Below are 230,686 nucleotides of genomic sequence, written 5' to 3' on the forward strand. Positions count from 1 at the left end.
CACGTCGTCGGGATAAGCTCTCTCCTCTGTAGGGAATTCACCCGGCGCGGCTGCTCAGTGTTGTATCTGCCACCTCAGGTGGACCTCGACCAGTTCCCCACCGATCGCGCCGCACCCGCATCAGGCAGAATCGAGCTCTTCTATGGCGGGACGGCATCCAGGAAGGATCACATCGGAACAGCATTGGAGGGCCTCCGGGCACTGTCGGCCGATGAGCGCCGCCGGGTACGGCTGACACTCGCGGGACCGAGCATGGCTGAGCTCGCATCCTCGGTCAGCGGGGGTGCGCGGGCGTTGGACGAGATGGCTGATTCGCTGAGGGTCGTCGGCCGGATCAGCCGCGACGAGGTCCTGGGTCACCTCTCCCGGTCGCACTTCAGCATCCTGCTGCGGCCCCCGACCCGGTATGCAATGGCGGGATTTCCATCCAAGATCCCCGAAAGCCTCGCCGCGGGAACGCCGCCAATACTCAACCTCACCAGCGATCTTGGATCGTTTCTCCGCGACGGGGACAACTGCATCGTCGTGGAGGACTGCTCGCCGGAGGCGTTCGCACGCGGGCTTCGCCGAGCCATCGCGCTGTCCGCCGACGATCTCGTTCGTCTCAGTCGAAACGCGCGTGCCTGCGCGCAGTCATCCTTCGACTACCGCGCCGACCTTCCGGAGATCGGCGCGTTCATCGCGAAGACGATCGAGCTTGCGAACCAAGGAGAAGGAGTGTTGCAGCGGTGAGTCAAGAGGTCGTCACCCCCCGGAGGTCGCGGGAGAATTGCTTTGACGTCCTCCGGTTGTTTGCCGCGACGTGCGTCGTCGTTCAGCATGCCACAATCCACCTTGACGGCAAGTTCTTCTGGTACGAGGAACGGAACCATCTGTGGTTCACGGACGGCGTGCTGATGTTCTTCATCCTCAGCGGAGGCATGGTCTATCAGTCTGCCGAGCGGTGCCTGGCCGAGCAGCGGCCGTTACGGGACTACCTGCGAAACAGGGCCCTGCGCATCGCACCGGCGGTATATGCCTACCTCGCCGTGATGACTGTGCTGCTGCTCGTTTTGGGCGTGATTGGCCTGCGTGACCTCGCGGGAGCTTCGTTCCTGACGTGGTTCGCAAGTACCTTGGCGCTGGCTCCCGTCTACCACCCGGCGATCTTCCACGACTTCGGTGTAGGCGTGGTCAACGGAAGCCTGTGGACGATTCCTGTGGAGGTCGGGTTCTACCTGCTGGTTCCGATCCTGGTTGTGTCCAGTCGACGGTGGGGATTCCGCCGGATGATCACTGTCGTCATTCTGGCCGCGCTGTCAGGGGCGATCGCCTACGCCATCCTCGGCGGTGCGTCTGCCACGAACTTCGGCGTGAAGATGTTCGGCGTGACGTTCGTTCCGTGGTTGATCTATTTCACCATTGGGCTCGTCATGAACCGGGTCTGGCGCCGCCTGCCCCAGCACGCGTTGCTCGCCGTGAGCTGCGGCTTGGTCTACGCGGTATGCACCTCTGTACGAGGATCGCTGGACGCACCCTGGTCGGAGCTTCTCACGCTCGTCTCGGCCATCCCCCTCGCGTACACGACCTTCTGGATCGGCCATCACGGGCCCCGTGCACTGGCGGCAACTACCCGCCGCGTCGGCGACCTCAGCTTCGGCGTCTACATCTGGCACATGCCGGTCATCAACGCGATGATCTGGTTCGGGCTGTCTCGTGCCGATCTTGGAGGCACCGGCGCTGTCCTGACGGCGCTGGCTGTGACCCTGCTCCTCGCGGCGATTTCCTGGCACGCCATTGAGAAGACGGCACTCAGGTTCAAACGCTATGACTCGCGACGTGTTCTGCCGGAATCCTCGATGCCTTCAACGAGTCCGGCCCTCGCAACCCCTACTCATCAAAGGTAGGAGGCTGGGGCGACATCGAACCCGCCCGGTGGCGCCGGGGCAGACGGCCAGAGGTCAGTCGCTTCTGCGGCGGGTCGAGCAAACCCGCCGCGGACGTGTCCGATGCCTGCTCGTGAAGACTGGTGATGCGTCTACGGCTGCCGGACTGCCCAGGTTCCGGTAACAGTCCGGTGGAACGAGTCAGATGGTGACGTCTCGCAGGAGTTGTGCGAATCGCGCCGAGACCGCGGCACGGTGGTGATGTTGGCGAGCATAGCGATAGCCGTTGGCGCCCAAGACCTCCCGAAGGGCCGAGTCGTGGCAGAGGCGCCGAACCTGCGAGGACAGTGTTTCCGGATCGCGTCTGCCGACCAGGACCCCGGCACCGGCGGATTGAATGTGCAGCATCGAGGCGAGGTGGGGAGGACCGTAGCCCAGGATGGGCCGGCCAGCTGCCATGTACTGCGGAATCTTCGTGGACAGGGACAGCCGGGCGTACCGTGCGAACGCCTCGTCGAAGGACTCGACGTGCACGAGAATGTCGGCGGCCTGTAGGGCGTCCGCCACCTCCGCTTGCCCGAGTGATCGCCCCAGCCGGACGGCGGGATGAGCTGACAACGCCCGGCCGTGCTTAGCCAAATCACCTGCCGGAGCGTGCACGGTCAAGGTGGCCCTCACGTCGGTCAGGTCGGCCGAGGCGAGCACGTCGGCGATGTGAAGCAGCGACTCCCACCTACCCAGATGCAAGCCGCCGACGTAGACGGCCCGCAGTTCGCCGCAAGGCAGGCCGCTATCCCGCGTCGCCGGATCCCTGAAGCCATCCTCATCAACGCAGTTCGCGAAATCGGTAAAAGGGATGCCGTACCGCCGCTGGTATTCATCCGCCATCGGTGCGCTGATGCACATTCCGCGATCTGCTCGGTCGATCACCTGGGCGAGACTGGAGGACACGGTACGACGTGCCTGTCCAAACATTTCGCCGCTCGTGTACAGGGTGGACGGCCAGTCATCCATGAAATGGGGCACCAATGACCGGCCACACATCTGCGCCACACGCGCGGCCAGCCGCATGAGCCGGACATTCCCGAGCAGCGAGTACACAACCTGGGGGCTAAAGTCCCGGAGCCATGGTGCCGTGCCTGCCGGAAGACGCACCAGGCTCAGGTCCGCTACTGCCCGCATTTCCCGGTGCACACGCGCCCGAGCGGCGCGCCGGCCACCGAGCGCGCCGGTCGACGGAACAGCGGCGGTGGTCGGCGCCGCTGAGGCGAGAGCCTTGGTCGAGCCGCCCAGCATGCGTCTGACGAAATGATCAATCGGTGCACTGCTGTCTGGCAGCCTGAGATGGGTGGCGCAGACACCCGCCTCAGGTTCCGGTCCCGTCGTGTACAGCTGGGCGAGATGGGCGGTCGGCCAGCCGTTGAACAGGTTCGACAGCGTGACGCCGGTGCCGGCGCCGGTGCCGATCGGCTCCGCGCTGACGATCAATACTCTAGGAAACGCGTGCGGCGGCACCGTATCCGTCATCCGCCATCTCCTTCCGCGTCGGCTCCACATCCGCGGAGGCGGCGCCTGCCAGCGCCCGCCGGTACCCGCGCAAGGCTGCTGGAAGCACCGTGATGAGGTAAATGAGTGCCCCGGCGTACGGGACGGCTGGCAGGCCGAAGTGTCGGGCCGCATACCACTTCACTGGGATGGAAGCTGCCAGATAGAGCGACCAGCCCAGCAGCTGCGGTCGGACTACTCCGGCCGCATTCTGCACCATGAAACAGGGGGAGATGGCCGCGAGCAGTACCCACCACACGGCCAAGCCACTGAGCAACCACTGGTCCGTGCCCAGCGAGGTGCCGAGCCACATCGACAGCAACCTGTCACCCACGCACACCAAGACCAGCGATGTCGCTGTGGCCATCAGCACCGACACGACGATCATCCGGTGGGCGGCGCGACGTACCCACGCCGTCTCCCCGCGGGCGAGGGCGTCCGCGTTCGCTGTCCAGAACGGCAGGTTGACCACGGACACCAGCAGACCGAGCTGCGCGAACAGCCGGGCCGGCACGGCGAACGCCGTGACGCTGGCCAGACCCAACGCGTGGGTGATGACCAGGGTATCCATGCTGTTGGCCACCGACATCACGATCGTCAGCGCCAGAAACAGCCCGCTGAGCTGGAGTAGGTTCCGGGCGGTCGCACGGTCGACGCATGTGATGGCCGGGCGAAGTTCCCGCATCTGGCGTTGGAAGAACCACAGCGTGTTCGCGGCATTCATCAACACCGGGGCGAACACACTCGCCGCGACCACGGCGTATGGAGCCAGGTGCAGGTGGACGGCACCGAAGGTGAGCGGGAGCGCCAGCAGGCTACCCGCCGCCTGCCAGGCGTTGCTCTGCGCGATCTGCTGATATGCGTACTGGACCCGGTTGATCAGGGACAGAGGCACGTTGATGACGAACGCAGAGACGCAGGCGAGTGCCATGGAACGTGCTTCGGTGGCCGCAGCGCTGCCGTCCGCGTTGAAGATGGAAGACCAGGGCACGATCCCGGCGCTCGACCAGAGCACGGCACACGCCACCCCGGCCAGGACTCCCAGACTCAGGTAGGCGTTGGAGACGTATCGGCGCGCGCCCCGAGTATCACCGGTCGCGTAACACGGCGCCAGCTTGGTCATCAGGCTGTTGCCGAGGCCGAGGTCCGCGAACGCCGCCATTCCGGTGAGGGCCGCGACCGCCATCCACAGGCCGTAGAGGTTCGGTCCGAGATAGTCGAGCGTGACGGGTACCAGCATCAGCGGTACCAGGATGCCGATACCCCGGGTAAGCACGGTCGTGGCTACCCCGGCGACGAGACGTCGCGCTCTGCTCGACAGGTATCCCCGTAGCTGCCAGCGACGGGGGTTGTCGGACGTAGACGTCGAGGACTCGACCGGTTCCGCCGGATGCGACGAGCGCATGAAGTCTCCAATGGCCGAGTGTGGGGGTCGGGGGCTGTTACTAAGGTCGGCGACGGTTGCCGGCTGCCCGCGCCCACAAGTCGCGATAGCGCTCGAAGCACCTTTCCAGGGAGTATTCGGCTGCGGCCTTGGCACGCGCTCGTTCACCGAGCGTCTGGCGCATCCCGGGGTCTGTGAGCAGGATGGCGAGCGCATCGCGGAGGGCGTTGGTATCGCGGGGAGGAACCAACACACCACATCCCTCGCCGAGCATCTCGCCGATCGCGCCGACGTCCGTCGCGAGCACGCATCGCCCCAGCGTCATGGCCTCCAGCACGGCGTTGGGAAATCCTTCGGTGTGGCTGGGAAGGACGAGCAACTCCGCTCCGGCCATCAGCTCGAGGATCCGGCTGTGGGGCACCTCGCCCAGAAGATCCACGGAGTCGTCCGCACCCGGCCGGGTATCGACGGAGTCGAGGTACGCCTCGTCGTACGGACCGGCAACCACGAGTCGCCACCCGGCCGACTCGACCTGGTGCCAGGCTGAGAACAGTTCCTCGACGCCCTTGGCGGGAACCACCCACCCGACGAACAGGACGTAGGGAGCTGTCGCGGACTGTCCCGCTGGCGCCGATTGGGTGGTGGCTTTGATGTCTATACAGTTCGGAATCCGGGTCACTCGATCGGGCGGCAACATGCCGCGGACGACCTGCTCCGTCCGCTGATCGATGGCAATCACGTGCTCGGACAGGCGCATCACCATTCGCAGCCCGCGCCACTCGGCGCCGCGTCGCTCGGCGACCTCCGGCATCCGCCCGAACCGTAGGTGATAGACGACCGGGATCCGAAGGAACCGAGCGAGGACGGCCAGCACCAGGTCGCGCACGATGCTGAACTGTGCCGACGTGTTGATGTGCAGAACGTCGACGTCCCTGCGCAGCGCCGCCCGGAGCAGCGCGGTCGCGCAGCTGAGGATCTGTGGCGCACCGGCCGCAAGGCGGGCCAGAGTCGAGTTCTGCTGAACCGTTCGCCAGCGCAGCGCGGTGTTGATGACGGCGAGGTCGGTGGTGTCACACGTCTCGGCGTACTGAGTGACCACGCGCGTCCAGCGGGCGATCCCGCCCGGCGGTGGCGGCAACGGGGACACCAGGGACACCTTGAGTGGTCGCTGCGCCCCATGGGCGTCGCCGCGCCGAACCCGCCGACCCGCTGAGTCTGTCAGCCGTGAATGCATGTGATTCTGTGACCTACCGCTGAGCAGAGGTCGGTATGCGGATGCCCGCCCAGTCGTGGTGCCGGCGGGCCGTGGACAGGATGAAGTTGACGACGCGCACGGACGTGTCCGCGACGACATAGTCGGCGGGACAGGCCGTGCCCACGCCGGAGCTGATCGCGACATTGACCGCCTCGATCACGTTCTGCACATCCAGGCCGGTCATCACGATCGACCCGGTGTCCAGCGCTTCGGGCCGCTCGATGGAGTCCCGCAACGTCACCGCCGGGAACCGCAGGATCGCCGACTCCTCGCTGATCGTCCCGCTGTCCGACAGCGTGCACCGCGCCTTCATCTGCAGGTGCACGTAGTCGAGGAAACCGAACGGCTCGTGGAAGACGATCCCCTCCAACGTCGACGGGTCGTCCACCCGCTGCTCCAGCCGCTTGCGCGTCCGCGGGTGCGTCGACACCAGCACCGGCAGGCCCCACTCGTCGCGCACCGCGCGCAGGCATTCCAGCAGCTGGTTGAGCCGCCCGGGATCGTCGACGTTCTCCTCCCGGTGTGCGCTGACCAGGAAGTACCCGCCGGGATCCAGCTCCAGCCGGTGCAGCACCGTGCTGGCGTCGATCTTCGGCCGGTAGTGCTCGAGGACCTCACGCATCGGCGAGCCGGTGTGCAGGATCCGGCGCGGGTGCAGGCCCTCGGCCAGCAGGTTGCGGCGGGCGTGCTCGGTGTAGACCAGGTTGAAGTCGCTGACGTGGTCGACCATGCGCCGGTTGGTCTCCTCCGGCACGTTCAGGTCGAAGCAGCGGTTGCCCGCCTCCATGTGGTAGACCGGGATCTTCATCCGCCGGGACATCAGCGCCGCGATGCAGCTGTTGGTGTCACCGAGCACGAGCAGGGCATCCGGGCGTTCCTGCGCGATGGCCTCCTCGACTCCGGCGAGGACACCCCCGAGCACCGTGCCGAGGGTGGACGTGTCCACGCCGAGGAAGCGGTCCGGCTTGCGCAGCTCCAGCTCGTCGAAGAAGACGTCGCTGAGCATGGGATCCCAGTTCTGGCCGGTGTGCACCACCACGTGCTCGACGGTGCGGTCGAGGCGGCTGATGACGCGGGACAACCGGATGATCTCCGGCCGGGTGCCCACCACCGTCATGACCTTGGTCATTGGTCTCCTTCTCGGATGGCGGCCGCGATGAGCAGGTCCTCGAGCTGGTCAACGCCCGCGGTCCGCGACATCCGGGCCTGGTAGAGGTGCTGGGCGCGGCGGGCCATCTCCCGGCGTTCGTCGGCGGGCACCTTCGCGGCCTGCCGGAACCGGTCGGCCAGCAGCCGCCAGTCGTCGGGCGGGCTGGCCATGCCGACGCCGTTCTCCTCGACGAGGGCGGCGCAGTCGCCGGGGACGGACACCAGCACGGGCGAGCCGCAGGCCAGCGCGGCCTGGAGCTTGGAGGGGATGGTGCCGCGGAAGATGGGCAGGTCGCGCAGGGTCACGAGCTGGTAGTCGGCGGCGCCGGTGAGGGCGGCCATGTCGGTGGGCGGGCGGCGTCCGAGAAAACGTATGTTGGTCGCGCCCAGCTCCTCGGCCAGCCGGCGGGCGGGTTCCTCCGCGATGCCGGAGCCGACCAGGACGAGGTCGACATCGTCGGCGGTCGCCGCGGCGGCGCGTACGGATGCCTCGATGTTCTGGAAGGGGCCCATCGTGCCGGCGTACATGATGGTGCATTTGCCGCGGTGGCCGATCTCGCGGCGGGCCGCCGCGGAGTCGGGCACGGGGTGGAACAGCGATTCGTCGGCCCAGTTGAGGATCGTGCGGACCCGGTCGGGTCTGGCGCCCCGCTCGATCATCAGGTCGCGCATGGAGGGTGCGATGACCGCGATGCCCGCGGACATCCGGTAGACGCGGCGCATCACCGCGTGCAGCGAGCGTTCCATCAGCCGCCCGGCGAAGCCCTGGGGGGCCATGCTGGACGACGTCACGGACTCCGGCCAGACGTCCTGGACGTGGATGACCGCGGGGACCAGGCACAGCAGGCGCAGCAGCGCGGGGGCGGCGAAGACCGTGGCCGGGGTGAGATAGACGTAGACCACGTCCATGCCACCGAGGAAGCGGGGGGCGGCCAGCGCGCTGGTGGCGGCGAACGACAGGTAGTTGGCGGCCCGGCGCAGCCCGGACCCGTCGTGGCTGGGATACAGCGGGACGCGCCGGGTGGTGATGCCCGCGGTCCGGGTGACGTGCCCCCACCGTTGGCGGAAGCCGGGATACAGCCTGCCGTCGGGATAGTTGGGATACCCGGTGAGGACCCGGACCTCGTGCCCGCGGGCGGCGAGGTCCTCGGCGAGATTGCTGGGGATGGGCGCGGGCTCCGGATGGAACCACTGCGAGACGATCCCGATCCGCATCAGACCGCCTCGGGGTATGTGTCCGGGTGCGCGGGGTCGAAGAGGTCGTTGGCCCAGAACAGCGTGGTGAGTTCCCCGGCGCCGACGTTGGTGATGTTGTGCGCCCACATCGCGGGCATGTCGACCAGGGCGGGCTCGCCCCCGGTGACCCGGAACGTGACCACGTCGTCGTGCAGCACCCGCCGCATCCGGATCTCGGCCTCGCCGCTGACCACCACGAAGCGTTCCACCTTGGCCAGGTGGAAATGCTGCCCGCGGGTGACCCCGGGGACCGTGGAGGAACAGAACGTCTGCCCGCCCCCGCCGTGCACCTTGACCGCCTCGACCAGTGCGCCGCGCTGGTCGGCGTGGCGGGGCAGCGGCACGGCGGCGGGGACCAGATGCGATCGGTACGTGTTGAACAGCCGCACGTCGAAGCGGTCCGGCAGCGCCGGGATCTCGCCGCGGCGGTAGGTGTCGGCGAAGTCGGCGAGTTGCTCCGCGAGCTGCCGCACCGACCGCCGGGTGGTGCCGGGTGCGTCCTCGCCCAGCAGCAGGGCGGCGGCGTCGGTGGCGTGCAGCAGGTCCAGCTCGCGATCGGCGTCCACCCGGGGGCGGCCGCCGTCCGCGAGGACCCGGCAGAACGTGGCGATCACGGAGTTGTAGTTCGGGCGCCCGTGCTCGCCGAACAGGTTCGGCAGCAGCACGTCGTCGAACTGCGAGCCGAACCACCGGGTCGTCTCGGCCAGCAGCACCGCGGCGGCGGCCTTGCCGTCGCCGTACGGGGTGCCGTTGCCGGCCTGCACCGAGTTGGCGAAGGCGACCCGCTTCGGCGGCGTGGTGCAGGCGCGCAGCCCGGCGCAGAGTTGCCGGGCGAGCGTCACGTTGCCGTCGGCGACGTCCGCGGGTTCGCCCCGGTTGATCCCGGCCACGTGCACGACCCGGTCGACGCCGTTCATCAGCCCGGCCAGCCGTTCCGGGCTGGCCATGTCGTCGCGGCCGATGAGGACGGGCGCGGGCCGCCCCAGGGCCCGGGCCAGCACGCGGACGTGCCAGCCCAGGAAACCGCCGGCCCCGGTGAGGGCGAGCGTGCCGGGCATCAGGCGCCCACCAGGTCCGGCGAACGCCCGGCGGCGGCCAGCTGGACGCGCACCTCGGGCAGGCTCAGCAGCACCTTCTCGACCTCGGGTACGGACAGCCGCGGCGCGTTGGCCGAGTTGAAGTCGAAGATGGTCTCGCGTTCGGTCTCGCCCTGCTCGACGTAGAGGGCGTAGTTGAGGTCGCGGCTGTCGATCGGGACCCGGAAGAAGTCGCCGAAGTCCTGTGCGTGTTCGAGTTCCTCGCGGCTGGCCAGGGTCTCGGCCATCTTCTCGCCGTGCCGGATGCCGAGGATGTTCATCTTGGCGGGCACCCCGAACAGGTTGCACAGGGCGGCCCCGAGGTCGGCGACCGTGCAGGCGGATGCCTTGCGGATGAACACGTCGCCCGGCTGGGCGTGGGTGAAGGCGTGCTCGACCAGCTCGACGGATTCCTCGAGCGACATGAGGAAGCGGGTCATCGCGGGCTCGGTCACCGTGATCGGCTGTCCGGCGCGGATCTGCTCGATGAACAGCGGAATCACCGATCCGCGGGAGTACATCACGTTGCCGTAGCGCACGCAGGAGACGTTGGTCGCGGCGTCGGGGTTGTTGCGGGCGTGCGCCTGCGCGACCTTCTCCATCAGCGCCTTGCTCATGCCCATGGCGTTGATCGGCTGCACGGCCTTGTCCGTGCTGAGCAGCACGGCGGAGCGGACCCCGGCCCGCTCGCACGCCTCGATGACGTTGGCGCTGCCGAGCACGTTCGTGCGGATCGCCTCGAGCGGGAAGAACTCGCACGACGGCACCTGCTTGAGCGCCGCGGCGTGGAAGACGAAGTCCACCCCGATGGCCGCCTTGGTCACCGAGTCGAGGTCGCGGACGTCGCCGACGTAGAACCGGACCCGCTCGTCGCGCAGCCGGCGCCGCATGTCGTCCTGCTTGGCCTCGTCACGGCTGAGGACCCGCACCTCCGCCGCCCCGGCGCTGAGCAGTCGGGCGACCATGGTCTGGCCGAACGATCCGGTGCCGCCGGTGATGAGGAAACGTTGGTCCTGGAGGGTGGGCAACAAGAAGGTTCCTCCCGTTCACCCGCTGTTCAGCAGGCATCGCTGGGAAACGATCGATTCACCGACGACCAACGACGCCCCGCCCGCGGGGTATCGGACCGTCCTCGAAGGAGTTGGAACGCCACGCCCCGGACGGGAGATTCATCACGTCGGGGTAGTCCGAACATCCCTGGGGTGGCTACGCCCGTTGGGCAATAAAGGTCGGTGTTTCGGTTAGCCGGTTAAGTACCGCATTGCGCGGATCATCCAAATGTCATAGTCAACACATGACGCGTCATGGCGCGCGCCGTCGTCCGTAGGGATTCATTTGCCGTGGAGCACGAAGGTCAGCAAGGCCACGAGCCGCAAACGCCGCCGGCCGGCACCGCCCGATACGCCTTCACCCCACCGGAGGCACCGCCCCGGATCGAGTTCAAACGGGTACGGCGAGCACCCGGCAAACCACCCGAGAGGTCAGGACGAGGCGGCAGGTTCAAGCTCCGGCGCTGGCACCTGCTGACCGCCACCGGCCTGATCCTGGCACTGATCATGTCGCTGGGCTGGGTGGGTGTGGACGGCTGGCGCGCCAAGGGCCACCTGCAGATCGCCGCCGGTCTCTTCGTCCAGCTGCAACAGCAGATCCAGCGCGGCGACGTGGCGGCCGCCCGGGGCACCCTGGCCGCGCTGCAGAGCGAGACGAAGGCCGCCCGCGAATCCACCGGCGGCTTCGGCTGGACCCTCACCGGTCACCTCCCCGGCATCGGCGACGACCTGCAAGCGGTGCGCACCGTCGCGTACGTGCTGGACGACCTGGCGGGCAACGGCCTGCCCGCGCTGCTGGACGTGGCCGCCGGGCTCGACCCGCAGCGCCTCGCCCCGCGCAACGGCCGCATCGACCTCACCGCCCTCAACGCCGCCGCCCCGCGCATCGCCCGCGGTCTCGCGGTCATCCGGCGCGCCCAGACCGGGGTCGCCGGAATCGACACCGGCAGCCTGGTCGACAAGCTCGCCGCGGCGGTCACCGAGCTGCGCACCGGCCTGGCCGACGCGGAACGCATCGTCGCCACCGCCGACCGCGCCGCCCGGCTGCTCTCGCCCATGCTGGGCGCCAACGGCCCCCGTACGTATCTCGTGCTGTTCCAGAACAACGCCGAGGTCCGGGCGACCGGCGGCATGCCGGGTGCCTACCTGGTCATCCACGCCGACTCGGGCGCCGTCACGATCACCGACCAGGGCACCGCCGCGAAACTGCGCACGTTCCCGACCCCGGTCCGCCCGCTCGGCGTCGACGAGGAAGCGCTGTACACCGAGCGGCCCGCGGTCTTCCCCGCCGACGTCAACCTCAGCCCGGACTTCCCCACCGCGGCGGAACTCGCCCGCGCCATGTACGCGAAACGCTCCGGCATCGCGGTCGACGGAGTGGTGGCCACCGACCCGGTCGCCCTGGCGTATCTGCTGCGCATCACCGGCCCGGTGCGGATGCCCACCGGTGAGTCGCTCAACGCCGACAACGCGGTCCGGCTGCTGCTGTCCGAGGTGTACGCGAAGTACCCCGACCCGGACGCCCAGGACGCCTACTTCGCCGGGGCGGCCCGCGACATCTTCAACGCGCTGATCCGCGGCCAGGGCAACCCGAAAGGCATCATCACCGAACTGGCCCGCGCGGCGGGCGAACGCCGCCTGCTGATGTGGAGCGCCAACCGTGAGGAGGAAGCCGCCCTCGCCGGAACGGTGCTCGAAGGGCGACTGCCGGACAACGACGACGTCGCGCCGACCGTGGGGGTGTTCCTCAACGACGGCAGCGGCAGCAAGCTCAGCTACTACCTCACCCAGACGGCCGCGCTCAGCGGCGGCGACTGCACCGAGGACGGCGTGCGCCAGCTGCACCTCAAGCTGACGCTGGGTTCCACGGCACCCGGTGCGGGCCTGCCCGCCTACGTCACCGGCCTCGCGCTCTCCGGCGACCCGTACACCGTGCGGACCAATGCCATGGTCTTCAGCCCCATCGGTGGCGGCATCGTCGGCGTGACCCTCAACGGCAAGGAGGTGGAATTCGGCTCGGGCGTCGAGCGGAACCGCGGGGTCGCCGTGTTCACGGTGGACCTGAGGCCCGGATCCAGTCAGACGTACGACGTGACCCTTCAGACAGCCGATCAGCCACGCGCGACGGAGGGCACCATGCCCCGGCTGTGGACGACCCCCGGAGTGCGGCCGTGGCAGACGTCCGTCACCGCGGGCCCCACATGCGCCCGGACGTGAAACCGCAACGTCGACGTGAAGCGATCGTTCAGCGTTTGACCCCCTTCATAGGGAAACCGAAAGGAGGAAACATGAGACGTTTCCGAGCGTCAGCACGGCTGGCGGCGCTCGTCGCGTCGCTGGCGATGGCCCTGGGCATCACGCTGTTCGCCGGCGAGGCGGCATGGGCGGCACCGAGCACACCGCCGCCCGGAGGGTACTACCCGCCGCCCCCGCCGGTGCTCACGGTGAACAAGGGCGTGGTGAAGATCCGCGTTAACGTGCGGGTCACCGGCAAGAAGTTCGTCAAGAGGGAAAAGGTGGTCATCACCATCCGATTCCTTCCCAAGGGCTCGCGCCACTGGAAGGTCGTGAAGACGACGATCTTCCGGGCCAACAACGCCGGCAGGATCGCGTTCAACATCCGGACCTCCAAGGCCGGCAAGATCGTGATCCAGGCCGTGGGCAAGACGTCCAGGAAGAAGGCGTCGGCGTCCATCTCGGTCATCGACAAGCGCAAAGGCTCGGGCAGCATCGTCATCACACCCGCTGCCTTCTCCTCCGGCGTCACGAACGGCGGCACTCCCGCCCTGACGCCGACGCACGAGTCGTCCGACACCGTGGGCCTGGCCATCGCCGGACTCGGCGCCATGGCGCTGGCCGGCAGCGCGGTCATCACCCGCAGGACGATCCGGCGCCGCAGGGCTTCCTCGGCCGCCTGATCCGTTCGGAGACCGCCCTACCACCGAGCCGGTGGTAGGGCGGTTCTTCGTGTGCCGGCCGGGGCTCGTACCCCTTTGGGATTAATCCGGAACGGCAGCCATCACCGATCGCATCGGGAGCCACCCGAACACGTACGCCCGATCTCCATACCGCCGCGAGCTGCGTTTTCCTAGCAAGGCGCCGTGTCCGTCGCCTCGGCGGGCCGGCGCTTGCGACCAGCTCGGCAACGACGCGCAGGAGAGGGGTGACCACGATGGTGTGTCCGACGGGACCGGCCCGGAACACCACGCCGGCCACCGGATACGCAGACGGCCCACGGCCGTCGCGTCCCTCGTGCGGGTTAACCCGGACAGGCCTCGCAAAGGGCATCATGCGCAGGCAACGGCGCACCTACGCCCGATCGCAGGTCTGCCCCCAGTCGGGGAATGTGGTGTGGCACCGAATCCGCCTCCACCGGATGGCGCCTCATCAGTTTCCCGCGCCCCGGGTCGTGGTCCCGACGACCCCGGGGCGCACCTAAGTTTCGCAGGAGGACCGCGCGCATGCGCCAGCTCAGCAGACGGACCACCGCCATCACCGTCACCACGCTCGTCGGTCTGTGTGCCGCCGGTGCGGCCTGGGCGGCGTGGAGCCTGACCGGTTCCGGCAACGCCGAAGCGAAGGCCGGCTCGGTGGTGGAGCTGAAGGTGACCAGCGCGGGCCTGCCCACCACCGGCCTCACCCCGGGCAACGCGACGGCCGTCCTGCTCACGGTGCAGAACAGGAACCAGTTCCCGGTACGGATCACGCGCATCCGGCTCAGCGACATCGACTCGCCGGTCCCGGGCTGCGACGCGGCGGACAACGTGGACATCGTCAACTCGGCGCCGCTGCCCCCCGACCCGGCGAGCGTCACCGTGCCCGCGGGCTCCGACGGCGCGCCCGCCACCGCGAAGATCACCTGGGACGGCCCGCTGCGCATGGTCGCCGATCCGGCGGACGCCTGCCAGGGCGCGCCGTTCACGTTCACGGTCAACCTCGACGCGGTCAGCGCGGCTTCCTGATGAGGGTGGCAGGCCGCAGCGGTCCCCCGGGCGGCACCGCCGCGCCCGGCATGCCGGGGGCCGGTCAACCGGAGGCGAAAAGGATGGCGAGAGGCAAGCTCGATCTCCGCGGCAAGGTGATCCTCGGCGTCGCCGCGGCGGCCGCGGTCCTGGTGAACGCGGGCGCCGCCTGGGCGTACTGGAATCTGAGTGGCAGCGGCGACGCGGTGGCCGTCGCGGGCAGCGTGATCGAGCTGAAGCTCGAAGGCAGGTCCGACGATGCCCGGCCGCTCTTCCCGGGCGGCACGTCGAACCTCACCGTCACCGTGACCAACCAGAACAACTTCCCGGTACGGATCACCACACTGTCCCCCGCCGCCGCCGAGGTGACCGCCGACCGTGAGCACCGCAACGGTGGCTGCCACACCACGGGCGTCGTCGTCGCGCAGGACGTGTTGCGGGTGTCCTGGGAGGTCCCGAAGAACACCATCGGCGTGTTCACCGTCCCCGACGGCGTCAAGATGACCAACGCCTCCGACAGCGCGTGCCAGGGCGCCACGTTCACCATCCCGGTGCGGGCGACCGGCGTCAGCAACGCCTCCTGAACAACGGAGTTCCTCGTGCACCGGTGGCAGCGCATCACGGCCGCGGCGGCGGCCGTCGTGGGCGCGGCGGCCCTGGGAGTCGCGCTGCGCGACGACGACCCGGGCGCGCAGCCGATGACCCTCACGGCCGAGCAGACCACCGGCGAGGAGCACTTCTCCTTCACCGTACGAGCGGCGCCGGTCGACGGCCTGGTCCCCGGCACGGAACGGCGGCTCGTGCTGACCCTGGACAACCCGTACGACGTCGACCTGCTCGTCACGGACCTGCGCGCCGACCTGGTGGCCACGTCCCACGCCGGCTGCGCGCCCGTGCCCGCCAACCTGGAGGTGGGCCGCTACACCGGCCCGCTGCCCGTGCGGGTGGATGCCGGGGACAGCCGGACCGCGGGCACCGTGCCGCTGCACATGCCCAACACCGTGGTCGACGCCTGCCAGCGGGCCACGTTCACGATCGCACTGGACGCGTCCGCCACCCGGGCCACCCCGTGAGCCACCGGCGCGGCCGCGACGGCCGCGGGTCCGGTCGTGCGCGGCGCCGCCTGGTGCGCCAGCCGCTGATCGTCGTCGGCGCCGCGCTGGGCGTGGCCGCAACCGGCGGGGTCGCCGCATTCGCCGGCTGGAGTGTCACCGTGCAACCCGCCAGCTTCACCGTGTACGCGGCCCGGCTCCCGCAACCCGCCCCGCCGCGGGCCCGGGTGCACGCCCTGCCCTGGGTCACGTGGCAGCCGGTCGCGCGCGGCGCGCCGGCCGACCGGTACGTGGTCACCCGGCACCTCGGCCCGGCGACCCAGGTGGCGTGTGAGGTGCCCGCCGCCGCCCGGCCGCGGTGCGTGGACCGGCAGGCACCCGCCGGCTACCGGGCCACGTACACGGTCGCCGCCGCGTCCGGGTCGCACTGGGTCAGTGTGGACAGTGCACCGAGCGCGCCGGTGACGGTGCCCGGCGTGGCCGAACCCGTCATCGTGAACGGAATCCAGCTGTGGCCGGGCCCCGACGGCACGCCCGTGGTGGTGGACGGCGCCGCCCCCAGCGCGTATCCCAGCCTGGTCGCCCGCACCACGATGAACCCGGCCGCGCCCCCGGCCCACCGTCCGCCGTCCCCGTCCGGCGCGGTCGTCACCGCCGTGACGCCGAAGGCGTCCACGTCCGCCGCCCCGGCCGTCAGATCCACCGGCGACGCTCCTTCCGGCGGCGGACCGGACCCGAACCCCGGCGGCGGGCCGGGCCCGGATCCGGGTGTGGCCACCGCGCCGACCGCCTCCGGCCCGCCGGGCGCCACCTCCCCGTCCGCCGGAGCGCCGCCTCCTGCCAGCGACTGAGCACCGGGTGCTGCCAGCGACTGAGCACCGGGTGGGAGCCCGGTGCTCAGCGCGATCTTCAACGGTCGGGTCAGGCGGCCGAGTGGCGTCCCCGGTGGTCGGCCGGGCGGTGCGGCCCGGGCGAGGGAAGGCGCCGGCGACCGGAGCCGACGGTGCGCGTGCGGCCCGTTTCCACGAGCTTCACGACGGCTTTTCCGGACGCTTTCGACACCGGCTCGGCCGACCGTTCCCTGGCGGCTCGGTTCCGCATCGCCATGTCGAACATGGAATGCGATGCGTGGTCGTACCCCTCGCGATATGCCTGGTCCCTTTCGAGACCATTCTTGTACCACTGGTGAATGCGCCCCGAGGCGTATCCACTGGTGATGACGAACGCGAGCGCGAGCACGATGAGAATGGCATTGTTGCCGGGTGCGGTCATGCTGGTCGTTCTTTCCTGGGTCGGGACGGTGGAGCGACCGTCCAGCTCCCCCGGCGGGCCCGGCCGCGGCCGGGAGCGGCGCGGCAGGAAACCCGCAGTTCAGAGCGTGCTGATGGGTCGTAGCCGGTAGGTGGTGGCCTCTCGGTCGTAGCCGCGCGGCGGCCGGGCCGCGTCGAGCGAAACGACGTCGGCCGGCCGGGACCGGTTCTGCGCGGCGCCACCGGATGAGCCGGTGCGGGTGGCGAGGCGGAATAGGGAATGCGACGCCTCGTCGTACCCGTCGCGATATGCGGCTTCCCGCTCGCGACTGTGCCGGTACCACTCGTGGACCCGTCCCGCGGTGTACGCGGTCAAAATGACGAGGACCACAGAGAGCGCTACCTGGAGCACGATCGGTGTCATGTTCACGATCGTAGTGATTGCAGAAATGACGACCCATCGGCTTAACCAGCCGTAGTTCAAGCCCCTAGGTCGGCGGATCAATAGCTGATCATCCGAGGATCGGGCGGAACGGTCTGATTCGCTCTCAGGAGGCTCGCGCCCAGCCGTACCCGGCGACGGCGCCGCCGTCCGGTTCGACTGTGGACGGCTCGGCCGGGGCCGTCGGCAGGGCGCGGGTGGCCAGGTGGAACAGCGTGTGCGAGGCCTGGTCGTACCCCTCCCGGTAGGCCGTCTCGCGCTCGAAGCCCTGCCGGTACCACTGGTGCACGCGCCCCGCCGCGTATGCGGAGAAGATGACGAACGCGACCGCGAGCGCCACCTGAAGCGCGGAGCTGCCTGCTGGGGTCATGATCTCCACCCTAGAAGTTGCCGGAGGGCGGATGCATCGGCCACGCCGACACTCGCACCCTCCACCAGTTGATCCTTTTTACCCATTTGTCCACTTTGGCTGACCGACCGCACGCGACGTTCACAGCGCGGTGCGGCGGCGGCGCCGGTCCGGCACGGTGGGACGGTGCGCCACGATCCGGCGGCGCCCCAGGCCGACCGGCCGGGCAGCATGCCGGACCGACGGCAGTGCGGCCGCACGCGCCGGGGCGGCGGGCGCCACCGGCCGGGCGCGGACCGCCATGTCGAACATGGACCGTGAGGCGTGGTCGTACCCCGCGCGGTAGGCCCCGTCCCGCTGCAGCCCGGTGCGGTACCACTGGTGCACACGGCCCACGACGTATCCGCTCAGGATGATCAACCCGAACGCGAGCCCGATCTGGGCGAGGTCATTGCCGGACGCGGTCATACCGTGCCATTTCCCTCCGGTCGAAGCTGACTGGTCAACGGACACCCGTCCGGTCGTCGTGGCGCGTCGCCGAGCCCGCGCGATCGTTGGTGGCGTGGGACGACCTGACCCGCAGGGTCCGGATCGCCAACGCGAACAGGGTCGACGACGCCTGGTCGTAACCCCGGCGATAGGCCACCTCACGCTGCAGGCCGTGCCGGTACCACTGGTGCACGCGGCCCGCGACGTACGCCGCCGCAGCCACCGCGACGACCGCCAGCACGGCCTGAAGCGCGAGATCGCCGGACGCCTGCATCAGCAAAGCGTAGTTATTCCGGCAAAAGTGTCATAGTGACCGAATTGGTGCATACTCCGCCTGGTCGTCCGGAGTGTCGGTGATGACAATCGGGTCCGGAATGTGCGATGCGCCCGCCCCGCCCCGCGCTGGACCGCACCGCCCCGCACCGCCACGCACCGCCCGCACCGCCCCGGATACGCGAAAACGGGTCTCTCGTGGAGAGACCCGTCGCGCTGGCGGCGCACCGTCAGCGGCCGAAGCCGCCGGTAACAGAGCGTGGGCGAGCGGTGCGCCGGAATGAATGATAGCCCGATGACCGCGCCGCCGGGACAGCTCGACCGAGCTCAGCCCAGCTTGGTGGGCTCCGTGACGGCCACCCGGACGACCACGCTGGCCTGAACGGTCTGCGGCTGCGGATCCAGCTCCAGCTCCATCGCCTCCGCGCCGCCCGCCATCCCGAACGCCATCGCGCGCATCCGGGGCGCGGCGCCACCGGTGCCCTCGTCGGCGATCTCGACCAGGCGGTCCACCTGCGCGCCGACCGCGTCCGCGTACTCCGCGGCCCGGGACAGGGCGTCGGCGATGGCCGCGCGGCGCACCTCGGCGCCCGCGGTGCTGCCGGGGCGCAGCTGCCACCAGGGACCAGCCACGGTGGTCTGGTCCCGGTTGGCCAGCCGCAGCAGCATCTCTCCCAGCACGGCGAAGTCCGTGACCGTCACCGTCGTGGTCACGCTGCCCGCGTACGCGGACACCCGCTCGCCCCGTTTCAGCTCCGGACGGACGAAGACGCCGCCGGTCTCCCGGCGTTCGATCGCATCCGGATACCCGTCCAGGGTCTGGCGCAGCCCGGCGGACCGCTCGGTGAGCCGGGCCAGCGTGGTCTCGCGGTCCTTGTCCCGGGCGGACACCGTCACGGTGAAGACCGCCTGCTCGGGCGGCACCTCCCGGACCGCCTCGCCGCGGACCACCACCATGGGTTGCTCGGCCATGGCACCGACGCTACCGGCGTCCGGCGACACGCGCGCTCGCCCGGGCCTCGCGTCGCTACCCGGCCAGGCGGCGCACCGCCGCGTCGATCCGTTCGTCGGTGGCCGTCAGGGCGACCCGGACGTGCTGACCGGCCGCCGGGCCGTAGAACTCGCCGGGGGCGGCGAGGATGCCCTGGGCGGCCAGCCAGTCGACCGTCTTCCAGCAGTCCTCGCCGCGGGAGGCCCACAGGTACAGCCCCGCCTCGGAGTGGGTGATCTCGAATCCGGCGCCGGTCAGCGCGGCGCGCAGCCGTTCCCGGCGGGCGCCGTAGCGGGCGCGCTGATCGGCCACGTGCGACTCGTCGGAGAGGGCGGCCACCATGGCGGCCTGCACCGGCCCGGGCACGATCATGCCGGCGTGTTTGCGCACCGCCAGCAGCTCGTTCACCAACGCCGGGTCCCCGGCGACGAACCCGGCCCGGTATCCCGCCAGGTTGGAGCGCTTGGACAGCGAGTGCACCGCCAGCACACCGGTGTAGTCGCCGCCGCAGACCTCGTCGGACAGCACCGAGACCGGGGTGGTGTCCCAGCCCAGCGACAGGTAGCACTCGTCGCTGGCCACGACCGCGCCGCGCTCACGGGCCCAGGCGACCACCTTGCGCAGGTGAGCGGCGGGCAGCACCCGGCCGGTCGGGTTGGACGGCGAGTTGATCCACACCAGTCGCACCCGGGGATCCGGGCCCACCGCGGTCAGCGAGTCGGAACGCACCACGGTCGCCCCCGCCAGCCGCACCCCCACCTCGTACGTGGGATAGCAGACCGACGGGATCACCACGGTGTCGCCGGGGCGGACGCCGAGCAGGGTGGGCAGCCACGCCACCAGCTCCTTCGAGCCGATGGTCGGCAGCACCCCGACCTCGCCGGACGCGCCGCAGGCCGTCGATGTCCACGCGGCGATGGCAGCCCGGACCTCCCGGGTACCCGCGGTCAGCGGGTAGCCGGGCAGGTCGGCGTTGGCCGCCAGCGCAGCGGTGACCACCGGCGGCACCGGGTCGACCGGAGTGCCGACCGACAGGTCGACGATGCCGCCCGGGTGGGCCGCCGCGACCGCCTTGGCGGGCTCCAGCAGATCCCAGGGGAAGTCAGGCAGCGCCGACGAGAGCGTGGTCACTCCCCGCGTGGGGGCTGGGCGGCCACGAACGTGGCGTCCTTGTCGACCTTGCCGATCTTCGAGGCGCCGCCGGGCGAGCCCAGCTCCTCGAAGAACTCGTAGTTGGCGTTCGTGTAGTCCTTCCACTGCTCGGGGACGTCGTCCTCGTAGAAGATCGCCTCCACCGGGCAGACCGGTTCACAGGCCCCGCAGTCCACACACTCATCGGGGTGGATGTAGAGCATCCGGTTGCCCTCGTAGATGCAGTCGACGGGGCACTCTTCGATGCATGCCTTGTCGAGCACATCGACGCAGGGCTCGGCGATGATGTAGGTCACGGGTCTTTCCCTCCAAAGACTCGCCGCACCAGACCACGGCGGTTCAGAGCCTAGTATCTCCGCCGGAGGTGGTCGCACGTGCTCCGGCGGCAGGATGTAGGACACCGCGTGGTGGTACGCCGAATTGTGGGCATATCTGAGGATCGCCCACTTTTCACGGACGCGCTCGGCGAACTCGTCGACCTCACCGAGACGGAACTCACCCTGGCGACCGCCCACGGGACCCTGCGGGTACCGCTACAGGAGGTCCACCGCGCCAAACGGGTCCCCGCCACCCGCCGCCCCCGTGCCGCCGACGTCATCGCCCTCGAGCTCGCCTCCCACGAGGGCTGGCCCGCCCCCGTCCAGGCCCGGCTCGGCGACTGGGTGCTGCGCGCCGCGCAGAACTGGACCGGCCGGGCCAACTCCGCCCTCACCGTGGGCGACCCCGACCGCCCCCTGGAAGCCGCGATCGACGCGGTCCTCGACTGGTACGCCCGCCACGGCCAGCAGGCCCTGATCAACGCACCGATGCCGCTGGCCGCCCCGGTCAACGCCGCCCTCGACGCCCGCGGCTGGACCTCCCGCGCGCTCACCCTCGTGCAGACCGCCCCGCTGGCCCGCGTCCTCACCACCGCCGCTGAACGGCCCGACCTCCCGGGCGTCGAACTCGCGGACACGCCGAACGACGACTGGTTCGCCATGGTGGCCGAGCACAAGGGCACCCTGCCGGAGGCCGCCGTGCGGGTGCTCACCGGCGTACCCGAAACGGTGTTCGCGCAGGTCCGCGACGCGGACGGTGAGCTGCTGGCGGTGGCCCGGGGCACGATCACCGGGCCCGAACGGTGGCACGGCATCGCCCTGCTGCAGGTCGCGCCACAGGCCCGGCGGCAGGGAATGGCGCAGCACGTCGTGCGGGCCATGGCCGGGTGGGCGGCGCAGCGCGGCGCCAGCCGGGCCTACCTGCAGGTGGAGGAGCGCAACACCGGCGCGGTCGCGTTGTACCAGCGGCTCGGCTTCGACACCCACCACACGTATCTGACCCGGGAGGCTCCGGTCTGATCAGCGGCCGACGACGCGGCGGGGCCGGGTGGTGCGCTTCTCCGCGTACGCGCGCAGCGACTTCGAGCGGTAGTCGCGCCCGAGCGCCGTGGCGATCCAGTAGCCGAGCAGCGTGCCGACGATCGCGAACCCGCCGTAGAGCCAGATCTGGGAGAAGAAGTTCCCCGCGCCACCCGAGAACGGGCTGTCCCCGCTGACGAACGGTCCCACCAGGATCGTCAGCAGCATGCCCGCGACCACCGCCGCGGCCAGGTCAGGCAGCCAGCGGCTCAGCGGCAGCCGCTGACACTGCACGAACGTGACCGTCGCCAGCACCAGCCCGATGACGGCGAACATGACGACCGAGGCCCGGCTCTCCGCGGTGTCGTTGCCGTTGAACCCGATCCGCACCACCAGCCGGGCCACAAGGTTGATCGCGAACAGGCTCAGCGCCAGCACCGCGATCGGAAACCACCGCTGCTGCCTCATCGTTGCCCTCCCCTGCGGACCCGGCACGGCACCGGCACGCACACCGGCCGTGGCTGCGCATCGTAGCGCCCCGGAGACGTCGCGGTCACCGCCCTCATCGCGGCGGGACGGGCGGCCACCGCAGGATCATCCGGTACGCGTACACCGCGAACGCCAGGCTGCCCGCCAGTACCGTCACCAGCGCCACCCAGTTGTCGGCGTCCACCAGGTGATCGCCCTCGGTCCTCCGGTAGCCCGTGGCCAGCAGCATCAGCACCGTCCAGGCCACCCACGGCGGGGCCAGCGCCCAGCGCCGCCCCACTGTCGTCACCGCGAACCAGGCCAGCGCCAGATTGGCGGCCACCGCGGCGGGGATCGCCACCCCGACCGGAATCCCGCCCACTCGCAGCGAGGTCCAGAACAGCTCCAGCAAACCGCTGAACAGCGCCGCCAGCACCGAGATCAACACCCCGGCGGTACGCAGAACGGTCTCCAGCACCCGCCGCGGCGGCCGGCCCGGCGGCGGGACCGGCTCGGCCACCACGGCCTCCTGCACCGTCATCGGGCTTCGGCCCCGGGAACGTTGCTGAACAGATCGCTCTCCCACTTGTGCGGGCCGCTGACCTCGCCGCGCTCCCCGCGGGCCAGGGTGTAGTACTCGACGCCCATGAACTCGCCGCCGAAGTCGCCGGCGATGCCGTACAGCCACGAGTTGTCCGGGATCTGGGTGGCGTGGGCGCGCATCGCCGCCATCTTCTGCTCGTACCGGTCGGTGCCGTCCACCCGGGCCGCGATCTCGTCGTCCGGCGTGCCGAACGGCAGATCCTCCACGTTCTCGATCTCCGCGAAGGGGTTGTTCGCCGCCTCCCGGAACGCCGCCATCCCCGCGGCCAGCACGCTGACCGGCATCGCCGTCCAGTAGATCTTCTGTGGCCCGAAGCCCTCCGCGTCCGCCAGCTCGGCGGCGCGCATCGCCACCCGGTGCGCCTGGATGTGGTCCGGGTGCCCGTAGAAGCCGTTCGGGTCGTACGTGATGAGCACCTGCGGGCGGACCTCCCGCATGATCTCCACCAGGTGTCCCGCGGCCTCGTCGAGGTCCGCCTGCCAGAACGCCCGGGGATGCTCGTTGGTGGCCAGCCCCATCATCCCGGAGTCCCGGTAGCGGCCTGCCGCGCCGAGGAACCGGTGGTCGGTGACCCCCAGCGCGGCGCAGGCCCGCCGCAGCTCGGTGACGCGGTACCCGCCGAGCTGGTCGGCCTGGCCCGCCGCCAGCTCCGCCAGCTCGGGCACGTGGATCTCGCCCTCCTCGCCCAGCGTGCAGGTCACCAGCGTGACCAGGGCACCCTGGGCGGCGTAGTGGGCCATCGTGGCGCCGGTCCCGATGACCTCGTCGTCGGGATGGGCGTGCACCAGCAGCAGGCGGCGGGACGGTAATGCGTCGGTCACGGCGGCAACTTTACGCGCGGGGCCCGGCCCGGGCAGGTGTCCCAGTTGCGCGCGGCTTCGCTCGCGGCGCACCGTTCGGATCCCGTCATGCCGGTTTGGGGCGCACGAGGGGGGCTGGATCAGCGATGCTGGTGGTCGTGGAGGTTCCCACGCTCACGGACCCGGCCGACGGGGCGGCCGACGCGCCGTACAACGTCACGGTCGGCGCGGACGGCGCCCGCGTGGTGTTCCTGCGCGCAGGCGCGCTCTGGGTGCACACCGTCGCCACCGGCGCGCAGCGGTGCGTCACCGCAGGACCGGTCCGCGCGTACGGGGTGGACGCCGCGGCCCGGACGGCCGCGTTCGCGGTCGACGGCCGGCTGCACCGCGCCGACCTGGTCACCGGCGAGGTGACCCGCATCGACACCACCGCCACCGACGCCGACGACCCCCACCCCGATCCCACCGGCACCCACATCGGCTACCTCGACGGCGACACCCTGCGGGTCACCGGGCCGGACGGCACGGACGAGCTGCTGGCCGGGGAGCCCGGCGTGCGCTGGGGCCGGGTGGACGAGGCCAGCGCCCAGTTCGGCCGTACCCGCGGCTGGTGGTGGGCGCCGGGCGGCGGCCAGATCCTCGCCGTACGCGCCGCCGGGTCGGTCAGCCTGCACCTGCTCGACCTGTACGGCGGCTGGGTGGACGTGCACTGGGACCGGGAGACGTACCCGTACCTGGTCGACGTGCACTGGGGCGACGGCGGCGGACCGCTCATCACGGTGCTGCGCCGCACCCAGCAGCACGGGCTCGTGCTGTCCATCGACCCGCGTACCGGGGAGACCCAGGTGCACGCCGAGCTGGCCGACGCCCGCTGGGTCGAGCCGGTCGCGGGCACCCCGAGGCACCTGCCCGACGGGCGCGTCCTGGTCGGCGGGGAGCTGGCCCACGACGGCTTCGACGCGCGCTGCCTGTTCGCCGACGGCAGCCTGCTCACCCCGCCCGGCCTCTACGTGCGCCGGGTGGTCGGGGTGCTGCCCCGCCCGGGCGCCCCCGCGGCCGGACCCGACCTGATCGTCGAGGGCACCGACGGCGAGCCGGCCGAGCAGCACGTGTTCGCGATCCGTACCGCGATGGTCGGCGGCGGGGCGGACGCCCGGCGGCTGACCACCGAGCCCGGCTGGCACCGCGCCGAGGTCGGCGGCGACGTGGTCGTGCTGGCGTCCTCGTCGCTGGCCGGGCCGCCGACGTGGACGATCCGGCGCGGCGACGCCGCCGTCGGCACCCTGGCCGCCCCGGCCCCCGCACCCGCACGGCAGGTGCCGCAGCCGTCGCTGTCCCGGATCACCGACCGCCGGCTGCCCAGCGCGGTGCTGTACCCGCCCGGCCACCTCAGCGGCAACCGCCTCCCGGTGCTGGTCGAGCTCGGGCTCGGCCCCGGCCACCAGCAGGTCGTCCTCGACGACGCCGCCTGGCGGGACCGGCGGTGGTGGGCCGCCGCCGGGTTCGCCGTGGTCAGCATCGATTCCCGGGGTACGCCCGGAGTGGCGCCCAGCTTCGAGAAGGTGGTGCACCGGCGGCTGGCCGACGTGGCGCTCGCCGATCAGGCGGACGCGCTGCTGGCGCTGACCGGCAAGCACCCCGACCTGGAACTGACCCGGGTCGCCGTCCGCGGCACCGGGCTCGGTGGCTGGCTGGCCGCGCTCGCGGTGACCCGCCGCCACGATCTGTTCCGCTGCGCCGTGGCCCGCGACCCGGTCACGGACTTCACGCTCCTGCCCACCGCCCTCGCCGAGCGTTACCTGGGCCGCGAGGCCGACTCCCCCGAGGTCTACGCCCACCACCGCCTGGCCGGGGAACCGGTCACGGATGCGCTGCTCGTGCTCGAGCGTGCCGCCGACCCGACGACGCGGGAACTCGACTTCATCCGCCATCACACCGACCGCCTGGAGCGCTGATGACGATCCTGCTTTCGGACAGCGTCCTGCCCACCACCGGGCTGCCCCTGACTGAGAACGACTACTTCGCGCTGGGCCCGACCGGCGCCCGGGTCGAACTGTGGGACGGCAGCCTGCACTCCTGCCCCCGGGAGACGCCCCGGCATCAGCTCATCGTGGGTGCCCTGGCGGTCGCGCTGCGCGCCGGACGCGCCGACATGAACATCCTGTCCAGTGTCGCCGTACGTCTGGATCCGGGCCGGATCGCGGTGCCGGACCTGGTGGTCACCGGCCCGATCAACCTGGACGCACCGTTCATCGAGGCGGCCGCGGTGCGGCTGGTCTGCGAGGTGGTGTCGCCGGGCAGCGCGGCCGTGGACCGGGCGATGAAGATGTACTGCTACGCCGCCGCGGGCATCCCCTGGTATCTGCTGGCCGAGCAGGAGTTCAACGGCCTGTACAGCTACGTGCTCAAGGAGGGCGTGTACGTCCAGGACAACGTGATGCACCTGGGTGGCGTCACAGGCGTCGAGTTCGGCCGCTGACCCGCTCCCTCCCCCCGTCACCAGCACGTCCGCAGCCTGCTCGGACGAGCCCTGGACGCGGGCACGCTGCATGTCCTGGGGACGGTCAACGTCCGCCTGCGTCCGAACCGGATCGCCAATCCGGACCTGGTGCTGACGGGCCCGATCGACTTCGATGCACTGGTGATCGGCGCTGACGCGATCCGCCTCATCTGTGAGGTGACGTCGCCGAACACCGCCGCGACGGACAAGGTGCTCAAGATGCACTACTACGCCGCCGCGGTGACCACGCCGGGCGAGGTGCTGGTCCTCACCGATCCCGTCGAGGCCACGATCAAGCCGGAGGAGCTGCTGCCGCCCGGGTGACCGCTCGGTTCGGGCGCGGAGTGTCGGAGTGGTCGCCTAGGGTCGCGTCATGAGCCACTTTGACGAGGCGTCGGCGGCGGTGCAGGCCGCTCTCGACGCCGGGGCCCGCTATGCCGACGCGCGCGTCATGCTGCGCCGCACCGAGTCAGTGACCGCCCGCGACGGTGACATCGAGGAGCTGAGTTCCGACGAGAGCGCGGGTCTGGGGGTGCGCGCGCTGACCAGCTCCGGCTGGGGCTTCTACGCCGTACCCGAGCTGTCCGCGGCGGCGGCCCGGGCCGCCGGGCGGCAGGCGGCGCAGCTCGCGAAGGCCGCGGCCTCGGTGCCCGGCGCCGCCGGTGAGCTGGTCGCGACCGGCGCCACGCAGGCGAGCTGGGCCAGTCCGTGCGAGGTGGACCCGCTGGGTGTGCCGCTGTCGGTCAAGGGTGACCTGCTGGTGCGCGCCACGGCCGCGGCCCGCGACGCGGGCGCCGACGTGGCCGAGGGGATCTCCCAGGTGTGGGACACCCGCAAGTGGTTCGTCTCCAGCGAGGGGCACCGCATCGACCAGCACATCCGCGAGTGCGGCGCGGGGGTGAGCGCGAGCGCGTTCGGCGACGGCGAGATCCAGCGCCGGTCCTGGCCGTCCCACCGCGGCCAGTACGGCACCCGGGGCTGGGAGCTGGTCGACGAACTGTCGCTGGTGGAGCACGCACCCCGGATGGCCGAGGAGGCGCGGGCCCTGCTCAGCGCCCCGCTGTGCCCCGCGGGGGAGACCACCCTCATCCTGGGCGGCGAGCAGCTGGCCCTGCAGATCCACGAGTCCGTCGGGCACGCCATCGAGCTGGACCGCATCCTCGGCTGGGAGGCCGCGTTCGCCGGGACGTCCTGGCTGGATCTGGAGCGCCTCGGCGCGCTGCAATACGGCTCCGAGCTGATGACCATCACCATCGACCCGACGATCCCGGGTGCCCTGGGCAGCTTCGGCTACGACGACGAGGGCACCGCGGCAACGCCGCGCGACGCCGTCCGCGAGGGGCGGTGGGTGGGGGTGCTGGCAGGGCGGGATTCGGCCGCTGCCGCGGGGCTCGACTACGCGGGCAGCGTGCGCGCGGACGGCTGGGCGCGCCTGCCGATGGTCCGGATGACCAACGTCGGGCTGGAGCCGGGCCCGCACACGCTCGACGAGATCATCGCGGCCACCGACGACGGAGTGTTCATGGACGTCAACCGCTCCTGGTCCATCGACGACCGCCGGCTGAACTTCCAGTTCGGCTGCGAGATCGGCTACGAGATCAAGAACGGCAAGCGCGGGCGGATGCTGCGCAACCCCACGTACACCGGGATCGGGCCGAGGTTCTGGCAGTCGATGGACATGCTGTCCTCGGAGATCGTGCCCTGGGGCACCCCGAACTGCGGCAAGGGCCAGCCGGGGCAGATCGGCCACACCGGCCATCCGGCGGCACCGGCCCGCTTCACCAACGTCCGGGTGGGGGTGCGCGGATGACCACCGAGACGGTACGCGGAGGCACGGAGCTGGAGCTGGCGGGCCGGGTGGTGGAGCTGGCCGCACGGATCGCCGGGCCCGGCGCCCAGGCCGAGGTGGTGGCGGCGCACACCGCGGACGCGCTGACCCGCTTCGCCAATTCCGCGATCCATCAGAACGTCGCGGAGGCCACCACCTCGGTGCGGCTTCGACTGCATGTGGACGGGCGCACCGCGGTCGGCTCGACCACGGTCACGGACCCGGCGGGGCTGGCGACGCTGGTCGAGCGGACGGTCGCCGCCGCCCGCCTGAGCCCGCCGGACGAGGGCTGGCCGGGCCTCGCCCCGCCCGTACCGCTGGGGGCGGCGGGCCTGGTCGACGAGGCGACCGCCCTGGCCACCCCGGATGAGCGGGCCGCCCGGATCCGGGACTTCGTGGCCGCCGCGGGCGGCCTGGAGACCGCCGGGTTCTGCCGGACCAGCCACACCACCGCCGCGTTCGCCAACAGCGCCGGTCAGTCGGTCGAGGGCCGGGCGGCGGACGCCGGGATGGACGGCATCGCCCGCGTGGACGGGGCGGACGGGGTGGCCCGCCGGGCCAGCGGGCGGCTGGCCGAGCTGGACGGTGCGGTGCTGGGCGCCCGTGCGGCGGCCAAGGCGCGCGCCGCAGCCGATCCGGTCGAGCTGCCGCCGGGCCACTACGAGGTGGTGCTGGAGCCGGAGGCGGTGGCGGATCTGCTGACGAATCTGGCCGCGTTCGGGTTCAACGGCAAGGCGTGGGCGCAGGGTGAGTCCTTCGCGGAGCTGGGTGCGGCCCAGTTCGACCCGGCGATCACGCTGGTGGACGAGCCACTGGGGATCGCGGGCGAGCCGGTGCCGGGCCTGCCGTTCGACGTCGAGGGCACGCCCCGGGCCGCGCTGGTGCTGGTCCGCGACGGCACGACGACGGCGGTAGCGCACGATCGCCGCTCCGGCGCGGACGCCGGTGCGGCGTCGACCGGCCACGGTTCGCCGGTGTCCCGGTCGTGGGGCCCGGTCGCGCACCACCTGCGTCTGGTGGCCGGGCCCGGCGACCCTGCGCGGGCGGGCGGCGGGTCAGGCCCGGCGGCGGGCCCGGGCGGCGGGTCGAGCCCGGCGGCGGGCTGGGGCGACGGCCCGGTGGCCGATTCGGGCGGTGGGGTGAGTCCGGTGGCGCCGTCGGCGGGTCCGCTGGTCGCGGCGGTGGAGCGCGGGCTGCTGGTCACGGACCTCTGGTACACCCGCGTGCTGGATCAGAAGAGCCTGGTCGTCACCGGCCTGACCCGCAACGGGGTCTGGCTCATCGAGGACGGCCGGATCACCCGGGCGGTGGGCAACATGCGGTTCACCCAGTCGTATCCGCAGGCGCTGGCGGCCGGTGCGGTGCGCGGGATCGGCGCCGAGTCCGTGCCGCTGCCGGATCGTTGGTCCGGCGTGCGGCACCGCGCGCCCGCCTTGCACCTGGCCTCGTGGCACCTGACCGGTAATGCCTCGGGCTAACCGTTTTATCCTTTTTTGAGCTGTTAGTACGAAATGGGAGTGATGAGGCGGGCGGGGCCGGAGGGATCGAAAGTGATGTTGTACACACCGAGGCTGTGTTCGAGGTCACGGTCTGGCTTTACGCCGCGCTCACACGCGAGACTCCCTTGCGCACGAAGCGCCGGAGTCGCGGCGTAACGTGTGCCACACACAGGATCCGCACACGCCCGCAAATCGGGCGCGGGCCGCGCGATACAGGGCACTCTCAGGGAGACCTTGAATGACGACGACGGCAACGAGGCCGGATGCGGGGCGGGCACGCGCTGCGATCGCGGCGAAGACGTTGCGTACGGATCGGTGGTGGTTCCCGCCGCTGATCACCTTCGTGGGCCTGACCGCATGGGTCACCTACGCGACCGTCCGCGTGTTCATGCACAAATGGTTCTTCGTCGAGCAATACCACTATCTGACGCCGTTCTACTCGCCGTGCGTCACGGACCGGTGCGGGGACGCCGCGGAATTCGGCACGCCGCTGCCGAGCTTCTGGCTGATCCCGGATGCGGCGTTCACCCTGCCGTTCCTGCTGTTGTTCCGGCTCACCTGCTACTACTACCGCAAGGCGTACTACCGCGCCTTCTGGCTGTCGCCGCCGGCCTGCGCGGTGCCCGACGGGCACCAGACGTACACGGGTGAGACCCGCTTCCCGCTGATCTTCCAGAACGTCCACCGGTACGCCTTCTACGCCGCCGGGATCATCTCGATCATCAACACCTGGGACGCGATCCGGGCGTTCCACAGCCCTTCCGGCTTCGGGTTCGGACTGGGCAACGTGGTCCTGATCGTCAACGTCGTGATGCTGTGGGCGTACACGTTGTCCTGCCACTCCTGCCGGCACATCGTGGGTGGGCGCCTCAAGCATTTCTCCAGGCATCCGGTGCGGTACGCCTTCTGGGGCTTCGTGTCCAAGCTGAACACCCGCCACATGGGGCTGGCCTGGATCACCCTGGGCACGCTCGCGCTGACCGACTTCTACGTCATGGCGGTCGCCGCGAATTGGATCTCCGACCTGCGGTTCATCAACTAGAGGGCGCCCCCATACATGACAACCCGAATCGAACGACACCACTACGACGTCGTCGTGATCGGCGCCGGGGGCGCAGGTCTGCGGGCGGCGATCGAGGCCCGGCTGGCCGGCAAGAAGACCGCGATCATCTCGAAGTCGCTGTTCGGCAAAGCGCACACGGTCATGGCCGAGGGCGGCGCGGCCGCCGCCATGGGCAACGTGAACAGCAACGACAACTGGATGGTGCACTTCCGCGACACCATGCGCGGCGGCAAGTTCCTGAACAACTTCCGCATGGCCGAGCTGCACGCCAAGGAGGCTCCCGAGCGGATCTGGGAGCTGGAGACGTACGGCGCGCTGTTCGACCGGACGAAGGACGGCAAGATCTCGCAGCGCAACTTCGGCGGCCACGAGTACCCGCGGCTGGCGCACGTCGGCGACCGGACCGGCCTGGAGTTGATCCGTACCCTTCAGCAGAAGATCGTCTCGCTGCAGCAGGAGGATCACCGGGAGACGGGCAGCTACGAGTCGCGCATCCGGGTGTTCGCCGAGACCACGATCACCGACCTGATGCTGGACGGCAACAAGGTCGCGGGCGCGTTCGGCTACTACCGCGAGTCCGGCGAGTTCATCCTGCTGGAGGCACCCGCAGTGGTGCTGGCCACGGGCGGGGTTGGCCGCAGCTACAAGGTCACCTCGAACTCCTGGGAGTACACCGGGGACGGCCACGCGCTGGCGCTGCGCGCCGGGGCCACGCTGATCAACATGGAGTTCCTGCAGTTCCACCCGACCGGCATGGTCTGGCCGCCCTCGGTCAAGGGCATCCTGGTCACCGAGTCGGTCCGCGGCGACGGCGGGGTGCTGCGCAACTCCGACGGCAAGCGGTTCATGTTCGACTACGTCCCGGACGTCTTCCGCAAGCAGTACGCGGACACCGAGGAGGAGGCGGACCGCTGGTACACCGACCCGGACAACAACCGGCGTCCGCCGGAACTGCTGCCCCGTGACGAGGTGGCCCGGGCCATCAACAGCGAGGTGAAGGCGGGCCGCGGCACCAAGGCGGGCGGCGTCTACCTGGACGTGTCGACCCGCATGCCGGCCGAGACCATCATCAAGCGCCTGCCCTCGATGCACCACCAGTTCAAGGAACTGGCCGACGTCGACATCACCAAGGAGCCGATGGAGGTCGGCCCGACCTGCCACTACGTGATGGGCGGCGTGGAGGTCGACCCGGATTCGGCGGCGGCACACGGCCACGTCGAGGGGCTGTTCGCGGCCGGTGAGGTGTCCGGCGGCATGCACGGCTCCAACCGGCTGGGCGGCAACTCGCTGTCCGACCTGCTGGTCTTCGGCAAGCGGGCGGGCGAGCACGCCGCCACGTACGCGGACTCGCTGGCGAAGCGGCCCAAGGTGGCCACGGCCGACGTGGAGAAGGCGGTGGACGCGGCGCTGGCGCCGTTGCAGCGCGAGGGCGGGGAGAACCCGTACACATTGCAGCAGGACCTGCAGGCGGTGATGGGTGACCTGGTCGGCATCATCCGCCGCGAGGGCGAGTTGAGCGACGCGCTCAAGCGGCTCCAGGAGCTGAAGCTGCGGGTCGCCAACGTCGGCGCGGGCGGCGGCCGGCGCTACAACCCGGGCTGGCATCTGGCCCTGGACCTGCGCAACATGCTGGTGGTCAGCGAGTGCACCGCCAAGGCGGCGCTGGAGCGCGAGGAGTCCCGCGGCGGCCACACCCGTGAGGACTTCCCCAAGATGGAACCGCAGTGGCGCCGAGTGAACCTGGTCTGCTCCCTCGACGGGACCGACGTGACGCTGGAGCGCAAGCCGCTGCCGACGATGCGGGCCGAGCTGATGCAGCTGTTCGACCGCGCCGAGCTGGGCAAGTACCTGACCGACGAGGAACTCGCGGACTTCGATGCGCTGACCAAGGAGGCGAAGTAAATGGGGAAGCGCCACTTCCGCGTCTGGCGCGGTGACGCATCGGGCGGCGAGATCCAGGACTACGACGTCGAGGTCAACGAGGGCGAGGTCGTCCTCGACATCATCCACCGCATCCAGGCCACGCAGAGCCCGGATCTGGCCTGCCGGTGGAACTGCAAGGCGGGCAAGTGCGGCTCCTGCTCGATGGAGATCAACGGCATGCCGAAGCTCGGCTGCATGACCCGGATGAGCACATTCGAGGAGACCGAGACCGTCACCATCACGCCACTGCGGACGTTCCCGGTGATCCGGGACCTGGTCACGGACGTCTCGTTCAACTACGAGAAGGCGCGCGAGACCCCGGCGTTCGCGCCGCCGGCCGGGGTGAAGCCCGGCCAGTACCGGATGCAGCAGGTCGATGTGGAGCGCTCGCAGGAGTTCCGCAAGTGCATCGAGTGCTTCCTCTGCCAGAACACCTGCCACGTGGTGCGCGACCACGAGGAGAACAAGCCCGAGTTCTCCGGCCCGCGGTTCTTCATCCGCGCCGCCGAGCTGGACATGCACCCGCTGGACGCCAAGACCGACCGCAAGGAGTACGCGCAGGCCAGCATGGGCATGGGCTACTGCAACATCACCAAGTGCTGCACCGAGGTCTGCCCCGAGCACATCAAGATCACGGACAACGGGATCATTCCGATGAAGGAACGGGTCGTCGACCGCCGGTACGACCCGCTGGTCTGGCTCGGCCGGAAGATCTTCCGCCGCGACGAGCTGGAGTCCGGGCACGCCGGTGATCCCATGGCACCCAGCGTCAGCGCGGGCGTCACGGGGGTTGCGGCGGGTCTGGGTCCCTCGGGCGCCCGGCCGCCGCAGGGCCCGCCGCTGCGGGCCGACGGGCGCCTCGACGTCTCCGAGCTCATCGCGTCGAACGCGGGCGGCCCGTCGCCCTTCGGCGACGACCAGGACTTCCCGCTGCTCGGCTCGGAGCTGACGTACCGGCATCCCGCCCCGGGCAAGGACGCGGCCCCGCCAGGTTCGCATTGAGCAATGCGTATCCGAAGGCCCGCCGGCCCGCCGGCGGGCCTTCGCCGTGTTCCGGGGCCGAGCGTTGGGCCTTCGCCGTGTTCCCGGGGTGTCGTCGATCGCTCGACTTCGATACGTTAGCGAGACGTCACGCTACGGAGGTGAGCCCGTTGGCCGGACCGTCCGCTACGCCCGAGGCGCCGATCCCGTTCCCCTTCCCGCCGTCACCCTCGATCTTCCATCCGCAGCCGGAACTGGCGGAGTTGAGACAGAACCGCCCGGTCGCGCAGGTCCAGCTCCCCGACGGCAAGACCGCCTGGCTGGTCACCCGCTACGAGGACGTCCGGCAGGTCCTCATCGACCCGCGGTTCAGCCGCGCCGCGGCGACCGGCCCGGCCGTCCCCGACGTCGGGCTCGGCCAGGCCGCCGCCGACTCCATCCTGAGCCTGGACCCGCCCGACCACACGCGGCTGCGCCGCCTGGTCGCGGGCGCGTTCACGGCCCGCCGGGCGGAGGCGCTGCGGCCCCGGGTGACGAAGCTGGTCGACGAGCTGATCGACCGGCTGCTCACCCTGCCGCAGCCCGCCGATCTGGTGGAGAACTTCTCCCTGCCCCTGCCGATCCAGGTGATCTGCGAGTTGCTCGGCGTGCCGACCGCCGACCGCCACCTGTTCCGCGAGTGGTCCGACACGGTCATGAGCGACACGACCCGCGACCCCCGGGAGATCGACGCGGCGCTGGAGCAGCTCGGCGAATACTTCGGCCGGCTGATCGCCAGCAAGCGCGCCAAGCCCGACGACGGCCTGATCACCGCGCTGATCGCCGCCCGCGACGAGCAGGACCGGCTCACGGAGAAGGAGCTGGTACGGCTCTGCTTCACGCTGCTGGTGGCGGGCCACGAGACCACCGCCAACCAGATCAACATGTTCCTGCTGACGCTGCACGAGTACCCCGAACAGCTGGAGCGGCTGCGGGCCCGGCCCGAGAGCATCCCGCAGGCGGTCGAGGAGCTGATGCGTTTCGTCCAGCTCGGCTCGGGCGGCGCGGGCCTGCCCCGGGTCACCACCGAGGACGTCGAGCTGAGCGGCGTACGGATCCCGGCCGGATCGGCCGTGTTCCCGGTGATGAGCGCGGCCAACCGCGATCCGGCGGCGATGGCGGACCCGGACCGGCTCGACGTGACCCGTTCCCTGACCGCCCACCTGGGCTTCGGCGCGGGTCCCCACCACTGCCTCGGCGCACAGCTGGCCCGCCTGGAGTTGCAGGAGGCACTGCGCGGGCTGCTCACCCGGATGCCCGGGATGCGGATCGCCGTGCCAGTCGAGGAGTTGCCGTTCAAGGAGGGGATGCTGCTCAACAGCCTGCGCACCCTGCCGGTGCGGTGGTGATTGGCACACTCGTACTAATCGGGCCTAGAGTGGGCGGGTGAGCAGCACCTATCAGCCCTCGATGCTCGATCTCGTGGTCGGCGAGCCGGCCGGGGTCACGCTGGAGCCGCTGCCCGGCCGGCTCACCCGCCAGCCGCTGACGGCGGGCGCCTGGGTGGATGTGCTGCCAGGTTGGGTGCACCGCTCCGACGCGGTCTTCGAGACCCTGCTGACCGACGTGGACTGGCGGGCCGAGCGGCGGCAGATGTATGACGGCGTGGTCGACGTGCCCCGGCTGCTGCGCTGGTACGGACCCGGCGACCCACTGCCGCATCCGGCGCTCACCGAGGCCCGGCAGCGACTGTCCGAGCACTACGCGGGCGAGCTGGGTGAGGAGTTCGTGACCGCCGGCATGTGCCTGTACCGGGACGGGCGCGACAGCGTCGCCTGGCACGGCGACACGCGAGGCCGCTCCGCCCACGCCGACACGATGGTGGCGATCGTGTCCTTCGGGTCGCCGCGCACCCTCATGCTGCGACCCCGGGCGGGCGGCCCGAGCCTGCGCTTCCCGTCCGGTCACGGCGATCTCGTCGTCATGGGCGGCTCCTGCCAGCGCACCTGGGAGCACGCGATCCCGAAGACGGCCCGGCCCGTGGGGCCACGGGTGAGCGTTCAGTTCCGGCCCCGCAATGTCGCCTGAGCGGCCACGAAGTCGTCGCCTGATCCCCATTTCCGGCGTGCCGCCGATCACATAGATTCACGGTGATCAATCACACCGGACGCGGGAGCACACATGCTCAACAGGATTCGGGTCATCGCCGCGGCGGCCGCCGCCCTACTGGTCATCGCCGGCACTCCGGCGCCGGCACACGCAGCGCCGCCCAGCCACGCCGATCTGGCGCTGCGCTGGGCGCCGATCCACTACCAGGACGTGGACGCCACCGGCAGTCACGCGCTGGGCGGCAGGTCGGACTACCTCACCCGGGTCGACTTCGACGGCGACCTCGTCGGGCGCAACAACTGGGACCACGCGGCGCAGTCCGGTGCCGACTTCACCGCGGCCGTGTACTACTCCGTGGTGGAGACCAGCACGCACTGGTTCATCACGTACTTCTTCTACCACCCGCGGGACTGGGTGGATCACCCGGTCTTCGAGACCGAACACGAGAACGACGGCGAGGGGACCACGCTGGCCGTCGAGAAGGACGGCTCGACGTACGGGGTGCTGCGCGCCGTGGTGACCGTGGCCCACACGAACTTCTACTCCTACACGCCGTCCGGCAGCACGTGGACCGGGGGACGGGAGACTGTGGACGGCACCCTGCAGATGCAGTCGTCCCCGCACGACGCGTTCCTGCATCCGGTGACCGCGCAGCAGGTGCAGGGGCACGGCCTCAAGGCATACCCGCAATACAAGATCAACGGCGACGGCATCGTCTACTACCCGGCGACCGCGGGCGAGGTGCCCGGCAGCGGCAACGACCGGGACGTCAGGTACGAACTGATCGACATCTTCGCGCCCGGCGGATTGTGGGCGCAGCGCACCACCGCCAGCCTGTTCGTCCACCTCGGCACGTTCGCCGGTGACGACTCCGGCGACTGCGGGCAGGGCACCTGGGACTGCACCACCGACTCGGCGAACGCGCCGTGGGGCTGGGACGACGGCGACGACGCGGTGGCCCGCGGCGAGATCGCCACCGACCCGGCGAAACTGTCGGCCGAGTACTTCACGATCCCGGGCGGCGTGTCGCGGGCCTACACCGACAACCCGTACGCGGGCGCGGCCGAGGCGCTGCGCAAGGCGGCCCGCACGCTGCCGCGCACCATCGACTGACCTTGGTGCCGGGCGGCGCGCACTGCGCCGCCCGGCACCGCATGACCGACCGCACCGAGCGCAGCGAGGGCCAGGAGGGCAGGCCCGGCCAGCACCGCATGACCGACCGCACCGAGCGCAGTGAGGGCCGGGAGGGCAGGCCCGGCCAGCACCGCATGACCGACCGCACCGAGCGCAGCGAGGGCCAGGAGGGCAGGCCCGCGGCGGCACCGGGTGTCATGTGCGGCACGTTTGCCACCTGTTGCGGTCGCACCGCTGCTCGGGAGAGGGTAGGCGACGAGCGTACTGGCCGGTAATGTTCGCACTCCCAGTGCAGATATGTCCGAAGGAGTTCGCATGACTCAGTTGGCAGGCGCAGTGGCGATCGTGACCGGAGCCAGCCGGGGCATCGGCTTCGCCATCGCCCAGCGCTTCGTCGCCGAAGGCGCCCGGGTGTGCATCACCGGCCGCGACGCGACCGCCCTGGAGGCCGCCGCGAAGGACCTCGGCGGCCCCGAACACGCCATCGCGGTCGCCGGGCGCGGCGACGACCCCGAGCACCGCGCCGAGGTCATCGACACCACGGTCGGCGCGTTCGGTCCCATCAGCCAGCTGGTCAACAACATCGGCATCAACCCGGCGTACGGCCCGCTGGGCACGCTGGACCTGGGCGCCGCCCGCAAGATGTTCGACGTCAACGTGCTCGGCACCCTCGGCTGGGTGCAGGAGGCCCTGCGCGGCGGACTCGCCGACAGCGGCGGCTCGATCGTCAACATCTCCTCGATCTCCGGGGTGCGTCCCGCCCCCGGCATCGCCTTCTACGGCGTCACCAAGGCAGCCCTCATCCACCTCACCGAGGAACTCGCCGTCGAGCTGGCCCCGAAGGTACGCGTCAACGCGGTCGCCCCCGCGGTCGTGAAGACCAGGTTCGCCACCGCCCTCTATGAGGGCCGGGAGGAGAAGGTCGCGGCGACGTACCCGCTGCGCCGCCTCGGCGTACCCGAGGACATCGCCGGGGCGGTGGCCTTCCTCAGCTCCCCTGACGCGGGCTGGATCACCGGCCAGACCCTGGTCATCGACGGCGGCATCACGCTGACCGGGGCGGGCGAGTGAGCGCCCCGCGGGTCGTCGTCACCGGCGCGGGTGGCGGCATCGGCGCGGCGCTGGCCCGCCGGTTCGCGGCCGACGGCGCCCGGGTCATCGTCAACGACCTCGACGCGGCCGCCGCCCAGGCGATCGCCGACGAGATCGGCGGCCTGGCCGTGCCCGGCAACGCGGCCGACGAGGCGTTCGTGCGGCAGCTCGTCGACACCGCCTGGGCCGAGCTGGGCGGCTGCGACCTGTTCTGCGCGAACGCCGGGGTGCTGCCCGCGGGCGCCGAGGACGCCCCCGACGCCGCCTGGGAGACGGCGTGGCAGGTCAACGTCATGTCCCATGTGTACGCGTCCCGCGCCCTGCTCCCCCGCTGGCTCGACTCGGGTGGCGGGCGGTTGCTCCTCACGGTCTCCGCGGCCGGGCTGCTGACGCTGCTGGGCAGCGCGCCGTACTCGGTGACCAAGCACGCGGCGCTCGGCTTCGCGGAGTGGCTGCGGGCCACGTACGCGCACCGCGGCATCGTCGTGCAGGCGCTGTGCCCGCAGGGCGTACGCACCGCGATGCTCACCGACGGCGGCGACAGCGCCAGCAAGGCGCAGCTCGCCGCGACCGCGCTGGACCCCGAGGAGGTGGCCGCGGTGGTCGCCGACGCGATCCAGGGCGACCGCTTCCTGGTGCTGCCCCACCCCGAGGTGGCCGAGTACTACCGGCACCGGGCCGACGATCCGGACCGCTGGCTGGCCGGCATGAACAAGATCCAGCGCAGTTTCGACGGTCCCGCCGCGTGAGCGGGCCGGGCCCGGGCGCGTGCGAAAGGTAGGCAGATCCATGAGTGAGCCGTTGGGAACCGACACGTGAGCGGGCCGCCGGGACTCGACCTGGACCGGTTGCGGGCGTACCTCGGGGACGGTCCGCCGTTGCGGGCCACCATGTTCGCCGGGGGCCGGTCGAACCTCACGTACGCGGTCACCGACGGCACCAGCCGCTGGGTCCTGCGCCGCCCGCCGCTGGGCCACGTCCTGCCCACCGCGCACGACATGGCACGCGAGCACCGGGTGCTGGCCGCGCTGTCGCGGGCCGGGTTTCCCGCGCCCACCCCGGTGGCGCTGTGCACCGATCCGGAGCCGATCGGCGCCCCGTTCTACCTGATGGAGCACGTCGACGGCACGATCCACCGGGACGCCGCGGCGCTGAGCGCGCTCGGACCCGAGGCGGTGCACCGGCTCATCCTCAGCCTGGTCGACACGCTGGCCGACCTGCACGCGCTGGAGCCGGCCGCGATCGGGCTGGCCGACTTCGGCCGTCCCGAGGGCTTCAACGACCGCCAGGTGCACCGCTGGAAGAAGCAGCTTGACGCGTCCCGCAGCCGCGACGTCGCCGGCATCGACGAGCTGCACGCCCGGCTGGCGGTCGACGTGCCGCACGGGCCGCCCGGCGGCGCGGTGGTACACGGCGACTACCGCCTCGACAACGTGCTGATCGGCCCTGACCTCCGGGTCAACGCGGTGCTCGACTGGGAGATGTCCACCCTGGGCGACCCGCTGAGCGACCTGGCCCTGCTGCTGGTCTACGCGGGCCGCCCGCTGCTCACCGGCCCGGGCGGGGAGGTTGCCCCGATCTCCGTACCCGGGCATCCCGGCCTGTCCGAGCTGGCCGGGCACTACGCCAAGCGCTCCGGCCGCGACGTCAGCGACCTGCACTGGTACGTGGCGTTCGCCGCGTTCAAGCTGGCCGTGATCCTCGAGGGCGTGCACTACCGGTACGTGCAGGGGCAGACCGTCGGCGAGGGCTTCGACACGGTCGGAGAGCTCGTCGCGCCGCTGGTGCGCCAGGGACACGAGGCGCTGGAGGGAGACTGATGGACTTCGCGTACGACGAGACCACCGAGGACTACCGCAAGCGGCTGCTGGCCTTCATGGACGAGCACGTCTACCCGGCCGAGGAGCACTTCGAGTCCAGTTACCGCGGCGACTGGGCGCCGCCCGGTGTACTGGGACCGCTCAAGACCGAGGCCAGGCGGCTCGGCCTGTGGAACCTGTTCCTGCCGGGCAGGCACGGCGCCGGTCTGACGAACCTGCAGTACGCGCCGCTGGCCGAGATCACCGGGCGCAGCCCCGCCCTGGCCCCGGCCGCGCTGAACTGTGCCGCGCCGGACACCGGCAACATGGAGGTGCTGGCCGAGTTCGGCAGCCCCGAACAGCAGGAACGCTGGCTGACACCGCTGCTGGACGGCACGATCCGTTCGGCGTTCGCGATGACCGAGCCGCAGGTCGCCTCGTCGGACGCCACCAACATCGGCACCCGCATCGTCCGCGACGGCGACGAGTACGTGATCACCGGCCGCAAGTTCTACATCTCCGGCGCGATGAACCCGAACTGCGCGATCTTCATCGTGATGGGCAAGACCGACCCGGACGCGGCCCGGCACCTGCAGCAGAGCATGGTGCTGGTCCCCCGGGACACCCCCGGGCTGACCGTGCGCCGCGGCATGACCGTGTTCGGCTACGACGACGGCGACCACGGCGGCCACGCCGAAGTGGACTTCGACGACGTGCGCGTGCCGGTGGCCAACCTGATCGGTGCGGAGGGCTCCGGCTTCGCGATCTCCCAGGCTCGGCTGGGCCCGGGCCGCATCCACCACTGCATGCGGCTGATCGGCATGGCCGAGCGCGCGCTGGAGCTGATGTGCCTTCGGTCGCTGGACCGTACGGCGTTCGGCAAGCCGCTGGCGGACCAGGGCGTGGTGCGGGAGTGGATCGCCGAGTCCCGGGTCCGGATCGAGCAGGCCCGGCTGCTGGTGCTGAAGGCCGCCTGGCTGATGGACACGGTCGGCAACAAGGGCGCGCACACCGAGATCCAGGCCATCAAGATCATGGCTCCGGTCACCGCCGAGTGGATCATCGACAAGGCCATCCAGACGTACGGTGCGGCCGGTGTCGGGCAGGACACCCCGCTGGCCCGGCTGTGGAGCCAGGCCCGCACGCTGCGGCTGGCCGACGGCCCGGACGAGGTGCACAAGCGCTCCCTGGCGCGCCGGGAGCTCGACCGCTACCGGAGGGCGCGATGACCCCACCGGAACCTCACCCCAGCCGGAGGGCGCGATGACGCAGCGAATCGACGGGCGCACGGCCCGGGCCGAGCGCACCCGCAACGCGATCGTCGACGCGCACGTCGAGCTGATCCTCGGCGGCGAGCTTCGTCCCACCGCGGACCGCATCGCCAAGCTGGCCGGGGTCTCACTGCGGGCACTGTGGAGCCACTTCACCGACATGGAGGCGCTGTTCGCGGCCAGCGGCCAGCGGATCCTGGAGCAGCGCGACGCCGCCTTCGAGCCGATCCCGCCCGACCTGCCGCTGGCCCGGCGGATCGAGGCGTTCGGCCGCCAGCGGGCCCGGCTGCTGGAGCAGGTCGCCCCCGCCGCCAAGGCGGCGTCGCTCAAGGAGCCGTTCTCCCCGGCCCTGCAGAGCAACCGCCGCGCGCACGTGGACCGGGTCCGCGACGAGCTGCGTACGCTGTTCGCCCCGGAGCTGGCGGCCGCGGGCGACACCGGTCCCGACATGCTGACCGCCCTGGTCGGCGTCAGCATGTGGCCCACCTGGGGCACCTGGCGCGACGCCATGGGGCTGGACCCCGAGCAGGCCCGCGCGGCCCTGACCCGTACGATCGCCGCCCTGCTCACCGCCTGAGCTGCTCGTCGCCGCGGATCTTGGTGAGTTTCGGTGCGCTGTTGACCGAAAGTCTTCATCGATGCGGGCTTGCACACGCCGGGGGGCCGGCGACCCGTAGGTCGCCGGCCGCGCGGTGCGACCGTGTCAGATCACAGCAGCCAGTGGTGCCTGCGGACGTAGGAGATGTGCCCCCAGATCTTCCCGAGCCCCCACGTGTGCCCGGCGTACGTCGCCGCGGCAACGATCATGGCGAGCGCGTAGATGACGTGGTAGTCGACGATCGGGTTGGTCGAGCCGCTGGGGTCACCGGTCGCGGTGTGCTGCGCGAGCGGCCATTCGGCCAGCCACATCATCGCCATCATGATGGTGCCGCCCACCGCGGCGATCCGCAGGCCGACGCCGAGCACCAGGGCCAGCCCCAGGCCCAGCAGACCGCCCATGAACAGGAGGTCGCACCACCACGTCCCCGCCATCGAGTGGAACATCGACTGGAACGGCCCGACCTCGACGTTGGAGAGGAAGCCGTTGGTCGGCGAGCCACCGTTGATGACGGCACGCTCGGACGGGGTGGAGTAGTTGAGGCCGAACATCTTGTCGAGGAAGGCCCAGAGGAAGACGAACCCGGTGGCCATCCGCATGACGGCGATCGCCTTCGCGGCGAACTTCGTCATCATCGAGCCGGGGATCTCGGCTTGCTCCAGAGGACGTTCCAGAGTGCGCTTGGTGGATGCGTGGACGGTCATCGCTGCCTCCGACTCTGTGACCGTTTGACAGATCAACCCTCCGCCCGCGTGAAGCGCAACACCCGGGCCTAAGTCACTGACTCATCGGGACCTTGGTCCCGCCGTCACACGCCTCCACCGCTTTCCCGTGAATCCCGGGTGAACGCCGAGGTCACAGCACCACAACCGAGCGGGCCCCCTCGCCCCGAGCCATCCGCTCGAACGCCGCGGGGACGTCGGCGAGCCCGATCCGGTCGGTGACGAGGTGGTCCACGGCCAGCCTGCCCTCCAGCACCTCCCGGGCCAGCTCCGGCAGCGCCACGTCCGGGTCGGCCGCGCCGTACACGCTGGCGCGCAGGGTCCGCGCGGAGGTGAAGATGTCCAGCGCGCTCAGCTGCAACTGGTCGTCCGCGCGGCCCATGCCCACGACCGTGACGTGGCCGCCGCGGCGGGTGGCCCGCCAGGCCGCCCGGATCGTCGCCGCCTTGCCGACGCATTCGAACGCATGGTCGACGCCGCGCCCCTGCGTCCGGACCCGGATGTCCTTGGACAGCGTGTCCGCCGCGACCAGGAACTCGGTCGCACCCGCCGCCTCGGCGAGGGCCTTCTTGGACTCGGCCACGTCGACCGCGATGACCTGGGCGGCCCCGGCGGCGCGGGCCGCCGCCACCACGGTCAGGCCCACCCCGCCCAGGCCCAGCACGAGCACCGCGTCCCCGGGGGCCACCCGGGCGGTGTTGCGCACCGCTCCCGCGCCGGTCAGCACCGCGCAGCCGAGCAGGGCCGCGCTTTCCCACGGCAGTTCCTCCGGTACGCCGATCGCCGCGTTCTCCGGCACCACGACCTGCTCGGCGAACGCGCCCAGCCCCAGCGTCACGTGTACCGGCGCGCCGTCCAGGGTCATGCCGTTCTCCAGCGCGGCCACGTTCGCGGTGGCGCACAGCCAGGGCTCGCCATGGGTGCAGAACCAGCACGTACGGCAGACCGGCGACCAGTTGAGCGCGACATGATCACCCACCGCGACCCGGGTGACGTGGGCGCCCACCTCGACCACCTCGCCCGCCGCCTCGTGACCCAGCACGAGCGGATGCGGCGGGGTCAGGGTCCCGTCGAGCATCGCCAGGTCCGAGTGGCACACCCCGGCCGCCCGGATCCGGACCCGGACCTGGCCGGGGCCGACCTCCGGCAGGTGCAGCTGGACCAGCTCGGGTGGCACGCCGGGACTCCGTACGACCAGGCCCTCGATGTACGCGGTCACCGCTGGATCGCCTTGATCTGCTGGAACTCCGCCACCCCGTGCGCGCCGAGTTCGCGCCCGATGCCGGACTGCTTGTACCCGCCGAACGGGGCGGCCGGGTTGAACGCGGCGCCGTTGATGTCGACCGCGCCGGTGCGCATCCGGCGGGCCACGGCGAGGGCCCGTTCCGGTGACGCCGACCAGACGCCGCCGGCCAGGCCGTAGCGGGAGTTGTTCGCGATGGTCACCGCCTCATCGTCGTCGGTGAACGGAATGATCGACAACACGGGTCCGAAGATCTCCTCCTGGGCCAGGACGCTGTCCGGGTCGACGTCGGCGAAGACCGTGGCGGCGGCGAAGTGGCCCCGGTCGGGCACCGGTGCGTGCAGGCCGCCCGCCACGAGCCGTGCCCCGTCGGCCAGCCCGCGCTCGATGTACCCGCGGACCCGGTCCAGCTGGGCGGCCGAGACGAGCGGGCCGAGGCGGGTGGACTCGTCGAACGGGTCTCCGGCGTGGTATTTCGCGGCGGCCGCCGCGGCGATCGACACCGCCTCGTCGTACCGGCTGCGGTGCACCAGCATGCGGGTCCACGCCGTACACGTCTGTCCGGAGTTGAGGAAGGCGTTGCCGACGCCCACCTTGACCGCCCGGGTCAGGTCCGCGTCGTCGAGGATCACGTTGGCGCTCTTACCGCCGAGTTCGAGGGAGACCCGGGCGATGCGGTCCGCGGCCGCGTGGGCGATGGCGCGGCCGGTGGCGGTGGAGCCGGTGAACGACACCATGTCGACGTCCGGGTGGGCGGCCAGCGCCGCGCCCACCGCGGGCCCGGTCCCGGGCACCAGGTTGAGCAGCCCGGCGGGCAGCCCGGCCTCCTGCGCCGCGTCCGCCAGCAGGTACGCCACCAGCGGGGTCAGCTCGCTGGGTTTGAGCACCACCGGACAGCCCGCGGCCAGCGCCGCGCCGACCTTGGCGATGATCTGGTGCAGGGGGTAGTTCCACGGGGTGATGGCGGCGACCACGCCGACCGGCTCGGACACGAGCAGCGAGTGCCCGACCGTCTCGGCGGGCGCGGGCCGGGCGGCCAGCTCCGCGTACTCCTGCAGGACGGTCAGCGGCAGCCGGGTGTGGGTGGCGGTGGCGATCTTCAGCGGCGCGCCCAGCTCCAGCCCGACCGTACGGGCGATCTCGGCGGAGCGGGCGGACAGCGCCGCGTGCAGCCGGGTGAGCGCCGCGCCGCGCTCGGCGGCGCCGGTGCCGGCCCAGCCGTCGAAGGCGGCGCGGGCGGCCGCCACGGCGGCGTCGACGTCCGCGGCCGACCCGGCGGGCACGTGACCGAGGATGTCGCCGGTCGCCGGGTTCTCGACCGCGATGCGCGCGTCGGAGGCGGGCGGGACCCAGGCCCCGCCGAGGTAGATCCGGTCGCGGCTGAGCTGCACGTCGGAGCTGAGCGTCACGTTGGCGCGCCTTTCGTGAGGGGCAGGGATCGGTGGAGGCGGTCGAGACCCGCGATGACGGTGTCGAGGCCGAGCGCGAACGCGCCCTCGTCGACGCTGTGCTGATGCTCGGCCAGCAGATGGGCGTGGCGCAGGTGGGGATAGCGCTCGGCGTAGACGCCGGGGTCCTCGTCGAAGCCGAGCGCGAACGATCCGAGCGCGGAACCGTGCACCAGGTAGCGCATCAGGGCCCCGATGTGGGTGGCCCGGGCGGGTGGCCAGCCCGCCTCGATCAGCGCGCCGTAGACCGTGTCCGCCATGGCCAGCGTCGCCGGGCGGCGGCCGGGCCCGTGCGCGAGGACGGGCACGACGTTGGGGTGGGCGCAGAGCACGGCATGGTACGAGCACGCCCACAGTCGCAGCGCCTCGCGCCAGTCGTGGGTGGCGAACGACGAGACGTCCACGCGCGCCACCACCGCGTCGGCCACCGCGTCCAGGATCTCGTTCTTGGTCGGGAAGTGGTGGTAGAGCGACGGCCCGCGCACGCCCAGCTCGGTGGCGAGCCGCCGGGTGGAGACCGCGGCCAGCCCTTCGGCGTCGACGAGGACCGCGGCGACCTCGACGATCCGCTGCCGGGTGAGCAGCGACTGCCGGGGCCGGGCCATGGGTGGCTCCTGAATTCGTCGGGATCTCGGTCTGGACGTGCGAAAACTTGCACCGCTAGTTTAATCGCATGGACTTCTCGCTCAGCGACGAGGAACGCGCCATCCGCGACACCGCTCGTCAGTTCATCACCCGCGAGGTCATGCCCCTGGAGCAGGAAGCGCTGCGCCGCGAGCGGGCACACCGGCCCGGCCTGGAGCGCAGCGAGCTGCGCGAACTGCAACTCAAGGCGCGCAAGTTCGGCTTCTGGGGCCTCAGCACCCCGGTCGAGTACGGCGGGATGGACCTGTCCGCGGTCATGCAGGCGCTGATCGTGACCGAGACGGGCCGGACGTTCGTGCAGTTCGGCTTCGGCGGCGAGGCGGACAACATCCTGTACTACGGCAACGACGAGCAGAAGCGCGAGTACCTGCTCCCCACGATCGAGGGCGACCGCGTCTCCTGCTTCGCGATCACCGAGCCGGGCGCCGGTTCCGATGCCGCGAACATCAAGCTCAGCGCGCGCCGCGACGGCGACGACTGGGTCCTCAACGGCGAGAAGACCTTCATCACGAACGGCAACGACGCCGACTTCGCGATCGTCGTCGCGGTCACCGACCCCGAGAAGGGCGCCCGCAACGGCGGGGCGACCGCGTTCCTGGTGGACCGCGCGATGGGCTGGCGCTCGGAGTTCATCCAGACGATGGGCGAGGGTGGCCCCGCCTCGCTGATCTTCGAGGATGTGCGGGTGCCGCAGCGCAACATCCTGGGCGAGCTGGGCCAGGGCTTCGCGCTCGGCATGACCTGGATCGGCAAGGGCCGCTACCTGATCCCGTCGCACGCGCTCGGCATCGCCGAACGCGCCCTGTCCATGGCCCTGGAGTACGCCAACACCCGGGAGACCTTCGGCCGCCGCATCGGGGAGAACCAGGCGATCCAGTGGATGCTGGCCGATTCCGAGGTGGAGCTGGAGGCCGCCCGCTGGCTGGTGCTGCGGGCCGCGTGGGCGGTGGACCAGGGCGAGGACCCGCGCCACTCCTCCTCGATGGCCAAACTGTACGGCGCCGGCATGGTGAACCGGGTCGTCGACCGGGTGCTGCAGATCCACGGCGGCATGGGCTACACCCGGGAGCTGCCCATCGAACGCTGGTACCGGCAGGTCCGGCTGATGCGCATCTACGAGGGCACGGACGAGATGCAGCGGCTCATCATCGCCCGCGACCTGCTCCGGGGCTACACCAAGATCGGCGGCACGCTGGCCTGACCGGCTGCACCGAGCGCAGTGAGGGCCGGGAGGGCAGGCTGGACCCAGCAGCGCCTGACCGACTGCACCAAGAATTCGTTTGTGTCGCGGGGGACCAGATCCGTCTGACTCGAGGAGGACCCGCGTGACGACACTTTCCCTGGCGACCGTGTTGGCCGAGGCGGCCCGGCGCTATCCCGACAAGGTCGCGGTCGTGGACGACAGCGCCCGGGTGACGTACCGCGAGCTGTGGGCTCAGGCCCGGGCGTACGCCGCGGGGCTGCGGGAACTCGGAGTCCGCCCCGGTGACACGGTCGCCGTCCAGATCCCCAACCTGCTGGACTTCCCCCGCGTCTACTACGGCGCCCTGGCGGCCGGCGCCACCCTGGTGCCGGTGCACCTGCTGCTCACCCCCGAAGAGATCGCGTACGTGCTGCGCGACAGCGGCACCGACCTGCTCGTGGCGCACTCCAGCCAGCTGGCGAACGCGGCCGCGGCCGCACAGGCCGCGGGCATCCGGCTGGTCACCGTCGGCCCGGTGCCCGCCGGGTTGCCGGACGCTGCGCCGCGCCTGGAGGACGCTGCCGCCGCGGTGCCGCCGCTGCCCACGTACGTGACCCGCGCGGCCGAGGACGTCGCGGTCGTCTTCTACACCAGCGGCACCACCGGGCAGTCCAAGGGCGCCCTGCTCACCCATCTGAACCTGGTGCTGAACGCGACCGTCAGCGTCTTCGACACCAGCGACGCCCGCCCGGACGACGTGGTGCTGGGCTGCCTGCCGCTGTTCCACAGCTTCGGCCAGGTGTGCATGAACGGCACGTTCCGGCTGGGCGCGACGATGGTGCTGCTGGCCCGCTTCACCGGGGAGGCGGCCATCGACCTGATGGTGCGCGAGAACGTGACCAGCTTCTACGGCGTGCCGACCATGTTCGTCGCGCTGCTGGAGGCCGCCGCGAAGGCGGAGACGCTGCCGCGGCTGCGGTTGGGCGGCTCCGGTGGGGCGTCGCTGCCGGTGGCGGTGCTGGAACGCTTCGCGGAGACGTTCGACGCGCCCATCTACGAGGGGTACGGGCTGTCCGAGACCTCGCCGACGGCCACCACGAACCAGGCCGCCTTCGGCACCCGGGCGGGCTCGGTCGGGCACCCGATCTGGGGGGTGGAGGCGGAGATCGCCCGGCCGGAGGTAGAGGAGCGCATCGAGCTGCTCCCCGCGGGGGAGCTGGGCGAGATCGTGATCCGCGGGCACAACGTCTTCGCGGGATATCTGAACCGCCCGGAGGAGACCGGGGCATCCCTGGTGGACGGCTGGTTCCGTACGGGCGACCTGGGCACGAAGGACGCCGACGGGTTCCTCACCATCGTGGACCGCAAGAAAGACATGATCATCCGGGGTGGCTTCAACGTGTACCCACGGGAGGTCGAGGAGGTGCTGGCCCGGCATCCGGCGGTCGTGCAGGTCGCGGTCATCGGCGTTCCCGACGACGTGCTCGGCGAGGAGGTCTGCGCTGTGGTGGTCGCCGACCCGGGCGGCGTGACGGACGAGGACCTGACGGACTGGGCGCGTGAACGCCTCGGCAAGCACAAGTACCCGCGTCAGGTGCGCTTCGTCGAGTCCCTGCCGCTGGGCCCGAGCCACAAGGTGCTCAAGCGGGAGCTACGCCGAACGTTCGCCGATCCCGCCCAGCAGGGCGGGTAGCTCCGCCACGATCGGCTCGTCGGCCGGCAGCCACGGCACGCTGTCCAGCTCGCCGGCCGCGAGCCACCGCATCGCGCTGTGTTCCAGGGCGCGCGGCACCGCACCGTCCAGTACCTCGGCGACGAAGACCCGCAGCACGGCCCGGCCGCGTGCCAGCGGCACGTCCGGGCCGACCCGGGCGCCGACCCGCACCCGGACGCCCAGTTCCTCGCGGCACTCGCGGGCCAGCGCCTGCTCGTCCGTCTCCCCCGGCTCGACCTTGCCGCCGGGGAACTCCCAGCGCCCGGCCGCCTCGGGCGGCGCCGAGCGTTGACATGCCAGCACCCGGCCATCGATGACAATGACGGCTGCGACGATCACCCTGGGTGATGAACCGCTGCTGGCATGGCGTTCGTGGGGCATGGGCAAACAGCGTGCCACAAATCTTGACCGTTCAGGTTGCCCGAGTCCGCCCCGATCGTCGGGAGAACACAGATATGTGGGCGTGGACACGCTTGACGCGGGAGGCAAGACTGTGGGCACCGACCATGACGACATGGCGACGATTTGGCCACAAGCCGGCAACGACGCCAAGGGGGTGTGGCTGATGCGGGCCAGGAAACCACGGGGAACGCGCGCGGATTATCTGAGCGACGCCCTGGCCCTGTTAGGCGGCTGGACCCAGGACGGGGTGCAGCTCAAGCGCGTCCTGGCCTGCGACGAAAGCCAGCACGCCGCCCTGACCGAACGGATCAAGGTCGCCGCCGACACCCTACGCATCCGCCCGCACATCCGTCGCCTCGACGGTCACACCCAGATCTGCCTCGCCGCCCAGGACGGCACCGACATCACCGCCGGTGAGGTCACGCTCGCAGCTCGTATCGAGGACGCGTACCGCACCGTCATCGGCCGCCAGTAGCCATCCGGCGCTGGCCCGGCCGCACTACGCTCGGGCCCATGGGTGACGTCGTCTTCGACAACAAGGGCCAGTTGGAGCAGATCCAGAGTGGGTTGCTGGAGGGCGAGCAGATCATCGCCGTCTATGACGCGATCGGCGCGGGCACCGGCTTCATCGGCCTGACCAACCGGCGCGTGATCATCCAGGACAAGTCATTCGTGGGTAAGCGCGTGGCGATCACGAGCATCCCGTACTCGAAGGTCAGCAGCGTCAGCGTCGTCAGCAACAAGAGCTGGGCCGGGCAGTTCTTCTCGACCGGCACCATCGCCATCACCGTCGGCACGCACGTCTACGAGGTGGAGTTCCGCGGCACGGACAAGACCCACCACGTGCACAACATCATCCTGCACTACGCCGCAGGCTGAGAACCCACTACGCCGCAGGGTAGGACAGCACCCTCGTCGGCAGCGGGGTCTCGGTCACCGTGCCGTCCTCGGCGCGCTTCAGCTCGTACCCGCGCGGGCCCTCCCGGTCGGCCACCACCTCGGCCAGCCGGGTGCCCCGGTAGACGAGACCGGCACCGTCGTCGGTCGCGTACCCGTCCGGCAGGGTGCCGTCGCCGATCAGCCTGTGCATCATCGGCCGCCGCTGCTCCTCGGCGTCGTAGTGCACGCCGTTGCTGTACGGCAGCCAGCCCAGCCCCTCGGTGAACGGGCGCAGCTGGAGCCCGAAGCTGTCCGTGCTCCCGCCGATGTGCCAGCAGATCGAGCCCGCCGACACCCCGCCCAGCACCACACCGGACTGCCACGCCTCGCGCAGGATCTCCGGCAGTCCGTGCACCCGCCACACCGCGACGAGGTTCGCCACGCTGCCCCCGCCCACCCAGATCACGTCCTGGCTGAGCAGGTGCGCGCGGATGTCGTCGACGTTCGGCATCGGGAACAGCGTCAGGTGTGACAGCCGGAACCGGCTCCTGGCGAACGCCGCGTACGCCGCACCGATCCGCGCCTCCTGATCCCCGGTCGCCTGGCCGAGCAGGCAGATCCGGGGGGCCGGGCCCGCGTGTGCCAGCTCGGCGGCGTACTCGAAGATCGGGCCCACCCGCATGTCCAACGCGCCGAACCGGCCCGGGAGCATTCCGGCGCTGGTGGCGAGGATGGTGGGTTCGTCGGCGCTCATCGCGCCATCATGGCGCACGCGTCGGCCGTGGCCAGCACGAGGTCCTGGGCCGCGTCCACCGCGGTGGCCAGGTGGATCGGGTCGCCGCCGACCGCGGCGAACACCGCGTCCACCTCCTCGCGGAAGCGCGGCGGGGCGCCCGGCAGGCCCGCCGCCGACGCGACCGCACCCTTCTCGTTGATCAACCAGCGGCGCGCCGCCCCGTGCAGGGCGTGCGCACACACGCCCACGAGCCGGAACAGGCAGCCCGCGACATAGGCGGCGTCGCCGCGCGACACCGCCTTGCGGGCCACCCCGACGAGGAAATCCGCCTCCCAGAGCCCCGCGACGAGCGCGCCGGCCAGCGCGGGCGGATAGACCAGGGCGCGGGCCCGCAGCTCGGCCAGCTGTCCGGCCCGGTCGGCCAGGACCACGGCCAGGGCCAGTTCACCCGGGTACGCGAAGTCCGGCACGCCCAGCGGGTGCCCGGCCTGGGCGTGGAACGCGTACCGGCCCTGCTCGGCATCGCGCCACGCCTGCTCGACCCGGTCCACGTCCCGGTAGATCCAGTCCACGGCGGCACCGTCCACGGTGAGCCACGCCCCGCCGTCCACCCAGGGGCCCCATTCACCCGGCGCGGTGACCCGCGCCCCGGGCCCGGCCACGTCCCGGGCCAGCTCGGCCAGCCCGTCGACGTCCAGCGGGGGCCGGTAGTACAGCCCGAGGTCGGTGTCCGAGTCGGCGGTGTGGGTGCCGCGCGCGCGACTGCCACCGAGCACCACACCGACCACGCCGTCCACCCGTACGAGCCGTCCGGCCAGCTCGGCCAGCCGTGCTTCGCTCACCGCCGCCATCCGGGCATCCTCCCTCGCGGTCCCGTACCGGGATCCGGCGGCCCTGGATCGCGGCGTTCCCGGCCTCCAGCCGGCCGACCGCTACGACGCCCACCTCGCCTCCCTCGAGGCCCACCCCCGCAGATCGTGCTCGCGGGCCGCGACGGGTTCCGGGCGGGTCAGTCGCATGTGGTGGGCGGTGCGGGCTGGCGGGGCGCCGGGACGATGAGGACCGGCACCGGGCCCAAGCCCGCAGCCGGGTCCGTTCCGGGGCCGACGGGCTGCGTGACCGTGGGGAGGCCACCCGCGGGAATCCCGTTGACGGGACCCGGAAGGGTCCCGCCCGCCGGCGGGGCCGGCGTGGGTGAGACGCCGCCCGGAACCGGCGTACCGCCGGGCTGGGCCGGATCTGGGGATGCGCTGGGCTGGGCCGGGTCTGGGGATCCGCCGGGCTGGGGCGGGTTCTGGGTTGCGCCGGGCGGGGGCTCGCTGGTCGCCGGGGTGGTCGGTGGCTGGCTGTTCACCGGGTCGCCCGGCTGGTTCCCCGCGTTCGCACAGGACGGGGGCGTAGCCGGGGGCTTCGGTGTGCAGCGGTCCGCCTTGGCGCGGCAGTCGTGGTGCCCCTTGCCCCCGCCACGGCGCTTGCGACTGCCGACGGCGATGACGCGGTCCTGTGGCGTCCGGGTCACGGCCGCTCCGAGCAGCACCCGGAAGGTCTCCCGACCGGCGACGTAGGTGACCCGGTACCGGATGCTGCGCAGTCCCGGGATGCCGGGGCGGCGCTCGCGGACGCGCCCGCGGGGCAGGGACCGGTCCCGCACGACGCGCGTCCGGAACGGGATGATCCGGCTCTCCGTGACCGTGCGGACGGTGAACAGCTGCGGGATGACCGGCGCCGCCTGCCCGGCGGGGGTACCGACCCCGGCGGCGGGTGCGCTGTCCCGTGGGGGTCGGCTGGGGGTGCGGTCCGCTTCCAACAGCCGGGTCTCGGCGGCCGTGCCCCGCGCGAGGTCATCGCCGATCCGCATGCCCCCGCCGACGTCGCCACCGGACGCCCCGCTGTTCGGGTCCTCACCGCTCGGCGGCGCCGAGGACCCGGGGAGTGCCGGCCGGCTGGCGCCGGAAGCGGTCCCGGGAGGTGCCGCAGGCTCGGCACGTACTGTCCCGGACTCCTCGCCGGCCAGTGACGCGATGCCGTAGACGGTGCCGCCGACGGTCGTCAGCAGGGCGCAGGTGCCGGCGAACATGCGGACGCCGAAGGGGAGCCGAGCCCACCACGACTTTGGAGGCATTTCGAAGTAATGCTGCCAGTCGTCACTAGATGTCTGGTTAAGCACCAAAACATTGTGCTTGTAGAAAAAGTGAACGGCACCATGATTTCGGCACTCGAAAGGCTGACTTGGGAAGTCACGGACGCACTTCCGACATCTTCAGCGGTGCAGAGCCACAGCAGGCCAAAGGAGCGGCCAATGAATTTTGCCCGGTTAATACCTTATTGCGAGTTTTGACCGATATTGAGCATCGCCGCGAGGGTCGCGGTCGTTGACACATTCCCTTATGGGTATATGATTGCCGGCATGGCACGTGCGGCAACCACGACAGACGCGTTCAACGCGGTGGCGGAGCCGCGCCGCCGGGAGATCCTGGACCTCCTCGCCCAGGGGGAGCGTCCGGTCAACGACCTGGTGGCGCAGCTCGGCCTCGCCCAACCGCAGGTTTCCAAGCACCTGCGTGTGCTGCGCGAGGTGGATCTCGTCCGTGTCCGCGACCACGGCCGGCAGCGGCTGTACCGGCTGAACGCCGCCCCACTCAAGCCGCTCCACGATTGGCTGCGCCGATACGAGCGGGCGTGGTCCGATCGGTTCGACCTCATGGACGCCGTCCTTGAGGACCTCAAGGAACGCGACGATCCGCGCGCCGCCGATCGCCTCCCGCCCGCGGCCGGGCCGCAGGGTGGAGACGGTACCGACGACATGGACGACCTCACCGAAGGGGAGCACGCACATGGCACCGACGACTAGCGGCACCGCCCGGGTGGCACTCCCGGCCGACAACCAGATCCTCATCACGCGCGAGTTCCAGGCCCCCCGGCATCTGGTCTGGCGGGCGTACACCACCCCGGAGCTGGTCAAGCGGTGGTGGGGCGGGCAGCGCGGCACCGTCACGAGTGCCGAGATCGACCTTCAGGTCGGCGGCCGGTGGCGGTTCGTGATGACCGCACACGGCGGTTTCGAGGTGGCCTTCCACGGCGAGTACCGGGAGGTCAGCGAGCCCGGGCGCCTGGTCAGCACGGAGGCGTACGAGGGCATCCCCGACCCGGACGGCCACGCCAGCCTCAACACGCTGACGTTCACCGAGACCGACGGGCGCACGTGGATGGAGATGCTCTGCGAATACCGCAGCCGCACCGACCGCGACGCCGTCATCGACTCGGGCATGGAAGGCGGCATGCAGGAGTCGATGGACGCCCTGGAGCAGCTCGCGGCGTCGCTCAGCTGACCGACTACTGGTGTTCCGGGTATCGGGCGCCGCCGTTCGACTCGCTGGTGAGCGGCTTCGCGCCGCCCTCCGGCGGGCCGGCCGCCGACGGCCCGCCCGCAGCCAGTTCCGGATACCTGGCGTCGAACGCGGGGCGTTCCGAGCGGATCCGCGGCATGCGGTCGAAGTTGCGCAGCGGCGGCGGGCAGGAGGTCGCCCACTCCAGCGAATTGCCATGGCCCCACGGGTCGGCAACGGTCACGACCTGGCCGAACCGGTAGGACTTCCACACGTTGTACAGGAACGGCAGGGTGGCGGCGCCCAGCACGAACGAGCCGATCGTCGAGACAGTGTTGAGCACGGTGAAGCCGTCGCCGGGCAGATAGTCCGCGTACCGGCGGGGCATGCCGTCGGCTCCCAGCCAGTGCTGTACCAGGAACGTGGTGTGGAACCCGAGGAATGTCAGCCAGAAATGCACTTTGCCGAGCCGGTCGTCGAGCATCCGCCCGAACATCTTCGGGAACCAGAAGTAGACCCCGGCGAACACCGCGAACACGATCGTGCCGAACAGTACGTAGTGGAAGTGCGCCACAACGAAGTACGAGTCGGTGACCTGGAAGTCGAGAGGCGGTGACGCCAGCAGCACTCCGGTGAGCCCGCCCAACAGGAACGTCACCATGAACCCGAGCGCGAACATCATCGGTGTCTCGAAGCTGATCTGGCCGCGCCACATCGTGCCGATCCAGACGAAGAACTTCATGCCGGTCGGCACCGCGATGAGGAAGCTCAGGAAGCTGAAGAACGGCAGCAGCACCTGCCCCGTGGCGAACATGTGGTGCGCCCACACGCTCATCGACAATGCGGCGATCAGCAGGGTCGCCGACACCAGGCCCTTGTAGCCGAACAGCGGCTTGCGGCTGAACACCGGGATGACCTCGGTGATGATGCCGAAGAACGGCAGCGCCACGATGTACACCTCGGGGTGGCCGAAGAACCAGAACAGGTGCTGCCACAGCAGCGGGCCGCCGGTCGCCGGGTCGTACACGTGAGCGCCGAGGATGCGGTCCGCGGCCAGCGCGAACAACGTGGCGGCGAGGAACGGGAACACCAGAACCACCAGCAGGCTGGTGACCATGATGTTCCACGTGAAGATCGGCATCCGGAACATCGTCATGCCCGGCGCGCGCAGGGTCAGGATCGTGGTCAACATGTTGACCGCGCCCAGGATGGTGCCCAGACCGGACAGGGCCACGCCCATCACCCACATGTTGCCGCCCACCCCGGGCGAGTTCATCCCGTCGCTCAACGGCGTGTACGCGGTCCAGCCGAAATCCGCCGCACCGCCCGGCGTCACGAACCCACCGAGCGTTATGAGCCCACCGAACAGGTACAGCCAGTACGCGAACGCGTTGAGCCGGGGAAAGGCCACGTCCGGTGCGCCGATCTGCAGCGGCACGACGAAGTTCGCGAACGCGAACAGGATCGGGGTGGCGAAGAACAGCAGCATGATCGTGCCGTGCATGGTGACCAGCTGGTTGTACTGCTCCGGGGAGAGGAACTGCATCCCCGGGCGGGCCAGCTCAGCGCGCATGAGCATCGCCATGAAGCCGCCCACCACGAAGAACACGAACGACGTGACCAAGTACAGGATGCCGATCTGTTTGGCGTCGGTCGTCCGCAGCGTGGCGGCGAGAGCGGAACCCCGTGGCGTGCGCCGCACGGAGTACGGCCGCGGTCGGAGGGGCTGCGGCTGGACCGGGCGAGGCACGACGGCGGCCATGGCGTCCTCCACAGGAGTCGGTGCCGTGCACTGAGCCGTACGGAGGACGACGCTACGCCGTCACGCTCATCGATGCAGCCGACGAGAATGCACATCGTGCCGAAAAGCGGGCTTGCGAAGCTGCGCCCCGTCCGCCACCGACGACCAGGCGCTGACCCCCGCCCACGTGGGGTCAGTTGACCCGATCCGCTTCCGCCTCGGAGGGCCGAACTCAGGAACGACGAGCTCAGCCCGTGCCTGCCCGAGTGAACAGCCGCAGCTAACCTTCACCCATGATCACCTTGACCCGAGCGACGCTGACCGGTGACGAGCTGGACAGCCTCGTCGAGATCTGCCTCTCCCAGCCGGAGTACTGGCGGTCCAGCGGTGACCAGGACCCCGCGTCGATGTCCCGGGCCACGCTCGAGCCGACGCTCCGCGAGGACGCGGAGGCCGACGGGTGCGAGACCCTCGTCGGCCGGGACGGCACGGGACGGGTGCTGGGCTTCGTCCAGATGCTGCTGCGCCACCCCACCGACGGTCACCCGTGGATCGGGCTCCTGCTGGTCGACGGGCGCCAGGGACGCCAGGGGTACGGGAAGGCGATCGTCACCGGCGTCGAGGACCGCTTCCGCGCCGAAGGTGCCACGGCGATCCGCCTCGGCGTCCTGGTCGCGAACGCCGAGGCGACGCCGTTCTGGGAGGCGCTGGGGTACCGCCAGATCGACCTGCGCCCGGACCGCGCCAAGGGCCGCCCCACCCGCGTGATGGAGAAGCTGCTGTAGGACGGGACCGGTCAGACGGCGACCGGCCACCTGGCAGGCGTCGGACCGTACGGTCGCCCTCCCTACTCTCCTTCTGGCTCTTCGGCCAGGTCGGCTCGATGCTGCCGGATCCAACCCTCGACGTCCTCAACCAGCCATACCGAGCCGCTCGGCAGGTCGTCGAAGCTGTCCGGGAAGCCCTTCATCTTCGAGAGAATGTACGCCCGCTGCCTGGTCACGCCGAGCCGGTCGGCAATGTCCCCAGTGGTGTAGAGCCTTCCCTTCGCGCCCACGCCGATCACGCTAGAAAGGCGTGGGGTTTACCGATGGAGTTTTCCCATAGAGTTTACGTATGACAACTCCATCTGCAAGCTGGCGGGATGAAAAGGCGGCGGGCCCGGAACGACCCGGTCCACCCGCCGCCTTCGCCACCGGCGGAGGCCGCGGTGAGCAATATCGAGCATTTGCGGGCCGAGGTGGCCGAGCACATCGAGAGCGTCCGAGCTGGGATTGCCGCGCCTGCGGCAAACCCTGGCCGTGCGACCCGGCCCGGGAGCACCTGGCCGCAGAGCTGTCCCCCGCTGCGCTGAGGATCAACATGTGGACGCGGCTGGAGGCGGCCGTCCGAGACCTCCCACCCGGCCCGCCTGCGGAACTGTTCGACCGCTTCCTCCGCTGGACCAACTGAACCCGGCGCCACCTAATGCGGGTGAAATGCCGAGTGGCTCCCTTGATGTCGCCACTCGTCTGCTCGAATGGCGAACTGCACATAGCGCGTCGGCGCTCCGAGGAACTCGCCGATGTCGCCGAAACCAGTCTCGCGTAATCCCAGCCGCCGGAGGATGCGCGTCGAGCGCCGGTTGGCCTCATAGGCTTCGGCCCAAATTTCCTGGAGCCCCAGTTCGACGAAGCCGTGGTGCAGCCCGGCGGCGGCGGCGCCCAGCCCGAGTCCGTGACCCCAGAGGTTGCGTAGGCCGATGACGAAGCCCAGCTCGCGACGGTCGGGGTCGGCACCGTGAAGGTCGACGTAGCCGACGAGGTGGCCCTCTGACACAACGCCAAGACGGATCAGGTCCTTCGGTGGGGTCTCGATGAGTCGGCGCTGGAAACGCTCGTACTCGTACGCTGCTTGGCCAGGAGTCCATTCCGCCTCCCGGCAGAACTGCGGATCCGAGGCCCATCCAGCGATGACGGCGGCATCCTGTGGGGTGAGAACCCGCAGCGTGACAGCAGGTTCAGCAGGTCCGTGCACGTCCCGATCCTAGGCGCGCTACGCGGAGTTTCTCGTGCGCCTAGGGATGACCGGCTGCGCTCCGCTCAGGATCTCTACCCGAATCGAGAACTCGTCGGCTCACCCTTTCGCAGAGCGTGCGGATGACGACCGGAGGACTCATCGCAGCAAGCCAGGGCAGCCGTTACCCGATGCTACGGTGGCGGGCATGACTGCGGTGCCCGAGTGGATGCGGCCACCCCGCCCTGAGGGGTGGTATGCCGACGACCTCGACCACCTTCCTGAAGCGCCGCGTCACACTGAGCTGATCGATGGAGCACTCGTCTTCATGATGTCGCCCCAGCGGGCTTGGCACGGCCGGGCCGTCTCCGCGTTCCTGTTCGCCCTGACAGAACAGGCGCCGGCGGGCGTCGAAGTCGAGCGGGAGATGACGATCCGGCTCGACGAACGGAACCGTCCCGAACCCGACCTCCTCGCCACGAAGGCGCCCTCCTACGACCCGGACCGCACCTACTACACGCCTGACGAGGTGTTGTTGGTGGTCGAGGTGGTCTCGCCCGAATCAGCGCACCGCGACCGGAACGTCAAGCTGCGCAAGTACGCGGAAGCCGGTATCGCGAACTACTGGCGCGTCGAGGACGAGGCCGGCTCACCAGTCGTCCACGCCTACGAACTCGACGGACCCACTCGGTCGTACGTGGCGACCGGGATCCACCGTCATGAGCTGCGGACCACGACGCCGTTCGCGATCAAGCTGGATTTGGATGGCCTGGTGCCCGGCCGCAAGAGCTGAGCCGGGCATCGATCTCCCCAGTGGTCGAACCGGAGTGTCACTACACGTTGAAGCGGAACTCGACCACGTCGCCGTCGCGCATGACGTAGTCCTTGCCTTCCATCCGCACCTTGCCCGCGGCCTTCGCCGCCGCCATCGAACCGGCCGCCATCAGATCGTCGAAGCTGACGATCTCGGCCTTGATGAAGCCGCGCTGGAAGTCGCTGTGGATGACGCCGGCGGCCTCGGGCGCGGTGGCACCCACCGGGATCACCCACGCCCGCGCCTCCTTCGGCCCGGCCGTCAGGTACGTCTGCAGGCCCAGCGTCCCGAACCCCACCCGGATGAGCTGGTGCAGGCCCGGCTCGGCCTGGCCGGTGGACTGGAGCAGCTCCAGTGCCTCGTCCTCGGGCAGGTCGATCAGCTCCGACTCGATCTTCGCGTCCATGAAGACCGCTTCGGCCGGTGCCACGAGCGCCCGCAGCTCGTCGAGGAACGCGGCGTTGCCGAGCTCCGCCTCGTCGACGTTGAAGACGTACAGGAAGGGCTTGGTGGTGAGCAGGTGCAGCTCGGCCAGCAGGCTGACGTCGATGCCCGCTCCCGCGGCGCCCTGGTAGAGCGTCACGCCCTCGTCGAGGAGCTTCGCCGCGGCCTCGGCAGCCGCCACCACGGCAGCGCGCTCCTTCTTGAGCTTGGCCTCCTTCTGCAGCCGCGGCAGCGCCTTCTCCACGGTCTGCAGGTCGGCGAGGATCAACTCGGTGTTGATCGTCTCGATGTCGTCGGCCGGGGACACCTTGCCGTCGACGTGCAGCACGTTCGGGTCGGAGAACGCGCGTACCACCTGGCAGATCGCGGACGCGTCGCGGATGTTGGCGAGGAACGCGTTGCCGCGGCCCTGGCCCTTGGACGCGCCGCGGACCAGGCCCGCGATGTCGACGAAGCTCACCGGCGCGGGGAGGATCTTCTCGCTGCCGAACAGGCCGGCAAGCTGCTGGAGCCTGTCGTCGGGCAGCCCGACCACGCCGACGTTGGGCTCGATCGTCGCGAACGGGTAGTTCGCGGCGAGCACGTCGTTCTTGGTCAGGGCGTTGAACAGGGTGCTCTTGCCGACGTTGGGCAGGCCGACGATTCCGATGGTGAGGCTCACGACCGGCCAGTCTACTGACCCCTGCGCTGCGGAATGCGTGGAGTTGCCAGCCACCCCGCGCGGCTCGGCATTCGGCCCTGGTTGTCAATGCAGGTTGACACAATCCACAGGTTCGGCATCGGGCACCGAAATTGTCGGGCCAACCGGGCATCATCGGCGGCATGGCCGAGATCCTGCTGTTCCACCACGCCCAGGGCCTGACGCCGGGCGTGCGCGACTTCGCCGACAGCCTGCGCCGCGCAGGCCACACCGTCCACCTCCCGGATCTGTATGCGGGACGCGTCTTCGACTCGCTCGACGACGGCGTCGCCCACGCGGGCGACATCGGCTTCGGTGAGATCATCGAGCGCGGCCGCCGGGCCGCCGAGCCACTACCCACCACCTTGGTGTACGTGGGCTTCTCACTGGGCGTGCTGCCCGCCCAGGCGCTGGCCCAGACCCGTCCGGGCGCCCGCGGCGCGGTGCTGTGCCATGCCTGCATTCCTCCGGCCGAGTTCGGTGGCGAGTGGCCCGCCGGGGTTCCGGTGCAGATCCACGGCATGGACGCGGACGACTACTTCGCCGGTGAGGGCGACCTCGACGCGGCCCGGGCTCTGGTGGCGTCCACGTCGGACGCCGAGCTGTTCCTTTACGCCGGCGACCGGCACCTGTTCGCCGACTCCAGCCTGCCGGACTTCGACCCGGACGCCGCGGCCCTGCTGACCGAGCGGGTGCTGCACTTCCTCGATCACGCGGGTTGACCCGCCCGCGGTGACCGGGGCGAGTGGTCCACGGGCGCCATGTCCGAAAGCCGCCAGCCGGGCGGTCGTGGTGAGGGGCAGACTCGACAGCATGGAGCTGGACTTCGAGCGGTGTTACCGGGCCGTCGACAGCCGCGATCAGCGGTTCGACGGCTGGTTCTACACCGCGGTCAAGACGACCGGCATCTACTGCCGGCCGTCCTGCCCCGCCCTCACCCCGAAACGCGCAAACGTCGCGTTCTACCCCAGCGCCGCCGCCGCTCAGCGCCACGGCTTCCGCGCCTGCCGGCGCTGCCGTCCCGACGCCGCACCCGGCTCACCCGAGTGGGACGTCCGCGCCGACGTGGTGGGCCGGGCGATGCGGCTCATCTCCGACGGTGTCGTCGACCGCGAGGGGGTGCCCGGGTTGGCCGGTCGCCTCGGATACACCGAGCGCCACCTGCACCGGATGCTCTCCGCCGAGCTGGGCGCAGGCCCCCTTGCCTTGGCCCGCGCGCAGCGCGCGCAGACCACCCGCATCCTCATCGAGACCACCGAGCTGGGCCTGGCGGACATCGCGTTCGCGGCGGGCTTCGGCAGCGTGCGCCAGTTCAACGACACGATCCTGGAGGTGTACGCCCAGCCGCCCAGCGCGCTGCGGTCGCGGCGCCCGGCCACGGTCGCCGGGGCGGGCACGATCACGGTACGGCTGGCGTACCGGGCCCCGTTGCATGCGGAGGCGCTGCTCGGCTTCCTCGCCACCCGTGCCCTGCCCGGGGTGGAGGAGTGCGACGGCCGGACGTACCGGCGCGGGCTGGGCCTGCCGCACGGGGTCGCCACGGTCGCGCTGACCCCGGCCGAGCGGTGGATCTCGGCCACGCTCACGCTGGCCGACGTCCGCGACCTCGCACCAGCTGTGGCCCGCTGCCGCCGCCTGCTCGACCTCGATGCCGACCCGGTCGCCGTGGACACCACCCTGGCCGCCGATCCGGCACTGCGACCGGCGGTGGAGGCGGAGCCGGGGGTCCGGGTGCCGCGCGCGGTGGACGGCTTCGAGATGGCCGTCCGCGCCATCGTGGGACAGCAGGTCAGCGTCCGATCCGCCCGCACCACCCTCGCCCATCTCCTGTCCCACGCCACCGCTCCCACCGGCCCTGGCGCCGTGACCCGCTCCGCCGCCGACACCGACTCTGCGACCCCGGCCGACCCCCATGCCGATCACGGGAGACGGCTGGGAGCCTTTCCGGACGCCGCGCTGGTGGCGCGGCTGCCCGATGACGCGTTCCGGATGCCGGGGGCGCGGCGCGAGAGCATCCGGGCGCTCGCCCGGGCGGTGGCCGACGGCGAACTGGACCTCGACCCCGGCGCCGACCGGGACACCGCCGCCGCCCGGCTCGCCGCGCTGCCCGGCGTCGGCGCCTGGACCGCGGGCTACGTGACGATGCGGGCGATCGGCGACCCGGACGTCCTCCTTCCCACCGACCTGGCGGCCCGGCGCGGCGCCCGCGCGCTCGGCCTGCCCGACTCCCCCACCACTCTGGCCGCGCACGCACAGCGCTGGCGGCCCTGGCGCTCCTACGCCCTGATCCGACTCTGGAGGTCGGCATGATGCGACACAGCACGATGGACACTCCCACCGGTCCGTTCACGGCCGTCGTGAGCGACGACGGTGCGGTGCGGGCCGCCGGGTTCACCACGGATGTTCCTGCGCTGCTCCGCCTCGTGCACCCGGATCTGGCCGGGGAGACGCGGCCCGTCGCCGACCTCGGCGCGGTGAGCGCCGCCCTCCGGTGCTATCTCGACGGTGACCTGACCGCGCTGGACGACGTGCCGGTCGAGCAGCGGACCGGCGGCGTGTTCCTGGCCCACGCCTGGCAGATCATGCGGGAGATCAAGCCGGGCGCCCCGGTGACGTACACCCAGTTCGCGGAGCTGGCCGGGCGGCCCGCCGCGGTGCGGGCCGCCGCCGCGGCCTGCGCGCGCAACCCGGTCGCGCTTTTCGTGCCGTGCCACCGCGTGCTGCGCACCGACGGCACCCTCGGCGGCTATCGCTGGGGCCTCGACACGAAGACGTGGCTGCTGGCGCACGAACGGCATTAATGAAGGTCCTTCGGGCACGCGCAGCCGTAGCATCGGCCCATGACAGATACGGAACGGACCGCGCGCGCCGGTCTCCCCGAGCGACCGTCGCTGGACGGCCTCGAGGAGAAGTGGTCGCGCCGCTGGCAGGAGGAGGGCACGTACGCGTTCGACCGCTCGAAGGAGCGCTCGGACGTATACGCGATCGACACTCCGCCGCCGACCGTATCGGGCGAGCTGCACATGGGGCACGTCTTCTCGTACACGCACACGGACACCGTCGCGCGGTTCCAGCGGATGCACGGCAAGACCGTCTTCTACCCGATGGGCTGGGACGACAACGGGCTGCCCACGGAACGCCGGGTGCAGAACGTGTACGGCGTGCGCTGCGACCCGGCGCTGCCGTACGAGCCGGGGTGGCAGCCGCCGGCCACCGCGCCGAAACCGCCGGTGCCGATCTCGCGGCGCAACTTCGTGGAGCTGTGCGAGCGGCTGACCGCCGAGGACGAGCAGGCGTTCGAGGCGCTGTGGCGGCGGCTCGGGCTGTCGGTCGACTGGTCGATGACGTACACGACGATCGGCGACACCGCGCGGGCGGTCTCGCAACGCGCCTTTCTGCAGAATCTGGCGCGCGACGAGGCGTACACGGCGGAGGCGCCGACGCTGTGGGACGTGGGCTTTCAGACCGCGGTCGCGCAGGCCGAGTTGGAGGACCGGGAGCGGCCCGGCGCGTTCCACCGGCTGCGCTTCCACGGCCCGGACGGGCCGGTCACGGTCGACACGACCCGGCCGGAGCTGCTGGCGGCCTGCGTCGCACTGGTCTGCCACCCGACCGACAGCCGGTACGCCGCGCTGGTCGGCCGCACGGTGCGCACCCCGTTCTTCGACGTCGAGGTGCCGGTGCACGCGCACACCATGGCCGCGCCGGACAAGGGCACGGGCATCGCGATGGTCTGCACGTTCGGCGACCTGACCGACGTCATCTGGTGGCGTGACCTGCAACTGGACACGCGCGTGGTGATCGGCCGGGACGGGCGGTTCGTGCCGGAGCGCCCGCCCGGGGTCCCGCAGGTGGCGTACGAGGAGTTCGCGGGGCTGACGGTGCCCGCGGCCCGCCGGGAGATCGTCAGACTGCTGCAGGAGTCCGGCGATCTCGTCGGCGAGCCGCGACCGGTCACCCATCCCGTGAAGTTCTACGAGAACGGGGACGCGCCTCTGGAGATCGTCACGAGCCGCCAGTGGTTCATCCGCAACGGCGGGCGTGATCAGCACCTGCGCGAGCAGTTGCTGGCGCAGGGCCGCGCACTGCGCTGGATTCCGCAGCACATGGCGCACCGCTACGAGCACTGGGTGAACGGGCTGACCGGCGACTGGCTGATCAGCCGGCAGCGGTTCTTCGGCGTGCCGATCCCCGTCTGGTACCGGCTCGACGACGCTGGCGAGCCGGACTACCAGCAGCTTCTCATACCGGACGATTCGGCGCTGCCGGTTGACCCGTCCTCGGAGTGTCCACCCGGGTTCGAGCCCGGCCAGCGCGACGTGCCGGGCGGCTTCACCGCCGACCCGGACGTCATGGACACGTGGGCCACCTCGTCGCTGACGCCGCAGATCGTCACCGGCTGGAGCGTCGACGAGGATCTGCACCGGCGCACGTACCCGATGGACCTGCGCCCGCAGGGCCAGGAGATCATCCGCACCTGGCTGTTCTCCTCGGTGGTGCGGGCCCACCTGTCCACGGGCACCCTGCCCTGGCACACCGCGGTGCTCTCCGGCTGGATCCTGGACCCGGACCGCAAGAAGATGTCGAAGTCCAAGGGCAACGTGGTCACCCCGATGGCGCTGCTGGAGCAGAACGGCTCCGACGCGGTCCGGTACTGGGCGGCCAACGGGCGCCCCGGCACGGACCTCGCGTTCGACGCCGCCCAGATCAAGGTGGGGCGGCGGCTGGCCACCAAGCTGCTCAACGCGTCGAAGTTCGCGCTCGGTCTGGGCGCGGCGGACGCGTTGCGCAGCCCGGTCACCACGGACCTGGACCGGGCCGTGCTGGCCCGGCTGGCCGCGGTGACCGGCGAGGTGACCGCGGCGCTCGACGCGTACCAGCACACCGATGCGTTGCAGGCGACCGAGGGGTTCTTCTGGACGTTCTGCGACGACTACATCGAGCTGGTCAAGGACCGCGCGTACGGGCAGGGCCCGGCGGCCGACTCGGCCCGGGCGGCGCTGGCGGCGGGGCTGTCGGTGCAGCTGCGGCTGTTCGCGCCGTTCCTGCCGTACGTCACCGAGGAGGTGTGGTCGTGGTGGCGGTACGGCTCGGTGCACACCTCGACCTGGCCCACCACGCACGAGCTGACCCGGGTCGCGCCCGAGGGCGACGCGGAGCTGCTGGATCTCGCCGGGGAGGCGCTACGGCAGGTCCGGCGCGCCAAGAGCGACCGCAAGCTGTCCATGAAGGCGGAGGTGCCGCTGGCCGAGGCGCTCGGTCCCGCGGCGATGCTGGAGCAGCTCGCCCGCATCGAGGGCGACCTGAAGGCGGCCGGGAAGATCGGCAAGCTGGACCGGTTGCCCGACCGTACGCCGGAGCTCGTCATCGCGTGCGCGTTCTGATCTGAGGGCGGGACGCGGTCGGGCTCGGCCGACCGCGTCCGCAGCCCGGTCCGCCACGGCAGTATGGAAGGCATGTCGACCGTGCCCGAGCAGGTCGAGGCACCGGCGGGGGACGCGGTGCTGTTCCGTTCGTCGCCCGCGCGGACCTTCCTGACGCTGTTCGCCGTCCTGACGGTCACGTACGTCGCGGCCTCGCTCGTGGTCGACGCGATCGCCGACGGCCCGAGCGACCCGTGGTGGTCGACGCTGCTCCAGGGCGCGGTGATCGCACTGCTGGTCGCGGGCGGCTACACGGCGTGCGCCCGGGCGGCGCTGACCACCTGGGTCCGGATCTCCGCGGGCGGGCTGGAGCTGGCCGCCCAGGGCAGCGATCCGGTGCTGCTGGCCTGGGACGACATCGCCGCCGTGTCGGTACGCCGCAGCGGGTTACGGACCGTGCTCGACGTGACCCCGGTGGACCTGGACCGGGTGCATCCGGTCGCGGACGAGGGGCCGGGCTGGCCCACGATGCGCGACACCCCGGCGGGTACCGCGTTCACCGCCGATCTGACCCAGGTGTGGCCCGGTCCGCGCGCGCTGCGCCGCGAACTCGACCGCCGCCTGCCCATCCACGCGTAGCCCGGCGGTCCCGATCTCGGCCCGGTGTCAGGCGGGGCGGGAGCGCTGGACCCGCCCGCGCAGAACGCCACGCACGCCTCCCGTTCGCGTCGGGTGCCGTCCTAGAAGTCGCCGCCGAAGTCCCCGCCGCCGAAGTCGCCGCCGCCGAAGTCCCCGGCGTCGCTGACGCCGGCGTCGTTGTCCCCGGCCGCGAAACCGTCCGCGAAGCCATCCTGGTAACCCATGTCCCCGAACCCGGGCGAGAACAGCGCGTCGAAGATCAGCATCCCGCCGAGCACCCCGGCGCCCGCGCCGAGCGCGGTCTTCCACACCGGCGTCGAGTACCAGCCGGACGGCACGGGACGACCCTCCACCCGCCCACCGGGGTAGTAGTACGGGGTCTCCGGCCCGGGGCGCGGCCCGGCCTTGTAGTGCTGCCCCTCCACGGTGACCTCGCGCTCCGAGGTCAGCTGCCCGGCGCCCGCCGCCCCCGCCAGCGGCGGCAGCTCAGGCCCCGGATCCAGACCCATGGCGATCCGGGCGGCCCGCACGTACGCCAGGCCCTCCAGGGCGCTCTCCCGGGCCAGTTCGAACTGCCGCACCGACGTGGCCTGCTGGAGCTGGCCGCCCGCGGCGTTGTACCGCTCCCCCGCGTCGGCCAGGGCCTGCCGGGCCGCCGGGTCGTCGCCGTGCAGGTTCATCACCTGGCCGCCGAGGCGCTCGTACCAGCGCTGGGCTTCCGCCCGGGCGTCGGAGAGGCGCTGCTGCTCGCGGGCCACGGAGCCGTGCCGCCAGGCGACCACGACGGCGATGAGCAGCAGAACCACTATCACCAGCAGAAACACCTTCATGTGTCCAAGCTACCCTCGCCTGTCGCGTCGTACCCCTCTGGCAAGCTCCAGGCGTGACCGTCTCGACCGTGGCCGTAGTGATCGTCTGCCTGGGTGTGGGTGCCGCGCTGGGCTGGCTGGCCGCCCGGGTGCGCGCCGCCGCCGACATCGCCCGCCTGGAGGCCACCGTGCAGGCGAGCCGCGACGGCGAGCAGCGCCTCGAGCAGTCGATGCGGGCGCTGTCCTACGAGGCCACCGCCCAGTCGCAGGAGGCGGTGGCCCGCGCCGTGGCACCGCTGCACGACGCGCTGCGCCACTACGAGCAGCGGATCGGTGAGCTGGAACGCGACCGGGTCGACGCCTACGCGGAGCTGCGCGAACAGGTCCGGTCGATGGGTGCGGTCTCCAGCGAGCTGCGCACCGAGACGAAGCAACTGGTCGCCGCACTGCGGGCGCCGCAGGTCCGCGGGCGCTGGGGCGAGCATCAGCTGCGCCGCATCGTGGAGGCCGCGGGGCTGCTGGAGCACTGCGACTTCGCCGAGCAGGTCACCGCCGCCACGGATGACCAGGGGGTGCGCCCCGACCTCGTGGTGCGGCTGCACGGCGGGCGCAGCGTGGTGGTGGACGCGAAGGCGCCGTTCGACGCGTACCTGTCCGCAATGGAGGCCCGCGACGAGCGGACCCGCGACGGACACCTCGACCGGCACGCCCGGCACCTGCGCGGGCATGTGGACGCGCTGGCGGCCAAGGCGTATTGGACGGCGTTCGCGCAGACACCCGAGTTCGTGGTGCTGTTCGTGCCCGCCGACCCGTTCCTGGACGCCGCGCTGCAACGCGACCCGGCGCTGCTGGAGCACGCGTTCGCCCGCAACGTCGTGCTGGCCACCCCGGCGACGCTGGTCGCGCTGTTGCGCACGGTCGCGTACTCGTGGCGGCAGGAGGCCCTGGCCCGCAACGCCGTCGTGGTGCACGAGCTGGCCCGCGAGCTGTACGGGCGGCTGGCCACGCTGGGCGAGCACGTGGGACGGCTCGGCGGTGCGCTGGGCGGTGCGGTGACCGCGTACAACCGGGCGGTCGGGTCGTTGGAGGCGCGGGTGCTGGTCAGCGCGCGCAAGCTGGCAGAGCTGGGGGTCAGCGACGAGGAGCTGACCACCCCCGCGCAGGTGGAGGTCACTCCGCGCCAGCCGCAGGCGCCTGAGCTGGTCGACGGGTTCTAACCCCGTGCGGCGGCGGCCTTCATGTCGCGGCGCAGCTCCTGCGGCAGCGAGAAGGTGAGCCGCTCCTCGGCGGTGGTGTACTCGGTGACCTCGCCGAAGCCGCGCTCGGCCAGGTGCGCGAGCACCTCCATGACCAGGTCCTCCGGCACGCTGGCGCCGGACGAGACCCCCACCGTGGTGGCGCCGTCCAGCCACTCGTCGCGGATCTCGGAGGCGTAGTCGACCAGGTGACCGGCGCGGGCCCCGGCATCCAGGGCCACCTCGACCAGGCGGACGGAGTTCGACGAGTTCGTCGAGCCGACCACGATCACCACGTCGCAGGACGGGGCGATCTCCTTGACCACGTGCTGGCGGTTCTGCGTGGCGTAGCAGATGTCGTCGCTGGGCGGGGACTGCAGCAGCGGCAGCCGGGTCTTGAGCCGGGCCACGGTCTCCATCGTCTCGTCCACCGACAGCGTGGTCTGCGACAGCCAGACCACCTTCTCCGGGTCCCGCACGGTGACCTTGTCGACCCCGTCCGGGCCGTCCACGAGCTGGATGTGCGCGGGGGCCTCACCGGCGGTGCCGACGACCTCCTCGTGACCCTCGTGGCCGATCAGCAGGATGTCGTAGTCCTCCGCCGCGTACCGCTTGGCCTCGTGGTGCACCTTGGTGACCAGCGGGCAGGTCGCGTCGATCGCCTTGAGGTTGCGGGCCCGGGCCTGCTCGTGCACCTCGGGGGCGACCCCGTGCGCGGAGAAGACCACGATCGAGCCCTCGGGGACCTCCTCGTTCTCCTCCACGAAGATCGCGCCGCGGGCCTCCAGCGTGCTGACCACGTGCTTGTTGTGCACGATCTGCTTGCGCACGTAGACCGGCGCACCGTACAGCTTCAGCGCCTCCTCGACGGTCTGCACCGCGCGGTCGACGCCCGCGCAGTACCCCCTCGGCCTGGCCAGGAGCACGCGCTTACGGGTCTCGGTCACCCGGCCATGGTACGTGGCCGGACCAGCCGCCGCCCCCGCTGCGACCCCCACCACACCCGTCTGGCACCCGCATGCTGACCGTCCGCACCCGTTCTGCCGCCGCGGGCGCGGCGGTGGCAGAATTACCGGGCCGGCAGCGCGCACCGCCACCGGCCCCGCAGCGAAACAGGGGGCGACAACCATGGTGGTGCAGAAGACGCCGCAGGAGATCGAGCTGATGGCCCGGGCCGGGGCGATCCTGGCCGCGGTGCACGAGGTGCTGCGCGACGCGGTCCGGCCGGGGATGACCACGGCGGATCTCGACGCGGTGGCCACGGCCGAGATCGCCGCGCGCGGTGGCGAGCCCGGCTTCCTGGGTACGTACGACTACCCGGCCGCGACCTGCATCTCGGTGAACGACGAGATCGTGCACGGAATCCCGTCCGCCACCCGGCGGCTGCGCGCGGGCGACGTGGTCAGCGTCGACTGCGGGGTGCGCTGGGCCGGATACCACTCCGACGCCGCCTGCACCTGGGTCGTGGGCGGCCGGGATCATGCGGACGAGCGCACGCTGACGCTGATCGACGCGGCGTACGAGGCACTGCGGCGGGGCATCGTCGCGCTGCGCCCGGGCAACCGGCTCGGCGATGTCTCGTACGCGATCGGCGCCGTCGCCGAGCAGCACGGCCTGGGTGTGGTCGCCGAACACGACGGCCACACGATCGGCGGCCACGGCATCGGCCGGGAGCTGCACGAGGACCCGCAGGTCCTGGGGCGGGGACGGCCGGGCCGGGGCATGCGGTTGCGCCCGGGTCTGGTCTTCGCGATCGAGCCGATGTTCGTGCTCGGCGCACCGGCCTGGCGGACCGACCCGGACGGCTGGACGATGCGCTCCCGGGACGGCTCGCTGGCAGCGCACTGGGAGCACACGGTCGCGATCACCCCGGCCGGCCCCCGGGTGCTCACCGCCCGCCCGGGCGAGCGCGGGTCCCTCGGCGAACCCGCCCTCGCCGCACGTTGATGATCGTCCGGGGCATACTCGTGCGATGCAACAGCGCCTGTGGGTCCGGATCGTCGCCGCCCTCTCCGTGCTGGTCGGGGCATGCACCCTGGTCGGCGGCCTGACCTGGCTGCTGCTCAACCTGCACAGCCCGCAGCCGGTGCTCGACGTCGCGGTCGGCGTGGTGCTGGCCGCAGGAGGTCTGATGCTGCTGATGCCGCACCGGACCAGGCTCCCCGTGGCGGCCACCGCCATCGCCGCGGCGGCCACCGGCCTGGTCGGTACCGCCGCCGGGCTGGCCGCCTCGACCTCTCAGACGTGCTGCATGTGGGCCTACGTGACGACCCGCGGCTGGCCCTTCCGGTGGCTGGGCCGGGCCGCCGCCGCGGACGACCCGGCGACCGCCGAACGACTGGCCGGCTCCCAGAGCTGGGAGGTGGACGCCCTGTCGCTGGCGGCGAACCTGCTGGTCTGGTCGTACGTGGGACTGCTGGCCGCCGGTGTGGTGGTGGCCGTGCGACGGACGATGGCCGCCCGCCGCGCCGCCGTGGCCGACCCCGGCCGCGCCACCGCCGAGGATGTCGGACCTCTTCCGTAGGCTGGCCGCGTGACCCAGCCGGACCAGAAGACCCCGGACTCCCGGAATCCGGACCCCCGAAATCCGGACCCCCGGAGTTCGGAGCCGAAGAGCACGGCCGACGAGCCGTGGCCGGTCCGGGTCGTCAGTCAGAAGATCGGCGCCTGGGTCGCCAAGCTGGGCTGGGTGTGGGTCGACGGGCAGGTGGCCCAGATCAGCCGCCGCCCGGGCGCCAGCGTGGTGTTCCTGACCCTGCGCGACCCCGCGGCCGACCTCAGCCTCACCGTCACCACTCACCGTGACGTGCTGGACGCGGGCGCGCCCGAGCTTGCCGAGGGTGCCCGCGTGACGCTGCACGCCAAGCCCGAGTTCTACCCGGCCCGGGGCTCGTTGAGCCTGCGGGCCGACGAGATCCGCCAGGTCGGCCTCGGCGAGTTGCTGGCCCGGCTGGAGCGCCTCAAGCGGCTGCTGGCCGCCGAGGGCCTGTTCGCCCGGGAGCGCAAGCGACGCCTGCCGTTCCTGCCCCGGCGGGTCGGCCTGATCACCGGCCGGGCCTCGGCCGCCGAGCGCGACGTGCTGATGAACGCGCGGCGCCGCTGGCCCTCGGTGGACTTCCGGGTGGTCAACGTGGCGGTGCAGGGTCCGACCGCGGTCACCCAGATCATCGACGCGCTGGCGGTGCTGGACGACGACCCGACGATCGACGTGATCGTGCTGGCCCGGGGCGGCGGCGGCGTGGAGGACCTGCTCCCGTTCTCCGACGAGGCGCTGTGCCGGGCGGTGTTCGCCGCGCGTACCCCGGTCGTCAGCGCGATCGGTCACGAGACGGACGCGCCGCTGGTCGACTACGTCGCCGACGTGCGCGCCTCCACCCCGACGGACGCCGCGAAACGCGTCGTGCCGGACCTGGCGGAGGAGACCCGGCTCCTCGAGCACGCCCGACACCGCCTCGACCGGGCGATCGGCACGATGCTCGACCGGGAGGCGCAGCGGCTGCAGGCGTGGCGCTCGCGGCCGGCGCTGGCCCGCCCGGAGGCGCTGGTCGACCAGCGGGCGGGCGACGTCGCCGCGCTGCGCGACCGGGCCGCCCGCTGCGTCGACCACCGGCTGCGCCGGGCCGACGACGAGCTGCGGCACACCCTCGCGCGGCTGCGCGCGCTGTCGCCCGCGGCCACGATGCAGCGCGGCTACGCGATCGTGCAGCGCACCGACGGCCACGTCGTCCGCGCCGCCGCCGAGGTGCACCCGGACGACCTTCTTCGAGTACGGCTCGCCGAGGGCGAGCTGCAGGCGAGCGTACGGGAGACGCGGTGACCGACGAGACGTTGAGTTACGAGCAGGCGCGCACTGAGCTGGCCTCGGTGGTGGAACGCCTCGAGCAGGGCGGCAGTTCGCTGGAGGAAGCGTTGGCGCTGTGGGAGCGCGGCGAGCAGCTGGCCGACGTGTGCCAGCGCTGGCTCGACGGGGCCCGGCAACGCATCGATGCCGCCCGGGCCGCCCGCGCGCCGGAATGAGTCAGTCCGGAACGAGTCGGGCCGGAATGAGTCAGTCCGGAACGAGTCGGGCCGGAATGAGTCAGGACAGGGACGCGGCGAGTGCCTCGAGGTGCCGGGTGTCCGCCTGGCCCAGCACGATGACGGAGCGGTTCTTCTCCAGCAGCACCAGGGCCTGGGTGTCGTCCCCCGCCGCGTACCGCTGCCAGGCGCGCCCGGCGCTCTGATACGAGCCGTGCGGGGCGAGGGTGCGCCCCAGCTCGCGCGGCAGCAGCGTCTCCGCGGGCACGCTGCTCTCGACCAGCTGGACGGGGGCATCGCCGGGAGCGACGTACCCGAGCCGCAGGGTCGACCCGGTGGGCTCGCGCCGCCACGTCGCGCTGGCCACGTGCCAGTCGTCGCCGAGCCCGCGCGGCTCGGCCACGGGGAAGACGCTGGCCGCCTGCGCCTGCTGGATGGCGGGCGCGGGGTCGATGGTCGTCGGATTGTCCCCGTTGAGCACGACCCGGTAGAAGATCAGCATCAGCGCGATCGGCACCAGCAGGACGGCCAGGGACACGATCATGTCCCGGGGCGGCCGCTCGGCACGGCCGCCCGGCGCACGACCGGCCGCGACGCTGCCGACGGGAACGCCGGCCGGAGCGGCGTCGGTGGGGGGCGGGGCGGCGGTGGCCGGGTCGGGGTCGGCAGGGCGGGCTGGGTCCACGTACCCATCCTGACTGATCGCCGGTGGCCGCCCCCACCCGGTGTTAATCAAGTCGCTGCGGCGGGACTTTGCGTAGCCGCCCATGACAGGATCGGTGAACCCACACCCGCAGTGTCGCGAGGAGGCCCCGCCGTGACTGTTGCCCGCGTTCCGCAGGATCTTGACCGGAACATCGCCCTCGACCTGGTCCGCGTCACCGAGGCCGCCGCGATGGCGGCCGGGCGCTGGGTGGGCCGCGGCGACAAGGAAGGCGGCGACGGCGCGGCCGTCGACGCGATGCGCAAGCTCATCAACTCGATCCAGATGAGCGGCGTCGTGGTGATCGGCGAGGGCGAGAAGGACCACGCCCCGATGCTGTACAACGGCGAGCGGGTCGGCGACGGCACCGGGCCGGAGGTGGATGTCGCGGTCGACCCGATCGACGGGACGACGCTGATGAGCAAGGGCATGCCGGGCGCGGTCGCGGTGCTGGCGGTCGCGGAGCGCGGCGCGATGTTCGACCCCAGCGCGGTGTTCTACATGGAGAAGATCGCGGTCGGCCCGGACTGCGCGGACGTGATCGACATCAACGCGGGGACCGTGGAGAATCTGCGCCGGATCGCCAAGGCGAAGCGCTCCAGCATCTCGGACGTGACGGTGTGCATCCTCGACCGCCCCCGGCACCAGAAACTGGTCGAGGAGGTCCGCTCGGCAGGCGCCACCATCAAGTTCATCTCCGACGGCGACATCGCCGGGGCGATCTCGGCGGCGCGCCTCGAGTCGGACGTCGACGTGCTCATGGGCATCGGCGGCACCCCGGAGGGCATCACCGCGGCGTGCGCGCTGAAGTGCCTGGGCGGCATGATCCAGGCGAAGTTGTGGCCGCTGGACGACTCGGAGCGGGAGAAGGCGATCGCGGGCGGCCACGACCTGGACCGGGTGCTGACCACGGACGACCTCGTCACGGGCGACAACTGCTTCTTCGTGGCGACCGGGGTGACCTCCGGTGACCTGCTGCGCGGGGTGCGCTACCGGGCGGGCGGGGCGCACACCCAGTCGATCGTCATGCGCAGCAAGAGCGGCACGATCCGGGTGATCGACTCCTACCACCGGCTGGAGAAGCTGTCGTTGTACTCGGCTGTCGACTTCGACGGCCACCTGCCGACCGTGCCGACGGCACCGGGCGACACCGCGCTCATCTGAGGCGCCCGCCGCGGCGGCCCCTCAGAGATCGGTCAGCGTGGTGGTGGTCGGGTCGTAGGCCCCCGGAACCGGACGGGGCCGCTTGCGGCGGAACAGGATCGCGGCGATGACCCCGCCGATCAGGCCGAGCAGGTGCCCCTGCCAGGAGATCGGCTGGTCGGTGGGGAGCACGTTGTAGAGCTGGTACCAGTACAGCAGGCCGATGAAGAGGGCCACGCCCAGGTTCCACCAGCTGCGCTCCACGAAGCCGCGGGCGAACAGCAGCCCGAGGTAGCCGAAGATGACCCCGCTGGCGCCGACCACCACGCTGTCGGGGTCCCCGATGATCCACACCCCGAGACCGCTGACCAGCATGATCAGCAGGGTCGACCAGATGAAGCGCTTGGTCCCGGCGGCCAGCACGAACGTGCCGACGAGGATCAGCGGGACGGCGTTGCCGTACAGGTGGTCCCAGTTGGCGTGCAGGAACGGGCTGAACACGACGCCGTCGAGGCCGTCGACGCGGTGGGGGATGATGCCGCCCGCCATGTCGAGCCGGCCCCGGCCGATCGCGATGTCGAGGGCCTCGATGAGGAAGAGCACGGGGATCAGCGCGCACATGGCGACGAACGCCCGGCCCAGCGACGCGTAGAAGGCCTCAGTGCCGAATTTCGCGGCCGCGTCCGCGCGCTCCTCGAGGTAACTCACGGCTCCAAGTGTTCCAGGCGGCCGCCAGCCCGCCAACACGCTGCGCGACTGCGGGCTAACCCAGCCTGCGGGTGGCGGCGCGGATCGCCGCCTGGAACGCGGACACCTGTGTGTAGACGCCCGGGTATCCCTGGCGGGCACATCCCACTCCCCAGCTGACGATCCCGGTCTGCACCCACCCGTTGCGGCCGGTGCGCCGCACCATGGGCCCGCCGGAATCACCCTGGCAGGTGTCGACACCGGGCGCACCGGCGCAGAGGGACTCGTCGGCGACCAGGGCCACCCCCACTTTCCGGTACGCGGCCGCGCAGGTGGCGTCCGGCACGATCGACACGGTGGCGTAGCGGAGCCGACGCTGCTGTATCGGGTTGGACTCGCTGGTCTGTCCCCAGCCGAGGATGGTCTGCGGGCCACCGTCGCCGCCGCGGCTGAGCGGCAGGACGGGCAGGTTGAGCGCCCGATCGAGCTTGATGAGGGCCCAGTCGTCGCCGTTCACCTCGCCGTGGAATCCCGTGGCGCGGATCACCGTGACCGAGCGGGCGACGATGGCGTTGGGGGACTTGAGGTCGGCGACGCCGGCGACGACGCGGATGCTGCTGTCCGGTCCGGTGCCGGCGACGCAGTGGCCCGCGGTGAGCACGACGCGCGGCGCGGTCAGCGCACCGCCACAGCCCATGGAGAGGCGGACCATCCAGGGGAACCACCCGTCCGGCGCGAGTTTGCCGCCGACGACTGCGCGGCTGGGCTGCGCACCGCCGCCCGCGTGGGCCGGCACGTCACCGGTGGTCAGCGGCGCGATGAGAGCGCCGCACAGAATCACGGAAACGACATTCCGGACCATGGGGTCATTTGATCATTTCCGGAACACAATGCGGGGGTACGCGCCGAGCGCGTACCCCCGCATTGCGGAGAATTCTCAGTACCAGCCGGTGCTCTCCGAGTGGTTCCAGGCTCCACAGGGGGAGTCGTACCGGCCCTCGATGTAGCCGAGGCCCCACTTGATCTGGGTGGCCGGGTTGTCCTCCCAGTCCGAGCCCTCTGACTTCATCTTGCTGCCCGGCAGCGCCTGCGGGATGCCGTACGCACCGGAGCCGGAGTTCCTGGCGTGGTGGTTCCAGCCGCTCTCGCGCTTGAACAGCTTGTCGAGGCACGGCCACTGATCGATCTTGAAGCCCGCCTCGAGCATCAGCGCGCACCCGATGGCACGGTTGCCGCTGAACTCGTCGCAGGAGGCCGGGATGTCGCCGGGGTACGGCACGGTGTCGCCGGAGCCGGAGTCGGAGGACTTCTCCTCCGCCGCCTTCTTCTCCTCGGCCTTGGCGATCGCCTTCTTCTCCAGCGACCGGGCCTTGTCGGCGGCCGCCTTGGCCTCGGTGGCCGCCTTCGCGGCCGCGTCGTCCTCGGCCTGGCGCTGCCACGCCCGGGCCGCCGCGTGCTCGGCGTGTCGCTCCTTCAGCAGCTGCATCTCGTCCGCGTCGGCCTGAACGACGAGTTGCGCTTCGGCACTGCGCTGCTGGACCGCCCGGTCCTGTCCGAGGTAGACGCCGCCGATCACGCCCAGGACGAGCAGACCCACGGAGGCCACACGAACACCGACCCGGCTCCAGAGCCGATTCACGAAGTATCCCTTCGTCGGGGGCAATGACGCGGCGCGGGCCTCGCCGGAATGCCTCCGGCATCGGTCCGCGCCGTGAGCACCGCGACCCCTGCGGGCCGAGACCTCGACCCACTTCGATCGAAGGGATGTGAGCTGCGTCGATGTCCGACGAGCGCCCATCCAGTGGCACTCGCCGAACACCATCGCGCACGGTGAAGTCGATGTGAAACAGTGGCGCGCTGTTGTGAAATGGATCACACAGCTTATGGGTGCAAATCAGGCCGAAATCCCACCGCGCCTCGCCCTACTGCGGTATGTCCTCGAGCAGATCCGTGACGACCTCGGCGATCGGCGAGCGCTCCGAACGGGTCAGAGTGACGTGCGCGAAGATCGGATGGCCCTTGAGCGCCTCGATCACCGCGGTCACCCCGTCGTGCCGGCCGACCCGCAGGTTGTCACGCTGGGCCACGTCGTGGGTCAGCACCACTCTCGAACCCTGACCGATCCGCGACAGCACCGTCAGCAGCACATTGCGCTCCAGCGACTGGGCCTCGTCGACGATCACGAACGCGTCGTGCAGGCTGCGGCCGCGGATGTGGGTCAGCGGCAGCACCTCGAGCATGCCGCGCGCCATGACCTCCTCCATGACGTTGGCGTGCACCACCGCGCCGAGGGTGTCGAACACCGCCTGCGCCCAGGGCGACATCTTCTCCGACTCGCTGCCCGGCAGATAGCCCAGCTCCTGGCCGCCGACCGCGTACAGGGGCCGGAACACCACGACCTTCTTGTGCCGGTTGCGCTCCATCGTGGCTTCCAGGCCCGCACACAGGGCCAGGGCCGACTTGCCCGTACCGGCGCGACCGCCCAGCGAGACGATCCCGATCGACTCGTCCAGCAGCAGATCCAGCGCGATGCGCTGCTCGGCGGAGCGGCCGTGGATGCCGAACGCCTCCCGGTCGCCGCGTACCAGCCGGACCGCCTTGTCCGGGGTCACCCGGGCCAGGGCGGAACCGCGCGGGGAGTGCACCACCAGACCGGTGTGGCACGGCAGATGCGCGGCCTCCTCCAGCACCAGGGACTCACCCGCGTACAGGCGGCCCACCTCGTCCTCGGCGAGCGTGAGGTCGCTCATCCCGGTCCAGGTGGGGTCGCTGGCCTGGCCGTGCCGGTACTCGTCGGCCAGCAGGCCGACCGAGGCGGCCTTGACCCGCAGCGGCATGTCCTTGCTGACCAGGGTGACCTCGCGGCCCTCCGCGGCCAACCCCAGCGCCACCGACAGGATCCTGGTGTCGTTGGAGTCGTTGCGGAAGCCGGGCGGCAGCGCGCCCGGGTCGGCGTGGTTCAGCTCCACCCGCAGGGTGCCGCCCTCGTCGTTGCAGAGCACCGGCTGGTCGAGGCGGCCGAACTTGATGCGCAGCTCGTCCAGCATCCGCAACGCCTGGCGGGCGAACCACCCCAGCTCGGCATGGTGACGCTTGCCCTCCAGCTCGGAGATGACCACGAGGGGAATGACCACCTCGTGGTCGGTGAACCGGCGGAACGCCGCCGGATCGGACAGCAGAACCGAGGTGTCCAGGACGAACACCCGGCCCGCCGGAGCGGGTTCCGCGTCGGCATGGCGGTCGGGGGAACGACGGCCCGCCGTGGCGCGGCTGCTGGAGGGGTGGGCGGCCGGGTCATGCGATGCCCCGGCGTCATTACGGCGAGATGTCACAGGCCTGCTCCGGCGGGCGTGCACCCGAACCCCACCCGCGGTCCGCCACGTCCCGGCGCCCGGCTTGGACACGGGGTCGGGATGCGGGCCCCGTGGCGCAACATGTTCGCAGGTCCGGGCCTCCGGCTGGCCCGGGAGAACCCCGTGCCATAAGTAGACGCTAGCTGATCAACTGTCACGTGCGGTAGAGCGAAGCCGCAGGCCCCGCCGTCCGGTAGCCGACCTTGGACCATGAGTACGGAGAGTGACGGCCATCACGCCGTCGTGGTACACCGTTTCGGCGTCCTGCAACGACACGTTCGGCGAGTAGGCTGGCGCACGTGGCAGAGTCAGCACGTCCATCGCACCCGCTGAGTGCCGCCGAGGCGTGGGAGTTCACCGTCGCGCGAGCGAAGGACACCACGTTCTTCTTCGACTTCGACGGCGTGCTCGCCCCGGTCGCCGACGACCCGGACGCCGTGCAGCCGGTGCCGCAGGCACTCGACGTACTCGAAACCCTGGCCGGGCAGGTCGCCCGGGTGGCCATCGTCTCCGCCCGCCCGGTGAGCTTCCTGCAATCCCGCTTCGCCCGGCTGGCCCACGTCGACCTGTACGGCCTGTACGGCCTCGAGGTGCTGCACGAGGGCGAGGTGGTCACCGAGCCGGCCGCGCTGCCCTGGGTCCCGGCGATGGCCGACCTGGCCGAGCGGGCCCGGGCCGAGCTGCCCGACACGCTCCTGGTGGAGTACAAGCGGCTCTCGGTGGCGCTGCACTACCGCACCGCGCCGCAGCTCGCGGACGTGGTGGAGCGGTGGGGTCACGAGCAGGCCGAGCGGCTCGGGTTGCGGATCCAGCGTGGCCGCATGGTGGTCGAGCTGAAACCGCCGGTCGACCAGGACAAGGGCATGGTGATCAGCGAGGCGGTGCTGACCGCAGGCTGCGCCTGGTATTTCGGCGACGACATGTCGGACGTCAAGGCGTTCGACGCGCTGCGCGCCCGCGAGGCCCTCGACCCGGATTTCTTCGGCATGTGTGTCGCGGTGGCCAACCCGGAGACCGGTGCCGAGCTGTCCAGCGCCGCCGACTTGACGCTGGAGTCCCCCGAGGCCGTGGCCCGCTTCCTGGCCGACGCCCTCCCCGCCTTCCGCCGGTGAGCCCCGCCTTCCGCCAGTGAGCCCCGCCTTCCGCCAGTGAGCGCGGTGGGTCAGGCGCCGTAGCGGCGTTGGCGGCCGGCGTAGGAACGCAGGGCGCGGAGGAAGTCGATGCGGCGGAAGTCGGGCCAGTTGGCGTCGTGGAAGTAGAACTCCGAGTGCGCGGACTGCCATAGGAGGAAGCCGGAGAGGCGCTGCTCGCCGCTGGTCCGGATGACCAGATCGGGGTCGGGCTGGCCGCGGGTGTAGAGGTGCTCGGCGATGTGCTCGACGTCGAGGATCTCGGCCAGCTCCTCGATGGTGCGTCCGGCGGCGGCGTGCTCGTGCAGCAGCGAGCGGACCGCGTCGGCGATCTCGCGCCGGCCGCCGTACCCGACCGCCATGTTGACCTCGACGCCGTCGGTGCGGTCGCGGGTCTTCTCCTGGGCCGCTTTGAGCGCGGTCGCGGTGGCTGCGGGCAGCACATCGAGGGCGCCGACGATGCGCAGCCGCCACGGGTTGCCGTCCTCGGCCAGCTCGGTGGCCAGATCCTCGATGATCTTCAGCAGCGGGTCGAGTTCGGCGGCCGGGCGTTGCAGGTTGTCCGTGGCCAGCAGGTAGAGCGTGACGTGTTCGATCCCCGCCTGGTCGCACCAGGCCAGCAGCTCCTTGACGCGGGCGGCGCCGACCCGGTGGCCGTCGTTGGGGTCGACGTATCCCATCTCCCTGGCCCAGCGACGGTTGCCGTCGCACATGACCCCGACATGGCGCGGCACCGGCTTGCCGACCAACTTGCGGGCGAGCCGCCGCTCGTACACCGAGTAGACCAGGGACCGCAGACTCATCACGCCAAGCCTATCCGCAGTCTCGCTGCACTCAAGGCCGGACCGGCCCGGGGTGCAGCAGCTCCGCGGCGATGCGCCCGATGGTCCGGAGGTCGAAAACCCCGTCAGCGAGCCCCAGATCGACCATCCGGTCGAAGACGGCACCGTGCCGGTGGGCGGCCCGCACGGCGGCGTCCACCACCTGCGGGCGCTGGGTGAGGCGGGCGGCCACCCCGGAATGCCGCAGGTGGCGACCCAGGCGGCGGCGCAGCGCGGCGGTGTACCGGGCGGCGGCTTCGTGGGGTGCTCCGGCCGCCGCCGCGCCCGCCAGCGCTCCGGACAGCACGGCGTAGAAGATGCCTTCGCCCGTGAACGGGTTGATCAGTGACAGGGCGTCCCCGGCCAGCAGCACCCGGCCGCACGCCGGCGGCGGCCGCCGGGTGGACAGCGGCAGGTGGTGGGCGCGCAGGCCGGCCGGTTCGGCGCCGGGCAGCAGCCCGGCCAGGCGCTCCAGCAGGTACGCCCGGCTCACCGGCGCGCCCCGCAGCACCTCCCCGTATCCGACGTTGGCGCTGCCGTCGCCGAGGGGAAACGCCCATGCGTACGCGGGCCACCGCGCGCTGGTGGTGACGATGAGCTGTTCGCCGCCGCCGGCGGGGTATGCCGACCAGGCGCCCTCCCACGGGGAGTAACCGCGAAGCGCGAGAGCGAGATGTCCCGGTGGGTTGGGCGGGTGGCCGAGGGCGCGGCGCACCACCGAACCCGCCCCGTCGGCGCCGATCACCACCGCGGCGCGGTACTCATCGCTGCCGCGGAGGCTGCTGTCGGTGGCGCAGGCCACCCGGACTTCGTAGCCGTCGTCGTGGACCGTCCGTACCGTGTGACGCCGCAACTCGGCCCCGGCAGCGACCGCCGCGGTGACCAGCCGGGCGTCGAAGATGCGGCGGGGCACGGTGCGTGCCGGGCGGGGCAGCGGGCGGGCCACGACCGCGCCGCCCGGGGCCACCAGCCGCAGCCGGGCGACCGGCGGGTAGCCGTGCGCCGCGTCGGGCACCCCGAGATGCGCGAGGACGTCCAGCGCGTCCGCGGCGATACCGTCGCCGCACGGCTTGTCGCGGGGGAAGTCGGCCCGGTCGAGCAGCAGGACCCGGGCCCCGGCCCGCCGGGCGGCCAGCGCCGCGGCCGCCCCGGCGGGACCGGCCCCGACGACCACGACGTCGAACCGGGGTCCGGCCGACCTGGATCCAGGCGAGCGGCTCACCGGACGGCATCTCGCTGCGGAACCGGTCGAAGGCGGCGCACGCCCGCACGGTACACAGCAGCGCCCGCACCCCAGAAGGGGTGCGGGCGCTGGATCGGTGGATCAGCCTGCGTTCAGCCGGGCGCGCAGAGCGTCCAACTCGGACCACAGTACGGCGGGCAGCTTGTCGCCCATCTTCTCGAACCACTCCGTGACCAGCGGCAACTCCGCCAGCCACTCGTCGCGGTCGACGCGCAGCGCGGCTTCGAGGTCGGCCGGGGACACGTCGAGCCCGGTCAGGTCGAGCGCGTCCGGCGTCGGTACGTGACCGACCGGGGTCTCCACGGCGGCCCCGCGGCCGTCGAGGCGCTCGACGATCCACTTGAGAACCCGGGAGTTCTCGCCGAAGCCCGGCCACAGGAACCGGCCGTCGTCGCCGCGGCGGAACCAGTTGACGTAGAACACCTTGGGCAGCTTGTCGGCGTCGCCGCCGGCACCCTTGCCCATCTCGATCCAGTGCTGGAAGTAGTCACCGGCGTGGTAGCCGATGAACGGCAGCATCGCCATCGGGTCGCGGCGGACGACGCCGACCTGGCCGACCGCGGCGGCCGTGGTCTCCGACGACAGGGTGGCGCCGAGGTAGACCCCGTGCGACCAGTCGCGGGCCTCGGTGACCAGCGGGATGGTGGTCTTGCGGCGGCCACCGAACAGGATGGCGTCGATCGGCACCCCGCGCGGGTCGTCGTACTCGGGGGCGAGGATCGGGCACTGCGTGATCGGGGTGCAGAACCGGCTGTTCGGGTGGCTGGACGGGGCGTCGGAGTCCGGCGTCCAGTCGTTGCCGTGCCAGTCGGTCAGGTGCGCGGGCGGGTCGCCCATGCCCTCCCACCAGATGTCACCGTCGTCGGTGAGCGCCACGTTGGTGAACAGCGAGTTGCCCTTGGCCAGGGTGCGCATCGCGTTCGGGTTGGTCTTGTAGTCCGTGCCGGGCGCGACGCCGAACAGGCCGTACTCGGGGTTGGTGGCCCACAGGCGGCCGTCCTCGCCGAAGCGCATCCAGGCGATGTCGTCGCCGATCGTCTCGACCTTCCAGCCGGGGATCGTGGGCTCCAGCATGGCCAGGTTGGTCTTGCCGCAGGCCGACGGGAACGCGGCGGCGATGTAGCGGACCTTGCCCTCGGGCGAGGTCAGCTTCATGATCAGCATGTGCTCGGCCAGCCAGCCCTCGTCGCGGGCGGCGACGCTGGCGATGCGCAGCGCGAAGCACTTCTTGCCGAGCAGCGAGTTGCCGCCGTAGCCGGAGCCGAACGACCAGATCTCCCGGGTCTCCGGGAAGTGCGAGATGTATTTGGTCGTGTTGCACGGCCACGGCACGTCCTGCTGACCCGGCTCCAGCGGTGCGCCGACCGAGTGCAGGGCGGGCACGAACGGCGCGTCGTCGCCCATGGCCTCGAGCACCTTGCTGCCCATCCGGGTCATGATCTTCATCGACGCCACCACGTACGGGCTGTCGGTCAGCTCGACGCCGAACATCGGGGCGGGCGCGTCGAGCGGGCCCATGCAGAACGGTACGACGTACATCGTCCGGCCGCGCATGCAGCCGCGGTACAGCTCGGTCATGGTCGCCTTCATCTCGGAAGGCGCCATCCAGTTGTTGGTCGGTCCGGCGTCGGCCGGGTCGACGGAGCAGATGTAGGTGCGCTCCTCCACGCGGGCGACGTCACCGGGATCGGTACGGGCCCAGAAGGAGTTCGGCTTCTTCTCCGCGTTGAGGCGGACGAGTGAGCCGGCGTCGACCAGCTCGTCGGTGAGGCGCGTCCATTCCTGCTCGGAGCCGTCGCACCAGACGATGGCGTCCGGGGTGGTGAGTGCGGCGACCTCGTCGATCCAGTCGAGCAGGCGTTGGTGGCGGGTGGGGGCGGTGACAGCGGGCAAAGACATTCGTGGATCTCCTTCGGTCGGCACTGACCTGCGACGAGCCAGGCCGTCGGACGGCCTCGTATGTCACGGGAGTCACCTGAGCGTAAGCCGATCGACCGTTCAGTTCATCGGTTCACCCTGTGGACAACCGCACAATCCTCGGTGTTTGTGCGCGTTCACGATTGATCTTTCGGAAGTCAGCGCACGTGTGCGCACGATCGTGCTCGGAGCCGCTTCCTGCCTCCACTTTCACAAATCAGACCAAGCTGCCTAAACTTGCACGTAATCGGGCTTTCCTCCCCATCGTCGTCAGGAGGCAGGAATGGCGATCCCGGGCAGCGACACGGACACCGACCTACTCGCGGCCGTACGCGCCGGAGACGCGGCCGCGTACGGGACGCTCTACCAGCGGCATTCCGCGGCAACCAAGCAGCTCGCCCACGCTCTGGCGCCCAATCCCGCCGACGCGGACGACCTGGTCGCCGAGACGTTCACCAACGTCTTCGCCGCGCTGCGGGCCGGGCGGGGCCCGCTCGTCGCCTTCCGGGCGTACCTGCACACCACCCTGCGGCACGTCTGCTACCACCGGGCCCGCCGGGACCGGCGGCTCGAGTTCACCGACGACCTCACCCGCTACGACCCGGGAGAGCCGTTCCTCGACCCGGCGCTGGACCGGCTGGAACGCACGTTCGCGGCACGCGCGTTCAGCCAGTTGCCCGCCCGCTGGCGCGACGTCCTGTGGCACACCGAGGTGGAGGGCGCCACCCCCGCCGAGGTCGCCCCGCTGCTGGGGCTGACCCCGAACGCGGTCGCGGTGCTCGCCCACCGCGCCCGCGAGGGGCTGCGACAGCGTTACCTGCAGCAGCACGTGGCCACCGCCGAGCACCCCGAATGCCGCTGGACCGGCGACCGGCTCGGCGGACACGTACGTGGGCGGCTCGCCACCCGCGACACCGCCCGGCTCCGCGCCCACCTGCACTGGTGCGCCAGCTGCCGCGGACGGCTCGCCGAAATCGCCGAGCTGGACGTCACCCGTTACCGACCGTATCGGCAGCGTCACCATGCAGAGCCCGCGGGTTAAGAGTCGCTCACGGGTCGCTCAAGGGGGACGGCGACCGGTGACAGCCGCCGGTAGTCTCGATTCCGTGCCAGAGACCTCGCCGCCGCAGACCTCCAGCCTGCGCGCCAGGCTGAGTGCGCTGGTGCGCGAGGTCGGGAAGTTCGGCGCCGTCGGCGCCGTCGCGTTCGCGGTCGACCTGGCCATCTTCAACGTGCTGCTCCAGCTGGACGTGGAGACACTGCTGGCCAAGACCGGTTCCACGGTCATCGCCACCACGGTCGCCTTCGCCGGCAACCGCTTCTGGACGTGGCGGCATCGCGAGCACCACAACATGGCCCGGCAGTACGCCACCTTCTTCTTCCTCAACGCCGCTGGGCTGGGCATCGGCCTCGCTTGCCTGGCCATCAGCCACTACGGGCTCGGCCGGCTCTGGCCCGCGCTGCAGAGCCCGCTCGCGGACAACGTGTCCGGCCTGCTGGTGGGCGGCGTCCTGGGCACCCTGTTCCGCTTCTGGTCGTACCGCCGCTTCGTGTTCCGCGCCGTCGCCGCCGTGGAACCGGTATCACCCGCACCGGGGACCGCGGACCCCGGACTCGCCCCCATCCCCCGCATGTGACGCCGTCGTCACCGCCCCCGGCCATCCGCGGCCCCCGCCCGCCCTCCCGTAAGGTTGTCCAATGCCCCCAGCACGCTCGCTGACGGAACGGCTGCGCCGTCTCGTCCCCGAAGCGCTCGCCTTCGGCGTGATCGGCGCCGCGAACACCGTGCTCTATCTGGTCATCACCTACGTCGCCATGCCGATCGGGGCAGTCAAGGCCACGGTGGTCGCCACGGTCGTCACAACGACGCTGGCGTACGTGGCGAACCGGTACTGGACCTACCGCCACCACACCCGCAGCGCGCTGCGCCGCGAGTACACGCTGTTCTTCGGCTTCAACCTGGTCGGCATGGTCATCCAATCCGGCGCGGTCGCCATCGCCAAGTACGGCGTCGGCCTCAACGAGTCCGACCACAAGCTCGCGATCATGGGAATCACCCTGTTCGCGGCCGGGGTCGCCACGGTCTTCCGGTTCTGGGCGTACCGGACGTTCGTGTTCCTCAAGCCGCCGGTCGACGGCCACGAGGACGCCATCACCGAGCTGGACCCGGCCGCCGGGCTCGCCGAGCTCAGCGCCGAGCACCAGCCCGGCAGCGCCGCGCACCTCGCCGAGCTGGAACGCGAGATCGAGCTGGCCGAGCTGGACGCCGAACGCCCCGCCCGTTCCGGCAGCTGACCCGCAGGCCAGACCCGCGGCCCGCAGGCCAGACCCGCGGCCCGCAGGCCCGGCGCCGCCGGTCAACCCCGGATCACGCGCCGCGCCCCCGGCGGTCCCGTGCGTGCGGGACCGGCACCTCGTCCTCGTCCGGCTCATCGGGCTCGTCGGCGGGACGCAGCCGGTCGCGCTCGATCAGCTCGTACAAGGTGGTCTGCACGTCGTGCACGTGCGGCACGGACGCCAGCACCGCGACCCGGTCGCCGATGGAATCGACCGTCAGCGTGCCGCAGCCGAGCAGCCGGTCGAACAATGACTGGCTCATCGCGTGGTCGTTGATCCGGGCCAGCGGCAGATCCCGCCGCTCGCGCGCGATCACCCCGTCCTGCAACAGGATCCGCTCGTCCGTGACCACGTAGTGCGTGCAGCGCCAGACGAGCAGCGGCGCGACGCCCCGGCGCACCGCGACCACGAGGCAGATCACCGCGACCACCCAGACGCCGATCCGGCCGCCGGTGTCCGTCGGCAGCATCACCCAGGCGACGATCATCGCGCCGAGTGTGACCAGCAGGACCAGGCCCGGCAGGACCGCCGCGCGGGCGTGCGGGCGCAGGTGGAGGACGACCTCCTCCTCCTCGGTGAGCACATCGTCCGGGAAACGCACGCGGGTCAGCGTACGTGCACCACGTCACCCGCGGAGACACGCCGCTCGCCGTCAGCCGTCCGGACCACCAACTGGCCGTCCGGGTCCACCGTCGTCACCGTTCCGGCGATCTCGTCACCGGCCGGCAGCAGCACCCGCACCGGCCGACCGAGGGTCGCGCACCCCTGCCGGTACGCGGCCAGCAGCCCGCACATCTCCGCGTCGCCGCCGGTGTCGCGCCAGCCCGCGTACCACTGGGCCAGGCCGCGCAGCAGCGACCGCAACAGCGGGTCCCGGTCGGTCATCTCCGCGCCCGCGGCCTGCAACGACGTGGCCGGCAGGCCGGTCGGCGCGCGCGGCAGCTCCTCCGGGCGGGTAGTGACGTTGAGCCCGATGCCGAGCACCACCGCGTCGTCCACGATCTCGGCCAGGATGCCCGCGCACTTCGCCTCACCGGCGGCGGTGGCCACCAGCAGGTCGTTGGGCCACTTCACGGCCGCGTCCAGGCCGGTCAGCTTCTCGACGGTGGCGCGCAGGGCCGCACCGGCCAGCAACGGCAGCCAGCCGAACGCCCGGGCCGGGACGGCGGGCCAGTCGCGGGCGGGCACCGGCCGGCCTGGGCGCAACAGCACGCTGACGGTCAGGCCCGCCCGGGGCGGCGACACCCAGTCCCGGCCGCGCCGCCCCCGGCCCGCGAGCTGCTGCTCGGCCACCACGATCAGGCCCTCGGGCTCCCCCGCACGGGCGGCGGCGGCCACGTCGGCGTTGGTCGAGCCGGTTTCGGTACGCAGTTCGAGCCGCCGCCACAGGCCACCGGGAGTGAGCAGACCCCGTTCGAGGGAGCGGGCGACCAGCGGAGGACGCTCCAGATCCGCGTACGGCGAGGGCGACATCCGCCCACCCTAGCCGCGGGGGTGTGCCGTTCAGCCCGGATCGGCGGCGTGTCTGCTCACGTAGACCGTGCTCCGGGCCTCCGCGCCACCCGGGCGGGGCCTGGGCCGGGGACGTGGCCTGGCCCGGGGGTCCCGCTCGTCGACGGGCAGGGGCACCGCCTCCGGCCGGGTACCGATGCCCTGCGCCGGGGCGTACCCCGACGGGCGGCCGATGCCGGGGGAACGCCCGAACCCCCGGGCCGGGCCGAGGCCCTGCATCGGAGCCACACCCAGGCCCGGCGGTGGACCGAAGTCCCGCGACCGCCCGATCCCCGGGACCGTCCCTGAGCCCGGCATGGGCACCGAGCCCCGGGGTGGTCCGGGGTGGCGTGCGGAACCGCCGAAACTCGACGCACCCCTCGGGTCACGGCCGCGCCCGTCGGCCGGATCGGGTGCGGGCGCGCGGCGGCCCGTCCCCGCGGGGGGCCAGCCGTACGGCTCGGGAGAGTCGGAGTCACCCCACACCCTGTCGTCGCGCGCGGATCCCCAGAGGATCCCGGCGCCGCTGTCGCGGGCCGGACCGAACCGCGGTGGGTCCGTGACGTCCCCTCTGGGTGGCCAGCTCGGCACGACCGTGGTCAGATCGGACACCGGTGACAGATCGAACCCGGTCACCGGCTCGTAGGGCGGGGCCGCGGGCAGCTTCTCCACCGGCACCGGCCACCCGTACCCGTTGGCGGAAGGCTCGACGTACGGGCCGTCCGGGGCCGGGGTCCAGTACGCCCCGGCCGTGTCGGCCTCGGGCAGCTCGCGGTACTGCGGACGTACCCAACCCTCCACCCGGTCGCCGTAGCGCTGGTCGGAGCGGTCCGCGGGCCACCCGCGCGGTGCCGGAGCCGCGGCCCGGTACGGCGGTTCCGGAGCCGTACCCGCGGGCCGGTCGAACTCGCTTCGACCGAAGCCGTCCCGGTCGCCGCCCACACGCGCGCCGGACTGCGCCCCGCCTGCCGCCATGTCGTCGTCGCGGTCGAACAGCGTCGCGGCGATCCCGCCGGAGTCGGCCACGGCACCGCCGGGACCGTCCACTGCCGATCCCAGGCCGCCCGTCCGGGGACCCGGCAACCCGGCCGCGTCCAACCCCGAGCCGGTTGGACCGTCCTGGCCGGCCGGTCCGTCGGGGTCGGCAGTGGCGTCAGGGCCGGGCAGCGCGGTACTGGAGAAGTCACCCGCCGGAAGGCCGAACGTGCCCGAGCCGTCGTAGCCCAGCTCGCCGTACCCATCTGCCCGTCGGCCGTCGGCGTGTCCCGCCTCGGACAGCCCCTCGACCAGGTCACTCTCGGGGCTGTCCTGCTCCGGTGCCTCCTCGTCGGCCAGGCCGAGGGAGGCCAGCACGTACTGGGAGTCCTCGTTCTCCTCGCGGCGACGCCGTCGCTGCACCGGCCCGGTGCCGCCGCGCCGCCGCCGGAAGCGCCGGGAACCGGGCTCCTCCCCGAGGTCATCGGCCGCACCGTCCGCCGCGGATTCGGCCTCGGCCGCACCCGCGACAACCGGCACGGAACGCACCACGGCCCCGGCGTCCGGGTCCGGGTCGAGCCACACCGTCCGGCGTTCGCCGCGCCCCGCGCCACGGCCCGTCGTCGCCGGACGCCCCGGCGCCGAGGCGTCGGCGTATCCGGGGCCGACGCTGTCGGCGTACCCGGAGTCCTGGACGTCGATGTGGTCGGAGCCGCCGCCGGTGCGGCCTCGCGTGCGGCCCGTCGCCGTGCCGTGGCCCCGCGAGCGACGCGCGTCGGCGCGGCCCGCCGCGGGTGCGTCACCGCGCGGGCCGCTCGCCGGCTGGTCCGCGGACCGGGGGCGACGTGGACCGCCGCCACGGACCGGCCGTGCTCCTGGCGCGTCCCACGCCTCGTGCCCCTCGGACTGCTCGGCGGCCCAGGGGCCGTCCGGCGAGGCGGGGGGCAGCTGCGCGGCCCACGGACCGTCCGCCGAGGGGGCGGGCAGCTGCGCGGCCCAGGGACCGTCCACCGGGGCGGCGGGCAGCGCCCGACGGTTCGCCGCGACCTTACGGGCAGCCCGGTCCTGCCGCCGCTTCCGGCCGCCGAACAGCACGGCCCGGAACGCGACCAGCAGGACAAGCCCCACGCAGATCAGGGCGATGCCGGTAACGGTCATCCAATTCGTCACGGGGGAAGTAACGAATGGGGTATTGAGTGCGAAACGCACCCGTAGCGACGCCCCGCGTGTGGCTGACTACGATCACGGCGAGCGGCAACCCACGGCGACGACGGCGTGGCGCAGAGAGCGCGAGGACGGTACCCGTGACCACCCAGCAGGACGCGACCAGGACCGACATCCACACCACCGCAGGCAAGCTGGCCGACCTGGAACGCCGGGTCGAGGAGGCGGTGCACGCGGGCTCCGCGCGCGCGGTGGAGAAGCAGCATTCCCGTGGCAAGAAGACCGCCCGCGAGCGGATCGCGATGCTGCTCGACGAGGGCTCGTTCGTGGAACTCGACGAGCTGGCCCGGCACCGCTCCACCGCCTTCGGCCTGGACCAGAACCGCCCGTACGGCGACGGCGTGGTCACCGGGTACGGCACCGTCGACGGCCGCCAGGTGTGCGTGTTCTCCCAGGACTTCACGGTGTTCGGCGGGTCGCTCGGCGAGGTCTTCGGCGAGAAGATCGTCAAGGTGCTGGACCTCGCCATGAAGATCGGCTGCCCGATCGTCGGCATCAACGACTCCGGCGGCGCCCGGATCCAGGAGGGCGTCGTCGCCCTCGGCCTGTACGCCGACATCTTCTTCCGCAACGTGCGGGCCAGCGGCGTCATCCCGCAGATCTCGCTGATCATGGGTCCGTGCGCGGGCGGCGCGGTGTACTCCCCCGCGATCACCGACTTCACCGTGATGGTCGACCAGACCTCCCACATGTTCATCACCGGACCGGACGTCATCCGCACGGTCACCGGCGAGGACGTCGGCATGGAGGAACTCGGCGGCGCCCGCACCCACAACTCCCGCAGCGGCAACGCCCACTATCTGGCCAGCGACGAGGACGACGCGATCGACTACGTGCGCGCGCTCCTGTCGTACCTGCCCAGCAACAACCTGGACGAACCGACCACGTTCGAGTCGCCCGCGGACCTGGAGCCCAGCGAGGCCGACCTGGCCCTGGACACCCTCATCCCCGACTCCGCCAACCAGCCGTACGACATCCACACCGTCATCGAGGCGGTCGTCGAGGACTTCCTCGAGGTCCAGCCGCTGTACGCGCAGAACATCGTGGTCGGCTTCGGGCGGGTCGAGGGCCGCCCGGTCGGGGTCGTCGCAAACCAGCCCATGCACTTCGCGGGCACCCTCGACATCGCGGCCTCCGAGAAGGCGGCCCGGTTCGTGCGGACCTGCGACGCCTTCAACATCCCGGTGCTCACGTTCGTGGACGTGCCCGGCTTCCTGCCCGGCACCGGCCAGGAATGGGAGGGCATCATCCGGCGCGGGGCCAAGTTGATCTATGCGTACGCCGAGGCCACCGTCGGCAAGGTCACCGTCATCACGCGCAAGGCGTACGGCGGGGCGTACGACGTCATGGGTTCGAAGCACCTCGGGGCCGACATGAACTTCGCCTGGCCCACCGCGCAGATCGCGGTGATGGGCGCGCAGGGCGCGGTGAACATCCTCTACCGCGGCGAGCTGGCCGCCGCGGCCGACCCGGTGGCCACCCGGGCGCAGCTGATCGAGGAGTACGAGGACACCCTGGCCAACCCGTACATCGCCGCGGAACGCGGTTACGTGGACGCGGTGATCTCCCCGTCCCAGACCAGGGCGCAGGTCACCCGGGCGCTGCGGATGCTGCGCAGCAAGCGGGAGACCCTGCCCCCGAAGAAGCACGGCAACATCCCGCTCTGACACCGCCGGCCGCTGTCGTTCCGTGGGGCCTTCGGCCACGCGGCCGCTGCTCCGGCGGTCAGCCGGTGGCGCCGAGTTCCGTCAGCCACTGCCCTGCCAGCAGGAACGCGCCGACCACCAGCGCCGCCAGGTTGACCAGCCCGAACGTGCCCACCCAGAACAGGGCCGGCAGGTGGGTGAGGTGGGCGAGCTGGTCCGCGTCGGACTCCGGCATCCGGCCGCGGCTGCGCAGCTTCTGCAGCTCCCCGACCGGACGCAGGCCGCCGATCAGCAGGAACCACACCCCGGTGTACGCGAACGCGGCCTGCACCTGCGGGTTCGCGTACCAGGAGACCACGAAGACGATCGCGCCCGTGACCACGAGGGACACCGCGCCGAAGACGTTGCGGATGTTGATCAGCATGAGCAGCAACAGCACGACCGCCAGCCACAGCAGCAGGGTGATCCGGTTACCGCCGAGCAGCCAGGCCCCGAGCAGCCCGACCAACGGCGGCGCGATGTAGCCCGCCAGCAGCGTCAGGATCATCCCCGGGCCGGTCGGGCGTCCCGCCGACAGCGTGAGCCCCGACGTGTCGAACTCGAGCCGGATGCCGCGCAGCTTGCGCCCGGTGAGCAGCGCGGCGAGGGCGTGCCCGCCCTCGTGCGCGATCGTGATCGCGTTGCGGGCGATCCGCCACAGCGGCCGTACCGCCACCACCACGAGCGCCAGCAGCGCGGTGACCAGCACCAGCATCGCGGGCGGGTCGGGCTGGGCACCGAACAGCTTGTCCCAGAGGTCCGTCAGTCCATCGGTCGACACAGCCCGGCAGCGTAGCCGATCAGCGTCCCCGTGCACGGCCGCTCACGACGCCGGCTTGAACCCCTTGAGCATGATCTGCATCTCCTGGCTGGCCGAAGCCCAGTCCTCGGGCAACGCGTACATGCCGACGCTGTACGCCTGGTCCGGGCTGGACAGGAAGTTCCGCTTCAGGACGTGCTGCCGGTTGCCCTTGTTGGTGGTGTAGTAGAACTCCCAGTCGGCGGCCTTGTAGAAGTAGTTCACCGCCTGGAGCCGGACCGGCTGGTAATCGCGGTACTTGCCGTTGCGCCGATCCTGCTCCTGCGCTTTCGAGTCGGCCAGCGGATCCGGCTCGGGCTGGTCCGTCTGATCGATGATCAGGAGCCGGTTGTCCCACTCCACGTGCACCTCGCGCCCCGGGTGCGTGACGTCGGCGTCGCCCGGCAGCGGAATGGAGAAGCCCGACTCGTCCCGGTAGAGGCGCCATCCGGCCGGCAGAACAGCGGCCGGGGGCGGGGCGGCGGCGCTCGTCTGCGGCGCACTCGAGGGAGTCGTCGTCGTGGCTCGCTGGCTGGGCGTCGGAGCCGGGATGACCGGCGCTGAGGCGGCCGCGCTCGGGGCGTTGCCAGCCGCGCTCGACCTGTCGGCGCCCTTCCCGTCATCACCCCCGCCGACGACCACCCGCACGATCAGCGCCAGGACCAGGACCAGAGCGAGCAGGATCGTCACGCCGATCGCGGTCTGCCGCCGGGTCAGCGTCGTCCCGAACACGGTGACGCCCTTGGGGCCGGACGACGGGCCCCGTACCGGCATCGGCTGCCACGCGGGCCGGCCCGGTGCACCCCCATAGGTGCCCGATGCATGGGCACCATCCATCTGGGCTACCACTCTCGTGGCTTCCGCGGCTGGTCGTCGCCGGCCGATGCCGGTGCGCCCGGCACTGCCCGGATGGTTCGCCACGGACCGAGCCAGCGGTACGCCCACCGTGGAGGGAACCTTCGTGGTCAGATCCCCGTCGGCCCCCTGGTCGGCAGGTTGGCGCAGCTCGTCGAGGTCGCCCGAGTCGGCGCTCGCCGCGTCCTTGGCGTCGGTGTCGGCTTGGACGGCGGTAGCGCCCTTGGCCTCGGGAGCGGCGGCCTCGGTGCCTGCTGCGTCCGGGGCCGCCTTGCTTCCGGCGTCGGCTGTGGCGGACGTACCGGTGGTGGATGCCGGCCGGGCCGCGTCCGGCTTCTCTTCGGCTGCCGCACCCTTGGCCGGCGGGTCGTCCGTTGGCGGCGTGGTTGCCGCTGCCGCGGCGGACCGGCGCGGCTCCGGGGGGGCGGTCGACGGCGACTTGCGGGTGCTTCCGCTGTCCGCTGCCTTCCCGGACGCGTCCTTCCCGGGTGCGCCCTTCCCGGGTGCGCCCGTCTTAGATGCGTCCTCTTTGGGTACGTCGCCGGTCCCGGTCGCCTGGGCGTCGCTGGTCGCGGTCGCTCGGGCGTCGCCGGGCTTGGTCGTCGCCGGGTCCGTGGCCGTCGCCGGGTCCGTGGCCGTCGCCGGGTCCGTGGCCGTCGGGGTCAGTGCCGCGCCGGTCGCGGGGATGCCGGTCGCCGCGGTGGACGCCGTACCCGTCTTCGCCGTGGTGGCGTTGCGGCCTCGCGCCTTCCTGCGTGATGCCTTGCTGCTCGACCCGGCACCGGCCCGGGCACCGACCGTGGGCTTGGCGCCCGTCTTCGCCTTCGTAGCCGACGTGCTCGGTGCCGACGTGCTCGGTACCGAGGGGGTGTCGTCGGACGGACCGCCCGCCGGGGCGGGAGCTGTTCGCCCGGCGCCTCGGCCCGCCGGGGTGGCGCCGTCCACGTCGGCGGGGCCTGCCTTGTCCGCGGCGACATCCTTTTCGCTGCCTCCGGCGGCCGCCGGGGCCTCAGCTGCGGTCCCATCCCCAGGAGCGGCCTGGTCGCCCGGAGCGGCCTGGTCGCCCGGAGCGGCCTGGTCGCCCGGAGCGGCCTCGTCACCCGGAGCGGCCTCGTCACCCGGAGCGGCCTCGTCACCCGGAGCGGCCTCGTCACCCGGAGCGGCCTTCTCGGTCCCCTCGGGCACAACGTGTCCTGAGGCTGCCTTCGCTTTTCCGGTTGTCGGCGCATCACCAACGCCCGGTTCGTCCCGGGCGGGGGCAGCAGCCTCAGCTTTCGTGCCGGAGTCTGACTTGCGGGGGGTCTGCGCTACCTGTGCCGCGGCCTTCCGGGCCTGGGTTCCGGCGCCCTCGCCGTTCGCTCGCTTCCCTTCGGCCGCCGCATCGCTCGCCGCCGCATCGCTCGCCACAGCCGCATTAGCGCGGTTCGCCTCGGCCGTTGCGCCGATCGCATCGGCCGTTGCGTCGTTCGCATCGGCCGTTGCGCCGTTCGCATCGGCTGAGTCCGAAGCCGCCGATGTCGCCGGCTGGCGAATGGAGGGCTTGGTCCGACCCTTGCCAGGGGTGTTCTCGCGCTCTGCGGCCGAAGCCGGCGCACCGGCATTGACCTGCGGCACCGCGGTCTCGCGCTCGACCGCCTCCTGGTCCCGCTCGCGCCGGTCCGTCGATGGCACCACATCGACCTCGTCACCTGGCCGAGACGCGGCGGGATTTGCGGCCTCACTACCCGGCCGAGGCGGGGCGGGCACCTCTATGCGGGCGGCAGGCTGCCGACGGTGAGCCGCGACCTGGTCTGCCGTGAGAGCGGCGCCGGAACGTGAGCCGCGCATGGTCTCGCCCGCAGCCGGACCTGACGTGGGCGCCGCGGTGCCCGCGGGCGCAGGCGGCGCAGTGCCCGCAGGCGGGGGCGGCGGTGTTGCCGTACCGCTTGGTGTCCGGCTCGGGCGCCCCCCGTCGCGGACCGGTGGGGTGTCCACCCGCGTGGCGTCGAGGCGAGGACCCGCCACCTTGGGCTGGTCGACTCGGGTAGGCGTATCGGGCATCTGCCGACGCCCGACCGTGGCCTTGCCTGGCGTGAAGACCGGGCGCCCGTCAGCAGCCGGCGTGACCGGGGCGCGGCCCGGAGACACCGGCGGACGGCCGGGTGACACCGGTGGCACCGCCGGGGAAACCGGAGCCCGCCCAGGCGACACCGGAGGGCGCGCTGGTGAAACGGGCGGGCGGGCCGGGGAGACCGGTGGCCGCGGACCGGGCACGACCGGCGCCGAGCCCGTGGCAGTGAAGCCGCTGCCCGGCACTACCGGCGGGCCGAACGGGGCAGCGGAGCGGTCGCGGCCAGCACCCGGCCGCCGCATGGTCGGGCTCATCGGGAACGCCAGCTTCGACCGGCGGCCCGTAGCGCGCAGGAGCAGCCGCTCCGCCTCGTCCGCGTTGATCCGGTGCGTCGGATCCTTGCGCAGCAGGCCGTTGAGGACCGGTTTGAGCGGGCCAGCGTTGCGGGCGGGTGGCGGATTCTCCGTGGCCAGGGCCGCCAAGGTGGCTATGGCCGACGCCCGCCCGAACGGCGACTGCCCCTCGACCGCGGCATAGAGCGTTGCGCCAAGCGACCACAGGTCCGCGGCCGGCCCGGCCGTGCCGTCACGGGCACGCTCCGGTGCGATGTACGCGGGCGAGCCAAGGACCAGGCCCGTCCGGGTCACGTTCGGGTCGCCGGGGACCGTGGCCAGGCCGAAGTCGGTCAGCACCACACGGCCGTCCTCGCCGAGCAGCACGTTGCCCGGCTTGACGTCACGGTGCACCACGCCGGCACGGTGGGCCGCACGCAGCGCGTTGAGCATGCCGAGGCCCATCTCGGCCGCGCGTACCGCCGGGAACGGGCCGTCGCTGGCGAGGATGTCCTGCAAGGAACGCGAGGGCACGTACTCCATGACGATCCACGGATCGGCATCCGTACGCAGCACGTCGAAGACGCGAACCACGTTGATGTTGTTGAGCCGGGCGATGGCCCGGGCCTCGCGCAGCGACCTCTCCCTCATCTCCCGCCGCTCGTCGACCGTCAGGCCGGGAGGCGGCACCAGTTCCTTGATGGCGACGTCACGGTGGAGCACGATGTCGACCGCGCGCCAGACACGACCCATCCCGCCCTGACCGAGTGGCGCGACGAGCCGATAACGGTCAGCGACCATGAGCGGGGGAGAAGAAGACATCACGCAGAAAATACCCGGTCCTGTCGAGCCGCAGCTAATTGATCAGCAGTCTGTGGGACGTGTGTCACCGTCCGCGCGCACCGCCGTCGTAAGCTGCGTCGATGGACCCTGAAACCATGTTCAGCGTCGTCCGTGGCACGCCGACCGCCGAGGAGGTCGCCGCGCTCGTCGGCGCCCTGGTCAGCCGGGCAGCAGCGCCAGCTGCTCCGACACGACGGGCGCCCGTGAGCGCCTGGGTACGCAGTGCCAGGCCGGTCAGCGGGACCGGATCGTGGCGGGATTCCGGTTTGCCTCGTTAGTGGGGATCGGTCCGGCCCCAGGCGATTGTCCACAGCGTCTGGTCCAGCCCCCCACGACGTCGTGTCAGGGACTACTCTTCCGAGAGATCTCGCACTCGGGGGAGGGCTGATTCATGATTCCGGAAGAGGACCGGCCGCCAGCCTGGCTGGCCGACTACGGCGCCATCGAGGCCGACATCCAGGCGATGGAGGACTTCGCCGCCGGCCTGGCCAAGGAGGTCGACTCGGGCTACGGCCCCCACCTCGACCTCGTCACCAACTCGATGCTCACCCCGCTGCCGAGCGCTCCACACCTCCCTGAACTCCAGGCGTTCCTCACGCGCCACCACGAAGTGCAGAGCGTGACGTACTCCAACACGTACAACTTCCGCGACGGCACCGGTCGGTTCGCCGACGCAGCCAAGACCATCAGCCACGAGTACCGCGGTTCGGACGCCTTCTCCCGCGCCCGAGTCAACGACGTGGACAAGGCCTTCGACGCCGCCGCGACCGCGCCGCAGACCGAGTACGGGACGGTGTTGCCCTGATGTTGATCGCTGACGGTGGCGGCGGATACGGCGGCACGGACTGGTTCGGGTACGACGTTAAGCGGATGTGGGAGGCGATCGCCGACCAGGACACCAAGCCGCATTACGAGGTGGTCCAGGGCTGGCGGCGCGCCTCCGAATTGACCGATGAGCATCTCAGCCGCGTTCGGCGGTACCGGGACAACCTCGCAGACGCATGGCCGCCGGAGAAGAGCCCGGCGTCGGCCGCGTACATCGCCCGGCTGGACGAGCTCATCGTGCACCTCACTGAGACCCACGCCGCCGCATCGGCCAACTACACGACCTTCGCGTCAGTCGCCCTTGAACTGAGCACGGCGCGCGCCAAGATCGAGCCGCTGTACAAGGAATACATGGCCAACCAGGCCAGCATCACCAAATGGCAGGCAGACCGGGACGCCGCGGCCGCTGCGGCGAAGCCGTCCTCAAGCCCGACGCCCTCGCCGTCGCCCAGCCCGCAGGCGTCTCCCGTACCCACCACGCCGCCGGTGTCCACCGAGCACCAGGAACAGCTGAACAACCAGGCGCGAAGTGTCATGTACGCGCTAAGCAACACCGTGATCAGCGCGCAAGCACAGCTTCAGCAGCCAAAGCCATACGAGGTTGACACCACCCCAAAACGCCAGGGTGAGGGTCCAGAGAAAAGAACAGGGTCTGACACCCCACTACCCCCCTTGATTCCAGTCCCTGCACCACCTCCAACGCACGTCGTTCAAAGTCCTCACGTGGCGACCACGCCGCTAGTGACGTCGGGCCAGCCGAGCGGACCAACGATCAATCCGGCGCTAGCGACCAATCCGGCGCTCGCGACCAATCCGGTGGGAGGCCCAATACTGTCGGGTACTCAACTTGTGGCACCCCCACCTGTTAGCTCGCCGGTCGCTCCTGGGTTGACGATCGGTGCCACAAATACATTGCCGCCTGGCACGTCCGGATTCCCCGGCTACCTGCCTCCCGGGGTCACTCCCCCGCTGGGCGTGCCCTCGCCCGGCGGCTCACTCGCGGCCATGCAGGGTAAGGCTCCTATTCCCGGGGGCGCGCTCAAGCCTGGTTTTGGCGCACAAATCGGCCGACTCCCCTCGATGCCGTCCGGCGGCGTGATCGGGTCAACACCCGGCAGTGGAGTCATCGGACAGTTGCCCGCCAGCGGCCCCGGTCAGACTCGGGCGGGTGCAGGGCCAGGCCGAGTCAACCCGGTTGGAGGGGTCATCAATCCGCAGTCGAATGCGGGGACCCGATCGGGCACAGGCCGCGCAGCAACGGTACGGCAGGGATCGGGCGGACAGGCCGGAGCCACATTCGGCCAATCCCGCAGCTCGCGCCGCGACCGGTCGGAATCCACAAACGCGGCTCATTGGGACCCGGACAACCCCTGGGCGACCAATGAGGGTGTTGATCCTGTGGTAATGCCCCAGGAGGACCCGGGACCAATAAACCCGGGCCCTGTTATCGGCTTCAAAGAATGATCCGTCGGCTATTCGCATCTATCGCCGCCATGCTGGCAGCTATCAGCATCGTCACCGTGGGCAGTCCAGCATTCGCAGACGATATTCGTGATAGGCAATGGCACCTCAAGTCTCTGAACATCGCGGACGTTCATTCCATCAGTACTGGGCGTGGCGTCACCGTCGCGGTGATCGATTCAGGTGTCAGCAACCATCGCGACTTGTCGGGGAGTGTCCTTGCCGGCAAGGATTTCACCGATTCGAGTGGGTCCGGCCAGACCGATACGAACGGGCATGGAACAGCGATGGCTGGCGACATCGCCGCTCACGGAAAAGGCGAATCTGGGGCCCTCGGCATCGCACCTGATTCCAAAATCCTCCCGGTTAGAGTTCTTACGACAGGCAAGACTGGTCGCGGCCTTGGTCCAGCTATCTCATGGGCAGTGACACACGGCGCCGACGTCATCAATATCTCGCTCGGCGGAGGCGCCACTCCCGACCTTTTCTCCGCATTGGAAGCCGCCGAGAAGGCAAACGTCGTGGTCGTTGCCTCGGCGGGAAACCTGCCTGAGTCTCACGGAATCACATCCCCAGCATTCGTTCCCAGTGTTGTAGCAGTGGGGGCAGTAGATCGCGACGGAAAGCGGGCCTCGGTCTCAGCGAGCGGCGCCGCGCTCGACCTAATGGCGCCGGGTACGGACATCATGAGCACAAGCGTGCACAATCAGTATGCGGCCGGGACTGGCACCTCGGACGCCGCGGCGATCGTGTCTGGAGCAGCTGCACTCATCCGCAGCAAATACCCCGCGCTTAGCGCACGCGAAGTTGTGGCCCGTCTAGAGTCCACCGCCATCGACAAAGGCGCACCCGGCGTCGATCCAGAATATGGGCACGGCGTCATTGATCTCGTGGCGGCACTATCGACGGATGCGCCCGTCGCGACAGACCAGCCGAGCGCCAGCCCGTCACCCGCTGATAGCATTCCCCAGGCAAACTATTCGCCGTCCGGAGACAGTGCGGCGGCATCCGCAACACAATCGAGCGGAAGATCGTCGCTCCTCTTCGGAATTGCTGCCATGCTGGCCGTCCTTGGCGGACTAGCAGCCTTTCTCATACTCCGCCGGCGGCGAAACTAATCCACAAGGTCATGCCGCGCACCGAACAATCGCGAACCGCCAGTGCTCGTTCGCTCAGGCGACCAACCCGCACGAGCACCGCAGATCCGGTCCACGGCTGACAGTGCTGGCGTGGGTGGGCACCCGTCGAACACAGGCCAGGTCGCAGGACCAACGTGCCATCGGCGGAGCCAGATGACCAGGCCCCTCTTCGCGGCCATCGCGGCAGTGCTTGCCGGAATCAGCACCGCCACCTTCGCAGGCCCGGCGCACGCAGATAAGGTCCGCGACCAGCGTCGTGGACATCGTCGCGGCATTGTCGGTGGGTGCGTCAGCCACAACGGACCAGCCGAGCGCCAGCCCATCAACCGTCGCAGACACGCCTCCGGCCGACTCTTCACCATCTGCTACGAGGAGCGCGGCGGCCTCCGCGACACGGTCAAGGGGAGCTCGTCACTCCTGTTCGGGGGTGCCGCCACCCTGGCCATCCTTGGCGGGCTGGCAGCCTTCCTCATACTTCGCCAGCGGCGAAACCGGTCCAACTAAGTCATCGCTGCACCGAGACATTCGGCTGCGTTGAGTCCTCGCTCACTCAGGCGAACGCCGGCGCTCGGCTTGTCCACGCGACAGTCCTAGCGAGAGCCAGGCATTCACCAATCGCGTGCCAGCCGTAGACCACAGCCAACCGTTTGGGGCATCGACTGGGCCCCGGTCGGTAGTCGATTCCTGATACCGTTTTTCTGCTCTGCGTCGGTCTTCTCGTACGTCTTGGTCACCCGCCGCCACCAAGGCTCCGCGCTCACCGTGCTGGGAACGCGGCCGACACCCAACAAGTCACCCTGCCAGGCTTCGATGCTCAACGTTCGACTCTGCGCATGAATGCAATCTGTCCGAGTTCCTCGAGGTTGACCAGTTCCCAGCCGCGCGCTTCCAGCATCTCAACGGCCGCAAGGACAACGTCGACCCGAGCATCAAACTCGGCCCGGCCGGAGCCCGGCCGGATCGGCGTCGGGACCGAGAGATACATGTAGCGGAACGGGTATGCATCGACGTTCGCCCGCCCGGCGAGGACGTCCTCCGCGATGATCCGGCGTGGTGGTCGGGATAGGGTCATGCCGGAACCAGTGAGCCGAGCATTTCCGTGGCGATCGTCGCTGCCGCGTCCCGCAGAGCGCGCTTGCTCTTGGCATCACCCTTCCTGGCTGCTAGCTGGATGTCGAGGTTGACATTCCCGGAACGCACGGCAATCCGCATCGAGTCGGAGCCGGTGTCAGCCGAGATGTACGCCTGCTCACCGACCCCGTTCAGTGGCGTGGGGAGGGTTGCGCTGAGGATCTGCCATTGGGCGTCGGCCGCGGCCTGCAATGTTGAGGTGCTGAGGTGCAGGCTGATCGTCGATGCTGTGCCGTCACCTGGGCCCCATTGACAGTCGATGCTGTTACCAACGGTCTTGACATCGGTCGAATCGGTAACCTTGCCGGCACCGTTGATCCCGAGCGCCCCGACCGCCGGATCGGTCAACTGTGGACACGACAGGCCCTTGGTCGCCCACTTGTGGGTCGCTGGTGGCACCGGCCGGGTCACCGCCGAGGGCAGCGGGCCCGGACGGCTCGGCCCGGACGAAGGCAGGTCAGTGCGTACGTCGGGGACGTCGGGTCCAGCACAACCAGCCGCGGTCGCCGCGGTAAAGGCAGCCAGACAGCTGAGAAGCAGCCGGGCAATCATGAGGTCACCGCCTGCGGCCAGTGCCCTCCGGAAAAGGCACTGTCGTCGCTGTGATCATTCGCGACCTCGCCGATCAGACTGAGTACATCGGCCAGCCGGTTTCCGAGGCTGGCCATGTAGTTGACGATGTTCGAGGCGAACCTGCCGAGCAGCGTCGATAGATCATTGGTGGCCTCTTGTGCGCTCAACGGGTCGCCCGTAGCAGCTGCCGTGCCGACATCGACGGTCACCTCGCGTCCGCACCCTCGATGGCATCAAGGCCCGGCACAGGTTGACCTGGCAGAGTATGCGCCAGCGCATCCTCGAGGTTCTCGACGAGTCTCCGGGCATCACGTATCCGGAAATCATCGAATTCGGTCATTTGTCGCCCTCTCGGATCAGGTTCTGCCGGAATGGTATGCGCATGAGTGAAGGCTGTGGGGGCGCGCCGAGTCCTCAGACGACCCTGCCCTGAGCCCTTGTAGCGTTGCGGCGTGCAGACCGACATCTCGTACCGTCTGGTGCTCGCCTCCGCGAGCCCTGCCCGCCGTGCCCTGCTCAAGGCCGCCGGTATCGACGCCGACATCCTCATCAGCGGCGTCGATGAATCGATCGTCGAGGCGGAGGATGCGCACACGCTCAGCCTGACCCTGGCCCGCCTGAAGGCCCGTACGGTCGCCGCCCGCCTGCCCAGCGACCCGGGCACTCTGGTCCTCGGCTGCGACTCGGTGCTGGCCTTCGACGGCCAGATCCTGGGCAAGCCGGCGAACGCCGACGAGGCGGTGCAGCGCTGGCGCGCGATGCGCGGCCGTTCCGGGATTCTGTACACCGGCCATCACGTGACCGACCTCGTGGAAGGTAAGCAAGGCGAGGAGGTCGGCACGACGATCGTGCACTTCGCGGACATCTCCGACGCCGAGATCGACGCGTACGTGGCGACTGAGGAGCCGCTGCACGTGGCCGGATCGTTCACGATTGACGGGCGTGGCGGCGCGTTCGTGGAGCGGATCGAGGGGGACGCGGGCAACGTGATCGGGCTGTCCCTGCCGCTGCTGCGCCGCCTGCTCGCGGGCTTCGGTATCTCCATCACCCAGCTGTGGCGGGACTGACGACTGTCGTTGTCCACAGGCTCCCCGCCGCCTTCCGTAACGGCCTAGGGTCGTAGGCATGACGTTCAAACCGCTGCCGCTCACCGCCGAACTGCACGCCTATCTGCTTGACCACAGCACCGCGCCGGATGAGGTCACGGCCGAGCTGATCGCGGAGACCCGGGCCGCGTTGCCCGACGACGCGGGCATGCAGGTGGCGCCCGAGCAGGCGGCTTTCCTCCGGATGCTGACGACGGTGATGGGCGTGCGCCGGGCGGTGGAGGTGGGCACGTTCACGGGCCTGTCGTCGCTGTCGATCGCGCGCGGGCTCGCCGACGGCGGCCGGCTGAACTGCTTCGACATCTCGGAGGAGTTCACGAGTGTGGCGCGCCGCTACTGGAAGCGCGCCGGCGTCGACGACCGGATCGAGTTGCGCATCGGGCCGGCGTCCGCTCGGCTGAGCGAGCTTCCCGCGGAGCCGCACCTGGATCTGGTGTTCATCGACGCCGACAAGGAGGGTTACGAGACGTATTGGGGGGAGCTGGTGCCGCGGGTGCGTCCCGGCGGCGTCCTGCTCATCGACAACACCTTGTGGTCGGGGCGGGTGCTCGATCCGCAGAGCGCCAACGACCGGGCGATCACCGCGTTCAATGACATGGTGATCGCAGACAAGCGGGTGGAGGCGGTCATCCTGCCCATCGCCGACGGTCTGACGATGGCACGCCGCCTGCCCTGAGCACCCCGGTGCCCCTGGCAGCCACCAACTTTCGCCGATCGGCACGACGAGCGCTGACGTGCGGCGGCCCGCGACCGAAAGGCCGCGGGCCGCCAGGACGGACTCCAAGGACCGAAACGCTGCGCGCCACCGGCGGCGCACCACGCCGCCCGAGCCCACGCCTTCATCGACCGAACAACCGCGCGCCACCCGGGACGAACCTCAATGACCGAGAAGCCACGGGCCACCGGGACGAGCTCCAACGACCGAGAAGCCACGGGCCACCGCGAAGGACTCCAGCGGCGCGGGCCGCGTCCAACACGATTCAGCGGACGCTGCGGGCGAACATCCGGGCCGCCCACGCCACCGCCGCCGCGGCGAGCACGGCCATGATGACCAGCCCCTGCCAGACCGCGTCCGAGCCCAGGTCGCCGCGGAACAGCGCCCGGGTCCCGTCGACGGCCCAGGAGAACGGGTTCCAGTCGGCGACCCCCTGCAGCCAGCCGGGGGCGAAGGTCAGCGGCAGCAGGATGCCGGAGAGCAGCAGGACCGGCTGGGCCACGGTGTTCATCAGCGGCGCCAGGGCGTCCTCGCTTCGCACCTTCAACGCGACGCCGTAGCTGACGGCCGACGTCATCAGCGAGATCAGACCAAGCATCAGGTACGCCAGCAGCAAGTTGCCGATGAACACCCGAAGGTCGAACACCAGCGCGAGGAGCGTGATGATCACCGCCTGGGCGATAATCGAGACGACGTCGCGCAGCGACCGGCCGAGCAGCAGCGCGAGGCGGCTGACCGGGGTGACCCGGGACCGCTCGATGATGCCGGCACGCAATTCGGCGATGAGCCCGAAGCCCTGGAACAGCCCGCCGAAGATCGCCAGCAGCACGAGCAGGCCGGGCACGAAGATCTCGTACGCCTCGGCGTCGGTGCGCACCTGCAGCGCGGGCTTGAGCAGCGGCGCGAACAACAGCAGGTACATGACCGGCTGGAACACGCCGACGAAGATCCAGACCGGGTTCCGCAGCAGCAGCAGGGCCTGGCGCTGGAAGATCAGCAGGGTGTCACGAAGCAGCTTCATGGCTCATTCCTCCCGCAGCGAGCGGCCGGTCTTGGTCAGGAAGACGTCGTCGAGGCTGGGTCGATGCAGCTCGATCGTGCCGAGCGGCACCGACGCGCCATCGAGCGCGCGCAGCACCAGGGGGATCGCCGTGGCGCCCTCGTCGACGTAGAGGCGTACCGCGTCGTCCTGGGTTTCGAGCTTGTTCACGAACGGCGCGGCGTCGAGCACCTCGGCGGCGGCGGGCACCGCGGCGCGGCTCAGGCCGACCCGGACCACGTCGCCGGAGATCTCGCGCTTGAGTTCGGCGGGCGTCCCGGAGGCGACGATCTGGCCGTAGTCCATGATGGAGATCCGGTCGCAGAGGGCGTCGGCCTCGTCGAGGTAGTGCGTCGTGATGAACACCGTCATGCCCTCGTCGCGCAGGCGCCGGACCTCGTCCCACATGTGGGCGCGGCTCTGCGGGTCGAGGCCGGTGGTGGGCTCGTCCAGGAAGACGAGCTTCGGCTCGTGGATGATGCCGAGCGCGATGTCGACCCGGCGGCGCTGGCCACCGGAGTACGTCTTGCACTTGCGGTCGGCGTATTCGCTGAGCTGGAACGCGTCGAGGACCCGGTTGGCGCGTTCCGTCGCGACGGAACGGGAGATGCCGTACAGGCGGGCCTGCAGGACCAGCTCCTCACGGGCGGTGGAGTCGTCCCAGGTGCTGCCGCCCTGGGCCACGTACCCGATGCGGCGGCGCACCTCGCCCGGGTTCTTGAGCAGGTCCGCGCCGGCGATGGTGGCGGAACCGCCATCGGGCTCGATCAGGGTGGCGAGCATCCGCAGGGTCGTGGTCTTGCCGGCGCCATTGGGCCCCAGGAAGCCGAAGATCTCCCCTTCGGCCACGCTCAGGTCGACGCCCCGCACGGCCTCGACGATCTTCTTCTCGCGTCCCTGCCGGGACGTGAACGACTTGCGCAGTCCTCGCGTCTCGATCACTTGACTTCCCCCAGTCGTGGGGCAGGCGAACGCCTGCCACGGGGCAGCGTAGGGTGGCCGTCGCGACTAGTCAAACTTGAATAGTCAGCGGCTGACCCACTCCGATGGCCAGTCGGGTTTCCCGGCATCGCCGCCCAACGAAGCCCCTCCAGCCGGCAAAGGCCTCCCGCCCGACGACGCCCCTCCCGCCGGCAAAGGCACTGACGAAACCCCTTCATCCGGCAAGGGCCGCTCTGCACGCATCGGCCCCTCGGCCGCCGGAGACTCCTCGGACGGCAGGTAAGGATCCCCCTGTTCGATTCGCTTGGCCACCCGCTCACACCAGGCGATCTCCGCCTCGGACCGGTCCATGGCCAGCTCCCACATCCACCCCACGAACACCGGCTTGCGCGCGGCCCACTCCGATCCCAGCGCGGACTGCAACTGCTGCACCCCGGCCCGCAGCTGGGTCGCCCGGTTGCGCAGGGCCGCCGCGGCCTCCTCCCGGGGCAGCGCGGGCAGGAACGAGAACGCCGCCAGGAACGGGTCCGGCGGGGTGGCGAGATGCCACCAGTTGCTGCGCAGCAGCGCCTGGAACTCGCTCGCGCCCTTCTCGGTCACCTCGTACGTGGTCCGGGCCGGGCGCGCGCCCACCTGCTCGGTCGCCACCGACCGCAGCAGACCCTCGTCGGTGAGCTTGCGCAAGGCGTGATAGATCGAACCCGGCTGCACGTTCGCCCACTTGTCGGCGCTCCAGCTCAGCAGCTCACGCCGCACGTCGTAGCCGTGCACCGGCTGCATCCATTGGACAATGCCGAGGATCATCATGCGGGTGGCGGACACGAAGTCAGCGTAATGGCCAAACTTGACTGAAGCGCGGGGCCGGTGTCGGGACGCTAGGCTCAGCCACGTGCGCAAGGTACTGATCGCGAATCGCGGCGAGATCGCCGTCCGTGTCATCCGGGCCTGCAAGGACGCGGGCCTCATCAGCGTCGCCGGATACGCCGACCCCGACCGGGACGCGCCGTTCGCGCGGCTCGCCGACGAGGCGTACGCGCTCGACGGCACGACGGCCGCGGAGACGTATCTACGCATCGACAAGCTGCTCGACATCGCGGCGCGCAGCGGCGCCCACGCGGTGCACCCGGGCTACGGCTTCCTGTCGGAGAACGCGGAGTTCGCGCAGGCCGTACTCGACGCGGGGTTGATCTGGATCGGGCCGAGCCCACAGGCCATCCGCGACCTGGGCGACAAGGTCACCGCCCGGCACATCGCGCAGCGCGCCGGTGCCCCGCTGGTCGCGGGCACGCCGGACCCGGTGGCCGACGCGGACGAGATCGTGGCGTTCGCGCGCGAGCACGGGCTGCCCGTCGCCATCAAGGCGGCGTTCGGGGGTGGCGGGCGCGGCCTGAAGGTCGCCCGCACGATCGAGGAGATCCCGGGGCTGTTCGAGTCGGCGACCCGCGAGGCCGTGGCGGCGTTCGGGCGCGGTGAGTGCTTCGTCGAGCGCTACCTGGACCGTCCGCGCCACGTCGAGGCGCAGGTGCTGGCGGACACGCACGGCAACGTGATCGTCGTCGGCACGCGGGACTGCTCGCTGCAGCGCCGCCACCAGAAGCTGGTCGAGGAGGCGCCCGCGCCGTTCCTGTCCGACGCGCAGCGCGAGCAGATCCACTCGAGCGCCAAGGCGATCTGCCGCGAGGCCGGGTATCACGGCGCGGGAACGGTGGAGTATCTGGTCGGCCAGGACGGGACCATCTCGTTCCTGGAGGTCAACACGCGGCTGCAGGTGGAGCACCCGGTCAGCGAGGAGACCGCGGGCGTCGACCTGGTCCGGGAGCAGTTCCGGATCGCGGCGGGTCAGCGGCTGCGCTTCACCGAGGACCCGCGGCCGCGCGGCCACTCGATCGAGTTCCGGATCAACGGCGAGGACGCGGGCCGCAACTTCCTCCCGGCGCCCGGCACGGTCACCGCGCTGACCTGGCCGTCCGGCCCGGGGGTCCGGGTCGACGCGGGCGTCGAGACGGGCACGGTCATCGGCGGCAACTTCGACTCCATGCTCGCCAAGATCATCGTGACGGGCGAGGACCGTGCGGAGGCCCTGGCCCGCGCCCGCCGCGCCCTGGACGAGACCGTGATCGAGGGCATCGCCACGGTGCTGCCGTTCCACCGGCTGGTCGTGCGGGACGACGCGTTCACGGCCGAACCGTTCACGGTGCACACCCGGTGGATCGAGACCGAGTGGGCGGGCGGGGTCGAGCCGGTCGCCCACGCCGCGCCCGGCGCCGAGGAGGCGCCGCGCGAGACCGTCGTGGTCGAGGTGGGCGGCAAGCGGCTCGAGGTCCGTCTGCCCGCCAACCTTTCCTCGGGTACGCCCGCAGCAGGCGCCCCGCGTCCGACTGCCCGCCGCAGCGGCGCCCGTCAGCAGGCCCCGGCCGCCGGTGGCGCGGCGGCGCTCACCGCGCCGATGCAGGGCACGATCGTCAAGGTGGCGGCGCAGGACGGCGACACCGTGTCCGAGGGCGACGTGATCGTGGTGGTCGAGGCGATGAAGATGGAACAGCCGCTGCAGGCGCACCGTTCGGGCACGGTGTCGGGGCTGTCCATCGAGGTGGGCGCCACGGTGACCGCGGGCACCACCATCTGCACCATCGACTAGCTGCGCAAAGGGCCGGGGCGGGCCGCCGGTACGGGACCTACTGGGGCGTGCATACCGTTCTTCCGGTCCTGCGGGATACCGGACCTGGTGGCAGCGGGCCACCAAACCTCTTGTTGAGGTCGCCTCGATTGATGGCCCCGCCATGGACCCCTAAAGGATCAGGTCTGCCGCGACCGGCTTACCCGTCGGCGTTTCCCACGGCAGTGGAATTGATCTTGGCGCAAATTCCGCGATGTGTTCGCGGAGTCGTTCGGCGATCGAAGCGGGAGCGGAACCTCTCGGGTCTTGCGGCCTTCAGGCTCCGCGAAAACCAGCTTCGCACGTACGATCATGATTTGCCTCCGCACGCGGACGATTTCTTTGTCGAAATCGATATCGTCCACGGCAAGGCCCAGAACCTCCCCTTGCCGCATACCGCATCCGGCGCCCAGGTCGATCAGTCGTTTGTAGCGCCGAGAGAGATTGCTTCTCAGCGCCTCAACTCGCTCAAACGGCCCGCCGGCGCGGGCCGGTCGCGCCGCCCAGCAGGGCCGCGCCGGAGGCGCGCCGATCCGGGCAAGCGCCCTTAGCCGCGGGCGGCACGGGCGCGACCCGGGCGGTTCCAGCCCTACGGCAGGCGCGAACGGCAAATAGCCCCGGAGCCGTACCCGCAGATGGGGCAAGGTTCCAGGGCTACTCACACTGCTCACGGACTATCCGGAGTGGCGGGGGCCGCCGGTCGAGGCGGCCGACGCCCACCTGTTGCAGCTCAATCTCAACCTCGCGGCGGTCGGCGGTGCGCCCGATGAGGTCGGGTTGTCCCGGACTTTCGACTCGGACCGGCGTGACGAACTGCTGAAACAGTGGGAGATGCTGCGGACCGAGATCGGCCGGACGGCCCCGCCACCGAGCAAGCTGACCAGGTCGTCGTTCCAGAGCACCGACCAGGGCGGCGAGTCGGTGACCGTGACTGTTCCGGTGTCGGCGCAGTGGTAGGGCGGGACGGCGACCGGGTACAGGAGCGAAGCGCACCCGTCGACCTTCACCGTGCGGCACCAGGACGGCGGGCGGAGGCTCAGTGCGGTGCAGCCCTACCCGTGGTGCGGCGGGTACGTCGACAACACGCACTGCTGCTAAGACCTGTCCTCGTCGGACGGGCAGGCTCCCGGGATGATCCAGACGGGCCGGTCCCCCGCCCGAACGTGGTGGAGGTCGTGCGGGGTCATCCCGGCCGCCTGTCCAAGGGATGCCAGCCGCCCGCCCGGCAAGGCAAAGCCCAGACGACCAGGATCCCTTGGGGAGGGCGGGGAGTGGTGGCGCGGGGGCTCGCCAAGATCGACCAGCAATGCGCCAGCAACCCTAGGATGTAAAACGCTGTCAGACGATCACAACTGCTGAGGGTTGACTCGCTGCTCAACGCGTGGTCTTGGCGGACCCGAGTGACTGCCGAGGCGAATGGTGAAGTCGCCGATTACCACAATCTCTGGTCGGTTGCCTGGGTTACCCACTCGTAAGGGTCGTTCGGCGCCTGTCAAATTCCTGAGTTGCTTCTTGGCGAAAATGTGTACAGCATCCGGCGCCCTCGGTAAAAATTGGTCTGCTCACGCCAGGACTATCCATTAAGAAAGGTCGGATCTATCAATGCGTACAACCCGACGCATCCTGACATTGTCTACTGCTGTTTGCGGCGTCCTAGTCCTCGCGTTGTCCGGATTTTCCGGCCCCGTGCAGGCTGTCACTGGCGCGCATCAGGCGAGTGCCACCAAGCCCGCGATCCAGCCCGTCGACGACAATATCTACAACTACTACAGTGACAAGTGCCTGAATGTGGACCTGCGACACGGACCGGTCCATAACGGCACGAAGGTGCAGATGTGGCGCTGCAACGACTACGACAATGAGCTGTGGACCTACTACTCCGATCTCACAATTCAGAGCAGCTATGACGGGCGTTGCCTGGAAGCCTCTCGTAAGACCGCGTTCAAGAACGGTGGCAAGGTGCAGGTGTGGACCTGCAACGGCAGGACCAACCAGCAGTGGTACATGTACTCCGACGGAACCATCGTGAACGCGTATTCTGGCCTCTGCCTGGAAGCGGCTCGCAAAACGGCGTTCAAGAACGGTGGCAAAGTGCAGGTGTGGCGCTGCAACGGTAGAACCAACCAGATGTGGTACTTCTGAGCGAACGCATTAGTACGTGGCACCGTAGACAGCGTGCATAACTGGGTGGATCGTCAATGACGATCCACCCGTCGCTGGTTCTCCACGACCCGCACTGATCCGACCCCGGACCGCGTAGCCATGAGCCAGCGCAAGCGGCCGAACACCGGTACAGCAGAGAAGTACAGCAACCGACCAGCCCGAACGAAGGCGAACCGGTCCGCGGGCGGCTCCTGAGCTGCGGTTGATGTCGCACTCACCGCCGGTACTCCCTCGGTATCGGCGCAGCGGTCGGGCGGGACTGCGACCAACTACAAGAGCGACGCGCACCCGTGGACCTTCACCGCGCGGCACCAGGACGGCGAATGGAGACGCAGCACAATGCAGCCGTACCCGTGGTGCGGCGGGTACGTCGACCAGACGCACTACCGCCAAGGACCTGTCCTCGCCGGACGGCAGGCTCCCAGGATGATCCAGACGATCGGCCCCGGCTCGTCGGTGGTTGAGGTCGGTGCGGCTGGGTTGGGGTGGCTCAGGCCGTCCCAGGCCGTCCGAGGTTCGCGAACGTTGACCGACAACGGCCACTGCTACCAACGTTTGCCCAGCTCAGCCCCTTCATTGCCGACCCTGACCAGGGCTTGGATTGGCGGGCCGCCGGTACGGGACCTACCGACGGCCCGGGGGCGCCGCATACCCGGACGCGGCCGGATACGGGCGCGCGGTGTCCGCCACGCCGACAACGGGGACCCGGCGTCGCGAACGCATCAACCGTACGCGCCACGAGGACGATCACGTATCGGCAAACCGACTGCCCATCAGGCTCGAACCGCCCCACAACGGCACGAAACCTACCCACCTAGGCCAGGTCGGCAACGTACCGTGTCCGGCATCACGGCGTGCAGCGGTCCGACCTGAGCGCATGCTGAGATCAGCACATTCACTCGTGGGTGACCGGGGTGTACTGCCCTAAGACGCCATGAGCCCTTGAGCCGCGAGGTGGCCGACCGCATGACCGATCTGTTGACCGCTGTGGCGACACCGGCCTGGGCCTACCTCGCGCTGTTCGGGTTCCTGGCCGCCGACGCCATGGTGCCGGTCGTCCCGATCCAGGCCATCATGATCACCTCAGGCGCCCTCACGGTGTACGGCAACCTGAGCCTGCCGCTGGTCATCGCGGTCGGCGCGCTGGGCATGTTCACCGGCGACTCGATCGCCTTCGTGCTCGGCCGCACGGCGGGCGGCGGCCGGGTCGGCGATCGACTGGCCGCACTGCGCCACCGGTGCGCCCCACGCCACGACGGGGTACTGGGCGTGTCCAGGACCCGCCGGGCCGCCGCCCGGTTCACCCGCGGCCTGCGCCGCCCCGGCCCGCTCGTGCTGCTGCTGTGCCGCTTCGTGCCGGGCGGGCGGATGGCCGCGGGTTACCACGCCGGGCGGACCGGATACCCGATCAAGTTGTTCGTCGCCTACGACGGCGCGGCCGCGATCTGCTGGGCCACGTACGGCGGCATGGTCGGGCACGTCGGGGGGACCGCGGTGACCCAGTCGGCGTGGCGGCTGTTCGCGGTCGCCGCCACCGCCGCGGTGATCTTCGGTACGGCGGGCTGGGTCCTCGCCCTGTCCGGCGGCGGCGACCCCAGCGCCCTGACCAACGCCGACGACGACCTCGACAGCGGCGCGGATCCCCACCACAGCGCCCCCAAGACCCCCGCCGACCACCCGGCGACCACTGACCACCCGCCAGCGCCCCCGAAGCGTCGAGCCCGGGCGCGCTGACAGGAACCCACCCCTTCGACGGGCGATCTTGGTCGGATTCCGCCCTCATAGGGGCGCCATCTGACCAAGATCGCGGGGTCGACGAGCAGTGCGACGCTGCCTCGTCCGACTCGCGGACGGGCGGTGGCACGGCTGGGCAATCTGGGCGGGGCGGGGTACCAGCCCCTCGAATGCGAGGGGCGCGCCTCGCGGGTGGGCGGTGCCGGGAGCCCGGGCGAGCGCCTGCAGCCCGGGCGAGCGCCCCTGCGGCCCGGGCGAGCGCGCCTACTGCAGCTCGTGTTGCATCAGCTGGCGGGCCGCCTCGGCGATCGAGCCGGACAACGAGGGGTAGATGGTGATCGTGTGGGCCAGCTGGTCCACGGTGAGGTTGTTCTCGATCGCCATCGTGATCGGCAGGATCAGCTCGCTGGCCTTGGGCGCCACCACCACACCGCCCACGATCTGACCCGTGGCGGGGCGGCAGAACAGCTTCACGAAGCCGTCGCGCAGCCCGGCCATCTTCGCCCGCGCGTTGCCGGTCAGCGGCAGCATCACCTGACGGGCGGGCACCTTGCCGGCGTCCACGTCGTTCTGCGAGACCCCGACCGTGGCCAGCTCCGGGTCGGTGAAGACGTTCGCCGACACGGTACGCAGGCGCAGCGGCGCGACCGCCTCGCCCATCGCGTGCCAGATCGCGATCCGGCCCTGCATGGCGGCGACGCTGGCCAGCGGCAGCACCCCGGTGCAGTCGCCCGCCGCGTAGATGCCGGGCACGTTGGTCCTGGACACCCGGTCCACGGTGACGTACCCGCCGTCGGCGACGTCGACGCCGTACTCGCGCAGGCCCAGATCGGCCGTGTTGGGGATGGCGCCGACCGCCATGAGGGCGTGCGAGCCCTCGACCGTGCGGCCGTCGGACAGGGTCACCTGCACCCCGGAGCCGGACCTGACGACCGCGTCGGCGCGGGACTGGTTGAGGATGGTCATGCCGCGCTCGCGGAAGACCCGCTCGATGGCCATGGCCGCGTCCGCATCCTCGTGCGGCATGACCCGCTCCCGGCTGGAGACCAGGGTCACCTGCACCCCCATGGCCAGGTACGCGCTGGCGAACTCCGCGCCGGTGACGCCGGAGCCGATCACGATCAGGTGTTCCGGCAGCTCGGTGAGGTCGTACAGCTGGCGCCAGTCCAGGATGCGCTCGCCGTCGGGCACGGCGGTGCGCAGCACGCGTGGGGTGGCCCCGGTGGCGATCAGCACGGTCGCGGCGTCCACCGCGTACGTTTGGCCGCCCGCGGGGGTGATGAGCACCTGGTGGGTGTGGCCGAGGGTGTCCTCGCCCAGCCGGGCCCGGCCGGTGACCACGTCCACCCCGGCCTTGATCAGCTTGGCCTGGATGTCGCCGGACTGGGCCAGGGCGAGGCTCTTGACCCGCTCGTTGACCGCCTTCGCGTCGACCGTGACGCCCTCGAGCCCGGCCGAGCGGACCCCGAACCGCTCGTTGTGCCGGTATCCCGTGACCACCTCGGAGCTCGCGATGAAGGTCTTCGACGGCACGCAGTCGGAGAGCACGCAGGCCCCACCGGCACCATCGGCCTCGACGAGGGTGACGTCCGCGTCGAGCTGGGCGGCGACCAGGGCGGCTTCGTAGCCACCGGGGCCCCCACCAATGATGACTATCCGGCTCACAGCTCTCCAATCCTCGCAAAACTCACCCCGACGTGCCGTTACGCACCTTCGTATTCTCCCCCACCGGGGCAGCGGGCTATCGTCATCGCCGTGCGTCATTACGCCGCGTACGGCTCAAACCTCGACCCCGCCCGCATGCGGGCCTACTGCCCGCACTCGCCGATGGTCGGCGTGGGGTGGATAGAAGGCTGGCGCCTCACCTTCGCGGGTGAGGGCGACATGGGCTGGGAAGGTGCGGTCACCACGATCGTCGAGTCTCCCGGAGACCGGGTCTTCGTCGCGCTGTACGACGTCCATCAGTGGGACGCAGCACAGCTCGACGAGGTCGAGGGCGTCACCGCGGGGGCGTACCAGAAGGTCACCCTGCGGGTGTCGACGCTGGAGGGGGACGTCAGCGCCTGGGTGTACGTGTTCGCCGGCTACGAGGGCGGCATGCCGACCGCGTGGTACCTGTCCGAGATCGCGAACGCGGCCGAGAAGGCGGGCGCCCCGGACGACTACGTCGCCGACCTGCGCTCGCGCCCCACCCGCACCGCCTCACCCGACGTCTGACCGGCCGAGCCGATCAGGCTCCCGCCGCTGGCACGGTGCGCTGGTAGATGTCGGCCTCGTACAGCGGGCGCATGCCCACCGCGCGGTAGAGACGGGCGGCCTGGGTCGGGTTGGCCAGGTCCACGCCGAGACCGCCCTCGGCGCGCCCCTTCCCGGCGTACACCGCGAAGGCGCGGCGCAGCAGCGCCTCACCCACCCCCCGCCGCCGGTACGGCCCGAGCACCGCGAGGTTCTTCACCCAGCCGCCGTTGTCCTCGGCCCCCTGGTCGGAACTCTGCAGCACCCCGGCCCACTGCCCGTCGACCTCGCCGACGAACCACTCGTCGTACGCGAGGCTGCTCTCCGCCGCCAGCTGGGCCCGCCACGTCTCGTAGTCGGTCGCCCGGTGGTCGGTGTCCGCGAACGCCTCCTCGATCGTCGCGTGGAACCGGCGCATCTCGGCGTCGTCGTCCGCGCGCACCGGGCGCACCGTCACCCCGGCCGGCGGCTCCGGCACGACGCGCTCGCTGCCGTCCAGCGCGATGCTCATCCGGGCGTGCCGCTTGACGAACGTGAACCCGGCCGCCTCCAGGGTGGCGACCCACGCCTTCTCGGTCGCGATGGCGCCCGCGCGCACCGTCATCGGGTCGTACCCGAAGTCACGGGCCCGCTCGGCGACCCTGTCCAGCATCCGGTCCAGCAACGGGCGCAGCGCGGGCTCGCCCCGGTCCGGCCAGACGTACACCTCGACGAAGTCGCGCTCGCCGCCGGTGGTGTTGTGCGGATACGCCCAGCCGACCAACTGCTCCGCCGCGTCCAGCGCCACCCAGCAGTCGCGGGTCATGTCGGTGTTCGGGGCGGTCAGCGCCTCCCGGACCTCCTCGGCGGTGAAGTCCGGCTCGCCGACCGCCGCGATGTCGCTGGCGTGCACCAGCGCCAGCAACGCCGGGATGTCGTCCAGGGTCGGCCGGCGCGTCGTCCAGCCCTCAGGCATCTCGCTCATCCGCGCATCCGATCACGGCGGCGCCCCGCCGCACAGCGGATTATCTGACGAGGGCCGCCTGCAACGACTCCAGCAGCCCGATCAGCTCGACCCGCTCGGCCAGATCCAGCTCCGCGTACGCCTGCCCGGCGAGTGCATCCGCGACCGACTCGGCCCACATCAGCCGCCGCACGATCGGCCCGGCCGGCGGGTACGGCGGCTGCCAGCCGAACGCCACGGCCCCGGTCTCCCCCTCGGGCCCCGCGATGATCGCCTGCAACGGGGTGAGGCCGCTGGCTCGCACGGCCACACCCTGCACGCTCAGCCGGTGTTCGTGCAGCAGGTGCAACGCCACCGCGGTCTGCGCACCCGGCGAGGTGTCCGGCACCGGCATCGCCCGCCACGCGGCGAACAGCGGGAGTCCGGCCGGTTCGGCCGCGTCCACCACCCGCCGGGTCAACGTGAGCAGGCGGCCCAGCCGCGGGAAGGCGCCGAGCTCCTCGACGCCCCAGCGGCACAGCTCGTGCAGGTGCCAGGTGGCGACCTCGTGCGGCTCGGTCGTCTTGGCGGCCGCCTCCCAGCCGTCCGTGACCGCCTCGGGCGCGATGAAGCCGATCGCCGCGGCCGCGGTCTCCGGCTTGACGTCGCCGAGCGCCCCCGCCCGCGCGGATACGTGATAGGCCCATCCGGACAGCCCGAGCAGCCGCGCGCGGCGCAGCGTACGCGGCGACTCGGCGAACGCACCGACGAGCCCCGCGAGTCCCGGTTTGGCCGTGGCGGCTGCCTGTTCCGGAGTCACCTGCCCGATTCTGCTCCGCGTGACCGGTTCTGGAAATGGTCGTTCATCAAGGTCCGTGCAGATCGAGATCCTCGATCGCCGCCTGGGCGTCCCCGACCCGGCGGCGGGCGGCGGCCGTGTCCCGTTCGGCGGAGCGTCGGGCCAGCGTGCGGCCGGAAACCTCGGCCTGGGCCGCGGCCCGGCGCCGGTCCAGGTCGGCCAGCTCCGCCTCGATCTGTTCGAGGGCATGAACTGCGTCACGTTCGGCTGCCGCAGCCCGATCGAGTGCGGTGTGCGCCTCGCGTTCCGCCGCCTGGGCCACGGTCAGCTCCTTGTTGAGCGCCCGCCGCCGCTGGGCTACCCCGGGACCGCCCCGGGTTTCCGCCCGGTCGGCGGCTTCTCCCTTCCCGCCTCCACGGGCCACCCCACGAACGCCGCGCGCCGCCGCGCGGCCCCGGCCGTCCCCCGCGCCACTGTCCTCCGCGCCGCCCTCCTCCCGGCCGCTGTCTTCCAGGCCGCTGTCTTCCAGGCCGCTGTCTTCCAGGCCGCCGTCTTCCGCGCCGTCGTCGGGGGTTTCCGGGAGGTCGTCGGCGGTGAGCAGGCGGAGTCGCGGGCGGGGCACCTCACCGAAGCCCGCATACGTGGCGGCGCGCACCAGCCGCCCCGAGCGCACCTGTTCGGCGATCTCCGGCTCGGCCACGGCCGCGGCCAGCGTCGCCTCCACCTCAGCCAGCGGCAGCTTGGCGCCCGACAGCGCCGGGTCCTGGGTGAGCGCCAGGTCCCGGGCGACCGCGACCAGCGCGGACACCATCTGCCGCCGCTGGATGGACAGCTCGCGGAGCTGGTCGCCGTGCAGGTCGCGCTGGGCGGAACGCAGTGCCGCGGACAGCTCGACCAACTCGTCGACGAGGTCGGGGCGGCGCAACGCCAGCAGGTTCACCAGCCACGCGGCGACGGTCGGCTTACGCAGCGCCGCGTACCGTTTCGCCGCCTCCCGGTCGCCCGCCTGGCGGGCCGCGGCGACCGCTGCCGTACGGGTCGCGACGAACCCGTCCGGTGCCTGTTCGTAGAGCCGCCGCACGATGTCGGCGGGGTGCCCCCCGGACACGGTCAGCCGACGGTCGTGCCGGGCGCCAGCTGGGCGTACTCGGTGCCGGACAGCCGTTCCAGGTGCCCGTTGCTAATGCTCGCGCCCAGCTCGGTGAGCAGCAGGTCGTGCAGCGCGTACGCCCGGCGGGGCTTGACCGCGCGGGCGAAGTCGATGGCCTCGCTGAGCTTCATCCACGGGGCGTTCAGCGGCACGAACAGCGTGTCCACCGGCTCGTCCGGCACGGTGAACGAGTCGCCCGGGTGGTACACCGTGCCCTGGCCGTCGGCGATGAGGTAGCCCAGGTTCGCGATCCGGGGGATGTCCGCGTGGATGATCGCGTGCTGCCCGCCGTGCGCGCGCACGGTGAAACCGGCCGCCTCGAACTCCTGGCCCGGCGCGACGGCCGTGACCGCGTCGGCCACCCCCGACAGCAGCGGCAGCACGTCCGCGTGCGCGTACACCCGCAGGTCGGGTTTGGCGGCGACCGCCGCCGCGAGCGCGTCCACGTCGAGGTGGTCGAAGTGTTCGTGGGTGATCAGGACGGCGTCCGCTCCGGTCAACGCCGAGCCTTCGCTGAACTTGCCCGGGTCGACCACCAGGACCGTGTCGCCGCTGGTGATGCGCAGGCAGGAGTGGGTGAGTTTCGTGACGCGCACGGGATTCCTCCGCAGCCGATTCGTTACTCGTCGAATCGCAGTCTGCCGGAACCGGACCGCGCCCGCCGCACGTCCCAGGGTGCAGACCTTGCGGGGATGGAGGAATCATGGGAATGCGACACCTACATAACGCCCGGCTGCTGGGCGCCACGACCCTGATCGCGACACTGGCGCTGGCCGGATGCAGCAACAGCTCGTCGGACAAGTCCGCCTCGACTGCCGGTGCACCCGGGCTCGGGGTGGCCGGGCCCGCCGCGGCACCGGCCGAGCGCCAGGCCGAGGGGGGCACGGCCCAGGACAAGGCCCAACCGGGCGCCCAGGCGCCCAACCTCGCGGTCGACCAGCGGTCGATCATTTACACCGGCTCGGTCACCGTACGGGTGAAGAACGTCAACACCGCGGCCGCGCAGGTGGCGGCGTTCGCGACCGGGGCGGGCGGCTTCGTGGGCGGCGACAACCGCAACAGCGGCACGCCGGGCGGCTCCGGGGACCACGGATCGCTGACCCTGCGCGTACCGTCGGCGAAGTTCGGCGCCGTGATCGACCAGATCGCCGGGCTGGGCACCGAGCAGCAGCGCGCCACGAACACCGAGGACGTCACCGAGCAGGTCGTCGACCTCGACGCGCGGATCGCCACGCAACAGGCCAGAGTGGACAGTGGTCGCCGCCTGCTGGCTCAGGCGAAGACGCTCAACGACCTCGTCATGCTGGAGAACGAGGTCGGTACCCGGCAGGCCGACCTGGCGTCGCTGCAAGCCAAGAAGCGCCGCCTGGCCGATCTCACCGCGCTGTCCACGATCACCGCGGAGCTGCTCGGCCCCGAGGCGGCGGCCGTGGACGAGCCGGACGGCCCGCCCGGATTCCTCGCGGGGCTCAAAGGTGGGTGGAACGCGCTGGTGGCGTCCCTTTCCGTGCTGCTGACCGTGCTGGGGGCGCTGCTGCCGTGGCTGCTGGCCCTGGGCATCCCCGCCTACGGAATCTTCTGGCTGATCCGCCGCTATGCCCGCCGCCCGCACCTCGCGACGGCCCCGGCCGGAATGACCACCGCCGCCCCGAACCCGGCCGCGTCGGGCACGAGCGCGGGGACGGCAACGCCGCCGGCCGCGTCCTCGAACCCGTCGCAGCAGAGCGACCGTCCACAGTAGGCCCGTTCCGGACCTGGTCGGCAACGGCCCCGTTGTCGACCCGGTCCTGGCCACCACCGGCGGCACGGCACCAGCCCGGGGCCTGATGGCTCCGGGCGCGGGCTGAATCAGGCCGCGGCCGGGTTCAGAAGGCGCCGGTGGACAGCGCGGCGAGGGCGGTGTGGGCCATCACCCGCACGCCGTATCCGATGCACCGCTCGTCGACGTCGAAGTCGGCCTGGTGCAGGTCGTGGCGGACCTGGTCACCCGCGATGCCGGTGCCGAGCCGGATCATCGCGCCCGGAACGTGTTCCAGATAGAAGGAGAAGTCCTCGCCACCCATGCTGATCTCGGCCTCGACGACGTGGTCGGCGCCCAGGGCCGCCCCGGCCGCTCCGGCGATGACGGCCGCGGCCATCCGGTCGTTGATGACCGGGGGCACGCCGCGCTGATACCGGACGTCGACCTCGGCGCCGGTGGCGGCGACCACGTCGCGGATCAGCTGGGTGATCAGCTCAGGGGCGTCGCGCCAGGCGTCGCGGTTGAGGATGCGGACCGTGCCGCGTACGTGGCCCTCGTCGGGGATCGCGTTGAACGCCTCCCCGGCGTGCACCGCACCCCACACCATGGACACCCCGGCGCGCGGGTCGACCCGGCGGTCGAGCAGCGACGGCACGTCGACGATGACCCGCCCCAGCGCGTGCACCAGGTCGGCGGTGAGGTGCGGCCGCGCGGTGTGGCCGCCCGGCCCGGTGAGCGTGACCGTGACCGTGTCGGCCGCCGCGGTGAACGGGCCGGAGCGGACTCCGACCAGCCCCGCGGGCAGCTGCGGGTAGCAGTGCAGCGCGTAGATGGCCGCCACGTCCTTGAGCGCGCCCGCGGCGATCACCTCGGGGGCGCCCGAGGGGACGGCCTCCTCGGCAGGCTGGAACAGCAGCCGGATCCGGCCGGGCAGCTCGCCCTGCTCCTCCAGCTGGGCCAGCGCCAGGCCGAGGCCGAGCAGGACCGTGGTGTGCACGTCGTGGCCGCACGCGTGGGCGACATTGGCGACCGTCGACCGGTACGGCACGTCCTTGACGTCGTGCAGCGGCAGCGCGTCCAGGTCGGCGCGGAAGGCGATGACCCGGTCACCGCTGCCGATGTCGCAGATGACCCCGTTGCCCTTGGGTAGCAGTCGCGGGGAGAGCCCGGCGACGGCCAGTTCGCGGGCGACCAGGGCGGCCGTCTCGAACTCGGCGTGCGACGGCTCGGGATGGGCGTGGATGTGCCGGCGGATCGCCACCAGCTCCGCACCGCGGGCGGCCAGCCAGCGGTCGAGCTGCCCGGGGAGCGGGTCGGCGCCCGGCGGCGGGGAGGGCCAGGCGGGCGACATCGGCTCCGTGGGCGATCCGGTGCCCCCGGGCACCGTCAGCGCACTGGTCATGTCGGATTCTCTATCGCTCTCGAGGTTTGGTCCGGTTTCCGCAACGTGCGACAGCCTAGACCGATTGTGGTGACGCTGTGCAACGTCATTCCTGTGGTGATCGGAACGCGCACCGTCACGAAAGCCCTGATAAGAGCGGTGTCTATGAACGCAGACATCGACCCACCACCTCCTACAACGGGTAACGTCTCGCGGAGGTGACGCGGTTCAAATCTCGACCCAGCGTGACCCGGCCAATCCGCCGGTTGGCACACCAGGAGTCCGATTCAGCGCCCGGAGTCAGAAGCGCTCCACCGGGTGGTACGTCCCCCACACCCCCCGCAGCGTGTGGCAGACCTCCCCCACGGTGGCACGTAGGCGCAACGCCTCCCGCATGGGCCGCAGGACGTTGTCCGTCCCGCCGGCCGCCTTCTGCAGGTCGGCCAGCGCCGCTTCCACGGCGGCGTTGTCGCGCTGGGCGCGCAGCTCGGCCAGCCGTGCCACCTGACCCGCCTCGATGGCGGGGTCGACGCGCAGCGGCTCGTAGTGCTCCTCCTCGTCGAGCGTGAACCGGTTGACGCCCACCACCACCCGCTCACCGGAGTCGATCTCGTTGGCGATCCGGTACGCGGACGCCTCGATCTCGCGCTTCTGGAAGCCCTGCTCGATCGCCTCTACCGCAGAGCCGTGCGCGAAGACCCGCTCCATCAGCGTCGTGGCGGCGGCCTCCACCTCGTCGGTCAGGGCCTCGATGGCGTACGAGCCCGCGAACGGGTCCACCGTGCCGGTCAGCCCGCTCTCGTATGCGAGGACCTGCTGGGTGCGCAGGGCCAGCCGGGCGGCCTTCTCTGTCGGAAGGGCGATCGCCTCGTCGTACCCGTTGGTGTGCAGGGACTGGGTGCCACCGGCGACCGCGCCGAGCGCCTGGATCGCCACCCGGACCAGGTTGACCTCGGGCTGCTGGGCGGTGAGCTGCACCCCGGCGGTCTGGGTGTGGAAACGCAGCATGAGCGACTTGGGGTCCTTCGCACCGAACTCGTCGCGCATGATCCGCGCCCACATGCGCCGGGCCGCCCGGAACTTCGCGATCTCCTCCAGCAGCGTCGTGCGGGCGACGAAGAAGAACGACAGGCGGGGCGCGAAGTCGTCCACGGCGAGACCGGCGGCCACCGCGGCGCGCACGTACTCCACGCCGTTGGCCAGGGTGAACGCGATCTCCTGCGCGGGCGAGGCACCGGCCTCGGCCATGTGGTAGCCGGAGATGCTGATGGTGTTCCACTTCGGAATCTCGGCCCGGCAGTACGCGAACGTGTCCGCCACCAGCCGCAGCGACGGCTTGGGCGGGAAGATGTACGTGCCGCGGGCGATGTACTCCTTGAGGATGTCGTTCTGGATCGTGCCCTGCAGCGCGGTGCCGGGCGCCCCCTGCTCCTCGGCGACCAGTTGGTAGAGCAGCAGCAGCACCGAGCCGGGCGCGTTGATCGTCATCGACGTGGAGACCTTGTCCAGCGGGATGCCGTGGAACAGCCGCCGCATGTCGTCGATCGAGTCGATGGCCACCCCGACCTTGCCGACCTCGCCGTGCGCGATCGGCTCGTCGGAGTCGTAGCCCATCTGGGTGGGCAGATCGAACGCCACGGACAGGCCCATCGTGCCCGCGGCCAGCAGCTGGTGGTAGCGCGCGTTGGACTCCGCGGCGGTGCCGAAACCGGCATACTGCCGCATGGTCCACGGGCGCGAGGTGTACATCGTCGGATACACCCCGCGGGTATACGGATACCGCCCGGGCTCGCCGATCCGCGCCTCGGAGCCCGCGGGCACGTCGTCGCGGTGGTAGACCGGCTTGATCTCGAACCCGGATTCTGCGTTCACACCGGCGATCCTAAGGCGTCGTTCAGGGACGGGGGTGTGGTCTTGGCCCACCTGTGGACAAACTCGCGGGACACACGGCACTCGGGTGGCTACCTGGAGTCAAGTTCGCCGGAACACGGACCCAGCGACTTTCACAAAGGGGGTGGGAACCGGCAAGATAGCGGCGTTGGTCCCCGGCCCCTACGTCCCCCTCGGTGGCAATCTCAGTGACTCAGATTCCGACGTGGAGCGGTGGTGACACCACTCCTACCAGCGGACGCGCCGCCCCGGGCACGCTCATCGGCGGGCGCTACACCCTGCGCGCCGCGGTCGGCCACGGCGGCATGGGTACGGTCTGGCGGGCGGCCGACACGCTGCTGCGCCGCGACGTGGCCATCAAGGAGGTCGTCCTGCCGCCGGGCCTGGCCCCGAGCGACCGGGACTCGATGTTCGAGCGGACCATGCGCGAGGCCCGTGCCGCCGCCGCGCTGCAGCACCCCGCGGTCGTTCAGGTGTACGACGTCGTCCACGAGAACGACCGCCCGTGGATCGTCATGGAGCTGCTGGACGCCCGCAGCCTGGCGGACATGGTCATCGAGGACGGCCCGGTCGCCCCGCGGGTGGTCGCCAAGATCGGCATCGCGCTGCTGGGCGCGCTGGAGGTGGCGCACGCGCACGGCGTGCTGCACCGCGACGTGAAGCCCGCCAACGTGCTGATCTGCTCCGACGGCCGGTGCGTGCTCACCGACTTCGGCGTCGCCCGGATGCCCACCGACGTGCAGCTCACCACGCCCGGCATGGTGCTGGGCTCGCCGCACTTCATCTCGCCCGAGCGCGCCATGGGCCAGGACTTCGGCCCGCCGAGCGACCTGTTCTCCCTCGGCGTGACGCTGTACACCGCGGTCGAGGGCCGCCCCCCGTTCGACAAGGGCGACCCGATCGAGACCATGCACGCCGTGGTCGAGGACCCGCCCGCGCCGACCCAGCGGTCCGGCTCCCTCACCCCGGTGCTGATGGGCCTGCTCGAGAAGGACCCGGCGCGCCGGTTCGACGTGCAGACCGCCCGGACGATGCTGCGCCAGCAGCTGGCCGGCCCACTGGCCAGCAAGTCCCCGCCGCATCTCATGACGGACCCGTACTCGGTGGTCCCGGCCCAGCGCCCCGACCCCGCCGCGACCCAGGCCGTGCCGCCCCCGCAGCCGACCGGTCAGATCGGTGGCCGGGCCATGCTGGCCCCGGGCGAGTCGCTCACCGGGCACCTCGCCAAGCTGCGCCAGGGCGGCCGGCGGCGCGCCCCCGAGAGCCCGGCGACCCCGGCCTCCGGGCCGCCCACCGGGGCGTTCCCGGCCCCGCCCCCGGCCCGCGACGGCGACCGGACCAGCGTCCTACCGCCCAACGGCAACCGGGCCGGCCAACTGCCACCCGACGGCGACCGGACCGGCCTGCTGCCGCCTGCCGGTGACAGCGAGCGCACCAGCATGTTGCCCCCCGGCGGCAGTGCCGCCGACCCGACCAGCCTCATCCCGCCGCGCCGCCCCTGGGACGGCGCCCGCGCGGCGCGCGAGCCACTGCCCGGCGGCACGGTCGTGATGAGCCCCGGCGCGAAGCGCCGGGCCGCGCTGGCCACCGCGACCCGCACCGTACGGGCGGGCTCCCAGCGGGTGGTCACCACGGTCCGCGGCTGGCCCCGCAACACGCAGCTCGCCGCCGCGGGCGGCCTGACCCTCGTCCTCGTGCTGGCCGTGGTGCTGATGTTCTCCGGCGGCAAGGATCCGCAACCCCGCGCGCAGCAGCAGGCGTCCGTGCAGCCCGCACCAGCGGCCTTCGAGACCCAGGAGCACCACGCCAAGGGCGTCACCGTGAAGGTCCCGAAGGCGTGGGAACGCAGCGCCTCCGGGGTCTGGGTGGACTACGTCGACCCGCAGGACGACACCCGCAAGGTCCGCATCCTGGTCGAGAAGGGCGACGCCGAGCCCCGCCGGTTCGCCGAGAAGATCGCCGAGCACACGCTGGAGAAGTCGAAGAACTGCCCCAAGCCGTACAGCCGGGTCAGTGTCTCGGACGTCCAGGTGTCCGGGCAGAACGGCGCGCAGCTGGAGTACACCTGCGGCAGCGGCGCCGAGATGCGGCACGGGGTGTGGCGGGAGATCACCCGCGACGGGAAGATGTACTCCTTCTACCTGACCACGACCGACGCCCGGTTCGCGGAGAGCATGCCGATCTTCGAGGAGATGGCGAGGACGTTCGCGTTCGAGAACGCGTGAGGCGTGCTATCCACTGAGCATGGCTTCTGACGATCTCCGTGCCCGGGCCACCGCCTGGCTCGCCGACGACCCCGACCCCGCGACCCGCGCCGAGCTGACCGCGCTGCTGGAGCGGCTGCCCGCCAGCGCGGACGAGCTGGCCGACCGGTTCGCCGGGCCGCTCACGTTCGGCACGGCCGGGCTGCGCGGGCAGCTGCGCGCCGGGCCCAACGGGATGAACCTCGCGGTCGTCACCCGCGCCGCGGCCGGACTGGTCGGTTGGCTGGCCGCCCAGGGCGGCACGGGTCCGCTGGTGATCGGGTACGACGCCCGGCACGGCTCGAAGGCGTTCGCGGAACAGACCGCCCGGGTGGCCACGGGCGCGGGCCGGGAAGCGCTGCTGCTGCCCCGCCCGCTGCCCACCCCGGTGCTGGCCTGGGCGGTGCGCGACCTCGGGGCGGTGGCCGGGGTGATGGTCACCGCCAGCCACAACCCGCCGCAGGACAACGGCTACAAGGTCTATCTCGGCGCTGCGCTGGGCGGTCCGGCGGGGGCGGGCGCGCAGATCGTGCCCCCGGCCGACGTGGAGATCGAGGCCGCCATCCAAGCCGTCGGGCCCCTGGCCGAGGTGCCGCTGGGCGAGCCCGGCACGGTGCTGACCGAGGCCGTCGTGCGGGGGTACGTGGACAGCGCCGCCGCCGTGCTCGCCCCCGGCCCGCGCGAGCTGACCGTGGCGTACACGCCGCTGCACGGCGTCGGCGGCGCCGTGCTGGCCGCCGCGTTCACCGCGGCCGGGTTCGCCGCCCCGGCCGTGGTCGCCGAGCAGGCCGAGCCGGACCCGGAGTTCCCCACCGTGGCGTTCCCCAACCCGGAGGAGCCCGGGGCGATGGACCTGCTGCTGGCGCTCGCCTCCGACACGGGCGCGGACCTCGCGATCGCCAACGACCCGGACGCCGACCGGTGCGCGATCGCACTCCCGGGCGCGGACGGCACGTGGCGCCCGCTGCGCGGCGACGAGCTGGGCGCCCTGCTGGCCGACCACCTCCAGCGCCAGGGTGTCCCCGGCACGTACGCCACCACGATCGTGTCGTCGTCGCTGCTGCGGTCGCTGTGCGCGGCCCGCGGCGTGCCGTACGCGCAGAGCCTCACCGGGTTCAAGTGGATCGTCCGGGCCGCCGAGGACCTCGCGTACGGCTACGAGGAGGCGCTCGGCTACTGCGTGGCGCCGGGGCACGTCCGCGACAAGGACGGCATCACGGCGGCGCTGCGGGTGGCGGAGCTGGCCGCCGCGCTCAAGGCGCAGGGCCGGACGCTGGCCGACCGGCTCGACGAGCTGGCCGCCGAGTTCGGGGTGTACGCGACCGATCAGCTGTCGGTGCGCGTCGACGACCTGGCCGAGATCGCCCGGGCGATGACCCAGGTCCGGGACAAGCCGCCGGTCACGCTGCTCGGCGCCGACCTGACCGAGGTCGAGGACCGGTTGCCCGCGGCGGACGTGCTGACCTTCCGGACGGACGCGGCGCGGGTGGTGATCCGGCCGTCGGGGACCGAGCCGAAGCTGAAGGCGTACCTGGAGGTGGTGGAGCCGGTCCGCGACGGCGACGTGCCCGCGGCCCGGACCCGCGCGGCCGCCGCCCTGACCGAACTGCGCGCGGAGACCGCGGCCGCGCTCGGCCTCGGCTGAGACTCAGCCGGCCTTCGGGGTGCCGAGGGCGGCCGTGATCGCCCGGCCCAGGGTGGCGACGACGAGCGCGACGCTGGGCCGCACGATCGAGTCCTCCAGGTTCACCCCGCCGGAGAAGCCCGCCCCGTTGGCGATCTCCTCCAGCCGTTGGTGCGCGTGCGCGGCCTGGTCGGCGGGCAGCCGCAGGGCGGGCTCCATCCGGGTGGCGGTGAGCAGCGTGGCCAGCGCGGCGGTGCGCTCGTCCGGCACCGCGTCGCTGATCAGGGCCCGGGCCAGCCGGCCGCGGATCTCCGCCTCGTACGCCGGGTCCGTGGTCGGGTACCGGTGCACGTGGATGACCCCGAGCTGGGTCTCGTCGACGTCGCGCACGACGCCGCGGGCCACCAGGTCGTCGAGGACCCGGGCGCGCAGGCCGTGGCGCAGCCGCTGCACCCACTGCGCCGGGGTGTGCGGCTCGTCCGCCGCCGCCTTCACCAGGACCGCGTCCTCGATCGGGTCGTCCACCGGCGTGGCGTCGATGACCTTCAGGTAACCGTCGACGTACGCGATGCGCCCCTTCAGCGCCAGATCGACGAGCACGGCCGCGGCCATGCCGAGGTCCAGCCCGATTCGGGAGCCGGTCGCCTTGCCGGTCTCGTCGTCGTACGCGAGCAGCAGCAGTTCTTCGGCGAGCGCGATGGAGGTCATGCCAGCACGATAGTGTCCCGCCGCAGCTCGCGGGCTCCCGGCAACGCCCATGTCGCGACGTCTAGAGGACACCGGGCGCTACCTCGGCTCAGCGGCCAGCAGCCAGTCCACCAGGCGGGCCGCGGCGCGACCGCCACCATCCACCGCGTGGGTGGCCGCGAACCTCCCGGCGGCCGCCTCGTACCCGGCCGCGATGGCGGCGACGTTCCGCACGGCCTCCGCGACCTCCGCCGCGGTGTGCAGCAGGGGGCCGGGCGGGTCCGTGCGCAGGTCGGTGTTGAGGCCGGGCGACGCCTCGAACTCCGCGAGGTCGGGCACGTACAGCAGGACCGGACGGCCGGTCACCGCGAAATCGGCCAGCAGCGACGAATAGTCCGTGATCAGCACGTCGGCGGCCAGCAGCAGGTGATCCGTGCGGGGATACGCCGAGACGTCCAGCACCCCGGGCAGCCCCGGCGTGTCGTCGGCCAGCCCGGGATGGCGCCGGACGAGCAGCACGTGGCCCGGCGCCAGGGCGGCCGCCACCGCCGGCAGGTCGAGCAGCCGCCCGGGGTCGCTGTAGCCGGGGCAGCGCAGCTCCCGAGGGCGGCGGGTGGGGGCGTACAGCGCCAGCCGGGTGTCGGGCGGCAGGCTCAGGCGGCGCAGGACCTCGGCGCGGGCCGCGTCGGGGTCCATCGTGCTCAGCGCGTCGTTGGCTGGTCGGCCGTACTCCAGGACCGGGCCGCCGAAGCGCAGCTCGGAGCGCAGCACCGGGGTCGCTGACGGGCCGGGCGAGGCGAGCGCGGTCCAGTGGCGGGCGTCCGAGATGATCTGGCCGACGAGGTCCGGTCCCAGCGGGTGCGCCGCGGCGAGCGCGCCGAAGCGGGCGACCGGCCAGCCACCACCGAGCCGCAGCACCACCTGGCCGTCGCGGGCCCGGAACCAGTCCGGCAGGGTGTCGTTGCAGACCACCCAGCGGCTGGTGGCCAGTGCCTCGTGCCACGCGGCACTGCCCAGCGGCACCGGTTCGGCACCGGACGGCAGCGGTTGTCCGCGCTCGCCGGCCCACGCGGCCGGTGGCGCGTCCGGGCGGCCGACCAGCTCAGCGAGGACCGCGGCCGGATCGTCGGGGAACCGGCGCCCGGGTGCGCCGTCGAAGAGCACCACGTCGCGCAGGCGCGGCCGCCGCCCCGGACCGCCCGCGGCCGGAAAGTACGCCGACCGCAGCCGCTCCTGCTCGACCGGATCGTGGCCCGGCGCCGCCACCGTCAGAGCCACCCGTTCCCCGGCGGCGCGGCGCAGCAGGGAGCGCGTCGGGTCAGGACCGGTCGGCTCCGAGGCGGTGGGCAGCGCGGCCCGGACCGCGTCGGTGCAACCCAGCGGGGCGATGGTGGGATGCCGGTGACCGGGTGCGCGGAACGCGAGATCCCACGTGCCGACCGGCAGCGGGAGCGGTCCGGCCAGGCCGGGCGCGGCGGCCGGATCGACGACCACCTCCCACCGGCCGTCCGTGACCCGCAGGGGCAGCGGGATGTCGCGCCGTCGCGCCCGCAGGCGCAACAGCAGTTCCCCGGCCGCCGGGCGGGGGCTGTCGCCCCGCAGCACCAGGGCGCCGTCGCGCCGCCAGTGCGCCGAGGTGAGCACCGGACCCGCCGGGCGCGTGCACAGCGTGACCTGGCCGCCGACGGCGACCGCGGTGTACACCTCGTCGGTCCCCCACACCGTGCGGGTCTGTTCGTAGGCGACGTCGGCGACGAGCCGGGCCGCCTGGCCGCCGAGGACGAGATGCACCCCGAGGCGCCGCGCGTACAGTCCGGCCGCGTGGTTGTCGGTGTCGTCGTCGAGTGCGACGCCGCGCAGTGGCAGCCGGGCCGTGAAGGTGGCGCCGTCCGCTCCGGTACGCACCTGCGCGTCGGCGCGGTGCAGCGGGAGCCCGTGCGCCCTCAGCTCGATCCGTACCGGGCCGGTCGGCCAGGTGCGCAGCCGGCCCTCGAGGACCAGGTCGTCGCGGTCGCGGAGGCTGGCGGTGAGCCAACCGGCGGCCCTTTCCACCCGCAGGCGCAGCCGGCCGTCGGCGGCCAGGGGCCGGAGCCAGACGCCGGGGGCCACCCGGTGGCGCGGCATCGGCTCGGCCCAGTCGGCGATCCGCAGCCCGTCGCGGCGCAGCCGCAACCCGCGGGTGGCGGCGACGGCCACGGTCCAGGTCCCGGTCCGCCACCGGGCGCCCCGGCGCAGCACGGCCGGGTCGAGGGTCAGGGCGAACCCACCGGCCGGCACCGCCGGGCCGCGATGCGACCGGCTGCGCAACGGCACCCGGCCGCGGCTGCCGTGCGCCGAGAGCCACACCATCCGCAGCGTCGGCCAGCGGGGCGCCGCGTCCCCGGGCACGTGCGCGTACCCGGAGATCTCCAGCTTCCCGTCGCGCCAGGCGAGGTCGCGCACACCGGACTCGAGCCGCCGCGCCACGGGTCCGGCCGCCGGGGCCTGCCGCGTCCGGTAGCCCTGGTCGACGAGTTCGACGAGCGCGTCGATCCGCCGCCGGCGGATCAGCCGCCACTGCGGGCGCAGGTGGGCGGGAAGGCGCTCGATGACGCCGTCGCCCACCGCATCGAGGTACGCGTTGGCGAGCTCCAGGAACGTCGTGCGGAACCGCTCCGGGGCGCCCGGCAGGTACTGCGTCGCGGAGTTGAGCTTGTCCCAGATCGCCTGTTCCTCGTACACCCGGCACAGGTCGGCGTGCCCCGCGCCGGTCAGCGCCCGGCGGGTGAGGTCGACCGAGTGGAAGCGGTCGACCAGGTTGCGCACGTCGTGGTCCGACTGGGTGATCGAGCGCACCGCACCCTCGCGGACCCGCCAGTAGTAGACGACCTCGGCGACGACCGCGACCTCGGTGGCACAGGCGTGCGCGGGCACGGTCACCGGCGCGTCCTCGTACAGGCGGCCGACCGGGAACGTGAAGCCGTGCGCGTCCCAGAACGTGCGCCGGAACAGCTTGTTCCAGATCGTCCGGTCGCGCAGCAGCCGGTGGTGGTCGCGGACGTGGGTCGCGAGGTCGGTGCCGCGGATGGCGCCGTCGTGCGGGTAGCCCGGGTAGTGCCCGCGCGAGCTGAGCCGGTGCACGCCGCCGCTGGCGAAGTCGGCGCCGCCGGACAGCGCCTGCGACAGCACCTCGTACGCGTGGGCGGCCAGCACGTCGTCGCTGTCGACGAACGCCAGGAACTCGCCGGTGGCGTACCGGATGCCGGTGTTGCGGGCCGCGCTCAGGCCCGCGTTGGCCTGGCGGACGAGCTGGAACCGGTCGTCGGCGGCGACGAACTGTGCGGCGATGGCGGCGCTGCCGTCGGTGGATCCGTCGTCGACGCAGATGACCTGGAGGTCCCGGTGGGTCTGGCTGCGCACCGAGTCGAGGCAGTCGCCCAGGAACGGCGCCACGTCGTAGATCGGCACGATGACGCTGACGAGCCCCGCGACCAGCTCCGGCACCGGCGTGGCCTTCCGCTCAGCGGTGTCGGCCGGCTCCTCCCCCGAGGAAAGATACGCCGGTCGGCCCGCTGGACGGCGGAGCCGCGCGGGCCGCGCGACGGCACCGGCCGTCTCGGCGGGGCCGGGTGTGGGTGGCCGGCCCGAGCTACCCCTCGGCGCCCAGATCCGGCAGGACCCGGTCGCGCTGCTCGACCCAGGCCAGGGAGTCCCGGATGCCGTCGGCGACGGTGTGCTCGGCCCGCCAGCCCAGCAGGTCGGCGGCCCGGGTGCTGCGGGTGAAGGCGCCGACCGAGTCACCGGGCCGCCGGGGCGCCGGCTCGATCTCCACGGGGGTGTCGACGACCTGGTTGAACGCCTCGACGAACTCGAGCACGGTGGTGCCGGTGCCGGTGCCGAGGTTGATGACCTGGTAACGCGTGTCGTCCGCGAAGAGGGTGTCGAAGAGCTCGACCGCGCGCACGTGGGCACCCGCGAGGTCCCAGACGTGCACGTAGTCGCGGATGCCGGAACCGTCCCGGGTCGGGTAGTCGAGACCGGTCACCGGGAAGGGGCGGCCGGCGCGGTAGGCGGCCACCAGCTTGCCGAGCGCGTGGCTGGGCGCGGGCAGCTGCAGCCCCGTACGCATCTTCGGGTCCGCCCCGATCGGGTTGAAGTAGCGCAGCGACAGGACCCGCAGTCCGGTGGCGGCGGCGATGTCGGTCAGCATCTGCTCGACGACGAGCTTGGTCCGCGCGTACGGGCTCTGGGCCGACACCGCGGAGTCCTCGTGGACGCTGAAGTCCTCGCCCGGCTCGTAGATCGAGGCGGACGAGCTGAACACGAAGCGGGTGACGCCCTTGCCGATCAGGCGGTCGACGAGCTCGAGGGTCTTCGCGACGTTCTCGCGGTAGTAGCGGATCGGGTGGTCCACCGATTCGGGCACCACGATGAGGGCCGCGCAGTGCACGACGGCCTCGATGTCCGGATGGTCCGCGAAGATCCGGTCCAGGACCTCAGGGTCCGCGATGTCGCCTTGGTAGAAGGACCTGCCCGTACAGAACTCGCGGCGCCCCGTGACCAGATTGTCCAGAATGACCGGGTGGTGCCCCGCGTCGAGCAGGCATGACGCGATGGTGCTGCCGATGAATCCTGCACCACCCGCGATGAGCACCTTCACGAATCATCCCTTTCCGATCAGCGGCCTGCCTGGCGAGAGTAGCGGACATCGCTGGGAGCTCGAGCCGCCCGACGGCCGCCCGACGGCCGACCGATGCTGGCCGCCGGGTGCGCGAGCGCGGCCTCTGGCTGTAACGTATGAAGCTGGCCGCCCCGGACATCCCCCCTGTCCGCCCCCACCGCGTTGCCGCAGTCGTGTTGCCGCGGCGACGTGATTCCGGCGGTGTCGCCCCGAGTGCCCTGCGAGCGGCGTCGCCCTGGTGCCATGAGAAAGGACCAGTTCAGTCGTGACCTCGCCCACCCCCCGGCCCGACGTCACGGTAGTGGTCATCGTGTACAACGACGCACACCGGATCGAGGCCGCGGTCCGATCCGTGCTGGATCAGTCGTTGCGCAGCCATGAGGTGATCGTCGTCGACGACCACAGCACCGACGCCACCCCCACGGTGGCGCAGCGGCTGGCCGACGAGCACCCCGGGCTGGTCCGCTTCATCCGCCTGCCCGCCAACTCGGGCCACTGCGGGGCACCCCGCAACGCGGGCGTCCGGCAGGCCCGCGGCCGGTACGTGATGTTCCTGGACAGCGACGACACCATCGACCGGCACGCCTGCCGCAACCTGGTGGCGATGGCCGAGGAGTCCGGCGCCGACATGGTGGTCGGCCGGTGCGTACGCCACGACGTGCCGACCGGCAAGGAGCAGTCCTGGATGCCCTGGCTGGTCCAGCGCAAGGTGGTCCACGAGTCGCTGAGCGACCAGCCGGAACTGCTGTACGACGTCCTCTCGACGAACAAGCTCTACCGGCACGACTTCCTCGTCCGGGAGAATCTGGTCTTCCTGGAGGACCGCCTCTACGAGGACAACCTGTTCTCCGCCCACGCATACCTGACCGCCAAGAAGATCGCGGTGATCCCGCAGCGGATCTATACGTGGAACATCGAGCCGAAGGCCCGCTCGATCACCAGCCGGGCCGCGGACGTCCGGAACATCACCGACCGGATCGCGGTGACCCGGGAGATCGACAAGCTGCTGGCCGAGCACGACGCCGGTGAGCTGCGGCTGCAGAAGGACATCCGGTTCCTGGAGAACGACCTCCGCATCCACCTGGCGGGCTTCGGCCAGTTCCCGGAGGCGACCCAGCGCGCCCTGCTCGACATCGCCCGGCCGTACGTGCAGACCCTGCAGCCGGAGGCGTTCAAGCAGGCCAAGCCGCTGCCCGCGATCGCCGCTTTCATGGTCCGGCAGGACGACCTGGCCGGGGTCGCCGCGGCCCACGACTACATGGTCGCCAAGGGCGCCAAGACCCAGCTGACCACGGACCTGGTCGTCCGCGACGGCCGGGTGTTCTGGTGTGACCGCCACCTGGACGACCCGCTCGGCCGCGAGGTGCTGGACGTCACCGAGTTCGGGTTCCAGGACCTGCCGCTGGCCAAGCTGCGGCTGGGCAGCCGGATCACGGACGTGCGGCGGACCGGCAGCACGGTCACGATCAGCGGAACGATCACCAACCCGCTCGGCCGGCTCGGCACCCTGGCCAAGCCGAAGACCCAGCTGGTGGTGCGCGCCCGGCGCAACCGGCGCCGCCAGTTCACGATGGCGGCCAAGCTGGCGGTCTCCGGCACCGAGGCCACCTGGACGGCCGACTTCGACCCCGCCCAGATGCTGCGCCCGGTCGGCATCGTGGACATGGTCTACAACATGGTGCTGCGGATCCGCACCGCCTCCGAGACCATCGACCTGCAGCTGTTCGCGGACGACGCGGTGATGGACGACCTGCGGCTGGCGGTCCGGCCGCGGCTCACCCGGCTCGTCGCCGACCGGATGGAGGCTTACCGTACGGACGCGGGCAACCTCGCGCTGCGGCTGTCGGCGGAGGGCCGCAAGGCGCGGGCCGGAGACGCCACGGTCAGCAAGCTGCGCTCGCGGCCGCTCGGCGCCCGGCTGTGGAGCACGGCCGGGACCCTGCGGCGCGACCTGCGGCAGCGGATGAACCAGCGCAAGACCAAGCTGGCCTGGTACGACAACGTCTTCTCGCGGCTGCCGATCAGCAAGCGGACGATCGTGTTCGAGAGCCACATGGGCAAGCAGTTCTCGGACAGCCCGCGGGCCATCTATGAGGAGCTCAAGCGTTCCGGGGTGCCGTTCCGCGCGGTGTGGGCGCACACCGAGGAGCACCCGAACGGCTTCCCGTCCGACGTCAAGCTGGTGCGCCGGCAGTCGTACGCCTACCTGCGTGAGCTCGGCCGGGCCCGGTACTGGGTGGACAACCAGGGCTTCCCGCACGACCTGCGCAAGCGGTCCGGCACGACGTACATCCAGACCTGGCACGGCTCGGCGTTCAAGCGGATGGGTTTCGACGAGGCGAGCATCAAGAGCCAGACGGCCGCCCAGCAGCAGCGGCTACAGGACGCGATCGACCGCTTCGACGTGTTCCTCGTGCGTACCGAACACGACGTCCGCACGTTGACCAAGGGCATGCGGGTGCACGCCGAGCTGATGCCGGTCGGCTATCCGCGCAACGACGTGCTGGTGCGGCAGGACAACCCGGAGGAGGTGGCGGCGCTGCGCAAGTCGCTGAACCTCACCGACGAGCGCAAGGTCCTGCTGTACGCGCCGACGTTCCGCCCACAGGAGATCGGCCGGTGGTCCAAGGGCCTGACGCTGCCGTTCTCCCTGGACGACTTCGTCGAACGCTTCGGCGACGACTACGTGCTGCTGATCCGCCCGCACTACCTGGCGTCGTTCGCGATGCCCCCGCGGTACGCGCATTCGGTGCGCAACGTGGCGAACGTCCACGACGTCACTCCGCTGATGCAGATCGCGGACGCGGTGATCACGGACTATTCGTCGCTGATGTTCGACTATGCGCTGCTGGGCCGTCCGATGATCTTCCACGTGCCGGACTACGACGACTACGTCGGCAACAGCCGGGGCTCCTACTTCGACCTGGCCGAGGTCGCCCCGGGCCCGCTGACCCGGACCCAGGACGCGCTGTTCGCCATGCTCGCCGACCTGGACGAGCTGCCGGAGCGCTACGCCGAACAGCACCGCGCCTTCGTTGCCAGGTTCTGCGAGTACGACACCGGCAACGCGGCGAAGGCCGTGGTCGACCGCTTCTTCGCGTCAGGAGCCCGCCGTGGCTGAGCCCCGGGACATCTTCATCGTCTGCAACAGCGTCAACGAGCTCGGCGGCCTCATCCAGTGGGCGCACGACATCGGGCGGCTCTTCAGTGACCGGGGGCACCGGGTGCGCCTGGTCGGGGTGGAGCCCGCGACGGTCGCGCGGGACTACGGCTCGGACCTGCCGTACCCGATGATCACCCTGCATGACCACCACCTGCCCCGGCGCCGCAAGGTGGAGGGCCTGAGCCGGCTCAACGTGGCCAACCTGGCCCGCCAGCGCCGCCGGGAGGCGCTGCTGGCCGAGGGCGCCCAGCGGCTGACCGCGCTGTTCCGCGAGGCGCAGCCGGGCGGCGTCGTCATCGCCGCGCAGGTCTGGGCCGGGGAGTGGGTGTCCGCCGCGGACACGACCGGCCTCACGGTGATCGGCATGTCCCACGAGTCGTTCGAGGCGTGCCGCAACAGCAGCCGGTACCACCGGGTCCTCAAGTACTACACGGACATGGACATGCACCTGCTGCTCACCGACGCAGACGCGGACTCCTGGGCCGCCCGGGCCGGGATGACGAACGTGGGGGCGATGCCCAACCCGCTGATGACCGTCCCGAAGACCATGCCCACGCTGGACGAGAAGACCGTCGTGTCGCTGCGCCGGCTCTCCCACGACAAGGGCATCGACATGCTGCTCGAGGCGTGGGCGCTGGTCGGCCCGCAGTATCCGGACTGGAGCCTCAAGATCTACGGCGCCGGCCCGGATGAGGCCGAGCTGCGCGAGCAGGCCCGCGAGTTGGGCCTGGACGACAACCAGATCCTCCTGGGCAAGACCGACAACATCGACGCGGCGCTGAGCGCGGCCTCGATCTACGCCCTGCCGTCGCGCGAGGAGGGTTTCCCGATCGCCATCATGGAGGCGATGGCGTACGGGCTGCCGACAGTCGCCTTCGACTGCGCGCCCGGCATCCGCGAACTGATCGACGACGAGGTCAGCGGCGGCCTGGTGGTGACCGCGGGCAACGTGCCCGGCATGGCGGCCGCCCTGGAACGCCTGATCAAGGACAAGGATCTGCGGGTACGGCTGGGCGAGGCGGGCCGCGAGTCGGTGCAGCGCTTCACCCCGGACAGCATCGTCGACCGCTGGGAAGCCCTGTTCGCCCTGCTGGACCGCTGAGGTGCGGGCGGTCCTCGCGACGCTGGGGTATGTGCTGTCCGCGGACCGGCGCGAGGTCCTGATGATCCGCCGCGACGCCCGCCCGGACGACATCCACTTCGGCTACCACAACGGCCTGGGCGGCAAGCTGGAGCCGGACGAGGACGTGGCCAGCGGCATGCGCCGCGAAGTCCGCGAGGAGGCCGGGCTGGAGTGCGGCGAGCCGGACTTCGCCGGGACGATCTCCTGGCCGGGCTTCGGCCGGGACGGGGAGAACTGGTTCGGCTTCCTGTTCCGCATACCGCGCTGGTCCGGCACGCCGCGGACCGCGAACCCCGAGGGCAGCCTGCACTGGATGCCCGTCGCCGACGTGCTGGCCGGCCGGATCCCCATGTGGGAGTCCGACCGGCACTTCCTGCCGTTGGTGTTCGCGGCGCGGCCGCGCCCGTTCCACGGGGTCATGCCGTTCCACGAGGGCCGCGCGGTCTCGTGGTCGTACACGACCGGCTGAGCGTCAGGCGGCGTCGCGCCGGATCGCGCCGAGGATCTTGCGACGGTCGAAGAGGAACTGCGGGCGCACGCCGATCCGGGTCGCGAAGTCCACGTACGCCTTCGTGAGGTCGACGTCGTCGCTGGCCAGCACGCCGCCCGGCGGGATCTTCGGCCACGCCGACTCGTATTCGAACATCTGGTTCGGATAGCCGTGATCGCTGTCGTGCAGGAACAGGTCGATCGTGTCGAGGCCGTCGAGGACCTCGGTGAAGCTACGGCGCGGATCCTTCGCATCGCTGACCGTCTGCTTCCACCGCGGGTGCCCCTGGACGAGGCTGCCCGCGTCCGGCCGGACGTCGAAGCTGTACAACGTGCCCTGTCCGTTTCGGTCGAGCGCGTTCAGGATCATGAAGGACGAGCGGCCGTCGGCGATGCCGGTCTCCACCACTGTGGTCGGCTTCAGCAGCCGGGCCAGGCCGTACAGGGTCAGGCCGGTGCCCCGCTCGACGCCCCAGCGCTCGGGGAACAGCGTCTCGCGTTCGCTGTACCGCTGCTTCAGCTGGTCGGTGACCTCGTCGAACTCGTCGACGACCTTCGCCACGTCGTCCGCGGGCCAGCCCAGCGCTGCCAGCAGGTCGGTGGGCGACACCTCCAGGAGCACACTCAGCTTGGTGAAGTCGTGCAGGGTGGGCGGCTGCGGGGCCGGGGGCTTCGGCTTGGCCGGCGCCTTGGGTTTGGCCGCCGGCTTGGCCACCGGCGGCCGGAACCTACGAACTTCGTAGCCGGTCAGCCGTCGTAGGTACGAATTGGCGGTTCTGCGCAATGACATGGCACCGAATCCGTTGGGAGGCTCGGGAACGGGGGAAGTGCGCCGCAGCGTACACGGCGCACGCTCGCCCGGGAATGTCCCTTGATCGGGCGGCCCCGCCTCACGCTACGCCCGGGTCGCACCACCTACCGACTAAACCATCAAAACCGGGGCATACCACCAAACTGGCGGTCGCCCGCATCGCCCAGGCCGGGCACGATGAACATCTTCTCGTTCAGCCCCTCGTCCACGGACGCGGTGACCACCCGCAGCGGCAGCCCGGAACTCTCCAGCCGGGCGATGCCCTCGGGCGCGGCCAGCACGCAGCAGATCGTGATGTCGGTGCAGCCCCGGTCGACCAGCAGCTGACAGCAGTGCACCAGGGACCCCCCGGTGGCCACCATCGGGTCCAGCACCAGAACCGGCAGGCCGCTGAGGTCGCCCGGCAGCGACTCCATGTAGGCCCGCGGCGCGAAGGTGACCTCGTCGCGGGCCAGACCCACGAAACCCATGTGCGACTCGGGCAGCAGGCCCAACGCCGCCTCGGTCATGCCGAGCCCGGCCCGCAGCACGGGCACGATCAGCGGCGGATTGGCCAGCCGCGTCCCTTGAGCCGGGGCGACCGGGGTGGTCACCGGGTACCGCTCGACCTCGAAGGCGCGGGCCGCCTCGTAGACGAGCATGCTGGCCAGCTCACGCAGCGCGGCCCGGAAGGTGCCCGAGTCCGTCGCCGCGTTGCGCATCGCGGTGAGGCGGGACTGGGCCAGGGGATGATCAACAACGAGTACGTCCACGCGGTCAACCTATCGGCAAGGTCAGGCCGCAAGCGGAGGCATCCCAAGATCAAGTGTCGGACCCGTGCGTAGACTGACCCACATGACTGCGACAGTGACGTCGGGGCTGCCCGGCGTGTCCGGTCCCGCGGCGACCCCGACGGCACCGGCGTTCGATCTGAGGTCGTTCCTCCACGGCCTGCCGGGGGTCGACAAGGTCGGCCTCGAGGCGCGCGCGGCGGCCCTGGGCACCCGGTCGATCAAGACCACCGCGAAGGCTCACGCCATCGACCTGGCGATCCGGATGGTCGACCTCACCACCCTGGAAGGCGCCGACACCCCCGGCAAGGTGCGGGCCCTGTCCGCCAAGGCGCTGCGGCCGGATCCGGCCGACCCGACCTGCCCGCAGGTCGCCGCGGTCTGCGTCTACCCGGCGATGGTGCCGTTCGCGGCCGAGGTGCTGGCCGGTTCCGGCGTGCACCTGGCCAGCGTGGCCACCGCGTTCCCATCCGGGCAGGCGCCGCTGGACGTCAAGCTCGCCGACACCCGCGACGCGGTCGCCGCCGGGGCGGACGAGATCGACATGGTGATCAGCCGTGGCGCGTTCCTGGCGGGCCGCTACGACGACGTCTTCGCCGAGATCGTCGCGGTCAAGCAGGCCTGCGGCCCGGCCCATCTCAAGGTGATCCTGGAGACCGGCGAGCTGGGCACGTACGACAACGTCCGGCGGGCGTCCTGGCTGGCGATGCTGGCCGGGGCGGACTTCATCAAGACCTCCACCGGCAAGGTCCCGGTCGCCGCCACCCTTCCGGTCACCCTGGTCATGCTCGAGGCGGTCCGCGACTTCCGGGCGCAGCACGGCCGCCAGATCGGGGTCAAGCCGGCCGGTGGCATCAAGACCACCAAGGACGCGATGAAGTACCTGGTCATGGTCAACGAGACCGTCGGCGCCGACTGGCTCGACCCGGACTGGTTCCGCTTCGGCGCCTCCTCGCTGCTCAATGACCTGCTGATGCAGCGCACCAAGCTCACCACCGGCCACTACGCCGGTCCGGACTACTTCACGCTGGACTGAGCCCATGACCCTGTTCGAGTACGCTCCGGCCCCCGAGTCCCGGTCGATCGTCGACCTCGCGCCGTCCTACGGCCTGTTCATCGACGGCTCCTTCGACCCGCCGTCCGCCGACGGCGGCGTCTTCAAGACGGTCAACCCGGCCTCCGAGGAGGTCCTGGCCGAGGTCTCCGCCGCAGGCCCGCAGGACGTCGACCGCGCCGTGGCCGCCGCCCGCCGCGCCTTCGGTCCCTGGTCGGCCCTGCCCGGCGCCGAGCGGGCCAAATACCTGTTCCGGATCGCCCGCATCATCCAGGAACGCTCGCGCGAGCTGGCCGTGCTGGAGTCGCTGGACAACGGCAAGCCGATCCGCGAGTCCCGCGACGTCGACCTGCCGCTGGTCGCCGCGCACTTCTTCTACTACGCGGGCTGGGCCGACAAGCTGCGCTACGCGGGCCTCGGGCCCGACCCCCGCCCGCTCGGGGTCGCCGCCCAGGTCATCCCGTGGAACTTCCCCCTGCTCATGCTCGCGTGGAAGATCGCGCCCGCACTGGCCTGCGGCAACACGGTGGTGCTCAAGCCCGCCGAGACCACCCCGCTGTCCGCGCTGTTCTTCGCGGACGTCTGCCGCCAGGCCGAGCTGCCCCCCGGCGTGGTCAACATCCTCACCGGAGCGGGCGACACCGGCCGTCTGCTGGTCGAGCACCCCGGCGTGGACAAGGTCGCGTTCACCGGCTCCACCGAGGTCGGCCGCCAGATCGCCCGCGCGGTCGCGGGCACCCGCAAGCGGGTCGGCCTGGAACTGGGTGGCAAGGCCGCCAACATCGTCTTCGAGGACGCCCCGATCGACCAGGCCGTCGAGGGCATCGTCAACGGCATCTTCTTCAACCAGGGCCACGTCTGCTGCGCCGGGTCGCGGCTGCTGGTCCAGGAATCGGTGTACGACGAGGTCCTCACCGCCCTCAAGCGCCGGATGGCGACCCTGCGGGTGGGCGACCCCCTGGACAAGAACACCGACATCGGCGCGATCAACTCCGCGGCCCAGCTGGAACGGATCCGGACCCTGTCCGAGGTGGGCGACGCCGAGGGCGCACAGCGCTGGTCGCCCGCCTGCGAGCTGCCCGAGCACGGCTACTGGTTCGCACCCACCATCTTCACCGGGGTGACCCAGGCGCACCGGATCGCCCGCGAGGAGATCTTCGGCCCGGTCCTGTCCGTGCTCACCTTCCGCACCCCGGCCGAGGCGATCGAGAAGGCCAACAACACGCCGTACGGGCTGTCCGCCGGGGTGTGGACCGAGAAGGGCTCGCGCATCCTCGCCGTGGCCGACCAACTGCGCGCGGGCGTGGTGTGGGCCAACACGTTCAACAAGTTCGACCCGACATCGCCGTTCGGCGGCTACAAGGAATCCGGCTACGGCCGGGAGGGCGGCCGCCACGGCCTGGAGGCGTACCTTGCCTAAGTCATCCACGGCCACCAAGGCCAAGCACGCCGAGACCGAGACGGTCGCGACGCCGGCGGCGGGCCCGCGCCTCGCGGTGCGCAAGACGTACAAGCTCTACATCGGTGGCGCGTTCCCGCGCAGCGAGTCAGGACGGACCTATCTGGTGGACGGCGACAACGTGGCCCTCGCCTCCCGCAAGGACGTCCGCGACGCGGTGCTCGCGGCCCGCGCGGCACAGCCGAAGTGGGCCGGGGCGACCGCGTACAACCGGGGGCAGATCCTCTACCGCGCCGCCGAGATGCTGGAGGGCCGGCGGGGCGAGTTCGTCGCCCTGGGGGTGCCCGCCGACGAGGTGGACGCCGCGACCGACCGCCTGGTCTGGTATGCGGGCTGGTCCGACAAGATCGCCCAGGTGGTGGGTGCCGCCAACCCGGTCGCCGGGCCGTACTTCAATCTGTCCGCGCCGGAGCCGACCGGGGTGGTCGGCGTCGTCGCCCCGGCATCGCTGCTCGGACTCGTCAGCGTCGTCGCCCCGGCGATCGTCACCGGCAACACCGTGGTCGTGCTGGCCCCGGGCCCGCAGGCCGCCATCACCCTCGCGGAGGTGCTGGCCACCTCCGACCTGCCCGGCGGCGTCGTGAACGTCCTCACCGGGCACCCGGCGGAGACCGCACCCTGGCTGGCCTCCCACGACGACGTCAACGCGCTGGTACTCACCGGGGTGGCCGATCCGGCCCTGGCCGCCGACCTCGAGCGGGCCGCCGCCGACAACCTCAAACGGGTGGTACGCCCACCCGCGGCCGCGCCCGACTTCACCGGTGATCCCGGGATCCAGGCGATGACCGCGCTGCTGGAGACGAAGACGGTCTGGCATCCGAAGGGCTTCTGACCCGGTGGGCGGGGGACCACCACCCCCGCCCAGCCGCGCCCACTAGGGTGTGTGCGCAGAGTCACCCGCTGCACCAGACGCCCGCTCAGCCGAACCAAATCCCGGAGGTCACCGTGGCCCGCCAGTCGCCGAACCGGCCCGAGGCCGAAGAGCCCCTGGGCGACCAGCCCGCCGACAGCGAGCCCGTCGCCAAGTCCGCCGACGGCTCCCCGGCCGCTGAGGAGCCGGCCGCGGAGGAGCCGGCCGCTGAGGCGTCGGCCGTCGTGGAGCCGGTCGCGGAGGAGGCGGTCGCCGAGGAATCGGCTGCCGACGAGTCGCCCGCTGCCGAGCCCGGCACCTCCGGGCGCGCGCTGTGGGAGGAGGCGAACGTCTCCCCGGTGGAGATCGCCCTGCCGGCGGGCGTGGGGTACACGCTGCGCGCGTTCCGCAAGGCGGGCGGGCTCACGCCGACCGAGCTGGCGACGGACGACGACGACCCGTTCGAGGAGCGCCGCCGCGCCGCCGAGGCCCGCGCCACCGAGGACGAAGAGGTCATCGTCGACGAGGAGTTCGCGGCCCTGCTGGCCGAAGGGGACGCGAAGGACACGAAGGCCGGTGACCAGGAGGAGGCCGAGGAGCCCGATCCGGCCGACTTCAAGGACGAGGCGGACGACGAGGCGGACAAGGCGGCCGACGAGGAGGTGCCCGTCTTCCTCAGCCACAAGGGCCGGGTGCTGCTCTTCAAGAGCCCGGAGTCCCTGGTGTCCTTCATCCGTTCGGGTGCACCCCATGATCTTGCCCAAGTGGACACCTGGACGACCGTCGCCGAGCGGGTACAGTCGTCCGACGTCGACCCGCTGCCGGAGGACCGCTACGAGCTGGACCTCGTTGTCGAGAACCTGCGTGGCGGTCACGACACCTGGGACCTGCCGCTGCTGATCGCCGCGGGCGAGGTAGCCCGGGATCTGGGGTACGCGCTCCGGCTCAAGCCGGTGGTCCTGGCACTGTCGCCAGGCTCGCCGCTCGACGACCTGGACGAGTCCCTGCGGAAGGCCGAAAGCGGCGGTATGGGTGGGTATTTCGGGCGCCGGAAGCTCCGGAAAATCGGGGCACAGCAGGCAAGCCTCGGTTGGCGCTCGATAATCGGCAAGATCTCTGCCGCTGTGGACTGGCGCGAGTGACCCCTCACCAGGGACCATCAGTCCTTGGCACACGACAGCAGTCCCGGGGAGGAGGACGACGCCGTGGCGCTCGTGCGCGTGTACTGCGGTCTGGCGTCGGCTGATGAATCGGTGCGTCCGGCCTCCGCGGCGGCGCAGCTGACCATCGCCGTGGTGGACGACGCGGGGCGACTGCTCGAAGTGCGCGAGATCAGCGACGACCCAGCCGGGTACGCCCAACTCGGCACGCTGCTCGTGGAGCGGACCACCGGCTTCGCCGATGCCGCGGTCGCGGCCGACAGCGACGATCACATGATCATGTCGCTGCTCACCGCCGCCGGGCGCCCGCTCGTCGTGGCCGACGACGACTCCGCCGACGACTACGCGGACCGGTTCTCCGACGACGACTCCCCCGAGGAACTCGCCGCGCCGCAGGCCGCCCGCCGCGCCGTCGGCCTGGCCCGGGCCCTGCAGGCCGGTGCGATCGCCGCCGTCAACCTGCCCACCCCCCGGGAACTCATCAGCTACAAGCCCGTACTGGCTGCGCACGTCGCCATGCTCAACGGCCGCAACGCGGCCGCCACCGCCCTGCGTGAGGTGTTGCGCGAGCTGTACCCCGCCGCGCTGCGGGCGTACCCGGACCCGGCCCACCCGCTCGCCCTCGCGGTGCTGGACGCGCTGCCGGAGCCCGGCCGCCTGACCGGGGGCGGCGCCGATGCGGAGTCCATCGCCGGGGCCGTCGCCGTGGAACTGACCCGGGCCGGGGCCGGCACCGAGGACCAGGTCGCCGCCGCCGTGACCGCTCTGGTGGTGGCGATCAGCGAGTCGCCGCGCCGCGGCGGGGTCAACAAGTCCCTGGCCCCGGCCGCCGCGGACGCGGTACGCCAGGCCATCAGCGCGGTCCGCTCCTGCGATGCCGCCTGTGACGCCCTGGTCGGCACGCTGACCGCCCGGGTCGCCCCGCCAGCCGCCGTGCCGTCCGCGGGGCGCCGCGCCACCCGCCGCGCCGCCGAAACGGTCGTCACACCCCTGCAGCCGGTACGCCCCAGCACGGGCACCCGCGTCGGCCGCCGCGCCCGCCCCGAGCCGGCCGCCGAGAACACGCCGGTCACACCGCGCCCGCTGACCACCCCGCCGGTGGCTCCCGAGCCGGTCATGCCGCCGCCGCTGGCGCCGCGCCCGGTCACCCCGCCGCCGGCCGCACCGGCCGCCTCACTGCCGCACCGCACCCCCGGCAACAGGCCGGTTTCCGTGCCGCCGCCCCCGCCCGGGATGACGCCGATCGTGCCCGGCTCGCGGGGCCCGCTGGCGCCCGCCGACTCCGGCCAGCCGTTCCGGCCGACGCTGACCAACGCGGCGATCAGCAGCGCCCGGGCGGAACGCCAGCGCACCGTCATCCCGCCCCGCCCGACCACCCGCCCGGCCTCCCTGGCGGCGACCAACGGCTCGAGCAACGGCGCGACGGACTACTCGCTGCCGCTGCCGGCCGCGCGCCCCGACAGCCCGGACCCGGGCTCGCGCGCCAACTGGCCGCTGGTCAACGGCGACGACCGCGCCGCCACCCCGACCTCCGGCGCCCCCGGCGAGGGCCGGGTCCGCCCGCCGTGGCAGTCCGACGACCTGCCCACGGAGCCGCCGTCGCTGCGCCTGGTCGAGCCCGCGCTCGGCCGGATCGACGGCGGGCTCGGCGACCTGCCGGGTGCCTCCGAGCCCCCGCCGCTGCGCCTGGTGGACGGCGACGCCGCGGAGCGCACCGCCCGCACCAACGGCCGGTCCCCGCGCCGTCCGGCCAACCCCGGCATCACGCTCACCGCACTGGACCGCAGCTCCACCCCGCCCGTGCCGGAGGAGAACGACGGCGACCTGCTGATCTTCGCGGCCGCCCGATCCGCGTGGTTCACCGGCCACAGCGAGGCGGCCAGCAGCAACCTGGACTGGACCAACCCGGCCGACACCGGCTGGCAGGCGGCCGAGAAGGCCGCCAGCCCGGCGGTGACCACGATGACGGCGGCGGGCCTGCCCAGGCGGACGCCCCAGGAGAACCTGGTGCCCGGCTCGCCGCTGCGCGACGAGCGCCCGATGCGCATCGTCCGCGACCCCGCCAGCATCGCCGCACACACCACCGGCTACTTCCGCGGCTGGCGCCGCGGCCAGGAGATCGGCGGGTACGCGATCGGCGGGCGCCCGGGCCGCGAATCGGCGGGCGGCTGGGACTTCACCCGCGACGGCGGCCAGAGCGAGGCGTACAGCAACAACGCGGGCTACCGCAGCAACTGAACGACGCCACGCGGGTACGCGGCGCGCCGCCGACCGTTCGTCAGGCTCCCTGGCGGCTGAGCCACCGCTCGTGGGCGGCGCCGAGGCGCCCCCACAGGGCGTCGCGCTCGGGCGGGGTGACGTCATCGAGGGTCAGCCCGAAGACGTCCGCCAGAGCGGCGAAATAGTCGCTGCGGTCATCGAGAACGGTGCGGGTGTCCTTGTCCCCGACCCGGGTGAGCACCAACCCGCGGAGAATGTCCGTCCCGGACGCATCGCGTCGCTGCACGGTCGCCACCTGGACGAAGCCCGACTCCGGGGAGGTGGACAGGTGCGCGTGCCGCGCGGCGAACGCCGACATTCCGGCAGCCTCCGGGCGGAAGTCCATGCCCAGGAAGGAGCCGCGCGGGTCGTGCTCGAAGCGCCACCCGCCCGGCTCGGCCACCGACGGGCGCAGGCCGTACCGGAACGGGCCCTGGTGGTGGTGTCCTTCGCTCAGCGGTAGCGGCTCGTGCAGTCCGTCGCCCATGCCGAGATCGACGAGCCACCGGCCGCCGGGGACCGCGGGCGACGGCAGATCCGCCACGGTGAGGACCAGGTGGTTGGCGCTGGCCCCGGCGGGCTGGTCCGTGCCGCTCTGAACGCCGCCGACGTGCCGGGTGACCCGGTAGCCGAGGGCGTGCAGCAGAGCGGAGAAGGCCCCGTTGAGGTGGTAGCAGTAGCCGCCCCGGCCCCGCACGATGCGCTGGGCGGACTCCGCCGGGTCGACGGAGGTCGGCCGGCCCAGCCAGATCTCCAGGCACTCGTACGGCACCCGCTCGGCGTGCGCCCGGTGCAGCTCGTGCAGGGCGGCGACGCTCGGCGCCCGCCCGGCCAGGCGAGCAAGGCCGAGCCGTCGAAGGTACGCGGGCACATCGATGAGGTCAGACACCCGCCCACCCTATCGAACAGGTGTACGTCCGGGTTCGCCGGAGGTGAGCAGCAGGAAACCCCGCTCCGGCCGCGGAGCGGGGTTTCTCGCGTACGTCAGGCCGGGGCCACCGCGCGTGACCGGCGCATCGTCAGGACGTACTCGACCAGCGAGATGAGCACGTTCTTCGTCGATTCGCGGTTACGGGCGTCGCAGCTCACGACCGGGACCTCGCTCGAGATCGCCAGCGCGTCCCGCACGTCCTGGGCGTTGTGATACTGCATTCCGTCGAAGCAGTTGATCGCGACCAGGTACGGCAGGCGCCGGTGCTCGAAGAAGTCGATCGCGGCGAAGCAGTCCGCGAGACGACGCGTGTCGACCATGACGACGGCGCCGATGGCACCGCGTACCAGCTCGTCCCACATGAACCAGAAACGCGTCTGGCCAGGCGTGCCGAACAGGTACAGGATCAGGTCACGATCGATACTGATCCGGCCGAAGTCCATGGCTACCGTGGTGGTCGTCTTGCCCGGCACCTGCCGGTTGTCGTCGACACCCACACCGGCGGAAGTCATGATCGCCTCGGTGGTCAGCGGGGTGATCTCCGAGACCGAACCCACCAGCGTCGTCTTACCGACGCCAAACCCGCCGGCGATGACGATCTTCGCCGACGTCACGCGCCCGGCTGCTTGCCGGCGCGACATATCAGAGCCTGCGAAGTCCACTCAGCACCCTTTCCAGCAGTTCCGTGCCCACCGCATCGGTCTCATCCTCCAGCGACGTCGGCTCGTACACCGCGACCAGGCCATCCGAGGCCATGTCGGCGACGAGTACCCGAGCCACACCGAGCGGCAGCTGCATGCGCGCGGCGATTTCGGCCAGCGACTGAACCCTGCCGCCGTCGCACATCGCCGCGATGTACTGATGCTCGCTGCCCTGCCCACCCCTGCCCACTCCGGTGGAGCGGCCACGGACGGTTGTTTCGACCAGCGCTTCCAGCGCGATCTCAAGCTTCGGCCGGGTTCGGCCACGGGTCACGGCGTACGGTCTGACCAGTGCACCGGTCGGCTCATCGCGTTCGGGCATCGTCACCGTTCACCCCATCCCTCAGCCCTAGAAGTGTCTCTTGCCATTCATCTTTTGGACAGTGACCGGTTGTGATCCCGGCCACGGTCGTTCAGCCCAGAACCGCGGCCGAACGTGGCGCCGGGGTCAGCGCCTCGCCGACCCGGTCGACCAGCAGGGCCATCTCGTAGCCCACCTGGCCGACGTCGCAGCTGCGGGCTGCCAGCACCGCGAACGATGACCCGTCGGAGATCGACATCAGGAACAGGAACCCGTTGTCCATCTCGACGACCGTCTGCAGGACCGCCCCGCCCTCGAAGCAGCGGGCGGCCCCCTGGGTCAGGCTGACCAGGCCGGAGGCGATGGCCGCCAGCTGGTCGGCGCGGTCACGCGGAAGGTCGCGCGACGCCGCGAGAAGCAGACCGTCGGCGGATACCGCGATCGCGTGCGCCACCCCGGGAACGCGGTCGGCGAAGTTGGCCAGAAGCCAACCCAGATCCTGCGTAGATGTCATGCCTCATGCTCCTTGCCAGCCTGCGAGGACTGCTGCCCTCCCGGAGTCTCCTCCGGGTTGGTCGATTGTTCCTTGGTGCGACCCCTCTGCACACCGCGGTGGTACGCGGACAACAGCCCGCGAACCGCCTCCGGCGTACGGCGCTGGACGGAGGTACCGCCCCGATCGACACCGCCGGGGACGAGTTGAGCCATCGGCGTGCGCTTTGGCAGACCCGCCGAGGTGGTGGTCTCCACGGGAGCCTCGGCGGCTGCCCGGGCGGCCTGCCAGCCTTCGTCTGCCGCGGTCTGCCAGGCGGCGTTCCCCGCGGTGGGGCCGCTGCCCGATCCGTTGCCCATGGTCGTCCCGTTGCCTGTGGCCTTGCCGTTGCTGGTCCCGTTGCCGGCGGCCGCCCCGTTCGAGGATGCGCCGCTCGAGGACGCCCCGTTCGAGGACGCCCCGTTCGAGGACGCCCCGGTGCCGACCCGGGTCGGCAGCGCACCGATGGTGGCCGGGTCACGGACCTTGTCCGCGGCGCGGCTCTCGGGTGCCGCCGTCGTGGACTGCGCGGCAGCGGCGGTCGGCCGGGTCGGCTCGGCGGTCGAGTACCGCTGCGTGGAGAGCGCGTCGCCCTCGCTGTCCGGGGACTTCACCACGCTGCTGCTCCGGTTCGTGGTGAACCAGGCGGATTCGAGCTCCCGGAAGATCGGCAGCTCCATCGTCTCGTCCGCGTACCGGTTGTCGGTCTGGGCGGTCCGCTGCTGCGCGGCCGCGATCTGCGCGGCGGCGGTCGCGTGCGCGGCGGCAGCCTCAGCGGCGGCAGCCTCGTGGGCGGCGACCGCGCGCTCAGCGTCGGTCTGCGGCCGGTCCGCGGCGGGCGGCGCCGACTGCGGCGTACTACCGGCGCTCGAACGCTCCGGACGGTACCGGGGCAGCTCGGCCGTCATGTCGAGCGCGGCGGCGAGACTCTCCGGCACCTGCGGTGCGTCACCCGCGACCAGGGGCCAGGCCGGCGGGGCCGGCTGGGCGGGCGGAGCCGAGCTGGGCACGCCGGAGGCGGGCATCCCGGACACCGGCCGACCACCGTACGGCGGGGCCGACGTCGGCGGCACCGGGGGCGCCGAGACGGGCGGCACGAACGGACTGCGCGTCTGGCTCTCCGGGTTGGCGGGCAGCTGGCGCGGGATGGTGGCGCCGAACGCGCCGTCCTCGCCGCGGACCGGCTCGCCGTTGCGCCGCTGCGGCAGGTCGCCGTTGAAGCTCTGCGGTCCGGGCTGGCCGGGGCCCTCGGACCCGAAGCCCTGCGGGCCGAAGCCCTGGGGACTGGACCCGAAGCCCTGGGGTGCCGGGCTCGGCGGTGCCGGGCTCTGCGGCCTCGCGGACGACGATCCCTCGCCGGCCCGAGGGCCGTGGAAACCGTTCGTGCCGTTGAGCCCGCCGCCGCCGTTCACGTAACCGTTGGCGGGGGCGCCGGTCAGGTCGGACCAGGCGGGTACGCCGCGTCCGCCGCCCAGCAGGCCGCCGGAGTTCATCGGCGCGCTGGGGTCGAACGGGCGGCCGGCCGGGAAGCCGTTGCCCGGTCCCCCGCTCTCCAGCGCGAGCGGCTCCGCGAACGGGGGCCGCTGTGCCGGCTCGCTGGCGCCGTACGGGGAGGCACCGATGCCGTTGCTGGTGGCCCGGGAGGCCACGGCGTGCGAGGCGAGGACGCCGAGCGGCAGGCCGACCTCGGCCACCGTGCCCCGCTCGTTGTCGGCCGGGCGCAGCTGTGCGGACACCCCGTGCCGGCTGGCCAGCCGGGCGACCACGACGAGGCCCATCATCCGGGAGACGGCCACGTCCACCGTGGGCGGGTTGGCCAGCCGCTCGTTGAGGTCGCGCAGCTGCTCGCGGCTGATGCCGATGCCGCGGTCCTCGACCGAGAGCAGGGCGCCGTCGCCCAGCCGCCGCGCCTCGACCAGCACGGTCGAGTTCGGCGGGGAGAACGCGGTCGCGTTGTCGAACAGCTCGGCGACCAGGTGCACCATGTCGTTGACGGCGTGCGCCGACACCTCGATGTCCCGGTCGATCATGCCGAACTCGATGCGGGTGTAGTGCTCGACCTCGGACTGGGCGGCACGCAGCACGTCGATCAGGGCGGCGGGCTCGCGCTGCACACGGGTGGAGTCGGCACCCGCGAGCACCAGGAGGTTCTCGTCGTTACGGCGCATTCGGGTGGCGAGGTGGTCGAGCTGGAACAGCTCGGCCAGCCGGTCCGGGTCCTCCTCGCCGCGCTCCAGCCGGTCGAGGTGGCCGATGAGCCGGTCGACCAGGATCTGCGAACGGCGGGCGAGGTTGACGAACATCGTCGCGACGGAGGAGCGCAGGGCGGCCTGCTCGGCCGCGGTCCGGACCGCCTCGAGGTGGACCGCGTTGAACGCCTCGGTCACCTGCCCGAACTCGTCGCGGCTGCGCACCGGCAGCGGTTCGGCGACCTGGTCGGCGACCTGTGCCGGGGTGAGCGAGCTGGTGAGTGCGGGGTCGCGCAGCCGCTCGACCGCCTGCGGCAGGCCGTACTGGGCGACGGACAGGGCGCCCTGGCGCAGCTCGCGCAGCGAGCGGGCCATCGAGCGGGCGACCAACCAGGCGAACGTGATGGCCAGCAGCAGCATGCCGATCAGCACGCTGGTCTCGATGAAGACCCGCCGGTTCACGTCGTCGCGCAGGCCGGTCGCCTGCTGCACGATGTCGGCGTCCATCTTCGTCTCGACCTGGCGGTAGAGCTTGTTGTACCCGGTCATCGCGGATTCCCACGACGCGCTGTCGAACGGGATGTCCTTGGTGAACTGGCCCGTCCGGTTCACGAGCGGGCCGGTCAGGTTGGTGGCGGCCCGCTCGTCGGGGCCGGTCACCACGCGATTGAAGAGCGCGTTCTCCTCGTCCGTGCCGACGGTCTTCAGGGTGGACTCGGCGATGTCCAGGCCGGCGTCGGTGAGCAGGAACTTCTGCCGCAGGCCGGCGTTGAAGTCGCCGACGCCGAGCACCAGGTGGCCGATGTCGCGCTGCTGGGCGATGTTGTCCTTGGCCCGGGCGACCGCGGCCACGGCACGCAGGTGGTCACTGAGGGTGGTGTCCAGGGCGAGCTGCGCGGAGGCGTCGCGGACGTTCAGCAGGTCGTTGATGAGGGCGCTGTACGCCTGGTCGACGTCCTCGGCGGTGAGCTTGTCGTTGGCGGTCTGGCTACGGACCGCGGGCAGGTCCTCGAGGTTGCGGTCGAGGCGCAGCAACAGCACGCCGACCTTCTCGGGAACGTCGTCCAGGGCGGCCTTCTGCTGCGCGTACGGCAGCCGGGCGGCGTCCACCTGGGGGTGCTCGTCGTTGAACAGCTTCTTGGCGTCGTCCTTCGCCGGACCCCTGGACTGCGTGATCATGACGCCGTAGGCGCGCTCGTTCTGCAGGTGGTCGACCAGACCACCGGCCGCCTCCGAGAGCACCGACAGGGTGCGGGCACGTTCGGCGTTGTTGGCCTCGCTGATGTGGTCGACGAGGCCGCTGACTCCGACGATCACCGTCGCCAGGGTCGGCACGAGCATGATCAGGCCCAGCTTCGACCAGATCGGGAGATCCCGTAGTCGGCCGGCCGGTCGGCGGAGACGCGACATGACCGCGTTCGCCTGCTTGGGGCGCTTGCTCACGTCACCGTCCTCCTGTTCGACCCGGCCATCTGTCCGGCCGGGTCCCGCGCACGACTGACTCGCCGCGTCGGGCCCCCGAGATTCCATCACGACGAGTGTCAAAGAGAAAGAGCAGGCGGACACGGACCGATTGTGTGACGCGATGTTGGTGGCCACGTGGTGGGATTCACCAACCCGACGTCACTGTCCGTATATGCCTGCGTTCCTCACGGTCACTCGCTTCTGAATGGCCGGCGGCGGCTTCCAGCCACGCCGAACCGCCCCGCTCCGCGAGGACCGGGGCAGCACAGACGATGGCTCGCAGGACACATGGACCGCAAGGCAAGATGCCAGATTGTGCAGTCTTTGTTTACAGGGGAGTGCCCATTCGGAGTGGGCACCTGGCTGAATCGCCAGATTTCGGCCCTCGAAAGGACCTCCGTGTCCCCCATACCCGGAAAACCGGACTTCAGGCGATCAACTTCGCGTAGGCCGGCTTGATCACTTCGTTGATGATGGCCAGCCGCTCGTCGTACGGGATGAACGCCGACTTCATCGCGTTGATCGTGAGCCACTGCAGTTCGCTCCAGCCCCAGCCGAACGCCTCGGTCAGCAGCGTCAGCTCCCGCGACATCGAGGTCCCGCTCATGAGCCGGTTGTCCGTGTTGACCGTGACCCGGAACCGCAGGTCGTGCAGCAGTCCGATGGGGTGCTCGGCGATCGAGGGCGCCGCCCCGGTCTGCACGTTCGACGACGGGCACAGCTCCAGCGGGATCCGCTTGTCCCGGACGTACGCGGCCAGCCGCCCCAGCACCGGGCCACCGGGCGGAGCCGACGCCGAACCGCCCGTGGGGGTGGTCGACCCGGCCGACGGAGCCTGACCGGTGATGTCGTCGACGATCCGTACGCCGTGGCCGAGCCGGTCGGCGCCGCACCACTGGATCGCCTGCCAGATCGACGGCAGCCCGAACGCCTCACCCGCGTGGATCGTGAAGTGGGCGTTCTCCCGCTGCAGGTACTCGAAGGCGTCCAGGTGCCGGGTGGGCGGGAAACCGGCCTCCGCCCCGGCGATGTCGAAGCCGACCACACCCGAGTCGCGGTAGCGCACCGCCAGCTCGGCGATCTCCTGCGACCGGGCCGCATGCCGCATCGCGGTGAGCAGGGTGCCGATCCGGATCTGCCGGCCCTGCGCGGCCGCCTCGGCGGCCCCGTCCTCGAAGCCCGCGCGGACCGCCTCGACGACCTGTTCCAGGCTCAGCCCACGCTCCAGGTGCTGCTCCGGGGCGTAGCGCACCTCCGCGTACACCACCCCGTCGGCGGCCAGGTCGAGCGCGCACTCGCGGGCCACCCGGTGCAGACCCGCCTCGGTCTGCATGACCGCCACGGTGTGCGCGAACGTCTCCAGGTAGCGTTCCAGCGAGCCCGAGTCGGCGGCCGCCACGAACCACTGACCCAGCCGGTCCGGGTCGCGCTCCGGCAGCTCATGCCCCACGGCGTCGGCGAGTTCCACCACCGTCGCCGGGCGCAGACCCCCGTCCAGGTGGTCGTGCAGCAGCGCTTTCGGGGCCTTGACGATGTCGGCGTATGAGATGGCGACCATCAGCAGAGCCTAGAGGGATGCCCGGGATGATCGACGCAGCACTGCCGTACCTGCGGTGCCCGGTGTGCGCGGGACCACTGCGGCGGCCCGTCCCGGCGGCGTTGCGCTGCCCCCGCGGGCACAGCTTCGACATCGCCCGGCAGGGGTACGCGAGCCTGACCGCGGGCCGCAGCCCGCACCCCGGCGACAGCGCCGAGATGGTCGCCGACCGGGAGAAATTCCTGGCCGCCGGGCACTACGACTTCATCGCCGAAGCCCTCGCCGACGCCGCCGAAACGGCAACCCCCGGGACGAACCGAGCTGGGAACGCGGGCGCCGAAACGGCCACGGCCGGGACGGGAGCCGGGCGAGGGCTGACCGGGGCCACGGGCGCCGAGCCCACGGCGGGAGGGGGGACGGGGCTCGTGGTCGACGCCGGCACCGGCACCGGCCGCTACCTCTCGGCCGTACTCGAAAGACTGCCGGCCGCGACCGGACTCGGCCTGGACGTGTCGAAGCCGGCCCTGCGCCGCGCGGCCCGTGCCCACCCACGGGCCGCGGCCGTGCACGCGGACCTGTGGCAGCCGCTGCCGCTGGCCGACGGCGCCGCCGATCTCGTGCTCGACGTGTTCGCCCCGCGCAACGGCCCGGAATTCCGCCGGGTGCTGCGCCCCGGTGGCGCGCTGCTGGTCGTGACCCCGGCTCCGGAGCACCTGGCCGAGTTGGTCGAGGGGTACGGCCTGGTCCAGGTCGACCCGGACAAGGCCGAACGGGTCGCGGGCAGCCTCGGCGCCGACTTCGTCGAGGAACGCCGTCGGGTGCTGCGGACGACCCTGCGGCTGAGCGGCGACGAGGCCCGCACGCTGATCGGCATGACCCCGAGCGCCCGCCATGTCGCCGCCGCCGCGCTGCCCGCCGACGAGGTAACCGTCACGGCCGCCGTGGAACTCACCGTCTACCGCTAGACCGAGAGGTCGACTTCCTCCCAGTCCGGCGGCCGGTCGTGGTACGGCCCGCGGAAGACCACCGCCCATTCCAGGGCCCACCGGCGCTGCCCGATGGCGTTGCTGCCCACCTCGCCGGGCAGCGCCAGCCCGTCGCGCTCCGCCTCCTGGAACGCCCAGTCCAGGCAGTAGTACAGGTCGAGCAGGACGGCCGCCTCGACCGCGTCGCGCGGAGCGACCAGGGTGCGCGAGCGCCACTCGCGGAACGACTCACCGGAGGGCAGGTCCGGCATGACCCGCATCAGCCGGTCCTCCGGCCGCGCGGTCGGATCCAGGTGCCGGCTCAGGCCGAGCAGCCAGGCCAGCGCGAACACCGCGTCGTGGTGCAGCACGAACGACCGGTGGTCGCCCTGCGCCCCGGTCACGAACTGCCACTCCGGCGGCGTCACCTCCTCGACCAGGTGCGAGCCGAGCAGCCAGCCCATCGCCAGCTCGGTCGGCATGCCGAAGCAGCGGGCCACCACGACGTGCAGCACGGCGGCGCGCGCCTCGATCTCGGTGGTGCGGCGCAGCTCCACCCCGTCGCCGGGCTCCCACACCAGCGGGAACGACTGCGGCGGCAGCGGCAGGGCGAGCCGCTCCAGCTCGTCGAGGCTGGCCTCGCGGACCGCGCGGGGATCGGGAGCGGCCTTGGTCATCGACGTCAGGCTATGCGATCGAGAAGCAGCGGCGTGGGCGTGGGCGCGGCGTCCGCGATCCGGATGGCCGCCTCGGCGTCCGCCCGCGCCGCCGGGATCCGGGCGGGTTCATCGGTACGCAGCTCCAGCAGCGGGTCACCCGCGCGCACCCGGTCTCCCGGGCGCACCTTGAGGACCACGCCGGCCCCGGCGCTGACCGGGTCCTCCTTGCGGGCCCGGCCGGCGCCGAGCCGCCAGGCCGCGATGCCGATCCCGTACGCGTCGAGCCCGGCCACCACCCCGTCCGTGCTCGCCCGCAGCACCTCGGTCTCCTTGGCGACCGGCAGCGGGGCGTCCGGGTCGCCGCCCTGCGCACGGATCATCGCGCGCCACGAGTCCATCGCGGCGCCGGACTCCAGCGCCTTCACCGGGTCGGCGTCGATCCCGGCCGCGTCGAGCATCTCCCGGGCCAGCGTCAGGGTCAGCTCCACCACGTCCGCGGGGCCGCCGCCCGAGAGCACCTCGACGGACTCGGCCACCTCGATCGCGTTGCCGATCGTCAGCCCCAGCGGGGTGGACATGTCGGTGAGCAGGGCGACCGTACGCACCCCGTGCGCGGCGCCCAGGTCGACCATGGTGCGGGCCAGCTCGCGGGCCGCGCCGACCTCCTTCATGAACGCGCCCGAGCCGACCTTGACGTCCAGCACCAGCGCGCCCGTACCCTCGGCGATCTTCTTGCTCATGATCGAGCTCGCGATCAGCGGGATCGCCTCGACCGTGCCGGTGACGTCGCGCAGCGCGTACAGCTTGCGGTCGGCGGGGGCGAGACCGTCACCGGCCGCGCAGATCACCGCGCCGATGTCGCGCAGCTGGGCGACGAAATCGGGGTTCGACATCCGGGCCTGCCAGCCCGCGATGGACTCCAGCTTGTCCAACGTGCCGCCGGTGTGCCCGAGGCCGCGCCCGGACAGCTGCGGCACGGCCGCCCCGCACGCCGCGACCAGCGGGGTCAGCGGCAGCGTGATCTTGTCGCCGACCCCGCCCGTCGAGTGCTTGTCGACGGTCGGGCGCGACACCGCGGACAGGTCCAGACGCTCCCCGCTGGCGATCATCGCGGCGGTCCACCGGGCGATCTCGCCGCCGGACATCCCGCGCAGCAGGATGGCCATGGCCAGCGCCGACATCTGCTCGTCCGCCACCACCCCGCGGGTGTACGCGTCGATCACCCAGTCGATCTGGGCGTCGGACAGGGTGTGCCCGTCCCGCTTCGCGATGATGACGTCGACTGCCGCGAACTCGCCGCTCATGGGTTCCTTCCCGATCTGCCGCGTCGTTGCGGCTTCGTGGCCGAGCTTATGACGCTTCCCAAAGCTTGCCGATGCCCTCCGGCGGATCGCCCTCACCCGCCCAGGACAGCCCGCCCTCCGCGTCCACCACGACGATGCGGGAGGTGCGCACCCGGCCCCACCGCACCACCGCGGCGGCGGTCGGCAGGATGGGCCCCTCCTCGAGGATCCCGACCTCGGCGTCGCCCGCGTCGGAGCTGCCGGCCGAGCGCTCCCAGTACCCGGTCCACACCTGCTCGCCGCCGGAGAGGTCGGGGTGCACGAACACCGTGCCGCGCCCCCGGTAGCGGGCCAGCCGGGCGGGCACCTCCGGCAGGGCGGCCGGGCCGGTCAGCGCGTCCAGGTCGGCACGCCCGAACGCGTGCGGCAGCAGTTCGTCCATCCGCAGCGGGCGCGGCACCGCCTCGACCAGGCAGTCCGGGCCGCCGTGCTCGAACAGCAGCTGACGGCAGCGCCCGCACGGCATCAGCGGCGTCCCGTTGGCGTCGACGCAGGACACCGCGACCAGCTGCCCGCCGCCGCTGGCGTGCAGCGCGGAGACCAGGCCGCACTCGGCGCACAGGGTCAGCCCGTACGACGCGTTCTCCACGTTGCAGCCGACCACGATCCGGCCGTCGTCCACGAGCCCGGCCACCCCGACCGGGAAGTCGGAGTACGGCGCGTACGCATGCCGCATGGCGTCAATCGCGGCGGCCCGCAGCCCCGGCCAGTCGATCTCCATGTCCTGAATTCTGCCCCACTACGCGGGTCGGTCCGCGCCGACGTCAGCTCTTGACGTACGGCTGGCCGTCGGCGGCCGGGGCCCGGACCCGCCCGACGAGCCCCGCCACCGCGACGATCGTGGCCAGGTACGGCAGCATGTTGAGGAACTGGTTCGGCACCGGGCTGCCCACCGCGCTCAGGTAGAAGGCGAGCTTCTGCGCGAACCCGAAGAACAGCGCTGCACCCAGCGCCCCGAACGGCGTCCACCGCCCGAAGATCAGCGCGGCCAGGGCGATGAAGCCCGCACCGGCGGTCATGTTCTTGTTGAAGCTGCCCGTGGCGACCAGCGTGAAGTACGCCCCGCCGAGGCCCGCGATGACGCCGCCGAGCAGCACGTTGAGGTAGCGCAGGCCGCGCACCCGGATGCCGACCGTGTCGGCGGCGGTCGGGTGTTCGCCGACCGACCGGGTCCGCAGCCCCCACCGGGTCCGCGACAGCCCGAAGTGGATGACCACGACCAGGATCAGCGCCAGCCAGACCAGCGGGTTCGTGTCGAACAGCACCGGACCGACCACGGGAATGTCGGCCAGGCCGGGGATCCGGATGGTGGGCATGCGCGGCGGCTGGTTGTAGCTCAGCGCGTCGGGCTGCATGAGCCGCTCGTACAGGAAGCCGGTGAGGCCGACCGCCAGCAGGTTGAGCACGATGCCGACCACGACCTGGTCGACCAGGTACCGGATGGCGAGCACGGAGAGCAGCGCCGCGATGATCACCCCGCCGACGACCGCGCTGATCAGCCCGGCCAGCACGCTGGCGGTCATGGTGCCGACGAGCGCCCCGGCGAACGCGCCCATGAGCAACTGACCCTCGATGGCCACGTTGACCACGCCGGAGCGTTCCCCCAGCACGCCCGCGAGGGCACCCAGGATCAGCGGCACCGCGAGCTCCAGCGTGCCGTCCGCGGTGTCCACGAGCGGGAGGAACTTGCCCGCCACCTGCCAGCACAGGAACGACAGGACGAACGCGAGGATGCCGACCACCAGCAGCGTGGTCTGCCACCGCTTTGCGACCCCCACCAGCAGGCCCACACCGGCACCCACCGCCAGCACGCCGAACAGGATCGCCCCGAGCTGGCCGTTGATGCTCAGCGCGGCGCCCGAGGCGTCCTCGCTGAGTGTGAACCGGGCGGTCTCGCTGTGCGCCAGCGGACCGAACAGCCCGGTCGCCACCGCCCCCAGCAGCACCAGGCCGGCGCCCAGGCGGCGCTGCCGGTCCCAGAACCGGGTCGGTGCGGTGACCTCGGTCAGTTCCTCAACCGTCGCCGTCGACACGTGACTACCAGCCCTTCGCCATCGAGGTGCCGAGCCGCGCGGAGCGGGCGGCGCGCAGGTGGAAGGTCGCCTTCACCAGAGCGGGTGCGGCGATGAAGATGACGATCAGCGCCTGCAGCACGGTGACGAGCTCCACTGAGATACCCGTGTACGACTGCATGCGGTTGCCGCCGGCGCGCAGCGCGCCGAACAGGATGGCCGCCAGCAGGGTGCCCCAGGGTTTGTTGCGGCCGAGCAGGGCGACGAGCAGGCCGTCGAAGCCGATGTTGCCCGCGACCGCCGGGGTCAGGTTGTGGGCCGTGCCCAGGACCTGGGTGGCGCCGCCGAGCCCGGCCAGGCCGCCCGCGACGACCATCAGCATCGTGTACGTCCGGCCCACGCTGATTCCGGCGGTCTTCGCGGCGGCCGGGTTGGCGCCGACCGCGCGCAGCTCGAACCCGAACGCGGACCGCTTCAGCAACCATGCCACGCCGGCCGTGACCAGTACCCCGAGCAGAATGCCGAGGTGCACCCGCAGGGGGCCGCCCAGCGCGGGCAGCTCAGCCGACGACGGCACCGTCTTGCTGATCGCCTCGGAGCGGTCCGGGTCGTGCACGCCGTCCTGCAGGATCAGCCAGCCGAGGAAGAGGGCGGCGGTGTAGTTGAGCATGATCGTCACGATGACCTCGTGGGCGCCGGTCCGCGCCTTGAGGATGCCGGGGATGAAGCCCCACACCGCGCCGCCGATGATGCCGGCCAGCAGCGCGGCGATCAGGTTGAACACGATCGGCAGGTCGAGGGCGAACCCGGCGACCGCGGCGAAGATCGTGCCCATGATCGCCTGGCCCTGGCCGCCGATGTTGAACAGGCCGCCGCGGAACGCGATCGCCACGGAGAGCCCCGTGAAGATCAGCGGCGCCGCGAACGTGAGCGTCTCGGAGATCGGGGCGAACACCTGCTGCCAGCTGCCGGTGCCGTCGAGCCACGCGGACACCGCGGCCGGGTCCACGATGGCGCCCTTGAACAGGTCGGCGTACGCGGCGCTGACCAGGTCCCAGCTGCCCTGCAGGGCGTCGGCGGGCCGGGCGGTGAAGTAGCCGAATGCGGCCATGACCTCCGGGCTGGACACGACGATCAGCACCGCGCCGATGACCAGGGCCAGGAAGATGGACAGCACGGTGACGGTGACCGTGTTCGCCGACCACAGGTTGGCCAGGAAGACCCGCAGGAAGGAGTCACCGCCGTCCGCGTCCTTCGGCGGGGCCGCGGTCTGGGTGGCGGTCGCCGCGGCCGGATCCGCGGTCGGCTTCTCCGGTGTCTCCGGCACGCCGACCGGTCCGTCCGTACTCACTTGGTCCCCTTCTCGTCGGAGCCCGCATCCTCACCGGGGGCCGGTGTCGCCTGCCCGGTGGCCTCGGCGGCCGGCTCGTCCTCGGCCGGCACGATGACCGCGTCCTCGACGGACTCCTCGACCAGGTCGGTGTCGGTGGGCAGCAGCTCCACCGCCTCGTCCGCACCGGCCTCGGCGCGGCCCGGCGCTGTGGCCCGGCCCCCGGCGTCCGGACCACCGCCGGACCCGCCCGTGATGCCCGCCATCAGCAGGCCGATCTCCTCGCGCGGGGTGTCCGGCGCGATCGTGGCCAGGACCCGGCCGCGATACATGACCGCGATGCGGTCCGCGAGGCCGACGACCTCGTCCAGCTCGCTGGAGATCACCAGCACGGCCGTGCCGGTGTCGCGTTCCTGCACGATCCGCTTGTGGATGAACTCGATCGAGCCGACGTCGACGCCGCGGGTGGGCTGGGACGCGATGAACAGTCGCAGCGGGCGCGACATCTCGCGCGCCACCACGACCTTCTGCTGGTTGCCGCCGGACAGGGTGCCCACGGCCGCGTCCGGCGACGACGTACGCACGTCGAACTGGGCGATCCGTTCCCGGGCCGACTCGGCGATGGCGCCGGAATCGAGCCGGAACGCGTTGCCGTACGGCGGCCGGTCGTACATGTCGAGGATCAGGTTCTCGGCGACGGAGAACTCCTTGACCACCCCGTCCAGGCTGCGGTCCTCGGGGACGTAGCCGATGCCGGAGCGCAGGATCTGCTTGGTGCTCATGCCGGTGAGGTCCTCGTTGTCGACCTCGATCGCCCCGCCCCGGGGCTTACGCAGGCCCATCACGGCCTCGGCCAGCTCGGTCTGCCCGTTGCCCTGCACCCCGGCGATGCCGAGCACCTCGCCCGCGCGGACCACCAGGTCGACACCGTCGACCGCACGGACTCCGCGGTCGTCGTCGACGATCAGGCCGGAGATCTTGAGCACCTCCCGGCCCGGCTCGGCGGGCGTCTTCGACACCTCGAGGCTGACCGCCCGGCCGACCATCAGGGCGGCCAGTTCGTCCTCGGGGGTCTGCGGGCTGACGCTGGCCACCGTACGGCCGCGGCGGATGACCGTGATCCGGTCCGCGATCGCCTTGACCTCCTTGAGCTTGTGCGTGATGAACACGATGGACTTGCCGGAGTCGGAGAGCCCGCGCATGACCGCGAGCAGTTCCTCGGTCTCCTGCGGGGTCAGCACCGCGGTGGGCTCGTCGAGGATCAGCAGGTCCACGTCGCGGGTCAGCGCCTTGATGATCTCCACCCGCTGTTGCGCGCCGACCGGCAGGTCCTCGACCAGGGCATCCGGGTCGACCGGCAGGCCGTAGCGCTGCGACACCTCGACGACCTCGCGGCGGGCGCGACGCTGGTCGAGCCAGCCGAGCGGGCCGCCGCGGGTCTTCTCCGCCCCGAGCGCGAGGTTCTCCGCGACCGTGAAGACCGGCACGAGCATGAAGTGCTGGTGCACCATGCCGATGCCGGCCGCGATGGCGTCGCGGGGGCTGCGGAACGTCCGGGCCTCGCCGTCGACGAGGATCTCCCCCTCGTCCGGCTGCAGCAGGCCGTACAGCTGGTTCATCAGCGTCGACTTGCCGGCGCCGTTCTCCCCGAGCAGGGCGTGCACCTCGCCGGGCTCGACGGTGAGGTCGATGTGGTCGTTGGCCACCAGGTCGCCGAAGCGCTTGGTGATGCCGCGCAGTTCAAGTCTCAGCGGAGTCTCCTGACAGCGATCACGTGGGGGGCCAACGCGAGGACGGTAACAATTTGGGAGCAGGACCGCCGCCCGGCCGCGAGGAGTCATCCTCACGGCCGCGCGGCGGCCGGACGTGCATACCTGCTAGCGGAGGGTCACTTCGGCGCGCTGGCCGACTCGACCTTGACGGTGCCCGCGATGATGTCCTGCTTGAGCTTGTCGACCTCGGTCTTCAGGCCCGGGTCGACCTTGCTGTCGAACTGGTTGTACGGCGCCAGCGAGACTCCGTTGTTCTTCAGCGTGCCGACGAAGCCCGGGGTGGCGGCCAGCTTCGTGCCCTGGGCGCCGGTCGACACGGCCTCCTGCACGGCGTCCTTGATGTTCTTGACGACCGTGGTGAGGAAGACCTCGCAGTACTGCGCCGCGCTCTGGCAACCGTCCTGGTCGACCCAGATGACCGAGACCTTGCCGCCGGACGCCTTGGCGACGTCCGCGGTGCCCAGCCCGGTGCCACCGGCGACCGGCATGACCACGTCGGCACCCTGGGCGACGAACGTGTTCGTGATGGCCTTGCCCTTGGCCTGGTCACCGAAGTTCTCGGCGAACGTGCCGTTCTGCTTGGCCTTGTCCCAGCCGAGCACCTGGACGTTCTTGCTCTTGGTCTTGTTGTAGTGCGCCACGCCGTCGGCGAAGCCGTCCATGAAGATCGTCACCGGCGGGATCTTGAGACCGCCGTACGTGGCCACCTTGCCGGACTTGGAGAAGCCCGCCGCCAGGTAGCCGGCGAGGAACGCGGCCTCCTGCGTGGCGAACTGCATCGGGTACACGTTGGCCGCACCCGGGACCGCGGCGTCCACGATGCCGAACTGCGAGGTGGGGCTCTCGGCCGCGACCTTCTTGGTGGCGTTACCCATCAGGCCGCCGACCGCCAGAATGAAGTTGCACTTCTGGTTGACGAACTGGCGCAGGTTCGGCTCGTAGTCGGACTCCGCGGTGGACGGAGTGTACTTGACCTTGACGTTGCTGGCCTTCTGCGCGGCCGCCTGCATGCCGGCCCACGCCGAGGCGTTGAACGACTTGTCGTCGATGCCACCGGTGTCGGTGACCATGCACGCCTGGTAGGCCGCCGCGGCGCTGGAGCCACCGCTCGGGGTCTTGTCCGGGGCGCTGCCACAGGCCGCAGCGGCGAGCGTGAGCCCACCCGCCGCGAGAACCGCAACGATCCGCTTCCCACGTACTGGGCGCAAGACGCCCTCCTTCCACCCGCACCGACCCCCGTCGGTGATCTCAGGTCGGGAGCGTATCCCCAGGCCATGGCTCCGGCAGGAAATCACCCGGACTGTTTGCGCACCGTTACCTCGCCGCAATCACCGGCCCCGCCGGAGCGCCGTCTGACAAAGCTTCCGGAAAGATGGGCATTCGAGGGGAAAATTTCCTGCCAAACAGCCTACAAATCCGCAGAATCCACCCACACCTGAAGCCCATTCATGACGGTGGTCCGACCTGCGGGGCGCGGTACTGCCCGGCCGGGAGTTCCCCGACCTCGGCGACGGACTGGGTGACGCCTGGGGGGTACGGCACCGAGGTCGCGTGCTCATCGCGGGCCGCGGCGGCGCCTCGGCGGTCACCGGCGTCGCTCCGCAGGCGTCCATCCTGCCCGCCCAGGTGTCCGGCGGCGCCCAGACCCTCGACAAGGTGCCCGGACCGGAGGTGGCGGTGGCCGCAGCGGCTGGGCGGACCACTCCCGCCAGACCGACCCGACAATTTGTGACGGCACGACCGCGCCAGCCGTCGACGGCGGTGTCGGTATTCCCCGAACTCGGCGTGGTGGTGATCGAAACCAGCGACGGTGTGATGTCCCCGATCCACTGGGGACGCACGGCCGTCAGCGCAACACAGCAACACCTGCGGCGGCCGCGCTGGGGAACATGCCTAGAAGGGTCAATGTGAATCGCGGCGATTCTCGCGCGCCGCCCGTCGCGTCGCCGCGAAAGCCCGCCAGCCGAGGACACCCACGAGCGTGCCGATCGTCAACGAGGCGAGGATCAGGGCGGCGTGCACCCAGAGGAACGCGGTGGGCCGGCCGGCCTCGAAGGACCGGTTGTCGTTCCAGATGGCGACGGCGAAGCGGGGCCAGATCAGCCACGTCCACACGCCGACTCCGAGGAGGAACACCGCCCACCGCCGCGAGATCACCACGCGGACAGTATGCCCGCCGCGCCACCGGGCGGATCACCAGGTGGCGGGCGGGGTAACGACCGGATTCAGAACCAGCGCTGGTAGCGGCTGTTGGTGTCGCACGTCGCCAGCGTGACCTTGTTCGTGTGGTCCGGGTTCAGTCCGGTCGGCGCCTTGACGCACACGTGCGCGTGCTGCTTCGTGAACGCGCCGTAGCTCTTGAAGACGACGTAGTTGCCCACTTTGCTCGCATCGACCAGCTTCACCTTGTGATGACCGTTGATCATGCCTTTGTCCTGGACGGACCAGGCGGAGGCACGACCGAACAGACTGAAGACACCGGCCGCGCGATTCGTGCCCCGCGACACGAGATACGTGTCGTTACGCAAGGCGTCACTCTGGAAGCTCTGCTCGGATGCGGCGGACGCGACGCCGGGTGACATCAGGACGGCTACGGACACGCCAATGGCAACAAGCAACCTGCGCACGGTTGACCTTTCGATTGACCAGAAATGACACAGTTCGATGCGCCCCGTCGCATCAGGACAACGGGCATCATCGCGATGGCCGGGTGAGCCCACCCGGCCGGGAAAATGACCTTGCGCCGAACGGCGCACACCTGACCGCGACGCGGCCGGGCGCAAGCATCCACCACGGCCTTTCCCGGCATGATGGGGGTCACGCATCGCCTGTCGATGGGGTCACCCGCCGCAGCCGCGGGTGCACGCCCCGCGCTCGGGGTCAGTCGGCGGCGGGAAGCTTGGCCGCGATCCGCCCGAACGCGGCCCGCACCTCGGCGGCGGTGGGAGGGGGCCCCGCGTACACGTCGGGAGCCTCGTCCTCCGCCGGTTCGCCGTCCGGGGCCGTGCGCGCGAGCTCGATCTCGTTGCGGATGGCGTCCGCGTCGACCAGCGGCAGCAGCGGCTCGACGACCGCCAGCAGGTCCTCGTCGGCGACCACCGCTCGGGCCAGCGCGAGCGCGTGCGGGCGCTCGTACGGTCCGCAGACCACGGGCTCCCAGTCCTCCTCGTCGCCGAGCGCCCCGATGGTGATGACCCAGGGAAGGTCGGCCACCGGGGAGTCGTTCGGCAGGTCAAGCGTCACGAGAGTGCCCACGGGCCCCATCATTGCGGGCGGCGGTGGCGAATCCAGGTGTTTTGCCCTACAGGTGCACTTTTGTCCCTGGCAGCGAGGTCGACGACCCGCCCGTGCGGACTGGTCGCCGCCCAGGCCGCGCCGAACAGCAGGAGCTGGTTGAAGACGTACAGATAGACGAGCACCCCGACCGCGCTGGCGACCAGCCCGTACGCGGGGTTGCGCTGGACCAGCCGGACGAAGGTCTCCCCCACCGTGTTGAGCAGCGTGATGCCGATGCCCACCTGCAGCACCGGCGGGGCCATCCGCCGGGCGGTCATGTGCAGCCGGGGCACCAGGGCCAGCAGGGCGGCCGCGAACACCATGTTCACCGCGACCGTCAGCAGCAGCCCGGTGGCCGACAGCGTCCGGGCGAAGCCGCCGTGGGCCAGCCACTCGAGCAGCTGCTCCAGGCCGTACGCCGCGAGCTGGGAGACGGTCAGCAGGACCAGGATGCCGGTCAGCACGACCAGGTCGAGGACTTGCCGCAGGCCGACATAGCCGGGCTGTTCAGGCAGGCGCCAGATGAGCCGCTGCGAGGAGCGGATCGCCTCCACCCAGGCGATGCCGGTGAAGGTCAGGCCGATGATGCCGACGATGCCGACGGTACGGCCACTGTCGAGGATCTGCTGGAGGTCCACGAACGGCAGATTCTGCTCCAGGAAGTCGGTGACGATGCCGTACAGCTCCGAGTTCTTGCTGAGCAGCAGGCCGAACACCGAATAGCCGATGAGGAGCAGCGCGAAGAGTGCGAAGAACCCGTAGTACGCGATGGCCGCGGCCAGCCGGCCCCCCTGAACCTCCCAGTAGCGCAGCAGCGCCCGGCACAGGTGGTCGAAGGTGCGTGAGCGGTGCCGCCCGGCCAGGATTCGCGACTCGGCCGCGCCGTACAGCCGGTCGATCGGGTTCACGCGCCGACCGTACCCGGCGGCCTCATCCGCCGAGGGGGAAGTCGCGCCGAGGCCGCCATGGCCCCTCACCGTCGTGCGAGAAGAGGGTGAACGCGGGCACCTCGAAGCGGGCCGAGAACCCGGCGAGGTCCTCGAACACCGCGTCCAGCGCCGCGTCCGGCACGTCGTGCGCGACCGTCACGTGCGGGTGGTACGGGAACCGGGCGTCGCGGTGCACCCCGTCCGCGGCGGCGACGGCCTCCGCCAGCAGCTCGCACTCGCTGATCCCGACCGCCAGGGCCACGAAGACCACCTCGGTGACCGGCCGGAACGTGCCCGTGCCGCGCAGGTGGATCGTGAACGGCGGCTGCGCCGCGGCCACCGCCTCCAGGTGCTTCTCGATCCCTGCCAGGGCGTCCGTGGCCACCTCGGTGGGCCCCAGCAGGGTGACGTGCGCCGGGGTGTACGCCGCCTGCGGGTCACCGGCCTGCGCCCGCCGCCGGGTCAGCACGTCCCCCCACGGCTGTGGGATGTCGATCGCGACGCCGATGCGGGTCGTCGCGGCGCCCGCCGCCCGCTCCGGCCTCGCGGCGTTGTCGTCGCCGGTCACCGGTGTCAGGCTCCGCGGGCCGGTGGCAGGAAGCCGACGCGGCGGTACGCGGTGTCCAGCGTGGCGGTGGCGACCGCGCGGGCCTTGTCCGCGCCGATCGCCAGCAGCTTGTCGAGGTGGCCCGGGTCGTCCAGGTAGGCGCGGGTGCGCTCCTGGATGGGCGTGACGAACTCGACCACGACCTCGGCGAGGTCCTTCTTGAGGTCGCCGTAACCCTTGCCGTCGTACTCCTCCAGCAGCTCGTCGATCGTGCGGGCGGTCAGCGCCGCGTACATCGTGAGCAGGTTGCTGACGCCGGGCTTGTTCTCCTCGTCGTACAGGATCTCGCGGCCGGTGTCGGTCACCGCGGACTTGATCTTCTTGGCCGAGCGGGCCGGGTCCTCGAGCAGCTCGATGATGCCGTTGGGCGAGGAGGCCGACTTGCTCATCTTCACGGTCGGTTCCTGCAGGTCCGTGATCTTCGCGGTGTCCTTGACGATGTGCACCGACGGCACGGTGAACGTCTGCCCGAACCGGGAGTTGAACCGCTGCGCGAGGTCGCGGGTCAGCTCCAGGTGCTGCCGCTGGTCCTCGCCGACCGGCACCGCGTCCGCCTGGTAGAGCAGGATGTCGGCGGCCTGCAGGATCGGGTACGTGAACAGGCCCACGCTGGCGGAGTCCGAGCCCTGCCTGGCGGACTTGTCCTTGAACTGCACCATGCGGCCTGCCTCGCCGAAGCCGGTGATGCAGCTGAGCACCCAGGCCAGCTGCGCGTGCTCGGGCACGTGGGACTGCACGAACAGGGTGCACCGCTCGGGGTCGAGCCCGACCGCCAGCAGCTGCGCGACCGACAGCCGGGTGCGGTTGCGCAGCACCGCCGGGTCGTGCCCCGCGGTGATCGCGTGCAGGTCGACGACGCAGTAGAACGCGTCGGACGTCTCCTGCATGGCGACCCAGTTGCGCACCGCGCCGAGGTAGTTGCCGAGATGGAAGGAGTCGGCGGTCGGCTGGATGCCGGAGAACACTCGCGGGCGGCGGGCGGGGTCGGACATGAGCGCCATTGTGTCAGCACCCGTGGACGGTCCGTCAAACGCTCCGGTACGCAAAGATCCGATGTTTGATCGTGTTGACTTCTGAGTGATGATGGTGGAATCTGAGGTGGCGTCCGGGCCGCCCGGCGGCCTGCCTACCCTGACCGTAGGACCGCCCGCAACCGAGAGGCCACGACCGTGAAATTGCTCGTCACCGGAGGCGCCGGCTACATCGGCAGCATCACCACCCGCCTGCTGCTCGACGCCGGGCACGAGGTGGTCGTCCTGGACAATCTCAGCACCGGCTTCCGCGAGGCCGTCGCACCGGGTGTGACACTCGTGGACGGCGACATCCGCGACGCGGGCCGGGTGCTGACCCCGGAGGCGGGATTCGACGCGGTGCTGCACTTCGCCGGGCTCATCGCCGCGGGCGAGTCGATGACCAAGCCGGAGCTGTACTGGGACCACAACGTCATCCGGTCGCTGGCCCTGCTGGACGCGGTCCGCGCCGCCCGGGTGCCCCGGTTCGTCTTCTCCTCCACCGCCGCGGTCTACGGCAACCCCACCGAGCTGCCCATCACCGAAGCCGCTGTCAAGGCCCCCACCAGCACGTACGGCGCCACGAAGCTCACCTTCGACCACGCCCTGACCTCGGAGGCGTTCGCCCACGGCCTCGCCGCGGTGTCCCTGCGCTACTTCAACGTGGCGGGCGCGTACCTGCGCCCGGACGGCACCGCGGTCGGCGAACGGCACGACCCGGAGACCCACCTCATCCCGATCGCCCTGCAGGTGGCCGCCGGCAAGCGGGACAAGCTGCAGCTGTTCGGCGACGACTACCCGACCGCGGACGGCACCTGCGTCCGCGACTACATCCACGTCGAGGACCTGGCCCGGGCCCACCTGCTGGCGCTCGACGCGGCCACCGCGGGCGAGCACCGCATCTTCAACCTCGGCAACGGCAACGGCTTCTCCAACCGCCAGGTCGTCGAGGCGGTCCGCGAGGTCACCGGCGTCGACCTGCCCGTGGAGATCGCGCCCCGGCGCAGCGGCGACCCGGCCGCGCTGGTCGCCTCGTCCGCGAAGGCCCGCACCGAGCTGGGCTGGGTGCCCGAGAAGGACACCCTGCAAGCCATGATCTCCGACGCCTGGGAGTTCTATCGCGGCCACGTCGCGCGATGACCGTGTCCGCGGTGGCGGCCCGGGCCGAAGAGAGCTTCACGCACACGTACGGCACCGCACCGGCGGGACTGTGGGCCGCGCCGGGACGGGTCAACCTGATCGGCGAGCACACCGACTACAACGACGGCTTCGTGCTGCCGTTCGCCCTGCCGCAGCGCGTCGTGGTGGCCGCCGCGCGAGCGGACTCCGGCTGGCAGGTCCGCTCCGACCTGGCGCCCGAGCCCGTGACGTTCGGCGCCGACGAGGTGGCCCGGCCCGGCGTGCTCGACGGCTGGGCCGCGTACGTGGCCGGGGTCGTGTGGGCGCTGCGCGACGCGGGCCTGCCGGTGCCGCCCGCCCGGCTGGCGCTCGCCTCCGATGTGCCGGTCGGCGCGGGGGTCTCCTCCTCGGCCGCGCTGGAATCCGCGGTGCTCACCGCGCTGGTCGAGCTGGGCGACCTGGACCTGCCGGTGGACCGGCGGCCCGCGCTGGCCCAGCGCGCCGAGAACGCGTACGTGGGCGCACCCACCGGCATCATGGATCAGGCCGCGTCGATCCGCTGCCAGGCCGGGCACGCGCTGTTTCTGGACTGCCGCACTCGGGCGGTGCGGCAGATCCCGTTCGATGTGGCGGCGCACGGGCTGGCCGTACTGATCGTCGACAGCAACGCGCCGCACCGGCATGTCGACGGCGAGTACGGCGCCCGCCGCAAGTCCTGCGAGGCCGCCGCGCACCTGCTCGGCGTCCCCGCGCTGCGCGACGTCGCCACCGGCGACCTGGACGCGGCGCTGCGGCGCCTGGGCGAGGGTCCGGAGGGGGCCGACGAGGTGATCCGGCGGCGGGTCCGGCACGTGGTGACGGAGAACCAGCGGGTGCTCGACACGGTCGCGCACCTGGACGCCGGGCGGATCCGGGAGATCGGGCCGTTGCTGACCGCCTCACACGCCTCCATGCGCGACGACTTCGAGATCACCGTGCCGGAGGTCGACGTGGCCGTGCAGGCGGCGCTGGCCGCCGGGGCGTACGGCGCGCGGATGACCGGTGGCGGTTTCGGTGGTTGCGTCCTGGCCCTGGTCGACGCCGGTCAGGCCCCGGCGACGGCCGCCGCGGTGGAGGCCGCGTACGCGGCGCAGGGATTCCCGGCGCCCACCGCCTGGGTGGTCAACCCCGGACCGGGCGCCACCCGGCTGTGACGCTTGGACCGCCGCGGGCGGGGTATGCCAGAGGGCATGACTGTCGAATCCGAAGGCAACGAGCCCAATGAGTTCGGCTTCTCGGGCGCGGGCACCGGGCCCTCGCCGGAACACCTGAAGGAACTCCTCACCGACGTGCACGGCGAGGACATTGCCGTACCGGCCGGTGACATCACCGGCGCGGTCACCCACGCCCTCGAAGAGCTGGTGACCCACCATGACGAATCACCGGCGGCGCACTGACGTCCCCCGTCCGGAAAGAGGCCGCTCGCCGCCACGGGCGTGCGAGCTAGGCTACCGGGGACGCTGCGGCCCGCCTGCCCATACGAGGACCAGCATGGCAATCGATCCACCGTTCCTGTGGCCGGAGCCCCCAGCCCCCGACGCTGGAATCCGGATCCGGCGCGATGCCGCCGGCGCGGTAGCGCTGCTGACGGTCCACGGCCAGTGGAACGCCCGGCTGTCCGCCGACGTCTCCGGCGCCCTGCGCCGTCTGTTCGCCGAGCAGGCCACCGGGCTGATCGTCGACCTGTCGCAGCTCGACGACCCGCGCGCGGACAGCGTGCCGGTCTGGATGGGGATCCGCGGCCTGGCCGCCCGGCTCCAGCCGCCCGTCCCGCTGGCCCTGTGCGTGTCGCCCGAGCAGATCCTGGCGGACCGGCTGCAACGGCTCGGGGCGGGACGCTTCCTGCCCGTCTACGCCACGGTCGGCCAGGCCCAGGTGGCGATCGACGGCCGGCTACCGGACACCGACCGGATGCGGGTGGAGCTGCGCCCGGATGCGAACGCGCCCGCCCACGCCCGCCACCTGGTCGAGGAGGCGTGCCGCTGCTGGCGGCTGAGCACCCTGCGCCAGCCCGCCCGCCTCGTCGTGTCCGAACTGGTCAACAACGCCGTGCAGCACGCACACACCACCATCACCGTGACGGTGTCCCGCCGCGCGTCCGGGCTGCATGTGGCTGTCCAGGACCACTGCCCGGACATGCCGCAGCTCGCCTCACCCGCCGTGATACCCGGCCAGCGGGTGCCCGAACACGGCCTGGGCCTGCGGCTGGTACACGCCACCGCGCTGGCCTGGGGCGCCGTGCCCACCCGGGACGGCAAGGTCGTGTGGGGTGCCGTACGGAGGCCCCGGACCGCCCGCCGCGGACGACGCTGACCCTTACGACGCCTCGATGATCATCCCGGCGCCGACCGTCCGGTTGGTGGTCTCGTCGATGAGGATGAACCCGCCCGTGGTGCGGTTGCGGCGGTACTCGTCGGCCAGCAGCGGCACCGTGGTACGCAACCGCACCCGGCCGATCTCGTTGAGCGCCAGCCCGTCCGCCGACTCGTCGCGGTGCAGCGTGTTCACGTCCAGCCGGTACTGCAGGCCCCGGACCACCGCGCGGGCGCCGCGGGTGGTGTGCTTGATGGCGTACTTGCCGCCCACCCGCAGCGGGGCACTCTCATCCATCCAGCAGATCATCGCCTCGACGTCCTGCACCGGCTTCGGCGCATTGTGCGGGCGGCAGATCATGTCACCACGCGAGATGTCGATCTCGTCGCTGAGCCGGATCGTCACCGACATCGGCGGGAACGCCTCGTCCACCGGCCCGTCGGCGGTGTCGATGCCCGCGATCGTGCTGTTCAGCCCGGACGGCAGCACCATCACCTCGTCGCCCGGCTTGAGCACCCCGCTGGCCACCTGCCCGGCGTAGCCGCGGTAGTCGGTGACCGTGGTGGACTGCGGGCGGATCACGTACTGCACCGGGAATCGGACGTCGACCAGGTTGCGGTCGGAGGCGATGTGCACGTGCTCCAGGTGGTGCAGCAGCGACGTGCCGTCGTACCACGGGGTGTTCTCCGAGCGGGTGGCGATGTTGTCGCCGTTGAGCGCGGAGATCGGGATGACCGTGAGGTCGGGCACGTCGAGCTTGGCCGCGAACGAGGTGAACTCGTCGCGGATCTGCTCGTACACCGCCTGGTCCCAGTCGACCAGGTCCATCTTGTTGACGCACAGCACGAGGTGCGGCACCCGCAGCAGCGAGCACAGGAACGCGTGCCGCCGGGACTGCTCCACGATGCCCTTGCGGGCGTCGACCAGGATCAGCGCCAGGTCCGCTGTGGACGCCCCGGTGACCATGTTCCGGGTGTACTGGATGTGCCCCGGGGTGTCCGCGATGATGAACTTGCGCCGCGGCGTCGCGAAGTACCGGTACGCCACGTCGATCGTGATGCCCTGCTCCCGCTCGGCCCGCAGGCCGTCGGTGAGCAGCGCCAGGTTCGTGTACTCGTCACCGCGGGCCGCGCTGACCGCCTCGACCGCCTCCAGCTGGTCGGAGAACAGCGACTTGGTGTCGTACAGCAGTCGCCCGATCAGGGTGGACTTGCCGTCGTCCACGCTGCCCGCCGTGGCGAACCGCAACAGGTCCATGTTCCGGGCCGCGGCCGTGTCGCCCTCCAGCACTGCCTGGCTCATCAGAAGTACCCTTCCCGCTTGCGGTCTTCCATCGCCGCCTCGCTGACCTTGTCGTCACCCCGGGTCGCGCCGCGCTCCGTGATCCGGGTGGCGGCGACCTCCTCGATGACCTTCTCCACCGTGTCGGCGTCCGACCGGACCGCCGCGGTCTGCGACGCGTCGCCGACCGTGCGGTACCGCACGCGCTGCACCGACGGGGTCTCCCCCGCACGGGGCCGGATGAACTCGTTCACGGCGTAGAGCATCCCGTCGCGCTCGATGACCTCACGGTCGTGCGCGTAGTAGATGCTCGGCAGCGGGATCTGTTCCTTGGCGATGTAGTGCCACACGTCCAGCTCGGTCCAGTTGGACAGCGGGAAGACCCGGATCGACTCACCCGGGTGGTGCCGGCCGTTGTACAGCGCCCAGAGTTCGGGACGCTGGTTCTTCGGATCCCACTGGCCGAACTCGTCGCGGAAGCTGAACATCCGCTCCTTGGCGCGGGCCTTCTCCTCGTCGCGGCGGGCCCCGCCGAACAGCGCGTCGAAGCGGTACTTCTCCACCGCGGCCAGCAGCACCGGCGTCTGGATCCGGTTGCGGGTGCCGTCGGGCAGCTCCCGCACCAGGCCGGAGTCGATCGCCTCCTGCACGCTGGCCACCACCAGGTTGAGGCCCAGCTCCGCCACCCGGGCGTCGCGGTACTCCATCACCTCGGCGAAGTTGTGTCCCGTGTCGACGTGCATGACCGGGAACGGGATGCGCGCGGGGGCGAACGCCTTCTCCGCCAGCCGCAGCATCACGATCGAGTCCTTGCCACCCGAGAAGAGCAGCACGGGGCGCTCGAACTCGGCCATGACCTCCCGCATGACGAAGATGCTCTCGGCTTCGAGAGCATCCAGATGTGAGACGCGATAGGGCATCGTCTGGCTCATGAGCGGATCCCCAGACCTTTCGGGTCGAGCTGTGCCGGAGACACGTTACGGGAGGTGACGCTGCAACGCTGCAAGTAACCGAGGAGCGAGATCCTTACGACAGACCACGAGATCCGGAAGCTTCGGATCGGCCTGGTTGTATTTCAACTCACTGCCGTCAATCCGGGAAGCATGTAGTCCAGTGGCCGACGCCACAGCCACCGGCGCGGCGCTGTCCCACTCGTACTGGCCGCCCGCGTGCACGTACGCGTCGGCCTCCCCGTTGATCACCGCGGCGATCTTCACTCCCGCCGATCCCATGGGCACCAGTTCCGCGCCGATGTCCTCGGCCAGCGCGGTGACGAACGCGGGTGGCCTGGTCCGGCTGGCTGCGATCCGGATCACCCCGCCGGTCGCCGCCGACAGGGGCATCGGCGGGTACGCGGGCGGCTTGTCGGTGGCCACCGTCCGGTGCTGGGCGGGCATCGCCACCGCACCCGCGGCCAGCCGGAACGGGCTGGAGCTGTCCGCGGTCCAGAGGGCGACGTGCACCGCCCAGTCCGCCCGGCCCTGCTCGGAGAACTCCCGGGTGCCGTCCAGCGGGTCGACGATCCACACCCGCGAGGCGGCCAGCCGCTCCGGGCGCAGCGCGGCGTGCTCGCCCTCCTGCCAGGCGACCCGGGCGTGCTCGTCCTCCTCCGACAGCACCGCGTCCGCGGGACGCCAGCGGGCCAGCTCCGTACGCAGAAGGTCGTGGGCGGCCCGGTCACCGGCCGCCTTGAGCGCCTGCGGGTCGGCATACCCCATCTGTTCGCGGACCGCGAGCAGCGCCTGGCCGGCGCGGTCGGCCAGCCAGCGCGCGAACGCCGCGTCGATGACCGGCGGGGTGCCGCCGTCGCCACCGTCACGTTGTCCCGCGATGCGGGACTGGTCCGTCCGCGCCGACGTCGAAGTCCGATCGCCCACGTCCTCGCTCCTCCATCCGACCGCCCCGTCCGCCGCCCTTGGGCGGACCGAAGGCCCCATCAGTACGCTCCCGATGACCGCAGTACCGCGGTCATGGTCCGCAACAGGATCACCAGATCCAAACTCAGCGACCAGTTCTCCACATAGCGAAGGTCCAGCCTGACCGCTTCCTCCCACGGCAGGTCCGATCTGCCGGAAACCTGCCAGAGGCCGGTCATGCCCGGCTTGACGGCGAGCCGGCGCCGGACGTCATCAGCGTATGCGGCTACCTCCACGGGCAGCGGCGGCCGTGGGCCGACCAACGACATCTGCCCCGCCAGGACGTTCAGCAACTGCGGCAGCTCGTCCAGCGACAGCCGGCGCAGCCACCGCCCGACCCGGGTCACCCGGGGATCGTCGCGGATTTTGAAGAGCACGCCGTCGTGCTCGTTGAGGTGTTTCAGCTCGGCGAGCCGGGCCTCGGCGTCCACATACATGCTGCGGAACTTGAAGATGCGGAACAGGCGCCCGTCGCGCCCGACCCGGACCTGCCGGAAGAGTACCGGACCGCGCGAGGTCAACCGAACACACAGTGCGACGGTCACCAGCAGCGGCCCGAACAGCACCAGCAGCAACACCGCGCCGACCCGGTCCACCACGTCCTTGACCACCCGGGCGCCGCCGTGCAGGCGGGGGTGCTCCACGTGCAGCATCGGCAGCCCGTCGAACGGCCGGATCGTCGTGCGCGCCCCCGCCACGTCGATCAGTGAGCTGGCCACGATGAGGTCCACGTCGTCGCGCTCCAGCCGCCACGCCAGCCGCCGCAGTGCGGCCCCGTCCAGTTCCGGACAGCTCAGCACCACCACGGTGTCCGCGTCGGCGGCGTCCACCGCGTTGGCCACGTCGTCGAACGACCCGTACACCGGCAGGTCGACCGCGCCGTCGTGATCCGCCGGCAGGCACGCGCCCACCACCTCCAGGCCGTGGTAGCGCTCCCGGCGCAGCTGGCGGGTCAGCCCGATGACGGACATCTCATGCCCCACCACCAGCACCCGGCGCAGCCCCTCACCGCGCCTGCGGGCGAAGTGCAACCGCTTGCGCAGCACGAAGCGCAGCACCACCACCCCGGCGATCACGGCGGGCAGCGCGGCCAGCACGTACGAGCGGGCCAGGTCCAGATCGAGGGCGTACGAGACCATGGCGGCGCCCGCGATCAGGCCCACCCCGCCGCGCAGCACCCGCTGGTACTCGTCCGTGCCCACGAACAGGTAGCGCCGCTCGTACGCCCGGCTCACCGCCAGCACGAGCAGCAGCAGCACCGGGAGCAGCGCCGACAGCAGCAGATACCCCTGGTTGTACGCCGTCACCTGGTACCCGAAACGCAGCGCGAACGTCGCCGCCCCGGCCACCACTCCGGCCAGCAGGTCGCCGGCGACCAGGGCCCGGACGTACCGGCGTTCCCAGCGCTGGCGCCGCGACATCGCCGCGTGCTTGCCGCGCGTCCGGACGAACGGCCGGGTCGCGGGCCGCACCACCACGGACCGGTTCGGCGCGGCCGACCAGTGCCGGGGGATGGCCTGGTTGCGCGCCCGATCGGCCGCGCTGGTGCCGCCCCCGCCCGCCAGCGGTGCCGCGTTCTGCTCCAGGCGCGCCGCCCGTGCCCCGGGCGGCGGAGCGGGCTCGGACCGGACGGGCGCCGGATCGTCCACGGGACGGCCCTGACCCGCCGGGGCCGGCAGCGCGGGGCCGTGATTGGTCTTGCCGGTACGCGACAGCGGGCGGTGCGCGCGCGGGCCGTGGTTGGCGGGCGGGTGGTTGGCCGGCCCGTGAGGCTGGCTCGGCGGGCCGTGGAACTCCGGGTCGCCCACCGCGCCCGGCCCGGGGGTCACCGGACCTCCCCGGAAGCGCCCCGCAACCGCGAACGGCAGATCGCCCGCCTGCTGGCCCGGGGCCTCTTGACGGCCGTCCAGCCGGTGCCGGGTCCGGCCCGGCCCGGCGTCGCCGGGTGGATGCTGGCCGCCGCTCGCGGTCCCGTACAGCCGTCCCGTCGGCTCGGGGCGGTCCCGGTCATGCGCAGGCCGCTTCGCGGCCTCCGGATGAAAGCGGCCCTTGCCCTGGAGCGCCGCGTCACGTTTCTCGGACAGGTCCTGCGTCACCGACCCTCCCCGTCCCGGCCCCGTCCCGTGCACCTGTGTGCGCTGGGGCTATATGTGACCAACGCCCAGGTGGAGCGTCGGGTCACGGGGCAGAGAGAGGGACAAAAAGGACTAAGTCCTGTGGCCGTTCGGGCCGCGCGGCGTCACCCGCCGTGGTATTTGTTCTGTGCCCATTCGACCCCCTCGAGCACGACCGCCTCCGCGACGTCCGCGGCCCGGTCGACGAGGAAATCCAGCTCCTTGCGCTCGGCCGAAGAGAAGTCCGACAGCACGTAATCCGCCGGGTCCTGCCGCCCCGGCGGCCGCCCGATGCCGAACCGCACCCGGGCGTACTCCTTGGCGCCCAGCGACTTCGACATCGAGCGCAGCCCGTTGTGGCCGCCCTCGCCGCCGCCGCGCTTCGCCCGTACCTGACCGAACGGCACGTCCAACTCGTCGTGAACCGCGATCACGTGCGCCAGCGGCACCTTGTAGAACTGCGCCAGCGCGGACACCGGGGCACCCGACAGGTTCATGTACGTCAGCGGCTTGACCAGCACCAGCCGCGGGCCGCCCAGGCCCAGCCTGCCCTCGGCCGCCTCCGCGTGTGCCCGCCGGTGCCGGCCGAACTTCGCACCCACCCGCGAAGCCAGCAGGTCGGCCACCATGAAGCCCACGTTGTGCCGGTTACCTGCGTACTCCCGGCCCGGGTTGCCCAACCCCACCAGCAGCCAGGGCGCGTTGTCGCTCATCGTGTCGTCTCCGGATATGCGTCAGGGAAAGTGCCGATGGCACTTTCCCTGACGTGGTCGTGTTACGGGGCCCTGACGCGGTCGTTACGGGGCTCGCTCCGGGGCCGCGGTCACTCCGCGGCGGCCTCGCCACCCTCGGTGATCTCGGGGGCGGCGGCCTCGCCGGTCTCGCCCTCCATCTGCTCGGCGGTCTGCGCCGCCGTCACCACGGCGATCACGAAGTCGGGGTCCACGGCCAGCTCGGTCCCCGTAGGCAGCGTCACGTCGGCTGCGGTGATCTGCGAGCCCGCCTCCAGGCCGTCGAGGGCGACCTCGAAGCCGGTCGGCAGGTGCATCGCCTCGGCGACCACGGCCAGCGTGTTGCTCTCGTGCACCACCAGGGTGTTGCGGGCGGCCTCGCCGGTCAGCGTCACCGGGACGTCGACCTGGACCTTCTCGCCACGCTTCACGATGATCAGGTCGACGTGCTCGAACGAGTCCTTGATCGGGTCACGCTGGATCGCCTTCGGCAGCGCCAGCGTGGTGCCGGTGCCGCCCTGGATGTCGATCGTGAACACCTGGTTGAGGCCACCATGCCGGATCGCGGCCGCGAACTCACGGGCCGGCAGCGCGATGTGCTGGGGCTTCTCGCCGTGCCCGTACAGCACGGCGGGCACCTTCCCGGCCCGGCGCGTGCGGCGGGCACCACCCTTGCCGAACTCGGTGCGGGGCTCGGCGCTGATCTTTACCTCGGACACAGGGAACTCCTGAAACTCTATGCTCGGCTGCAGGAGCCGGCGGGCTGCGGGCGGTCGGCGGTGGAGCGGGCCATCGTCGGGCGCTGCCGGGCGAGGGGGCGCGCCAGGGCACACGCCCGGAGCACCGCGTCGATCACGGTGCCACCAAGCCGACTGCGAACGTCAGCAGCCCGCGGGGCACCCTCGCCGTGGCAACCGTGCCAGCTTACCTTCCGCGATCGGGCACAACCCACCGGGTCCGTTCTCTGCGAAAACTTCACCCGGCCGATGCAAGTTGCACGACCCCGAGCGCATTGCCGGTCCGGCTCCCATCCGACAATCCAGCTGAAGCGATCACAGCACACCCGGACCGGGCCGCGCCGCGATTCCCGGAACCTAACCCGGCCCGCCGCCGATGGCCAGGGCTCACGCCGCCGACCAGAGCCTCAGCTCAAGCCGCCGAACAAGGTCGTCACGGAGCCGTCGTCGAAGACCTCGCGGATCGCGCGCGCCAGCAGCGGCGCGATCGACAGCACAGTGATCTTGTCCAGGCGCTTCTCCGGTGGCAGCGGCAACGTGTTCGTCACCACCAGCTCGGTGATCCGGCTGTTCTTCAGCCGCTCGGTCGCCGGGTCCGACAGCAACGCATGCGTCGCCGCCACGATCACGTCCGCGGCACCCGAATCGAACAGGATGTCCGCGGCCTTCGCGATCGTCCCGCCCGTGTCGATCATGTCGTCGACGATCAGGCAGACCCGGCCCTCGACCTCGCCGACCACCCGGTTCGCGACCACCTGGTTCGGCTTGAGCGGATCGCGGGTCTTGTGGATGAACGCCAGCGGGCAGCCACCCAGCCGATCCGTCCAGCGCTCCGCCACCCGCACCCGGCCCGAATCCGGGGCCACCACCGTCATCGGGCGGCCCTCGTACTTGCGCTGCACGTGGTCGGCGAGCGTGTCCATCGCGAACAGGTGATCCACCGGCCCGTCGAAGAAGCCCTGGATCTGTGCCGTGTGCAGATCCACGGTGAGGATCCGGTTCGCGCCCGCCGTCTTCAGCAGATCGGCCACCAGCCGCGCCGAGATCGGCTCACGGCCACGGTGCTTCTTGTCCTGCCGCGCGTACGGATAGAACGGCAGCACCACCGTGATGCGCTTCGCCGAGCCCCGCTTCAGCGCGTCGATCATGATCAGGGTCTCCATGACCCAGCGGTTCACGCCCTCGGTCATCGACTGCACGACGAACGCGTCCGAACCCCGCACCGACTCCTTGAACCGGACGAAGATCTCGCCGTTCGCGAACTCGTACGAATCTGACGGGGTCGGCGCGATGCCCAGTACCTGCCCGATCTCCTCGGCCAATTCCGGGAAGCCCCGCCCGGAGAAAAGCATCAGACTCTTGCGGTTCTCCGCGACGATGCTGCCCATCGGCTCGTCCGCTCCCGTGGTCGAGGGGTGTGTTCCGTGCAGTATCCCCCGCGACGAGCTTCCCGCCACACGCTGAGTCTGCGGGGTGGGATGGCTCACGGCGAAGGGGCCCGAAAGATCACTCCGGGGCGCCGCCGCCCGTCTCCCGCTCGGCCCGCTGCGCCGCCTCGGCCGACACCGAGCCCGGCCGGCGACGCGCCGTCCAGCCCTCGACATTGCGCTGCGGCGCCCGCGTCACGCCCAGGTTGCCCGGCGGCACGTCCTTGCCGATCGCGCTGCCCGCTGCCACGTACGCTCCCGGGCCGATCTCCACCGGCGCGATCAGCACCGTGTCGCTGCCCACGAACGCCGCCTCGCCCACCGTCGTACGGTGCTTGTTGACGCCGTCGTAGTTCGCGAAGATCGTGCCCGCGCCGATGTTCGCCTTCGCGCCGATCGCCGCGTCCCCCACGTACGACAGGTGCGGCACCTTCGCGCCGTCGCCCAGCTCGGCGTTCTTCGTCTCCACGAAGCCGCCCACCTTGGCCTTACGGCCCAGCCTGGTCCCCGGCCGCAGGTAGGAGTACGGACCCACGGTCGCCTCCGGGCCCACCTGCGCGCCGACGCAGTGCGCCCGCAGCACGGTCGCCCCCTCGGCCACCGCCGTGTCCACCAGCGTCACGTCCGGGCCCACCACCGCGTGGGCGGCCACCCGGGTCTCGCCCTGCAGCTGGGTGTTCTGGTCGATCACCGCATCCGGCTCCACCGTCACGGTCACGTCGATCCACGTGGTCGCCGGGTCCATGATCGTCACGCCGGAGCGCATCCAGGTGGTGTTCACCCTGTCCCGCAGCAGTGCCCGCAACCCGGCCAGCTCCGCCCGGTCGTTGCAGCCCAGCGTCTCCTGCGCGTCCGCGGCGACGTACACCCCGACGGGGTGATCCACCGCCGCCATCAGGGCGAAGACGTCCGTCAGATACTCCTCGCCCTGGTCGTTGTCCGTCGACAGCTTGCCCAGGGCCTCGCGCAGCAGCGCCGCGTCGAACGCGTAGATGCCGGCGTTGATCTCCCGGATCGCCCGCTGCTCGGCGGTGGCGTCGCGTTCCTCGACGATGTGCTCCAGGTTGCCCGCGGCATCGCGGACGATCCGGCCCAGCCCGGCCGGGTCCGCCACCTCGGCGGCCAGCACGGTCGCCCCGGCCTTGGACTCCTCGTGCGCCTCGATCAGCCCCGCCACGGTCGCCGGGCGCAGCAGCGGGACGTCGCCGTTGAGCACCACCACGGTCCCGGCCGCGTCGGGCACCGCGTCCAGGGCGATGCGTACCGCGTGGCCGGTGCCGTTCTGTTCGGCCTGGAGCACCGGAGTCGCCTCGGGGGCGATCTCGGCGAGGTGTGCCTTGACCTGGTCGGCCTTGTGGCCGACCACCACGATCGTGCGGTTGGCCTCGGCGGCCTCGGCGGCGATCAGGACGTGACCGAGCAGCGTCCGGCCGAGCAACCGGTGCAGCATCTTGGGGGTGGCGGACTTCATCCGCTTCCCCTCACCGGCGGCAAGGACAACGACGGTACGGCTCTCGGCATGGCTCACGCGGGACTCCATTGTTCACAGGCAGCGGGGCAGATCGCGGCATCGTTTGCGCGACGGGGGACTCCGCAAATCTACGTTGCCTTACCACAGGGCATGCTCGGCCGCCAGGACTCGAACCCGGAACTTTCGGACCAAAACCGAAGGTGATGCCCATTTCACCACGGCCGACTGGTTCGGGCCCCGGACTGCTCCGACGCTCGATTGCCAGAACTTACTATCTCAGGTCCGTCAACGCCGCCATTACTCCCTCCACCGTCCAGTACAGCTCCGCCGATCGAGGAACGGAAACGGCCAGGCAACCGTGGTAATCCTCACCGACGTTCAGCCGCCTCGTGGCAGGCACGTGCCGCTTGATCGTCGGTCGCTGGAATCTTGATCGCGGCAGCCCCAACTCGCGGCACCACCACTCGGCGGCCTCCTCGGCGTCGGCTGTCTCATGAATGTGCAGCCGGTAGTCGACCCCGTCACGGTCACGCCCACAGGCTGTAAGGAAGCGGAGAAACAACGCGATGAGGCCCGGGTCGCTGTTGATGAAGGTCAGCCGATCCAATCTGCGCCACGGTTTGGACTTGGCCCCCTCACACCAGTAGATCGCCGAACCGACGAGCAGCGCGTCCCGCTCGGTCTGCCTGCCGATGGTGGCGGCGGCCCGGGCATGCACCTCAGTGCGCCGCCGATCCCGTTCCGCGCGCTTCGCCTCCCACCGCCCAGCGGCCATGATCGCGGCGTGTTGTTGCTTGCGGCGCGCACGTTCGGTATCGGGATCCAGCGGAAGGTGCCGGACCCAGGCGTACGCGGTCGATTTCGCGACGCCCAGCTCGAGTGCCAACTCGTTGACCGACCAACCTTCGCGACGTAGCGCCACGGCACGCTCGCGGAGGTGGTCCTTGGCGTTCGGGCGGCGTGTCCACTCCGGCGGCTCAATTCCACGAAGCCAATCCGTCAGGGTTGCACCGCCGACACCGAAGTGCCGCATGAGTTGGGACAGTGACAGACCGGGATCAACCCGGAGTCGGCGCGCCTCCGCGCGACGGGGATCATCCATGGTCGATACGTTAGAACGGGGGTACGACAGAAACTCACGCTCGTGGATGCGCCGCGAAGAACGTCCACAGTGTCGGCGTTGCCCGTAGCGCCGTCGACGGCGCGTCCAGCCCGAGCAGCCGTTGCGCGACGGGCGCGGGCCGCGACCCCGGCCACTGGTGCCCGGCCCCCGCGACGGTGATCAGGTCGACCGCGCGCCCGTCGGCGCAGCTCGCCGTGGAGGTGGTGACCGCGCCGGAGGTCTTGACGACCGGCGTCGCGCAGCGGTCGATCTCCCGCCACTGGGCGATGAGTGCGGGCACGGACGGGCCGTCGATCTTGGCGGGGAGCCGGCTGCCCGCGCCGCCGTTGTCGCGTCTGCCGGGCCCACCGCCGTACGGGACGGTGGGGTCGGTGGTGCCGTGGATGTGCATGATCGACAGCGGATGCGGGTGCCCACAGTCGTTGATCATCGTGCCGGCGACCGGGCCGATGGCCGCGAACACGTCCGTCTCGCAGGCCAGCCGGTACGACAGCAGGGCGCCGTTGGAGATGCCGGTGGCGTAGACGCGCCGCGGATCGACGAGGCCACCGAAGGATCCGGCCAGCTTGGTGATGAAGCCGACGTCGTCGACGTTGTCACGGGCGGCCACCCCGCAGCAGTCGGGGTCGGCGTTCCAGGTGCGGCGGACGCCGTCCGGGTAGGCGACGAGGAACTTCCCGGCGTCGGCCTGGGCGTCCCAGCCGTACGACTGCTCGGCCTGCTGGCCGGTGCCGGCCGCGCCGTGCAGCACGATGACCAGAGGCGCGGGGGTGGGCAGTCCGGCGGGCCGGTAGACCCGGTAGGTGCGCTCCGCGCCGCCCACGGTCATCGTCGCCGAGGATTGGCCGACGGGCGGGCCATCGGATGAAGAGGTTGTCGGGCCACCGGACGGTGGGGTGCCGGTGCCGGTGGTCGCGGGCCCCGAGCTGATGCCGGGGGCGGGTGGGCGACCGCGGTCGGCGCGGTGTCCGGTGCAGCCACCGACAGCGAGCAGGCCGACGGCAACCAGGGCGAGGACTCGGGTTCTCACCGTCGCATCGTCTCCTGTGGATGTTCGGGCCAGGTAAGAGGAGGGCAAGGGCTGGGCGAAACCTCGCCCAGCCCTTGCGGGCCTCGGGCGACCGACGGCCGCCCGACGGCGATCAGCGACTGGTCATCCTGATGAGCTCCCAGCCGCCCTCGGGCTTGGCGTCCAGGCGCTTGGTACGCAGGTTCATCGGGTTGGCCATGCCGATGTACAGGCCTCCGGAACCGTCCGGGATCATGTTGCGGATCCCGTAATTGAGGTAGTTGCCCAGGCCGCGCTTGTTGACCGCGACCGCGGGCGAGTTGCTGTCGGGGAACATGTACAGGTCGCCGCCGAACTGGCTGGGCTTGATGAGTGGTTTGGCCCACGAGTCCGGGTCGGCCATGGCCTGCCGGGCGAACTTGTTGACCGGCGCGGTGGGTGCGGCGCCCTGCAGCAGGTCCTTGACCAGGTAGCTCCAGTCCATGGTGCCGACGAACAGCTTGTTGTCCACGACGGTCATCCGCCACGTGTAGTTGTTGAACAGGTAGCCGAAGCCGGACTTGCCGTACAGCGGGGTGAAGTTGGTGGACTTCTGCGACCAGGTGCTGGTGGCGGGGTCCCAGGCGGGCAGGGTCTTCTCGCCGTACACGAGCTCGATCTTCTGGGTGGGCAGGCCCAGGTCCTTGCCGCGCCAGATGCTGACCGCGCGCTGGGTGTTGACGTCCTGGGTCTTGGCCGCCTCCTTGTCCGCGGGCGGGTAGACGTTCGCGTGCACCATGCTGGACTTCATCGGTACGTGCATGGTGCCCCAGTAGACGTAGCCGTCGAACGCGGCGATCCCGCCGCCGCCGTAGGTGGCCGACACCACCCGGTCGGGCTCGTACTGGCGGGCGTTCCAGACCTGCTTCCAGGCGGTGGCGTCCTCGGGGTTGAGGCCGGGAGAGCCGTCGGCGAGCTTCGGGCTGATCCACAGCCCGGCCAGCATGAGCTGGCTGGTGGGCTGCTCGGCGGGCCAGCTGGTGGCGGCGATCCGGCCGTCGTACACCGTGAGGTCGGCGGCCTGTACGGGCAGCGAGGCGACCGTGGTGAACGCGAACGGGTTGGTCTTGTCGCCGGACCAGCGCAGCACCGCGCCGCCCGCGGAACCGTTGCGGCCGATGCCGACGCCGAGGTAGAGGGCGTCGTCGGCGACCAGGAAGGTCCGGATGTTGCCGTAGTTCGCGAACGTGAACGAGCCGAGGTACTGCTGGGTGGTCGCGTCGAAGGCGAACATGTTGAGGGTGTCGCCGAGCGCGGGGCCGCCGAGCAGGACGACGTCGCCCATGTTGCCCGCGGCGCGCAGCCCGATGGTGTGGCTCAGGCGCAGCGCGTCGTCGGGCGACTTGGCGCGGATCTCCGCGGACTTGTTGACCGACTTCTTCGTGGTGGTGTCGTACGTCCACACCTCGGGGGCGCGCATGTCGCCGAGGTAGTCGGGGATCGCGTCGTCGGCCTTGGACGACTGGCTCTCGCCGTACTCGCAGGTCCAGTTGTCGTTGGCGGTCGGCTTGATGTAGCTGAGCGTGGCGCCGCTGACCAGGCAGTGCACGTTGGCGCCGGTGCCGAACCAGACGGTCTTGCCGACCTGGGTGAGGCCCCAGACGTACGCCTGATTGACCTTGGGTTTGCCGGTCTTGCACGGCGGCCCGGCGGGGTACGGCTGGCCGACGCCGCCGAAGCACTCGTCGGGCTTGGCCTTCGCCAGCAGGTCGAACCGGTACCCGCCGTTGCCGGGGGTGGGGAGCCGGACCTGGCCGTCGACGGCGCGGCGGACCAGATCCGTGAGGTTGCTGATGAAGGGAATCTTGATATCGCGGGCCGGGTGGGCGGCGGCGGGGGTGGCCGGCCAGCCCGCGGCGAGCACGAGGACGGTGCCCACCGCCGCCACCCGGCGCAGGGTGGCGGTCGGAGTTATTTTCATGAACATCTTCCCTTTCCGCGGAGCGCAACGAGCGCCCTCCGCGGTGGCGGCGGGCGCTGAGGTTCGGGCCTCGCGGGGTGCGGGGCCGGGGGTGGGCGGGCGGCGTCGTGGGTCGCCGCCCGCCCACGTCTGGGGGTTACGGGCAGGATCTGTCGAGCCTGATCAGCTCCCAGCCGCCCTCGGGTACGTCGTCGGTGGGATCGGTGCGCAGGTTCATCGGGTCGGCCGTGCCCAGGTAGAGCCCGTTGCCGTTCGGGATCATGTTGCGGATGCCGTAGTTGAGGTAGTTACCCATCCCCTTGATGTTCACCGGGGTCGCGGGCTCCGATGTGGACGAGAAGGTCCACAGGTCGCCACCATACGCATCGGGGTCAATGCCTGAGGTGACCGCCGCGCGGTCGCGGGCGGAGAATCCGGACGGCTGGTTCATGATGTCGTTGGCGATGTAGCTCCAGTCCATCGTGCCGACGTACAGCCGGTTCCCCGCCACGGTCATCCGCCACGTGTAGTTGTTGAACGGGTAGCCGAAGCCGGTCCTGCCGTACTTGGGGGTCCAGCCGGTGGGGACGGCGTTCCAGGTGGCGGTCGCCGGGTCGTAGGCGGGCAGCGTGGACTCGCCGTACAGCAGCTCGATCTGCTGGGTGGGCAGGCCCAGGTCCCTGCCGCGCCAGATGCTGATGCCGCGCTGGGTGTACTTCACCTGCGCGGCCTTCGCGTCGTCGGTGGCCTGTGGGTACACGGCCTGGTGCACCTTGGTGGACTTGAGCGGCACGTGCATGGTGCCCCAGTAGAGCCAGCCGCCGAACGAGGCGACGCCCCCGCCGCCGTAGGTGGCCGCGACCACCCGGTCGGTCTCGTACTGGCGGGCGTGCCAGACCTGCCGCCAGCCGTTCGCGTCCTCCGGGTTGAGGCCGGGCTGCCCGTCGGCCAGCGGCGGGCTGAGCCAGACCCCGGCCAACTGCGCGGGGCTGCTGGGCTGCTCGGCGGGCCAGGTGGTGGTCGCGATCCGGCCGTCGTGGTAGGCGAGGTCGGCGGCCTGGGCGGGCAGTGTGCCGACGGTCTGCAGCGCGAACGGGTTGCGGACGCTGCCGGTCCAGCGCAGCACCGCACCGCCCGCCGAGCCGTTGGTGCCGACCCCGACCCCGAGGTACAGCGCGCCGTCGGCGACCAGGAATGTACGGATGTTGCCGTACTGCGGCAGGTTGACCGAGCCGAGGAAACGTTTCGTGCGCGCGTCGAACGCGAACAGGTTCAGCGAGTCACCGAGCGCCGGGCCGCCCAGCAGGACGACGTTGTTCAGGTTCCCGGCGGCGCGCAGGCCGATCGTGGTGCGCAGGCGTTCCGCGTCGTCGGCGCTCTTGGCCCGGATTTCGCCGCTCTTGTCGACGGCCCGCCGGGTCAGCGCGTCGTACAGCCACACCTGGGGTGGGCGCTGGTCGCCGATCGTGGCGGGGAAGTCGGGGTCGTTGCGGACGGTCTGGCTCTGGCCGTACTCGCAGACGTAGTCGGGGTTGACCACCGGCACCGCGACGTTGAGGGTGGCGCCGCTGACCAGGCAGTGCACGTTGGCGCCGGTGCCGAACCAGACCCAGTTGCCGACCCGGGTCAGGCCCCACACGTACGACTGGTTGACCTTCGCCTGGCCTTGCGCGCAGGGCGGGCCGGCGGGATAGGGCTGGCCGATGCCGTGGAAACATTCGTCCGGCTTGGCCTTGGCGAGCAGGTGGAAGGTGTACGGGTCGGGGTCGGCGGCGCGGGCCGGGGCGGCCACGACGCCGACGGTGACGACCAGCGCGGCGACCGCGGTGGTCAGCCGGCGCAGGGTTGTGCTCACGGGGTGGTCCCTTCACGAAGAAGCAGGGGTGAGCTTGATCAGTTCCCAACCGCCCTCGGGGACGTCGTCGCCGGGGTCGGTACGCAGGTTCATCGGATTGGCCGTGCCGAGGTAGAGCGCCTCGCCGTCCGGCACCAGGTTGCGGATGCCGTAGTTGAGGTAGTTGCCGAGGCCGGTGGTGTCGACCGGCCGGGCGGGCTCGTCAGCGGACGGGAAGGCCCACAGGTCGGCGCCCCAGAGCGCCGGGTCGGTGGGCGGTGCCTCGGCGCTGAGATCGTGGACGAGGTAACTCCAGTCCATGGTGGTGACGTACAGCCCTCCACCCGCGACGGCCATGCGCCAGGTGTAGTTGTTGTACGCGTTGCCGAAGCCGGACCTGCCGTACCGGGGGTTCGAGCCGGTCGCCACGGGCGACCAACCGGCGCCCGGGGTGTAGGCGGGCAGCGTCGGCTCGCCGTACAGCAGCTCGATCTGCTGGGTGGGCAGGCCCAGGTCGCGGCCCCGCCAGAGGCTCGTCGCGCGCTGGGTGTACCTGATCTGCGCCCGCTTCGCCTCATCCGTGTCCTGCGGGTACGTGGCCTGGTGCAGCAGGGTGGCCTGCAGCGGCACGTGCATGGTGCCCCAGTAGACCCAGCCGCCGTACGAGGCGACCCCGCCGAGCCCGTACGTGCGCTCGATGAGCGGGTCCGGCTCGTACCCGGCCACGTTCCACGCCTGCGTCCAGCCGTCGGTGTCGGACCGGGTCAGCGGCAGCGGCGGGCTGGCCCACACCCCGGCGAGCTGTTGCGGTGATGCCGGGTCGTTCGTGGCCCAGGTCGTGGCCACGAGGCGGCCCTCGTGGTACGCGAGGTCGACAGCCTGGGCGGGTAGCGCACCGACCTTCACGAAGGCGAACGGGGCCAGCCGGTTGCCGGTCCAGCGCAGCACCGCGCCACCGCGACCGCCGCCCGGCCCGATGCCGACGCCCAGGTAGAGGGCGCCCTCGGCGGCGAGGAAGGTGCGGGCGTTGCCGTACGCCGGCAGTGTGCGAGAGCCCAGGAACCGGCCGGTGACCGCGTCGAAGGCGAACAGGTTGAGCCCGCTGTGCAGCGACGGCCCGCCGAACAGCACGACGCCGTCGAGGGTGCCGGCGGCCCGCATCCCGAGCGTGCTGCGCAGCCGGCGGGCATCGGCGGCGGATGCCGTACTGATCTCGGCGGACTTGTTGACCAGCGTGCCGGTGCCCGTGTCGTGCAGCCACACCTGGGGTGGGCGCACGTCGCCCAGGGCGTCCGGGACGGCCGGGTCGGTGCGGGCGACCTGGCTTTCCCCGAACTCGCAGACGTAGTCGTCGTTGACCACCGGCTTCGTGGTGCCGAGGTTGGCACCGCTGGTCAGGCAGTGCGTGTTGGCGCCCGTGCCGAACCACACCCGGCGTCCGGTCCGGACCAGGCCCCAGACGTACGCCTGGTTGACCTTGGGCTGGCCCTGGGCGCAGGGCGGCCCGGGCGGATACGGCTGCCCGATCCCGGCGAAACACTCGTCGGGCTGCGCCTTGCCCAGCAACGCACGGGTGTATGTGACGTCCGCGGACACCCCGGCGGCCGGGGACACCGGGGCTGCTGCGGCCGGCGCCCCGAGCACGACTGCGGCCGCGATGACAGCCAGGCCGTTCATGCCGTCTCACCCACCTTCATGTCGATGCGGACAACCACTGCCCGCTCACACGTCTCACGTGCTCACGCGGCGACGTGCTCCGGCCTGCGTACCCGGCCGGCCACCGACGCGGCCCAGCCCGCGGGGTCGGCGAACTGGAGGAACTCACCGAGGTCGGTGAGCCGCGCGACCGGGTCCGCCACGAGGTCCTCGTACGCGATCCGGTGCAGGTGCGCGGGGGGCCGGTCGGCCAGGATCTGCTCGGCCTGGCTGCTCATGAACGCGCACAGGGCCATGAACCGCTTGAGGTCGTTGCCGCGTTCGCTCAGCAGCTCCGCGGTGAGCCGGTCCGGCAGGTACGGAGCCAGCTCGTCCGGCACCGGGGTGCCCGGGGGCACCGTCAGCGGGTCCACGCCGTACCGGCCGACGGCCTCCACCCGCAGCTGCACCAGCTGGAACACCGAGTGCCGGCTCATCGAGCGGGCGGTGGCCGCCCAGTCCCGGGTCAGGTACACGATCCGGGCGGTGGGGTGGTTCTCCAGCAGCGACGGCGCCACCTGGCTGGAACCGCCGGAGCGTTCCACCCAGCGCTTCCTGCCGGTCAGCTCGGCCAGCAGGTCGAGGAAGGCCTCGTGGTGCGCGCCGATCCGCTGCGGGGGGAACTGACGGACCCGCTCGCCCAGCCGGTCGAACAGCGTGTCCGGGTCGTCGGTGAGCTTGGCCAGCGTGATGGCCATGATCCGGGGCAGCTTCAGCAGGTCACCGGCGAAGCGGCCGGTCGCCGGGTAGCGCACCTCCTTGGGCGGCACCCCGATGCGGAACAGCAGCGACAGCTCCTCCTTGGGCCCGCTGAGCACGTCCCAGTACTCCGGCCCGGTGAGGATCTCCCTGCTGCGGTGCCACATCGCCACGGACATGAAGAACTCCTGCACCGAGCAGGTCTCCGGCTCCTCGACGATGAGATCCGACAGCATGGTCGAGCCGCAGCGGCCGTTGCTGATGATGATGGCGCGGTCCATCGACGCGGGGTCTCCTTAGTGGACGGGGGTGGCGAGCCAGGGCAGCACGTGGGCGCGTACCTGGTCGGGGGCCTTGATGAGCAGGGTGTGCTTCTGGCCGTCGATGACGACGTGACCCGACTGTGGGAGCAGCCGCTGGGTGAGCGGGGCGAGTTCCTTCACCGCCGAGTCCGCGCCGTACAGGCACAGCACGGGACAGTCGATGGCGGCCAGCCGGGCCGGGTCGGGCAGGGCACTGTTCGGCAGTTCCTGCCCGACGCTGGTGTCGGACAGCAGCGCGGAGGCGTCCCGGACGCGGCGCGCCATCAGCGGACGGCTGTGCGCCACCGCCTCGGCGTCCGCGAGGGTTTCCGCGGCGCTGGCCAGCCGCCGCGCCATCCGGCCGAACCAGGCCGCGGTGGGCGGCGCCGACTCGACCGCCACGATCCCGGCGACCCGGTCCGGGTGCCGGGCCGCGTACGCGAACGCGATCGTGCCGCCGAACGAGTTGCCGAACAGGTGAACCGGCTCGTCGACCCCCCAGTGTTCGAGCAGCCCCGCCAGGTCGTCGACGAAGTCGTCCAGCGCGTACCCGGTGGGCGGCCGGTCGCTGTGGCCGTGCCCGCGCAGGTCGTAGAGCAGCACTCGCAGGCCCTCCGCAGCCAGCGGGTGGGCGAGCGTGAGGAACCAGCTCGCCATGCTGTCCGAGGTCATGCCGTGAATGAGTACGGCGGTGCCGCGCCGTTCCCCGACCGGCGGCACCTCCTCCACGTGCACCCGGACGCCGTTGACCACCACGTGGCTCATGACGCGGCCGGCACCTTCTCCAGCGACTGCGCGATGTAGTCGACCAGCTGCCCGACCGTCAGCTCGCCGATCGAGGCGACGTCGAGCGAGGAGACGAACAGCGCGAAGTTCACCGAGTCGCCGTACCGGGCCTGGAGGCGGCCGGCCAGCGCCACCACGTCCAGGCTCTCCATCCCCAGGTCGTCGCGGAACGTGGTGTCCATGGTGATCTCGGCGTCGGGGCCGAAGTCGCCCAGCACCGCGCGGAGCAGGGCGTCGACGTCGGCGAGAACGGCAGTCGGGTTCGAGGGCATGGCGGTGCTCTCCTTTGTCATCGCTGGGGCGGGGTCCACGCCACGACGTAGCGGCGCGGCGGCAGGTCGGGTGGGTTCTCGATCTCGGCGAAGGCCACCGGGAAGCTCCGGCCGTCCACGGTCACCGTGCCGTCGGCCAGCGACACCGCGAAGCGGCGCGGGGCGCCGTCCAGGCCGGTGCCCAGCGCCTTGCCGACGGCCTCCTTCGCGGCCCAGACACGGGCCACGTCGGTGTCGGTCCCCAGCTGGGCGCGTTCGGCGTCGGTCAGCGCGTACTTCAGGGTGGCGTCGTCACGGGGGGCGATCTCCACGACGTCGATGCCGACCTCGGCGCCCGGCGGTCCGGCGATCGCGACGCCGACCTCCTGCGTGTGCGCGATCGACACCACGCCGGGCACGAAGCCCCGGCCGGGCCGCAGATCCACGTACGGCCGTCCGGACGGTTCATTGCGTACGGTCAGCTCGATCGGGTAGACGTCGGTGTGCCCGGCGTCCCACTGCCGGAACCGCACCGCGTCCTTGGCCGCGATCCGCCCCAGCATCCACTGCTTGCGGCGTGCACCCGGCATCCGCTCGTACTCGGCCGCGGCGTCGCCACCGAGGATGCCGCGCGCCGCCATGCCACGGGTGACCAGGTCGGTCCACGCGTCGAAGACGAGCGTCCAGCCCTCGGGGCGGCGCTGCGACATCGGGTACTTCTCGGGGAAACGCTCGCAGGCCCGCGCGGTCGGGTGGCTGTCGAAGCGCCGGTCGGTGGCGCCGTCGATCTGCGCCCACACCCGCCCACCGGCCGACAGCTGCGTGTCCGCGATCAGCTCGCCGTCGGTGATGGAGCGGACCCGGGCCACGCAGTCGAACGCGGTGCCCGGCGCGGGCGGCGGCCCGAAGAACCGGACGTGCCGCAGCCCCACCGGCAGGGCGACGGTACGCATCGGCTGGGTGGTGATGAGCCAGTTGCCGATGAGCTGGAGGGCGTTGTCCAGCAGGGCCCCCGGCGGGACCGGGGCGGTGACTTGACCCCGTACGTGCATGTCGCCGAGCGCGTACACCGCCGTGACGCCCTGGAACTTCGGGCCGTGGAACATGAGGCGTTCGGCGTACATCTGGTCCGCGCTGATCGTCGGCGGACGTTCCGTGCCGGGGTCGTGGGTCCACGGCGCCTCGGGCGGCTGCGGGTACTGGACCGCCATCTCGATGGTGGCGCGGGCGTAGCCGCCGAACACCACGGTCAGTTGGTCCGGGCCGGCGCGGCGGACCGTGATGTCGACCCGTTGCGGCGGGGCGGCGATCAGCCAGCGGTTGAACCTGGCGTCGCGGACCGCGACCGCCCGCAGTCCGGGTGCGGCCTGCTCGGCGGCGTCCATCATGTGCTGGACGACCGTGGTGGCGGGCACGACCGGCCAGCGGTCCTCGACCTTGGGCCAGTCGTCCGGCTGCACGAAGAAGCAGTGGTCGCGCAGGTACGGCATCCGCTCGACGGAGACATCGAGCGAGGTCCGCAGAACTACGTCGTCGCCCGCGGCGGTCTGCGCCGCCGGTGCCGTAGCTGCCGCAGCGGTCGGCACCGTGGGGTTGCGACGCGTGTCGGCAGCGGCGGCCGCGCTCAGCACGGTCACCGCGTCATTCGCGGTCTCCTCCAACAGGGCGGCGAGTTCCCGGGCGGCACTGGAGTTCCCCGCGAGACGGTTCAGCGCCGACAGTGCGGCCTGATGCGCCTCCACCTTCGCGTCGACCGTGGGTGCGGCGCCCTGGGCGGGCACGGTCGACGCCGGTCGGGTGGCGGTCTGGGAAGGCGCGGCTGCGACTGGTTGGGCGGGCGAGCGCCGGCTCCCGTGTGTCGTGATGCCGAGCAGGTCGGCCGCGCCCTCGCCGAGCTTGACCAGGGTGCCGCCCAGGTCCAGCCGGACCGCCGGGCCGCGCCGCTGCGCCGGACCGGCGACCCGGTGCTCCGGGACCGGACGGGCCGCTGCCGGGGACGGGTCGAGCACCCGCAGGTCCGGCGCGCCGCCGTCCACCCACAGGGCGGTGGCGACCCGCCGCAGCTGGTCCAGCCCGCTGCGCCGGGACACGTTGACCGGCATGGCCAGGTGGTCCCGGTCGCGCAGGTTGTCGTCGATGAGGGTGGCCAGCTGCCCGGCCCCGACCTGGAGGAACACGCGGATCCCGGCGTCGTACATGGCGTTGACCGTCTGCCGGAACCGGACCGGCTCGATCATGTGCCGGATGAACAGCGCGTTGACCTCGTCCGGGTCGCTGGGGAAGGGCGCGGCCAGCGTGCCCGACCACACCGGCACCTCCGTGGGGTGCACCTCCCACCGGCCCATGGCCGCGCCGATGGCCTGGAGTCCCTCCGCGAACACCGGGGTGTGGAACGCCGACCGGAACGGCAGCAGCTGGCACAGGACGTTGCGGGCGCGCAGGTCGTCGACGAGCCGCTGCACCTGTTCGCGCGGGCCGTTGACCACGCACTGGGCGGGCGCGTTGTCGTGCGTGAACAGCACACCGGGATACCCGTCCAGCAGCGGCAGCACGGTCTCGGCGCTGGCGCTGATCGCGGCGAACGCGTACCCGGACACCTCGACCGTGTCCGCGTCGAACAGGTGCAGGAACGCGTCCACTCCCTGCGTACTCATCTGGCCGGTGACCGCGGCCGCGGTCCACTCGCCGATGCTGTGCCCGGCGACCGCGTCGGGCCGTACGTTCATCCGCCGCAACGCGGCGTCCAGCAGCGTGCCGACCTCGACCAGTCCGGTGCCGTGCTGCCCGAGGTCGTCCGCGCTGAACTCCCGGTACGGCAGTGCGAAGTGGGCGGCCACGTCCGCGACCCGGGGGGCGAACTCGGCCTCCACCCCGGGATAGACGAAGGCCAGCCGGCCGCCGCCGGGCCCGAGCAGGGGCCGCGGGGTGAACCAGATGTCGCGGCCACCGCGCCACGGCTCGCCGCGCGCGACCATCCGGCGGGCGGCGGCCAGCCGCTGGTCGGTGGGGTCGACGATGCCGATGCGGACCGGGCCGCCGTCGAGGGTCCCGGCCTGTTCCAGACCGCGCACGATCGCGTCCGGTGCGGCCAGCAGCTCGCCCAAAGCGGCCGGGGTGTCCGCGGCCAGCCACATGACCTTGTCCGGCTCGGCGACCTCGACCGGCACCGGGCCCGCGTGCTGCTCGATGATCACGTGGGCGTTGATGCCGCCGAAGCCGAACGCGTTCACCCCGGCACGGCGCGGGCCGGTGCTCTGCCACGGGCGGGCGGTACCGATCGGCTGGAACCTGGTCCGGGCCATCTCGGCGCGCGGGTGGTCGCAGTGCAGGGTGGGCGGCAGCACCCCGTGGTGCACAGCGAGGGTCGCCTTGATCAGACCGGCGATGCCCGCGGCGGGCATGGCGTGGCCGATCATCGACTTCACCGAGCCGATGACCGGCCGCTCGCCGCCGGTGTGCGGGCCGAACACCTCGGCGACCGTGGCCAGCTCGGCCGCGTCACCGGTGGGCGTGGCGGTGCCGTGCGCCTCCAGCAGGCCGAGCGCGTCCGGCGCGGTCGGGTCGAGCCCGGCCGCCTCCCACGCGCGGCGGATCGCCAGGGCCTGCCCCGCACTGGCCGGGTTGAACATGCTGGCCGACCGGCCGTCGCTGCTCGTGCCGCTGCCGCGGATCACCGCGTAGACGCGGTCGCCGTCGCGCTCGGCGTCGGCGAGGCGCTCGAGCACGACCATTCCGGTGCCTTCACCGATCAGTACGCCGTCCGCGTCCGCGTCGAAGGGCCGGATGTCACCCTTGCGGCTCAGCGCCTGGAGCTGGTTGAACACCGACCAGAAGCTGATGTCGTGCACGTGGTGGGTGCCACCGGCCAGCACCGCGTCGAGCCGCCCGGCGGCCAGCTCTGTCATCCCCTGGTCGACCGCCAGCAGCGACGACGCGCACGCCGCGTCGATGGTGTATGCGGGCCCGCGCAGGTTGAGCCGGTTCGCCACCCGGGACGCGGCGAGGTTCGGCACCAGGCCGATCGTGCCCTCCGGCTGGTGCTTGCCGAGCCGCTCGTCGAACCGGGCCCGGACCAGGTCGAGACGTTCCTCGTCGAGGTCCGGGATCAGCTCCCGCAGGATGCCGATGACCTGGCTGGACATGCGGACGCGTTGGGCGTACCGGGCGGCGGCGGGGCTGAGGATGCCGCCGCGGCCGAGGATGACCCCGACCCGGTCGGCGTCCGGCATCCGGTCCGGGCCGCCCGCGTCCGCGACCGCCGCGGCCGCCACCTCCAGCGCGATGAGCTGGTCCGGCTCGATGTCGCCGACCGAGTTCGGCATGATCCCGAACTTCAGCGGCTCGAACACGGCCTGCTCGTCGAGGAACCCGCCGCGCCGGCAGTACAGCCGGTCGGGGCGGTCCGCGTGCGCAGGGTCGTAGAACAACGCGTCGAACCGATCAGCTGGAACGTCCGTGATCTGGTCCTTGCCGGCGACCAGGTTCTGCCAGTACTGGTCCAGGTCGGCGGCGCCGGGGAACAGCGCCGCCATCCCGACGATCGCGATGGGCTGCATGCGTGTTACCAGCCCGAGGCGGTGTAGACGACTGACGTGGTGCCGGGATCGCCCCAGGCCAGTTCGCGCAGCAGGCTCATCGCCCCCTCCTCGGGATCGATGAGGCCGATGCCGCGGCGGGCGTACTCGGCGGTGAGCTCCGGCGAGACCATGCCCGCGTGCACCCCGACGGGAGCCCACGGTCCCCAGTGCACGGTCAGCGCGCGATGGCCGGTCTCCGCGGACCAGCGCGCACCCATCGTGTCGAGCGCGTCGTTGGCGGCCGCGTAGTCGCTCTGCCCCCGGTTGCCGTACGCGGCCGCGATGCTGCCGAACAGCACCACGAACCTCGGCGCGGCCCCGCACCCGGCGAGCGCGTCCAGCACGGACTGCGCCCCGTCGACCTTGGTACGGAAGACCCGGGCGAACGACTCCGGATCCTTGTCGGCGATCAGCTTGTCCTCGATGATCCCCGCGGCGTAGACGAGCCCGTCGATGCGCCCGTGCTCGTCGTGGATCCGCTTGATCAGCCGGTGGGTGGCCTCGTCGTCGCGGACGTCGAGCGAGTGGTAGCGCACCTGCGCGCCGAGTTCGCCGAGCTCGGCGACGGTCGCGGCGACCTCCCGGGCGGCCAGGATGCCCGACGCGGTCCGGTCGATGTCCGCGGGCGAACGCATGCCACGCCGGGCCAGGGTCGCGCGCAGCGCGGCCTTGTCCAGCGCTGCGGCCAGCTCCGGGTCCTCGTCGGTCTGCGGCAGCGGGGTACGCCCGACCAGCTCGATCCGGCACCGCGCCCCGCCCGCGAGGGTACGGGCGAACCACGGGGTGATGCCGCGCGCGCCGCCGATGAGCACGACCACCGAGTCGGCGTCGAGCCCGATCGCCTGCGCCTCGGCGACCCCCTCCCCGGCCGGGCCGGCGCCCCCGTCGGCGAGGACCCCCAGCCCGGCGGAGACGAGCTGCTCCGCCTGTCGGCCCTGCGCGCGCCGGTGGACGACCGGGGCGGGTGCGACGTCGCACAGTTCCTCGACCAGTCCCCGGGCCACCTCGTCGGCGGTGGCGTCGGCGGGCACCTGCACGTAGCGGGCGACCAGCTCGGGGTATTCGCGGGCGAGGGTGCGGAACAGCCCCGGCAGACCGTCGGTGCGCGGGCTGCCCGGTTCGGGACCCGCCGCGACCAGCCAACGCGGCCCGGCCGTGGGCGCCGATGCCGTGAGGGCCGCAACGGCCCGCTTGACGAAGCCGAACGCGTCCGGCAGCAGCGGGCCGGTGCCGTCGGTGAGCCCGTCGAGCAGGACGATGCCGTCCATCCCGTCCGGGTCGGCGTCCATGCCGGCGGACACGCCGGCCGCGCCGCGTTCCGCGAGTTGTCCGGCCAGGGCCGCCCCGGCGGCCGCGCCGCCGGTGATGAGGAAGCGCGCTCCGTCGAGGTCGGCGGCGTCACCGGCCACGGGGGCGGGTTCGACGATGCCGACGAGGCGCTGCGGCGCGATGCCCGGGCTGGGCGCCGCGGTCGCGGGCGCCGCCGGTGCGGCGGTCAGGGCCACCGGCGCGGGCGCGGTCAGGGCCGCCGCGGGCTCGGCGGCGCCGTTGATGCGGGTGTCCAGCCAGGACACCATGGCCCGCACCGTACGGGCCTTCACCAGGTCTTCGAGTTCCGACTCGTCACCCTCCACCGACAGACCCAGCCGGTTCGCCACCTCCCCGGCCACCTCCGCCCGCTTGATCGAGTCGACGCTCAGATCCGCCTCCAGATCCAGATCAAGCTCGATCAGCTCCTCCGGATACCCCGTCCGCTCACTGATCACCGTCAGCACCGCACCCTGCACATCCAGCGCCGCAGCGGCGACCGTCGCGGCGATCGGCACGGGTGCGGGCGGGGCCGCGACATTGATGCGGCTGTCCAGCCAGGACACCATCGCCCGCACCGTACGGGCCTTCACCAGGTCTTCGAGTTCCGACTCGTCACCCTCCACCGACAGACCCAGCCGGTTCGCCACCTCCCCGGCCACCTCCGCCCGCTTGATCGAGTCGACGCTCAGATCCGCCTCCAGATCCAGATCAAGCTCGATCAGCTCCTCCGGATACCCCGTCCGCTCACTGATCACCGTCAGCACCGCACCCTGCACATCCAGCGCCGCAGCGGCGACCTGTGCGGGTGCCAGCACGGCCACCTGAGCGGCGGGCGCCGCCACGACATCCGGGAGTGCGGGCTGTGCCGGGCTCACCACGGCCACCGGTACGGGTGCCAGCGACGTGACCCGCGCGGCCTCCAGCGGAACCACCGTCGCGTCGGGCTGCCACACCAGCCGCCCGCCGGAGCCGTCGCCCAGGAACGCCAGCAGCACGTCACGCTGGCTGGCGATCAGGTCGCGGCTGGTACGCAGGAACTCGCTGACGAGCTCGCCCCTGGAGTCGCGGCCGTCCTCGGCCCCGCCTGCTGCGGACATCGTGAACTCCTCGATTCGTCGAGCGGGGGTCATGCCCCCGGGCAGGCAGTCTCCGTTGCGGTCACGCACCACCTGACCGTCGACGGTCCAGATGGGACGGTTGTCGGAAGCGGCGGGTGCGCCGGGTGTCACGTCGCGCCCGGCGAACAGCCAGCCGGTCTGCACCGGCACCCCGGCGCAGGCCAGTTCGGCGGCGGCGGTGAGCAGGGCAGGCAGGCCCTGGCCGGGGCGGCCGTCGACCGCGACGACCTGGTGGGGCCGGTCGCCGAGAATGTCGGCGACGAGCCGCCCGAGCACCTGCCCGGGGCCCACCTCCACGAAGATCCGGGCGCCCGCGGCGTACATGGCCTCGATCTGCTCCACGAAACGGACCGGCGCACCGATCTGCCCGGCCAGCCCGTCGCGGACCGCCCCGGCGTCGGCCGGGTACGGCTCGGCGCTGCGGTTGGACCAGACCGGCATCCCGGGCGCCGCGACCCTGCGATCGGCCAGCACCGCGGCGAACGTGTCCGCCCCACCGGCCACCACGGGGCTGTGGAACGCGCACGCGACCGGGATGCCGCGGGCCCGCAGCCCGGCCGCCTTCAGGGCGGTGGTGGCCCGGCCGACGGCCTCGGTGGGCCCGGAGACCACGACCTGGTTGGGGGCGTTGTGGTTGGCCAGGACCACCTCACCGGTCAGCCCCGCCGCGGCCAGCGCGGCGGTGACCTGCTCGGCCGTGCCGCCGACCGCGGCCATCGTGCCCGGGTCGTCCCCGGCGGCGCCGAGGATGGCGGCCGCCCGTTCCCGGCTCAGCTCCAGCAGGGTGGCCGGATCGAAGGCACCCGCGGTGCACAGCGCGACCAGTTCGCCGTAGCTGTGCCCGCCCGCCATGTCGGGGCGCACCCCGAGGCGGCGCAGCACGTGGTCGGCGGCCAGCCCGCCGATGCCGAGCACCGGCTGGGCCACCCGGGTGTCGCGGACCCGATCCGCCTGGGCCCGCTCGGTCGCCTCGTCGAACGCGGTCGGCGGGAACAGCAGGTCGGCGTACTCGCGCCCGAGCTGCAGATACTGCCGCAGCTCGGGGAACGCGACGAACAGGTCCGACAGGGCCCCCGGCCGCTGGCTGCCCTGCCCGGGAAAGAGGAACGCGACCTTGCCCGGGCCGTCGGATTCCGGCGGCTGGTGCAGTCCCGTACGCGGGTCGTGCTCGCCGTGCAGCGCCCGGCGCAGCAGGTCGGCCAGGTCGGCCAGGTCGGACGCGACGACCGCGATGCGCACCGCGCCGACGCGTGGGTCGGATTCACGCGAGGCCGCGGCGGCGAGATCGCGCAGGCGCGCGCCCGGCCCCGCACCGAGCCGGTCGAGCATCTTCCGTACGCCGCGCCGCGCGGCCTCCCGGTCGGCGCCGCGGAACAGGAACAGCTCGGCGGGCCACTCGTCGCGGCCGTGCCGGGGATCCGCGGTGGGTGCGTGCGCGGACAGCACCACGTGGAAGTTCGTGCCCCCGAAGCCGAACGCGCTGACCCCGGCGAGCCGCTCGGCGGCCGCGGCGGCCCACGGCCGGGCCTCGGTGTGGAACGCGAACGGGCTGGTCTCGGGACTCCACGCCGGGTTGGGCCGGGTGAGGTTGATGGTCGGCGGCTTGACGCCGGTGTGCACGGCCAGCGCCGCCTTGATCACCCCGGCCATGCCGGCGGCGCATTTGGTGTGCCCGATCTGGGACTTCACGGAGCCGAGTACCGCCCCGCCGGGCCGGGCCCCGGACTCGGTGAACAGCCGGGTCAGCGTCTCCAGCTCGGTACGGTCACCCACCACGGTGCCGGTGCCGTGCGCCTCGACGAGCCCGATCCGGTCCGGGGTGACCCCGGCCGACTCGTACGCCCGGTCCAGGGCCCGCCGCTGCCCCTCGGCGCGGGGCGCCGTGAGTCCGAGGGCCCGGCCGTCGCTGGCTCCGCCGAGTCCCTTGACGACCGCGTAGATCCGGTCGCCGTCGCGTTCGGCGTCGGCCAGCCGCTTGAGCACGACCGCGGCGACCCCTTCGCCGAGGGCGATGCCGTCGCCGGTGCTGTCGAACGTGCGGCAGCGCCCGGTCGGCGACAGCGCGTGCGCCGAGGTGAACATCAGGTAGTCGTTGACGCCGTTGTGCAGGTCGGCGCCGCCGCAGATCATCAGGTCGCTGTGGCCCGCGGCCAGTTCCTTGCAGGCGGCGTCCATGGCGGCCAGTGAGGAGGCGCAGGCGGCGTCGACGGTGTAGTTGGGGCCGCCCAGGTCGAGCCGGTTGGCGACCCGCCCGGCGATGACGTTGGCCAGCACCCCCGGGAAGGTGTCCTCGGTGACCGTGGGCAGCAGGCCCTCCAGCTGCTCCGGCACGTCGCCGAGGTAGCCGGGCAGCAGGGTGCGCAGCGTCTGGGTCTGGCTCATGTCGCTGCCCGCCTCGGCCCCGAACACCACCCCGGTCCGCGAGTGGTCCGCCCCCGAGTCGTACGCGTATCCGGCGTCGACCAGCGCCCGGTGGGAGATCTCCAGGGCCAGCAGCTGGGTGGGGTCGATGCTGGCCAGCGCGGCCGGCGGGATGCCGTACTTGATCGCGTCGAACGGCACCGGGTCGATGAACCCGCCCCACTTGCTGACCGTGATCCGCCCGGCCTGGCCGGGGCCCACCTCGGGGGCGTAGTAGATCTCCGGGTCCCACCGGTCGGGGCTGACCTCGCGGACGACGTCCTTGCCGCCCAGCACGGTGTTCCAGAAGGCCGGCAGGTCCGGTGAGCCGGGGAAGACGCAGGCCATGCCGACGATCGCGATGTCCAGCGGCGCGGCGGGGGCGGCCTCGGTGTCCGCGTCGAGCCCCAGGTCGGTGCGGGCCGCGCGGATCCGGCCGGCGTGCAGCGCGGCAGCACCCGTGGTGACCTGGGTGTGCAGGTCGGCGACCGTGGTGGTGGCGTGCCGCAGCACCGCGACCTGCCCGGCCATGAACAGCCCCTCGGCGGCCTGGGTGGGTTCGTCCACGTGCACCAGGGCGTCGCCGTCGCGGCGCAGGCCCTTACTGGCGATCCGCAGGCGGCCGACGTTGAGCAGTTCGAGCTGTTCCCAGATGACGCGGTTCTCCACCCCGGCGCCTGCCAGCTCGTCGTGCAGGTGGTGGAAGTCGTCGACGAACCCGGACGGCAGGCAGCGGGTGGCGTGCCCGGGCGCGGTCTCCAGCAGGGCCGTACCGGTGGCCGCGACGGCCTCCCGCTGGAAGTGCGGCTGGATCGCGCCGTACGTGACGGCCTCGTCGGTGAACAGGTACGCCGTGCCCATGAGCACGCCCACCTGGGCGCCGCGGCGGGTCAGCGGCCCGGCGAGGGCGGCGACCATGGCGGCGGAACGTTCGTCGTGCACCCCACCGGCGAAGAAGATCTGCAGCTCGGCGGCGGTCTCGGCGGGCTTGTCGGCGAGGAACTCGGTGAGCACGCCGAGCTGGGCCTCCCACAGCGGGAAGCTGGCCCGCGGCCCGACGTGCCCACCGCATTCGGCGCCCTCGAAGATGAACTTCCGGGAGCCGGACTGGAGGAACTGGCGCAGCAGGCCGGGCGAGGGCACGTGCAGGAATGCGCTGATGCCCGCCGCTTCGAGGCCCTTCGCCTGGGCGGGACGGCCGCCCGCGATGATCGCCACCGCGGGCTTGATCTCCTGGATGATCTCGATCTGCGCGGCGCGCAACGCGTCGGGGGCGAAGCCGAGCACGCCGACGCCCCACGGCCTGTCGCCCAGGGCGGCGGCCGCCTCGGCGAGCATGCGCCGGGACTGCTCCGCGTTGGCCAGGGCCAGCGCGATGAACGGCAGAGCGCCCGCGTCGGCCACGGCGGCGGCGAACCCGGCCTCGTCACTGACCCGGGTCATCGGCCCCTGGGCGACCGGCAGGTCGACGCCGAGCGTACGGGCCAGCGGCGCCCCGGGCCGCAGCGCCGCTCCGGCGTCGGGGTGGCGCACCGCGTCGCGCACCGCGTCGCGTACGCCGTGCACCGCGGCGGCGGTGTCCGGCCAGCGCCGGGCGAACTCGGCGGCCAGCCAGCCGTCCTGGCCGATGGGGAGCAGGTCGGCGCCGCGGCGCAGTCCCCGGCGGTCGCCCTCGGCGACGACCTCGGTGCCGTCCATGCGGCGCAATAGAATCGCAACATCATCGACCAATGTGGACTCTGGGAGCAAGAGAAGCTGGGTGTCGAGCAGGACACCGGCGGCGCCGCCGACCACGGACGCCGCCGCGGTGGCCGGGCCGATGCCGCCCGCCACCCACACCGGCAGCTCGACCTCCGCCACGAGCTGCTGAAGCAGAACGAACGCGCTCAGTTCGCCGACCCGCCCACCGGATTCCATGCCCCGGGCGACGAGCCCGTGAGCCCCGGCAGCGGCGGCGGCCCGCCCCTCGGCGAGGTCGGCGACCTCCACCAGTACCTGGTAGCGGCGGGCCAGTTCGGCGACCGGCCACGGACTGTCCGCCGCCAGGATGATCAGGTTCACCGCCGGTCCGGCGGTCTCGGCCAGGTCGGCAGGGGTCGCGGCGCAGGCCGCGGTGACCCGTACGCCGAAGCCGGTGGTCCGGCGGGCGGCGTCGGCCAGGGCGCGCAGGGACCAGGTATCACCCGTACCGAGGTCCAGTACGCCGAGCGCACCGGCCCGGACGGCGGCGGTGAGGGTGTATGGGCTGGCGTCGAGGCCCGCGCCGCCGGTGACGGCGAGGACCAGACGGTTCGGATCGAGGGCAGTACTCATCGGACTCCCGCTTCGTGGGCGCGGCGGCAGGGGGCGAGGTGCCTGAGAGGTGCGAGGTAGGTGGGGTGGATGAGGTGGGGAACCAATTCGATAGATCTGAATATGTGAATCTACTTCGGCAAGGAAGTTAGCGACGACTGATTACAACGCGGTTACACCATCTCGATGGACAAGGTGCAGATCTTCCGTCGGCACCGCACCCTGACCGGTCGGCTTGCCTGGGGACACATCGACGTTCATCAGAATTTCCACCACTGTGCCGCACGGGTGCAAGCCCGGTGCAGAGGTAGCGATTCGGGAAGCGCTTCCCGCCTTTCATGGGCAAGGCTCCCTGGCTGAGTTACGGTTGCGTAGGTTACGGTGACGTAGCCGTAGCTTATTGATCAGCTCCCCCCGAGCTCCCCCGTGTGAGGTGCCATGACTTCCGTGCTCGTCGAGCCCGCACCCCAGGCCGGCCCCAAGTCGCTGACCGAGGGCCCGCAGCAGCGCGGAGTGCTCATCGCGTTGTACGCGTTCGTGCTCGTGCCCTTCCTGGCGGTCCTCGCCGCGGTGCCGGTCGCCTGGGGTGGATGGCTCTCGTGGACGGATGTCGCCATCGGGTCGGTCTTCTACCTGGTGTCCGGTCTCGGCATCACGGTCGGGTTCCACCGGTACTTCACGCACGGCTCCTTCAAGGCGAAGCGGTGGCTGCGCGTCGCGCTCGCGCTGGCCGGCTCGCTGGCTATCGAGGGCAACGTCATCCAGTGGGTGGCCGACCACCGCCGCCACCACGCCTTCAGCGACCTGGAGGGCGACCCGCACTCGCCGTGGCGCTTCGGCACCGGCTACTGGGCGCTGACCCGCGGACTGTGGCACGCCCACCTGGGCTGGATGTTCAGCCGCGAGCTGTCCAACCGGGCCCGCTTCGCCCCCGACCTGCTGGCCGACCGCGACATCCGCCGCGTCGACCAGATGTTCCTGCCGATCGTGATCTTCTCGACGCTCGGCCCTGCGGTGATCGGCGGCCTCGTGACCTGGTCGTGGCAGGGCGCGCTGTCCGCGTTCTTCTGGGCCGGCATCGTGCGCATCGGCCTGCTGCACCACATCACCTGGTCGATCAACTCCGTCTGCCACGTGTACGGGGAGCGCCCGTTCGAGATGCGCGCCGGTGACCGCGCCTCCAACTTCTGGCCGCTGGCGCTGGTCTCCTTCGGAGAGAGCTGGCACAACCTGCACCACGCCGACCCGACCTGCGCCCGGCACGGGGTGCTGCGCGGCCAGATCGACATCTCCGCGCGGGTCATCTGGATGCTGGAGAAGTTCGGCGCCGCGCACGACGTCAAGTGGCCGCGTCCGGAGCGGCTGGCGGCCAAGATGGCGAAGGCCCAGTCATAGCCACCTCCGCGCCGGGCCGTTCGGAACCCGTGAATGTCGGCGGCGACTGGCAGGATGTCCGGGTGACCGACCAGGACGACACCAGCAGCACCGAGCCGCGCGGCCGCCGTGCCCGCGCCGCCCGCACGGCGACCGGCAATCCCCCGGCCTCCCGGGTCCGCATGTCCGCCGCGCAGCGCCGCGAGCAGCTCATCGCGATCGGCCGGCAGCTCTTCGCCGAGCGCGGCTTCGACGCCACCAGCGTCGAGGAGGTCGCCGCCCGGGCGAAAGTGTCCAAGCCGGTGGTCTACGAGCACTTCGGCGGCAAGGAAGGGCTCTACGCGGTCGTCGTCGACCGGGAGGTCCGGGCCCTGCTGGACCGCATCGCCACGGCGCTGACCGCCGGGCACCCGCGCGAGTTGCTGGAGCAGGCCGCGCTGGCGTTACTGGACTACATCGAGGAGGAGCCGCACGGCTTCCGGGTGCTGGTCCGCGAGTCACCCGTGCTGTCGCCCGGGGGCAACTTCTCCAGCGTCATGAACGACGTGGCCCACCAGGTCGAGCACATCCTGGGCGCCGAGTTCAAGCGGCTCGGCTTCGACCCGAAGTTCGCCGAGCTGTACTCACAGGCCCTGGTGGGCATGGTGGCGCTGGTCGGGCAGTGGTGGCGCGAGGCCCGCAAGCCGAAGAAGGACATGGTGGCCGCCCACCTGGTCAACCTCGCCTGGAACGGGCTGTCGCACCTGGAGGCGAAGCCGGTCCTGCGCACCCGCAAGCCACGCTGACGCCGCGGCGGGCGGGTGCCTCAGGCGGCAGCGCCCTCGCGGACCTGGCGCGGGGCGCCGGCCAGTCTCGCCGGGGCGACCTTGGTGTACTGGCCCGCCATGATCAGGCAGAGCGCGACGAGCCACGTCACGACGATGGTCGCGATGCCCATGTCGAGGACGTTCACGTCGGTGCGCAGCACCGCCAGCGAGTAGCCGCCGACCACGATGAGCCCCCAGCCCACGAACGTGTACGCGGCGGAGTCGCGGTTGTTACCCAGGGCGGTCGTACCGAGCACGACCACGCCCAGCACCAGCGACACGATCGACCAGAACAGGTTGGTGTCCTGGCCGAGCACCTTGTCAGTGGACGTGCCGAACAGGCCCTCGTCGGCGGTCACGATGAACCCGACCACGCCGAACACGACGAGATACGCGCCCATCAGGGCGCCGATGGCGCGGTAGAGCGGCCGCAGCGGGTGGTTGACCGGGGTGTGCGCCATGGTGTCCGTTCTCCAGCTCGGGTGTCGTTCCCGCCGATTCTCGCGTATCGCCCGACGGCGCGCAGGGGCACCCCCGGATCAGTGATCCCGGTCCGCCCGATCCGGCGCCCGGCGGCGCGTCTCGCCGACCCGGCCGTCCCGGCGCGGACCACTCCGGTCACCGGCGGATCAGTTGCCCGGCACCTGCTCGGCCAGTTCCAGCCATGCCTCTTCCACCCGCGCCCGTTCCGACTGGGTGGCGCGCAGCTGGGCGTCCAGCTCCACGATCTTGTCGTAGTCGGAGCCGTGCACGGCCAGACTCTCGTTGATCGCGAGGATGCGCTCCTCCAGCTTGCCGAGCTGGCGCTCCAGCCGGGTCAGCTCCTTGCGCGCGGCCCGCAGCTCCCCGGCCGACATCCCCGGCTGCGCCGGTGCGGCGGCCGACGGCACCGGCGCGGTCTCCGGCACGGCGGCACCGCGCGCCGCGGCCCGGACCAGGTATTCCTCGACCCCGCCGGGCAGATGCACGAGGCGCCCGTCACCGAGCATCCCGTACGCGGTGTCGGTCACGCGTTCGACCAGGTACCGGTCGTGGCTGGCCACGATCATCGTGCCGGGCCAGGAGTCCAGCAGGTCCTCGAGCGAGGCCAGGGTGTCCGTGTCCAGGTCGTTGGTGGGCTCGTCGAGCAGCAGCACGTTCGGCTCCGTGGCCAGCAGCCGCAGCAGCTGCAGCCGACGGCGCTCACCCCCGGACAGGTCGCTGACCGGGGTCCAGATGCGCTTGTCCGTGAAACCGAAGACCTCCGCCAGCTGGGCGGCCGACAGCTCCCGGTCACCCAGCCGGACCCGCTTGGCGACCTCCTCGACCGCCTCCAGCAGCCGCAGGTGCCCGGGCAGCTCGGCCAGCTCCTGCGACAGGAACGCGGGCCGTACGGTCGCGCCCGTGACCAGCCGCCCGCCGTCCGTTGTCCGCACCCCGGCCAGCAGGCGCAGCAGGGTGGTCTTGCCCGCCCCGTTGGCGCCGAGGATCGCGATCCGGTCCCCCGGCCCCACCTGCCAGGTGAGGTCCTTGAGGATCGTCTTCTCTCCGGCTCGCAGGGCGACGTTCTCCAGGTCGTACACCTGCTTGCCCAGCCGGGTCACCGCCAGCCGCTGCAGGCTGACCGTGTCGCGCACCGGAGGCACGTCCGCGATCAGCGCGTTCGCGGCGTCGATGCGGAACTGCGGCTTCGAGGTACGCGCGGGAGGGCCCCGGCGCAGCCAGGCGATCTCCTTGCGGAGCAGGTTCTGCCGACGGGCCTCGACCGCCGCCGCGACCCGCTCCCGCTCCGCCCGGGTCAGAATCCACGCCGCGAAGCCACCCTCGTACGTGTGCACCTGCTCGTCGGCGACCTCCCAGGTGGCGGTGCACACCGCGTCCAGGAACCAGCGGTCGTGGGTGACCACCACCAGCGCGCCGCGCCGGGACAGCAGATGCCGCGCCAGCCAGTCCACGCCCGCCACGTCGAGATGGTTGGTGGGCTCGTCCAGGATCAGCAGGTCGGCCTCGCGGACCAGCAGTGCGGCCAGCGCGACCCGGCGGCGTTCCCCGCCGGACATCGGCCCGACCGGGGTGTCCAACCCGAGGTACCCCATGCCGAGCCCGTCCAGGATCGCCCGGACTCCGGCGTCGCCCGCCCACTCGTGCTCCGCGCCCATCCCCTGTGCCAGCCAGGCGGTGCCCAGCACGACGTCGCGGACCGTGGCCTCGGCGGCCAGGTTCAGCGTCTGGGGCAGCGCGGCCACCCGCAGGTCCCGGCGGTGGGTGACCCGGCCCGAGTCGGGCTCCTCGACCTTGGCCAGCAGGCGCAGCAGGGTCGACTTGCCCGCGCCGTTGAGGCCGACGATGCCGACGCGAGCGTCGTCGTCCAGCCCGAGGGAGACGTCGGTGAGCAGCTGACCGGCGGCGCCGTACCCCTTGCCGACCCGGTCCAGATTGACGATGTTGGCCACGATCCGACTAGATTACCCGCGCCCCTGGCATCGGCCCGCGCGCGGTGACCGCCTCCCGGCACACCCCCGCGTCCGCCAGCGCGGCCGCCACCGCCTGGGCGTGCGCGCCGTCGGCGGTGAGGAAGACGCAGGTCGGCCCGGAGCCGGAGACGATGCCCGCGAGGGCGCCCGCCTCGGCGCCGGTCTTGAGCACGTCGGCCAGGTGGGGGCGTAGTGCCAGCGCGGCGGCCTGCAGGTCGTTGCCGAGCGCGCCACCCAGCACCGCGGGGTCACGCTGGCGCAGCGCCGCCATGAGCGAGTCCGCCGGGCCCAGCGGGGCCGGCGCCGAACCGCCCTCGCGCAGCCCGTCCAGTTCGCGGTAGACCTCCGGGGTGGCGAGGCCGCCGTCCGCGATCGCCACCACCCAGTGCCAGGTCGTGGGGCGGGCCAGGATCGGGCTGACCGCCTCGCCGTGGCCGGTGCCGAGCGCGGTGCCGCCGTGCAGCAGGAACGGCACGTCCGAGCCGAGCGTCGCCCCGATGTGGCCCAGCTCGTCACGGGTCAGGCCGGTGCCCCAGAGCAGGTCGCAGGCCAGCAGCGCGGCGGCCGCGTCGGCGCTGCCCCCGGCCAGGCCACCGGCCAGCGGGATCGATTTACGCAGGTGCAGCCGGGCGTGTGCGGGCACCCGGGCCTCGGTCGCCAGGGCGCGCGCCGCCCGGATGATCAGGTTGCTCTCGTCGAGGGCCAGCTCACCGGCGCCCTCGCCCTCCATGGTCAGAGTGAGGGTGTCGCCGGGGCGGGCGGTCAGCTCGTCGAAGAGGCTGATCGCGTGGTACACGGTGTTCAGCTCGTGGTAGCCGTCCGGGCGCAGCGGTCCCACCCCGAGATGCAGGTTGATCTTCGCGGGAACCCGGACGCGGACCGGGCCGGCCGAGCGGCGCGGCTTGTCGTCGTCCGGCCCCCACGCCTCGGTCACGGAGCGATGTCCCGGATCGGCAGCCGGATCTCGAACGGCGCGGTCAGCACCAGCTCGGTCTCCGTGTCGGCGACCAGCTCATACCGCCCGTCCCGCAGGTCGTACGCGTAGACGTGCAGCGGATCCTGCTCGATGCGCCAGTAGTGCGCGATACCCGCGGCGGCGTACTCGGCCGGCTTCTCCAGCCGGTCCCGGCGCCTCGTGCCAGGCGACACGATCTCCACGGCCAAGGTCACCCGGTCGGCGAGGACGTAGTGATTGGAACCAGGGGTGTCCGCGTCCACCAGCAGGACATCCGGCTCGAACGTCAGGTTGGCGGACAGCGCGACGCCGGTCGCCAGGCTGGCGCGCAGCTCATGCGGCGCGTGCTGGCGCAGCCAGTGCCACAGGAGGCCGGCGATGTCCTGGTGGTTGAAGGTGGGGGAGGGAACCACGAGCATGACTCCGTCGCGAAGCTCGACGCGGGGGGCGTCATCGGGCAGGTTCAGGACGTCCTCGAGCGTGTACATCGCCAGGCGCTGCTTGATCGGGTCGGGTGACCACATGACGTGGCCGGCTGTCTCGGCGGTCATCGGTCCACCTCCTCGCGCGTCCCGCTGAGCTTACCGCCGTACCCGTGGTGGATTCCGGCAGCCGCGATCGCGGCGAACTGCTCGACGGTCAGCGACTCCCCCCGCGCCTGTGGATTGATCCCGGCCGTGACCAGGGCCTTCTCGGCGTTGCCCGCGCCACCGGCCCAGCCGCTCAGCGCGGCCCGCAGGGTCTTGCGGCGCTGCGCGAACGCCGCGTCCACCACCGCGAAGACCGCCCGCCGGTCGACGTCGGCGGGCGGCTCCCGGCCGGTGAACGCGACCAGCCCGGAATCCACGTTCGGGACCGGCCAGAACACCGCGGGGGGCACCCGCCCGGCCGGGCGGGCATGCGCGTACCAGGCCAGCTTGACCGAGGGGACGCCGTACACCTTGGAGCCGGGTCCCGCGACCAGCCGGTCCGCGACCTCCTTCTGCACCATCACCAGCCCGCCGCGCAGCGTGGGCAGCCCGGCCAGCAGGTGCAGTACGACCGGCACGGCCACGTTGTACGGCAGGTTCGCCACCAGCATCGTCGGCGCCGGATCCAGCTCGGCGGCGGTGATCCGCAGGGCGTCCGCCGGGTGCACCGTGAGCCGTGCGGCGTCGGTACGCGCGGCCACCGTCACGGGCAGCTCCGCGGCCAGTACCGGGTCGATCTCCACGGCATGTACGTGCGCCGCCACCCCGAGCAGGGCCAGGGTCAGCGATCCCAGCCCCGGCCCCACCTCCAGCGCGATGTCGTCGCCGGTGAGCCCCGCGGCGGCCACGATCCGCCGGACGGTGTTCGGATCGTGCACGAAGTTCTGGCCGAGCTTCTTGGTCGGCGTGACGCCGAGGCGCGCAGCCAGCTCCCGGATCTCCGCCGGGCCGAGCAGTGCGTCCGCCATGAGGCCACAGCCTACGGCCGCCTCCGACAGCACTGATCACGCACCTCACCGGCCCGATTCGACCGACCGGCTCCGGCGGCCGGGCGCAGACAGGCCGGGCGCAGACAGGCCGGGCGCAGACGGGCCGGGCGCAGACAGGCCGGGCGCAGACGGGCCGGGCTAGCGCCAGGGGCCGAACACCCGCTCCCCGGTGGCGGAGATCGCGGCGCACAGCGCGTCCAGGTCCGCACCCGCGGCCTCGGCCAGCGCCCGCACGGTCAACGGAATCAGGTACGACCCGTTGGGCTGCCCCCGGTACGGCATCGGCGTCAGGTACGGCGCATCCGTCTCCACCAGCATCTGCCCGGGCGGGGTGACCGCGGCCGCCGCCCGCAGGTTGCCCGCGCTGGCGAACGTGACGACGCCCGCGTAGCTGAGCAGGTATCCACGGCGCACGCACTCGGCGGCGAAGTCCGCGTCGCCGGAGAAGCAGTGCAGCACCACGACGTCCGGGGCGCCTTCGGAGTCCAGCACCCGCAGCACGTCGTCGTGGGCGTCGCGGTCGTGGATGATCAGCGGTTTGCCGTACCGTTTGGCGATCGCGATGTGCGCCCGGAAGCTCTCCTCCTGGGCGGCGCGCCCCGCCTCGCCGGTCCGGAACGTGTCCAGCCCGGTCTCTCCGATTCCGCGGACCCGGGGCTCGGCGGCCAGCGCCTCGATGTCACGCAGCGCCTCGTCGAGGTCCGCCAGCGTGGGCGCCTCGTTGGGGTGCAACGCCACCGTCGCCAGGACGGCCGGATGCCGAGCGGCCAGTTCCGCGCCCCACCGCGAGGAGGCCACGTCCACCCCGACCTGCACGAGCCGGTCCACGCCGACCTTCGCGGCGGCCGTGATGAGCGCCTCGACCGGATCGCCCGCCCCGGATCCGTCCCCGCCGGGGACGCCCGCCTCGTGGACGGTGATGTCGAGGTGGGTGTGGCTGTCGAAGACCGGCACCGCCAGCGGATCGGGCGCGGGCGGGAACTCCCCGGCCCGACGGCGGGCGCGGGCGCGGCGGGATTCGGCAGGCGAGGCGGTGTTCATCCGGCCCAGCATCACACATCCGGGTGAGAGTTCCTTCACCTGCACTGCGGCAACCGGGAATTTACCCGGAATCAATGAACGTCACTTAATGTGCCGAGGGTGACCGTGACGGGTGAGGAGAGCGCAGTCAGCGTCGACCCGCTGGAGCCGCCGCTGATGGCGCCGTTGCTCCGGGACCTGAGCTGGGCGGCGGTCCAGCGGATGAGCCAGTCCGCGGCGCATCGGGACGACCCGATGCTGAGCCGGATCCGGGCGACCGCGGCGGTACACCGCGGCACCCGCATGGTGAAGGTCCTGTCGGCCGCGCAACTCGCCGGCCATCTCGGTGGCTGGCTGCCGTACGGCTTCTGCTACCGCGCGTGTGACCTCGCGCATCTGCCCGGCCCGGAGGAGCTGGCGCTGCTGCGTACCGACGGCACCATGGACACCGCGGTGACGTACGCGTTGCGCTGGCGGGCGGTGGACCCGAGCGACTACGAGGTCCCCTGCGCCCCCACCCAGCCGGGCCTGGCCACGCTGCCCGCGCACGGCCGCGTCGGCGCGCTGGTGCTGGGCACCGGTTTCACCCCGAGCGCCGACGACCTGATCCCGGAGTTCATCACCGCGGGGTTCGCCGACCTGCCCCTGCCGGCCAACGCGCAACTGCTGGCGTACCCGGCGGGCGGCGAGGAGGTCGTGCTGTACACGTACCAGCCCGAGCAGCACGGCTGGCTGCGGCTGGCCGGGCCGCGCTGGCGCCACCTGCTCGACGGACTGCCCGGCGTGAGCCCCGACCGCGAGTACGTTCCGTGCACCGACGCCCCGTCGGCCCGGCTGGTGGGCCAGGCCGGGATGGAGGAGCACGAGTACGAGGCGGTGGCCGACCCGCCCGGCGAGTTCCGGGTGCGGGCGCTGACCCGGGCCGCCCGGTACCCGGTCACCACGCTGAGCCGCCGCGCCGAGCAGGCCACCTGGCGTGGCGTGCCGTGCTGGGTGCTGCAGCGCGACGACAGCTGGGCTCGCCTGCGGCTGATCCGCCCTAGCGCCGACGCGCTGGTGGACACCGGCGCCCGCTGCTACGAGCGCGGCGTGTACGAGGCGTGGGCCCCGATGGGTGAGCTGGCGGGTCACCACATCGCGGACCTGCCGTACGTGATCTGAGCCTTACTCGGCGGCCTCCAGGCGGGCGAGCTCCTCGTCCACAACGGACGGATCCAGCTTGCGGAACACCGGCTTCGGTGCGGCCAACGGCGTACCCGCCACCAGCGGGACCCGCTCCCACTTCGCGCCCACGGTGTAGTCGCCCATCAGCACCGGATAGCCGGGGCCGCCGTCGAGGTCCTCGACCTCCACGATGGACGGCATCGGCGCGTGCACCCCGGTGCCGCCGAGCAGCTCGTGCACCTTCTGCGCGGAGTGTGGCAGGAACGGCGTCAGCAGCGTGTTGGCGTCGCGCACCACCTGCAGCGCGACGTGCAGGATCGTACCCATCCGGGGCTTGGACGCCTCGTCCTTGAGCTGCCACGGCGCCTGCTCGGACAGGTACTTGTTGGCCTCGGCCACCACCCGCATTGCCTCGCCGATCGCGGCCTTCTGCCGGTGCCGTCCGATCAGGTCACCGACCGTGGCGAAACCCGCCTCGGCCACCGCGAGCAGCTCACGGTCCGCGTCGGTCAGCTCGACCGCTTCGGGTACGGCGCCGAAGTTCTTCGCCGCCATCGAGATCGACCGGTTGACCAGGTTGCCCCAGCCCGCGACCAGCTCGTCGTTGTTGCGCCGCACGAACTCGGCCCAGGTGAAGTCGGTGTCGTTGCTCTCCGGCCCGGCCGCGGCGATGAAGTACCGCAACGCGTCCGCGTCGTAGCGCTCCAGGAAGTCGCGCACGTAGATGACCACCCGGCGCGACGACGAGAACTTGCGGCCCTCCATCGTCAGGTACTCGCTGGAGACCACCTCGGTGGGCAGGTTCAGCCTGCCCAGCCGGCCCGGCTGCCCGGCCTTGTCGCCCGCGCCGGAGTAGCCGAGCAGCAGGGCGGGCCAGATCACCGAGTGGAAGACGATGTTGTCCTTGCCCATGAAGTAGTAGCCGTTCGCGTCCTTGCCCTGCCCGTCGGCGGACCACCAATGCCGCCACGCCTCGGGGTCGCCCGTGCGGCGGGCCCACTCGATGGACGCCGACAGGTAGCCGATCACCGCGTCGAACCAGACGTAGATGCGCTTGTCGTTGCGGTCGCGCCAGCCGTCCAGCGGGATCGGTACGCCCCACTCGAGGTCGCGGGTGATGGCTCGCGGCTGCAGGTCGGCGAGCAGGTTACGGGAGAACTTGAGTACGTTGGGCCGCCAGCCGTCCCGGGCGTCGAGCCAGGTGGCCAGCGCCTCGGCGAAAGCGGGCAGGTCGAGGAAGAAGTGCTCCGTCTCGACGAACTCCGGGGTCTCCCCGTTGATCCGCGAGCGCGGGTTGACCAGCTGCTCCGGATCGAGCTGGTTGCCGCAGTTGTCGCACTGGTCACCGCGGGCACTCTCGTACCCGCAGATCGGGCAGGTGCCCTCGATGTAGCGGTCGGGCAGGGTCCGCCCGGTGGACGGGGAGATCGCGCCGAGGGTGGTCTTGCGCACGATGTACCCGTTGTCCAGCAGCCCGCTGAACAGCTCCTGCACCACGGCGTAGTGGTTGCCCGTGGTGGTCCGGGTGAACAGGTCGTACGACAGCCCGAGACCGTGCAGGTCCTCGACGATCACCCGGTTGTACCGGTCGGCCAACTCGCGCGGGGTGACCCCCTCGGCGTCGGCCTGGACCTGGATCGGGGTGCCGTGCTCGTCCGTGCCGGAGACCATGAGCACGTCGTGACCGGCCATCCGCATGTACCGGCTGAACACGTCGGAGGGCACCCCGAAGCCGGAGACATGACCGATGTGGCGCGGGCCGTTGGCGTAGGGCCAGGCGACCGCGGCGAGAACGTGACTCATGGTTGTTCAGCGTAGTGACCGCCGGCCGGGCCGCGCGAACGGATAGCAGGGGTCTGATTTGTCCCGACACGCCCCATCAAGAGCGTGCTCGCCACCGTGCCGCGTAGTCCAATGGTGCGGTGACCGCAGACGCGCCGCAGCCAGGGGAAACACCGCGCAGTGAGGGCGAGGCCGCCCCGGACGACGCCGCGCGGCGGCACGGCGGTGCCGGCCACGAGCCGGCCAGGACCTCCGGCGCAGCTACGACCGCAGCTCCGCCACGCCCCCCGCTCTGGCCACCGCCACCCCGGCACGCAGCCCCCGACCCGTCGGCGACCGAAGCCGTCGCCCCGTCCTCCCCGGCTGCCCCGGCTCAAGCCGCGCCCGCTGACCCGGAGATGGGGGCGGCTCCGGCCCCGTCGGCGGGTCCGGCCCCATCCGCTCCGTCAACGGCGCCTGCGACCCCGGCTACGGCGGCTGCCTCTGCTACCCCGGCTCCGCCCGCAGGGCGGCCGCAAGCCGGAGGACCTCTGCCGCCCTCGGCACGAGTCGCGGAGGCCACCGCAACGCCGACGATCACTCTGCCGACCGCGCCACCGGTTCAGGCGCCGACCGCCCTGGACGCGGTGACAGCGGAATTCCCCACGATCCGGGGACCTGGGCCGCGGGTCGCGGTTGAGCGCCACCATCACGTGGTCGATGAGGTCCGCCTCGACCCCGTGGGCTCCCAGCGGAGCTCGGAAGCCCCGCCGGCGGCCGGCACAACCACGGCCGGCTCGCCCAAGGCAGCCCTGGCGGGAGCCGGGACCCCGGCTGGGACCGGAGCAACCCCCGCACGCGCGCGGTCCGCCGACACCACGACGCCACCGAGCGACCGGGCTGAGATTCCCGACGTCATGCTCCTGCCGGATCCGATCGATGACCGGCACGCGTCGAAGGCGCCCGGCCAGCCGAGGGCGGCAACCGAGCCGCCGCCGGCCGTGTCGGCGCCGCTGCGGCCGACCCCGGCCGGGTCCCCGACCGCCGGACAGCCCGGCGAGCCGGCCACTCGGCAACCCGGCAGACAGGCCACCAGGCGGGCGGCCGAGCGGGCCCCCAGGCACGCCAGCGACTCAGACGGTGGGCAGGCCGACGAGCGCAGGGTCGGCGGGCAGACCAGCGAGCCTCAGGGTGCCCAGGCCAGCCAGCCGCACAGCGGCGGGATCGCCGGACACGTCGACGAGCCGGAGGTCCCGGAGAGCCGGTCGGCTGCCTTGCTGGAGACCTCGACCTTCTGGCTGTCCGACGAGGAGCGGGCAAGACAGGCGGCCGCGGCGGAGCCTGAGCGACCCTCCCAGATCGGGGTGCCACCTCGGCACCGGATTCGCGAACCACGCCGTCCACAGTCCGGCCTTCCCGCGCTCGTCGCTCTCGCCCTGGTCGCGGCGTTCTTCGCGTGGGTCAGCGCCGAGCCGTTCTGGTTGGCCGTCGGACACGACGTGAATGGCCAGGCGACGGTGACCCGCTGCACCGGTGACGGGATCAGTCAGCGCTGCTTCGGGCAGTTCGCCACGGGCGACGGCTTCTCCCGGGTGGACCGGGTGACCGTGCTCGGCCTGACCGGCGACCAGCGCGCTCCGGGGGCGAGCTCTCCCGCGCGGATGGTCAACCTGGGCGGTCGACAGGCGTACGTCGGGGAGACCGGCCTGTTGATGCAGCTGCGCTGGACGCTCGGCTTCGTGCTGGTGCTGCTGAGCGGTCTGGGTATCGCAGGTCTGACCGGGGCTCGCCGATTGGAGAACCCCCGTGCCCGGTACGGGGCACTACTGCTCAGCATCGCCTGCCCACTGGGCCTGCTGGCTGGATTCCTGGCCGCCGCATACTGATCCACCCACCCCCCGGGGTACTCGGGCGGCCTGGGCGGCCGAGGAGCAACCCGGCGTCAGCCGGCGTGAATCAGCGCGTACACCTCGCGTTTGCGCAGGCCGTACTCCTCGGCGACGGCCGTGATGGCGTCTCGGCGGGTGGCGCCCGCGGCCTCCCGCTCGGCGACCGCCGCGCGCAGGTCCGCGTCCGCCGGGCGGACGGGCGGGACGGCGCTCGCTCCGGCGACCACGACGGTGATCTCACCGCGGGGCTCCGCCTCGGCCGCCCAGTCGGCCAGTTCGCCGAGGCCACCCCGGCGGACCTGCTCGTACGTCTTGGTCAGCTCGCGGCAGACCGCGGCGGGCCGGTCCGGCCCGAAGGCGGCGGCGAGGTCGGTCAGGGCCCCGGTGATGCGATGCGGTGCCTCGAAGAACACCAGAGTGCGGGGTTCGGCGGTCAGCTCGCGCAGCCGGGACCGGCGCCCGGCGGGGGTACGCGGCAGGAAGCCCTCGAAGACGAACCGGTCGCTGGGCAGGCCGGACAGCGCCAGCGCCGTGGTGACCGCGCTGGGGCCGGGCGCGGCGGTGACCGGGAATCCGGCGTCCAGGGCCGCGCGGACGAGCCGGTAGCCGGGGTCGGAGACGCTCGGCATGCCGCCGTCGGTCACCACCGCGACGACCGCGCCGGAGCGCAGGGCGTCGACCAGTTCAGGGGTACGCCGCTCCTCGTTGCCCTCGAAGTACGAGACCACCCGCCCGGTGACGCCGACCCCCAGGTCGCGGGCCAGCCGGGCCAGGCGGCGGGTGTCCTCGGCCGCGACCACGTCCGCGGTCGCCAGGGTCTCCCGCAGCCGGGTGGACGCGTCGCCGATGTTGCCCAGGGGCGCGCCGACGAGCACGACGCGGCCGGTGTCTTCCTCCGTCACTCCGAAAGTGCACCACACGTCCGACGCGCGGCCTCCGGGCACCGTGTCGCGGGCGCGCGGCCTACGATCGCGGGGTGACTGCGGCGCCGACTGCTGAAACCGACCACGCGACCCCGGACGTGCCCGAGGGCGAGCCCGGCAGCGCCCGGCGGGTCCCCGAGGCCGTACGGCGGCGGCTGGCGACGCTGGACGACTGGCTCAACCCGTACTCGTGGGTGGTCACCGCGGTGATCGTGGCGGTCGCCGCGATCCTGCGGCTCACGGGGCTGAGCAAGCCCAAGGGCTACATCTTCGACGAGGTGTACTACCCGACCGACGCGTGGGACATGCTCCAGCACGGCGTCGAGTGGGACGAGAAGACCAACGGGCCCGCGTACGTGGTGCACCCGCCGCTGGGCAAGTGGCTGATCGCGCTGGGCGAGAAGGCGTTCGGGAACACCGAGCTGGGCTGGCGGTTCCCGGCCGCGATCGCGGGCACGCTGATGATCCTGATCCTGATCCGGGTGGCGTACCGGTTGTTCCACTCGATCGTGCTGGCGGGCACGGCCGGGCTGCTGATGACGCTGGACGGCTTCCACCTGGTGCTGTCGCGCACGTCGCTGCTGGACATCTTCCTCGGCCTGTTCATCCTGGCCGCGTTCGCGGCGATGGTGCTGGACCGGGACGCGTACCGGCGGCGGTGGTTGCGGGCGCTGGAGGGCGGTCTGGACCCGGTTACGGCGCGGCGGCTGCCCCGGGCGGTGCCGTGGTGGCTGCTCGCGGCGGGGATGCTGTTCGGGCTGGCCTGCGGCGTGAAGTGGAGCGCGCTGTTCTTCGCGCCGTTCTTCGCGATGCTCGTGGTGGTGTGGCGGGTCGGTGCGCGCCGCTCGGCGGGGTTGCGCCGACCCTTCGCGGGCGTGGTCGGCGATCTGGGCTGGCTGGTCCTGAGCTTCACGCTGACCGTGATCTTCTACCTGGCCACCTGGACGGGCTGGTTCGTCACGAACACCGGCTACTTCCGGCACTACCGGCAGGCGAACGGGCTGAGCGAGCCGCCCGTGCTGGGCGCGCTGCTCAACCTCATGCACTACCACGTCGAGGCGTACACGTTCCACAGCGGCCTGTCGGACCGGCACGTGTACCAGTCGTGGCCCTGGCAGTGGCTGCTGCTGGGCCGGCCGGTGGCGTTCTACTGGTCCGGCGACACGCGGTGCGGTACGCCGAGCTGCGCCGCCGAGATCCTGCTGCTGGGCACCCCGATCCTGTGGTGGTCGTTCCTGCCGGCCCTGGCTGCGCTGGTGTGGTTCGGCATCGCGCGCCGGGACTGGCGGGCGTTCGCGATCGGCACCGGTGTGGTGGCGGGGATACTGCCGTGGTTCTACTACGCGGTCGCTGACGGCCGGACGATGTTCGCGTTCTATGTGCTGCCCGCGCTGCCGTTCCTCATCCTGGCGGTGGTGTACACGCTGGGCGCGATCATGACGCCGCCGACCGGGATGGCAACCGGCGCGGCCCGCACGGACCGGCAGCTCGTGGGCACGATCATGGCCGGGGTGTACGTGCTGCTCGTGGCGCTCTGCTTCGCCTACTTCCACCCGATCTTCGTGGGTCAGTCCATTCCGTACGACTCGTGGTCGGCGCGGATGTGGCTGGGGAGTCGCTGGATCTGAGGGTCCACTGTCGGCGGCCCCGCCGCTGCTCGTTTCCACGGCTCAAGGTGCGCTCGGCGCCGAACCGGACGTCGGGCGGGCCCGGGGGCTTGTCGAAAAATAAGACGCGCCCCGATCGCCTGCCACGGGGGAAGCGGGCGATAGGGGCGCGCACGAAGAAGCTTAACGACACACTTTGACGGGCACAACGGGTCCCCGGCCCGCGTTGCGGAATCTTCACCGGGACAGTCCCCGGGCGACGCGGCGGCGGGCCCTCGGACCCCGAACCACCACGCCGCATGCCATCGACGCTCAGGCCACGAAAAGGTCGGCCTCCCGCTCGGCGAAAGGGAACACCACGTGCAGAGACGTGCCGTCGCCGGGCCGGTCCGAGAGCGCCACCGTGGCATGGTGCGCGTCCAGGATCCGCTTCGCGACCGCCAGGCCGTGATCCGGGCCGGGCAGGTCTGTCGGGTTCGCGATAGCGCCGTAGAACAGGTGCGGGAACAGGTCGGGCCGCATTCCGTCGGGCAGGTCCATGTCATCCATGCGTACGGTCGGGCCCGATTCCACCTCCGTGCCGACGCGCACCCGGCCGCCGGGCGGGGTGTATTTCACCGCCGCGAAGAGCAGATGGGTGAGGACCTGCTCGAGGCGTACCGGGTCGGCGACGATCGGCAGGGTGACGCCGTCCGACTGGTCGAGCATCCCGATGTGTTTGGTCGCCGCGATCGGCCGGACCGCGTCGATGGCCCGCCGGGTCAGCTGAGTCAGGTCGGCCTGCCGCATGTGCAGGCTCTCGTTCTCGGTGCCCACCTGGGCCAGCGCGGTCAGGTGCTCCAGGAGGTCGGTGAACCCGCGGACGTGCGCGGCCGTGGCCCGGCCCACCAGATCGGCCAGCTCCGGATCGTGGTGTCCGGTACGCCCGAGCTGCGTCAGGTGCTCGCCCATGAGGCGCATCGGTGCCCGCAACGGCCCGCACACGAGGTTGGCGATGTCGTCCTTGCGGCGTTCCAGTTCCTGCAACCGGGCCGTGGTGCTGGCGAGCGCTATCGCGTAGCGGCGCAGCTCCAGCTGGCCGGTGACCTGCCGGGCGAGGGCACGCAGTGCCGCCGTCTGGTCGTCGTCGAGGCCGCGTGGCGTGGAGTCGAACACGCACAGGGCACCCACGGCGAAGCCTTCGGTGGTGATCAGCGGGGCGGCCGCGAAGAAGCGGATCCCGTGCCCGGCGACCACGGCCGGGTTGTCGGCGAACCGCGGATCGTTGCGGGTGTCCGGCACGACCAGCAGGTCGTCACCGAGGATCGCGTGGGCGCAGAACGACAGGTCCCGGGACATGTCGCCGATGTCCGTGCCGAAATGGGCCTTGAACCATTGCCGGTCGGCGTCGACCAGGCAGACCAGCGCCATCGGTACGTCGCACACGGACGCGGTCAGCGCCACGATGTCGTCGAAGTCCTTCTCCGGAGCGCTGTCCAGGACACCGAGCCCGTAGAGCGCGGCTAGCCGGTCCGTTTCGTTGGCGGGAAGAGGGGCGTGCATGGGTCACCTCCAGGGCAGACCCAAGACATACCATCGGAAAGTAGCAGTATTCGCGGTTCGACCCGGATTGGCGGTGCCCGCCGGCACGGGCGGCTCGACTCATTCCGGCAGGTGGCAGACAGCCTCGATGTTGTTGCCGTCAGCGTCGAAGACGAACGCGCCGTAGTAGTTCGCGTGGTAATGCGGGCGCAGACCCGGCGGGCCGTTGTCCACCCCGCCCGCACCCAGCGCGGCGGCATGGAAGGCGTCGACCGCGGCACGGTCGGACGCGGTGAAGGCCACATGCACCCGGTGCGACGGCTCACGCACCGCGAGCCAGAAGAAGGGGCGGCCGGGCTCGCTACCGAAGCCGAGCGCCTCCCCGGCGTCCATGACCACCTGGATTCCGAGGGGCGTCAGCGCCCGCTCGTAGAACAAACGGCTCGCACCGAGGTCGTGGACCCCGAGCACCACATGGTCGATCATCGCTCTCTCCCTGCCCGCGTCGGCGACACCAGTCCCACGACCGTATAGCCGGGCTACGACATCGGTTACCCGCGCGCGCTCCCGCCGGGCCCGGCCCCGTGCGTGCCTTCGCCTGCCGTGCGCCCGGTCACGCCTCAGAATCGACGTACAGGCAGAACGGGTGGCCGGCGGGGTCCAGCAGGACCCGTACCGTCTCCTGGGGTTGATGATCCGCGAGCCGGGCACCGGCCCGGACCGCCGCCGCGACCGCCGCTTCCAGGTCCGGCACCTCGATGTCGAGGTGCAGCATCATCTGCTGCCGCCCCGGTTGTGCCGGCCAGACGGGCGGCTCGTAGTCAGTGGCCTGCTGGAACGCGAAATACTCCACGTGCTCGCCCATGGGTGCGATGCCGACGAAGTTGCACTCGTCCTTCACGATCTTCCAGTCCATGAGGTCGGCGTAGAAGTGCGCGAGGGCCAGGGGATCCGGCGCGTCGAGGACCACGCCCCACCAGTGCTTCGAGGTACGTCCAAGCATGCGAGCACTCTGCCCCAATTTGCCGGAGACTGCACGCGGCGCCGCGCCTCCCGGGCAGACACCGGTTGATCGAGCCGATGTGAAGTTCCATTGAACCCACCCCTGCTCCGCGGTGCAGATGCGCGCCCACGACATTAAAAAGTCGCATTGTATTGACGAATATAAACTGGTCAAGTTGACGCTTTACCCGGAAAGCCATAGCGTGAAGGCGATCCAATCAAGCGATTCGCGGGCGCGCCCTCCACAAGAAGGATGCGTCCCGATGAGCCGCGCCTTCCACAAGGAGGAAATCGTGGTCCCCATTCACCACATCGGGATTCTCGCCACCAGCCTGTCCACCACAGCCGCGCTGATCGCCCCCGGCACCCCTGCCGCCGCGGCGCCGACGGCCCCGGCATCCGACAGCGCGCTGGTGCTCGCCGTGCTTCCCGCTGACCACAGCGGTGTCCCTCCCCGGCTGGCCACGCTCGAGTGCGACCCGGACGGCGGAAGCCACGCCGCCGCTGGCTCGGCCTGCGACGATCTCCGCATGGTCGACGGCGACATCGCCGCGCTCGCCGAGGACGGCATCTGCACCCGGGAGTATCAGCCGGTGACGGCCATCGCGGTCGGCACGTGGGAGGGGAATCCCGTCGCCTACCGCGAGACTTTCTCGAACCGCTGCCTCCTGCTGCACGCCACGGGCGACGTATTCGATTTCTGAACCATCCGCCCGACCAATTTCACGCGCAGAAGAGGACCTTGCAATGAAGCAATTGTTCCGCGCCCTGGCCGTTGCCTTTGCCGTGGTGGCCGCCCTGATCGCCGCCAACCCGGCCGCGGCCGCGTCGATACCGTGGACCGAATCCATCTCGGTGACCCAGACGGGCGGGCTCGTCGGCCGTACCGAATTGTTCTCCGTGGATACGACCACCCGTGACGAGCGCGCAGCCCAGGCCCTGAGCCTGACCGCAACCCCCCAGTACCGCACGTTGGCGCCGTTCTACCTGCCGACGAACCCGTGCTGCGACCGCCAGCGCTATCAGGTCGTCACCCACTACAGCGACGGCACGGACAAGACGGTCGTGACGATGGACGGCGTCCCCGGCACGCCGCCGATCCTGCTGGAGGTCATCGACCTGGTCACGAACACCGCCGCTCCGGCGTAAGCACGGATACCCGGCTCGCGACCACGTCGCGGGCCTGCACACCAGCCGAAACATCACGGCCCGCAGGCCACATGCCTGCGGGCCGCCCACCGTCATGACCCGGCTCCCCGCCGAGCACCCGGGAGCTACAGCGCGTCGGGCTGAACGAGGGCCGGGTGCCGTTCGCCAGGCGGGGCGTGCCAGGCGGGCCCTTCGGGATTCTTGGTGGTGTCGATCCGCAGCCGGGCCCAGTCGTCGAGTTCCGGCAGGTCGTCCGGTGCGAACCAGCCGACCTCCAATGACTCGTCGCCGTCGGTGCGTGGCGTGCCGCCGACAGGACGGCACCGAAACCACACGTTCAGGTACTCGCAGGTGTCGCCGTTGGGATAGACCACCGGGTGCGTGGCGACACCGCCGACCCGCTCGATCTCGACGTGGACCCCGGTCTCCTCGAACACCTCGCGAACGACGGCATCCGACGGCTGCTCACCCGGATCGATGATGCCGGCGGGCAGGGACCAGCGGCCGTTGTCACTACGCCGGGCGAGCAGAAGATGCCCGGCGGCGTTGCGCACGACGGCGCTGACCCCGGGCAGGAGCAGCAGGTCGTGGCCGATGTGTGCGCGCAGACGAGCGATGTACGGCGAAACGGGCATCGGCTTACCCTAGCCGCCGACCCGCCCTCAGCGCTTCTCGCAGGCCACGCCGTCCTTGTCGCGATCCATCCTCTTGTTCGCGTTGTACAGCGCGGTGTTCACGGTGAAGGTCGTGACCGGCTTGGTGCTGCCGCGCACCTTGTCCCGTGCGCCCTTCCTGCCGACGCCGTGCTTGTACTTCTGGTTCAGGGCGGTGCAGTTCTGGTACGTCGGGACGGTCGCGGCTGCGGCGTCGGCGGGCAGTGCCAGGGCAAGGGAACCGCCCACCAGCAGGCCGGTCAGCGCCACTCCACGTGCCAGTGCGTCAATCATCTTGCTCCTTGTCGGGCGGTTCGTACCGCGTTGCTGAAGCACAGGTCGGGTCCTCGGTGGTGGCGCCATCGGAGTGCCACCGGGCACCAGCGAGGAGCACGACAACAGCTCAGACCTACATTGGACGGCGGTAGGGGACCAACATACGGCCAGCCTTCGCTGTGACACATGCGGCAAGCGGACGTCGCGCGGGGCGGGGCGGATCGCGTTCGCAGCGACACGGGTACGTTCACGATCCGGTCGTCCGTCCGGCATACCCCCGCACGGCTATCGAGGGGAAGCCGGCGCCGGCCCCGGTCCAGACGCCCCGACGGCCTCGCCGAGGAGCTGCACCGCGGCTAGATCACAGCCAGCACCGCAGCCGCCAGCACGGTTGCCAGGACACCGACAACGGTCGCGAAGATTGCCCGTCCGCGACCGTGGCGGTCCAGGCCCGCCGACCCACTCGCGAGATGCCGATTGGCGCGATCCCATCGACCGCCGTATCTCGTCTGCCACCCGAGGCGAAGTCAATGGCGCCCATCGGGCGAACAGGTCACGGAAGTAGTCGCCGTGCGCGACGAGCATCGCCGCGTGCCGAAGGCCATGAGCGTGACGCTATGCGAATGCGTACACACGCGGTGCCTTCCGCCCCGCCCTGTGGTCCCGTGTTGGTCCGGCATGGAGTGTGAAGCGATGCACTTCCCCTTGCCCAAGGCGCGGTCCGACGGGTTGGGTCGGCGCATGGCTCTGATCGCGTACGACAGTGTGGACGCGGCGGCGTTCGAGGCGACCCGGCACCTGCGGGACGACGACCTTGCCCTCTGGCGTGCGGCGATCAGCCGATACTTCGAGCCTCGGTCGGGGGCGCGCCTGCTCGACCTCGGATGCGGCACCGGCAGTTGGGCGCGCGCGTTCCGTTCGTGGTGGCCCGAGGTCGATGTCGTGGGGGTGGAACCTTCCGCGGCGATGCGGGAGCGCGCGGTGTTCCAGCCAGTCGTGGCCGGATCTGCCGACGACGTTCCGTTCGCCGAGGCCACCCTCGACGGAATTTGGCTCTCCACCGTCATCCATCACATTCCCGACCTCACCGCCGCCGCCCGGGAGATCCGGCGGGTGCTGAAGCCGGGCGCACCGGTGCTGATCCGCTCCGCGTTCGCCGGCCGGCACGGCGCGATCAGTCTGTTCCGGTGGTTCCCGGAGGCGATCGTCGTACTCGACCGGTATCCGAGCATCGCCGATGTCGAGGCGTCGTTCGCCACTGCCGGCTTCGCGACCGCGGGCTGCGAGCCGGTGCCGCAGGTGTCCGCGCCGTCGGTGGCTGAGGCCGCCGCACACCTGCGGCGTGAGGCGCATACGCCGCTGCAGCTGATCAGCGACGATGCGTACGCGGCGGGCGTCGCCCGCTTGAAGGATGCCGCACTCACGGAGTCCGGTCCGGTCGTCGACGCCCTCGACCTGCTGGTGCTGCGGTGAGTCCCACCCGGCTCGGGGTGCCGGCCTTCGGGTGACGACTGCGCGGAATCGGTTCGTGTGGCAGGGCCCGGTCTGACCGATGCTGATCACCGCCAACATGGATCCGGCCGACGCGGCGGAGGCCCTTCCGCATTCGACCTTCCAGATCAGGCTCGAAACGTACGCCGACGTGGACGAACGACTGAAGCGCGACGTGGCCATTCGCCGCACTGCGAGTCAATGCTGACAAGGTGAATGGCCGGCCGGGTATGCGAATTCCGGATCAGGCGCCAAGGATAAGCCGCGAGTGCCTGAACGACCCACTGTGGTGCGGCCGACAGTTCACCGCGTGACGCTCCAACGATGTGCTGTTGATCACCGGGCGAGAAGTGGATCTTGTCGGTCTTCGTCCAAGTCTGCACGTCACCTCAGCCATGACGTTGCCTTGCATCCCGCCTGTCCCTCTGCGACATTTGCTCGGCTCGCGATCATCAATACACGGAGGAACTATGGGTATCGGCCGTCTCGGCACGTTCGCGTTAACCACAGGTGTCGCTCTCGCTGGTGGCATGGCACTCAGTGCACCGGCGTCTGCGGCAGCCAGCGCGGAGGTGGCGTTGCCGGCATTCTTGGTGGGGATTCTCGACAAGCCAGAAGCGGTGGCCGCCAAGGATCTCCGGACCGACTGCTCGGGCGTCGATACACCCAGGGCCGGGTTCAGGACCTGGAAGTTCGACACGGCGGTGAACGGGAAGTTCAAGGTCTTCACTGCCGTTTTCGTGGGCTCCAAGAAGAAGAAGCTTGCGGTGGGGCACTGGGCCGCTCTCGACCCTCGGAACCCGGATAAGTACACCGCACTTGGCGACCTAGATGAGCTTGCCGGAAAGCCTGAGTTCAAGGGGATTGCCAAGCAGCTGGCGAACGTTGACAACCAGCTGGGGACCCTGGCCGAGCAGCTGGGGTTCAAGGACGCTCCCAAGCCAGGGCTTCGCGGTGCCATGACCGTCGACTTCGGGCCCGACCGCGAGGCTGCCGCGCTGACCCTCCCGGGCCGCTGGAAGCTCCGCGCGGCGTCCACCGTGATCGAACGCGAGGACGCTGCGCCTGAGGATGTCGCCGAGAACGTGGCGACCACGCTGGACGTCACCGGCGTGTGCGTGCCGCAGGGACACCACCACAAGAAGCACCACCACGCCAAGCACCACCACAAGAAGCACCACCACAAGAAGCACCACCACAAGAAGCACCACCACAGGAAGCATCACCCTGGCAAGCACCACCACGGGAAGCACCACCAGGGTAAGCGGCACCACATCAAGCACCACCACACCAAGCACCACCACACCAAGCACCACCACACCAAGCACCACTACGCCGGGTAGCGGTATCCAGGCGGGCAGGGGCAGGACACCGGCTGCGCGTCGGTAGCGAGGCGAGGATACGAACACCTCGGATATCGCGCCGTGGCGGAAACGAGGATAAGGTCGCGGCCTGCCTCTGACCGGTCCCCGCATCGCTCTGTTCCTGTCGTGGGCGTGACGCTGGTCTGCGTGGGCATCATCGGCTGGGTGGCGGTGCGGCGTCGGCTGGCGGCCGCCGGTGCCTGACCTCGAAAATCCGGGAAGCGGCCCGGCTCATTCTGAGCCGGGCCGCTTCGTCGATACAGCCGACCAGACCCGCGTGCACAACGCACTGCGGCACTCCAGCCTGCGGATAACGCTGGTGACCCACGTCCACGGGCGTCCGGCCGGGGCCGGGTTTTGAATCACTCCGGCTTGGCAACGGGGTGGCACCCCTGAACAGGCGAGCAAGGTGATTCCCGTACCCGAACCACCCGCGACCGGCGGCAATGCCGCGTCATCCTCGAGCCTGCGCCCGCCCGTCGAGGACACTCGCTCGTGGCCTCCGTTGATCAAACTCCCTACGCCGGGTTCATGCGGACGGCTGGATCGGTCATCGGATGGGTAGTCGGGCTGTACTTTGTTGCCCGGGCGGCAGCCGAGCCGTTCGTCATCGACATGTCGGATCCGCAGAGCTACGCGAATGACTGGGGTGGTCCAAGCTTGGCTGGCGCTCTCGCGGTACATATGGGTCCCGGCATCTTGGCGGCCGCTCTGCTGGTCGCGGACGTTCTCAGGCGTCGCTCACGACGGCAGAAGGCGCAATCCGTGTCACGCTGATCCGTACTACGTGGATAGTGTCGGCCTCACGGATGTGCTTGACGCTGGTGTTCCCGTAGTGCTCCTAGGCCAGCCGCAGGGTGTGAATGCACCGTCTGTGACCGTGCCGGAAACCGCTGGTGGGCTGCCCGCAGCGCTTGCCGATCTGCCCGACCCGCGCGCCCGGCGAGGGGTTCCGGCACCGCCTTGCGGTCGTGGTGACCGCGGCGGTGTGCGCCGTGGTGGCCGGTTACCGCTCCTGCACCACGATCGATGAATGGGTGGCCGACTGCTGCCATGACCGTCACGGCGGTAAGCAGATGACCGCGGCCGACATCCGCAAGGACGGCAAGCCCAACCACCTCGGCGGCGAGGTGTTCGACGCCTGGGATGGCCAGTTCATCACCACCCACAACGGCAGGCTGCCCAACCCGCTCGCCCTCGGCCGTCTGCTCACCGGTCAGATCGGACGGTGGCGCGGACCGTACGTCCTCCGCGGCGGCAAGAACGAGCGCGGCGGCCGGAACGTCTTCTGGGTCGAGCGCGAGACCGACTGACCGTCCGGCCCTACCTGCTGACCGGCTCGGCCTTCGGCTTCTTCATCTCAGCGTGAAAAGCGAAGCCGAAGATGCTCAACCCGAGCAGGCGCAACGCAACCTTCCACCACACAGGGTCACCACCCAGTAACTCCTGGCCCAACCCGAACGCGTTATAGGCAACCAGCACCGCATAGAGCGCCATCATCCACGGGTTGCGCCGATTCGCCTTCGTCACTCGTTGCCCCGATCCCCATAGCGACATCCGCCCATACCGTAGCCCAGACCCGCCAGCGGCCCGGATCGTCCCCGTGATGCAGGAACCGCTGAAGCAACTCCGCATCTCCGCATCTTCGGTGGGTCGAGCTGAGGGGATTTGAGCCCCTGACCCCCTCGATGCGACTCGTGGCCGCTCGGTTGGATCAAGCCGGATGCGAGGTCAGACGGCGGGTGGGGGTTTCATTCAGACCAGCTAAGTCCGTGCCGCTGCTGTACTTCGCTGCTGTACTGTGCGCTCACGACTCCGCTTGTCATCACCAGAATCTGACCGATCTGTGCACTCGGGGGACCCGATCTGGGATCCGGCCATGAACGCGAGTCCGAATGGTTAGCGTCTGACTGTGTCGCACGCATCCGTTCCCGGGCCGCCGCCTCATAAGCGAAAGACGCCCGTCGCTGTCTGGATCGTCCTGGGCGTGTTCGTCGGCGCCGCCGTACTGGCGATATGCCTGGCGGCATGCCTGGTCATCGCGCTATACCTACCCTGGGTGCTTGCCTCCCGAGGTTATTAGAGGTGGCCGGACGAGTGCGACGCCGGCCAGCACGGCTGCTCTCCCCAGGGCAGCGCCCTCGCGGCATCGAGGACTTGGTGCAACAGGGCGGTATCCCACCCGGCAGTTCTACCAGCCACTCGAAGGCCTGCTTGGAGACGCCCTGCACGTCCTGGTGTACCCGAATCGCGGGCACCGGCGCTGGGGCTTGCCCGGTGCGCCGCGTCAGCGGCGCCTTGATCCAGGTGCAGGAACATTCGGCAACGCGTGCAGACAAACGAGTGTCCTCCGTCGACTGACGTGCGACACACGTCCGCCAACTGGCACGCGACCTCCAGCTCCGCGCTTCCCTACTCGTCCGAACGCGAACGAGTGTTGACGAAGCGAGCCGACAGTCGATTCGCCACGTACAGGCATGCGGACCCCAGTGCGAGCACCGTCGCCAGCGGTAGCAGCAGCCAGCCGTCAGCGAGCGTCGGGTAGTCATGGGTCCCCACCGGGCAGGTGTAGGCCGGGCGAAGGGGTTCCCTTCCCGCCTTGCAGTAGTGCTGCTTCACGCGCACCTCACCAGAAAGCGGCCGCGTCGAGAACACCTTCCTGTCGGTCGTGGCGTGTTTCAAGCCGCGATCCGGCTCCCAGATCACGAAGGCGTCGCAGGTGTACGGCGCACCCAACCATTCGTTGTGCTCGCATCCCGTCACCGTCGCCACCCCGTAGCGGCTGACCTGATAGGGGATGCCCATCCGGTCCAGGGAGTCCATCGCCAGTCCGAACCCGGGCGCGACGACAAGAAGCATCAAGAACGCGGCGAGCGCGATGCGCACCACGTTCCGGCGGTTCGGCAGCTGTTGCCTAAGTTCCCAGTTGAGCCGCCGGCGTCGCGCTGAGGCGGCAGTGGCGCCGGTCCGGGCATCCTGCCGCGCGGCGAAACCCGCCGTTCTCGCAATGAGGAAGGGTGAGGATCCGGACGCCGCTTCGGACGGGTTGCCGGGCGTTGCCGCGCTTCGGTCCTCGCGCGTCCGCCCGGAACGCGATGTGGTCCATCTCCAGCCGCTGCCCATCGCCCTACTCCTCGACATCCAGGCACCGGGCCGCCGCCACGCCTTTGGCCTGGGCCGCGTGCTCCGCCAACTCCTGCGGCGAGACGCTGAACGCGGTCACCGCTGCGCCTGCTCGTCGGTGGAAGGCAGGGTGCTCGTCATAGCGACACTCTGGTCCCAGGTGGGTCGCCTCCAACTGGGTGGCCGCGAACTCCTGCTGAGCCCGTTGCGACTCCTCGGCCAGCTGCGCGATCCTGGCGTCCTGCTGCCGCATCCACTCGTCGGGATCGGCCAGATCCTGATTGAGACCAAAGGCCATGCCACGTCCCTCCCCCGTGCGAGCCCGCAATCTAGCCGATGATCACCGCCGCTGCCGACCACAAGTTCCAGGTTCCGAAACCCCCGGCCGCACCCGGGCCGGGGGGTGATGTCGGATCAACCAGATGGCAACCGAAAAGCCTGATGTTTCGGGCCACCCCTGGCCGATCGTGGGATGGCGGAACGCGGGAGGGTCGATCCCTTCGGGGAGCCGCCGACATGTCTGGTCCGGCAGTTTGTCAGCTTAGGGTGAGGAGCTGTGCGGGTGGATAGTTGGGTGGAGCGGGTCGGTTCGACGGTCACCGTCAACGGCGTTTCCGCCCTCCTGATCGCGGCGGATCCGACCACCGGCACCCTGGACGTCGAAGTCAAACATGATCTTGGGGTCGGTCCGTTCGACGTGGTGCAGCTGATCCACGCGCCGCCGGTAAGCCGATGGTGGGCGGCGGTGCGCAGAGTCGACGGCGGCCGGGTCCAACTGGGCCGCCCTACCAATGATGAGACCGACCGGCGCCGGTACCCGCGACGGGAGCTGGAACTTCCGGTGACGGTGTGGTGGCCCGACACCCCGGCGGAGAGCGTCGGGCGCACCCTCGACGTGTCGGTCGGCGGCTTCGCCGCTGTGCTCGACCACCCGCCACCGGAGGGTGTCGACGTGGCGGTGCGGATAGACGGCTTCCATCAGCCGCTGCTGGCCATCGCCCGGTGTATCACCGTGCAGGACCGGCAGGCCCACTTCGCCTACACCGATATCGGCGCGCAGGAGTCGGAGTTGGCCCGGCACCTGGTTCTCACTCGGCCCGCCCGCACCTGGGACGGCACCAGCACCGACGCGGTGCTGTGGTCCAGCGTCGGCGTCCAGCGGGTCACGGCCAAGCCGACCCGGGTAGCCTGCGTGGTGTCCGGCGCCCAGCAGTGCCCAGCCCGCAAGGAACACGTGATCCTGAAGATCAACGACGCGCTGCTTCGGGCGAGGGTGGTCTCAGTCGCCGGCGGGGTGGCCCGACTCGCCTGGCTGGACTGACCCGACCCGACCCCGGCCCGGTCGAACTCTGAGCCCGGGAATGCGGGCATGGCGAGGGCCTGTCGTACGCCAGTGCCGCGCCCGCCATGCAGACGAACAGAACACCCGGGTCCACCGCGCCGAAGCCGGCAACGGCCCACCGCAGACCGTGCACCCGCCTGGCAGCCGACGGCTGCGGCGCCAACCAGCGCCGAGCACCGGCCCTGCCAACGCTTAGGTCCGGTGCTGTGTCGCCGGTGCGCGGTCGGCGTGGGGGCCGCTGAGTGGGATGCGCAGGGTGGCAGTGGTGCCGTGTGGGTGGTGGGGGGTCACCGTGAGGGTGCCCTGGTGCAGCGCGACGATGGCACGGGTGAGTGGTAGGCCGAGTCCGGTGCCGGGGGTGCCGGTTTGGCGGGCGTTGCTGCCGCGGTAAAGGGCCCGGAACAGCAGGGGGTATTCGGTGGTCGGGATACCCGGTCCGGTGTCGGTGATGGTCAGGACGGCGGCGACGTTGTCGTCGGTGAGGGTGACGGTGATGTCGGTGTGGTCGATGCTGTAGCGCACGGCATTGTCGAGCAGGTTGCCGACGGCTTGGTGTAGCCGGTGGGCGTCGCCGGTGACGATCAGCCGGGTGGGTAGTTGGGTGTGGATGTCGATGTGGTGGTGCTGGGCGAGTGGCATGACGGAGGTGACGGCGTCGGCGACGACGGTGGTCAGGTTGACGCCGCTGTAGTCGAGTGCGGCGTGCCCGGATTCGAGGGCGGCCAGGTCGAGGAGTTGGTCGATCAGGTCGAGCAGGCGGTCGTTGTTGCGGGTGACCACGCCGAGCAGGTCGCGTACTTCTCCGATCGTGGTGGTGTCGGGTTCGGTGGCGATGAGTTCGGTGTAGGCGCCGATGGAGGTCAGTGGGGTGCGTAGCTCGTGGCCGACCAGGGCGATGTATTGCTGCATGCTGACGGCCAGTTGGGTGGCCAGGTCGTCGGCGCGGCGGTGCTCCAGGTAGGCGCCCAGGTGTCCGGCGATGCCGGTGAGCAGGACACCTAACGCGGGTTCGGGTTCCTGCCGGTGGTGGGAGAAGAAGGTCATCACGCCGGTGGTGGTGTTGCCGTCGGAGACCGGGACGGCCCCGGCGGCCTGGTAGCCGCTGCCCTCGCTGACGGTTCGCAGCACCGGGGAGTCCGGGGCGTGGATGTTGGGTATCCAGATCAGCTCACCGCGTTGCCAGCACAGGCCGGCCAGTCCTTGTCCGTAGGCCATGCGGTGCGGGACGGGCAGAGGTTCCTCACCTGGTGCGGTGAAGATCGCGGCCGGACGTAGCCGGTCGGTGAGTGGGTCGTACAGCCACAGCCGCATGTGTGGCCATCCCAGCGTCGTGGCGACCGCGTGGAGCACCAGCCGAGCCGCGTCGTCCGGATCCGGAACCTCGGTCAGCACCCTGAGCACCGCGTCCTTGCAGTTCTCGTACTGCGATGCCCAGTGCTCAGCGGTGGCGTCGTGCACCGCGGCGACGGCGCCCAGCAACGTGCCGTCGGGGGAGCGGATCGGCCGGGCGTTGACCGTGAACCAGGCCGGGCGGCCGGTCCGGTCGTACGCCTTCAACCCCGCCTGGCTGACGTGCTGCCCGGCCAGTGCCCGCGCCAGGGGTAGCTCCTCGGCCGTCAAGGGAACGCCGTCGGGATGGCGCATGACGAACTGGTCGGGCCAGTGCTGCACCGGCACCGCGGCTCCCTCGTCGCCGAAGAACTGCCGCAGCGCCTGGTTGAACAGCACCAGGCGGCCGGAGGTGTCACATGCCAGGACACCGGTGTCCAGGCTCTGCACCAGGGCTTCCATGAACGCCGGATCCCGTGTCGCGTCCGCCTGGACCGCACCACCGCCGGAATCCTCCGCGGCCTGCGCACCGGCAGGGCTTTCCTCAGCCGGCACGGGCGCGGGGCCCGCGGTCTGTGGGGCAAGGTTCGTCTCGACCACCTCGGCCAGCTCCCGCACGCTGAACGGCTTGCGCAGCAAGCCCTGAATCCCGAACTCGGCGATGCGCGGGTCGTTCGGTAGCAGCAGCGCGGTAACGATCACTACCGGGATGTGCTTCAACTCGGGGTCTGCGCGGATGGCCTGGCACATCTGCAGCCCGGTCAGGTGCGGCATGTCGACATCGGCCAGCACGAGGTCCGGCTGCCGCATGGCTACCAGCTCCAGGCCGCGCCGGCCATCCGAGGCCACCGCCACGTCATGCCCGAGCCGGGTCACCACCTCGGTCATCAGCCGCTGATGGTCGAGATCATCCTCTGCCACGATTACCAATGCCACCTGGTGACGTTTTCCGCAAAAGCGGCAAAGCAAACACGAGGCCGTGGTGCCCGACGGAGGTGACGGTCATCGAAATCGAGAGTTAGGCAGGTAAATGGTGGGTATTGGACCGTTTTACGGCGTTCCTCGCTTTCCTCCAGCGGTGGGGAGGAGGAGATCACATGGCGCTCGTTGTGGTGGCTGAGGACGAGGACGACATCCGGGCCCTCGTTGTCCGGATGCTGCACCGGGCGGGCCACGAGGTGATCGAGGCCCCTCCGAGGGTGAGCCGGAGCCGGGCGGATCCGGCGGGCGCTTACTGGTCCTGGCCGCTTCCCTCGCGGAAGATCCGCTCCTCAAGCTGGTCGGGGCGGTATGACGCGTCTCCGTCGGCGAGGGCCTCGCGGAGCAGCCAGGCCTTCGTGTCGTGCTGACGCTGTGTCCTGTCCCTCTCCTCATCGCGGCGATACCTGTCGACCCGCTCGTCGGGAGTCACGTAGACCGAGCCGACTGCGGTGGCAAACGCCGGATCGAGCGGCCCGAGGCGGCTGCCGCCGAAGAACGCGACAGCCATTGCGAGGTCATGCGGTGAATACGCATCCGGTAGCGCGTCCTCGTCCGGGAACAGCTGCGTGTACCGGTCTCTGAGCTCGTGGATCGCCTTGTCTCCGCGAGCCGTACGCCGCGGCGCTGCGAGCCACACCAGGCCGGCGATGACTGCGATCAGGCTCACCAGCCCGGCCACCACAACGTGGCTGCCGCCGATGGGAGTCGCAGCTGACCGCTCGGCGGCCAGCTGGATGAAGACCACCGGGAACATGACACCGACGCCGGCAGCTGCCATCACCAGCCCCGTCAGCCGGATCAGTGCCCGCGCGCTGAAGCCCATGAGCAGGCCGGCGGCGACTAGCGAGTGGCGAAGCTGACCGAGTTCGTGTTGAACGCGTGGGTATCCGGCGAGGTCGTCGACCGTGGTCTGCCGGTCTGTGCCGGTCCGCTCTGCGAGGGCCGCCACGATCTCACGCTGGAGCGGGGTCGCCTCGGGATGTAACTCGACGTGGCCGCATCCGAGCGTCGCCCTCAATTCGGCGGGGCTCGTGGAGCGCACCGGCAGCACAACTCGCCGGTACAGCAACTCTCCCGTCGCGGTCACCACCGCCGTTCGATCTCCGGAGTAGAGGTAGGCCGTCTCTTCAGGGCCAAGCGTGTCCGGGCCCCGCCCGTCTCCCCAGTTGCGCGAGACGATCAGCCGACGCGGCCAGCGCAAGGCGATCCACGCCACGACGATCAGGATCACCGCCAGCACGGCGGCCATGCTCGGTCTGATGTTCGTCACCCGCTGGATTATTCACTCGGGGTGCAGCCCCGAGAATGCCCTGGCAGGTTCGTTTTCGTCCCGGTCCGCCTCCGGCGGGCTCACCGGAGTGCTGGCCTGACACGACGCGGACCGGTGATGACCTGCTGATCATTACCGGCGACGGGCCGGTGCTTCGGCAGCCGGGCCGGGTTCCCGCCGAGGGGCCGCGGGGGCCCGCGCCGGCACGGGCAGGTTCTTGGCATCGGTGATGGACAGCATCGCGAGCCCGGCCGCATTCATCGGCTTGGCGCGGTCGGGTGCGGGACGCACGACGATCGCCGCGGGATTACCGGCAAAACATGGTCGTCCCAGGCGATTATTGGGGGGTTTTCGGGGGCTGATTCAAATCGCATAGACAAACGTTTAGGCCCTGGCCAGCATTCTTCCTGGACAGGGCCCTAATTGTGTGGAGCTGAGGGGATTTGAACCCCTGACCCCCTCGATGCGAACGAGGTGCGCTACCGGTCTGCGCCACAGCCCCTTGGCCCCGTAGGACCGCAGCAAGGCTAACAGGTTCCCCGCCCGCCTCGCGAACCACCCCTCCCGACGCGCCGTACCCCATCGATCAAGCCGGGTACCCGGATCCCCGGCCACCCGCCTCGTACGCCCGCCCGCGCAGCCCACCGGCACG

General features: G+C 71.4%; 207 protein-coding genes, 2 tRNA genes and 2 pseudogenes (2 of these 211 running past the window's edge). 89 read left to right on the forward strand and 122 right to left on the reverse strand.

Going from position 1 to position 230,686, the window contains the following annotated elements; translation table 11 throughout:
• A protein-coding gene (locus tag ACMCNO_RS30565) for a glycosyltransferase (RefSeq protein ID WP_412752888.1) crosses the window boundary here: on the forward strand, positions 1–732 show its 3' portion. It extends 468 nt beyond the left edge of the window; only the last 732 of its 1,200 coding nucleotides appear in the window; its start codon lies beyond the left edge, outside the window; it ends in the stop codon at positions 730–732.
• On the forward strand, positions 729–1,886 hold the full coding sequence (locus ACMCNO_RS30570; RefSeq protein WP_412752889.1) for an acyltransferase family protein: 1,158 nt from the start codon (positions 729–731) through the stop codon (positions 1,884–1,886). Before ACMCNO_RS30565 ends, ACMCNO_RS30570 begins: the two co-directional genes overlap by 4 nt.
• Positions 1,887–2,066: 180 nt before the next feature.
• Here the strand turns inward: ACMCNO_RS30570 and ACMCNO_RS30575 are convergent, their stop codons facing one another.
• From ACMCNO_RS30575 to ACMCNO_RS30605, 7 genes are all read right to left on the reverse strand, one after another.
• Positions 2,067–3,392, reverse strand: coding sequence for a glycosyltransferase family 4 protein (locus ACMCNO_RS30575; protein ID WP_412752890.1), 1,326 nt, complete (start codon positions 3,390–3,392; stop codon positions 2,067–2,069).
• A complete protein-coding gene (locus ACMCNO_RS30580) occupies positions 3,358–4,815 on the reverse strand; it encodes a lipopolysaccharide biosynthesis protein (protein WP_412753865.1) in 1,458 nt (485 codons plus the stop codon). Before ACMCNO_RS30580 ends, ACMCNO_RS30575 begins: the two co-directional genes overlap by 35 nt.
• A 40-nt stretch (positions 4,816–4,855) precedes the next feature.
• Entirely contained in the window at positions 4,856–5,941 is a 1,086-nt protein-coding gene (locus ACMCNO_RS30585; protein ID WP_412752891.1) for a glycosyltransferase family 4 protein, read from the reverse strand.
• Positions 5,942–6,041: 100 nt separating this feature from the next.
• A complete protein-coding gene (gene wecB, locus ACMCNO_RS30590; RefSeq protein ID WP_412752892.1) occupies positions 6,042–7,178 on the reverse strand; it encodes a non-hydrolyzing UDP-N-acetylglucosamine 2-epimerase in 1,137 nt (378 codons plus the stop codon).
• Positions 7,175–8,413, reverse strand: a complete 1,239-nt coding sequence (locus tag ACMCNO_RS30595; protein WP_412752893.1) for a glycosyltransferase family 4 protein — start codon at positions 8,411–8,413, stop codon at positions 7,175–7,177. Before ACMCNO_RS30595 ends, wecB begins: the two co-directional genes overlap by 4 nt.
• Complete coding sequence (locus ACMCNO_RS30600; RefSeq protein WP_412752894.1) at positions 8,413–9,492, reverse strand: NAD-dependent epimerase/dehydratase family protein; 1,080 nt, start codon at positions 9,490–9,492, stop codon at positions 8,413–8,415. Before ACMCNO_RS30600 ends, ACMCNO_RS30595 begins: the two co-directional genes overlap by 1 nt.
• The gene (locus ACMCNO_RS30605; RefSeq protein WP_412752895.1) at positions 9,492–10,541 is read right to left on the reverse strand and encodes a polysaccharide biosynthesis protein; all 1,050 of its coding nucleotides are present in this window, start codon (positions 10,539–10,541) and stop codon (positions 9,492–9,494) included. The genes ACMCNO_RS30600 and ACMCNO_RS30605 overlap by 1 nt, the downstream gene beginning before the upstream one ends.
• Positions 10,542–10,850: 309 nt before the next feature.
• Between ACMCNO_RS30605 and ACMCNO_RS30610 the strand changes: the two genes are divergently transcribed.
• The 6 genes from ACMCNO_RS30610 to ACMCNO_RS30635 all read left to right on the forward strand — a co-directional run bounded on the left by ACMCNO_RS30610 (position 10,851) and on the right by ACMCNO_RS30635 (position 16,424).
• Positions 10,851–12,776 carry a DUF4012 domain-containing protein gene (locus ACMCNO_RS30610; RefSeq protein WP_412752896.1) on the forward strand — a complete coding sequence of 642 codons (1,926 nt, stop codon included), beginning with the start codon at positions 10,851–10,853 and terminating at the stop codon, positions 12,774–12,776.
• 71 nt (positions 12,777–12,847) lie between these two features.
• Positions 12,848–13,477: a hypothetical protein gene (locus ACMCNO_RS30615; protein ID WP_412752897.1), complete on the forward strand. Its 630-nt coding sequence runs from the start codon at positions 12,848–12,850 to the stop codon at positions 13,475–13,477.
• A gap of 543 nt (positions 13,478–14,020) precedes the next feature.
• Positions 14,021–14,521, forward strand: a complete 501-nt coding sequence (locus ACMCNO_RS30620; RefSeq protein WP_412752898.1) for a hypothetical protein — start codon at positions 14,021–14,023, stop codon at positions 14,519–14,521.
• A gap of 83 nt (positions 14,522–14,604) precedes the next feature.
• On the forward strand, positions 14,605–15,105 hold the full coding sequence (locus tag ACMCNO_RS30625; protein ID WP_412752899.1) for a hypothetical protein: 501 nt from the start codon (positions 14,605–14,607) through the stop codon (positions 15,103–15,105).
• A 15-nt stretch (positions 15,106–15,120) separates the two neighbouring features.
• Positions 15,121–15,594 (forward strand): hypothetical protein, encoded by a 474-nt coding sequence (locus ACMCNO_RS30630; RefSeq protein WP_412752900.1) that lies wholly within the window; start codon positions 15,121–15,123, stop codon positions 15,592–15,594.
• 53 nt (positions 15,595–15,647) lie between these two features.
• The gene (locus ACMCNO_RS30635; protein ID WP_412752901.1) at positions 15,648–16,424 is read left to right on the forward strand and encodes a hypothetical protein; all 777 of its coding nucleotides are present in this window, start codon (positions 15,648–15,650) and stop codon (positions 16,422–16,424) included.
• 70 nt (positions 16,425–16,494) lie between these two features.
• Here ACMCNO_RS30635 and ACMCNO_RS30640 read toward each other — a convergent pair whose 3' ends face one another.
• From ACMCNO_RS30640 to fdxA, 8 genes are all read right to left on the reverse strand, one after another.
• Positions 16,495–16,845 carry a hypothetical protein gene (locus ACMCNO_RS30640; protein WP_412752902.1) on the reverse strand — a complete coding sequence of 117 codons (351 nt, stop codon included), beginning with the start codon at positions 16,843–16,845 and terminating at the stop codon, positions 16,495–16,497.
• A gap of 99 nt (positions 16,846–16,944) precedes the next feature.
• Complete coding sequence (locus ACMCNO_RS30645) at positions 16,945–17,247, reverse strand: hypothetical protein (protein ID WP_412752903.1); 303 nt, start codon at positions 17,245–17,247, stop codon at positions 16,945–16,947.
• A gap of 124 nt (positions 17,248–17,371) precedes the next feature.
• Positions 17,372–17,635, reverse strand: coding sequence for a hypothetical protein (locus ACMCNO_RS30650; protein WP_412752904.1), 264 nt, complete (start codon positions 17,633–17,635; stop codon positions 17,372–17,374).
• 120 nt (positions 17,636–17,755) lie between these two features.
• Positions 17,756–18,082 (reverse strand): hypothetical protein, encoded by a 327-nt coding sequence (locus ACMCNO_RS30655; protein ID WP_412752905.1) that lies wholly within the window; start codon positions 18,080–18,082, stop codon positions 17,756–17,758.
• A 34-nt stretch (positions 18,083–18,116) separates the two neighbouring features.
• Positions 18,117–18,377 (reverse strand): hypothetical protein, encoded by a 261-nt coding sequence (locus ACMCNO_RS30660; protein ID WP_412752906.1) that lies wholly within the window; start codon positions 18,375–18,377, stop codon positions 18,117–18,119.
• 326 nt (positions 18,378–18,703) lie between these two features.
• The gene (locus tag ACMCNO_RS30665) at positions 18,704–19,348 is read right to left on the reverse strand and encodes an SIMPL domain-containing protein (RefSeq protein ID WP_412752907.1); all 645 of its coding nucleotides are present in this window, start codon (positions 19,346–19,348) and stop codon (positions 18,704–18,706) included.
• A gap of 55 nt (positions 19,349–19,403) precedes the next feature.
• Positions 19,404–20,498 (reverse strand): succinyldiaminopimelate transaminase, encoded by a 1,095-nt coding sequence (gene dapC / locus ACMCNO_RS30670; RefSeq protein ID WP_412752908.1) that lies wholly within the window; start codon positions 20,496–20,498, stop codon positions 19,404–19,406.
• Positions 20,495–20,815: a ferredoxin gene (gene fdxA, locus ACMCNO_RS30675; RefSeq protein ID WP_412737409.1), complete on the reverse strand. Its 321-nt coding sequence runs from the start codon at positions 20,813–20,815 to the stop codon at positions 20,495–20,497. Before fdxA ends, dapC begins: the two co-directional genes overlap by 4 nt.
• Before the next feature lie 78 nt (positions 20,816–20,893).
• Here fdxA and ACMCNO_RS30680 point away from each other — a divergent pair, with 78 nt between their 5' ends.
• Positions 20,894–21,856, forward strand: coding sequence for a GNAT family N-acetyltransferase (locus ACMCNO_RS30680; protein ID WP_412752909.1), 963 nt, complete (start codon positions 20,894–20,896; stop codon positions 21,854–21,856).
• Here ACMCNO_RS30680 and ACMCNO_RS30685 read toward each other — a convergent pair whose 3' ends face one another.
• From ACMCNO_RS30685 to mshB, 3 genes are all read right to left on the reverse strand, one after another.
• The gene (locus ACMCNO_RS30685; protein WP_412752910.1) at positions 21,857–22,324 is read right to left on the reverse strand and encodes a hypothetical protein; all 468 of its coding nucleotides are present in this window, start codon (positions 22,322–22,324) and stop codon (positions 21,857–21,859) included.
• A gap of 94 nt (positions 22,325–22,418) precedes the next feature.
• A complete protein-coding gene (locus ACMCNO_RS30690) occupies positions 22,419–22,865 on the reverse strand; it encodes a hypothetical protein (RefSeq protein WP_412752911.1) in 447 nt (148 codons plus the stop codon).
• A complete protein-coding gene (mshB, locus tag ACMCNO_RS30695; RefSeq protein ID WP_412752912.1) occupies positions 22,862–23,749 on the reverse strand; it encodes an N-acetyl-1-D-myo-inositol-2-amino-2-deoxy-alpha-D-glucopyranoside deacetylase in 888 nt (295 codons plus the stop codon). Before mshB ends, ACMCNO_RS30690 begins: the two co-directional genes overlap by 4 nt.
• A 125-nt stretch (positions 23,750–23,874) precedes the next feature.
• Between mshB and ACMCNO_RS30700 the strand changes: the two genes are divergently transcribed.
• The 16 genes from ACMCNO_RS30700 to ACMCNO_RS30775 all read left to right on the forward strand — a co-directional run bounded on the left by ACMCNO_RS30700 (position 23,875) and on the right by ACMCNO_RS30775 (position 41,483).
• Positions 23,875–25,683, forward strand: coding sequence for a prolyl oligopeptidase family serine peptidase (locus tag ACMCNO_RS30700; protein ID WP_412752913.1), 1,809 nt, complete (start codon positions 23,875–23,877; stop codon positions 25,681–25,683).
• Positions 25,683–26,207, forward strand: coding sequence for a Uma2 family endonuclease (locus ACMCNO_RS30705; RefSeq protein ID WP_130509146.1), 525 nt, complete (start codon positions 25,683–25,685; stop codon positions 26,205–26,207). The genes ACMCNO_RS30700 and ACMCNO_RS30705 overlap by 1 nt, the downstream gene beginning before the upstream one ends.
• Positions 26,208–26,369: 162 nt before the next feature.
• Complete coding sequence (locus ACMCNO_RS30710) at positions 26,370–26,552, forward strand: hypothetical protein (RefSeq protein WP_412752914.1); 183 nt, start codon at positions 26,370–26,372, stop codon at positions 26,550–26,552.
• 49 nt (positions 26,553–26,601) lie between these two features.
• Positions 26,602–28,038, forward strand: coding sequence for a TldD/PmbA family protein (locus ACMCNO_RS30715; RefSeq protein WP_412752915.1), 1,437 nt, complete (start codon positions 26,602–26,604; stop codon positions 28,036–28,038).
• Complete coding sequence (locus tag ACMCNO_RS30720; protein WP_412752916.1) at positions 28,035–29,534, forward strand: TldD/PmbA family protein; 1,500 nt, start codon at positions 28,035–28,037, stop codon at positions 29,532–29,534. Before ACMCNO_RS30715 ends, ACMCNO_RS30720 begins: the two co-directional genes overlap by 4 nt.
• 259 nt (positions 29,535–29,793) lie before the next feature.
• Positions 29,794–30,597 carry a hypothetical protein gene (locus ACMCNO_RS30725; RefSeq protein WP_412752917.1) on the forward strand — a complete coding sequence of 268 codons (804 nt, stop codon included), beginning with the start codon at positions 29,794–29,796 and terminating at the stop codon, positions 30,595–30,597.
• A gap of 15 nt (positions 30,598–30,612) precedes the next feature.
• Complete coding sequence (locus ACMCNO_RS30730; RefSeq protein ID WP_412752918.1) at positions 30,613–32,520, forward strand: fumarate reductase/succinate dehydrogenase flavoprotein subunit; 1,908 nt, start codon at positions 30,613–30,615, stop codon at positions 32,518–32,520.
• The gene (locus ACMCNO_RS30735; protein ID WP_412752919.1) at positions 32,521–33,543 is read left to right on the forward strand and encodes a succinate dehydrogenase/fumarate reductase iron-sulfur subunit; all 1,023 of its coding nucleotides are present in this window, start codon (positions 32,521–32,523) and stop codon (positions 33,541–33,543) included.
• Positions 33,544–33,683: 140 nt separating this feature from the next.
• Positions 33,684–34,910, forward strand: a complete 1,227-nt coding sequence (locus ACMCNO_RS30740; RefSeq protein WP_412752920.1) for a cytochrome P450 — start codon at positions 33,684–33,686, stop codon at positions 34,908–34,910.
• Positions 34,911–34,947: 37 nt separating this feature from the next.
• Positions 34,948–35,589: an alpha-ketoglutarate-dependent dioxygenase AlkB gene (locus ACMCNO_RS30745; protein ID WP_412752921.1), complete on the forward strand. Its 642-nt coding sequence runs from the start codon at positions 34,948–34,950 to the stop codon at positions 35,587–35,589.
• 93 nt (positions 35,590–35,682) lie between these two features.
• Positions 35,683–36,723, forward strand: coding sequence for a hypothetical protein (locus ACMCNO_RS30750; protein WP_412752922.1), 1,041 nt, complete (start codon positions 35,683–35,685; stop codon positions 36,721–36,723).
• 336 nt (positions 36,724–37,059) lie between these two features.
• Positions 37,060–37,815 carry an SDR family oxidoreductase gene (locus ACMCNO_RS30755; RefSeq protein ID WP_412752923.1) on the forward strand — a complete coding sequence of 252 codons (756 nt, stop codon included), beginning with the start codon at positions 37,060–37,062 and terminating at the stop codon, positions 37,813–37,815.
• Positions 37,812–38,585 carry an SDR family oxidoreductase gene (locus tag ACMCNO_RS30760; RefSeq protein ID WP_412752924.1) on the forward strand — a complete coding sequence of 258 codons (774 nt, stop codon included), beginning with the start codon at positions 37,812–37,814 and terminating at the stop codon, positions 38,583–38,585. Before ACMCNO_RS30755 ends, ACMCNO_RS30760 begins: the two co-directional genes overlap by 4 nt.
• Before the next feature lie 66 nt (positions 38,586–38,651).
• Positions 38,652–39,656, forward strand: a complete 1,005-nt coding sequence (locus ACMCNO_RS30765) for a phosphotransferase family protein (RefSeq protein ID WP_412752925.1) — start codon at positions 38,652–38,654, stop codon at positions 39,654–39,656.
• Positions 39,656–40,864: an acyl-CoA dehydrogenase family protein gene (locus ACMCNO_RS30770; RefSeq protein ID WP_412752926.1), complete on the forward strand. Its 1,209-nt coding sequence runs from the start codon at positions 39,656–39,658 to the stop codon at positions 40,862–40,864. The genes ACMCNO_RS30765 and ACMCNO_RS30770 overlap by 1 nt, the downstream gene beginning before the upstream one ends.
• Positions 40,865–40,898: 34 nt before the next feature.
• Positions 40,899–41,483, forward strand: a complete 585-nt coding sequence (locus ACMCNO_RS30775) for a TetR/AcrR family transcriptional regulator (RefSeq protein WP_412752927.1) — start codon at positions 40,899–40,901, stop codon at positions 41,481–41,483.
• A gap of 131 nt (positions 41,484–41,614) precedes the next feature.
• On the opposite strand, the gene ACMCNO_RS30780 is transcribed toward ACMCNO_RS30775, so the two are convergent.
• The 4 genes from ACMCNO_RS30780 to ACMCNO_RS30795 form a co-directional block, all read right to left on the reverse strand.
• Entirely contained in the window at positions 41,615–42,208 is a 594-nt protein-coding gene (locus ACMCNO_RS30780) for a hypothetical protein (RefSeq protein ID WP_412752928.1), read from the reverse strand.
• 151 nt (positions 42,209–42,359) lie between these two features.
• Positions 42,360–43,445 (reverse strand): alcohol dehydrogenase catalytic domain-containing protein, encoded by a 1,086-nt coding sequence (locus tag ACMCNO_RS30785; protein ID WP_412752929.1) that lies wholly within the window; start codon positions 43,443–43,445, stop codon positions 42,360–42,362.
• Positions 43,442–44,878, reverse strand: a complete 1,437-nt coding sequence (locus tag ACMCNO_RS30790; RefSeq protein WP_412752930.1) for an aldehyde dehydrogenase family protein — start codon at positions 44,876–44,878, stop codon at positions 43,442–43,444. Before ACMCNO_RS30790 ends, ACMCNO_RS30785 begins: the two co-directional genes overlap by 4 nt.
• The gene (locus tag ACMCNO_RS30795; RefSeq protein WP_412752931.1) at positions 44,875–45,522 is read right to left on the reverse strand and encodes a TetR/AcrR family transcriptional regulator; all 648 of its coding nucleotides are present in this window, start codon (positions 45,520–45,522) and stop codon (positions 44,875–44,877) included. Before ACMCNO_RS30795 ends, ACMCNO_RS30790 begins: the two co-directional genes overlap by 4 nt.
• A 68-nt stretch (positions 45,523–45,590) precedes the next feature.
• Between ACMCNO_RS30795 and ACMCNO_RS30800 the strand changes: the two genes are divergently transcribed.
• Positions 45,591–46,763, forward strand: coding sequence for an acyl-CoA dehydrogenase family protein (locus tag ACMCNO_RS30800; RefSeq protein WP_412752932.1), 1,173 nt, complete (start codon positions 45,591–45,593; stop codon positions 46,761–46,763).
• A gap of 124 nt (positions 46,764–46,887) precedes the next feature.
• The gene (locus ACMCNO_RS30805) at positions 46,888–48,438 is read left to right on the forward strand and encodes a long-chain-fatty-acid--CoA ligase (protein ID WP_412752933.1); all 1,551 of its coding nucleotides are present in this window, start codon (positions 46,888–46,890) and stop codon (positions 48,436–48,438) included.
• Here ACMCNO_RS30805 and ACMCNO_RS30810 read toward each other — a convergent pair.
• Positions 48,397–48,840 (reverse strand): (deoxy)nucleoside triphosphate pyrophosphohydrolase, encoded by a 444-nt coding sequence (locus ACMCNO_RS30810; RefSeq protein ID WP_412752934.1) that lies wholly within the window; start codon positions 48,838–48,840, stop codon positions 48,397–48,399. The genes ACMCNO_RS30805 and ACMCNO_RS30810 overlap by 42 nt on opposite strands.
• A gap of 184 nt (positions 48,841–49,024) precedes the next feature.
• Between ACMCNO_RS30810 and ACMCNO_RS30815 the strand changes: the two genes are divergently transcribed.
• On the forward strand, positions 49,025–49,336 hold the full coding sequence (locus ACMCNO_RS30815; protein ID WP_412753866.1) for a pterin dehydratase: 312 nt from the start codon (positions 49,025–49,027) through the stop codon (positions 49,334–49,336).
• A gap of 38 nt (positions 49,337–49,374) precedes the next feature.
• A complete protein-coding gene (locus tag ACMCNO_RS30820) occupies positions 49,375–49,740 on the forward strand; it encodes a PH domain-containing protein (protein WP_412752935.1) in 366 nt (121 codons plus the stop codon).
• Positions 49,741–49,747: 7 nt separating this feature from the next.
• Here the strand turns inward: ACMCNO_RS30820 and ACMCNO_RS30825 are convergent, their stop codons facing one another.
• The 3 genes from ACMCNO_RS30825 to ACMCNO_RS30835 all read right to left on the reverse strand — a co-directional run bounded on the left by ACMCNO_RS30825 (position 49,748) and on the right by ACMCNO_RS30835 (position 52,553).
• On the reverse strand, positions 49,748–50,494 hold the full coding sequence (locus ACMCNO_RS30825) for a Type 1 glutamine amidotransferase-like domain-containing protein (protein WP_412752936.1): 747 nt from the start codon (positions 50,492–50,494) through the stop codon (positions 49,748–49,750).
• The gene (locus tag ACMCNO_RS30830; RefSeq protein WP_412752937.1) at positions 50,491–51,327 is read right to left on the reverse strand and encodes a nucleotidyltransferase domain-containing protein; all 837 of its coding nucleotides are present in this window, start codon (positions 51,325–51,327) and stop codon (positions 50,491–50,493) included. The genes ACMCNO_RS30825 and ACMCNO_RS30830 overlap by 4 nt, the downstream gene beginning before the upstream one ends.
• A 158-nt stretch (positions 51,328–51,485) precedes the next feature.
• Positions 51,486–52,553 carry a G5 domain-containing protein gene (locus ACMCNO_RS30835; RefSeq protein WP_412752938.1) on the reverse strand — a complete coding sequence of 356 codons (1,068 nt, stop codon included), beginning with the start codon at positions 52,551–52,553 and terminating at the stop codon, positions 51,486–51,488.
• Between the two features lie 330 nt (positions 52,554–52,883).
• On the opposite strand from ACMCNO_RS30835, the gene ACMCNO_RS30840 reads away from it, so the two are divergent.
• Both ACMCNO_RS30840 and ACMCNO_RS30845 read left to right on the forward strand, forming a co-directional pair.
• Positions 52,884–53,327: an ArsR/SmtB family transcription factor gene (locus tag ACMCNO_RS30840; protein WP_412752939.1), complete on the forward strand. Its 444-nt coding sequence runs from the start codon at positions 52,884–52,886 to the stop codon at positions 53,325–53,327.
• Positions 53,311–53,805, forward strand: a complete 495-nt coding sequence (locus ACMCNO_RS30845; protein ID WP_412752940.1) for an SRPBCC family protein — start codon at positions 53,311–53,313, stop codon at positions 53,803–53,805. The genes ACMCNO_RS30840 and ACMCNO_RS30845 overlap by 17 nt, the downstream gene beginning before the upstream one ends.
• A 4-nt stretch (positions 53,806–53,809) precedes the next feature.
• Here the strand turns inward: ACMCNO_RS30845 and ctaD are convergent, their stop codons facing one another.
• Positions 53,810–55,564 (reverse strand): cytochrome c oxidase subunit I, encoded by a 1,755-nt coding sequence (ctaD, locus tag ACMCNO_RS30850; protein WP_412752941.1) that lies wholly within the window; start codon positions 55,562–55,564, stop codon positions 53,810–53,812.
• 272 nt (positions 55,565–55,836) lie between these two features.
• Here ctaD and ACMCNO_RS30855 point away from each other — a divergent pair, with 272 nt between their 5' ends.
• Positions 55,837–56,328, forward strand: coding sequence for a GNAT family N-acetyltransferase (locus ACMCNO_RS30855; RefSeq protein WP_412752942.1), 492 nt, complete (start codon positions 55,837–55,839; stop codon positions 56,326–56,328).
• A gap of 62 nt (positions 56,329–56,390) precedes the next feature.
• On the opposite strand, the gene ACMCNO_RS30860 is transcribed toward ACMCNO_RS30855, so the two are convergent.
• Both ACMCNO_RS30860 and ACMCNO_RS30865 read right to left on the reverse strand, forming a co-directional pair.
• Positions 56,391–56,600, reverse strand: coding sequence for a helix-turn-helix transcriptional regulator (locus tag ACMCNO_RS30860; RefSeq protein WP_412752943.1), 210 nt, complete (start codon positions 56,598–56,600; stop codon positions 56,391–56,393).
• Positions 56,601–57,007: 407 nt separating this feature from the next.
• Positions 57,008–57,559: a GNAT family N-acetyltransferase gene (locus ACMCNO_RS30865; RefSeq protein ID WP_412752944.1), complete on the reverse strand. Its 552-nt coding sequence runs from the start codon at positions 57,557–57,559 to the stop codon at positions 57,008–57,010.
• Positions 57,560–57,746: 187 nt separating this feature from the next.
• Here ACMCNO_RS30865 and ACMCNO_RS30870 point away from each other — a divergent pair, with 187 nt between their 5' ends.
• Positions 57,747–58,331: a Uma2 family endonuclease gene (locus ACMCNO_RS30870; RefSeq protein ID WP_412752945.1), complete on the forward strand. Its 585-nt coding sequence runs from the start codon at positions 57,747–57,749 to the stop codon at positions 58,329–58,331.
• A 40-nt stretch (positions 58,332–58,371) separates the two neighbouring features.
• Here the strand turns inward: ACMCNO_RS30870 and ychF are convergent, their stop codons facing one another.
• Positions 58,372–59,457, reverse strand: a complete 1,086-nt coding sequence (gene ychF, locus ACMCNO_RS30875; RefSeq protein WP_412752946.1) for a redox-regulated ATPase YchF — start codon at positions 59,455–59,457, stop codon at positions 58,372–58,374.
• A 161-nt stretch (positions 59,458–59,618) separates the two neighbouring features.
• Here ychF and ACMCNO_RS30880 point away from each other — a divergent pair, with 161 nt between their 5' ends.
• The 5 genes from ACMCNO_RS30880 to ACMCNO_RS30900 all read left to right on the forward strand — a co-directional run bounded on the left by ACMCNO_RS30880 (position 59,619) and on the right by ACMCNO_RS30900 (position 65,477).
• Positions 59,619–60,197, forward strand: coding sequence for a dienelactone hydrolase family protein (locus ACMCNO_RS30880; protein ID WP_412752947.1), 579 nt, complete (start codon positions 59,619–59,621; stop codon positions 60,195–60,197).
• Positions 60,198–60,288: 91 nt separating this feature from the next.
• Positions 60,289–61,785, forward strand: a complete 1,497-nt coding sequence (locus ACMCNO_RS30885) for a DNA-3-methyladenine glycosylase 2 family protein (RefSeq protein ID WP_412752948.1) — start codon at positions 60,289–60,291, stop codon at positions 61,783–61,785.
• Positions 61,782–62,276, forward strand: a complete 495-nt coding sequence (locus tag ACMCNO_RS30890; protein WP_412752949.1) for a methylated-DNA--[protein]-cysteine S-methyltransferase — start codon at positions 61,782–61,784, stop codon at positions 62,274–62,276. Before ACMCNO_RS30885 ends, ACMCNO_RS30890 begins: the two co-directional genes overlap by 4 nt.
• 39 nt (positions 62,277–62,315) lie before the next feature.
• On the forward strand, positions 62,316–64,859 hold the full coding sequence (valS, locus tag ACMCNO_RS30895; protein ID WP_412752950.1) for a valine--tRNA ligase: 2,544 nt from the start codon (positions 62,316–62,318) through the stop codon (positions 64,857–64,859).
• Positions 64,860–64,931: 72 nt separating this feature from the next.
• Positions 64,932–65,477, forward strand: coding sequence for a hypothetical protein (locus tag ACMCNO_RS30900; RefSeq protein ID WP_412752951.1), 546 nt, complete (start codon positions 64,932–64,934; stop codon positions 65,475–65,477).
• A gap of 101 nt (positions 65,478–65,578) precedes the next feature.
• Here ACMCNO_RS30900 and ACMCNO_RS30905 read toward each other — a convergent pair whose 3' ends face one another.
• A complete protein-coding gene (locus ACMCNO_RS30905; protein WP_412752952.1) occupies positions 65,579–66,307 on the reverse strand; it encodes a hypothetical protein in 729 nt (242 codons plus the stop codon).
• A 53-nt stretch (positions 66,308–66,360) separates the two neighbouring features.
• On the opposite strand from ACMCNO_RS30905, the gene ACMCNO_RS30910 reads away from it, so the two are divergent.
• The gene (locus ACMCNO_RS30910; protein WP_412752953.1) at positions 66,361–67,503 is read left to right on the forward strand and encodes a DNA recombination protein RmuC; all 1,143 of its coding nucleotides are present in this window, start codon (positions 66,361–66,363) and stop codon (positions 67,501–67,503) included.
• On the opposite strand, the gene ACMCNO_RS30915 is transcribed toward ACMCNO_RS30910, so the two are convergent.
• Positions 67,500–68,468: a 4-hydroxy-3-methylbut-2-enyl diphosphate reductase gene (locus ACMCNO_RS30915; protein ID WP_412752954.1), complete on the reverse strand. Its 969-nt coding sequence runs from the start codon at positions 68,466–68,468 to the stop codon at positions 67,500–67,502. The two genes, ACMCNO_RS30910 and ACMCNO_RS30915, sit on opposite strands and share 4 nt — an antisense overlap.
• A 181-nt stretch (positions 68,469–68,649) precedes the next feature.
• Between ACMCNO_RS30915 and map the strand changes: the two genes are divergently transcribed.
• From map to ACMCNO_RS30935, 4 genes are read left to right on the forward strand one after another with little or no spacing between them, the layout of a single operon-like run.
• Positions 68,650–69,468, forward strand: coding sequence for a type I methionyl aminopeptidase (gene map, locus ACMCNO_RS30920; protein ID WP_412752955.1), 819 nt, complete (start codon positions 68,650–68,652; stop codon positions 69,466–69,468).
• Between the two features lie 25 nt (positions 69,469–69,493).
• Positions 69,494–70,045 (forward strand): hypothetical protein, encoded by a 552-nt coding sequence (locus tag ACMCNO_RS30925; protein ID WP_412752956.1) that lies wholly within the window; start codon positions 69,494–69,496, stop codon positions 70,043–70,045.
• Positions 70,046–70,054: 9 nt separating this feature from the next.
• Positions 70,055–71,338: an exodeoxyribonuclease VII large subunit gene (xseA, locus tag ACMCNO_RS30930; RefSeq protein WP_412752957.1), complete on the forward strand. Its 1,284-nt coding sequence runs from the start codon at positions 70,055–70,057 to the stop codon at positions 71,336–71,338.
• Positions 71,335–71,538 (forward strand): exodeoxyribonuclease VII small subunit, encoded by a 204-nt coding sequence (locus ACMCNO_RS30935; protein ID WP_412752958.1) that lies wholly within the window; start codon positions 71,335–71,337, stop codon positions 71,536–71,538. Before xseA ends, ACMCNO_RS30935 begins: the two co-directional genes overlap by 4 nt.
• Positions 71,539–71,599: 61 nt before the next feature.
• On the opposite strand, the gene ACMCNO_RS30940 is transcribed toward ACMCNO_RS30935, so the two are convergent.
• Positions 71,600–72,223, reverse strand: coding sequence for a DUF4245 domain-containing protein (locus ACMCNO_RS30940; RefSeq protein ID WP_412752959.1), 624 nt, complete (start codon positions 72,221–72,223; stop codon positions 71,600–71,602).
• Between the two features lie 132 nt (positions 72,224–72,355).
• Between ACMCNO_RS30940 and glpX the strand changes: the two genes are divergently transcribed.
• Positions 72,356–73,405 carry a class II fructose-bisphosphatase gene (glpX, locus tag ACMCNO_RS30945; RefSeq protein WP_412752960.1) on the forward strand — a complete coding sequence of 350 codons (1,050 nt, stop codon included), beginning with the start codon at positions 72,356–72,358 and terminating at the stop codon, positions 73,403–73,405.
• Between the two features lie 21 nt (positions 73,406–73,426).
• Here the strand turns inward: glpX and ACMCNO_RS30950 are convergent, their stop codons facing one another.
• From ACMCNO_RS30950 to ACMCNO_RS30965, 4 genes are all read right to left on the reverse strand, one after another.
• The gene (locus tag ACMCNO_RS30950; protein WP_412752961.1) at positions 73,427–74,092 is read right to left on the reverse strand and encodes a rhomboid family intramembrane serine protease; all 666 of its coding nucleotides are present in this window, start codon (positions 74,090–74,092) and stop codon (positions 73,427–73,429) included.
• Between the two features lie 55 nt (positions 74,093–74,147).
• On the reverse strand, positions 74,148–74,933 hold the full coding sequence (locus tag ACMCNO_RS30955) for a S1 family peptidase (RefSeq protein WP_412752962.1): 786 nt from the start codon (positions 74,931–74,933) through the stop codon (positions 74,148–74,150).
• A 75-nt stretch (positions 74,934–75,008) separates the two neighbouring features.
• Positions 75,009–75,710, reverse strand: a complete 702-nt coding sequence (locus ACMCNO_RS30960; RefSeq protein ID WP_412752963.1) for a lytic transglycosylase domain-containing protein — start codon at positions 75,708–75,710, stop codon at positions 75,009–75,011.
• A 283-nt stretch (positions 75,711–75,993) separates the two neighbouring features.
• Positions 75,994–77,403, reverse strand: a complete 1,410-nt coding sequence (locus tag ACMCNO_RS30965; protein WP_412752964.1) for a PhoH family protein — start codon at positions 77,401–77,403, stop codon at positions 75,994–75,996.
• A gap of 320 nt (positions 77,404–77,723) precedes the next feature.
• Between ACMCNO_RS30965 and otsB the strand changes: the two genes are divergently transcribed.
• On the forward strand, positions 77,724–78,536 hold the full coding sequence (gene otsB / locus ACMCNO_RS30970; protein ID WP_412752965.1) for a trehalose-phosphatase: 813 nt from the start codon (positions 77,724–77,726) through the stop codon (positions 78,534–78,536).
• A 50-nt stretch (positions 78,537–78,586) separates the two neighbouring features.
• On the opposite strand, the gene ACMCNO_RS30975 is transcribed toward otsB, so the two are convergent.
• The 3 genes from ACMCNO_RS30975 to ACMCNO_RS30985 form a co-directional block, all read right to left on the reverse strand.
• Complete coding sequence (locus tag ACMCNO_RS30975) at positions 78,587–79,357, reverse strand: isoprenyl transferase (RefSeq protein WP_412752966.1); 771 nt, start codon at positions 79,355–79,357, stop codon at positions 78,587–78,589.
• A 31-nt stretch (positions 79,358–79,388) separates the two neighbouring features.
• Positions 79,389–80,597: an NAD(P)/FAD-dependent oxidoreductase gene (locus ACMCNO_RS30980; RefSeq protein WP_412752967.1), complete on the reverse strand. Its 1,209-nt coding sequence runs from the start codon at positions 80,595–80,597 to the stop codon at positions 79,389–79,391.
• Positions 80,598–80,699: 102 nt separating this feature from the next.
• Entirely contained in the window at positions 80,700–82,517 is a 1,818-nt protein-coding gene (locus ACMCNO_RS30985) for a phosphoenolpyruvate carboxykinase (GTP) (protein WP_412752968.1), read from the reverse strand.
• Between the two features lie 301 nt (positions 82,518–82,818).
• On the opposite strand from ACMCNO_RS30985, the gene ACMCNO_RS30990 reads away from it, so the two are divergent.
• From ACMCNO_RS30990 to ACMCNO_RS31000, 3 genes are all read left to right on the forward strand, one after another.
• Complete coding sequence (locus tag ACMCNO_RS30990) at positions 82,819–83,577, forward strand: sigma-70 family RNA polymerase sigma factor (protein ID WP_412752969.1); 759 nt, start codon at positions 82,819–82,821, stop codon at positions 83,575–83,577.
• Positions 83,578–83,641: 64 nt separating this feature from the next.
• Entirely contained in the window at positions 83,642–84,172 is a 531-nt protein-coding gene (locus tag ACMCNO_RS30995; protein ID WP_412752970.1) for a GtrA family protein, read from the forward strand.
• A 61-nt stretch (positions 84,173–84,233) separates the two neighbouring features.
• Positions 84,234–84,830, forward strand: coding sequence for a GtrA family protein (locus tag ACMCNO_RS31000; RefSeq protein WP_412752971.1), 597 nt, complete (start codon positions 84,234–84,236; stop codon positions 84,828–84,830).
• A gap of 73 nt (positions 84,831–84,903) precedes the next feature.
• Here ACMCNO_RS31000 and ACMCNO_RS31005 read toward each other — a convergent pair whose 3' ends face one another.
• The 3 genes from ACMCNO_RS31005 to ACMCNO_RS31015 are packed head-to-tail and all read right to left on the reverse strand — an operon-like array spanning position 84,904 to position 88,496.
• Complete coding sequence (locus ACMCNO_RS31005) at positions 84,904–85,473, reverse strand: PH domain-containing protein (RefSeq protein WP_412752972.1); 570 nt, start codon at positions 85,471–85,473, stop codon at positions 84,904–84,906.
• A gap of 5 nt (positions 85,474–85,478) precedes the next feature.
• Positions 85,479–86,345: a biotin--[acetyl-CoA-carboxylase] ligase gene (locus ACMCNO_RS31010; protein ID WP_412752973.1), complete on the reverse strand. Its 867-nt coding sequence runs from the start codon at positions 86,343–86,345 to the stop codon at positions 85,479–85,481.
• A gap of 30 nt (positions 86,346–86,375) precedes the next feature.
• Positions 86,376–88,496, reverse strand: coding sequence for a hypothetical protein (locus ACMCNO_RS31015; protein WP_412752974.1), 2,121 nt, complete (start codon positions 88,494–88,496; stop codon positions 86,376–86,378).
• Between the two features lie 146 nt (positions 88,497–88,642).
• On the opposite strand from ACMCNO_RS31015, the gene ACMCNO_RS31020 reads away from it, so the two are divergent.
• The gene (locus ACMCNO_RS31020) at positions 88,643–90,229 is read left to right on the forward strand and encodes an acyl-CoA carboxylase subunit beta (protein WP_412752975.1); all 1,587 of its coding nucleotides are present in this window, start codon (positions 88,643–88,645) and stop codon (positions 90,227–90,229) included.
• Between the two features lie 58 nt (positions 90,230–90,287).
• On the opposite strand, the gene ACMCNO_RS31025 is transcribed toward ACMCNO_RS31020, so the two are convergent.
• Complete coding sequence (locus tag ACMCNO_RS31025; RefSeq protein ID WP_412752976.1) at positions 90,288–91,028, reverse strand: M50 family metallopeptidase; 741 nt, start codon at positions 91,026–91,028, stop codon at positions 90,288–90,290.
• Between the two features lie 3,200 nt (positions 91,029–94,228).
• A pseudogene (locus ACMCNO_RS31030) lies at positions 94,229–95,105 on the reverse strand (serine/threonine-protein kinase); the annotation flags it as partial.
• A 116-nt stretch (positions 95,106–95,221) separates the two neighbouring features.
• Between ACMCNO_RS31030 and ACMCNO_RS31035 the strand changes: the two are divergent.
• From ACMCNO_RS31035 to mycP, 4 genes are all read left to right on the forward strand, one after another.
• Positions 95,222–95,404, forward strand: coding sequence for an acyl-CoA carboxylase epsilon subunit (locus ACMCNO_RS31035; protein ID WP_412753867.1), 183 nt, complete (start codon positions 95,222–95,224; stop codon positions 95,402–95,404).
• Positions 95,405–95,517: 113 nt separating this feature from the next.
• Positions 95,518–95,931 (forward strand): hypothetical protein, encoded by a 414-nt coding sequence (locus tag ACMCNO_RS31040; RefSeq protein WP_412752977.1) that lies wholly within the window; start codon positions 95,518–95,520, stop codon positions 95,929–95,931.
• Positions 95,931–97,415 carry a hypothetical protein gene (locus ACMCNO_RS31045; protein WP_412752978.1) on the forward strand — a complete coding sequence of 495 codons (1,485 nt, stop codon included), beginning with the start codon at positions 95,931–95,933 and terminating at the stop codon, positions 97,413–97,415. Before ACMCNO_RS31040 ends, ACMCNO_RS31045 begins: the two co-directional genes overlap by 1 nt.
• A 29-nt stretch (positions 97,416–97,444) precedes the next feature.
• Complete coding sequence (mycP, locus tag ACMCNO_RS31050; protein ID WP_412752979.1) at positions 97,445–98,530, forward strand: type VII secretion-associated serine protease mycosin; 1,086 nt, start codon at positions 97,445–97,447, stop codon at positions 98,528–98,530.
• Between the two features lie 835 nt (positions 98,531–99,365).
• Here mycP and ACMCNO_RS31055 read toward each other — a convergent pair.
• From ACMCNO_RS31055 to ACMCNO_RS31065, 3 genes are read right to left on the reverse strand one after another with little or no spacing between them, the layout of a single operon-like run.
• Positions 99,366–99,623 (reverse strand): hypothetical protein, encoded by a 258-nt coding sequence (locus tag ACMCNO_RS31055; RefSeq protein ID WP_412752980.1) that lies wholly within the window; start codon positions 99,621–99,623, stop codon positions 99,366–99,368.
• Positions 99,620–100,234, reverse strand: coding sequence for a hypothetical protein (locus ACMCNO_RS31060; protein WP_412752981.1), 615 nt, complete (start codon positions 100,232–100,234; stop codon positions 99,620–99,622). The genes ACMCNO_RS31055 and ACMCNO_RS31060 overlap by 4 nt, the downstream gene beginning before the upstream one ends.
• Positions 100,231–100,464: a hypothetical protein gene (locus tag ACMCNO_RS31065; protein ID WP_412752982.1), complete on the reverse strand. Its 234-nt coding sequence runs from the start codon at positions 100,462–100,464 to the stop codon at positions 100,231–100,233. Before ACMCNO_RS31065 ends, ACMCNO_RS31060 begins: the two co-directional genes overlap by 4 nt.
• Before the next feature lie 243 nt (positions 100,465–100,707).
• Between ACMCNO_RS31065 and ACMCNO_RS31070 the strand changes: the two genes are divergently transcribed.
• The gene (locus ACMCNO_RS31070; protein ID WP_412752983.1) at positions 100,708–101,322 is read left to right on the forward strand and encodes a Maf family protein; all 615 of its coding nucleotides are present in this window, start codon (positions 100,708–100,710) and stop codon (positions 101,320–101,322) included.
• A 58-nt stretch (positions 101,323–101,380) separates the two neighbouring features.
• The gene (locus tag ACMCNO_RS31075) at positions 101,381–102,037 is read left to right on the forward strand and encodes an O-methyltransferase (RefSeq protein WP_412752984.1); all 657 of its coding nucleotides are present in this window, start codon (positions 101,381–101,383) and stop codon (positions 102,035–102,037) included.
• A 304-nt stretch (positions 102,038–102,341) separates the two neighbouring features.
• Here ACMCNO_RS31075 and ACMCNO_RS31080 read toward each other — a convergent pair whose 3' ends face one another.
• The 3 genes from ACMCNO_RS31080 to ACMCNO_RS31090 form a co-directional block, all read right to left on the reverse strand.
• Complete coding sequence (locus tag ACMCNO_RS31080; RefSeq protein ID WP_412752985.1) at positions 102,342–103,097, reverse strand: ABC transporter permease; 756 nt, start codon at positions 103,095–103,097, stop codon at positions 102,342–102,344.
• Positions 103,098–103,100: 3 nt separating this feature from the next.
• Positions 103,101–104,057: an ATP-binding cassette domain-containing protein gene (locus tag ACMCNO_RS31085; protein WP_412752986.1), complete on the reverse strand. Its 957-nt coding sequence runs from the start codon at positions 104,055–104,057 to the stop codon at positions 103,101–103,103.
• Between the two features lie 84 nt (positions 104,058–104,141).
• Positions 104,142–104,879: a helix-turn-helix transcriptional regulator gene (locus ACMCNO_RS31090; RefSeq protein ID WP_412752987.1), complete on the reverse strand. Its 738-nt coding sequence runs from the start codon at positions 104,877–104,879 to the stop codon at positions 104,142–104,144.
• Positions 104,880–104,946: 67 nt separating this feature from the next.
• Between ACMCNO_RS31090 and ACMCNO_RS31095 the strand changes: the two genes are divergently transcribed.
• Positions 104,947–106,695 carry an acetyl/propionyl/methylcrotonyl-CoA carboxylase subunit alpha gene (locus ACMCNO_RS31095; protein ID WP_412752988.1) on the forward strand — a complete coding sequence of 583 codons (1,749 nt, stop codon included), beginning with the start codon at positions 104,947–104,949 and terminating at the stop codon, positions 106,693–106,695.
• 158 nt (positions 106,696–106,853) lie between these two features.
• On the opposite strand, the gene ACMCNO_RS31100 is transcribed toward ACMCNO_RS31095, so the two are convergent.
• Complete coding sequence (locus tag ACMCNO_RS31100; protein WP_412752989.1) at positions 106,854–107,384, reverse strand: tyrosine-type recombinase/integrase; 531 nt, start codon at positions 107,382–107,384, stop codon at positions 106,854–106,856.
• A 52-nt stretch (positions 107,385–107,436) separates the two neighbouring features.
• On the opposite strand from ACMCNO_RS31100, the gene ACMCNO_RS31105 reads away from it, so the two are divergent.
• The 3 genes from ACMCNO_RS31105 (at position 107,437) to ACMCNO_RS31115 (ending at position 110,610) form a co-directional block, all read left to right on the forward strand.
• Positions 107,437–107,670 carry a hypothetical protein gene (locus ACMCNO_RS31105; RefSeq protein ID WP_412752990.1) on the forward strand — a complete coding sequence of 78 codons (234 nt, stop codon included), beginning with the start codon at positions 107,437–107,439 and terminating at the stop codon, positions 107,668–107,670.
• A 645-nt stretch (positions 107,671–108,315) separates the two neighbouring features.
• A complete protein-coding gene (locus ACMCNO_RS31110) occupies positions 108,316–108,855 on the forward strand; it encodes a ricin-type beta-trefoil lectin domain protein (protein WP_412752991.1) in 540 nt (179 codons plus the stop codon).
• Positions 108,856–109,842: 987 nt separating this feature from the next.
• The gene (locus ACMCNO_RS31115) at positions 109,843–110,610 is read left to right on the forward strand and encodes a DedA family protein (protein ID WP_412752992.1); all 768 of its coding nucleotides are present in this window, start codon (positions 109,843–109,845) and stop codon (positions 110,608–110,610) included.
• 264 nt (positions 110,611–110,874) lie between these two features.
• Here ACMCNO_RS31115 and ACMCNO_RS31120 read toward each other — a convergent pair whose 3' ends face one another.
• On the reverse strand, positions 110,875–112,275 hold the full coding sequence (locus ACMCNO_RS31120; protein ID WP_412752993.1) for an NAD(P)H-quinone dehydrogenase: 1,401 nt from the start codon (positions 112,273–112,275) through the stop codon (positions 110,875–110,877).
• A gap of 90 nt (positions 112,276–112,365) precedes the next feature.
• Between ACMCNO_RS31120 and ACMCNO_RS31125 the strand changes: the two genes are divergently transcribed.
• Positions 112,366–112,827, forward strand: a complete 462-nt coding sequence (locus ACMCNO_RS31125) for a gamma-glutamylcyclotransferase (protein WP_412752994.1) — start codon at positions 112,366–112,368, stop codon at positions 112,825–112,827.
• 13 nt (positions 112,828–112,840) lie between these two features.
• Here ACMCNO_RS31125 and ACMCNO_RS31130 read toward each other — a convergent pair whose 3' ends face one another.
• The 4 genes from ACMCNO_RS31130 to ACMCNO_RS31145 are packed head-to-tail and all read right to left on the reverse strand — an operon-like array spanning position 112,841 to position 116,312.
• Positions 112,841–113,809 (reverse strand): GNAT family N-acetyltransferase, encoded by a 969-nt coding sequence (locus ACMCNO_RS31130; RefSeq protein WP_412752995.1) that lies wholly within the window; start codon positions 113,807–113,809, stop codon positions 112,841–112,843.
• A gap of 40 nt (positions 113,810–113,849) precedes the next feature.
• Positions 113,850–114,587: an SCO6745 family protein gene (locus tag ACMCNO_RS31135; protein WP_412752996.1), complete on the reverse strand. Its 738-nt coding sequence runs from the start codon at positions 114,585–114,587 to the stop codon at positions 113,850–113,852.
• A gap of 46 nt (positions 114,588–114,633) precedes the next feature.
• Complete coding sequence (locus ACMCNO_RS31140) at positions 114,634–115,674, reverse strand: hypothetical protein (protein WP_412752997.1); 1,041 nt, start codon at positions 115,672–115,674, stop codon at positions 114,634–114,636.
• A gap of 2 nt (positions 115,675–115,676) precedes the next feature.
• On the reverse strand, positions 115,677–116,312 hold the full coding sequence (locus ACMCNO_RS31145; protein WP_412752998.1) for an MBL fold metallo-hydrolase: 636 nt from the start codon (positions 116,310–116,312) through the stop codon (positions 115,677–115,679).
• Positions 116,313–116,419: 107 nt separating this feature from the next.
• Between ACMCNO_RS31145 and ACMCNO_RS31150 the strand changes: the two genes are divergently transcribed.
• Entirely contained in the window at positions 116,420–117,457 is a 1,038-nt protein-coding gene (locus ACMCNO_RS31150; protein ID WP_412752999.1) for a DUF4349 domain-containing protein, read from the forward strand.
• Between the two features lie 124 nt (positions 117,458–117,581).
• Here the strand turns inward: ACMCNO_RS31150 and ACMCNO_RS31155 are convergent, their stop codons facing one another.
• Both ACMCNO_RS31155 and ACMCNO_RS31160 read right to left on the reverse strand, forming a co-directional pair.
• A complete protein-coding gene (locus ACMCNO_RS31155; RefSeq protein WP_412753000.1) occupies positions 117,582–118,859 on the reverse strand; it encodes an amidohydrolase in 1,278 nt (425 codons plus the stop codon).
• 279 nt (positions 118,860–119,138) lie between these two features.
• A complete protein-coding gene (locus ACMCNO_RS31160) occupies positions 119,139–120,710 on the reverse strand; it encodes a methylmalonyl-CoA mutase (protein ID WP_412753001.1) in 1,572 nt (523 codons plus the stop codon).
• A 206-nt stretch (positions 120,711–120,916) separates the two neighbouring features.
• On the opposite strand from ACMCNO_RS31160, the gene ACMCNO_RS31165 reads away from it, so the two are divergent.
• Positions 120,917–122,953, forward strand: coding sequence for a protein kinase domain-containing protein (locus ACMCNO_RS31165; RefSeq protein ID WP_412753002.1), 2,037 nt, complete (start codon positions 120,917–120,919; stop codon positions 122,951–122,953).
• A 19-nt stretch (positions 122,954–122,972) separates the two neighbouring features.
• Entirely contained in the window at positions 122,973–124,616 is a 1,644-nt protein-coding gene (locus ACMCNO_RS31170) for a phospho-sugar mutase (RefSeq protein WP_412753003.1), read from the forward strand.
• 3 nt (positions 124,617–124,619) lie between these two features.
• On the opposite strand, the gene ACMCNO_RS31175 is transcribed toward ACMCNO_RS31170, so the two are convergent.
• The 3 genes from ACMCNO_RS31175 to galE (ACMCNO_RS31185) form a co-directional block, all read right to left on the reverse strand.
• Positions 124,620–125,303, reverse strand: coding sequence for a GOLPH3/VPS74 family protein (locus ACMCNO_RS31175; protein ID WP_412753004.1), 684 nt, complete (start codon positions 125,301–125,303; stop codon positions 124,620–124,622).
• Positions 125,304–125,381: 78 nt separating this feature from the next.
• Complete coding sequence (locus ACMCNO_RS31180; protein WP_412753005.1) at positions 125,382–128,765, reverse strand: CDP-glycerol glycerophosphotransferase family protein; 3,384 nt, start codon at positions 128,763–128,765, stop codon at positions 125,382–125,384.
• Between the two features lie 145 nt (positions 128,766–128,910).
• Positions 128,911–129,921, reverse strand: a complete 1,011-nt coding sequence (gene galE, locus ACMCNO_RS31185) for a UDP-glucose 4-epimerase GalE (protein WP_412753006.1) — start codon at positions 129,919–129,921, stop codon at positions 128,911–128,913.
• Positions 129,922–130,207: 286 nt separating this feature from the next.
• On the opposite strand from galE (ACMCNO_RS31185), the gene ACMCNO_RS31190 reads away from it, so the two are divergent.
• The 3 genes from ACMCNO_RS31190 to ACMCNO_RS31200 are packed head-to-tail and all read left to right on the forward strand — an operon-like array spanning position 130,208 to position 134,697.
• Positions 130,208–133,063, forward strand: a complete 2,856-nt coding sequence (locus tag ACMCNO_RS31190) for a CDP-glycerol glycerophosphotransferase family protein (RefSeq protein ID WP_412753007.1) — start codon at positions 130,208–130,210, stop codon at positions 133,061–133,063.
• Positions 133,056–134,207 carry a glycosyltransferase gene (locus ACMCNO_RS31195; protein ID WP_412753008.1) on the forward strand — a complete coding sequence of 384 codons (1,152 nt, stop codon included), beginning with the start codon at positions 133,056–133,058 and terminating at the stop codon, positions 134,205–134,207. Before ACMCNO_RS31190 ends, ACMCNO_RS31195 begins: the two co-directional genes overlap by 8 nt.
• A gap of 1 nt (position 134,208) precedes the next feature.
• Entirely contained in the window at positions 134,209–134,697 is a 489-nt protein-coding gene (locus ACMCNO_RS31200) for an NUDIX hydrolase (RefSeq protein WP_412753009.1), read from the forward strand.
• Between the two features lie 3 nt (positions 134,698–134,700).
• On the opposite strand, the gene ACMCNO_RS31205 is transcribed toward ACMCNO_RS31200, so the two are convergent.
• On the reverse strand, positions 134,701–135,507 hold the full coding sequence (locus ACMCNO_RS31205; RefSeq protein ID WP_412753010.1) for a class I SAM-dependent methyltransferase: 807 nt from the start codon (positions 135,505–135,507) through the stop codon (positions 134,701–134,703).
• A gap of 140 nt (positions 135,508–135,647) precedes the next feature.
• Positions 135,648–136,280 (reverse strand): uracil phosphoribosyltransferase, encoded by a 633-nt coding sequence (upp, locus tag ACMCNO_RS31210; RefSeq protein ID WP_412753011.1) that lies wholly within the window; start codon positions 136,278–136,280, stop codon positions 135,648–135,650.
• A gap of 82 nt (positions 136,281–136,362) precedes the next feature.
• Between upp and deoC the strand changes: the two genes are divergently transcribed.
• The 5 genes from deoC to ACMCNO_RS31235 all read left to right on the forward strand — a co-directional run bounded on the left by deoC (position 136,363) and on the right by ACMCNO_RS31235 (position 143,059).
• Positions 136,363–137,334 carry a deoxyribose-phosphate aldolase gene (gene deoC / locus ACMCNO_RS31215; protein ID WP_412753012.1) on the forward strand — a complete coding sequence of 324 codons (972 nt, stop codon included), beginning with the start codon at positions 136,363–136,365 and terminating at the stop codon, positions 137,332–137,334.
• A 10-nt stretch (positions 137,335–137,344) separates the two neighbouring features.
• On the forward strand, positions 137,345–138,772 hold the full coding sequence (locus ACMCNO_RS31220; protein WP_412753868.1) for an aldehyde dehydrogenase family protein: 1,428 nt from the start codon (positions 137,345–137,347) through the stop codon (positions 138,770–138,772).
• 76 nt (positions 138,773–138,848) lie between these two features.
• Positions 138,849–139,643, forward strand: a complete 795-nt coding sequence (locus tag ACMCNO_RS31225; protein ID WP_412753869.1) for an aldehyde dehydrogenase family protein — start codon at positions 138,849–138,851, stop codon at positions 139,641–139,643.
• A 113-nt stretch (positions 139,644–139,756) separates the two neighbouring features.
• Positions 139,757–140,803, forward strand: coding sequence for a DNA primase (locus tag ACMCNO_RS31230; protein ID WP_412753013.1), 1,047 nt, complete (start codon positions 139,757–139,759; stop codon positions 140,801–140,803).
• A gap of 24 nt (positions 140,804–140,827) precedes the next feature.
• Complete coding sequence (locus tag ACMCNO_RS31235) at positions 140,828–143,059, forward strand: transposase (RefSeq protein ID WP_412753014.1); 2,232 nt, start codon at positions 140,828–140,830, stop codon at positions 143,057–143,059.
• Positions 143,060–143,099: 40 nt separating this feature from the next.
• Here the strand turns inward: ACMCNO_RS31235 and ACMCNO_RS31240 are convergent, their stop codons facing one another.
• The 6 genes from ACMCNO_RS31240 to ACMCNO_RS31265 form a co-directional block, all read right to left on the reverse strand.
• Entirely contained in the window at positions 143,100–143,969 is an 870-nt protein-coding gene (locus tag ACMCNO_RS31240) for an arylamine N-acetyltransferase family protein (protein WP_412753015.1), read from the reverse strand.
• A 95-nt stretch (positions 143,970–144,064) separates the two neighbouring features.
• On the reverse strand, positions 144,065–144,652 hold the full coding sequence (locus tag ACMCNO_RS31245; RefSeq protein ID WP_130509238.1) for a GTP-binding protein: 588 nt from the start codon (positions 144,650–144,652) through the stop codon (positions 144,065–144,067).
• Between the two features lies 1 nt (position 144,653).
• Positions 144,654–145,034: a DUF742 domain-containing protein gene (locus ACMCNO_RS31250; protein ID WP_412753870.1), complete on the reverse strand. Its 381-nt coding sequence runs from the start codon at positions 145,032–145,034 to the stop codon at positions 144,654–144,656.
• 91 nt (positions 145,035–145,125) lie between these two features.
• Positions 145,126–145,527 (reverse strand): roadblock/LC7 domain-containing protein, encoded by a 402-nt coding sequence (locus ACMCNO_RS31255; protein ID WP_130509239.1) that lies wholly within the window; start codon positions 145,525–145,527, stop codon positions 145,126–145,128.
• Positions 145,524–149,177: a nitrate- and nitrite sensing domain-containing protein gene (locus ACMCNO_RS31260; protein WP_412753016.1), complete on the reverse strand. Its 3,654-nt coding sequence runs from the start codon at positions 149,175–149,177 to the stop codon at positions 145,524–145,526. The genes ACMCNO_RS31255 and ACMCNO_RS31260 overlap by 4 nt, the downstream gene beginning before the upstream one ends.
• 448 nt (positions 149,178–149,625) lie before the next feature.
• Positions 149,626–150,756 (reverse strand): adenosine deaminase, encoded by a 1,131-nt coding sequence (locus tag ACMCNO_RS31265; protein ID WP_412753017.1) that lies wholly within the window; start codon positions 150,754–150,756, stop codon positions 149,626–149,628.
• 26 nt (positions 150,757–150,782) lie between these two features.
• On the opposite strand from ACMCNO_RS31265, the gene ACMCNO_RS31270 reads away from it, so the two are divergent.
• Positions 150,783–151,700, forward strand: a complete 918-nt coding sequence (locus tag ACMCNO_RS31270) for a methyltransferase domain-containing protein (protein WP_412753018.1) — start codon at positions 150,783–150,785, stop codon at positions 151,698–151,700.
• Here ACMCNO_RS31270 and ACMCNO_RS31275 read toward each other — a convergent pair.
• The 7 genes from ACMCNO_RS31275 to ACMCNO_RS31305 form a co-directional block, all read right to left on the reverse strand.
• Positions 151,697–152,377, reverse strand: coding sequence for a DUF4272 domain-containing protein (locus ACMCNO_RS31275; protein ID WP_412753019.1), 681 nt, complete (start codon positions 152,375–152,377; stop codon positions 151,697–151,699). The two genes, ACMCNO_RS31270 and ACMCNO_RS31275, sit on opposite strands and share 4 nt — an antisense overlap.
• 5 nt (positions 152,378–152,382) lie before the next feature.
• Positions 152,383–153,663, reverse strand: coding sequence for a thymidine phosphorylase (locus tag ACMCNO_RS31280; protein ID WP_412753020.1), 1,281 nt, complete (start codon positions 153,661–153,663; stop codon positions 152,383–152,385).
• 46 nt (positions 153,664–153,709) lie between these two features.
• On the reverse strand, positions 153,710–154,423 hold the full coding sequence (locus tag ACMCNO_RS31285; protein ID WP_412753021.1) for a cytidine deaminase: 714 nt from the start codon (positions 154,421–154,423) through the stop codon (positions 153,710–153,712).
• A 43-nt stretch (positions 154,424–154,466) separates the two neighbouring features.
• The gene (locus ACMCNO_RS31290) at positions 154,467–155,735 is read right to left on the reverse strand and encodes an ABC transporter permease (RefSeq protein WP_412753022.1); all 1,269 of its coding nucleotides are present in this window, start codon (positions 155,733–155,735) and stop codon (positions 154,467–154,469) included.
• 4 nt (positions 155,736–155,739) lie between these two features.
• On the reverse strand, positions 155,740–157,065 hold the full coding sequence (locus tag ACMCNO_RS31295; protein ID WP_412753023.1) for an ABC transporter permease: 1,326 nt from the start codon (positions 157,063–157,065) through the stop codon (positions 155,740–155,742).
• Positions 157,062–158,750: an ABC transporter ATP-binding protein gene (locus tag ACMCNO_RS31300; protein WP_412753024.1), complete on the reverse strand. Its 1,689-nt coding sequence runs from the start codon at positions 158,748–158,750 to the stop codon at positions 157,062–157,064. Before ACMCNO_RS31300 ends, ACMCNO_RS31295 begins: the two co-directional genes overlap by 4 nt.
• 182 nt (positions 158,751–158,932) lie before the next feature.
• Positions 158,933–160,024 (reverse strand): BMP family lipoprotein, encoded by a 1,092-nt coding sequence (locus ACMCNO_RS31305; RefSeq protein ID WP_412753025.1) that lies wholly within the window; start codon positions 160,022–160,024, stop codon positions 158,933–158,935.
• A 343-nt stretch (positions 160,025–160,367) separates the two neighbouring features.
• Between ACMCNO_RS31305 and ACMCNO_RS31310 the strand changes: the two genes are divergently transcribed.
• On the forward strand, positions 160,368–160,727 hold the full coding sequence (locus ACMCNO_RS31310; protein ID WP_412753026.1) for a hypothetical protein: 360 nt from the start codon (positions 160,368–160,370) through the stop codon (positions 160,725–160,727).
• Here the strand turns inward: ACMCNO_RS31310 and ACMCNO_RS31315 are convergent.
• The 6 genes from ACMCNO_RS31315 to trpS all read right to left on the reverse strand — a co-directional run bounded on the left by ACMCNO_RS31315 (position 160,719) and on the right by trpS (position 164,620).
• Positions 160,719–160,976 carry an SCO4848 family membrane protein gene (locus tag ACMCNO_RS31315; RefSeq protein ID WP_412753027.1) on the reverse strand — a complete coding sequence of 86 codons (258 nt, stop codon included), beginning with the start codon at positions 160,974–160,976 and terminating at the stop codon, positions 160,719–160,721. The genes ACMCNO_RS31310 and ACMCNO_RS31315 overlap by 9 nt on opposite strands.
• A gap of 65 nt (positions 160,977–161,041) precedes the next feature.
• Positions 161,042–161,599 carry a hypothetical protein gene (locus ACMCNO_RS31320; RefSeq protein WP_412753028.1) on the reverse strand — a complete coding sequence of 186 codons (558 nt, stop codon included), beginning with the start codon at positions 161,597–161,599 and terminating at the stop codon, positions 161,042–161,044.
• A gap of 97 nt (positions 161,600–161,696) precedes the next feature.
• A complete protein-coding gene (locus ACMCNO_RS31325) occupies positions 161,697–162,071 on the reverse strand; it encodes a hypothetical protein (RefSeq protein WP_412753029.1) in 375 nt (124 codons plus the stop codon).
• An 8-nt stretch (positions 162,072–162,079) separates the two neighbouring features.
• Positions 162,080–163,000: a YihY/virulence factor BrkB family protein gene (locus ACMCNO_RS31330; protein ID WP_412753030.1), complete on the reverse strand. Its 921-nt coding sequence runs from the start codon at positions 162,998–163,000 to the stop codon at positions 162,080–162,082.
• A gap of 22 nt (positions 163,001–163,022) precedes the next feature.
• Positions 163,023–163,529, reverse strand: coding sequence for a 2'-5' RNA ligase family protein (locus ACMCNO_RS31335; RefSeq protein WP_412753871.1), 507 nt, complete (start codon positions 163,527–163,529; stop codon positions 163,023–163,025).
• A gap of 65 nt (positions 163,530–163,594) precedes the next feature.
• Entirely contained in the window at positions 163,595–164,620 is a 1,026-nt protein-coding gene (gene trpS / locus ACMCNO_RS31340; protein WP_412753031.1) for a tryptophan--tRNA ligase, read from the reverse strand.
• Between the two features lie 177 nt (positions 164,621–164,797).
• Between trpS and galE (ACMCNO_RS31345) the strand changes: the two genes are divergently transcribed.
• From galE (ACMCNO_RS31345) to ACMCNO_RS31360, 4 genes are all read left to right on the forward strand, one after another.
• Complete coding sequence (gene galE, locus ACMCNO_RS31345; RefSeq protein WP_412753032.1) at positions 164,798–165,778, forward strand: UDP-glucose 4-epimerase GalE; 981 nt, start codon at positions 164,798–164,800, stop codon at positions 165,776–165,778.
• A complete protein-coding gene (gene galK / locus ACMCNO_RS31350) occupies positions 165,775–166,950 on the forward strand; it encodes a galactokinase (protein WP_412753033.1) in 1,176 nt (391 codons plus the stop codon). The genes galE (ACMCNO_RS31345) and galK overlap by 4 nt, the downstream gene beginning before the upstream one ends.
• Positions 166,951–166,986: 36 nt before the next feature.
• Positions 166,987–167,193 (forward strand): hypothetical protein, encoded by a 207-nt coding sequence (locus ACMCNO_RS31355; protein WP_412753034.1) that lies wholly within the window; start codon positions 166,987–166,989, stop codon positions 167,191–167,193.
• A gap of 94 nt (positions 167,194–167,287) precedes the next feature.
• Entirely contained in the window at positions 167,288–168,109 is an 822-nt protein-coding gene (locus tag ACMCNO_RS31360) for an ATP-binding protein (protein WP_412753035.1), read from the forward strand.
• Positions 168,110–168,112: 3 nt separating this feature from the next.
• Here the strand turns inward: ACMCNO_RS31360 and cysN are convergent, their stop codons facing one another.
• From cysN to ACMCNO_RS31455, 19 genes and pseudogenes are all read right to left on the reverse strand, one after another.
• Positions 168,113–169,411 carry a sulfate adenylyltransferase subunit CysN gene (gene cysN, locus ACMCNO_RS31365; RefSeq protein ID WP_412753036.1) on the reverse strand — a complete coding sequence of 433 codons (1,299 nt, stop codon included), beginning with the start codon at positions 169,409–169,411 and terminating at the stop codon, positions 168,113–168,115.
• Entirely contained in the window at positions 169,411–170,322 is a 912-nt protein-coding gene (gene cysD / locus ACMCNO_RS31370; RefSeq protein ID WP_412753037.1) for a sulfate adenylyltransferase subunit CysD, read from the reverse strand. Before cysD ends, cysN begins: the two co-directional genes overlap by 1 nt.
• A 45-nt stretch (positions 170,323–170,367) precedes the next feature.
• A complete protein-coding gene (locus tag ACMCNO_RS31375; RefSeq protein ID WP_412753038.1) occupies positions 170,368–171,267 on the reverse strand; it encodes a 3'(2'),5'-bisphosphate nucleotidase CysQ in 900 nt (299 codons plus the stop codon).
• A gap of 59 nt (positions 171,268–171,326) precedes the next feature.
• Entirely contained in the window at positions 171,327–172,727 is a 1,401-nt protein-coding gene (locus ACMCNO_RS31380; protein ID WP_412753872.1) for a sugar transferase, read from the reverse strand.
• Between the two features lie 818 nt (positions 172,728–173,545).
• Complete coding sequence (pth, locus tag ACMCNO_RS31385; RefSeq protein WP_412753039.1) at positions 173,546–174,133, reverse strand: aminoacyl-tRNA hydrolase; 588 nt, start codon at positions 174,131–174,133, stop codon at positions 173,546–173,548.
• 110 nt (positions 174,134–174,243) lie between these two features.
• A complete protein-coding gene (locus tag ACMCNO_RS31390) occupies positions 174,244–174,870 on the reverse strand; it encodes a 50S ribosomal protein L25/general stress protein Ctc (protein ID WP_412753040.1) in 627 nt (208 codons plus the stop codon).
• A 425-nt stretch (positions 174,871–175,295) separates the two neighbouring features.
• Positions 175,296–176,276 carry a ribose-phosphate diphosphokinase gene (locus ACMCNO_RS31395; protein WP_412753041.1) on the reverse strand — a complete coding sequence of 327 codons (981 nt, stop codon included), beginning with the start codon at positions 176,274–176,276 and terminating at the stop codon, positions 175,296–175,298.
• Positions 176,277–176,307: 31 nt separating this feature from the next.
• Positions 176,308–177,855: pseudogene (gene glmU, locus ACMCNO_RS31400) on the reverse strand (bifunctional UDP-N-acetylglucosamine diphosphorylase/glucosamine-1-phosphate N-acetyltransferase GlmU); the annotation flags it as partial.
• An 84-nt stretch (positions 177,856–177,939) separates the two neighbouring features.
• A tRNA-Gln gene (locus ACMCNO_RS31405) sits at positions 177,940–178,011 on the reverse strand.
• A gap of 46 nt (positions 178,012–178,057) precedes the next feature.
• Positions 178,058–178,888, reverse strand: coding sequence for a helix-turn-helix domain-containing protein (locus ACMCNO_RS31410; RefSeq protein ID WP_412753042.1), 831 nt, complete (start codon positions 178,886–178,888; stop codon positions 178,058–178,060).
• Between the two features lie 34 nt (positions 178,889–178,922).
• Positions 178,923–179,939, reverse strand: coding sequence for an alpha/beta hydrolase family esterase (locus ACMCNO_RS31415; protein WP_412753043.1), 1,017 nt, complete (start codon positions 179,937–179,939; stop codon positions 178,923–178,925).
• 112 nt (positions 179,940–180,051) lie between these two features.
• Positions 180,052–181,878 (reverse strand): hypothetical protein, encoded by a 1,827-nt coding sequence (locus ACMCNO_RS31420; protein ID WP_412753044.1) that lies wholly within the window; start codon positions 181,876–181,878, stop codon positions 180,052–180,054.
• A gap of 136 nt (positions 181,879–182,014) precedes the next feature.
• Positions 182,015–183,712: a hypothetical protein gene (locus tag ACMCNO_RS31425; RefSeq protein WP_412753045.1), complete on the reverse strand. Its 1,698-nt coding sequence runs from the start codon at positions 183,710–183,712 to the stop codon at positions 182,015–182,017.
• Positions 183,713–183,724: 12 nt separating this feature from the next.
• On the reverse strand, positions 183,725–185,368 hold the full coding sequence (locus ACMCNO_RS31430; protein ID WP_412753046.1) for a hypothetical protein: 1,644 nt from the start codon (positions 185,366–185,368) through the stop codon (positions 183,725–183,727).
• Between the two features lie 62 nt (positions 185,369–185,430).
• Positions 185,431–186,366, reverse strand: coding sequence for a hypothetical protein (locus ACMCNO_RS31435; RefSeq protein WP_412753047.1), 936 nt, complete (start codon positions 186,364–186,366; stop codon positions 185,431–185,433).
• Between the two features lie 15 nt (positions 186,367–186,381).
• Positions 186,382–187,152, reverse strand: coding sequence for an alpha/beta fold hydrolase (locus ACMCNO_RS31440; RefSeq protein WP_412753048.1), 771 nt, complete (start codon positions 187,150–187,152; stop codon positions 186,382–186,384).
• The gene (locus ACMCNO_RS31445; protein ID WP_130509270.1) at positions 187,149–187,445 is read right to left on the reverse strand and encodes an acyl carrier protein; all 297 of its coding nucleotides are present in this window, start codon (positions 187,443–187,445) and stop codon (positions 187,149–187,151) included. The genes ACMCNO_RS31440 and ACMCNO_RS31445 overlap by 4 nt, the downstream gene beginning before the upstream one ends.
• A 17-nt stretch (positions 187,446–187,462) precedes the next feature.
• Positions 187,463–191,980: a beta-ketoacyl synthase N-terminal-like domain-containing protein gene (locus ACMCNO_RS31450; protein ID WP_412753049.1), complete on the reverse strand. Its 4,518-nt coding sequence runs from the start codon at positions 191,978–191,980 to the stop codon at positions 187,463–187,465.
• 5 nt (positions 191,981–191,985) lie between these two features.
• Positions 191,986–199,143 (reverse strand): SDR family NAD(P)-dependent oxidoreductase, encoded by a 7,158-nt coding sequence (locus ACMCNO_RS31455; RefSeq protein WP_412753050.1) that lies wholly within the window; start codon positions 199,141–199,143, stop codon positions 191,986–191,988.
• 417 nt (positions 199,144–199,560) lie between these two features.
• On the opposite strand from ACMCNO_RS31455, the gene ACMCNO_RS31460 reads away from it, so the two are divergent.
• A complete protein-coding gene (locus ACMCNO_RS31460) occupies positions 199,561–200,517 on the forward strand; it encodes an acyl-CoA desaturase (protein ID WP_412753051.1) in 957 nt (318 codons plus the stop codon).
• Between the two features lie 161 nt (positions 200,518–200,678).
• Positions 200,679–201,281, forward strand: a complete 603-nt coding sequence (locus ACMCNO_RS31465) for a TetR/AcrR family transcriptional regulator (RefSeq protein ID WP_412753873.1) — start codon at positions 200,679–200,681, stop codon at positions 201,279–201,281.
• A 20-nt stretch (positions 201,282–201,301) separates the two neighbouring features.
• Here the strand turns inward: ACMCNO_RS31465 and ACMCNO_RS31470 are convergent, their stop codons facing one another.
• The 6 genes from ACMCNO_RS31470 to ACMCNO_RS31495 all read right to left on the reverse strand — a co-directional run bounded on the left by ACMCNO_RS31470 (position 201,302) and on the right by ACMCNO_RS31495 (position 207,210).
• Positions 201,302–201,763 carry a DUF4383 domain-containing protein gene (locus ACMCNO_RS31470; RefSeq protein ID WP_412753052.1) on the reverse strand — a complete coding sequence of 154 codons (462 nt, stop codon included), beginning with the start codon at positions 201,761–201,763 and terminating at the stop codon, positions 201,302–201,304.
• A 168-nt stretch (positions 201,764–201,931) separates the two neighbouring features.
• A complete protein-coding gene (locus ACMCNO_RS31475) occupies positions 201,932–203,734 on the reverse strand; it encodes an ABC-F family ATP-binding cassette domain-containing protein (protein ID WP_412753053.1) in 1,803 nt (600 codons plus the stop codon).
• A 7-nt stretch (positions 203,735–203,741) separates the two neighbouring features.
• Positions 203,742–204,689 carry a 4-(cytidine 5'-diphospho)-2-C-methyl-D-erythritol kinase gene (locus ACMCNO_RS31480; protein WP_412753054.1) on the reverse strand — a complete coding sequence of 316 codons (948 nt, stop codon included), beginning with the start codon at positions 204,687–204,689 and terminating at the stop codon, positions 203,742–203,744.
• On the reverse strand, positions 204,686–205,261 hold the full coding sequence (locus ACMCNO_RS31485) for a Uma2 family endonuclease (RefSeq protein WP_412753055.1): 576 nt from the start codon (positions 205,259–205,261) through the stop codon (positions 204,686–204,688). The genes ACMCNO_RS31480 and ACMCNO_RS31485 overlap by 4 nt, the downstream gene beginning before the upstream one ends.
• On the reverse strand, positions 205,258–206,148 hold the full coding sequence (gene rsmA / locus ACMCNO_RS31490; RefSeq protein ID WP_412753056.1) for a 16S rRNA (adenine(1518)-N(6)/adenine(1519)-N(6))-dimethyltransferase RsmA: 891 nt from the start codon (positions 206,146–206,148) through the stop codon (positions 205,258–205,260). Before rsmA ends, ACMCNO_RS31485 begins: the two co-directional genes overlap by 4 nt.
• Before the next feature lie 159 nt (positions 206,149–206,307).
• On the reverse strand, positions 206,308–207,210 hold the full coding sequence (locus ACMCNO_RS31495; protein ID WP_412753057.1) for a TatD family hydrolase: 903 nt from the start codon (positions 207,208–207,210) through the stop codon (positions 206,308–206,310).
• A gap of 99 nt (positions 207,211–207,309) precedes the next feature.
• Between ACMCNO_RS31495 and ACMCNO_RS31500 the strand changes: the two genes are divergently transcribed.
• The gene (locus ACMCNO_RS31500; protein WP_412753058.1) at positions 207,310–208,350 is read left to right on the forward strand and encodes a hypothetical protein; all 1,041 of its coding nucleotides are present in this window, start codon (positions 207,310–207,312) and stop codon (positions 208,348–208,350) included.
• 3 nt (positions 208,351–208,353) lie between these two features.
• Here the strand turns inward: ACMCNO_RS31500 and metG are convergent, their stop codons facing one another.
• Entirely contained in the window at positions 208,354–210,156 is a 1,803-nt protein-coding gene (gene metG, locus ACMCNO_RS31505) for a methionine--tRNA ligase (RefSeq protein ID WP_412753059.1), read from the reverse strand.
• An 875-nt stretch (positions 210,157–211,031) separates the two neighbouring features.
• Here metG and ACMCNO_RS31510 point away from each other — a divergent pair.
• Entirely contained in the window at positions 211,032–212,000 is a 969-nt protein-coding gene (locus tag ACMCNO_RS31510; RefSeq protein WP_412753060.1) for a hypothetical protein, read from the forward strand.
• A gap of 56 nt (positions 212,001–212,056) precedes the next feature.
• Here ACMCNO_RS31510 and rsmI read toward each other — a convergent pair whose 3' ends face one another.
• Positions 212,057–212,905: a 16S rRNA (cytidine(1402)-2'-O)-methyltransferase gene (rsmI, locus tag ACMCNO_RS31515; RefSeq protein WP_412753061.1), complete on the reverse strand. Its 849-nt coding sequence runs from the start codon at positions 212,903–212,905 to the stop codon at positions 212,057–212,059.
• A gap of 74 nt (positions 212,906–212,979) precedes the next feature.
• Between rsmI and ACMCNO_RS31520 the strand changes: the two genes are divergently transcribed.
• Positions 212,980–214,554 carry a dolichyl-phosphate-mannose--protein mannosyltransferase gene (locus ACMCNO_RS31520; RefSeq protein ID WP_412753062.1) on the forward strand — a complete coding sequence of 525 codons (1,575 nt, stop codon included), beginning with the start codon at positions 212,980–212,982 and terminating at the stop codon, positions 214,552–214,554.
• Between the two features lie 291 nt (positions 214,555–214,845).
• On the opposite strand, the gene ACMCNO_RS31525 is transcribed toward ACMCNO_RS31520, so the two are convergent.
• The 3 genes from ACMCNO_RS31525 to ACMCNO_RS31535 all read right to left on the reverse strand — a co-directional run bounded on the left by ACMCNO_RS31525 (position 214,846) and on the right by ACMCNO_RS31535 (position 217,057).
• Complete coding sequence (locus ACMCNO_RS31525; protein ID WP_412753063.1) at positions 214,846–216,075, reverse strand: GAF domain-containing protein; 1,230 nt, start codon at positions 216,073–216,075, stop codon at positions 214,846–214,848.
• A 99-nt stretch (positions 216,076–216,174) separates the two neighbouring features.
• The gene (locus tag ACMCNO_RS31530; protein WP_412753064.1) at positions 216,175–216,540 is read right to left on the reverse strand and encodes a VOC family protein; all 366 of its coding nucleotides are present in this window, start codon (positions 216,538–216,540) and stop codon (positions 216,175–216,177) included.
• Positions 216,541–216,667: 127 nt separating this feature from the next.
• Entirely contained in the window at positions 216,668–217,057 is a 390-nt protein-coding gene (locus tag ACMCNO_RS31535; protein ID WP_412753065.1) for a VOC family protein, read from the reverse strand.
• 262 nt (positions 217,058–217,319) lie between these two features.
• Here ACMCNO_RS31535 and ACMCNO_RS31540 point away from each other — a divergent pair, with 262 nt between their 5' ends.
• Positions 217,320–217,760 (forward strand): SSI family serine proteinase inhibitor, encoded by a 441-nt coding sequence (locus ACMCNO_RS31540; RefSeq protein WP_412753066.1) that lies wholly within the window; start codon positions 217,320–217,322, stop codon positions 217,758–217,760.
• A 43-nt stretch (positions 217,761–217,803) separates the two neighbouring features.
• Positions 217,804–218,205, forward strand: a complete 402-nt coding sequence (locus ACMCNO_RS31545) for a hypothetical protein (RefSeq protein WP_412753067.1) — start codon at positions 217,804–217,806, stop codon at positions 218,203–218,205.
• Positions 218,206–218,330: 125 nt separating this feature from the next.
• On the opposite strand, the gene ACMCNO_RS31550 is transcribed toward ACMCNO_RS31545, so the two are convergent.
• Both ACMCNO_RS31550 and ACMCNO_RS31555 read right to left on the reverse strand, forming a co-directional pair.
• Positions 218,331–218,840, reverse strand: a complete 510-nt coding sequence (locus ACMCNO_RS31550; protein ID WP_412753068.1) for an NUDIX hydrolase — start codon at positions 218,838–218,840, stop codon at positions 218,331–218,333.
• 27 nt (positions 218,841–218,867) lie between these two features.
• On the reverse strand, positions 218,868–219,152 hold the full coding sequence (locus ACMCNO_RS31555; RefSeq protein ID WP_412753069.1) for an excalibur calcium-binding domain-containing protein: 285 nt from the start codon (positions 219,150–219,152) through the stop codon (positions 218,868–218,870).
• Between the two features lie 723 nt (positions 219,153–219,875).
• Here ACMCNO_RS31555 and ACMCNO_RS31560 point away from each other — a divergent pair.
• The 4 genes from ACMCNO_RS31560 to ACMCNO_RS31575 all read left to right on the forward strand — a co-directional run bounded on the left by ACMCNO_RS31560 (position 219,876) and on the right by ACMCNO_RS31575 (position 223,302).
• Positions 219,876–220,607, forward strand: coding sequence for a class I SAM-dependent methyltransferase (locus ACMCNO_RS31560; protein WP_412753070.1), 732 nt, complete (start codon positions 219,876–219,878; stop codon positions 220,605–220,607).
• A 79-nt stretch (positions 220,608–220,686) separates the two neighbouring features.
• Positions 220,687–220,833: a hypothetical protein gene (locus tag ACMCNO_RS31565; protein WP_412753071.1), complete on the forward strand. Its 147-nt coding sequence runs from the start codon at positions 220,687–220,689 to the stop codon at positions 220,831–220,833.
• Between the two features lie 262 nt (positions 220,834–221,095).
• Positions 221,096–221,968, forward strand: a complete 873-nt coding sequence (locus tag ACMCNO_RS31570; RefSeq protein ID WP_412753072.1) for a hypothetical protein — start codon at positions 221,096–221,098, stop codon at positions 221,966–221,968.
• A 935-nt stretch (positions 221,969–222,903) separates the two neighbouring features.
• Complete coding sequence (locus ACMCNO_RS31575) at positions 222,904–223,302, forward strand: hypothetical protein (RefSeq protein WP_412753073.1); 399 nt, start codon at positions 222,904–222,906, stop codon at positions 223,300–223,302.
• Between the two features lie 10 nt (positions 223,303–223,312).
• On the opposite strand, the gene ACMCNO_RS31580 is transcribed toward ACMCNO_RS31575, so the two are convergent.
• From ACMCNO_RS31580 to ACMCNO_RS31590, 3 genes are all read right to left on the reverse strand, one after another.
• The gene (locus tag ACMCNO_RS31580) at positions 223,313–223,519 is read right to left on the reverse strand and encodes a hypothetical protein (RefSeq protein ID WP_412753074.1); all 207 of its coding nucleotides are present in this window, start codon (positions 223,517–223,519) and stop codon (positions 223,313–223,315) included.
• An 882-nt stretch (positions 223,520–224,401) separates the two neighbouring features.
• Positions 224,402–225,112 (reverse strand): hypothetical protein, encoded by a 711-nt coding sequence (locus ACMCNO_RS31585; protein ID WP_412753075.1) that lies wholly within the window; start codon positions 225,110–225,112, stop codon positions 224,402–224,404.
• A gap of 4 nt (positions 225,113–225,116) precedes the next feature.
• Positions 225,117–225,410: a hypothetical protein gene (locus ACMCNO_RS31590; protein WP_412753076.1), complete on the reverse strand. Its 294-nt coding sequence runs from the start codon at positions 225,408–225,410 to the stop codon at positions 225,117–225,119.
• Between the two features lie 264 nt (positions 225,411–225,674).
• Between ACMCNO_RS31590 and ACMCNO_RS31595 the strand changes: the two genes are divergently transcribed.
• Positions 225,675–226,433: a PilZ domain-containing protein gene (locus ACMCNO_RS31595; RefSeq protein WP_412753077.1), complete on the forward strand. Its 759-nt coding sequence runs from the start codon at positions 225,675–225,677 to the stop codon at positions 226,431–226,433.
• Between the two features lie 213 nt (positions 226,434–226,646).
• On the opposite strand, the gene ACMCNO_RS31600 is transcribed toward ACMCNO_RS31595, so the two are convergent.
• The 4 genes from ACMCNO_RS31600 to ACMCNO_RS31615 form a co-directional block, all read right to left on the reverse strand.
• Entirely contained in the window at positions 226,647–228,704 is a 2,058-nt protein-coding gene (locus tag ACMCNO_RS31600; RefSeq protein ID WP_412753078.1) for an ATP-binding protein, read from the reverse strand.
• Positions 228,705–229,014: 310 nt separating this feature from the next.
• Positions 229,015–230,034 (reverse strand): TIGR04222 domain-containing membrane protein, encoded by a 1,020-nt coding sequence (locus ACMCNO_RS31605; protein WP_412753079.1) that lies wholly within the window; start codon positions 230,032–230,034, stop codon positions 229,015–229,017.
• Between the two features lie 428 nt (positions 230,035–230,462).
• Positions 230,463–230,536, reverse strand: a tRNA-Ala gene (locus ACMCNO_RS31610).
• An 84-nt stretch (positions 230,537–230,620) separates the two neighbouring features.
• Positions 230,621–230,686 carry the 3' portion of a hypothetical protein gene (locus ACMCNO_RS31615; RefSeq protein WP_412753080.1) on the reverse strand. Its footprint extends 675 nt past the window's final position, so 66 of the gene's 741 nt are visible here — the last part of the coding sequence; its start codon lies beyond the right edge, outside the window — the gene reads right to left on this strand; the stop codon is at positions 230,621–230,623.

This window comes from Krasilnikovia sp. M28-CT-15, from assembly GCF_047159595.1.
Lineage (GTDB): Bacteria > Actinomycetota > Actinomycetes > Mycobacteriales > Micromonosporaceae > Actinoplanes.

Excerpts from the sequence above, each read along its gene's own strand:
- ACMCNO_RS30830 (WP_412752937.1), bottom strand. The coding sequence starts at position 51,327 with ATGGCGGCGGTGAGCGAAGCACGGCTGGCCGAGCTGGCCGGACGGCTC.
- ACMCNO_RS31060 (WP_412752981.1), bottom strand. The coding sequence starts at position 100,234 with ATGATTGCCCGGCTGCTTCTCAGCTGTCTGGCTGCCTTTACCGCGGCG.
- ACMCNO_RS31285 (WP_412753021.1), bottom strand. The coding sequence starts at position 154,423 with ATGGAGATCGACTGGCCGGGGCTGCGGGCCGCCGCGATTGACGCCATG.
- ACMCNO_RS30690 (WP_412752911.1), bottom strand. The coding sequence starts at position 22,865 with ATGACGGTGCAGGAGGCCGTGGTGGCCGAGCCGGTCCCGCCGCCGGGC.
- ACMCNO_RS31560 (WP_412753070.1), top strand. The coding sequence starts at position 219,876 with ATGGCTCTGATCGCGTACGACAGTGTGGACGCGGCGGCGTTCGAGGCG.
- ACMCNO_RS30840 (WP_412752939.1), top strand. The coding sequence starts at position 52,884 with ATGGCACGTGCGGCAACCACGACAGACGCGTTCAACGCGGTGGCGGAG.
- ACMCNO_RS31440 (WP_412753048.1), bottom strand. The coding sequence starts at position 187,152 with ATGAGCCACGTGGTGGTCAACGGCGTCCGGGTGCACGTGGAGGAGGTG.
- ACMCNO_RS31150 (WP_412752999.1), top strand. The coding sequence starts at position 116,420 with ATGGGAATGCGACACCTACATAACGCCCGGCTGCTGGGCGCCACGACC.
- ACMCNO_RS30705 (WP_130509146.1), top strand. The coding sequence starts at position 25,683 with ATGACGATCCTGCTTTCGGACAGCGTCCTGCCCACCACCGGGCTGCCC.
- ACMCNO_RS30900 (WP_412752951.1), top strand. The coding sequence starts at position 64,932 with ATGTCGACCGTGCCCGAGCAGGTCGAGGCACCGGCGGGGGACGCGGTG.
- ACMCNO_RS30780 (WP_412752928.1), bottom strand. The coding sequence starts at position 42,208 with ATGACCGTCCACGCATCCACCAAGCGCACTCTGGAACGTCCTCTGGAG.
- deoC (WP_412753012.1), top strand. The coding sequence starts at position 136,363 with ATGACTGCGACAGTGACGTCGGGGCTGCCCGGCGTGTCCGGTCCCGCG.
- ACMCNO_RS31055 (WP_412752980.1), bottom strand. The coding sequence starts at position 99,623 with ATGACCCTATCCCGACCACCACGCCGGATCATCGCGGAGGACGTCCTC.
- ACMCNO_RS31110 (WP_412752991.1), top strand. The coding sequence starts at position 108,316 with ATGCGTACAACCCGACGCATCCTGACATTGTCTACTGCTGTTTGCGGC.
- ACMCNO_RS31465 (WP_412753873.1), top strand. The coding sequence starts at position 200,679 with ATGTCCGCCGCGCAGCGCCGCGAGCAGCTCATCGCGATCGGCCGGCAG.
- ACMCNO_RS30985 (WP_412752968.1), bottom strand. The coding sequence starts at position 82,517 with ATGTCTTTGCCCGCTGTCACCGCCCCCACCCGCCACCAACGCCTGCTC.
- ACMCNO_RS30975 (WP_412752966.1), bottom strand. The coding sequence starts at position 79,357 with ATGAGTCTGCGGTCCCTGGTCTACTCGGTGTACGAGCGGCGGCTCGCC.
- ACMCNO_RS31205 (WP_412753010.1), bottom strand. The coding sequence starts at position 135,507 with ATGTCATTGCGCAGAACCGCCAATTCGTACCTACGACGGCTGACCGGC.
- ACMCNO_RS31565 (WP_412753071.1), top strand. The coding sequence starts at position 220,687 with ATGCTGATCACCGCCAACATGGATCCGGCCGACGCGGCGGAGGCCCTT.
- ACMCNO_RS31170 (WP_412753003.1), top strand. The coding sequence starts at position 122,973 with ATGGCTTCTGACGATCTCCGTGCCCGGGCCACCGCCTGGCTCGCCGAC.
- ACMCNO_RS31460 (WP_412753051.1), top strand. The coding sequence starts at position 199,561 with ATGACTTCCGTGCTCGTCGAGCCCGCACCCCAGGCCGGCCCCAAGTCG.
- cysD (WP_412753037.1), bottom strand. The coding sequence starts at position 170,322 with ATGAGCCAGACGATGCCCTATCGCGTCTCACATCTGGATGCTCTCGAA.
- ACMCNO_RS31585 (WP_412753075.1), bottom strand. The coding sequence starts at position 225,112 with ATGGGCAGCGGCTGGAGATGGACCACATCGCGTTCCGGGCGGACGCGC.
- ACMCNO_RS31265 (WP_412753017.1), bottom strand. The coding sequence starts at position 150,756 with ATGGTCGCCATCTCATACGCCGACATCGTCAAGGCCCCGAAAGCGCTG.
- ACMCNO_RS30925 (WP_412752956.1), top strand. The coding sequence starts at position 69,494 with ATGCAACAGCGCCTGTGGGTCCGGATCGTCGCCGCCCTCTCCGTGCTG.
- ACMCNO_RS31075 (WP_412752984.1), top strand. The coding sequence starts at position 101,381 with ATGACGTTCAAACCGCTGCCGCTCACCGCCGAACTGCACGCCTATCTG.
- ACMCNO_RS31175 (WP_412753004.1), bottom strand. The coding sequence starts at position 125,303 with ATGACCTCCATCGCGCTCGCCGAAGAACTGCTGCTGCTCGCGTACGAC.
- ACMCNO_RS31250 (WP_412753870.1), bottom strand. The coding sequence starts at position 145,034 with ATGCCCGAACGCGATGAGCCGACCGGTGCACTGGTCAGACCGTACGCC.
- ctaD (WP_412752941.1), bottom strand. The coding sequence starts at position 55,564 with ATGGCCGCCGTCGTGCCTCGCCCGGTCCAGCCGCAGCCCCTCCGACCG.
- galK (WP_412753033.1), top strand. The coding sequence starts at position 165,775 with ATGACCGTGTCCGCGGTGGCGGCCCGGGCCGAAGAGAGCTTCACGCAC.
- ACMCNO_RS31530 (WP_412753064.1), bottom strand. The coding sequence starts at position 216,540 with ATGATCGACCATGTGGTGCTCGGGGTCCACGACCTCGGTGCGAGCCGT.
- wecB (WP_412752892.1), bottom strand. The coding sequence starts at position 7,178 with ATGACCAAGGTCATGACGGTGGTGGGCACCCGGCCGGAGATCATCCGG.
- ACMCNO_RS30775 (WP_412752927.1), top strand. The coding sequence starts at position 40,899 with ATGACGCAGCGAATCGACGGGCGCACGGCCCGGGCCGAGCGCACCCGC.
- ACMCNO_RS31280 (WP_412753020.1), bottom strand. The coding sequence starts at position 153,663 with ATGAGCGGCGAGTTCGCGGCAGTCGACGTCATCATCGCGAAGCGGGAC.
- ACMCNO_RS30750 (WP_412752922.1), top strand. The coding sequence starts at position 35,683 with ATGCTCAACAGGATTCGGGTCATCGCCGCGGCGGCCGCCGCCCTACTG.
- ACMCNO_RS31270 (WP_412753018.1), top strand. The coding sequence starts at position 150,783 with ATGATCGACGCAGCACTGCCGTACCTGCGGTGCCCGGTGTGCGCGGGA.
- ACMCNO_RS30720 (WP_412752916.1), top strand. The coding sequence starts at position 28,035 with ATGACCACCGAGACGGTACGCGGAGGCACGGAGCTGGAGCTGGCGGGC.
- ACMCNO_RS31430 (WP_412753046.1), bottom strand. The coding sequence starts at position 185,368 with ATGAACGGCCTGGCTGTCATCGCGGCCGCAGTCGTGCTCGGGGCGCCG.
- ACMCNO_RS30600 (WP_412752894.1), bottom strand. The coding sequence starts at position 9,492 with ATGCCCGGCACGCTCGCCCTCACCGGGGCCGGCGGTTTCCTGGGCTGG.
- ACMCNO_RS30795 (WP_412752931.1), bottom strand. The coding sequence starts at position 45,522 with ATGGCCCGGCCCCGGCAGTCGCTGCTCACCCGGCAGCGGATCGTCGAG.
- ACMCNO_RS30770 (WP_412752926.1), top strand. The coding sequence starts at position 39,656 with ATGGACTTCGCGTACGACGAGACCACCGAGGACTACCGCAAGCGGCTG.
- ACMCNO_RS31435 (WP_412753047.1), bottom strand. The coding sequence starts at position 186,366 with ATGGACCGCGCCATCATCATCAGCAACGGCCGCTGCGGCTCGACCATG.
- ACMCNO_RS30650 (WP_412752904.1), bottom strand. The coding sequence starts at position 17,635 with ATGACCCCAGCAGGCAGCTCCGCGCTTCAGGTGGCGCTCGCGGTCGCG.
- ACMCNO_RS30620 (WP_412752898.1), top strand. The coding sequence starts at position 14,021 with ATGCGCCAGCTCAGCAGACGGACCACCGCCATCACCGTCACCACGCTC.
- ACMCNO_RS31525 (WP_412753063.1), bottom strand. The coding sequence starts at position 216,075 with ATGCACGCCCCTCTTCCCGCCAACGAAACGGACCGGCTAGCCGCGCTC.
- ACMCNO_RS30990 (WP_412752969.1), top strand. The coding sequence starts at position 82,819 with ATGGCGATCCCGGGCAGCGACACGGACACCGACCTACTCGCGGCCGTA.
- ACMCNO_RS31470 (WP_412753052.1), bottom strand. The coding sequence starts at position 201,763 with ATGGCGCACACCCCGGTCAACCACCCGCTGCGGCCGCTCTACCGCGCC.
- ACMCNO_RS31540 (WP_412753066.1), top strand. The coding sequence starts at position 217,320 with ATGAGCCGCGCCTTCCACAAGGAGGAAATCGTGGTCCCCATTCACCAC.
- ACMCNO_RS30845 (WP_412752940.1), top strand. The coding sequence starts at position 53,311 with ATGGCACCGACGACTAGCGGCACCGCCCGGGTGGCACTCCCGGCCGAC.
- ACMCNO_RS31410 (WP_412753042.1), bottom strand. The coding sequence starts at position 178,888 with ATGGATGATCCCCGTCGCGCGGAGGCGCGCCGACTCCGGGTTGATCCC.
- ACMCNO_RS30665 (WP_412752907.1), bottom strand. The coding sequence starts at position 19,348 with ATGGCCGAGCAACCCATGGTGGTGGTCCGCGGCGAGGCGGTCCGGGAG.
- ACMCNO_RS30905 (WP_412752952.1), bottom strand. The coding sequence starts at position 66,307 with ATGAAGGTGTTTCTGCTGGTGATAGTGGTTCTGCTGCTCATCGCCGTC.
- ACMCNO_RS31535 (WP_412753065.1), bottom strand. The coding sequence starts at position 217,057 with ATGCTTGGACGTACCTCGAAGCACTGGTGGGGCGTGGTCCTCGACGCG.
- ACMCNO_RS31570 (WP_412753072.1), top strand. The coding sequence starts at position 221,096 with ATGGGTATCGGCCGTCTCGGCACGTTCGCGTTAACCACAGGTGTCGCT.
- ACMCNO_RS31255 (WP_130509239.1), bottom strand. The coding sequence starts at position 145,527 with ATGACATCTACGCAGGATCTGGGTTGGCTTCTGGCCAACTTCGCCGAC.
- ACMCNO_RS31130 (WP_412752995.1), bottom strand. The coding sequence starts at position 113,809 with ATGAGCGAGATGCCTGAGGGCTGGACGACGCGCCGGCCGACCCTGGAC.
- ACMCNO_RS30725 (WP_412752917.1), top strand. The coding sequence starts at position 29,794 with ATGACGACGACGGCAACGAGGCCGGATGCGGGGCGGGCACGCGCTGCG.
- ACMCNO_RS30755 (WP_412752923.1), top strand. The coding sequence starts at position 37,060 with ATGACTCAGTTGGCAGGCGCAGTGGCGATCGTGACCGGAGCCAGCCGG.
- ACMCNO_RS30825 (WP_412752936.1), bottom strand. The coding sequence starts at position 50,494 with ATGAGCGCCGACGAACCCACCATCCTCGCCACCAGCGCCGGAATGCTC.
- pth (WP_412753039.1), bottom strand. The coding sequence starts at position 174,133 with ATGAGCGACAACGCGCCCTGGCTGCTGGTGGGGTTGGGCAACCCGGGC.
- ACMCNO_RS31080 (WP_412752985.1), bottom strand. The coding sequence starts at position 103,097 with ATGAAGCTGCTTCGTGACACCCTGCTGATCTTCCAGCGCCAGGCCCTG.
- ACMCNO_RS31510 (WP_412753060.1), top strand. The coding sequence starts at position 211,032 with ATGCTCCTGCCGGATCCGATCGATGACCGGCACGCGTCGAAGGCGCCC.
- ACMCNO_RS31245 (WP_130509238.1), bottom strand. The coding sequence starts at position 144,652 with ATGTCGCGCCGGCAAGCAGCCGGGCGCGTGACGTCGGCGAAGATCGTC.
- ACMCNO_RS30700 (WP_412752913.1), top strand. The coding sequence starts at position 23,875 with ATGCTGGTGGTCGTGGAGGTTCCCACGCTCACGGACCCGGCCGACGGG.
- ACMCNO_RS30835 (WP_412752938.1), bottom strand. The coding sequence starts at position 52,553 with ATGTTCGCCGGCACCTGCGCCCTGCTGACGACCGTCGGCGGCACCGTC.
- ACMCNO_RS30815 (WP_412753866.1), top strand. The coding sequence starts at position 49,025 with ATGCGGGCCAGGAAACCACGGGGAACGCGCGCGGATTATCTGAGCGAC.
- ACMCNO_RS30575 (WP_412752890.1), bottom strand. The coding sequence starts at position 3,392 with ATGACGGATACGGTGCCGCCGCACGCGTTTCCTAGAGTATTGATCGTC.
- ACMCNO_RS31420 (WP_412753044.1), bottom strand. The coding sequence starts at position 181,878 with ATGAAAATAACTCCGACCGCCACCCTGCGCCGGGTGGCGGCGGTGGGC.
- ACMCNO_RS30715 (WP_412752915.1), top strand. The coding sequence starts at position 26,602 with ATGAGCCACTTTGACGAGGCGTCGGCGGCGGTGCAGGCCGCTCTCGAC.
- ACMCNO_RS30595 (WP_412752893.1), bottom strand. The coding sequence starts at position 8,413 with ATGCGGATCGGGATCGTCTCGCAGTGGTTCCATCCGGAGCCCGCGCCC.
- ACMCNO_RS31355 (WP_412753034.1), top strand. The coding sequence starts at position 166,987 with ATGACTGTCGAATCCGAAGGCAACGAGCCCAATGAGTTCGGCTTCTCG.
- ACMCNO_RS30855 (WP_412752942.1), top strand. The coding sequence starts at position 55,837 with ATGATCACCTTGACCCGAGCGACGCTGACCGGTGACGAGCTGGACAGC.
- ACMCNO_RS30800 (WP_412752932.1), top strand. The coding sequence starts at position 45,591 with ATGGACTTCTCGCTCAGCGACGAGGAACGCGCCATCCGCGACACCGCT.
- ACMCNO_RS31450 (WP_412753049.1), bottom strand. The coding sequence starts at position 191,980 with ATGCAGCCCATCGCGATCGTCGGGATGGCGGCGCTGTTCCCCGGCGCC.
- ACMCNO_RS30810 (WP_412752934.1), bottom strand. The coding sequence starts at position 48,840 with ATGCCCCACGAACGCCATGCCAGCAGCGGTTCATCACCCAGGGTGATC.
- ACMCNO_RS31485 (WP_412753055.1), bottom strand. The coding sequence starts at position 205,261 with ATGACCGCCGAGACAGCCGGCCACGTCATGTGGTCACCCGACCCGATC.
- ACMCNO_RS31555 (WP_412753069.1), bottom strand. The coding sequence starts at position 219,152 with ATGATTGACGCACTGGCACGTGGAGTGGCGCTGACCGGCCTGCTGGTG.
- ACMCNO_RS31495 (WP_412753057.1), bottom strand. The coding sequence starts at position 207,210 with ATGAACACCGCCTCGCCTGCCGAATCCCGCCGCGCCCGCGCCCGCCGT.
- ACMCNO_RS31010 (WP_412752973.1), bottom strand. The coding sequence starts at position 86,345 with ATGTCGCCCTCGCCGTACGCGGATCTGGAGCGTCCTCCGCTGGTCGCC.
- ACMCNO_RS30645 (WP_412752903.1), bottom strand. The coding sequence starts at position 17,247 with ATGACACCGATCGTGCTCCAGGTAGCGCTCTCTGTGGTCCTCGTCATT.
- ACMCNO_RS30890 (WP_412752949.1), top strand. The coding sequence starts at position 61,782 with ATGATGCGACACAGCACGATGGACACTCCCACCGGTCCGTTCACGGCC.
- ACMCNO_RS31115 (WP_412752992.1), top strand. The coding sequence starts at position 109,843 with ATGACCGATCTGTTGACCGCTGTGGCGACACCGGCCTGGGCCTACCTC.
- ACMCNO_RS30955 (WP_412752962.1), bottom strand. The coding sequence starts at position 74,933 with ATGGTCCGGAATGTCGTTTCCGTGATTCTGTGCGGCGCTCTCATCGCG.
- ACMCNO_RS31380 (WP_412753872.1), bottom strand. The coding sequence starts at position 172,727 with ATGTCGCGGCGCCAGCGCTGGGAACGCCGGTACGTCCGGGCCCTGGTC.
- ACMCNO_RS31445 (WP_130509270.1), bottom strand. The coding sequence starts at position 187,445 with ATGCCCTCGAACCCGACTGCCGTTCTCGCCGACGTCGACGCCCTGCTC.
- ACMCNO_RS31455 (WP_412753050.1), bottom strand. The coding sequence starts at position 199,143 with ATGAGTACTGCCCTCGATCCGAACCGTCTGGTCCTCGCCGTCACCGGC.
- ACMCNO_RS31395 (WP_412753041.1), bottom strand. The coding sequence starts at position 176,276 with ATGGGCAGCATCGTCGCGGAGAACCGCAAGAGTCTGATGCTTTTCTCC.
- metG (WP_412753059.1), bottom strand. The coding sequence starts at position 210,156 with ATGAGTCACGTTCTCGCCGCGGTCGCCTGGCCCTACGCCAACGGCCCG.
- trpS (WP_412753031.1), bottom strand. The coding sequence starts at position 164,620 with ATGTCCGACCCCGCCCGCCGCCCGCGAGTGTTCTCCGGCATCCAGCCG.
- ACMCNO_RS30660 (WP_412752906.1), bottom strand. The coding sequence starts at position 18,377 with ATGCAGGCGTCCGGCGATCTCGCGCTTCAGGCCGTGCTGGCGGTCGTC.
- cysN (WP_412753036.1), bottom strand. The coding sequence starts at position 169,411 with ATGAGCCAGGCAGTGCTGGAGGGCGACACGGCCGCGGCCCGGAACATG.
- ACMCNO_RS30685 (WP_412752910.1), bottom strand. The coding sequence starts at position 22,324 with ATGAGGCAGCAGCGGTGGTTTCCGATCGCGGTGCTGGCGCTGAGCCTG.
- ACMCNO_RS31360 (WP_412753035.1), top strand. The coding sequence starts at position 167,288 with ATGGCAATCGATCCACCGTTCCTGTGGCCGGAGCCCCCAGCCCCCGAC.
- ACMCNO_RS31040 (WP_412752977.1), top strand. The coding sequence starts at position 95,518 with ATGATTCCGGAAGAGGACCGGCCGCCAGCCTGGCTGGCCGACTACGGC.
- ACMCNO_RS30640 (WP_412752902.1), bottom strand. The coding sequence starts at position 16,845 with ATGACCGCACCCGGCAACAATGCCATTCTCATCGTGCTCGCGCTCGCG.
- valS (WP_412752950.1), top strand. The coding sequence starts at position 62,316 with ATGACAGATACGGAACGGACCGCGCGCGCCGGTCTCCCCGAGCGACCG.
- ACMCNO_RS30820 (WP_412752935.1), top strand. The coding sequence starts at position 49,375 with ATGGGTGACGTCGTCTTCGACAACAAGGGCCAGTTGGAGCAGATCCAG.
- ACMCNO_RS31545 (WP_412753067.1), top strand. The coding sequence starts at position 217,804 with ATGAAGCAATTGTTCCGCGCCCTGGCCGTTGCCTTTGCCGTGGTGGCC.
- ACMCNO_RS30580 (WP_412753865.1), bottom strand. The coding sequence starts at position 4,815 with ATGCGCTCGTCGCATCCGGCGGAACCGGTCGAGTCCTCGACGTCTACG.
- ACMCNO_RS30625 (WP_412752899.1), top strand. The coding sequence starts at position 14,605 with ATGGCGAGAGGCAAGCTCGATCTCCGCGGCAAGGTGATCCTCGGCGTC.
- ACMCNO_RS31000 (WP_412752971.1), top strand. The coding sequence starts at position 84,234 with ATGCCCCCAGCACGCTCGCTGACGGAACGGCTGCGCCGTCTCGTCCCC.
- rsmA (WP_412753056.1), bottom strand. The coding sequence starts at position 206,148 with ATGGCGGACGCACTGCTCGGCCCGGCGGAGATCCGGGAGCTGGCTGCG.
- ACMCNO_RS30885 (WP_412752948.1), top strand. The coding sequence starts at position 60,289 with ATGGAGCTGGACTTCGAGCGGTGTTACCGGGCCGTCGACAGCCGCGAT.
- map (WP_412752955.1), top strand. The coding sequence starts at position 68,650 with ATGGTGGTGCAGAAGACGCCGCAGGAGATCGAGCTGATGGCCCGGGCC.
- ACMCNO_RS30880 (WP_412752947.1), top strand. The coding sequence starts at position 59,619 with ATGGCCGAGATCCTGCTGTTCCACCACGCCCAGGGCCTGACGCCGGGC.
- ACMCNO_RS31035 (WP_412753867.1), top strand. The coding sequence starts at position 95,222 with ATGTTCAGCGTCGTCCGTGGCACGCCGACCGCCGAGGAGGTCGCCGCG.
- ACMCNO_RS31275 (WP_412753019.1), bottom strand. The coding sequence starts at position 152,377 with ATGACCAAGGCCGCTCCCGATCCCCGCGCGGTCCGCGAGGCCAGCCTC.
- ACMCNO_RS30870 (WP_412752945.1), top strand. The coding sequence starts at position 57,747 with ATGACTGCGGTGCCCGAGTGGATGCGGCCACCCCGCCCTGAGGGGTGG.
- ACMCNO_RS30655 (WP_412752905.1), bottom strand. The coding sequence starts at position 18,082 with ATGACCGCGTCCGGCAATGACCTCGCCCAGATCGGGCTCGCGTTCGGG.
- ACMCNO_RS31015 (WP_412752974.1), bottom strand. The coding sequence starts at position 88,496 with ATGACCGTTACCGGCATCGCCCTGATCTGCGTGGGGCTTGTCCTGCTG.
- ACMCNO_RS31045 (WP_412752978.1), top strand. The coding sequence starts at position 95,931 with ATGTTGATCGCTGACGGTGGCGGCGGATACGGCGGCACGGACTGGTTC.
- ACMCNO_RS31155 (WP_412753000.1), bottom strand. The coding sequence starts at position 118,859 with ATGACCAGTGCGCTGACGGTGCCCGGGGGCACCGGATCGCCCACGGAG.
- ACMCNO_RS30615 (WP_412752897.1), top strand. The coding sequence starts at position 12,848 with ATGAGACGTTTCCGAGCGTCAGCACGGCTGGCGGCGCTCGTCGCGTCG.
- ACMCNO_RS31550 (WP_412753068.1), bottom strand. The coding sequence starts at position 218,840 with ATGCCCGTTTCGCCGTACATCGCTCGTCTGCGCGCACACATCGGCCAC.
- ACMCNO_RS30730 (WP_412752918.1), top strand. The coding sequence starts at position 30,613 with ATGACAACCCGAATCGAACGACACCACTACGACGTCGTCGTGATCGGC.
- ACMCNO_RS30735 (WP_412752919.1), top strand. The coding sequence starts at position 32,521 with ATGGGGAAGCGCCACTTCCGCGTCTGGCGCGGTGACGCATCGGGCGGC.
- ACMCNO_RS31590 (WP_412753076.1), bottom strand. The coding sequence starts at position 225,410 with ATGGCCTTTGGTCTCAATCAGGATCTGGCCGATCCCGACGAGTGGATG.
- mycP (WP_412752979.1), top strand. The coding sequence starts at position 97,445 with ATGCTGGCAGCTATCAGCATCGTCACCGTGGGCAGTCCAGCATTCGCA.